Source organism: Candidatus Poriferisocius sp., assembly GCF_965204145.1.
In the GTDB taxonomy this organism is placed as follows: Bacteria; Actinomycetota; Acidimicrobiia; order Acidimicrobiales; family Bin134; genus Poriferisocius.
Map to the genome: position 1 here is coordinate 57,672 of NZ_OZ241977.1, position 230,686 is coordinate 288,357.

Sequence of the window (230,686 nt, forward strand, 5' to 3'; positions counted from 1 at the left end):
TCGCCCACGAAGGTCACCGCGGCGTTGTTCACCAGGGCGTCGATGCGGCCGAAGTGGCTCACCACGGTTTCCACCATGGCCTCGATCTGGTCGGGGCGGGACAGGTCGCAGGGCACGGCCAAGCCGTCGCCGCCAGCCTCGTCAACTGCTGCTGCGGTTTCGTCCACCGTGCCGGGCAGCTTGAATCGGGCCGAGTCGGTAGCTCGGGCCACACAGGCCACCCCCGCGCCCAACTCGCCGAGGCGGATGGCCAGGCCTGCGCCTACGCCTCGGCTGGCTCCGGTGACGATCACCACCTGGTCGGCAAAAGACTGCTCTTGACTCACCATGGCCTCACATCATCGTTCAAGCCCAAGAAGGGCACTCGCCCCGAGCAGATCACGATCTGGTGGCCGGCCAGCGGCTGGCCGTTCACCGTGCCCACCGCTGGCGCCTCGCGGTGGCCGGGGACGCGGACCTCGCCGGAGGGGAGCACCACGTTTTCGGGGTGGGACAGGTCGTAGGTGTCGGTCTCGGAGTAGTACTGCCCCCGGTAGACCCCGAGGCCGCCGCCGTCCTCCCAGCCCCAGTCGTAGCCGGTGCCGATCATGGCCCAGTCGCGGTGGATCTGGTTGGTCTCGATCTCGTAAACCTCTCCGGCCGAGTCGGTGAACTGCGACCGAACCTGGCGCCAGCGGCGGGTGTCGTCCCAGAAGTCAACCTCGAACTCGGCGGCCACCACCTCGGTCTCGGAGCCGTCAGACTGTCCGATTACCCCGTCCAAATAGTGCTGGCGGCCGTCACCGGTGCTGTGGACCTGCACGTGGCCGCCGAAGTCGGGGCACGAGAACGGCAGCCAGTAAAACACCGAGCCGTGCTGGGCCCGCACGTCGATGCCGTCCTCGCCGGTGACCGGTTCGGGCCCAGCGGTTTGGGGTCGCACTCCCCAGGAGTGATCCCGGCCGCCCCACCAGTTCTCCACGGAGTAGTCGGTGCCATCGAGGGTAACGGTCCCGTCCATTCGGCCCACCTGGGTATAGCGCCGGTAGTCCTGGGTGACCCGGCCTCGAACCCGGCTGAAGTGGTGGTCTTCCTCTTTGGGGGGCAGGAAGCCAGTCCACGTCAGGTCCATCTCGATGGGGTGATCGCTGCCCGAGGCGGTTAGGCGAACTTTTTTGAACGGTTCGATGATCTCGATGTCGAGCGGTCCCACCCCCACCCGGTCGATGTCGGGGCGCAACGCCCGGCTGAAGCGGAAGTTCCGCTGATTGCTGCCCCCGTCGTCGCGGGGCACCTGGCAGGCCACGAAGCCGTCGAACACGTTCATGTTCATGTAGAGACCCACCCCGATGATCATGGTCAGCGACCCGGCCGGGTCGTAGCACGAGAACCAGTACCGGTCGAAGAACCGGGGGTCGCTGGTCCCCACGTGATCGAAAGTGGTGGGTATCTGATGGCGCAGCGTCTCGTCGAGTCTGGTCAAAGGCACGGCGACATCCTATGGCTGGGAGTTCGGGAAGGCTCAGGCCACGGTGCCGCTGGAGCGCAACTCCGCTATCTGATCGGGAGTGCGGCCCATTTCAGCCAGGACCTCGTCGGTGTGCTCCCCCAACTCAGGAGCTAGGGCACGGGGTGCCCACGGCGTGCCGTGGAAGTCGACCGGGGTGGCCAGCATGGTGGTACCGGTGGCCCCGTCGGGCACCTCCACCAGCGCGCCCGACGGGCCGGTCTGGGGATCGGCCAGCAAGTCGTCGAGGGTGTTCACCGGGGCCCAGAACATGTCGGGCTCGGTGGCGAAGATCTCGGCCCACTCATCCAAGGGTCGAGCGGCGAAGGCCTCGTCGAGGGCGGCGATCAGCTCCACGGCGTTGACGGCCCGGTCGCGGGGGGTGGCGAACCGCTCGTCGTCGATCCACTCGGGATGGCCCACGGCTCGGGCCAGCGGGGGCCAGTGGCGGTCGCCCTCCAGGCCCACTACCCAGAACCGTCTCCCGTCGCCCGCGGTGTAGTTGTTTATGGCCGGGTTGCCCATGGCCTCCCGGGTGCCCACTGCCATGTTGAGGCCCCACATCAACAGCACGTTGATGTCGAAACCGATGGTGTACATGCCCTCGCGGAACAGCGACGACGACACCATCTGGCCCTCGCCGGTGCGCTCCCGGTGGTACAGGGCCGCGCTGATGGCCGCCGCTCCGGCTAGGCCCACGTTGTGGTCGCCCATCCCGCCCCGCTGGAAGGGGAGCGCGCCGCCGGGCGGGGTGAGTTGGGCGGCGATGCCTGAACGGGCCCAGAAGGCGGCGATGTCGTAGGCGGGGCGGTCGGCGTCGGGACCTTCGAGCCCGTAGCCGGTGATGGCGCAGTAGATCAGTCCCGGGTTGCGGGCAGCCAGCGACTGGTAGTCCAGCCCCAGCCGGTCGAGGGCGCTCAGCCGCAGGTTGGTGAGGAACACGTCGGACTCATCGATGATCTCCGCCGCGATGGCCTGACCTTCAGGATGGGCCAGATCAACCACCACCGATCGCTTGGAGCGGTTGTCCAGTTCGAACACGGGATTGGTGGGCATGTCTCCGCCCAGCATCTGCTGGAAGGTCCTCGCTGGGTCGCCGGCGGGGGGCTCGATCTTCACCACGTCGGCCCCCCAATCGCTCAAAATGCCACCCGCCGCGGGGCCGGCCACCCACACCCCGAGCTCGACCACCTTCACTCCATCCATCGGACCTGTCATGCGTTGAGCATAGAAAGGCTGACGGACGGCACTTACACTCCAACGCCATCAAGGTTCTGTTTGTCTGCACGGGGAACATCTGCCGCTCGCCGATGGCCGAGGTGCTGTTCGCCCATCTGGCCCCCGACGTGGAGGTGGGCTCGGCCGGGACCATGGACTGGAGTGGGCAGCCCGCCCACGAGTACGCCATAGCCGCCATGGCTGAGCGGGGGCTGGACTTGTCGGCCCACCGCAGCCGCCGCCTCTCGGAGTATCTGGTGGACGAATCCGATCTTATTGTGGCCATGACGAGAAACCACGGCTGGGCGGTGGCTGCTCGCAGCGAGGCCAAGGCGGCGGCCACCTTCCTGCCCGCCGAGCTCTCGCGGCTTGCCGCTGAGGCGGGCGACCGAAACGGGACCGACGCCGCCGAGTGGGTGGCCCGCTTGCATTCCCAGCGCGAAACCCGGGCCCAAACACAATTCATAGGCCGGGCTGTTGACGAGATTCCCGACCCCATCGGCGAGTCTTTGCCCTACTTTCGGGTTATTGCCGACCGTTTGGAACGGGAGCTTGCCCCCGCCGCCGCCCGATTGCAGTCATAGCAGCGGCGACGCTTTGCGCGAACTCCAAACAAATCCCTAAGGTCTGGCAACTTGCAGTCGGTTGAGGCCCGGCTGCCCATAGCCAAACCCGAGGGGGTCATGCTCATGAAATCGCGTTGGTTGAGGCTCTTTGCCGTCCTGTTGGCGCTCACCGTGTTTGCCGTGTCTTGCGGCAACGATGACGACGACGGTCCAGGGGTAACCGCAGGGACACCTGCACCCGCAGCCGAAGAAGAGCCTGAGGACGAGGCTCCCGCTGAGGAGGCTCCCGCTGAGGAGGCTCCCGCGGAGGAGGCTCCCGCGGAGGAGGCTCCCGCCGAGGAAGAGTCCGTCGATGACGTTCAGATCACCATTGAGGGGTCTGAAGAAGAAGTTGCTGAGGGCGAAGTGCCCACCGGCAACGTCGGCCATACCGATGGCACCATCCTCCTGACTGAGTGCAGCGACGGGCGGCCCACCGGTGGCACGCTGACCATGGGGATGTTCGGTGAGATCACCGGCTGGGATCCCACATTGATCCAAGGGGGTGCGTCGCTGGGCGGTACCCAGATGACGGCCATCTACGACGGGCTCTTCTATCTGGATCTCCCCACCCAGAAGATTCTTCCTGGCTTGGCTGAGAGCATCACCACCGATGACTTCCTGGTGTTCGTTCTGACGCTGCGCGAAGGCATCAATTTCACCGACGGCACATCCCTCAATGCCGATGCCTTCATTTGGAATATCGAGCACCATCAAAGAAAAGAGGTCGGTTCGCAGTCTGCGGCCCAGGCCAACCTCATTGCCTCGATGGACAAGATCAACGATCACACCATCGAGATCACTCTGACGGGTGTGAACGCAACCTTCCCGCAGGTGTTCACCAACCGCTTGGCGTGGATGATGTCGCCCACTGCCTATCAGGATGGCCAGGATGCAGAGACCGGCCTGAATACCGGCATCAATGTGAATCCGGTCGGCATCGGTGCCGGTCCGTTCATGTTCGAGTCTTGGACCCAGGACGACGAGGCGGTTCTCGTCCGCAACCCGGACTACTTCCGAGAGGGCTGCCCCTACCTGGACAAGGTGGTCTTCAAGCCCATCATTGAAGCCTCGGCGCGCTACAACGCCTTCAAGGCGGGTGATTTGGATATCGCCTTCGACCGCGAACCGACCAACGTCAATGACGCCAGGGACAGGGGTGTCAACACCACGACCCGGACTGACAACCACGGTGGTTACTGGATGCTCAACAACCAGAAGGTGCCGTTCAACGTCCGGGCTTGTCGTGTGGCAGTGGCCCACGCCATCGACTACGACACTGCAAACGAAATCGCTTGGAAAGGCCTCCGGTCCGTCCCCCGCCAGCTCATGCGGGAAGGATCAATCTGGCATGATCCTGACCCCGCGGCGGTCCTTCCGGGCTACGACCCGGATGCGGCGGCTGCGGCGCTCGAAGAATGCGAAGCCGAGCTAGGCGGCCCGCTGGAGTTCGAGACCTTCTGCACCACGGACCCGGTCAACCAGCTCCTCACCGAGACGTTGATTGCCATGTGGGCGGAATTGGGGATAAGCGTCACCGCCAACTGCACCGAGGTGGGCGAGATGGTGAGCGCGGTATTCTCCGGCGAGGCAGTAGCCAACCCGTGGGCTATCCCGGTCGCCGATCCCGACTACATGCACGACACGTACTACGGCGACTCCCCCGAAGACGGCGTATGCGGCGAAGGCCTGCCATTCCGCAACTGGGCCAGGGCGTGCTCTCCCGAGTTCGACGCTGCACTCGTCGCGGGCCGTCAAGGCCTTACCTACGAGGAGCGCTACGAGGCCTACAGCCGGTTCCAGCGAAAGTTCGCTGAGCAGGTGCCGGTCATCATCTTGGACAAGCCGGAAACTGGCTACTACTACACCGACGAGGTATCGGGCGTATTCCAGTCGGAGACCGGCCTCCTCCTCTTGGGCTTCGTCGCTAAGGGCTAGTCGACAACTTCTACAGAGATCCAGGGGGTGGGCACCATACGTGCCCACCCCCTGACCTGTGGGGCATCATGTACGGGGCCGAGCTGAGGCATCGGGGGAGGTGACGAACGTTGAAGACCATCGGGCGCAGCATCATCCGGTTGATCCCGGTGCTGCTCATCGTGAGCTTCTTCACCTCGTCGTATGTTGAGTTTCTCAGCGGTGATCCCACCGTTCGCCTGCTCGGTCAGGAACGGGCCCAAGAGCCAGGTGCCAGAGAATTCGTAAACCGAGAACTGCACCTCGATGACAACGTGGTGGTCCGCTACGGCAAGTGGCTGGGAGATGTGGTCACTGGAGACCTGGGGGAGTCGGTCAAGACCCCGGGCTTGACGGTGGTCTCGGAGTTGCGCAATCGGCTGCCGGTCACTTTGGAGATCGCCCTCGTGGCCCAGATCTTCGCCCTGCTGATTTCGATTCCCCTGGGGGTGTATGCCGCCTATCGGTCGGGAAGCAGGGCCGACCGAACTCTGAATTCAGCCTCGTTTGCTGCCATTTCGCTGCCCCAGTTCTTGGTGGGCATCTTGCTCGTGCTCATCCTGTTCAACCAGCTCGACCTGCTGCCGCCGCAAGGATGGACGCGGCTCACCGAGTGGGACTGGTGGGACCACATACAGCGATTGATCATGCCCGTCATTGCCCTGTCTCTCACCGAGATCGCGGTGTTCCAGCGGTTGTTGCGGGCGGACATGATGGCCACGCTCCAAAATGACTTTGTGCTCACCGCCAAGGCCAAGGGCATGTCTCCCACCCACATTCTCTTCCGCCATGCCCTGCGGCCGTCGTCGTTCTCGCTCATCACCCTGGCCGGAGTGAGCACGGGTCGCCTCATCGGTGGAACGGTCATCATCGAGGTGCTGTTCACCATCCCGGGCGTCGGAAGGAAGATGGTCGATTCAATCCTCGGCAACGACTTGGTCATGTTGCAGGGGATGGTGATCACGGTGGTGGTGGCCTACGTATTGCTCAACTTGCTGGTGGAGATCACCTACGCGTTGCTCGACCCAAGGATCAGACGTGGCTGATGTCTCAGTAGCGGCGAGCGATCCGGTGATGATCCACATCGCCGATCCCGAACGACGTCGTCGGACTCGCAACTTGTGGGAGGGGATTGCCCGCATCGTCGTGGGCGCACCCTTGCTGGTTGTACAGCTCAACGTGCTGTACGACAGCACTCCATGGTTGCAAGTGATCGTCACTCTGGCGGCCTTCTACGGCATCGTTACCGGTTTGGGGATGCTGATCAAGGCGGTTTTCGGCTCCCACGTCGATCCAGCCACTTGGCTTTCGGTGGTCTGGATCGCGGTGGTCCTGGTGTTCGTGTTCTTGCAGCTCGGTGGTCTGTTCGACGGGCTCACCGCCGACTTCGACAATCGACAGCAACCGCCGGAGTTCAGCACCCATGAGCCCTTGGGCACCGACCGAGTCGGAAAGAGCGTCATGAATCAGGCCATTCAAGGAGCCCGGGTGTCGCTGATCGTGGGCCTTGGCTCCGTGGGCATCGGGCTGGCGGTGGGAACGATCGTGGGCTTGGTTGCCGGCTTCTTCCGAGGTCCAACCGAGGGGGTATTCAACATCCTCACCGACTCGATCTTGGCTTTTCCTGCCCTGATTCTGCTGTTCACCATCGTGGCCATATTCGGCGGCAGCGTGCTGGTGGTCACCCTGGCGCTGTCCATGCTCAGCATTCCCACCATGGGCCGGCTGGCCCGGGCCAACACCCTCACGTTCGCCGCCCGGGAGTTCGTCACCGCAGCCAAGGCCATGGGGGCATCCAACAGCCGGATTTTGTTCCGGGAGATCATGCCCAACGTGGCGCTGCCCCTCGCTTCCTATGCGGTCATCATCGTGGCGGTGGTGATTGTGGCCGAAGCCTCGCTGAGCTTCCTTGGAGTGGGGATCGACCCGATCAGAACCCCCACTTGGGGCAACATGATCAGCGAGGGCCGCCAACACACGGTGTTGCAAGACGCCCCCCACATCGTGTTCGTGCCCGGTGTGTTGATGTTCCTCACCGTGCTGTCGCTGAACCGCATCGGCGAATCCCTCCGAGGCCTCTGGGACCCCCGCGAAGCCAAGCTCTAAAGCAGATCGATAATTCGCGTTAGCTTTTTCTGGTGCGGATCCACGCGGCTACCGGGACGCAGCGGCTGTGAGCGACGCCATTCGATACGAGGCGGACGAGCGCTGTCCGACCGGTGTTGCTGCCGTCGCGGGTCTGCAAGGCGTGGTGCTGGCACTGGCACCGATTGTGTCGATCGTGGTCGTTACCGCCCGAGCGGGGGGCCAAGACGCCGGATATTTCTCCTGGGCGCTGTTCGCGGCCATGATCATCGCCGGGGTGCTGACCGCGGTGCAGGCCAGTCGGTTCCGGCGGTTCGGCGCCGGCCACATCTTGATCATGGGCCCGACCCCGAACTTCGTGGCCATATCGGTGTTGGCGCTGGCCGAGGGCGGCCCGAAGTTGCTGGCCAGCCTCACGGTGGTGGCCTCACTGTTCTACCTCGTTCTGGCCTTTTGGCTGCCGTTCTTGCGCCGGGTCATCACACCGGTGGTCACCGGAACGGTCCTGATGCTGATCGCGGCCACTGTCTTGCCGGTGGTCCTCGACCGCCTCCAAGACGTCCCGGCTGACGCACCCGAGGCTGCGGGACCGACCATCGCCTTGGTCACGCTGTTGGCCTTCACCCTGCTGTTTTTGCGGGCGTCGGGAGCATGGCGATTGTGGTCGCCGCTCATTGGGATCGTCACCGGGAGCGTGGTGGCCGTGCTGTTCGGCGTCTATGAAGTCACCTCGGTGGGCGACGCGGCCTGGGTTGGTATTCCCGACTCGGGCGGGTTCCCCGGATTCGACCTCACCCCAGGGGCGAGCTTCTGGTCGCTTCTGCCCGCGTTCGTGGTGGTAACGCTGGCGGGCGGAGTCAAGAATGTCAGCGACAGCGTGGCCATCCAACAGTCCTCCTTGCGTCATCCTCAAGTTCCCGATTTTCGGCTGGTCCAGGGCTCGCTCAACACCAACGGACTGGGCATCTTGTCAGCGGGCATCTTCGGGATACCGCCTACTTCTGTGTACTCGGGGACCAGCGTGTCGCTCATCAGCTTCACCGGGGTGGCGGCTCGCCGCATCGGCTTTGTCATCGGCGGCACTCTGCTTGCACTGGCCTTCTTGCCCAAGCTGACCGCGTTCTTGCTCACCCTTCCGAGCCCAGTTGTGGCCGCCTACTTGCTGGTGACCATTGCGCTGCTCTTTGTGGGGGGCATCCGCACGGTTGTGCAGGACGGGCTCGACTCCCAAAAGGCCATGGTGGTGGGCGTGGCGTTCTCGCTGGGCGTGGGACTCGACAACCAGACCATCTTCACCGACCTGCTCGGCCACAAATGGGGTCTGCTGTTCGACAGCGGCATACTGATCGGGGCATTCGCCGCGGTGGCGTTGGTCGTGTTCTTGGACATGACCAGCCCGCAGCGGCGCAGCCGCCTGGAGGTCGAGCTCAGCGTCTCGTCGCTGCCCGAGATCGATCGCTTCCTTCAGGGCCTTGCTGCGGCGAACAGTTGGAACGAGGCCTCCGCCCAGCGGCTGCGCTCCGCCGGGGAGGAGGCCCTGCTGAGCCTGGTGCAGGCCGACGAGGCTGGCGAGGAGATGTTGGAGGAGTCCGACGAGTCCACCGATGCGGTAGCCCGATTGATCATCCAGGCCCGCCCCGAACCCGGCATGGTTGAGATGGAGTTTCTGGCGGTGTTCGACGAGGAGAATCTTGAGGATCGGTTGGCGTGTTTGAACGAAGAGTCTGAGGGAGCCCATGAGGGGGAGGTGTCGCTTCGCCTGCTTCGCCACTACGCATCGTCCGTCCACCATCAGAAATACCACGGTTTGGATATCGTTACGGTGCAGGTCAGAAGCTCTGGCTAGCCTCGAATTAGGGGGACACATGCACTCTCGAACAGGGGAATCAATCGCCGTTGTCGGGATGGCCTGCCGGTTTCCCGGTGCTAGCAACCTGTCGGAGTTCTGGCGCCTGCTGGAAGAGGGCAAGAACACAGTTACCGAGGGGGTTCCCGGTTCGGGAGAGGGGCGAATCGGAGAGATTTTCCCAGATGCCGTTGTCGACAACGATGCCCTTCGCTTCGGCGGATTGATGGACAACATCGACCAGTTCGACGCCCCGTTCTTCCGCATTTCGCCGATCGAGGCTCAGCTGCTCGATCCTCAGCAGCGGCTGATGCTGGAGACGAGTTGGCAGGCCCTGGAAGACGCGGGGATCGACCATGAGCGGCTCCGGGGCAGCCGCACCGGGGTGTATGCCGGGATCAGCAACAACGACTACCGCGCATTGATAAAAACAGACGCCTTCACGGCCGATGCCGCGCTCAGCCTGTACTCGGTGAGCGGTAGCTCATTCAACACCGCCATTGGGCGAGTTGCCTTCGCGCTGGGGCTGCAAGGTCCGGCGCTCGCGGTGGACACCGCCTGCTCATCATCGCTGGCCGCGGTCCATCAGGCTGTTTCCGGGCTTCAGAGGGGAGAAGCCGATCTCGCCCTCGCGGGCGGGGTACACGTCATACTGTGGGGCTACTTGTTCCAATTGCGGGGCAATGCCGGGATGCTGGCCCCCGATGGAAAGTGCAAGGCATTCGACGCCTCTGCCAATGGGTTTGTGCGAGGCGAAGGCTGCGGCATCCTCGTGCTCAAGAGGCTTAGCGAAGCGGAAGCCGACGGCGACCGGATTTGGGGCGTAATTCGGGGGTCTGCGCTGAACCAAGATGGCGCTTCCACAGGGCTGACCGTGCCCAACGGAGAGGCCCAAGAGCGGGTGATCGCCGAAGCGCTGGCCCGAGCCGGGATTGCGGCATCACAGGTGGACTACCTCGAGGCGCACGGGACTGGGACGCCGGTGGGCGATCCCATAGAGCTGGGGGCCATCGCTGCCGCCTACTGCGAAGATCGCGACCCCGATCAACCGCTGCTCGTGGGATCCGCGAAGACCAACCTCGGCCATCCGGAGACGGCTGCGGGAGCAGCTGGCTTGATAAAGACGATGCTGGCGATGAATCAGGGTGTGATTCCCAAGCACCTGCACTTTGAAAATCCGACCCCGGCCATCGACTGGGACCAGGTGCCGCTAAAGGTGACGTCAGAGCCCACACCATGGCCGCGCCACTCCGGCCGAACGCCCATCGCTGGGGTGAGCGCATTCGGCTGGTCGGGTACCAACGCCCACGTCATTCTGGAGGCCTATGAGCCTCTGGCAAGCGAACCTGCTCAGCTCGGCGAGGAGCGGTGGCCGAGAGGTGTTCCTCTGGCCATTGCCGTGGCATCGGCTGACGAAACGGCGGCAATGTTGGAGGTCGGGGCCACCACAACTCGTCCGGCGAGACTGCTGCCCCTGTCGGCGAAGTCGGACCAGGCCCTGAGAGATCTGGCCCGGGGTTATCTGACGTGGCTTGACGGCAGTCTTGGGCCCCCAGACGACGAACTGCTCGCCGACATGGCTTGGACCGCCGGGGTGGGTCGCAGCCATCACTCCCATCGGGCCGGGGTGGCGTTCAAAGACGCCGAGTCGTTGCGAGAGAAGCTCGATGCGCTGGTGGGTGCCGAAGACGAGGTACCGGGATCGCGTGCCGACTTGAAGGTGGCCTTTGCCTTCACCGGACTGGGCAGCCAGTGGGTTGGGATGGGGAAATCGCTCTACCAGAGCGAACCGGTGGTGCGAATGGTGCTGGATCGCTGCGAGGAGGTCTTCCGCGATGAGTGCGGGACCTCGCTCTTGGACGTGATGTTCGGCATGCCCGACGCCGATGGCGATCTGAATGATCCGACGTGGACGCAACCCGCCATCTACGCCATGGAGTGTGCGCTGACCGCATTGTGGACGAGATTGGGGGTGCGGCCCGACTTGGTGGTGGGGCACAGTCTGGGCGAGATCGCGGCGGCCCACACCGCGGGGGTGCTCAGCCTGGAGGATGGCCTTCGATTCGCTATTGGCCGAGGCAAGCTCACGGCTGAGTTGCCCGAGCCTGGTGCGATGGCCGCGGTGTTTACCGCCAAATCCGACGTGGCGGCCGCGGTGGAGGAGCAGTGCGCGGCGTCGGGCGACCCGCGGATGTCCATTGCCGCCGACAACGGGACTCATGTGATGGTGAGCGGACCGGTCGACGACGTCGAGGCGGTGCTGCGGCGCTTCGAGGCCGATGAGGTCAGGGTTCGGCGATTGGAGAAGAGCGCCGGGTATCACAGCGCCATGGTGGAGCCCATTTTGGACGGTGTGGAGGCGCTGGTCTCCGGTTCCTCGGTGTCCCCGCCGTCGATCACGCTGATAAGCAGCATGACCGGCCAAGTGCTGGATCCCGACCAAGCGATGGACGGGACGTATTGGCGTCGGCTGGCCCGCCAACCGGTGGAGTATCGCAAGTGTGTTGAGACCTTGGCCGATATGGGAGTGGACGTGGTGCTCGAAGTCGGTCCGGGGGCGGTACTCGGCCCCATGACGGTTCTTTCCTGGCCGGACCAGGCTGGCGGCATCGAACCGGTGGTGGTGTCGAGCATGAAGCGGCCCTCGTCTCGAACGCCCGACCCCGTGGACGGCTGCGGGTTCCTCGACGCGGTGGCGGGGTTGTACCAGGCCGGAGTCGACATCTCCTTCGAGGGCCAATTCGAAGGGGAGACCCGACGCCGCATCTCGATTCCGAGCTACCCGTTCCAGCGTCAGCGCCACTGGGTCGAGACGCCCAAGCAGCGTCGATCCAGCGCGGGGCACCCGCTGCTCGGCGTTTGCCACGAATCCCCCCGAGGCGAGCTTCAATTTGAGACGGAAATGGATTCTTCCGATCCGCAATGGCTGAATGAACACCGGGTTTACGGTCAGGTGGTCACGCCGGGTGCGCTGTACGGAACGATGGCGGTTTCCGCGCTGGTGGCCAATGGGAATGGCCGGCCATCCTCATCGAGGGGCCGCAGCTTCGTGATCGATGATCTCCAACTGCTCAGCCCGATGGTCTTTTCCGGGTCGGACTCAGATGACGGGGCGGTGTCCGAAGGCCGCCAAGTGCAGTTTGTGCTGGACGAGGCCGAACCCAAGGTGCCCACTCGATTCGAGATCTACAGCCGGGGTCCCGGTGAAGACGGGTGGACGCTGCACGCCGAGGGGTTGGCCCATTCGGAAGCCGGGCGGCCTGAGACGGCCGATAGCGTCGACTTGGAAGGCCTGAAGGCCGGATTGGAGCCTAAGAACGTCTCGGAGTTCTACCGCTCCCGGCTGAGCACAGGGGTAGAGCTCGGCACTCCGTTCCGCACCCTTCGGGCGCTTTGGTCCTCGGAAGGCGAAGCGCTAGGCGAATTGTCACTGCCTGAGTCCATTGATGCAGGCGGCATCGAAGCACATCCGCTGCTTCTAGACGGTTGCTTCCAGGTCATGGCTGAGGCCCGCAGTGGGGCTGGCGTAGAAGACGGCGTGGCCTATATGCCCTTCGCATTGGAGCGGCTGTGGTTGAGCGGTCCTCTGCCCGACCAATTCGTTTGTCATGCTCGTTTGAGGGAAGCCGCAGAGCCGGCAGCAGGGACCCCAGAAGTTTTGACTGGAGATCTGGTGTTCTACGACCAACGCGGCACTGTGCTTGGCGGGCTGGACGGCTACACGGTGAAGCGGGCCACCCGGGCCGCGCTGTTATCGGCGGCCGGGAGCTTGGACGATCTTCTCTATGAGGTTGTCTGGCGAGATCGCCCCCTCGCCTCCGGGATTCTGCCGGCGGATTTCCTGCCTGCTCCCAGCACCATTGCCGCGGGCTCAGAGTCGTTCTCCCAGTATCTGGCGGCAGAAGGGGTTGAGGCCGAAAGCCGGGTCGGATTGCTGTCCGACCTCGAACTGCTGGCGTGGTCTTTCGCCCGTCTGGCCCTGGACCGGCTGGGGTGGGTACGCACCGCAGGTGAAACGGTGGTGCCCGATGACCTGAGGGAGCAGTTGGGGGTTGCCCCGGAGCACGGGCGTTTGTTCCGCCGGATGCTCGAGATGATGGCCAAAGCCGGCGTGCTGGAGGAGGCCGGGGATGAGTTCACCGTGTTGGTTGCCTCCGATGACCCCCTGCCCGAACTGGTGGACAGTGATCCGGTGGCGCGGGCCGATTGGATGGAGGGCCAATACCCCCACGGAGCCGTGGAGATCGGCCTGTTCCGGCGAACTGGCGGGGCCCTGGCCGATGTGTTGGTTGGCGATGCCGATCCGCTGACGCTGCTATTCGGCAGCGGCGAGCCGAGCGCCGCCGACATGTACATCAAGGCACCGATGGCTTTGGCTTCAAACAGAATGCTCGGCGACGCGGTGGCGGCGCTGCTGGCCGAATTGCCGGAGGGCCGGAGACTGCGGGTGCTGGAGGTAGGAGCAGGCACCGGGTCGGCAACTGCGTCGGTGCTGCCCGAGCTCCCCGCCGAGCGCTTCGACTACACCTACACCGATATTTCGGCTGGTTTCTTCGCCGAGGCTGAGAGACGCTTCGGCGGAGCAGAGGCGTCGATCGACTACCGGGTGCTGGACATCGAAATCGACCCCGTGGAGCAGGGCTTCGACCCCCACGGCTACGACCTGGTGATCGCGGCCAACGTGCTGCACGCCACCCAGTTCCTGGATGAGACGCTGGGCAATTGCCAGCGGCTGCTGGCACCGTCGGGCTATCTGGTGGCATTGGAGGTCCTCCGCGGCCTGGGCTGGCTAGACCTCTCTTTCGGAACGCTGGACGGCTGGTGGCGGTTTGCCGACCACTATCGCTCCCATCACGCCCTGACCAGCCCCGACGTGTGGCTCCGGGCGCTGGAAGACTCGGGCTTCCCGGCGGCAGAAGTCTTAGGCGTAGACCCGCCTGACACCGGGCGACAGGCCGATCGCGGGGTGATCGTGGCCCAGGGACCGGCAGAGGTGAGCGAGCAGCCCGGCGTATGGATTCTGGCATCGGATTCTGGTGGTTCAGCCGAGACCCTGGCGCAGGAGTTGGAGTCCCGGAATCAGACGGTGGTGATGGTTGGCAATGGCACCTCCAGCGGTGACCAGCCCGTGCTGGATGAGCCCGGAATCAACCGGGTTTCCCTGGCTATGAGCCAACGGGAGTCGTGGCGGTCGATCTTCGAAGGTCTTTCCCCGGATACCGCACTCCGTGGCGTTGTCCACATGGTTTCGCTGGACAGCCGGGGGTCGCAGGTGGCCATCGAGCAGCTCGCCGAGGACGCAGCTCAGGCTGGCAAGAGCGCGTTGGCCCTGTTGCAGGGTATGGGTGATGCCGACGCCGCCCCGACAGACGGGGTTTGGCTGGTGACCCAGGGGGCCCAAGTGCTGGAGCACGAGCAGGCCGAGGGCATCGCGGGGTCCATCCTTTGGGGACTCGGGAAAGTGGTGGCCCGCGAAGCGCCTCACTTCAACCCGAAGATGATCGATTTGGATCCCGACCGTCCGATGCCGCTGTCGGACTTGGCTAATGAGCTGCTCTATCCCGACGCGGAGACCCAGATCGCCTACCGCATGGGACTGCGCCAGACGGCTCGGCTGGCCCGGGCCGGGGTTGCGTCGGGTCGCCCGAATCTGCCCGATCCCGCGGGAGAAGTGAGCTGGTTGCTGGCGGCTGACGCTAGCGGCGACCTGGAAGGGGTCAGGCCAGAGCCTCACCCGCCGGTGGAGTTGGGAGAGCGGGAAGTACGAGTAGCGGTGGAAGCCGCCGGGCTCAACTTCTTGGACATGTTCCGCTCTCTGGGCGTCATCGGCGAGGGCTCGCTGGGCGAGGAGTTCTGCGGCCGGGTGGTCGAGTTAGGCGCCGAGGTGTCCACCGTTTCGGTGGGCGACCGAGTGGTGGGACTGGGGTTCGGCACGCTGGGCTCCGAAGCGGTCACCACTGAGGAGTTGGTGGTGCCGGCCCCCTCGGGTGTTGCGCCCGCGGCGCTGGCCACGTTGCCCACCGTTTTTGCATCGGCCTTGCTCTCATTCGATCTGGCCGGGCTGAAAGCGGGCGAGCGGGTTCTGATCCACGCCGGGACAGGGGGCGTGGGGTTGGCCGCGGTTCAGTTGGCCCAGGCCACAGGGGCTGAGGTTTTCGCCACCACCAGTGCTCCGAAGCAGGCGTTTCTGCGGTCGCTGGGCGTGAAGCACGTGTTCGACAGCCGCCAGACCAAGTTCGGCGAGGAGATTCTAGAAGCCACCAGGGGCGAGGGAGTCCACGTGGTGCTCAACAGCCTCACCGGCCCGGGCTTCATCGACGCCAGCCTGTCCTGCTTGGCCCGAGACGGCCGTTTTGTGGAGCTCGCCCGGGTGGACATTCTCAGCGAAGAGGAGATGGCCGCGGCCCGGCCCGACGTGGGCTACTGGATCTTGGAGCTGGACACTCTCAAACAAGAGACCCCGGCGGTGCCCGGAGACGCCCTCCGGCGGGTGGTGGACCAGGTGGCGGCGGGCGAACTGGCGCCCTTGGTACACACCCGTTGGTCGCTGGCCGAAGCGGGCACAGCGATGAAGTACATGCAGGCGGCTCGCCACATCGGCAAGCTCGTCCTCGCCGGTTCCCCCATTGAAACCGGGCAGTTGAGAGACGACCGGACCTACCTGGTGACCGGGGGCATGGGGGGCATCGGATGTGCGGTGGCCGGCTGGCTGGCCGAGCGAGGCGCAGGAGCCATCGTATTGAACGGGCGACGGCCCCCTGATCCCGAAGCAGAGGAGACAATCAACGGTCTCCGTCAGCAGGGAGTGACGGTGGAGGTCGAGCTGGCTGATGTGACCGACCCGTCGGCCATCGACCAGATGCTGGCCCGGATCGACGCCAACCTGCCGCCGCTGGGAGGCGTGATCCACAGCGTGGGCGTGCTGTCCGACGGGGTGCTCGCCAACCAGACTTGGGAGAAATTCGAAGAGGTGCTGGGGCCGAAGATGCTGGGCGCCTGGCATCTCCATCGGGCCACCGAAGACCGCGACCTGGACATGTTCGTCTTGTTCTCCAGTGTCGCCGGTGTCTTGGGCAATTCGGGGCAGTCGAACCACTCCGCGGCCAATGCGTTCTTGGACCAGCTTGCCGCCCATCGCCGTTCGCTGGGTCTGCCCGGCCAGTCGATCGCCTGGGGGGCGTGGTCGGGATTGGGCGAGGCCGAGGAGCAACGGGAGCGGATCGCCGGGCAACTCGAAGCTGCGGGCACAGTGTGGATGACCCCTGAACAGGGGTTGAGGGCGTTCGACCATCTGGTGCGCCAGGACATGACCATGGCCATGGCGGCGGCGGTCGACTGGCAAGCGATTTCCGAAGGCCCCGAGGCCCGGTCGCTCTTCTTGGAAGAACTGCTGTCGGCGGACGCCTCTGGCGATACTCAGGAATCGTCGGTCGATCTGCTGGACGCCCTCAGGAATGCCGCTGCCGCGGAGCGCGACCAGATGCTGATCGCACACCTGCAACGAGAGCTGCAAGCCGTGATGCGGTTGCCCGACCTGCCGGACGATTCGGCCGTGTTCGCCGACCTGGGGATGGACTCGCTGATGGTGGTGGAGCTGCGGAACCGGCTGAACCGGGCATTCGCCGGCGAGTACACCGTGTCCAACACGGCAATATTCGACTATCCGAACATCACGGGACTGGCCCAGCACCTGTCCCAGGAGTTCGGACAGGCCGGCGAAGCCGTCGAATCCCGAGAAGCCGTGCAACCAGCTCTGCCCCGGCCTGTCCGCCTGGAGGAAGAGGGGGTCGCCATTGTCGGTATGGCTTGTCGGCTTCCCGGTGCTGAGGATCTATCGGCCTATTGGCGCCTTCTGGAGGCCGGCGAGAACACGGTGACCGACGGGCGCCAGGACGGTGGTCCGTGGGAGGGAGTCCTCGGAGATCCAGCGGCCACCGATGCCATCTACCGAAAGGGTTCGTACATCGAGGGCCTCGACCGCTTTGATCCCCTGTTCTTCCGGATTTCGCCGAAGGAGGCATGGTCGATCGACCCGCTCCAGAGGATGTTGCTGGAGACCAGCTGGCAGGCGGTTGAGGATGCGGCCATCGATCCCGACCGCCTGAAGGCAAGCCGCGGCGGTCTGTATGTCGGGATCGGTGTCAGCGAATACCGGAGTGTCATCGAGAAACGAGGCCGAACCGGAGGACACCTCAACACCGCGGGAAGCTTGACTGTCGGGCGAGTGGCATTCTCGCTGGGCCTGGAAGGACCGGCGGTGCCGTTTGACTTGGCCTGCACATCGTCGCTGGTTGCCGTGCATCAAGCGGTAGAGGCCCTTCGGCGAGGGGAGATAGACGTCGCCTTGGCCGGGGGCGCAAATGTGGTCTTGTCGACTGCGGTCACCAACGCCCTGGTTGAGGCGGACATCTTGTCATTGCAAGGGCAGTGCAAGTCGTTCGACGCGTCGGCCGACGGCTATGTGCGGGGCGAGGGGTGCGGCGTTTTGGTGCTGAAGCGGCTCAGCGATGCCGAGGCAGACGGAGACCGAATTTGGGGTGTCGTCCGGGGGTCGGCAGTGAATCAGACCGGGGCCGGTCTGGCCGTCACCGTTCCCAGTGGGCGGGCCCAGGAGCGGGTCATGGTCGAAGCACTGGCCCGGGCTGGCGTCGCCCCTGATGAGGTTGACTATGTCGAGGCCCACGGCGTGGGCACGGAAGTAGGCGATTCAGTGGAGGCGAGCGCGATCGCCTCTGTCTACGGCCCAGGGCGCGAGAAAGACCGCCCGGTATGGATCGGTTCGGTGAAAACCAACATCGGGCACCTTGAAGGCGCCGCAGGCATGGCCGGCCTGATCAAGGTTGTGCTGGGGATGAGGCATGGGATGGTTCCGAGGCACCTGAACTTCAGCGAACCGAGTCCCGAGATCGCATGGGAGAGGATGCCGCTGAGGGTTGCCACCGATGCGATTGAATGGCCCGGAGACCCAAGTCGCCAGGCTTTGGCCGCGGTGAACTCATTCGGTATCTCCGGGGCCAACTCCCACGTGGTGGTGGAGGGGTACGAAACCACTGCTGACGATCCCGATGGAGTCAGCCCGCCGTGGCAGCCGATGGGGTCACCGCAAGCCGTGGCCGCCGAGGAATCGCCGTTCGGTGAGGGAGCAGAGCCGCCCGAAAGACGGCTGTTGCCGTTGTCGGCCAAGACTCCGGAGGCGTTGAGAGAGCTTGCCCAGCGGTATCTTTCCTGGCTCGACGAGCACGCTGAGGAGCTTTCGGCCGCCGGCGCCGCAACCGATCCGCTGCTCTCCGACATGGCATGGACGGCCAGCATCGGGCGAAGCCACTTCTCACACCGGGCTGGATTGGTGTTCAGCGATGCGGAGTCGCTCCGCCAGCAACTCAGCGCGCTCCTTGAGATCGACGATCTACAAGCTCAGAGCGGTGCGTCGGTGCCAGTGAACGGCGATGATCCGCTTGCGGTCGTTGCGGCGGAGTATGCCGATGGACAGGCGATTCGATTTGAAAGCCTGTTCCAAGGCGAGGCGCGTCGCCGGATCTCGCTGCCCGACTACCCGTTCCAGCGGCGGCGCTTTTGGGTAGAAGCGCCGCGACAGTCCGAGGGTTCCGAGGACGATTGACAAAGACCTGCCCCTTGCTACACTTTTCCCGCTTTCAATTTGTCGCAAAGGAGCAGGTCAATGTCTTCGACTGAAGAGCGGATCAGGGCCATCGTCGACCAGACGCTGGAAATTGATGGGCGAGAAGCAGGTCAGCCTCTGGACCTGTCTCGCAACGTTGCCGATGCAGGTGTCGCTTCTTCCGACATCGTGGCGTTTTGGCAAATGGTCAACCAGGAGTTCGGCACCGACATCTCCGCTGAGGAGTTCGCCGAGCTCTTGACGCCTCAAGATCTCATCAACCATCTCGAATCCTCTGGTTGATCACCGACGCAGATAGCTGGTGGCACCGGTTCAAGAGCATCGGTGCTATTGCCGTTTTCCACGTCGACCTGATCCCCGATCAGGGGCGCGAAGCCGAGGCTTTTGAGTGGCTTGACGAGGAAGAGCGCTCGCGCTGGGAGCGCTTTCAATCCCCAACCGCTCAACGGCGGTATGTGCTGTGCCGCGCCGCGCTCCGTGCCATTCTTTGCCGCCAAATCGGTTGTCCCAACGAGTCGTTGGCGTTTGAAGCCGCCAAGCACGGTAAGCCTTTTGCCCTGGTCAACGGCCTGCCCGCCTCCGTCAGCTTCAATGTGAGCCACAGCGGCAGCCACGGGCTGATTGCTGTGGCGCCCAGGGGTCGCCTAGGGGTGGATGTTGAGGAGCGGGAGCCTCGCCGAAATCTTGAGAACCTCATCGAAGGCGTGTTCAGCCCCCGAGAAAAGGCTGAGTTGGAATCGCTTGACGGGTTCCAGCAGCTTCATGCGTTCTTTCGCTTCTGGACGATCAAAGAGGCGCTCGTGAAAGCCCACGGCAAGGGCCTTTCCATGAAGGTCGCAGAATTGGAGATCCCCGATGACATGCGCCAGGGGACGGCCAAGAGCGTTGGCCAGTTTGCTCAAATCCCTGGGACGTCCTGGTGCCTGGAAGACATCGGAACACAGGAATTCGCCGCCGCCGTCGCCTATGAAGTAAGCCCGTCATTGTGACGGAGCAAGAATCGGCTTGGAGAGTTCCCGAGCCGCGGTCTGTACACGAAGTGAAGGTGAGCGGCGAGTCGTCGATACTGCTTCGCCGCCATGGCAACCCCGATGGAACTCGGCTGATTCTCAGCCATGGCAACGGCCTGGCCATCGACTTGTACTATCCGTTTTGGTCGCTCCTGACCCAAGACTTCGATCTCATCGTCTACGACATGAGAAACCATGGGTGGAACGCGGTGGGCGACTTGGAAAATCACAGCGTTCCGACTCTCGTCGGCGACCACGACCGCATCCTCGAGGAGATCGACCAGCAATTCGGCCAGAAACCACAGGTTGGCGTATTCCACTCCGTATCATGCCTCACGCCCCTCATTTCTGAATCCAAGGGCAGCGAGTACTCGGCGCTCGTCTTGTTCGACCCGCCCCTGTGCAAGCCGGGCAGGAACTTTCGGGACTTCGAAGAAGCCGCGATCCGCATGGCGAAGTCGGCCCGGCGCCGCACCCATCAGTTCAAGACCAAGGGCGCGTTCACCGAGTTGTTCGAGATATTCCCCACCTACAAGGCGGCGGTGCCCGGGACGGTTGACCTGCTGGCCGACACCATCCTGCGGGAATCCCCCGGTGGGGAGGGTTTCGAGCTGCGATGCCCGCGGGAGTACGAAGCGCAGATCATCGACTACGCCAGCGTCTTCGGCGCGTTCATCGACTTCTCCAAGATCCGCTGTCCCGTCAAGGTGCTCGGAGCCGATCCGACGCTGCCCTATTCGTACTTACCGTCGCTGAACCTCAGCGACATCTCCAGCGTCGACTACGACTTCCTGCCCGACGCAACCCACATGCTCCAGTTAGAGCAGCCCGAAGAATGCGCCGCCGTCATGCGGGAGTTCATCGACTCCGCCCTTCCCTAAAGCCGCGATCCGCCCTGCTTGGGCTATCCCGACGCGAGGTCGGGCGTCTCTGTTGCCCCGGTAGCCCAGGTTTCCTAGAGTGTCGGGACCAAGTTCCACGAGGGGGAAATGCACATGCGTTCATCGCTATTGAAGCTGTTGGCGTTGTTGATGGTCTTCGGCCTAGTGGCCGCGGCCTGCGGCAACGATGACGATGACGGAGTCCAAACTGCTCCAGATGAGCCGGCGCCCGCCGAGCCTGCCGACGACGGCGGCGACGAGCCCGCGCCCGAGCCGGCCGATGACGGCGGCGACGAGCCCGCGCCCGAGCCGGCCGATGACGGCGACGACGACGGCGGCGACATTTCTGCTCCTGTGGAGGAAGACGAAGATGTCGCGCCCGCCGTTCCCGCCGAGGAAGAGCTGGCCGGCGGCTGCGAGGCCACGGTGCCGGGCACCAAGATCAACTACGCGGTGTTCTCGCCCAACTCCAACATGGATCCCACAGCCAGCAGCGGCTCGCTGGTGGGTGGCACCCAGTTGGTGAACGTGTGGGACATCATGATGACCTTCGATCCCGATGCTGGTGTTTACAACCCCCATGTGGCGGAGTCGCTCACTCCCAATGACGACTTCACCGAGTGGACGCTGGTGATCCCCTCGGGCATCACCTACGGCAATGGCGACGAGATGATCGCCCAAGACGTGGTCGACTCCATGCAGCGATTCCTGGAAGGTCGGGGCAACGGTGTCACCAACACGATCGAGGGCTCACTGAGGGTCATCGACTTCGAAACCACCGAAGTGGTGGACGACAACACCATCGTCTTCCACCTCATCCAGCCGTGGACCACTTTCCCACTGGTGCTGGGCGACGAGGCCGGCATGATCGTGAACCCGCGGGTCATTGCCCAGCTTCTGGAGGAAGAGGCGGACAACGCCAGCGAGGAAGCCAGCGCTGAGAGGCTGGTCCGCAACCGGATGGCAGTGTCTCCCGACCTGATCAACGCGGCCAGCTTCGGCCCCTACGAGGTGGTCGAGGTGGAGCCCAGCGTGCGGACCCTGCTTCGGGCCCGGGACGACTACTGGGGTGGCCCGGTGTGCATCGAGGAGATCGAGTTCACCTTCCCAGGCAGCTCCAGGGCCAACTGGGAGGCCTTCCAGGCCGGCGATTTCAACGCTGCCTTCCTGCGCGACCCGACAGTGTTTGCCGATGCCCGCGAGGCTGGCGCCGCGCTGAATACCGAGCTCCAGAACGTGGGCGGACTGTTCCTTCTCAACAACGGTGTGCGGGGTGCCGAGAGGATCGCCCAGGACTTCCGGATTCGACAGGCCGTTCACCACGCCATCGACCGCCAGATCATCAACGACCGGGCCTTTGAGGGCAACGGCATCGTGACCAATGCGTTGGCCCACGAGGGCACGCTGCTCTGGTCTCCAGCAGTGCAGGAGTGCGCTGACAGAGAACCGGCCTACGATCCCGATGCCGCCGCCGCGCTGGTGCAGGAAGTCAAGGATGAGACCGGCTGGGACGGCTCGCTGTTCTTCGTCTATACCGATCAGGATCCTGCTCCGGCCATCGGCCAAGCGGTCGAAGGCTTGCTGGAGCGGGTCGGCTTCGACGTGACCGCTGAGTATGGCGGCATCACCACTGTCCTCATTCCCCGAGTGATCATCCAGGCCGACTACGAGATGGCTGGTTGGGGCAGCAACCAGGATGGGGCCACCTGGATCTCATCGCTGAACCAGAACTTCCACTCGGAGAGCAGGTCCAACCGGATCGGCTTCGGCCACCCGGACATGGATGCCGCGTTGGAGAACCTGTACCGGGCCGCCACTCTGGAAGATCAGCAGGCGGCACTCGCAGATGTGCAGTGCGTGTGGGCTGAGCACCTGCCCAGCGTCATCTGGTCGGTGAACGAAGAGGGCTTGGCGCTCGCTGACAACATCAAGGGCGTGCAGCGCACCATGGCCACCCTCTTCCTGTTCGCCAACGCCTACATGGAGAACTAAGTCAATCTGTTCAAACTGAGTTCTTAGAGCTCTAGGAGAGGAAGAGCACCGTGCTGCGAGTGGTCGGCTTGAAGCTGATCCGGCTCGTGCCGGTGCTCTTCCTCGTTTCTTTGGCCACGTTCTTTCTGATCGACCTCATTCCCGGCGATCCCGCCGCGGCCGCCTTGGGAACAGACGCCACCATCGAGGACTTGGAGGCAGTCCGCAAGTCGCTCGGCTTGGACAAGCCCATTACCGAGCGCTACGGAGACTGGCTGGGCGGTGCGTTGACCGGTGATTTGGGCCAATCGCTGCGCCCACCAAATGAGCCGGTCTCCGACTTGCTCCAGCGCAGCGCCGGACCCACGCTGCGCCTGTCGGCCATGGCGCTGGGCATGTCGTTCACCATCTCCATCTTCTTGGGGGTGTGGTCGGCCCACGCGGCAGGGAACCGGGCCGACCGGCTGGTGAGCGGCACCATGTTCACCTTCATCTCGGTCCCGACGTTTTTGGCCGGTTTGCTGTTCATCTTCTTCTTCGTGTTCCGGCAGTCCGTTCCCCGCTATCTGTGGCTGATCATCGTTGGCTTGGTCGTGTTGCGGTTGGCCTATCTGGCTCTCAGCCGGCTTTGGGAGGATCGTTCCGATTTCTCCGGATGGGCTGGATATATGGTGACCGCACTGGTGGTTGCCGGGCTCTTGCTTTGGGTGTTCTTCCAGTGGCCCGACTTCCCCCGCACGGCATCTCACCGTTACGACGACAATTGGCGGGAGCAGCTTCGCTCGTTGTTCTTGCCTGCACTGGCCCTGGCCCTGAGCGAGATCGCGGTGTTCACCCGCCTGCTTCGAGCCGACATGCTGTCGACCCTCCAGGAGCAGTTTGTGCTGTCATCGCGGGCCAAGGGCATGCCCACATGGCGGATCTTGTTCCGCGACGCGCTGCGACCGTCCTCGTTCTCCCTCATCACCATTGCCGGAATCACCCTCGGTCGGCTCATCGGCGGCACGGTGATCATTGAGAGCATCTTCGGGCTGGAGGGACTGGGAAAGCTGATCGTCGCTTTCGGGGTGCTTCCCAAGAACTACACCGTGGTCCAAGGAGGGGTGCTGGTGCTGGCAGTGGGCTATGTGCTGCTGAACGCCATCATCGACATCTCCTATCAGTACCTCGACCCCAGAATCAGGCGGGGCCGTGTCTGACGCGGCGTTTGGCACTATCGCCCAAGGCGAGCCGGAGATTCGGGGTCGGATCTCGGAACCTCGGCCAATCTGGCAGGCACCGCTGCTGCCCATCGGCATTGCGGCGATACTCGTCGGCACCATGGTGCTCAACGATGTGACTGCCGAAATCAGGGTTCTTTTGGTGCTGCTCGGCATTGCTGGCGGCTACTTGGGCATGGATGCGATCTGCCAGAGGCGCTGGGGTGCGGGGTTCGACACCTCTGCCTGGCTCTCCGGAGTCTGGTTGGTCATGATCGGGCTCTCGGCGATCTTGGTGCAGTGGCTTCCCTTGCCCGAGTCCAAGTTGGTGAAGAACTCTTTCGGCGAGGGTCTGCGCCTTCGACCCGATCTGTTCTCCCGACATCCCCTGGGCACCAACACGCAGGAACTCGATCTGTTGGGCGGCGTTATGTGGGGTGCCCGCACCTCGCTCATCATCAGCCTGGGAGCGGTGGCCATCGGCCTGCTGATCGGCGGGATTATCGGGATCGCCGCCGGCTACTTCCGGGGGACGTTGGACAGCGGCGTGGGTATTTTGGCCGATTCTCTGCTGGCCTTCCCCCCGCTGATCTTGCTGGTGGCCATGGCCACGGTGTTCGAGCAGAACCAGTGGACCATGGCGTTAGAACTCTCCATGCTGGGAATTCCAACCTACATACGGTTGGCCCGGGCCAACACGCTGACTTTTGCCCAGCGAGAATTCGTCTTGGCGGCCAAGGCCATGGGCTCAGGGGATCGGCGCGTCATCTTCCGGGAACTCTTGCCCAACGTGGCTCTGCCAATGGTTTCGTATGCCTTCTTGGTGACTGCGGTGCTGATCGTGGCCGAGGCCTCGCTCAGCTTCCTGGGGGTGGGAATCCAGCCCCCTGAGCCCACATGGGGCAACATGATCGAAGCGGGCCAGGAGAACTACCAGAATCATCCCCATCTGGTGTTTGTGCCCGGCATCGTGATGTTCATGACCGTGTTCGCCCTCAATCGGGTGGGCGACAAGGCCCGCGAGCGCTGGGACCCCCGCGAAGCCCAGATCTGAGTTGGTCTAGCGGCTGATCGCCGTCCGGAAGCGCTCGATGTTGGCGAGCTTGATGTCTTCGTAGCCGCGGACCAAGTCGGCGGCCTCGGCGATGGCTTGGGCGGTTTGGAGGTCTTCGGGGGCGGCGGTGCCTTCGATTGCCTGGCGCAACGCCACGAGGTACTCAGCGGGCAGGCGGCGCTCCTCGCGGCGGACTTTGGCCCGGCCGAAGGGATCGAATGGGGTTCCCCGCAGGTGCTTGCCCTTGGCCAATAGCCGGATCAGCGGCCGCCAGCGGTTCACTGAAAGGGCGATCTTCTTCTTGCGGCCCAGGGTCCGCAGGGTTGGGGGGTGCAGTTTCCAGGCCAGGCGGTCACCGGGCTGGGCAACCGCGGCGGCGGGATAGTGGCCGTTGGGGTCGAGCAGCAGGCGGGCCACCTCGTACTCGTCCTTGTAGGCGGTGAGCTTGTACAGCCCAGCAGCCACTGCCGCGGTCAGCGCCGCAGAGCCGGGATTCACACGACGCTCCACGGCCGCGAATTCGGCCACCTCGTCCAGATAGCGGTGGGCCAAGGCCCGGTTTTGGAATCGCACCAACTCGAAGGCGAACAACTCCAGGGCGGCGGCCAGTACGGTGTCGCTGTCGGCTAGCACCGCAATGCGGTCGCTCAGCTTTTGCCCCAACACCGCGCTGTTGTCGTCATCTGCCATCCAATCGGCCGAGTGGGTATCCGGCGCCGGGGCAAGTGCTATGGCCTCCTCAACCCGTTCGGGGTCGGCCACCCACCAGCGGCCCCAGCGGAACGCGGCGGTGTTCAGCTCTACGGCCACTCCGTTGAGCTCGATGGCGGTTTCCAGCGCCTCGGGCGTCACCGGCAGCAGCCCGGTCTGCACGGCCATGCCCACCACGAACACGTTGGCGCCCACCGCATCGCCCACCAGCACTTGGGCCAAGTCGGATGCGCTGGCCCAGAACTGGGCGTCTGATCGGGTATCGGCCCGCACCCGCTCCAACAGCTCATCGGCGGTGGGCATGTCGATCTCGGGGTGGGCGGTCTTGGCGCCGGGGGGCACCACGTCGAGCGAGCCCACTACCGCGGTGCGGGCAGAGTCGGACGCGTCCAGCCCGGTGGCCGACGCCGCCACCAAGAGGTCGAAGGCCAGCAGCAGGTCGGCCTGGCGGTCGCCCAACCGGTTGCTGCCCGAGCGGCCATGGCGGGTGATGCGCAGATCGCTGACTACCGGGCCGGCCTTCTGCGACAGGCCGATCTGGTCGAGCCCCTGCACGTTGGACCCGTCCAGCATGGCCGCGGTGCCGATGAGTTGGCCGGTGGTCACCACCCCGGTCCCGCCGATGCCGGTGATGTGGATGTTCACGTCGGCGCCGGCTGACTCCGGCGGGGCAGGGATAGGTGTGGCGGGTACCGGCAGATCGGCCGGTGCGGAGGCCTGTTTTCTGCGAGCGCGCTTGGGCCGGGTGATGGTGACAAACGCCGGGCAATCGCCTTCCAAGCACGAGAGGTCGATGTTGCAGCTGTCCTGGTCGATGGTGGTTTTGCGGCCGAACGGCGTGTCGAAGGGCTGCACCGACAGGCAGTTGGAGACCTCGGCGCAGTGGCCGCACCCCTCGCACACCCGGTGGTTGATGGCCACCCGAGTGCGAGGCGGGCTGATCTTGCCCCGCTTGCGGTCTCGGCGCAGTTCAGCCGCGCACCGCTGATCGTGGATGAGCACGGTCACCCCGGCCACCGCGGCCAGATCCTCTTGTACTTCGGCCAGCTCGGTGCGGTCTCTCACGGCTACTTCGGAGGGAATCCCCAGGCGGCGGGTGCGGGCTGGATCGTCGGAGGTGATGATGATGCGGGCCACGCCGTGGGCCAGCAGCGACCGGCACACCCGGTCGAGGGGGATGCCGCCGGTGGGGTTCTGCCCTCCGGTCATGGCCACCGCGCCGTTCCACAACAGCTTGTAGGTGATGTTGACTCCTGCGGCGATGGCCGCGGTCATGGCCAGTTGCCCAGAGTGGAAGAACGTGCCGTCGCCCATGTTCTGGATCAGATGGGGGGTGTCCACGAATGGGGCCATGCCAATCCACTGGGTGCCCTCGCTGCCCATGCAGGTGAGCCCGGCGATGTCGCCGTAGCGCGGCTCGCCCCCCAGCAGGATCATGGTGTGGCAGCCGATGCCGGCCCCCACTGCGGTGTCGGGGTCGGTCACCGTGCTGCGGTTGTGGGGGCACCCCGAGCAGAAGTACGGGGTGCGGTTCACCGCCAGGGGGATGCGCTCCCGGCGAGGGGCCTCGGGAGTGAGGCGGTGGCTGATGCGGTCCAGACGATGGCGCAGCGGTCTGATGAGATCGTCGGCGTGGAGGGCGCCGTGGCTCTTGATGAGCTGGTGGTCGTGCTCGTCGAACTCTCCGACCACCAGCGGGCGGTGGGCTTCGTTGTACAGCGCGTCTTTGACCCGAGACTCCACGTTGGGGGTCTTCTCCTCGATGACGAAGATCTCCTCCAAGCCCGTGGCGAACGAGCGGATGGTGGAGGCGTTGAACGGTATCGGCATGCCCATGCGGAGCATTCGGACGCCGGCTTCGGCGATCTCGGCATCGCTGCTCAGGCCGATCACCGCCAGCGCCTCCCGCACCTCCCAGTAGGTGATGCCCGAGGCGATGATCCCGATCCACGCATCCGGGGAGTCGACCACCACCCGGTTGAGGTGGTTCAACTCGGCGTATTGAAGGGCCAGATTGGTGCGGACCTCCACGATCTCGCGCTCAAAGTCCAGCGTGTAGGGGGTGAGCAGGCGGGTGTCAGGGCGGTGCTGGTAGGGCTTGCCCTCGTGCAGGGGTATGACCGGATTGACCCGGTTGGTGCCGAGGCTCACGTTGGCGGAGCCGTCGGCCACATTGGCCACGATCTTCATTCCCACCCACAGGCCGGTGGCCCGGCTCATGGCGATGGCGTGGTGGCCCAGTTCCAGCACATCGGCAGGGTCGCCGGGGTAGAGGACCGGGATGTGCAGGTCGGCCAGCACCCCGGCTGAGGTGGACGGCAGGGTGGAGGACTTGGCATTGGGGTCGTCGCCGGCCAGGAGCACCACGCCGCCTTTGGGGTCGGCCCCGGCGAACATCGCATGGCGGATGGCGTCGGAGGCCCGGTCGACACCGGGGGCTTTGCCATACCAAATGCCGATGACCCCGTCGTAGCGGGCATCGGGCCTCGACCCGGCGAGTTGGCTGCCCATCACCGCGGTGGCCGCATACTCCTCGTTGACCGACGGCCGCAGCACCATGTGGCTTTCCCCCGATTCCCGGACCGCCCGCTCCAATGCGGAGTCCAGCCCGCCGAGGGGTGAACCGGGGTAGCCGGCGGCGAACGCCGCGGTGTTGAGCCCCGCAGCCCGGTCGGCTCGCAGTTGCTCCAGTGGGAGCCGAGCCATGGCCTGAATTCCGGTGAGGAAGACGGTTCCGGAATCGTTGGTGAAGCGATCGGAGAGCCGGTAGCTGCGGTTCGACTCGGTGGCCGTCATGTGGAGGTCAGTCTAGGGGCAAGTTTTCGCTATGGGGTTGCGCAAATTGTCCATCTGGGACAGGGCGGTGGGCGCTCTCGGCACTAGACAGATGAACTGGGAGGGGCGAAGGCGGGGCGGGTGCCGATGACCTGGGCGGCCTCGAGGCGGGCCAGCTCGTCGTCATCCAGTCCCAGCAGGCCGCCCAGCACTTCGGCGTTGTGCTCGCCGAGGGTGGGGGCGGGGCGGGCGAACCAGCGGTCGGGCTGGCGGCCGAAGCGCACCGGCATGGCGGGGAAGCGATGGGTGCCGGCCAGGGGGTGCTCGACCGGCTCGTAGAAGCCGCGGGCGTTCACCTGGGGGTTGCGGTCGCCCCCTCGGCTCATCTCCACCTCCGCGGCAGGCACGCCGGACGAGATGAGCCGCACGACGACGTCGACCGCCTGCTGGTCGGCACACCATCGGCTGAGCCGCTCGTCGAAGGTGTGGCGGACGGCAAACCGGTCGGCCAGAGCCGCCGAGGTCGGTACCCGGTCCAGCTCCAGTTCGGGCACGGCTTCCAGCAGCCCCTCCCAGTGCTGGTTTGTCTCCACCGACAAGGCGATGTGCTGGCCGTCGGCGCACGGGTACACCCCTTGAGGGCAGGCGTAGGGGTGGTGGTTGGCTTCTCGCTGCATCAGATGTCCGGTGGCCGAGTACTCCACCACCTGCTCGGCCGCGGCGTTAAGCGCCGTTTCCACCATGGTGGCCTCCACGAAGCTGCCGAGGCCGGTTCGCTCTCGGGCGTGCAGGCCGCAGATCACCGCGTAAGCGGCGTGCAACCCGGCCAGCGGGTCGGACGGTCCTCGGGCCAGTTGCGGCGCGGTTTCGGTGTAGCCGCTCAACCAGCACATACCGCTGACCTGCTCCATGGTCTGGGCGAAGCCCACCCGGTCTCGCCACGGCCCGTCGAGTCCGAAGGCCGGCATTCGCACCATCACCATCCGGGGGTTCAAGGCGCTGACCGTGTCCCAGTCGAGCCCGAACTGGTCGATGACCCGGGGCGAGAAGTTCTCCACCAAGGCGTCGGAGACGCCGATGAGCCGATGCAGCAGCTCCATTCCCTCGGGACGGGTCAGGTCCAAGGTCACGGAGCGCTTGCCCACGTTGGCATGGTGAAAGGTGGGTCCGAATTCCCACCATTGGTCATCGGCCGGGGTGCGGGCCGAGCCGAACCTCATCCCGTCGGGCCGCTGCACCGATTCGATGTGGATGACGTCGGCCCCCAGGGTGGCCAGCACCAGTGTTCCGTAGGGGCCGGCCCAAAAGGCGGTCATGTCCACCACCCGCACGCCGTCGAGGGGCAGGGCATCGGGCGACGCGGTCGGGTCGGTGCCCTCCCGTCGGGCAGAGGCACTCGAGTCTGAGCCAGCCGCCAGCCGGCCCAGCACCTCGTCAGTGTGTTGGCCCAGGCGAGGGGCGGGCCGAAAGGCGACCGACGGATGGGCGCTGTTGCGGTAGGGAACACGGGGTTGGATGAATTCTCCGCCTGGGTTGGGGACGTACACCCCCCGCTGGGCGAACTGGTCGAACTCGGGCAAGTTGGCGCCGTTGCCGATGGGGGCGACGGGGATGCGCAGCAGGATGGCATCGCGAACCACCTCCTCGGTTGTACGGGCCGAGGTCCACTCCCGGATGGCACCGGCGATGGAGTCCCCGGCGAGGATGCGTCCGCCCATGGTGCCCAGCTCGGGGTCGTCGGCCCACTCCGGGTGGCCGACCAGCACGGTGAAGTCCTGCCACTGCTGGCCGGTGAACACGCAGAACCCCACGTAGCCGTCCCGGGTGGGTTCTACCGACGGCACCTCTAGCAAAGCGCGAGTGTCGTAGTCCCCGGTGAACGAGCCCCAAAGGGTCTGCACGTTGGTGCAGGTGGGGGTGATGGTCTCCAGCAGCGAGAGGTCTACGTGGTCGCCTATTCCGGTGCGTCGGGCCCGGCGCAACGCGGCGGCGGCCGCCACCGCCGCGGTCACTCCGCCCATCCATTCGCCGATGCGTCCCCCGGCGTTGAACGGGGTGCGCCCCGGCTGGCCCCGAGTGGCGGTCGATCCGGCGATGGCCATGAGGGTGAACTCGTTGGCCGGGCGCTGGCTCCACGGACCTCCCCGGCCGAAATTGGACACCGACACCATGGTGGCGTCGGGTCGCCGGTTGGCCAGCGCCTCCCAGCCCACCCCCAGCGCCTCGAGCTGGCCGGGCTCGGACCGCTCGATCACCAGCTCGGCCGCGCCGTAGAGCTCAAGCAGCTGATCGCGGCCCTCTGCCGACCGGTAGTCCAGCACCACGCCCTGTTTGGTGGTGTTCAAGAACCCGAACAGCGGGCCGTGATCGCCAACGGGGGCAAAGGAGGCCGAATATCCCCGCAGCGGATCACCCTCGGGCAGCTCCACCTTGACCACCTCGGCGCCCGCATCGGCCAGCAGCTTGGTGGCATAGCCGCCGGCGATGCCGTAACCCAGATCGACTATTCGAACCCCGTCCAGCGCAGGCCGCCCAACCATGAGTTTTTGACACTACCCGACTACCGTCGTGGCCGATGGGCGACAAGGAAACGGCCACGGTAGACCAACCTCGGATCGAGGCCGCGGTGCGGGAGATCTTGGCCGCTATCGGCGAGGACCCGAACCGAGACGGCTTGCTGGACACACCGGGACGAGTGGCCCGCATGTACGCCGAGATCTGCGGGGGTCTGCACGAAGACCCCGCATCCCACCTGACCCGCCAGTTCGAAGCCGACCACGACGAGATGATTCTGGTGCGCGACATCCCGCTGTACTCGCTGTGCGAGCACCACCTGATCCCGTTTTTGGGCAAGGCCCATGTGGGCTACATCCCCAACGAAGATGGGTGCATCACCGGGCTGTCGAAGCTGGCCCGGGTGGTGGATGGGTATGCCCGGATGCCCCAGGTGCAGGAGCGGCTCACCACTCAGATTGCCGATGCCATAGAAGGCGCCCTCAATCCGCGGGGCGTGCTGGTGGTGGTGGAGGCCGAGCACCTCTGCATGTCGATGCGGGGCATCCGCAAACCGGGGGCCAACACGGTCACCTCGGCGGTGAGAGGCCTGTTCCGCACCGACATCGCCACCCGGGCCGAGGCAATGCGATTCATCGACCGCTGAGAAACGATCTGAGGCACCGGAGAAGGCTATTCGCATAGGGCCGCCCCCAGACACAGGGGTACTCTGAAACGGTGGAGTCACAGAAAGCGGGTCCAATGGTCATGGGCGTCGTCAACGTGACTCCCGACTCGTTTTCCGATGGTGCCCGGTTCTCGACGCCCGAAGCGGCGGTGGCCCGAGGCCGCCAGCTTTTCGACGAGGGCGCCGCTGTGGTGGACGTGGGCGGTGAGTCCACCCGTCCGGGAGCTGAACCGGTGCCGGTGGCCGAAGAGCTGGCTCGGGTGGTGGACGTGGTGGCTGGCTTGGTCCCCCATGGACGGGTCTCCATCGACACCACCAAGCCCGAAGTGGCCCGGGCCGCAGTGGCTGCGGGCGCCGATATCCTCAACGACGTCTCAGCGTCGATGCACGAGGTGGCCGCGGAGTTGGAAGTGACCTGGATCGCCGTCCACCGCCAGGGCACTCCCGGCACCATGCAGGTCGCCCCCCGTTATGAAGACGTGGTTGCCGAGGTGGGCGGCTACCTCGCTCAGGCTGCCGAGCGGGGAATGGCCGCCGGAGTACCGGAGGTGTGGATCGATCCGGGAATCGGCTTCGGGAAGACCACCGACCACAACCTGGAGCTGCTGGCCAACTTGCGGCACCTCACCGCGGGAGGAGCACCGGTGGTGGTGGGGGTCAGCCGCAAGCGCTTCATAGGGGAGCTTCATTCCCGAAGTGACGGTGGCGCCCACCAAGAGGTCCCGACCGATGACCGGCTTGAGGGGTCGCTGGCCGCGGCGGCCTGGGCGTACGCCCAGGGAGCAGCGGTTGTCCGAGCCCACGATGTGGCGGCCACTGTGGGGGCTATGAAAGTGGTGGCGGCATGAAGGGCAAGTGGGGGCCATGAGGGCGGTCGCAACATGAAGGGCAAGTGGGCGGCGGGCATCTGCCCGCGCAACTTCTACTGGATCATGAAGGATCGACTGGCGATCTGCGAGCGCCCGGGAGGGCGAGGGGAGAGCCACCGTCGGGTTCGGCGCACCGAGGAGATCAACTGGATTCGCCAGCAGGGATTTACCCGGGTCGTGTCATTGATCCCGTCCACCCACAACCTCCACAACTACAGCGAGCAGAACATCGCCTGGAGTCACTGGCCAATCGCCGACAACGAGGATTACACCACCCGACTCGGCCCGCTGTTCACGGAGTTGCAGCTGCTGTTGGCCAAGGGGGAGAAGCTGCTGGTCCACCGCCGGGGTCTGGGCGACGAGGTGTGCGGGTTCATGGCCGGTTATCTGGTGTGGACGGGGATGGTTCCCAGCGAGTCGCAGGCGGTAGTGGTAGTGGAGAAGATGACCGAGCGCCCTATCGGCTCGGTGGGGCGTCGCATCGTGAACGCGGCCGCGGCGCTCCCCGAGCCAGAAGTGCAGCTCTCCCTGGTCGAAGAGCTCGATGAGCACGGGGAACAGTCAGAGGAGACTCCCGCAGATGACTGAGGACCGCGTACTGCTTCGGGGCCTTCGGGTCATGGCCCTGTGCGGGGCGCTTCCCGAGGAAAGGGACCGGGCGCAGCCGTTCGAGCTGGATGTGGACATCGGAACGGATCTGGAGCCGTCGGGGCATTCCGACGACTTGGGCGACACCGTCGACTACGGAAGGGTGTGCGCCGACGTTGCTGCGGCAGCCGAGGGCGAGCAGTTCACTCTGATGGAGACCATGGCCCAGCGGGTGGCTGAGACGTGCTTGCTCGCAGATCAACGGGTGGAGTGGGTAACCGTGGAGGTTCGCAAGCTCCGCCCACCGGTGCCCCAGCAGCTTTCGACCAGCGGCGTTCGCATCACTCGCCACCGGCAATGACCAGGGCTTTTCTTGGCTTGGGGTCCAACTTGGGCGACCGCATGGGTTACCTCAAAGACGCAGTGGCCGCCATGGACGACTGCGTCGCGGTTTCTGGGATATACGAAACCGACCCGGTGGGAGGTCCCGATCAGGGCCGATACCTGAACGTGGTCGCCGAACTGGACACCAGTCGGTCGGCCCGCGACCTATTGGAGCTTTGCCAGATGCTGGAGGCGGCCGCCGAGCGGGTGCGAGACGTCCGCTGGGGCCCCCGTACGCTGGATGTCGATGTGCTGTGGGTGGACGGAGAAACGGTGGACGAGCCCGATTTGGTGGTGCCCCATCCCCGTATGTTCGAACGGGCATTTGTGATGGTGCCGCTAGGCGAGTTGGCTCCCGACCTGGCCGAGGGGTGGTCCGATCCCGCGAATGGCGATTGCCGCAGGCTGGGCGACTGGGATGAGCTTGTCCCTCCAGCGAGCGAGGGCATTTCGTGAGTGCCGTCACCGGTATTCCCATGGTCGAACAGGTGTCTGAGCTGCGGGCCGCGCTGGATGCTGCCCGTCGCGACGGCGGCTCAGTCGGCTTGGTGCCCACCATGGGCTATCTCCACGAAGGCCACCAATCGCTGGTGACCCGCTCGGCGAGCGAGAACGACCTGACCGTGGTGAGCATCTTCGTCAACCCCCTTCAATTCGCTGAGGGAGAGGACTACGGGACCTACCCCCGGGATCTGGATCGGGATCGGGAGATGTGCACGGCCGCGGGGGCTGGGCTGATCTTTGCTCCACCCACCGAGGAGATGTATCCGCAGACTCCGGTCACCGCCGTGACGGTCAAGGGGCTCAACGCCGTGCTCGAGGGCCGGTTCCGACCCACCCACTTCGATGGCGTCACCACCGTGGTGGCCAAGCTGTTCGCGTTGCTGGGGCCGGGTCGGGCCTATTTTGGGGAGAAGGACTACCAGCAGCTGGCGATTATCCGTCGAATGACCGCCGATTTGTCTTTGCCGGTGGAGGTGGTGGGCTGTCCTACTTTTCGGGAGCCCGACGGCCTGGCCATGTCCAGTCGCAACGTCTATTTGTCGCCCGATGAGAGGCCGGCAGCCACCGTGCTGTGGCGGTCGCTCCAAGCCGGGCGGGAGGCGGTGGTGCAGGGCAGCCGCGACCCCGACGAGGTGGAGGCGGTGATGGCCGCGGTGCTGGCCGCTGAGCCCAAGGCGTCCCCCGACTATGCCGCGGTAGTCGACGCAATCACGCTGGATCGACCCGATGTGCTGGATGGCGAGCTGCGTCTGTTGGTGGCCGCCCAGGTGGGCCGAGCCCGCCTCATCGATAACGTCGGAGTTGACTGTGACCGGCTTTGACCCTCCAATGCAGGAGGTGCAGGCCGCGGTCGAGCTGGCCTTGGCCGAAGATGTGGGGCCACTGGGCGATCTCACGTCGTCTCTTGTCCCCCCTGGAGACATCACCGCGGAGATCACCGCTCGAGACTCTGGTCGTTTGGCGGGGCGGGCCTGTGCCACCGAGGTGTTCCGGCAGGTGGATCCCTCGGTGACGGTGGAGTGGCATGCCGCCGATGGCGACCCGGTGGCCCCTGGTCAGCGGTTGGCCGTGGTTGCCGGGCCCCGGGCCTCGGTGCTGACCGCGGAGCGCACCGCATTGAACTTCTTGAGCCACCTGTCGGGTATCGCCACCGAGGTATCCCGGTACGTTGCGGCCGCGGCGTCGGCCGGTGTGGGCCGCGCCCGCATCCGGGACACCCGCAAGACGACGCCCGGTCTGCGGGTGTTGGAGAAGGCCGCGGTTCGGGCCGGCGGGGGCGACAACCACCGGATGGGGCTGTCGGAATGGGTCATGTTCAAGGACAACCACTTGGCGGGGATGTCCATCGCCGACGGGGTGACGGCCGCTCGCAGAAGCTGGCCGGATCGCATCGTCTATGTGGAGTGCGACCGCATCGAGCAGGTCGAAGAGGCATTGGCTGCGGGGGCAGATGCCCTGCTGCTGGACAATATGACTCCCGATGGGGTGCAGGCCTGCGTGGCCCGGGCCGCAGGACATGACTGCCTCCTGGAGGTGAGCGGCGGTATCACACTGGAGACGGTGGCCGAGTACGCAGCCACCGGCGTGGACTTCATCTCGGTGGGCCGCATCACCAACTCGGCTCCGGTGCTTGACATCGGGCTCGACTTTGGCAATGTTCCGGTCAACGCAGAAGAGGAGTAAACAAGGGTTCCTATGCTGTTAGCCCTCGACATCGGCAACACCCAGACCGTGGTCGGTCTCTATGAAGCCGAGCGTGCTGAGGATTGCCGGGCCGAAGACGGCCTGATCGAGCACTGGCGGCTGTCTACCGTGCACGAGCGCACCCCCGACGAGGTCGCGGTGCTGCTGCGCAGCCTCTTGGACAGCGTGGACGTGGCCATGGAGGACGAATTGACCGGGGTGGCGGTGTGCTCCGGGGTGCCCCAGATCCGGGAGAGCGTGCGGATGATGGTGCAGCGCTACCTCGACTTCGACCCGGTGGTAATCGAGCCCGGCACCCGCAGCGGTATTCCCATCCTGTATGACAACCCCCGCGAGGTGGGTGCCGACCGAATCGCCAATGCGGTGGCCGCCCATCACCTCTACGGCGGTCCCGCGGTGATTGTCGATTTCGGAACCACCAACAACTTCGACGTGGTCTCCGAGGCCGGCGAGTTCTTGGGCGGGGCCATCGCGCCGGGCATCGAGGTCAGCCTGGAAGCCATGGTGGGCCGAGCGGCCGCCTTGGGCCCGGTGGCGCTCACCGAGCCCCGCAGTGTGATCGGCAAGACCACGATGGAGTCGATTCAATCGGGGGTCATCTACGGGTTCGTCGCCCAGATCGACGGCATGGTGACCCGATTCGCCAAGGATCTGGCTGGCGAGGCGGTCGTGATCGCCACCGGCGGGCTGGCCCACCTCATTGCCCCGCTGTCGGACACCATCCAGTACGTCGAGCCCTACCTGACCCTCCACGGCCTGTGGCTGGTCCACGGCCGCAACCAGTAGGCCGACCAGTGAGCACGCCCTATCGGTTCGAGGCCACTGCCTCCGCCGCCGACTGCCACCAGCGCCACGGCGACATTGAGGCCGGCACCGAGACCGGCCAGACGGTGTCGGTGGCGGGGCGGATCATGCTGCGCCGAGTGCAGGGCAAACTGGCGTTCGCCACCCTCCAAGACGCCACCGGGCGCATCCAGCTTTTTGCCCCCGCCAAGGTCACACCCGACTACGACGGGTTCTGCGCTTTGTCTCTGGGGGATTGGGTCGGCGTGAGCGGCGAGGTGATGAAGACCCGCAAAGGGGAGCTGTCGGTGAAGGTGGAGGAGTGGGATCTGCTGGCCGAGGCCCGGCGGAGCTTTCCCGACAAGTGGCACGGGCTGTCGGACCCCGACATCCGGTTCCGCCAGCGCTATGTGGACCTGTGGGTGACCGAGGAGGCCCGCCAGACCTTCCGACTGCGCTCGGAGATGATGTCGCTCACCCGCCGCTGGCTGGAGGATCGGGATTTCGTCGAGGTGGAGACGCCGGTGTTCCACCCGGTGCCCGGCGGCGCGCTGGCCCGGCCGTTCAGCACCCACCACAACGCGCTGGATATGGAGCTGTTCTTGCGGATCGCCCCCGAGCTGTACCTGAAGCGGCTGGTGGTGGGCGGTTTGGAGCGGGTGTATGAGATTGCCCGAGTGTTCCGCAACGAGGGGATCTCCACCCGCCACAATCCCGAGTTCACCATGCTGGAGCTGTACTGGGCCTACGCCGACTACGGCGACATCATGGAGCTGGTCGAACAGCTGGTGGCCCACCTGGCTCAGGAGCTGAAGGGCACCACCAAGATCAGCTACGGCGGCCGGGAATTGGACCTGACCCCGCCGTGGCCCCGCTCCCGGTTCGTCGACCTGCTGGCCGCCCACAGCGGCTTGGACGTGGACCTCGACACCCCTCTGGCCGAGCTGCGGTCGCACTGCGCCGACCGGGAGATCCCGGTGGAGGATCGCTGGGGGCCGGGGAAGCTGCTGTTGGAGCTGTACGAGAAGACCACCGAGGCCGAGTTGTGGGGCCCGGTGTTCGTGTGCGACTACCCCAAGGAGGTGTCCCCGCTGGCCCGGGAGCACCGCGACCACCCCGGCTGGGTGGAGCGCTTCGAGGCCATCGTGGCCGGCCGGGAGCTGGCCAACGCCTTCAGCGAGCTGACCGACCCCGAAGAGCAGCGGGCCCGCTTCGAAGACCAGGCGGCTGATCGGGATGCGGGCGACGCCGAGGCCATGGCGGTGGACTGGGACTACCTGCGGGCCCTGGAGTTCGGCCTGCCCCCCACCGGCGGTCTCGGGGTGGGCATGGACCGCCTGGCCATGCTGCTGGCCGACGTCCCCAGCATCCGCGACGTGATCCTGTTCCCCACCCTCCGCCCCGAACCCCCGGAGCGCCCCGCGCCTCCAGAGAGTTAAACAGCTCCTGCGGCTGCCCGCGGCCTAGCGGTCGCCAAGGGGGATGCGGGCTCGGTCGATGAGGTGGTCGGTGGCCACCTGCAAGGCGGCGGTCGCAGTGGTGGGAGGCAGCGACTCCAGGCTGGCTGAGGCTTGGTTGACGTAGTCATTGGCCACGTCTAGAGCCTCTTCCACGCCGCCGCTGGTCCGCACCAGTTGCAGGGCCGAGCGGACGGTGGAATCTGACACCGTGGCACCCAGCAGCTCGAGAAGCTGCGGGCCGCAGTCGCTCTTCAGCGCTCGGATCACCGGCAGGGTGTAGATGCCCTCGTGCAGGTCGTTGCCCGACGGCTTCCCTAGGTGCTCGTCGGTGGCCACGATGTCCAAAATGTCGTCCACCACCTGGAAGGCCAGGCCGTAGAACCGGCCGAACTCGGTGAGGGTGTCGATCGTCGGGCGGTCCAATCCGGCCACCAGGCCACCGATGCGGCACGAGGTGGCCAGCAATGAGGCGGTCTTGCCCTCGATGGAGTCGGTGTAGGAGGTTTCGGTGCGGTCGGGGTTGCCGGTGTCTTGCAACTCCCGAACTTGGCCCTCACACAGCCGCCCGATGGTGGCGGCCAGCAGCCCGGCCACCTCGGTACCCAGCGATGCCGCAAGTTCCGATGCCCGGGCCAGCAAGAAATCCCCGGCCAGAATGGCCCGCAGGTTGCCCCACTTGGCGTTCACGCTGGCCACGTTGCGCCGCACCTGGGCCTCGTCCATCACGTCGTCGTGGTACAGCGACCCCAGATGAACCAGCTCCACCGCCACGCCGCCGGTGATCACGTCTTCTTCGGCCGGCGCCGGATCAGCCTGGGAGATGGCCGCCGATGCGATCACGAATCCCGGCCGCACCCGCTTGCCCCCGGCCTGGATCAAGTGACCGGCCACCTCGGTGAGGAAGGGGTCCTGGGTTTTCACCGAGTCCTCCAGCCGCAACTCCAGCCGGTCGAGGTCGCGCGCCATGGAGGGAATCAGATCGAGGGGGCTGCGAGCCACGCCCGTCAGCGTAGTGGCACCATCCCCAAATTCCCCCACCCAACGCCGGTTGAGGCCTTATCGGCAGCCCCGATCCCAGGTTCGGTTGGGGCTACGGGAACGAAATGGGGGGGTGGGGTGGTTACACTCAGAGTTGAACCCCTATCGGGAGATTGCCGTGTTCGAGAGATTCACAGATCGTGCTCGCCGTGTCGTTGTGCTGGCCCAGGAAGAGGCGCGCCTGCTCCACCACAACTACATCGGCACCGAGCACATCCTGCTGGGCCTCATCCATGAGGGCGAAGGAGTGGCGGCCAAGTCGCTGGAGTCGCTGGGCATTTCCCTGGAAGCGGTGCGCAACCAGGTGGAGGAGATCATCGGCCAGGGCGGGTCGTCCCCGTCAGGCCACATCCCGTTCACCCCCCGGGCCAAGAAAGTGCTGGAGTTGTCGCTGCGGGAGGCGTTGCAGCTCGGCCACAACTACATCGGCACCGAGCACATTCTGTTGGGCCTGATCCGAGAGGGCGAGGGCGTGGCCGCCCAGGTGCTGGTCAAGCTGGGGGCCGACCTGTCCCGGGTCCGCCAGCAGGTGATCCAGCTCTTGTCGGGTTATGGCGGCCCCCAGGGCTCGGGATCGCCGGATAAGGCCACCACTTCTCCCGGCGACCGCGGCGAGACGGGATCAGGTTCGCTGGTGCTCGACCAGTTCGGCCGCAACCTCACCAAGCTGGCCAAAGACAGCGGGCTCGACCCGGTGATCGGCCGGCAGCGGGAGACCGAGCGGGTCATGCAGGTGCTGTCGCGGCGCACCAAGAACAACCCGGTGCTGGTGGGCGAGCCCGGTGTGGGCAAGACCGCCATTGTGGAGGGCCTGGCCCAGAAGATCGCGGCCGACGACGTGCCCGAGACCATCCGCAACAAGCAGCTCTACACCCTCGACTTGGGCGCGCTGGTGGCCGGATCGCGCTACCGGGGCGATTTCGAGGAGCGCCTCAAGAAGGTGCTCAAGGAGATCAAGACCCGGGGCGACATCATCTTGTTCATCGACGAGCTGCACACCCTGGTGGGTGCGGGCGCGGCCGAGGGCGCCATCGACGCTGCGTCGATCCTCAAGCCCATGCTGGCCCGGGGCGAGCTTCAGACCATCGGGGCCACCACCCTCGACGAGTACCGCAAGCACTTGGAGAAGGACTCTGCGCTCGAGCGCCGATTCCAGCCCGTGAAGGTGGAAGAGCCCACCATCGCCCACACCATCGAGATTCTCAAGGGCCTGAGAGACCGCTACGAGGCCCACCACCGGGTCACCATCACCGACCAGGCGCTGGTGGCGTCGGCCAACCTGGCCGACCGCTACATCTCCGACCGCCATCTGCCCGACAAGGCCATCGACCTCATCGACGAGGCTGGGTCCCGCCTGCGCATCAAGCGGATGGACACTCCGACCGACTACAAGGACTTCGAGACGCAGCTCTCCCAGGTCATGGCCCAGAAGAAGAGCGCGGTGGAGCAGCAGGACTTCGAAGAGGCCGGACGGCTGCGGGACCAGGAAAAGGAGCTGCTGGCCGGCAAAGAGCAGATGGAGGAGGAGATCCGGGCCAAAGGCGTGGACCTGTTCGACGAGGTGGACGAGGAGGCGGTGGCCGAGGTGCTGTCCATCTGGACCGGCATCCCCGTCTACAAGCTCACCGAGGAGGAGACGGCCAAGCTCCTGCGCATGGAAGACGAGCTGCACAAGCGGGTTGTCGGCCAGGAGGACTCCATCAAGGCGGTGTCGCAGGCCATCCGCCGCACCCGGGCCGGGCTCAAAGACCCCAAGCGGCCCAGCGGGTCGTTCATCTTCCTGGGCCCGTCGGGAGTGGGCAAGACCGAGCTGGCCAAGACGCTGGCCGAGTTCCTGTTCGGCGACGAGCAGGCCCTCATCGCCCTGGACATGTCCGAGTACATGGAGAAGCACACCGTCAGCCGCCTAGTGGGCTCGCCGCCGGGCTACGTCGGCTACGAGGAGGGCGGGCAGCTCACCGAGGCGGTGCGCCGCAAGCCGTTCTCGGTCGTCCTGTTTGACGAGATCGAAAAAGCCCATCCCGACGTGTTCAACACCCTCCTGCAAATTTTGGAGGAGGGTCGCCTGACCGACAGCCAGGGCCGGTCGGTGGACTTCCGCAACACCGTTTTGATCATGACCTCCAACCTGGGCACCCAGAACCTGCGCAAGGCCAACCTGGGGTTCACCAAGGCTGACGAGGCCATCACCTACGAGCGCATGAAGGAGAAGGTCACCGACGCCCTCAAGGACCACTTCCGCCCCGAGTTCTTGAATCGCATCGACGAGGTCATCGTGTTCCACGAGCTGACCCGCGAAGAGGTGACCCGGATCGTGGATTTGATGATCAAGCGGTTGCAAGACCAGCTTGAGGCTCAGGGCATCGGGCTGGAGCTCACCGAATCCGCCAAGGTGTTGCTGGCCCTGCGGGGCTACGACCCCACGTTGGGGGCTCGCCCGCTGCGCCGGGCCCTTCAGCGGCTGGTGGAGGATCCGCTGTCGGAGCGGCTTCTGTGGAAGGAGTTCCGAGCCGGCGAGACGATTCTGGTGGACGCAGAGGACGACCCCGACGAACCCGGCTCCGAGCGGATCTGCTTCCGAGCGATCGAGGGTTTCGAACCGCCCCCGGTGGAAGAACTGGCCGGCGCATAATCGACATGCCCGTGTGGGTTCGAAGGGGGGCCGCGAGGCAACGGGCTGGCGTGTCTGCAATGGCCAAGAGGGGGGCGCTCCTTCTTGTGCTGCTTCTGGGGCTGACCGCCTGTCAGATCGACATCGAGGTGGGCATCGGCTTCAACGAGGACGGCTCCGGGGTGGTCACGGTTGACGTGGCGCTGGACGAGCAGGCCATGGCGCTGAACCCCGACATCACCTCGCTGCTGTTGACCGACGACATCGAGAATCCGGCATCGGGGTGGTCGTACAACGAGCCCCGAATCGACGAGCAGGGCCGCACCAGCTTCTCCGCATCCAAGCCCTTCGGCTCTCCCGAGCAGCTCGAGTTGGTGCTGGCCGAGATCTTCATCTCTGACGACGTGTTCCGGGACTTCACCTTTGAGCGCGACACCTCATTCGCCAAGATCGACTATCGCGTGACCGGGGTGGTCGATCTGTCGGACGGCATGGACCTGTTCACCGACCCCGAGCTCACTGATCGCCTGGGCGGCGAACCCTTCGGCGAGCCGACCCCCGACTTGGAGAGCGCCTTGGAAGGGGTCACCATGCGGGTGGTGCTGGACTTGCCGGTGGGTCCCGAGCGGGAGGAAATCCTGGAGTTCGGGGGAGACCGGGCGACGCGCCTTGAGATGACCGCCCAAGATGAGAGCGGAACGGCGGTGGTCCTCCGATGGGTGGCCTGGCTGGCATTCGCTCTGGTGGGCCTCTCGGTGCTGATCGCCGTGGCCGGCTACCTGTTGGAGCGCCGGGCCCGCGACCGCAGCATCGACCCGACGGTGACTCAGGAGACCCTGGCCCGGACCACCGGTTCCGCTCCGGCGCAGCCCCCGCCCAAACGGTTGCGGATGGTGGTGTTGAACCCGCTCGGTGTGCTGTTCGAGCCGGCCGACGAGCCGGCCAAGCTGCTGGCTTCTTTTGCGGCCGAGCGCGGCATTGAAAGGGACGACGAGGAAGTGGAGCAGCTCCACCACCAGGCGGTATTGGGCCGGATCACCCCGGGAGAGCTCTGGTCTGGGCTTGGTTTGGACGACGATCCCGCCGAGCTCACCGAGCAGTTCTTGGACCAGTACACGGTGCGCTCTGGCGCCCGGGACTTTGTGACCGAGATGACCCGCCGCGATCTGCCGGTGGCCTGTCTCACCAACGACATCTCCCCGTGGTCGTCGGCTCTGCGGGATCGGCTCGGTATGGAGGGCGTGGACACCTGGATCGTGAGCAGCGATGTGGGGGTGTGCATGCCCGGGCCCGGTATCTACGAGGCATTGCGCCGCACCACGTCGGTGCCCTACGAGAACTCGCTGCTAGTGGATGTGGTGGCCGAGCATCTCGACGCCGCCCAGGCGCTGGGCATGTCTACTGCGCTGTTGGCTGATGCCCGTCCCAAAGCAGGCGAGGCACCCGGCCACGCCGTAGTGACCAGCTTCTCCGACTTCTTCCGCCGCCGACCGCGTTCTTAGCCCAGTAGCTGGGCTGTCTGGACGGCGAAGTACGTCAGCTCAGCAGTTCGGCAGCCTGCGTCGCAAAGTAGGTGAGGATGACGTCGGCGCCGGCGCGGCGGATCCCGGTGAGGGTCTCGGTGATGATGGCCTGTTCGTCTAGCCAACCCGATGCCGCAGCCGCCTTGACCATGAGGTACTCGCCGCTCACCTGGTAGGCGGCCACCGGCACCACCGAGACCTCGGCGAAGCGCCTCACCACGTCGAGGTAGGGCCCGGCCGGCTTGACCATGACCATGTCGGCGCCCTCGGCGATGTCCAGCTCCATCTCCCGCAGAGCCTCCCGGCTGTTGCCCGGGTCCATCTGGTAGGTCTTCTTGTCGCCGGAGCGGGGAGCCGAGTCGAGCGCGCCCCGGAACGGCCCGAAGAACGCCGAGGCGTACTTGGCGGTGTAGGCGCAGATGCCCACCTCGGTGTGGCCGTGGTGGTCGAGCGTCTCCCGTATGGCTCCCACTCGGCCGTCCATCATGTCACTGGGGGCCACGATGTCGGCCCCGGCGTCGGCGTGGGTCAGGGACTGGCGGCACAGCACGTCCACGGTCTCGTCGTTCACGATGGTGCCGTCGGGGGCCACGATGCCGTCATGGCCATCGCTGTTGTAAGGGTCGAGGGCCACGTCGGTCATCACTACCGTGTCGGGGTGGGCGGACTTGATGGCCCCGATGGTCTGGGGGATCAGCCCGTCGGGGTTCCAGGCCTCGTCGCCGGTGGGGGTCTTCAGATCATCGGGAGCGGCCTCGAACAGCACCACGGCCTGGACCCCCAGGTCGGCGGCCCGCCCCACCTCGCCCACCAGCCCCTCGACGCTCCAGCGGTTCACACCGGGCATCGAGTCGATTGCCTCGTCGGGGCCCCGGTGTACGAACAGAGGCAGCACAAAGTGGGCCGGGCTGAGCTCGGTCTCGCGCACCATGTCCCGAATGGCCGGGGTGCGACGGTTGCGCCGGGGCCGGGCGGTGAGCTCCAAATGCGGGTGGGCCATGCCCCCAATGCTCCCATCTCTGCTCCTGTCGCGCACTGCCGGTGGGCTAAACAAGGGCCATGCGCATCGAGTTGTCGACGGGAACGGCGGCTGAGCTGGTACGGGTGGAGGGGGCTGAGCGAGGACTGGTGCTGATCCCCGACCTAATGGGGCTGCGGCCCCTGTTCGACGACCACGTGGCCCGCTTGGCCGCTGAGCAGGGATGGACGGTATGCGCTCCCCAGGTATTCGCCGGCCGAGAACACCTGGTGGCCGAGGAGCGGATGGCCGCAGTTCGCGAGCTGGTGGACGACGAGGTGCTGGCCGACGTGCTGGCTGCGGCCGACGCCACCGAGTGCGAAACGGTGGTGCTCACCGGGTTCTGCATGGGCGGCATGTACACCATCAAGGCCGCAGCCACCGGGCGGTTCCACCGGTCGGCCGCCTTCTACGGGATGATCCGAATACCCGACGACTGGAAGGGCCCTGGCCAGGGGGAGCCGCTCGAGCACCTGGCCGCAGGAGAGCCGTGCCCGCTCTTAGCGATCATCGGCACCGAAGATCCGTTCACGCCGCCCGACGACGTGGCCGCCCTAGAGGCGGCCGGTGCGGTGGTCGTGTCCTATGAGGGGGCCGATCACGGTTTTGTCCACGATCCGGTCCGCCCCGCCCACCGGCCCGATGATGCGGCCGACGCCTGGGCTCGGGTCATCGAGTTCCTGAGCGAGTAGAGGCCCGGCGATGACGGACCGGCTCTCGGTTTGGACGGTCATTGTGGCCGCGGGCTCGGGCACCCGCTTCGGAGGCGCCAAGCAGTACCTGGAACTGGCTGGCGCCCGAGTGGTGGACCGCAGCGTGGCTGTGGCCGCCAAGGTGAGCGACGGGGTGGTCGTGGTGGTTCCCGCCGATGACGTAAGCGCCGAATCAGCCCGTTTGACCGCCACCACGGTGGTGGCCGGAGGGCCGAGCCGGGCCGCCTCGGTCCGCAACGGGTTGGCCGCGGTGCCCCACGACGCGGCCATTGTCTGCGTCCACGACGCGGCCCGCCCGCTAGCTGGCGCCGATGTGTACCAAAGAGTCATCGACGAGGTGCGATCAGGTGCGGCTGGGGCGGTACCGGTGGTGCCGGTAACCGATACCATCCGCAGCGTGGATGGGGGAGCGGTGGACCGCAGCACGCTGCAAGCGGTACAGACCCCGCAGGCCTTTCAGGCCGAACTGCTGCGGATGGCCCATGCCGACGCCGCCGAGGCCACCGACGATGCCAGCTTGGTGGAGGCAGCCGGCCATGCCGTAGTTGCAGTGGAGGGCCATCCCCGCAATATCAAGATCACCCATCCCGACGATTTGGCCGCCGCCGAGGCATGGTTGGCGACATGAGCGGGGAGATGCGAGTCGGCCACGGGTTCGATACCCACCGGTTCAGCGACGACCCCGACCGGCCCTTGATCCTGGGCGGGGTGCGGTTCGAGGGCGTACCGGGCTTGGTGGGCCACAGCGACGGTGACGCCGTGGCCCATGCGGTGACGGACGCCCTGTTGAGTGCGGCCGGGCTCGGCGATATCGGTGTGCTGTTCCCCGACACTGACGACAAGTGGGCCGGTGCCGACAGCCTTGGATTGCTGGCCGATGCCGTGGCCCGGCTGGGCGACGCCGGCTGGCGGGTGGTGAACGCCGACTGCACGGTGGTGGCCGAGGCCCCCCGCATCGCCCCCCGGCGGGATGAGATGCAAGCCCGACTCAGCGAGGTGATCGGGGCCCCGGTCATGGTGAAGGGCAAGCGGGCCGAGGCAATGGGAGCGCTGGGGCGGGGCGAGGGCCTGGCCTGCTGGGCGGTGGCCCTCATCGAGCGCCAGTGAGCGCGCAAGGACCGAGGGGCGGCAACCGGCGAGGTCGGGGCGGCGGCCCCAACAGGGGCGCCAACCGGAGCCAGGGTAAGGGCCGACCCCCAGGCGACCATCAGCGCAGCCGCCGCCAACAGGCCGGCTTGGGCGGCGACCGGGTGGAGGGCCGCCAAGCGGTGCGAGAGCTGCTCCTGGCGGGCACCCGCCCGGTGCGCGAGGTTGTGGTGGCCGCGGGGCAGAACCCCACCGGGGCGTTGGCCCAAGTGATGGAGTTGGCCGCCGAGCTGCGGGTGCCCGTCAAAGAGGTGGCCCGCTCCAAGTTCGAGTCGATGGCCAACACCGAGGCCCCTCAGGGCGTAATCGCCCGGGCCGCCCCCCTAGCCGAGCACGATCTGGAGGAGTTGGCCCGTCCCCCCGATGGCCGCCCCCCGTTCTTGCTGGTGATCGACGGTGTCACCGATCCGGGCAACGTGGGGGCCGCCCTGCGCACCGCCGAGTGCGCCGGGGTCACCGGGGCGGTGCTGGGACGCCACCGCTCGGCCCACATCACCCCCGCCGCCGCCAAAGCGGCCGCGGGGGCCATCGAGCACGTACCGATGGCGGTGGTGCCCGGCATCCCCAACGCGCTGGCCCGCCTGTCTGAGCTAGGGGTTTGGACGGTGGGCCTAGACGTGGCCGCGCCCACCTCGGTATACGAGATAAGCGTGGCTGCCGAGTCAGTGGCCCTAGTAGTGGGCAGCGAAGGCCGAGGCCTGTCCCGCCTAGCCCGCCAACGCTGCGACGTAGTAGCCGCCATCCCCCTGAAAGGACACCTAGCCTCCCTAAACGCCGCCGCCGCCGTAGCCATAGGCACCTTCGAAGTAGCCCGCCACCGCCAGGCTGACCGCTAGGGCTGGGGTGGGGCGAGGGTGTCGGTGATTAGGGTTTGGGCTACGGCGTTGAGGGCTTCGGCTTCGGTGGCGCCTTCGGTGAGAGCCTCGTTGTATACGGCTAGTTGGCGGTCGGCTGAGGTGCCGCGTTGGCAGATGGTGCGGGCGTGCTCCACCTCTTTCACGCAGTCGAGGGCTTCGGCGTCGGGGCGGACCAGTTCGATCATCTCCTCCACCAGGTCGGGCATCGGCACCATTTCGCCCTTGCCGAAGTCGATGAGGCGGTCGCTGATTCCGTAGCGCTCGGCCCGCCACAGGTTCTCCGACACGAGGAAGTTGGCGTAGCTGCGCCACCGGCGGTTCTCCACTTTGAGCCTCCACAGCATCCGCAGCAAACAGACGTACATGGCGGCCACGGCCACCGTGTCCTCCATCCTCGTGGGCAGGTCGGTAACTCGCATCTCCAGGGTGGGGTAGCGCTCCGACGGGCGGATGTCCCACCACACCTTGGTGGAGTCCTCGATGACCCCGGCCTTCACCAGCACGTCCACGTGGCGCCGGTACTCGGCCCACGAGTCGAATTTCTCCGGCAGCCCAGTGCGGGGCAGCGACCGGAACACCGCCATGCGGTAGCTCTTGAGGCCGGTGTTTCGGCCCTCCCAGAACGGCGACGAGGTGGAAAGGGCCAGCAGGTGGGGCAGGAAGTAGGTGACCTGGTTCATCAAGTCCACCCGCAGGTCGGGGTCTTCGATGCCGACGTGGACGTGCAGGCCGGAGATGACCAGCCCCCGGGACACGCCTTGGAGATCGTCAGCCAGGGCCTGGTAGCGCTCTCCCTCGGTCACCTTCTGCTGGTGTGGGCTGGCGAACGGGTGGGATGACGCCGCGATAGGGGCTAGCCCGTAGTCGGCGGCGGCCTCGGTGACGGCAAGGCGCAGAAGCCCGATGTCGGCCCGCAGGTGCTTGAAGTCGGTGCAGATGCCGGTGCCGATCTCAAGCTGCGAGCTGAACAGCTCCCGAGCGACGAGACCATGGTGCAGGTCGGCCACCTTCTCCAGGATCCCGGGCGGCTGCTCGGTGATCAGGGCGCCGCTCTCCCGCTCCACAAGGAGGTACTCCTCCTCGATCCCGATCGACCAGGCCGGTTCCTCTGCCACTGGAACTCCTCTCCAACAACTACTGCGAGGCTATGTGGCTTTGACGTGTCGAGGCAGCTTCACACCGGCAGGCATTCAATTTGAGCCCGAGACAGGAATCGAACCTGCGACCTGCTGTTTACAAGACAGCTGCTCTGCCGACTGAGCTACTCGGGCGCTGGGCTTTGTTGGCGGGAGGCTGCTCGAGCCGCCCGATTAAGAGCATAAGGGCTGCCGTTTGGGGAGGGTGCTTGAATAGCGCCTAGTGGTGGGTAACGCTTGTGGAATGGCTCTCACGAGAAGAGATCGGGCGATCTTGGATTTTGAGCGCACCTGGTGGCAGGAGACCGGGTCGAAGGAGGCTGCGATTCGCGAGCGTTTCGAGCTTTCCACTACCCGTTACTACCAGCTGCTGAACGAACTATTGGAAGAGGCGGATGCAATGGAGTACGACCCGATGGTCGTACGGCGTCTGCGGCGCTTACGCGATCGCCGCAGACGGTCGAAGTTCGGCCAGACCTCGGTCGGCCGACAGCCGTCGCGGTAACAGTCCGGAGCCAGAGGCAATATGGAGTCGAACCGAGTTCCCAACAACCAGATGGCGCTCAAAGGAGTGGTGCTGGTTCTTGCCCTGATCGCCGCGGGCGCATTCGTCCTAGCCCGCGGCCTTGATGACGACGACGACGATTCCTCACCCGTTGCCACTCAGCCAGCGCCCGAGGCGACCATGGAGGCCGAGGAGATCCCAGACCCGGTGGAGACACCGGCAGATAGCAGCGACGCCCCCGCGGCCCCTGCCCCTGAGCCCGAGGTGACCCAGGCCCCCGCCACCGCCACCGAGACCGAGCCCGTTCCTGAAGTGACCCAGCTGCCCGCCGTTTCTCCAGATGAAGAGCTGGAGTGCCGCGATCCGTCCACCATCGGCGTGATGGTGGCCAATGGCACCGATGTGACCGGAGCAGCTGGTCGGCTCTCGGGCGAGTTGAACGCGGCCAACTACGTGACGCTGCCCCCGCACAATGCCAGTCCCCAGACGGGCTCGGCCTTCTACTACCGGGCCGGCTACGAAGTCGACGCCCAGTGCATCGCCAGGCTCTTGGGCGAAAGCGAAAAGCCGTTGTGGCTGATGCCCGATCCTCCTCCCGGAGGCCTCACCCTCGAAACGCTGGGCAACGCATTCGTCCTTATCCTGATCGGACCCGACAGCCTGGCCCAGCGCCCTGGCTGACCGTCGGACAGCCTGAAGGCTGCGACTGCATGCATATCGTTGCCGCCCCCGACAAGTTCCGGGGAACGGCCACGGCTGCCCAAGTCGCCGATGCCGTAGCTTTGGCCGCCGAGCGGGCGGGGGCGACCGCCGATACCGCTCCCATGGCCGACGGGGGCGAGGGCACGCTCGAGGTGGTGGGCGGTGCCAACCGGACAACGACGGTGACCGGGCCCCTGGGCGACCCGGTGGAGGCGCCGTGGCGTCTTCACCGTCACACTGCGGTGATCGAGATGGCCCGGGCCTCGGGCCTGGCCCTGGTAGGAGGGGCCGAAGCCAACGATCCCTTGGGAGCCACCACCTACGGGACCGGGGAGCTGATCGACGCCGCGGTTGAGCGAGGAGCCCGGCGGGTGTTGGTGGGGGTGGGGGGCTCGGCCACCACCGACGGCGGCCTGGGAGCATTGCGAGCGCTGTACCCCACGCAACGGCTCAGGGGGGTGGAGCTGGCAGTGGCTTGCGACGTGAGGACCCGATTCACTGACGCCGCCGAGGTGTTCGGGCCTCAGAAAGGAGCCAGCCCATCGCAGGTGGAGCTGCTGCGCCGGCGTTTGGAGCGGCTCAGCCAGGTCTATGCCGAGACGTACGGGGTGGAGGTGGGCGATCTGGAGGGCTCGGGGGCCGCGGGCGGTCTGGCTGGCGGTCTGGCGTGTGTCGGCGCCGAACTCTGCAACGGCTTCGAGTTGTTGGCTGAGGAGGTCGATCTGTACGGCCGAATCGAGCGGGCCGATCTGGTGGTGACCGGAGAGGGCGCTTTGGACGCCACATCGGTCCAGGGGAAGGTGGTGGGCGGGGTGTTGGACATGGCGGTTGCCGCCGGGGTGCCAGTGCTGACCGTGGTGGGAAAAGTGGACGACCCTGCCCCGGCGGTGTGCGGGGAGCTGGTCAGTCTCAGCGATCGGTATGGCACCGATGCGGCGATGGCCGACACCGTCCGATTGGTCAGCGAGACGGTCTACGACTTTCTGGCCTCGTAGCCGCGCCGCACGCTCAGTGGGCTTGGCGGAAGTAGCCGGTGACTTCGATCAGGGGCGGGCGCTCTTGCATGGTGATCTCGGTGTCGCCCAAGCCGGGACGCCGCAGCGTGATGGCCGTGTTCACCAGGGTGCGGTCGGCCCGATGCAGGGCCACCTGCATGACCTCGGTGGCCTGGGACGACAGCTCGTGCAGCGGGCGATTGCGGTGAAGGCGGGTGCCCAGGTCCACCTGGGCGATGGCGTCGTAGCCCGCCAGCCGCCACACGTCGATGAGCAGCCCCATCTCCACGCCATACCCCTGGACGAACGGCACCCGCTCCAGCAGGTCCCGCCTCCCGGCGTACTCCCCGGCGAGCGGTTGGACGATGTCGTCCAACTCGGGGAACAGAAGGGCGATGAGCGGCCGGGCCACCAGCTCGGTGGTCCGGCCACCGCCTCGCTGGTCGGCGCCCACTGGGCGGTGGTAGAAGCCCTTGCAGTAGCCGATGGAGTTGTCGAGCAGCAATGGCCCCAGCAAGCCGGAGATGAAGTGGGGGCCGAAGTTGGCCACATCGCTGTCGCACCACACCACGATGTCGCCAGTGGACGCGAAGAGTGATTTCCACAGGGTCTCGCCCTTGCCGGGCTGGTTGCCGAGGTGGGTGAGCACGTCGGAGCACGCCACGACCGTCGCCCCGGCATCCTTGGCCACCGCCGCGGTGCGATCAGTGGAGTGGTCGTCCATCACGATCAGCTCGTCTACCAGGCCCAGCTTGTCCATGAGCTCGGCGCGCACCACCTCCACGATGGCTCCCACAGTTTCCTCCTCGTTGCGAGCGGGCAAGCAGACCGACACCGTGGTCGAGCCCTTGTGCTCGGCAAGGTCGGGGGCCGAGAACTCTGCGGCGGCGAATCTCCGCCGCCCGGTCACACTGACCTCCGGTATACGAGTCGTTTCCAGAGCTTCATCCGAATAGCATCATGGCCTATGAGCGTGACCGTGCGGATACCGACCACCCTGCGTCCCCTGGCGGGAGGGGCGAGCGAGGTCACTGTCGAGGGCGGGACAGTCCGCGACGTGATCGCATCGCTGGATGCCACCCACCCCGGATTCATGGATCGCCTGATCGACGAGTCGGGCGGCTTGCACCGGTACGTCAACCTGTTTGTGGACGACGACGACGTGCGGTTCGCCGATGGTCTGGCAACGTCGGTTCCCGACGGCCAGACGGTGGCCATCGTTCCCGCGGTGGCTGGCGGCTGATTTCTCACTACTCAGAGTTTGGCGTTTCGCGCCCCCCTCGGTAACCTTTAGCAGTCTCATACTGAGAGTGCTAAAGGTCGGCAGCAAGAGTCGGCAGAGCGCCGAAAGTACAAAAGGGAGTGTTCGAGGATGCCCAAGATCATCTCATTCGATGAGCAGGCCCGGCGCGCGCTGGAGTCGGGAATGAACCAGCTGGCCGACGCCGTGCGGGTCACGCTCGGCCCCAAGGGCCGCAACGTCGTTCTGGAGAAGAAGTGGGGCGCCCCCACGATCACCAACGACGGCGTGTCCATCGCCAAGGAGATCGAGCTGGAGGACCCCTACGAGAAGATCGGCGCTGAACTGGTCAAAGAGGTGGCCAAGAAGACCGATGATGTGGCCGGCGACGGCACAACGACCGCCACCGTGCTGGCCTGGTCGATGGTGCGCGAGGGGCTGCGGAACGTGGCTGCCGGGGCCAACCCCATGTCCATCAAAAAGGGCATCGAGTCTGGGGTTGACGCTGCGGTGGGGGCAATCCACTCCCAGTCGGTGGATGTGTCCTCTGACAAGGCCCAGATCGCCAACGTGGCCGCCATCTCGGCCGCTGACGCCGAGATCGGCGAGCTGATCTCCGAGGCCATCGACAAGGTGGGCAAGGACGGCGTGGTCACCGTGGAGGAGTCGCAGACCTTCGGCTTGGAGTTGGACTTCACCGAGGGCATGCGCTTCGACAAGGGCTACATCTCCCCCTACTTCGTGACCGACGCCGAGCGGATGGAGGCCGTGTTGGACGAGCCCTACATCCTGTTCGTGGGGTCGAAGATCACCGCGGTGCGCGACATCGTCCCGGTGCTGGAGAAGGTGATGCAGGCGGGCAAGCCGCTGCTGATCATCTCCGAGGATGTGGAGGGTGAGGCTCTGGCCACGTTGGTGGTGAACAAGATCCGGGGCACCTTCAACTCCACCGCAGTGAAGGCACCGGGCTTCGGCGACCGCCGCAAGGCAATGCTCCAGGACATGGCCATCTTGACCGCTGGCCAGGTCATCAGCGAAGAGGTGGGCCTCAAGCTGGAGAACACCACACTCGACCTGCTGGGCCGGGCCCGCAAGGTGGTCATCACCAAAGACGAGACCACGATCGTGGAGGGCGCGGGCGACCGCAGCGACGTGGAGGGCCGCATCTCCCAGATCAAGGGCGAGATCGACAACACCGACTCCGACTACGACCGGGAGAAGCTGCAAGAGCGCCTGGCCAAGCTCTCGGGCGGTGTGGCCGTGCTCAAGGTGGGCGCTGCCACCGAGGTGGAGCTCAAAGAGAAGAAGCACCGCATCGAGGACGCGGTCAGCACCACCAAAGCGGCCATCGAAGAGGGAGTGGTCGCGGGCGGGGGCGTGACCCTGCTGCGGGCCCAGGAGGCAGTGAACAACGCGGCAGAGAGCCTGTCGTCCGACGATGAGGCCACCGGTGCTCGCATCGTGGCCAAGGCATTGGAAGGGCCGCTGGCCCAGATCGCCGTCAACGCCGGCCTCGAGGGCGGCGTGGTCGTTGAGCGGGTCCGCAACCTGGAGGGCAACTCCGGGCTGAACGCGGCCACCGGCGACTATGAGGACCTGCTGACTGCGGGGATCATCGATGCGGCCAAGGTCACCCGCTCGGCACTCCAGAACGCCGGCTCCATCGCCGGGCTGTTCTTGACCACCGAGGCGGTCGTGGCCGACAAGCCCGAGGAGAACGGCGGCATGCCCGGCGGCATGCCCGACATGGACTTCTAGCCCAGAAACACGGGCAACGGCGGTAACGTCGTTGTATGGCCGAGCTTCATCCGGCATGCGCACCGCTCGCGTTCCTTCTCGGCACGTGGCAGGGCACCGGCACCGGGGTGTATCCCACCATTGAGGATTTCTCCTATGCCGAGGAGGTTTCCTTTGCCCATGTGGGAAAGCCGTTCGTGGCCTACGCGCAGAAGACCAAGGACTCCGGCACCGGCCTGCCCCTCCACGCCGAAGCCGGATACCTGCGTCCCCAAGGCGACGGGCGAATCGAGCTGGTGCTGGTGCAACCGTCGGGGATCGCCGAGGTACTGGAAGGCACGGTGGAGGACTGCGACATCCGACTGGCGTCGACCGCGGTTCTGGGCACCCCCTCGGCAAAGCCGGTGACCGCCACCGAGCGGCGTTTCTGGGTGGATGGCGAGGTGCTGCGCTCCTCGGTGGCCATGGCGGCGATGGGACTGGAGCTCCAGCACCACGTGGTCTCCGAGATGTATCGGCTGTCATGACCCGAGGCCGGTCCCAGCGAGTGTTGGTTCGTCATTGGGACGGGAGCAAAGAGCATCGGCGTCCTGACGACCTCGTGGTGGAGGAGCCTCTCACCATTGAGCTCGACGATGTGACCGTCACCACCACCATGCGCACGCCGGGACACGACTTCGAGCTGGCCGCCGGCTTCTGCTTCACCGAGGGCCTCTTGGGCGACGCCTCGGTGACGTCGATTCGGTACTGCGCCACCGAGCCGGCAGCCGACACCGAGTTCAACCTGGTGACAGTGGAAACCGACGGCGCCCCGCCAGCCACCCCCCGCCTGGGCTTGACCACCTCGGCGTGCGGACTGTGCGGGGCCGAGAGCATCGAGGCGCTGCGGGAGCGGCTCAGTCCCCTGCCCGCGAGCGGGCCGCCCATGTCGGCCGACGTGCTGTCTGGGGTGCCCGAGCGGGTGCGGGCCTTCCAAGATCTGTTCGGCACCACCGGGGGAGTGCACGCCGCGGCTTCCTTCGGGGCCGACGGCCAGCCCACCCTGGTGCGAGAGGACATCGGCCGCCATAACGCGGTGGACAAGGTGGTGGGCCGGATGCTGTTGGACGGCAACCTGCCCGCCAGCGGGCTGGGGCTGTTTGTGAGCGGCCGGGCGTCGTTCGAGATGGTGCAGAAGGCGTGGGCGGCGGGATTCGGGGTGCTGGTGGCGGTGAGCGCCCCCTCGGCGCTGGCCGTGGAGACGGCTGCGGCGGCCGGCTTGCGTCTGGCCGGGTTCGTGCGCGACGGCCAACTCAACTTCTACTCCCCGTCTGCATAAGAATCCTGGGCATGCGCCCCCTGCCCAAACTCACACCCGAAAATGAGTTCTTCTGGACCGCCGGGGCCGACGGCGTGCTGCGCTTTCAGTACTGCGAGTCCAGCGGCCGCTACCTCCATCCCCCCGGGGCGGTGTGCCCGGGTTGCGGGGAGCCGCCCGAGATCAGGGAAGTGTCGGGGCGGGCCACGGTGGTCGGGGTCACGGTCAACTACCAGCCGTGGCTGCCCGACATGGAGGTTCCCTATGTGATCGGGCTGGTGGCCATCGAGGAGGACCCCCTGGTGCGCCTCACCACCCTCATCGTGGATGCCGAGCCCGACGACGTGGTGATCGGCCTGCCGGTGTCAGTGCGCTTCGAGCAGCACAAGGACGTGTGGCTGCCGGTATTCGCCCCCACGGGCGAGCCGGCGGTTGCGGCGGACGAGTACCCGGAGCCCGCTCCGGCGCCGGTGCGGGCCATGCCGGTTTCCGACAAGTTCGAGTCGAAGGTGGCCATCACCGGGATCGGGCTGTCGGAGGTGGGGCGACGGTTGGGCCGCGATCCCATGGGTCTGGCCGTAGAGGCATGCCAAGCGGCGGTGGCCGATGCCGGTCTCACCATGGACGACATCGACGGCCTGTCCACCTATCCGGGCGGCGGCGCCAAGGACGGCGGCCACTCCGAAGGCGGCATCTACCCGGTGGCCGACGCCTTAGGCATCGCTCCCACCTGGTTCTGCGGCACCATGGAGACCCCCGGCCAGAGCGGCGCGGTGGTCAACGCCATGCTGGCGGTGGCCGCCGGCCTGTGCCGCCACGTGCTGTGCTTCCGCACCGTGTGGGAGACCACATCGATCGCCTGGGGGAATCGCCAGAACACCGGCGTGGGCGGGGGAGCGCGCATCTCAGGGGAGATGGAGTGGCGGCTGCCCTATGGCGCCATGTCGGCGGGCAACTGGATCGCGCTCATGGCCAGCCACTACTTCCACCGCTACGGCGCCACCCGGGAGCAGCTGGGGTGGATCCCGGTGACCGAGCGGGCCGGGGCGGCCCACAACCCGGTGGCCATCTACCAAGAGCCCATGACCATCGACGACTACCTGGACGCCCGCATGATCACCACCCCGTTCGGCCTGTTCGACTGCGACGTGCCCTGCGACGGCTCCACCGCCCTGGTGGTGTCGGCAGTGGACGCCGCGGCCGACGGCCCCCACCGGCCGGTGCTGGTGGAGGCGGTGGGCACCCAGATGCGCGAGCGGATGTCGTGGGACCAGGGGACGCTGCTGCACGAGCCCATGGTGAACGGTCCCTCGGCCCACCTGTGGAGCCGCACCGATTTGAAGCCCGCTGATGTGGATGTGGCCCTGCTGTACGACGGATTCAGCTTCAACGCCCTGTCGTGGCTGGAGGGCCTGGGCTTTTGCGGCAAAGGCGAGGGGGCCGCGTTCGTGGAGGGCGGCACCCGCATCGCCCGCGACGGGGAGATCCCCCTCAATCCCCATGGAGGCCAGCTCTCGGCCGGGCGGCTCCACGGCTACGGGTTCCTGCACGAGGCGGTGACCCAGCTCCGGGGCCACGGGGGCGGACGACAGGTGGACGACGCCGAGGTAGCGGTGGTCAGCACCGGCGGCGGCCATCCGGGAGGCGCGTTTATTTTTGTGCGGGGATGAACTGGCCTCTTCGTCCGGAGCTGATCCGGTCTGCTAAAAGTGGGCCATGGCTGCATACATCATCGTCAATTATCAGGTCGACAACCCCGAGCTGTACGGGGAGTACATGCAGGGCGCGGCGGGCGCTCTGGGCATCGGCGACGGCGCCGAACTGGTTGCCTTCGACACCGAGTCGGAGGTGGTCGAGGGCGACACCGCTGGCCACCAGACAGTGGTGATCAAGTTCGACTCCAAAGAGAAGGCCCGCGAGGTGTGGGAGTCCGACGCCTACACCGCGGTGGTCGGCAAGCGCCACGACGCCACCAGCCGTCACTTCGCTGTGCTGGTGAACGGCTTCGGCGACTGATCGGATGGTCGGGATTCGGCGGGGAATCGCGGTCTCGGTCGCGGCCGTCGCCTTGATTGCTGCCGCCTGCGGGGGCGGTGACGACGGTCAGGACGGGGTAACGGCAATCCCCTCGGCTCCGGCGACCGAGCCGACCGCTGCACCGGTGGCTCTGCCATCGGACGTTGCCCCAGAGCTGGTGATCGGGCGAGTGCTGCCCGAGACCGGCTCGCTGGCCGCTTCGCTCGGCGGCGCGCTGATTGCCGGCGTCGAGTTGGCGGTGGACGACATCAATGCCCAGGGGGGCAATGTCAAGCTGATTGCCGGCGACTCGGGCACCGACCGGCACGTGGCCCCTGAGACGGTGAACCGCCTGTTGGGCGAGGGGGCCCATGTGATAATCGGGGCCGGCGCATCGGGGGTGTCGCAGTCGATTATCCAAACGCTGTACGACACGCAGATCCCCCAGTGCGCCGCGTCCAACACGTCGCCGTCGTTCAGCACCCAGGCCAACGCCGAGTTCTACTTCCGCACGGTCACCGTCGCAGTGGGCGAGTCGCAGGTAATGGCCAACAGCATGGCCTCCCAGGGCGCTACCAAAGTGGCCATCGCCAACCGGGCCGACGACTACGGCACCTCGCTGGCCCGGCTGCTGGCCGACGACCTTGCCGAGTTGGGGGTGGCCTCCCAGACCGTGACCTTCGATCACGATGCTCCCAGCTTCGACGCCACCGTGGCCGAGATTGTGGAAATGGGGGTGGACGCTGTGGCCCTCATCGCCTTTGAGGAGGGCATCACCATCACCCGCCGGCTTATCGAGATGGGTGTGCCTGGCTGGGCCATCCATCTCACGGCCGGGCAGTTCGACTTCGGTATGCCCGAGCGGGTGAACCCCACCGACCCGACGGTCGTCGACGGGCTGCGGGTGCAGAGCCCGTCTGGTAGTGAGGAATTCAACCAGCGGGTGTTCGAGAAGACCGGGGGCAACGCCATCTACGGGGGACAGGCCTACGACTGCGCGGTGATCCTGGCACTGGCCGCGCTCGCCGCTGGCGGAGTAGACGGCCCAGGGATCATCGCAGCAGTGCCCGAGATCACCCGCAACGGCCAGAAGTGCCGCTCATATGGAGAGTGCGCCGAACTGGTGGTTCAGGGAGTCGACATAGACTACGACGGCGTGTCCGGGCCATTGGAGATGGACGATGTCGGCGACACCACAGTAGGCCGCTACTTGCTCGCCGAGGTCCGCGACGGCGAGTTGGAAGTGATCGAGACTGTAGATGTCACCATTGATCAATGAGCGGGTTTTCGGCCCATGAGTGAGCACCCGGCACCAGTTGAGCCGTCCATAGGGATCGGGGTCGTCCATCTGTTCGGCAAGCTCGGCCCGACAGGTGACCACTCCCGGCAGAAGCGGGACATCAAACGGGCCGTCGAGAACGCCGAGTTCATGGGGGTCCAAGTGGTGACGGTGGCCGTGCTCGGCCACAAGGCCGATATCGGGTTTATGGCCTTGCATGCTGATCTCTGGGAACTGCGGGACTTCCAGACAGCTCTAAGCAAGGCTGGACTCGACATCGTGGACTCCTACGTGTCGCTCACCGAGCTGTCGGAGTACGCCGCCGGACTGCCGGAGGAGACCAAGCAGGCTCGGCTGTATCCCCAGCTCCCCCCTGAGGGGAAGCCGGCGTGGTGCTTCTACCCCATGTCGAAGCGGCGCAACCCTGAGCAGAACTGGTACGAGCTGCCGTTCGAACGCCGCCGGGAGCTCATGTACGAGCACGGGGCCACCGGCCGCACCTTTGCCGGGCGGGTGCTGCAGCTCATCACCGGCTCCACCGGCATCGACGACTATGAGTGGGGTGTGACCCTGTTCTGCACCCACCCCGACGACCTCAAAGAGGTGGTGTACACCATGCGCTACGACGTGGCGTCGGCCCGCTACGCCGAGTTCGGCCCCTTCTACACCGGCATGGTGGCCCCGATCGACGAGGTGCTCAACCAACTCCTGTAGTTATCGGTGGCTAGTCCTTTCTCGTGAGACAGCGGCTGCTGTAGCCTGAAGGGTCGAAACTGCTACTCATCTGATTGCAGGAGGGGAAAATGGCGGAGAAGTTCTGGACTCGGTTGATTGCTTTTCTGGCAATAGTTGCGCTGGTGGCAACTGCCTGTGGCAACGATGACAGTGACGATGAGGCGCCAGGGGCCGAGCCCGCCGAGACTTCCGAAGCAACCCCCGCCCCTGACCCAGGAGAAGGCGGCGATGAGGAGCTTGTCATCGGGTCGATGATGCCGGAAACCGGCGCGCTGGCCTTCTTGTCACCGCCGATGATCCGCAGCATCGCCCTGGCGGTGGAGGACATCCAGGCGGCCGGCGGAAACGTCCGGCTGCTAACCGGCGACACCGGCACCGATCCCGATGTGGCCCCTGAGGCGGTGAACCGGCTGCTGGGCGAGGGTGCCCACGTGATTGTGGGGGCGGCCTCCTCGGGCATCTCGCAGTCGTTCATCCAGACGCTGTACGACGCCCAGATTCCTCAGTGCTCGCCGTCGAACACATCGCCGTCGTTCAGCACTCAGGCCAACGCGGCGTTCTACTTCCGTACCGCGCCGCCCGATCAGGCCGCCGCGCCGGTGCTGGCCAATCTGATTGCGGCCGATGGGGCCACCAACGTGGCCATCGTGGCCCGCGCCGACGACTGGGGCATTGCCCTGTCTGCCCTGCTGGCGAACAGCCTGGCCGAACTGGGAGTGGCTTCCGAGATCATCTCCTATGACGAGGAGGCTTCGGCCTTCGATGCCACCGTCGACCAGGCCACTGGCATGGGGGCCGACGCGGTGGCGCTGGTCTCCTTCGCCGAGGGCGCACAGATCATGCGGGACCTCTTGGAGGCCGGTGTGCCGCCCAGCGCCATGTACGGACCCGACGGCATGTACGACCCGGGGTTGCCCGATCTGGTTGATCCGTCCAATCCGAATGTGGTCGACGGATTCACCGCCATCACTGTGGGCAACACTGCGGGCCAGGCTGGCGATGACTTCGAGGCCCGTTTGGTGGCGTTGATCGGGGATGAGGAGGGTGTGGCCTTTGCCGGCAACTCCTACGACTGTGTGATCGTGATGGCCCTCGCGTCGCTGGCGGCCGGCTCCACCCGGGGCCCCGACATCATCGCCCAGGTTTCCGCGGTCACCTCCGGTGGCGAAAAGTGCTTCTCCTACCGCGAGTGCGCTGGTCTTTTGTCCGATGGCGCCGACATCGACTACGACGGTGTGTCCGGGCCGCTGGAGCTCGACGAGGTGGGCGATCCGAGCTTTGCCCGCTACCAAATCGGCCAGTTCCAAGACGGCGAGCTGGCCGAGATCGGCACCCAGGACGTGAATCTGGATGATCCCTCCGGCGCCGCGCCGGACGCCCCGAGCGCGGCGGGCCAGCCTGAGTTGGTGATTGGGCGGGTTATGCCAGAAACCGGCGCGCTGGCCTTTTTGTCTCCGCCGATGGTGGAGGCGGCCCGGCTAGCCGTCGAGGATGTCCAGGCCGCGGGGGGCAACGTCCGGATGCTGACCGGTGATACCGGCACCGATCCCGATGTGGCCTCCGAGGCGGTGAACCGGCTGTTGGGCGAGGGTGCCGATGTGATCGTGGGAGCGGCCGCGTCGGGCATCTCCCAGTCGTTCATCCAGACGCTGTACGACGCCCAGATTCCGCAGTGCTCGCCATCGAACACGTCTCCGTCGTTCTCTACCCAGGACAACGCCACCTTCTACTTCCGAACCGTGCCGCCCGATCAGGCGGTGTCGCCGATCATCGCCAACGTGGTGGCCGCCGATGGGGCCACCAACGTGGCCATCGTGGCTCGGGCCGACGACTACGGCAACGCGCTGGCTGACCTGGTCAAAGCCGGTTTGGAAGATCTGGGGGTGTCCTCCGAGGTGGTCTCCTACTCCCCGGACGCGCCCAGCTTCGACGACACGGTGACCGAGGTGCAGAGCATCGGGGCCGACGCAGTGGTGCTGATTGCCTTCGGTGAGGGCGCGGGGATCATCCGTGGCTTGCTGGAGGCCGGGGTGCCGGCCCGGGCCATGTATGGATCCGATGGGCTGTTCGACCCGGGCCTGCCCGGCCAGGTCGACCCGTCGGATGCCGGGGTCATCAACGGCATGCAGGTGATCGCCGCCGCGGGCGGGACCGACTTCAGCGCACGGCTCAGCGAGTACACCGGGGCCAACCTGAGCTATGGCGGCCAGTCTTACGACTGCGTGATCGTGATGGCGCTGGCTGCGCTGGCCGCCGGCTCCACCGCCGGCCCGGACATTATCGCCCAGGTGCAGAACGTCACCGGCGGAGGGACCAAGTGCTACGACTACGGCGAGTGCGCTGGCCTGTTGGCCGAGGGCACCGACATCGACTACGAAGGCGTGTCCGGCCCGCTTGATCTCGACGATGTGGGCGACCCCACCTGGGGCCGCTACATCATCGCCCAGTACCAGGGCGGCGACCTCGTCCCCATCGACAGCCAAGATGTGGACGTAACCACCCTGGGCTGACGGAGCATCGGACCGGGGGTCGCGCGGACCGGCCTCAGGCCCGGGCCATTGTGCCCAGATAGAGGCTGACCACTTTGGGGTCTTCCAGGAGTTGCTGGCCGGTGCCGGTGTAGGCGTTGGTGCCCTGGTCGAGCACGTAGCCCCGGTCGCATATCTGGAGGCAGCGGCGGGCGTTCTGCTCCACCATGATGATCGACACCCCGTGATCGGTTATGGAGGTGATCCGCTCGAACACCTCGTCTTGGTAGCCGGGGGAGAGGCCGGCTGAGGGCTCGTCCAAGAGCAACACTCTGGGATCCATCATCAGCGCCCGGCCGATGGCCACCATCTGGCGCTCTCCGCCCGACAAGCCGTCGGCCCGCTGGCCGCTGCGCTCGGCTAGCAGCGGGAACAGCTCGGCCACCACCTCAAAGCGGGCGGCGAACTGCTTGGGGTCTTGGAACACCCCCATCTCCAGGTTCTCCCGGATCGACAGCCGGGGGAACACATTGTCGGTCTGGGGGACGAAGCCGATGCCTCGGGCCACCAGCTCGTGGGGACTCAGCCCGGTGATTTCCTCGGTGCCCAGGCGGATGGCCCCGCCTCGTACGTCCACGGTGCCGAAGATGGCCTTCAACAAGGTGGACTTGCCGGCGCCGTTGGGTCCGATGACCCCGACGATCTCGCCCGGGTGCAGATCCAGCGAGCACCCGGTGAGAATGTCGATGCCCGGCAAGTATCCGGCTACCACATCATCCGCGGTCAAAAGCGGCGGGGAAGCGGTCATGATGCGGTTCCTGCCCGTCGACGGCCCAGATACGCGTCGATGACCACCTCGTCGTGAATGACCTTCCAGGGGCCTCCCTCAGCAATGACCTGACCCTGGGCCAGAACCACCACCCAGTCGCTGATCCCCGATACCACGTCCATGTCGTGCTCGATGTACACCACGGTCACTCCGCTGAGAGCCAGCTCGGTGATGTGGCCCAGCAGAGACTGGGCCAACGCGGGGTTCACCCCGGCCATGGGCTCGTCCAGCATCACCAGCACCGGGTCGGACATCAGCGCCCGGGCCATCTCCAGCAGCTTGCGCTGGCCCCCCGACAGGGTGCCGGCCAGCTCGTCGCGCATGTGGGCCAGATTGAACTGCTCCAACAGCTCGTCGGCCCGCTCGGTGTTGGCCCGCTCCTGGTTGCGCCACAAGTGCCGGAAGGGGGCGGCCCAAAGTCGCTCGCCTATTTGGTGGGGAGCGCCCAGCAGCATGTTCTGGAGCACCGAGAGCTTGGCCAGCGATTTGGTGAGCTGGAAAGTGCGGACCATCCCCCGTCGGGCCAGACGGTCGGGCGACGGCGAAGTCACCATTTGGCCGTTGAACTCCCAGCGACCGCGGTCGGCCCGGTCGAAGCCGGTGATCAGGTTGAACAGCGTTGTCTTGCCCGCTCCGTTGGGGCCGATCAAAGCGGTGACGATCCCCCGTTCGATCTCCAGGTGGTCGACATCCACCGCGGTGAGCCCGCCGAAGCTCCTCTGTAGTCCGTCCATTGTCAAGATGGGGTTGGGCTTGGCCACACCGGGCTCGGGGTGAACGGTGAGGATGGGCTCAACCTCGGTTGTGCGGCGAGCGGAATCAACCAGCACCGAGCGCTCTTCGGGCGCGGACGGACCTTCGGGTGGTGGGCGGTCAGCGGGCATCGAGTTGCATCTCCGTGCGATTGCCGGTGATCCCCTGAGGCCGGAACAGCATGAGCAGCACGAGGGCCAGGCCTACCATCGCCACGCTGATGATGCCCTCGGAGCCCTCCAGGAAGTCGGCGACCGCGTCGGGTAGCCAGGCCTCAGCGGAAAGCTGCCGCAGGAATGACTCGATCCATTCTCGCAGGAACCAGAACAGTATCGCTCCCAGTACCGGCCCCAGATAGGTAGCCGCCCCTCCCAGCAGCAGCGCAGTATAGGTGTAGAAGGTCACTTGCGGACGGAAGCCATTGGGATCGGCCCCCGATGTCTTGATGGCGTCGATCACCCCGGCCATCCCGCCGATGACCCCGCCGATCATCAGCGCCTGCATCTTGTACCAGAACACATTCTTGCCCAGGCTGCGAGCGGCGTCCTCGTCCTCCCGGATGGACTTGAGTACCCGGCCCCACGGGCTGCGGACAATCAGGAACACGATCAAACTGACCAGCGCCACCAGCACCCAGCCCACGGTGATGACCCACATCTGCTGGCCGGTGAACGCGAATGTGCCCACCCCATAGCGGTCTTGAGGCCCGTCGGCGTAGGGGTTGAGGTCGAAGAACGCCCCGGCGTCGAAACTCACGCTCAGCGGCCCGCCGGTGAGCCCGATGGCATCGGTGGAGCCGATGAGGATGCGGATGATCTCCGCCGCGGCGATGGTGGCGATGGCGAACATCACTGCGTGGAGCCGCAGGGTGGGGATGCCCAGCGTCACCGCCAACACCAGGGCCAAGAACAGGCCGATGGGGATGCCGGCCCACAGCGACCACCCGAAAGTGGCCACTGTCACGCTGGTGCCATAGGCCCCCAGCATGATGAATCCCACCTGGCCGAAGTTCAATAGCCCGGTGTAGCCGAAGTGGATGTTCAGCCCAATGGCGGCCAAGGCCAAGATGATGGCCTCAGGGCCAAAGGCGGCTCGGGCCGCGTTGCCGAAGATGATGTCGAAGTCCACCTATCCCACCCGCGCTCTGATTCCGAACAGGCCTTGCGGACGGAGCAACAGCACCAGAATGAGGGCCGCAAGCGGCACCACGAACTTCAGCTCCGGGGAGATCCACAGCGTGCTCACCTCGGTGGACATGCCGATGATGAGCGAACCAGCCAGGGCGCCGTAGGCCGTGCCCATCCCGCCCAGCTCCACCCCGGCGAATATCAGCAGCAGGAGCTGGAAGCCCAGAAACGGGTCGATGTCGGCATCCAGACCCTGGAACACTCCCCCTAGGCCGGCCAGCGCCGCCCCCATCACCCACACAATGAGCACCACCCGGTTCACGTTGATGCCCGAAACCGCGGCCAGATCGGCGTTGTCGGCCACCGCCCGAGTGGCTTTGCCGAACCGGGTCTTCTGGAGCATCAGCCCCACTGCCACTAGGGCGACAAGGATGACCGCAATGGTGGTCACCTCCCGAGGGGTGACGGCCCATGGGCCGAATTCCCAGCGCTTCTGCACTTGGAAGTCGCGGTAAGGGAGGGGTTCGGCCCCGAAGAAGAGCTGGATCAACTGCCGTCCCAGCAGCGACAGGCCGATGGTGATCACCACGAGTTGGAAGATGCCCAGCCGCCGGGCCCGCAGTGGGCGGAACAAGCCCGATTCCAAACCGGCCCCCAGCATTCCGCAAACGATCACGGTGAGCACGGCGGCCGCTATCAGATTCAAATCACCCCAGGAGCTGTTGAAGTACCAGGCGATTACCGCGCCGAACGTGACCAGCTCGCCGTGGGCGAAGTTGACCAGACCGGTGGTTCCGTAGATGAGCGACAACCCAATGGCGCTCATGGCGATTATGAGGCCGAACTTGAAGCCGTTGAATACCGTCTGAGCCGCCCGCTCGCCGAACGGCGTCCCCTTAGGCGCTTCTCCCACGGCAAACACCACCGCCCGGGACTGGCCCGCGTCCACCACGGCATCCACTACGGCTTCTTGGCCTTCCCGCAGCCTGATGCCCTCGGGAAGGGTGCTGGTGTCGATGCTCACCCGATAAGCGCCAGGGCCCGGCACTTGCACGCTCCACCGGCCGTCGGCATCGGTGACTGCCTGACCGACCTCTCCGCCCGCCGAGTCGGCCACCGTGATTGCCACGCCCTCGAAGAACTGGTTGAAGCCGAACCGGATGGTCCCGTTCAGCTCGGTTTGGCCGGTGTCGGCACCGTCTTGGGCCAGCGCGGGCACCGCCAGCGCCATCAACAGGCCCAACGTCAGGCCCAGGAGAATCATCCCCCTCCGCACTCCTGTTGAGCGTAGTGCTCCATTTGTCGGCGTTGGGGATGTAGCGGTGCAAGGGCCACAATAGGGAGGTGGGTGATATGGAGCGGCTGCGATACGACCTGGCCGAGCTGGGCAGGGTGGTGGTGGCCTTCAGCGGCGGCGCCGATTCATCGCTTCTCGCCTGGGTGGCCCACGATGTGCTGGGCGACCAGGCCCACGCTGTGACCGCGGTGTCACCATCGCTGGCCAACGCCGAACGGGATGATTGCGCGGCGCTGGCCGCCGAGTGGGGGCTGCGGTGGAGCGAAGTGCAAACTGCCGAGATGGAGCAGGCTGCCTATGTGGCCAACGCCGGCGACCGCTGCTACTGGTGCAAGGACGCGTTGATGGAGGCGGTGGCGCCATTGGCCGAAACCACTTCGGCGACGGTGGCCCTCGGGGTGAATACCGATGATCTGAGCGACCACCGCCCCGGCCAGCAGGCCGCCGAGGAGCGGGGCGCGGTGTTCCCCTTCGTGGATGCCGGTTTCTCGAAGGCCGATGTGCGGGAGTGGTCGAAGCGGCTGGGGCTGCGGACTTGGGACAAGCCGGCCGCCCCCTGCCTGGCCTCTCGGATCCCCTACGGCACACCGGTGACGCTCGGGGCGCTGGCCTCGGTGGGGGACGCCGAGGCCGCCCTGCGCCGCTTGGGTTTCGCCGAGCTGCGGGTGCGCCACTACGGGGACGTGGCCCGCATCGAGGTGCCCGATGAGCGCTTGGCCGACGTGGTGGCCCAGCGGGCCGCGGTCGTCGAGGCGGTGCGCCAGGCCGGCTACCGGTACGCCACGCTGGATTTGGAGGGCCTCCGCTCCGGCAATCTGAACGCCGTCCTGGGCCTCGACCGGTCGGTATCGGGCCCATCGGCCCCGCGCCCTTGACCGACGCCGAGCTGCGGGCCGCCGAACAGCAGCTTGGCGAGTGCGCTCAGGAGTTGGCAGAGGGAATCAGGCAAGCTCTGCCCCAATGGGTGGTGTCGGCGGTGGAAGCCCGTCTGCCGGAGGTCGACCCTGAAACCCGCAAAGCGGCCGAGGCGGCCGGATCGGCCGCGGCGGCTGAGATCGGAGGCGAGGTGGCCCGGTTGCTGGCCGCCGACATCGACCACCAGCGGGAGAATCCCCTCTCCGTGTTGCGCCGGGCAGTTCGCTACCCCACCGAGGTGCTGAGCGCCGCCGGCGCAATCCCGGTGGAGCGGGACGACTTCGCCATCGACCGCTTCCCCGACGACGCCTACGACCTGACTCCGGCATCATTCGGCGACATCCATCCCGATCTGCGAGAACCCGGTCTGAACTGGGGAGCAGCCAAAGCATTCGTACACCGCCGCCGTCATATATAGCGGGATGAAGACGGTTCGGAGCCGGAGCGGCTCAACCTGGCATACTGGCGGTGCCGCAGGGCGAACGTGAAGATTTCGACAACTTTCGGAGGGTGTGATGGACCTCGCTATCGGTGACGCGGGCAGTAATGCATGGGTACTTGTATCCGCTGCTCTGGTGATGTTCATGGTGCCGGGCCTGGCTCTGTTCTACGGGGGCATGGTCGGCACCAAGAACGTGCTCAACATGATGAACATGAACCTCTATTGCCTGGGCATTGTCCCGCTGTTGTGGGCGGTGGCCGGTTTTGGGTTTGCCTCCGGCGACTGGAGCTTCCCCCTGTTCGGGGACTTCGATGCCGCGTGGCTCAACGGGATTGACGACATGGAGAGCAAACGGACATTCGTGTTCGGCATGACCTTTGCCGCCATCACCCCCGCGCTCATTTCCGGCGCGGTGGCTGGACGGATGAAGTTCTCCGCTTGGGCCATCTTCGTGCCCCTGTGGTCGTTCATTGTTTATTCCCCGGTGGTCTATTGGATCTACGGCGAGGAAGGCTGGATTTTCCAGCTGCCGGCCCACGACTTCGCCGGCGGTACCGCCATCCACATCAACGCCGGTGCGGCAGCCCTGGCCTTGGTTCTTGTCCTCGGTCCCCGCAAGGGCTGGCCCCGCGATGTGGACTTCCCCCACAATCTGCCTTTGGTGCTGCTGGGCGCCGGCATCCTGTGGTTCGGCTGGTTCGGGTTCAACGCCGGCTCGGCCTTGGCCTCAGACGGCAGAGCATCCCACGCCTTCTTGACCACCTTCCTAGCGGCAGCCGCCGGGCTGTGCTCATGGATGCTCGCTGAGACCATCAAGGACGGCAAGCCCACCGCGCTGGGCATGGCCTCGGGCATCGTGGCCGCGCTGGTGGCCATCACCCCCGCAGCCGGCTTCGTAGGGGCCATGTCCTCCATCGTGATCGGAGCCGCGGCCGGGGTGCTGTGCTTCCTCGCTATCGGGCTTAAGCTGCGCTACAAGTACGACGACAGCCTCGACGTGGTGGGCATCCATATGTTCGGCGGGATCATCGGTGGCGTGCTGATCGGGTTCTTCGCCGATTCCGGTGCCATCGAGGGCCAAGACTTCATCAACGGCGTGTTCTTCGGCGGCGGCGAACTGCTGGGCAACCAGATCATCTCCATCCTGGCCGTCATGGCCTACAGCTTCGTGGCCACCTACATCATCGCCTTGGTGCTCCACCGCACCATGGGGATCCGGGCCTCAGCCGAGGACGAGAGCGTCGGCCTCGACCAGTCGCACCACGCTGAAACGGCATACAACAACTAGTCCCGGCCTCACAGAAATGGGGCCAGGCCGCTAGCCTCGACGGGTAGTGGCAATTGGCGAGGCCAGCGCGAGCGCATTGCGCCGGGATGAGCTACTGGCCGACCGCGCCATGGTGGGAACCGTGCTGTGCCGGGCGCTGGCCCGGCGGACCGACGAGTGGCTCCACCACATCTTCTCCACCGAGGTGGCCGACCCCGAGGGCATCGCGATGGTGGCGGTGGGCGGATACGGCCGGGCCGAACTGTGCCCCTACAGCGACATCGACCTGCTGCTGTTGCACCGCGACCACCCCGACATCGGCGACATCGCCCCCCGGCTGTGGTACCCCATCTGGGACGAGGGGCTGAAGCTCGGCCATTCGGTGCGCACCCCCCGGGAGACCCGGGACTTGGCCAAGACCGACCTGGACACGGCCACATCCCTGTTGGACGCCCGCCACATCGCTGGCGACGCCGAGCTGACCGCCGACTTGACCGCCGACAACGACAACCAGTGGCGTCGCAGCGCCCGCCGGTGGCTTCCCCTGCTGGCCCAGCGGGTGGCCGAGCGCCATCGGCGCTGCGGCGAGGTGGCGTTCAAGCTGGAGCCCGACCTCAAGCAGGGCCGAGGGGGCTTGCGGGACCTCCATGCGCTGCGGTGGGTGGAGGCCGCCGTGTTCGAGATGGACGACGCCGACAGCCGCAGGCTGTGGTCCGACTACGAGGTGATCCTGGCCGCCCGGGTCGAGCTGCACCGCACCACCGACCGCCCCGGCGACCAGCTCCTGCTCCAAGAACAGGACGGCGTGGCCGCCGCCCTGGACTATGGCGACGCCGATGAGCTGATGGGCGCCATCGCCAGCTCGGCTCGATCCATCGCCTGGCGCAGCGACGAGATCTGGGCCTGGCTGCGCGACTCCGAGATGCCCCCCGAATGGCGCCGCCGCCTGCGCCGCCGCCACAGCCGCAACAACGCCGAGCTGGACGTTGGCGTGGTGGTCCAAGAGGGCCGTGCGGTGCTGGCCACCGACGCCGACACTGCCGATCCCTGCGCCGCGCTGCGCCTGGCCCGGGCCGCCGCCTCCCACGAGCTGCGCATGGACCGCACCAGCCTGGGGCGGCTGAACAAGCACATGGCCCCCATGCCCGAACGGTGGCCCGACGAGGCCCGCAAGCTGTTCGTAGACCTGTTGATGACCGGCACCGAGGCGCCTCCGGTGATCGAGGCGTTGGACCAGATGGACCTGTTCGTGCGCATCCTGCCCGAGTGGGCGCCCAACCGCAGCCGCCCCCAGCGCAACGCCTATCACCAGTTCACCGTGGACCGGCACCTGTGCGAGGCCGCCGCTTTGGCCGCCGACCTGGTCGACCGGGTGGACCGCCCCGACCTGCTGGTGCTGGGGGCCCTGCTCCATGACATCGGCAAGGGCTACCCCGGCGACCACACCGAGGTGGGCATGGAGCTGGTGGCCGACATCGCCCACCGGATGGGCTATCCCCCCACCGACGTGGACGTGCTGGTGGCCATGGTTGAGCACCACCTGCTGCTGCCCGATGTGGCCACCCGGCGCGACCTGGAAGACCCCGACACCATCGCTGAGGTGGCTCGGCAGGCAGGCACGGTTGAAACTCTCCGCTTGCTGGGCGCGCTGACCGAGGCCGACTCGGTGGCCACCGGACCCTCGGCGTGGAGCAAGTGGAAGGCCAGCCTGGTGCGCGAGCTGGTGGCCCGATGCGCCCACGTGATGGAGGGCGGCGACATCGACGAGATCACCTCCCGTTTCCCCACTCCCGAGCAGCGGGGGATGATGGAGGCCGGCGAGCGCCTGGTGCTGGGCGAGGGCGACACCTTGTTGGTGATCGCCCCCGATCAGCACGGCATGTTCTCGCGGGTGGCCGGAGCCCTGGCGTTAAGCGGCCTCCGGGTGCTTCTGGCTGCGGCCCACTCTGAGTATGGGATGGCGCTGGAGCGGTTCCAGGTGGAGAGCACTCTGGGCCTGGAGATCGACTGGCCCCAGGTCACCACCTATGTGGAACAGGCCCTGGCCGGCCGCCTGGCCATCGAGGCCCGCCTGGCCGAGCGAATCAGCACCTATGAGGTTGAGCCCGACTTCACCCCCCGGCCGGTTATCGCTCCCAAGGTGAGCGTGGACAACGAATCCTCCTCCACCGCCACCATCATCGAGCTGGCCGCCCAAGCCCGCATCGGCCTGCTGAGCCGGGTTACCAGCGCCCTGTCGCAGCTCGGGCTGGACATCCTCAGCGCCAAAGTGCAAGACCTCGGTGGGGATGTGGTCCACGCCTATTACGTGCGCGACGGCGAGGGCAACAAGGTGACCGATCAAGACCACATCAGCGAGATCAATCTGGCCCTTCAGCACGCCATCGATACCTGCTCAACTCGGGTATGAGAGCGGCTGGGACCACCTAGCAGCTATGACTGACGAAGGCCGGGCCGTAGTAGGGGAAGGCGACCTGAGGCGGTGGTCGGAGGCCCTGGCCGGGATCGCCCGCACCGGGCTGGCCTTCACCGACAACAAGTACGAGCAGGAGCGGTTCGAGGAGGTGCTGCATGTGGCTGCCGACATGGCCGCCACACTGAGCACGGGGTGGACGCCCGACAACTTCGTGGCCGAGTGGATGAAGTCGGTGGGCGACGGGGTGCCCGGCTACGTCACCCCCAAGGTGGCCGTGGGCGCCGTGGTGGGCAACGACGACGGCGAGATCCTGCTGGTGCAGCGGGCCGACTCCGGGGTGTGGCTGTATCCCACCGGATGGGCCGATGTGGGCTACTCCCCCTCAGAGGTGGTGGTGAAAGAGGTGCTGGAGGAGACCGGCATCGTGTGCGAGGTGGAGCGGCCCATTGCCATCCACGACGGCCTGCGGCGGGGGTTCACCACCGTGCCGATGTACTCAATGGTGTTCCTGTGCCGAGCCATCGGCGGCCAACTCGATCCCCACCCCCTGGAGTGCAGCGACGTCGGATTCTTCGGCCCCGACAACCTCCCCGACGGCGTCCACCGCAGCGACTGGTGGCTGTCCCACTCCTTCGCCGCCATCCGCGGCGAACCCATAGAGTTCCTCTTCGACCGCCCCCGCACCCCACCCTGGCGCGGCAACCACGAAGGCTGAGCTCCCCGGCCGTTTCCTAACTTGGCCGCGACCGTCAGCTGCGCTGGTCGCGAAAACGACTCAACTCTCGATTTCAGCATTTGCATAGGAGTCCTTCGCTCGAGATACATCCCAAACCTGTACAACAGTCAATGCCGCGGCAAGCATTGAGATAAGGGCAGACACGGAAAACCACAATCCGAGAGCAGCATGGACGCTGTCTTCGGATATCTCGTACAGCATCAGAAAGGTCACCCCTCCTACAAGGCTTGCCCCGAAGGAGGGAAACACAAACGAGACGAGTGACACTTTTCTCGAAGACACTTTGACTCTTGATTGTGCCCAAACGTACGTGCCCATGAGAGCGACAAATGGTGTGACTAAGATGCCAATTGTCCACCTGCCAGCCCGCGACCAATCCTCGGCCTCAGACGCATTTGGAGGATCTGTGGAAATCACTATGGTGAAGAAGGTAGCCAGAATTGCCAGGTACATGATGACCAAGATGACCCTGAAGCAACCTGGAAAGGCTTTCTTGTATTCCATCTTGTTTCTCCTTTAGCCAGTTGTTCTGGCAACTCGTTGACCTAGTCCCATGTGCAAGAGCATGTGGTTCCTTGACTCAATTTGTGTGGTCCAGCCATGAGTGCAGTTTCTGCACTCGGTTGTCGAGCCAGCGAAGCAGGCGGATGGGCACTTCTACCGACTTGGCCTTTTGGCGTTGCTGCTCGGCCCTTAGGTGGCGGCCGGTGAGATCAAGTCGCAGGTCGCCTACAGCTTCTTGGGGCTCGACAGGACAATAGGTGCCGATCTTGTCTTGTAGGTGGTCGAGAGTATGCGTACTAAGGCAGTACTGGAGTGGGCCAGGGTCTCCGAACCCCGCCGGTGCGACGCTGAAGCTGACGTATTGGGTTAACAGGCCGGCTAGGACGTTGACGGAGAGCGTCGCAACGTTTTGGGTAGATGGAAGGGCTGAGGCTTCAGCATTCGCGATGTAGGAGGGGTCATCCAAGAGCCCCTTCATGTCAGGGATTACTTTGGCGAGGTCCAACTGGCGATTGCATCTCATGCATGGCCGACCGGGCCTAATGACATGGGACCGCCAGGTGGCGTTGCGCATTCCGCCGCTCTCAAGAGGGTCAATTGCAATGCCGCCGTCGATGACGGGTATTAGGTCGGTGTACGCCAAGGAGTTGAGTACAGAACGGGGCCAGGGTCGATCGACGCAAGAGAAGATCAGATCATGATCTAGCGCTAGTTGTAAGCCCTCGGGCTCACAGATCGAGAGGGCAGAGACTTCGATGTTGGGGTTGTCAGCGGTAGCCGCGGTTGTGGCCTGGCGAAGAGCGACATGGATTTTTGGGCGGATCAAACGAGCATCACGCGGTGTGGCTCCGATGAGGCGATCAAGATTGTGGATTTCGACAATGTCGAAGTCCATGACGGTGATCCGGCATAGTCCTGACGCGGCTAGTCGAACTGCGAGGTCTAGTCCAACGCTTCCCGCTCCCACTACGAGGACTCTGCGTCGAGCTAGGTCGGCCTGGCAGCGCTCTCCCCATGCGCTGATCGTACGTAGTTGACTGTGGGTTGTCTGGGGCGGAGGGATGAGTGCGTTATTCCAAGAGACAGCAAGGCGATCTCCGATCACCCTGACATTGTCAGCATGTGTGCAATCAATCTCTCTTCCGGTTCCCGTGTCCCAGTGTCGTGCAGACCAAGTGGTGTCTTCTGTCGCTAGAGTCATCCCGACCAGTGGTAGGCCGGTTATTTCTCGTACAAGATTGGCGTAGCTCGCCTCGGCCTCCTGGTCTAGTGCACTCATTGGTTGCCACTGAGAGCCGCCAGGGTGGCTATGAAGCAGGACAAGGCCGCAGTTCTTCTTGCGAGCGATTTCGGCACCGCGTGAGACGTAACGACCCATCACGGTTGCATTGCCATGGACGCGGCGATCATCGGATGTCGGAGGTATGACCGAGCTGATTAGTGCGGTCATTCTGGTCGATCCAGTGGAGGGCCGGTATGTGGCAAGGCACAGATCCTCTTGGCCATCTGGTCGAATAAGCAGGTCTAGGAGTTCCTGCTCGACCTTGATGGTCATCGCAACCGAGACGTGCCGAGTCATTGGGTCACCTCGCTCAGCACGGTTTGCAGATGTGCCATCCAACATCTTGCTGGCGGCGCGTCCCCCCATCCTGGACAGTCACGGCTGTGCTGTAACCAGCCTGATTTCGATGAGGCATTGCTGTTTGTATTGGCGAATTCGACGTCGGCTGGCAGGTGGATCCAGTGAGGTGGCACCTGGGGCCACCCAACTAGCTCATCCGTAGCTACTCCTACTGCCAAGGTGCAGTTCGCTCGGGCTCCTGCGGCAGGGCGAAAGTGGCAGATGACGAGTTCGGCCTCCACTTCAGGGCAGAGGCCGAACTCGTTCATCGCTTCGACGAAGGCCTGAACCTGCGCCTGCATCAGGCGACCGGTGCACTATGACGCCTCGACACGAAACGCGCATTCTTATGGACTGACACAGTTTCGTCTTCCTTGTACCATGTCGTCTTCAGGTGCTCCTTGCCCTCGACTTCTCCGAGGTCGAACCCAGCAGGGTCCAGACCAGCCAGCTTCAGCAGCTGGGAAGCCCGCTGGCTGAGGTCGTCGGTCTCGTAGGGAACACCGTCGATGGTGAATGGGATCAGGCCCCTTCCCTTGTTGTCGGAATGGGTGCTCATTGGCACTCCTTTCTATTTTGTCGAAATACCTCGACCATCGAGGTACACCCATAGTATAGCTCGTCTGAGAAGAATTTTGTGGCACCATTATGCTGCTAAGATAAATTGATGGCAGAAGATGCGACAGCGGACATCAAGAGCTTGGGGGCAAGGCTTAGGGCACGGCGGATGGCCTTAGGGCTGACCCTTGCACAGGTTGCAGAGGATTCCGGTCTCTCACTCCCGTATGTATCGAACCTTGAGCGAGGACATGGCAATCCAACCCTCGATGCTTTGCGGGCCATCTCTGGGGCGCTTCAGCAATCTCTATCAGACATTCTGGGTGATGAGATTCCAGAGGGCAGCTTCGACCCCGCTGAGCTTGTCTTGGCCGATGCGCCGTCGTCGCTTCAAGCGTTCACACGCACTGACCGCTTTCTGGAAGTCGTAGACCGTCTAGCAGAGTCACAAGGTGTCTCAGCTGACGAAATGAGGACGCGCTTGATGGTCGGAATGGCTTCTGCGCCGAGGAGAAGTACAGGCGATCCAGCGGAGGAAGATTGGCGGCGTCTTCTTGACGCGTATTCCCTGATCCTTGGAGACGGGTAGCTCTGACCTATGTCGTTTGGGAAGGACGTTCGTGCGGTCGTGGCCAGGATGGTTGAGCTTGTGCCCACAGACGCCCTTGACGACTTGAGGAACGAGGACCCGGCATTGGCGGTCGAGGCCCATTTCGAACCGATCAATGTCCACCAACTGCCGTTCGAAAGAATCGATGGTGAGAGATGCTCGGTCGATGGGTACTACGAGCCATTTGTCGACCCAAGCAGGCAGCACATCTTCTATTCGGAATCCGGAAATCCTGCTCATGACAGGTTTACGATTCTTCATGAGCTCGGACATCACATCGTCAACACAGTCGACTACGGGTTGCTGGATGACCTAGATCAGATTACGGGAGCCAGAGGAGATCCGGTCCTCGCAGAAGAAGCAGCTTGCCACCGATTCGCTGGTGAGCTCTTGGTTCCCACCCAGCTTCTGGACGACGTGGTTGGCGGAGATCAAGTGACCCCCAGGCATGTTCTGAGGCTTCATGAATTGTCCTCTGCCAGTTGGGCAGCACTTGCTGTTCGGGTTGCCGATTACTCCAACATCAAAACGGCAGTCGTATTGATCAGGTGCCGGGGGGAAGTGTGGTTTGTGGCTGCCAACTGGCTGACCTCTTGGCCTCGTGGCAGCACCGTCAAGCCAGGTGGTGCCTTAGATCGGGCGTTGCAGAATGCCGTCACTGCACGGAGCGATGTGTTTCGGTTTGGCTTGGGTGGTCAAGACTCGATGTTCTGCGACACAGCCATCGTTGACGAGGGTCTCGCCGTGGCGGTCATGTCGTCTCGGCGGAGCACCCTTGGACTCTCGATTCTTGAAGAAATAGAACCCACTTGGAAAACCCGGGAGGAGTTCTGCCAATGGTGCGGCGACGAGCGAGACGTTGGCTGGTGCGACCTCTGTTCGGGTCGGAAATGTCGATCCTGCGACAGATGCGGCTGCCAAACCCACGTCAGCAACGATGTTTGTCCTGCGTGCCACAGAAGCAATCCATTCAATCCAGGAGCACAAGTCTGTCGAGATTGCGAAGCCGACGGGCTGACCTGAACACGGCCCTCGGCTGTTCGACATCGACTGTTTGGATCAACATTCCGTTAAGGCAGTCCCAAGATCGCGGGTGCCTACTGATTCCCATCGGCGACGGAACTGTCATTGAGTCTGAGTAGTGTGCCGCTTCTCGTCGGCGCGTGGAGGCGGCCTGCAAATACCCAAGGAGGCGTAACACAGGTGTTACGGTTGGATTCGGATGGAGTCGAAGGTGTTGTTGAAGGAGCTGGATGAGGCTCGTCGGAGGGCGGGGTTGTCCAAGACGGAGTTGGCTCGGTTGGCTGGAACGCAGCCGGCGGCTGTACGGCGGTTGTTCTCGGGCAACGGCCACAATCCTCAGATGTCTACTGTGGCGGCCCTGGCTGAGGTGCTTGGGCACGAGATTCGTGTCATGCCAAAGTCGAGGGAGGAACTGGCGGCAGCTGCCGAGCGGGCGACGGGGACTGTGTCGGCCGCGGAGGAGCTTCGCCGCGTGGAGGGGGGGCCGTTTTCGACGATCCTGGCTGATCCGCCGTGGCGGTTTATGAATCGCACGGGGAAGGTGGCGCCCGAGCATCGCCGTCTATCCCGATACGACACGATGACAACGGCGGAGATTCGGGCGTTACCGATCTCAGAGGTCGTGACTGAGAATGCCCACCTCTACCTGTGGGTGCCCAATGCGCTTATCTCTGACGGCCTCCAGGTCTTGGAGTCGTGGGGCTTCACCTACAAGTCGAATATCGTGTGGGCCAAGCGGCGCAAGGACGGTGGGCCAGACGGTCGAGGTGTGGGCTTTTACTTCCGCAACGTGACCGAGCTGATTCTGTTCGGGGTGCGAGGCAGCATGAGGACCTTGCCGCCTGGCCGACGCCAAGTGAACATGATCGAGACCCGGAAGCGGGAGCATTCCCGCAAACCGGACGAGCAGTACGACATCATCGAAGACTGCTCTCCAGGGCCGTATCTGGAGTTATTTGCCCGCTACTCCAGGCCAAGCTGGGTGTCTTGGGGACTTGAGTCCGATGAAGAGGTAGTCCCGCGAGGCAAGCTCTACCCCGCCTATAGCTGACTCATGAGTGACCTTTCGACTGTCTTCGAGGGATCGGGGGAAGTAATGCAAGTGCCTCTCGTCGTAGCTTGTCTCTGAAAGGTCTGGCCTCATCCCTTGAGGAGTAGTTGTTTCGCCAGTTGTCCACAACAGCTTCAGCCTCCTCAAGCTTGCCCTTGACCTCGTAGGCAAGCTCAATACCCTTAATTCTCTCAGGCCTGATCCCAATCAGCAGCAGTGGACATTCTCCTCCACCGCCCAAATTTATTCTTGGTATCAATTTTCCCCAATGGGTTGTTGTGGCACCATACTTGGATTCATTGTTGCTATTGATGATCACCTTGGAAATTAGATCTTGCAAATCTGCACTTCTTGTAACAATGGCTCCTACAGCAATAACGCCTTCATGATGTAGCGCCTGGAAATTGATTAAATCCCTGTCAAAGAATGGATTCTTGTTGTTCCATTCCATTTCAACAGCTATTCCGGGTAATGGATTCTTTAAGGAACCGACTCCAAACATATCGATCTCATGACCTCTGACCTTGGAAACGGGTGTCAAGTTTCCGTCGAATTCAATACCCTTCTCGATAGTGATGTTCTGTTTTCCCCAGACGGGATTTCCTTCTTCAAGTCGCTCGGCTAAAGACTTATCGAACCGCTGGACAAAATGGGTCTTCCCTCCGCCTCCTGACTGAAGCTCTTGAAGGGTGGGTTCGAACTCGTCAAGAGCCCCCGCCAAATCCCGAAAACGATTGGGGAATATTTCCTTTAGGATAACGTCGGCGTACCGGGTTGCTTTGTAGTCGTACCCTTCAGGAAGACCGCTGACCGTGATGTCTCGGACTTGACCTGCGAGATCTACGACATCGTCTACCTCGGGAACAGCCTCATCGTCTTGTTCCACAGCAGCGATGGTAGTCAGCTGGGTTGGTCGCGGAGGAACTGCTCTATTTGGTCGACGAATTCGCCGGGGTCGGTGGAGCGCATCTCCTCTATCTCGCCGTTCTCTTCGGCTTCCCGGTCGTAGGCGCTCTCCAGTTCGGCGATGTAGTCGGAGGTCTCGTCGGCCTGGTCGGCCAGCTCTGACACGTGGCGTTCGTAGCTTTCGGCCATCTCCTCGAGCTCAGAGGTGTCGGGGGAGAGGTCCAGCAGTGTTCCCAGCCTCCGCACCAGGGCCAGGGAGGCTTTGGGGGAGGGGATCTCCGAGGCGTAGCCCGGCACTGCGGCCCACAACGAGGCGGTTTGCAGCCCGGCGGTGGCGCAGGCGTTGTGGAGCACCCCCACGATGCCGGTGGGGCCCTCGTAGCTGGAGGGGGTGAGCCCGAGCTGGCCAGCCATCTTGGGATCGTCGCTGCTGCCGTAAATCGGTGTGGGCCGGGTGTGCGGAACGTCGGCGAGCAGCGCCCCCAGGGTGACGACCAGCGGGCTGTCGAGCTGTTTGGCCATGTCCACGATCTGCTGGGCGAAGGTCCGCCATTTGAGTTGCGGCTCGGTACCCACCAGCAGGGCCAACTCGGTCTCGGCGCCGTCTGGTGTCTCGGTGCCGTTGACGGTGGCGGCCAGCAGGTCGTTGCTGGGCCAGATCAGCGAGCGGGAGCCGTCGTCCTCCAGGCGAAGCCGGGGGCGGGTGTCGGCGAAGTCGTAGAACGGCTCGGGGTCCAGCGTGGCCACCTCGGTGGTGTCCCAGCGGCTGGCCAACCAGGCCAGCGCGCCGGATGCGGCATCTCCGGCGTCGTTCCAACCGGTGAAGGCAGCCACTAGGGCCGGCCGGTTGCGGGGGGAATCGTCCACCCAGGTGATCAGCGTCACCCGCCCAACCTATCGCCCCGCTCGGGGGAACCTCATCTCGCGCCGGTAGTCTCGCCTCATGGCGGTTGAGATCACCGAGGCCACCGAGGCTACCGCAGAGTTGGTGGAGGCGTTCGAGCGCCTTACTCCCCAACTCTCGTCGTCAAATCCGCCTCCTTCGGCTGATGCGCTGGAAGCCGTGGCCACCGCGGAAGCCACCCGACTGCTGGTTGCCAGATCCGACGGCGCCATTGTCGGCAGCCTCACCCTGGTGCTGGTGCGAATCCCCACCGGGCTGCGGGCCATCATCGAGGATGTGGTGGTAGATGAGCGGTCGCGAGGCCAGGGCGTGGGCCGGGTGCTCAACGAACATGCTCTCGATGTAGCCCGTGCCGCCGGCGCGGTGACCGTGGACCTCACCTCCCGTCCATCGAGAGAGGCGGCCAACCGCCTTTACTTGAGCCTCGGTTTCGAGGTCCGCGACACCAATGTGTATCGCTACAAGCTCTGAGGAATCGCCGTCGGGTTAGCTGCCGTTGCCGTTGCCGTTGCCGTTGACGTGGACGGGTACTTCGTTGGGGAAGTGGCAGGCCACGTAGTGGTCGGGGGCGATCTCCTTCAGCACGGGCTCTTCTGTCGAGCACAGATCCTGCACCTTCTCGCAGCGGGTGCGGAATCGGCATCCTGACGGGGGGTTGATGGGCGAGGGCAGCTCCCCGGTGATCTGGCGGTCGGACACCGGGTGGTCGGGATCGGGCTCGGGGATGGAGGCCAGCAGCACGTCGGTGTAGGGGTGGGCGGGATGGGCGTAGAGGGTGTCGGGTCCGGCGACCTCGCACACCTTGCCCAGATACATGACCACCACCCGGTCGGAGACGTTCTTCACCACGGCGAGGTCGTGGGCGATGAACACCAGAGTCAGCCCGTAGCGCTCCTTCATCTCCTCCAGCAGATTCAGGATCTGGGCCTGTACCGACACGTCCAGCGCCGACACCGGCTCGTCGCAGATGATCACCTTGGGATCGAGCACCAGGGCTCGAGCGATGCAGATGCGCTGGCACTGGCCCCCGGAGAACTGATGGGGGCGTCGGTCGGAGACAACCTCGGGGTCGAGTCCCACCGCGTCGAGCACTTCGTTCACCTTCTGGACGGCAACGTCTCCGGCGTCGTTGTGCCAGATGGACAGGCCCTCGGCCACGATGTCCTTGACCTTGCGCCGGGGGTTCAGCGACGAAATCGGGTCTTGGAAGATCATCTGCATCCGGGTGCGGGTGCGGCGCAGATCCTCCTTGGACAGTTCCGTCATCTCCACGCCGTCGAAGCGCACCGATCCCGAGGTGGGGGAGGGCAGCTGCATCATGGCCCGACCGGTGGTGGACTTGCCGCAGCCCGACTCGCCCACCAGGCCCAGGGTTTCTCCTTCGAGGATGTCAAAGCTGATGCCCGAGACGGCGTGCACCACGGCCCGACGTCCGGCGGGGAACTCCATCACCAAATCCTCGACGGAAAGCAAGGCCTCTTCGGCCCTCAAGTGGACTTTGCCTGTTCCAGCCATTCGTGAGTCCTCCTCGGCTTTGAGTTCGTCGACCTATGAGACCGCGGCGGCGGTCAGGTCGAGACCGGCGGCGGTGATCCCGGTCTCCTGGTTGGCGGCCAGGGCTTCTGCGTTCTCCGGCGATCCCACCGGGTAGAAGCAGGCCTGCCTGTGTCCGAGCTGGCCGGTGTCGAACAGCTCCGGCTCTTCGGTGATGCACTGCTCTTGGGCGTAGCGGCACCGGGGGGCGAACCGGCACCCCACCAGATCGAGGACCATGTCGGGCGGGCGGCCGCTGATGGCGTCCAGCCGGGTGTGGCTCTGGTGCTCCACCCGGGGGATCGACTTGAACAGCGCTTCGGTGTAGGGGTGGTTCATGTGGTGGAACAGCGTGGTGGTGTCGGCGGTCTCCACCATCTTCCCGGCGTACATCACGCCGATGCGCCGGGCCCGGCCGGCCACCACGCCCAAGTCGTGGGTGATGAGGATCATGGCCATGCCCAGTTCCTCTTGCAGCGATGCCAACAGGTCGAGGATCTGCTTCTGCACGGTCACGTCCAGCGCGGTGGTGGGCTCGTCCGCGATCAGCAGCTTGGGGTTGCAGGCCAAGGCGATGGCGATGGTGACCCGCTGGCGCATCCCGCCGGACAGCTGATGGGGGTATTCCTTGAGCCGCTTGCGGGGCTCGGGTATGCCCACCTGCACCATGAGCTCGAGGGCCCGGTCCATGGCCTCCTGCTTGGATGCTCCGAGGTGATAGCGGATGGACTCGGTGATTTGGACGCCCACCTTCTTGACGGGGTTCAGCGAGGTCATCGGGTCTTGGAAGATCATCGCCATCTGGGTGCCCCAGAAGTGCTTGGCCTCGCTCCGGCTCAGGTTGCGGGTGTCCTTGCCGTCGAAGAACACGTCGGAGCCATCGGGCACGATGGCGTTGCTGGTCAGGATGTTCATGATCGAGCGCACCAGCACCGACTTGCCCGAACCCGACTCGCCCACGATGCCGATGGTCTCGCCCTTGTCCAACGTGAAGCTCACGCCGTCGACCGCCTTCAGGATCCCCCTGGGCGTGTCGAAATACGTGCGAAGATTCTCTACTTCCAGCAGTGGACGCTCAGCTGCCACGTCGCTCCCCCCGTCGTCTATGGGCTGACCCTGATGTGGCCGACATGGTACGCGAATCACGGTCCGACTGGGAATCCGGCAGTGGCCTGCGGTCATCCCGGCGTCGGTCTCCGAGCGGTCGGCCTATGCCAGTGATTCCGCCGAAGAGCCCGTATTTTCTCCGAATCTGTTCTCGGACCGACATCGGCTGGCCGAACTCGTCCAACACTTCTTCGGGTGCGCCGTCGGGATCTTCCTTGTCGCGGTCATACGCGATGACGGTGGTCCCGGCCACCCAGTCCGACACTGTGCGCCGTCGGCGGTCGAAGGGGACCGTCAGGTAGGTGGCCGCGTTGACGATGATCCCACCGAGCACCACGGGGGGCACGATCCACGACACCCCGCCCACCAGCCAGCGGGCGCCGCACCGACCCAAGCCGAGGTGGCTGCCGTCTTTGGTGCGCACGGCCCGCAGTTTCATCAGGTCCATGGCCGGGGTCTGGCCCTCGTTCCAGCGCAGGAACACCATCGTGTAAACGAAGTGGAAGAAGATGTAGCCCAGGATGGCTGCGGTGGCCCTGCCCCAGGGTTCGGGCTGCCACCGGTTGGACACGTCGTCCATGAACCACAGCAGCTGGATCACGGTGAGCATCCACTGGATGAAGAACACGGTGACCGCATCGATGAGCCGGGCCAGCGCCCGCCGCCACACCGCGGCCACCGGATACGGCTTTTCGTCGGGGCCAGCCACGATTGTCGCGCCCTCGGGGAATTCGTCGGTGCGCTCGGGGTCTGTCATCACCCTCACAGCAGCTCTTCAACCACCTCGGAGGGGCGGGCGATCACGGCTCGGTCGCCCCGCACCACCACCGGACGCTGCATCAGCTTGGGATGCTCCAACAGCAGATCGACCACCGCGTCGGCGCTCTGGTAGTCGCCGATGTTCAGCCCGAGATCCTTGAAGTGGTTGTCCTCCCGCACCAGATCAGCGGGCTCGTTGGGCAGCAGCTCCAAGAAGCGCTCCAAGTCGTCCCGCCCCAGCGGGTTCTTGAGGTATTGGACGACGTCGAACTCGACGCCCCGCGACTCGAGAATCTCGAGCGCGCCCCGGGAACTGCCTCAACCAGGGTTGTGATACACAACAATCTCGGCCATCCCCCGACGTTACCCCAGGACCGCGATTTGTTCCCTATAAGCCGCATTGCTGTCTGGGCGGATCGGCGGTGCAGTGTGGGGGTCACTACCATGGCGGTATGCACGACCTGGTGATCAAGGGCGGTTTGATTGTGGACGGCACGGGTGGTGAGCCGTTCACGGGGGATGTGGCTATCGACGGGGACCGGATCGCCGGGGTGTACCCCGGCGGCAACGCCGACCTGGAGGGTGAAGAGGTCATCGACGCTGCCGGGCTGGTGGTGACCCCCGGATTTGTGGACTGCCACACCCACTACGACGGCCAGGTGACCTGGGATCCGATCCTGGAGCCGTCGGCTCACCATGGGGTGACCACGGTGATGATGGGCAACTGCGGGGTCGGGTTCGCCCCGGTTCGGCCCGGCACAGAGGAGTGGCTCATCCAGCTCATGGAGGGGGTGGAGGACATCCCCGGTGCCGCGCTGTCGGAGGGCATCACCTGGGAATGGGAGACCTTCCCCGAATACCTTGACGCCCTGGAACGCAAGCCCCTGTCACTTGACATCGGCTGCCAGGTGCCCCACGGCGCGGTGCGGGCCTACGTGATGGGCGAGCGAGGGGCCAAAAACGAGCCGGCCACCCCCGCCGACATCGCCCAGATGCGCGACATCGTGGCCGAGGCGCTGCGAGCCGGGGCCTTCGGCTTCTCCACCTCCCGCACCATCGCCCACATGGCCATCGACGGCGAGCCGGTGCCGGGCACCTACGCCGCGGAGGACGAGCTGTTCGGCATCGGCGAGGCGCTGGTCGACGTGGGCCACGGCCTGTACGAGCTGGCGCCCGCCGGCGTGATCGGCGAAGACCTCGCCGCTCCCCACAAGGAGGTCGACTGGATGCGCCGCCTGTCGGCCGCCACCGGCCGCCCGGTCACCTTTGCCCTGGTGCAGGTGGACGCCGCCCCCGAATTGTGGCGGGAGATCATGGACCTGTCGGCCGACGCCGTGGCCGAGGGCGCCCAGCTCCACCCCCAGGTCGCTCCCCGGTGCAACGGAATCCTGATCGGCCTCCAGACCAACCACGCCTTCAGCAGCCGCCCCAGCTTCGCTGAGATCGCCGAACTGCCCCTGGATGAGCTGGTGGCCGAGCTGCGCCGGCCCGAGCGCAAGGCGGCCATCTTGTCGGAGGAGAGCTCGTTCACCAACCAGTTCGCCGAGTACATGGGCACCCAGCTTCACCGGATCTACGTGCTGGGCGACCCCCCCGACTACGAGCCCGGCCCCGAGCGGTCGGTGGCCGCCATCGCCGAGGCCCAGGGCCGAGAGACCCAGGATCTGCTCTACGACCTGTTGCTGGAGGACGACGGCCGGGCGCTGCTGCTGTTCCCCTTCCTCAACTACAGCTATGGCAACGCCGACGCGGTGCGGGAGATGTTCATGCACCCGTCGGGGGTGTCGGGGCTGTCGGACGGCGGGGCCCACTGCGGGGCCATCTGCGACGCCTCCATGCCCACCTGGCTGCTCACCTTCTGGGCCCGCGACCGCCAGCGGGGCGAGAAGCTCCCTCTGGAGTTCGTGGTGCAAAAGCAGTCGCGCGACACCGCTCGGCTGTTCGGCCTCACCGATCGGGGCACGCTGGAGCCGGGCATGAAAGCCGACGTCAACATCATCGACCATGAGCGCCTCACGCTGCACCCGCCGAAGCTGGTCACCGACCTGCCGGCCGGGGGCCGCCGCTTCGACCAGAGGGCCACCGGCTATGTGGCCACGCTGGTCAGCGGGGTGGTGACCCGCCGCAACGGCGAGGACACCGGGGCCCGCCCCGGCAAGCTGCTCCGAGCCGGAGCGGCCAGCTAGCGGCCCGCTCGAGAGGCAACGCTGAGAAACAGAGCCCAACAACACTGAGAAACAACACTGGGGAGGACGAGCAGTGCTTGATCTGGTAATCGCCAACGGCACCGTGGTGGACGGGACCGGCACCGACCGGTTTGTCGGCCACATCGGGGTCAAAGACGGCAAGGTGGCGGTGGTGGACCGCAGCGGCGGTCCCGCTCCCGAAGCGGCCGAGACCATCGACGCCACCGGGCTGCTGGTGACCCCCGGCTTCGTGGACTGCCACACCCACTACGACGGGCAGGTCACCTGGGACGACATGCTCCAGCCGTCGTCCAACCACGGCGTGACCACCGTGGTGATGGGCAACTGCGGCGTGGGCTTCGCTCCGGTGGAGCCTGGCAAAGAGGACTGGCTCATCCAGCTCATGGAGGGCGTGGAGGACATCCCCGGAGCGGCCCTGTCTGAGGGCATCTCCTGGGGTTGGGAGACCTTCCCCGAGTACCTCGATGTTGTGCAACAGCGCGAGCTGGCCATCGACGTGGCCGCCCAGGTGGCCCACGGTGCAGTGCGGGGCTACGTGATGGGGGAGCGGGGCGCCAAGAACGAGCCGGCCACCCCCGACGACATCGAGGCCATGTACGCCATCGTGCGCGAGGCCATCGAGGCCGGCGCGCTGGGGGTGTCCACCTCCCGCACGCTGGGCCACCGGGCCATCGACGGCGAGCCGGTGCCGGGCACCTTCGCGGCCGAGGACGAGCTGTTCGGGCTGGGCCGGGCGCTGGCCGATGCCGGTTCGGGAGTGTTCGAACTGGCGCCCGCCGGGGCTGCCGGGCTGGATCTGGTGGCCCCGCCCAAGGAGATGGACTGGATGCGGCGGCTGTCGGCCCACTTCGACGTGCCGGTGTCGTTCGCCCTCTTGCAGGTGGAGGCCGCCCCCGACCTGTGGCGGGTGATGATGGACGAGTCGCTGCGGGCAGTGGACGAAGGCGCCCGGGTGTACCCCCAGATCGCCGGGCGCCCGTTCGGGATGCTCATCGGCTTGCAGACCAACCACGCCTTCGCCAAGCGGCCCACGTTCGCGTCGCTGGCCCATCTGCCTTTCGACGAGCTGGTGGCTGAGCTCCGCAAGCCGTCGGTCCGGGCCGCCATCTTGGGCGAGGACGACCTGCCCCCCGACCCGTCCTTGCTGTTCGATCAGATGCCCAGCATGGTGGCGTCGATGATCCACAAGCTGTACGTGATCGGCGACCCGCCCGACTACGAGCCCACCCACGACCGCACCGTCACGGCCATGGCCGAGGCCCGCGGGGTGGATCCGCTGGAGATGCTGTACGACCTCAGCCTTACCGACGATGGCCGTGCTCTGATGATGCTTCCCATTTTCAACTACCACGAGGAGAATCACGACGTCATCCGGGAGCAGCTGCTGCATCCGGCCGGCGTGTCGGGGCTTTCCGACGGCGGGGCCCACTGTGGCATGATCTGCGACGCCTCAATCCCCACCTTCATGCTCACCCACTGGACCAGGGACCGCACCCGGGGCGAGCAGCTCCCCTTGGAGTGGGTGGTGAAGAAGCAGACCCACGACACCGCTGCCCTCTACGGGCTGGGCGACCGGGGAACCCTCGAGGTGGGCAAGCGGGCCGACGCCAACGTGATCGACCACCGGGCGCTGACCCTGCGCTCTCCCCGGGTGGTGTACGACCTTCCCGCCGGGGGCCGCCGCCTGGACCAGCAGGCGGACGGCTACGTGGCCACCGTGGTGGCCGGCGAGGTGACCCGCAAGCACGGGGCCGACACCGGGGCCCGGCCCGGCCGGCTGGTGCGCGGCACCCGATAGGCGCCGACCCGCCATGGGCATCGACCTGGACCGCTATCGGCTCCGCTCCGGCAACGGCGACGGCACCCCGGCCCGATTGCCCAAGGGCCGCTACCTGGAGGAGGAATACGCCGAGCTGGAGCGCCAGCGGCTGTGGCCGTCCACCTGGCAGCTTGCCTGCTTGACCAGCGATGTGGCCGAGCCCGGCGACTGGTTCGAGTACCGCATCGGCGATCAGAGCTACCTGGTGGTGCGAGGCCACGACGGCGAGCTGCGGGCGTTTTACAACGCCTGCCGCCACCGGGGATTCCAGCTGTGCGAGGGCAAGGGCAACGCCGAGGAGCTGCGCTGCGGGTTCCACGACTGGTGCTACGGCCTGGACGGCTCGCTGAAGGAGATCGTGTACCGCAAGCACTTCGGGGTGGTGGCCAACGAGAACCTGTCTTTGGCTCCGGTGCGGCTGGGCACCTGGCATCAGATGGTGTTCATCAACCCATCGCCCGACGGCCCCGGTCTCGACGAGTTTCTCGACCCGGTGCCCGACACGCTGGCCTCATTCAACCTGGGGGAGCGGAGCCTGACGGCCTGCTGGACCATCCCGCTGGGGGGCAACTGGAAGACCACGGTTGACGCCTTCAACGAGGCCTATCACCTGGAGGGGCTGCATCCCGGCCTGCGGGGCTTCATGGACGCGCTCAACACCACCTACGAGCTGTGGGACCGGGGCCACTCCATGATGAAGATCCCCCTGGGGATCGGCTCGCCCCGATTCCCCGATGCCGACCAGGACGAGGTGGCCCGAGCCTTCGTGGACAACTACAGCACCATGCTGGGGCTCCAGCCCGGCGACGAAGTGGACCTGGCTGGCCAGAGCGCCCGGGACTGGGCGGTGGGTCTGGTTCGGGACCGAGCGGCTGACGAGGGCGTGGACTTCAGCCACTACACCGACGAGCAGATCCTTGACGACTACCACTATCTGGTGTTCCCCAACGTGGTGTTGAACGTACACAGCGACATGTACACCATCTTCCGGGCTCGCCCTGGCGACCACGCCGGGCATTCGCACTTCGACTTCTGGCTGTTCCACCGGCTGGGAGACCGAGCAAATTCTGGCTCACCCCCCGAGATGATCCACTTCCCCGAGGGGACGGTCATCGCCGAGGTGGTGAACCAAGACCTCGACGGCATCGGCCGGGTGCAGGCCGGGATGGCCTCCGACGGCATCGAAGAGCTGGTACTGGGCGACTTCGACTGCCGCCTTGTGAACATGCACGCCGAGCTCGACCGGGTTCTGGCCCTGGCCGAGTAGGGTTCTCTTCGAATATCTGCAAAATCCCGAACTTGGGAGGCGCCCCATGTCTGATGTCGTCAGGGCCGCAATCGTGCAAGCTGCGTGGACTGGTGACCAGGAGTCCATGATTGAGCAGCACGAGAAATACGTGGCCGAGGCCGCGGCGGCGGGAACCCGGGTGATGTGCTTCCAGGAGCTCTTCAACGGGCCCTATTTCTGCCAGGTGCAGGAGGCTGACTACTACAGCTACGCCGAAGCCATTCCCGACGGTCCCACCACCAAGCGGTTCCAGGAGATCGCCGCCAAGCACGGCATGGTGTTGGTGCTGCCGATGTACGAGGAGGAGCAGCCGGGATTCCTCTACAACACCGCCGCGGTCATCGACGCCGACGGCTCCTACTTGGGCAAGTACCGCAAGACCCACATTCCCCAGGTGAAGGGCTTCTGGGAGAAGTTCTACTTCCGCCCCGGCAACCTCGGCTATCCGGTGTTCGACACCGCGGTGGGAAGAGTCGGGGTGTACATCTGCTACGACCGCCACTTCCCCGAGGGTTGGCGCGCCCTGGGCCTCAACGGCGCCCAGGTGGTGTTCAACCCCTCGGCCACCAGCCGGGGCCTGTCGGCCTATCTGTGGAAGCTCGAGCAGACGGCGTCGGCCGCGGCCAACATGTATTTCGTTGGGGCGATCAATCGGGTGGGCGTCGAGCCGCTCGGCGACAACGACTTCTACGGCACGTCGTATTTCGCCAACCCGCGGGGCCAATTCGTCGAGGATCCGGCATCTGACCAGGAAGAAGAGCTGGTGATCCGCGATCTGGACTTCGCCATGATCGACGAGACCCGCGCCCTGTGGGCCTTCTACCGCGATCGCCGCCCCGACATGTACGGGCCGCTCACCGAGGCCTAGGTCAGCCACCGTGACCACCAACGCCGAGCTCCACCTGCGCTACCAGGCGATTCTCCCCTCCTACGTCAAGCCGCTCTACGCCGAGCCCATCAGCATCGAGCGCGGCCAGGGAAGCTATGTGTGGGACGTGGAGGGAAACCGGTACCTCGACTTCTTCGGCGGCGTGCTCACCACGATGGTGGGGCACAACAACCCCGCGGTCACCGCGGCCATCCAGGAGCAGGCGGCCAAGGTGCTGCACACCTCCACGCTCTACCTCTCCGAGCCGATGATCGAGCTGGCCGAGGAGATCGCGGCCATCAGCGGCATCCCCGACGCCCGGGTGTTCTTCACCACCTCGGGGAGCGAGGCCAACGACACCGCCATCCTGCTGGCCACCAGCTACCGAAAGTCCAACGAGGTGCTGGCCATGCGCAACAGCTACCACGGACGCTCGTTCACCGCGCAGGCCATAACCTCGCATTCTTCCTGGTCGTCGACCGCGCTGTCGGGCCTGTCGGTGCACTTCGTCCACGGGGCGTATCAGCTGCGCAGCCCCTTCCGGCATCTGGATGACGACGAGTTCACCGAGGCCTGCACCGACGACCTCACCCAGGTCCTCGACATGATGACCACCGGGTCGGCGGCCTGCCTCATTGCCGAGCCCATCCAGGGCGTCGGCGGGTTCGCCACCCCGCCGGACGGCTTTTTCGGGTCGATGCACAAGGTGCTGGCCAACCGGGGAATCCTGTTCGTGACCGACGAGGTGCAAACCGGCTGGGGGCGCACCGGCGAGCACTTCTGGGGATACCAGGCCCACGACATCGTTCCCGACATGCTCACCTTCGCCAAGGGCGTGGGCAACGGAATCACGCTGGCCGGCATCGTGGCCCGAGCCGAGATCATGGACACGATCAAGGCCCTGAGCTTCTCCACGTTCGGCGGAAATCCGCTGTCGACGGCGGCGGGGCTGGCCACCTTGAACTACGTGCGGGAAAACGACCTCCAGGGCAACGCCCTGCGCATGGGCAAGCGGTTGGCCGATGCGCTTCGGCCAGTGGCCGAGCAGACGCCGTGGATCGTCGAGCTGCGGGGCAAGGGGCTTATGCAGGCCATAGAGATCGTGGAGCCGGGCTCGATTCAGCCCGACGCCGGCCGGGCCGGTGAACTGCTCGAAGGGTGTAAGCGGCGGGGGCTTCTGGTGGGCAAGGGGGGGCTGTACGGAAACGCCCTTCGGATCACCCCGATGCTTGATGTGACCGAGGAGGAGATCGACGAGGGCGTGACCGCCATTCTCGAGACCATTGAGGAAATCGACAAGCAGGTTTGAGGCATGACCACTCTCATCGAGGACGAATAGGGGCAGAAACCATGACCATTTTGATCAAGAACGGCACGGTGGTGAGCTCGACCGGGGCTGATCCGGCCGAAGTCCTGATCGACGGCGAGGTCATCGTCGCCGTGCTGCAACCGGGATCCGAACTAGCCCTGTCAGCCGAGAACGGGGCCGATCGGGTGATCGACGCCACCGGCAAGCTGGTCGTTCCCGGCGGGGTGGACGTACACACCCACATGGAGCTGCCCTTCGGCGGCACCATCGCGTCCGACGACTTCGAGACCGGCACCCGGGCCGCGGCCTGGGGCGGCACCACCACCATCGTGGACTTCGCCACCCAGAGCTACGGGCTCGACGTGCGCGAGTGCTTCGACGCCCGCATGGAGCAGGCCGAGGGCCGCTGCGCCATCGACTACGGCTTCCACATGATCATCGGCGACGTCACCGACGCCGCCCTCAAAGAGATGGACCTGCTGGTGAACGAGGGAGTCACCAGCTTCAAGCTCTTCATGGCCTATCCCGGCGTGTTCTACAGCGACGACGGCCAGATCCTGCGGGCCATGCAGCAGTGCGCCGGCAACGGCGGGCTCATGATGATGCACGCCGAGAACGGGATCGCCATCGACGTGCTGGCCGAGCAGGCCTACGAGCGGGGCGAGACCGACCCGGTGACCCACGGGTACGTGCGGCGGGCCGAGTTCGAGTCGGAGGCCACCCACCGGGCCATCCAACTGGCCAAGGTGGGCGCCGCCCCCCTCTACATCGTGCACCTGTCGGCCAAGCAGGCGCTGGAGCAGGTGGCCATCGCCCGCAACAACGGCGCCAACGTGTTCGCCGAGACCTGCCCCCAATATCTCTACTTCAGCCTCGAAGAGCACCTTGACCAGGGCTGGGACGGCGCGGCCTACGTGTGCTCGACCCCGATCCGGTCGCACCACGACCACCACCAGGACGAGCTGTGGAAGGGGCTGCGCACCAACGACTTGGCCGTGGTCGCCACCGACCACTGCCCGTTCTGCATGAAGGAGCAGAAGGAGCTGGGCGTCGGCGACTTCCGGGCCATACCCAACGGCATAGGCGGCGTCGAGCACCGGATGGACTTGATCTTCCAGGGGGTGGTCACCGGGGAGATTTCCCTGCCCCGCTGGGTGGAGCTGTGCTCTACCACCCCGTCTCGCATGATGGGCCTCTACCCCCGCAAAGGAATCATCCAGCCCGGATCCGATGCCGACGTGGTGATCTACGACCCCCAGGCAACCTGGACCATCAGCGTGGAGAACCACCACATGAACATCGACCACTCGGCCTATGAGGGGATCGAGGTCAACGGCCACGTCGACACCGTGTTGTCGAGGGGCCGGGTCATCGTCGACAACAACCAGTACCTGGGCTCCATGGGCGACGGGCAATACCTGCGCCGCGGTCTCAGCTCTTATCTGATCTGAGGCTCGGACCACGCGGGAGAGGGGGAGAAATGCGTGAGATCCATCATTTGATCGACGGCCAATCCGTGGCCGGCACCTCGGGGCGGACCTCCCCGGTCTTCAACCCGGCCAGCGGGCAACAGACGGGCGTGCTGTCGCTGGCGTCGGCCGACGAGGTCGATGCCGCGGTGGCTTCGTCACAGGCCGCCTTCGAGGAATGGTCGAACGTGTCGATTGCCCGGCGGACCACCCTGATGTTCGCCTTCCGGAACTTGGTGGTGGACAACGCCGAGGAGGTCGCCAGGCGTCTCACGGCCGAGCACGGCAAGGTGCATAGCGATGCCATGGGCGAGGTGGCTCGGGCCATCGACAACATCGAATACGCCTGCGGTTTGGCCGAGCACCTCAAGGGAAGCCACAACGAGGCGGCGTCCACCGGCATCGACGTCTACACCGTGCGCCGCCCTCTCGGGGTGGTAGCCGGGATAACGCCGTTCAACTTCCCGGCCATGGTTCCCATGTGGATGGCGCCCAACGCCATCGCCTGCGGAAACACATTCGTGCTCAAGCCCTCGGAGCGCGACCCATCGGCCCCGATGTTCATCGCCGAGCTGTTCCAAGAAGCGGGCTTCCCGCCTGGCGTGCTCAATCTGGTGAACGGCGACAAGGTGGCGGTCGACCGGCTGTTGGAGCACCCCGACGTGAAGGCGGCCAGCTTTGTGGGGTCCACGCCGATTGCCCGCTACGTGTACGCCACCGGCACTTCGCACGGCAAGCGGGTACAGGCACTGGGCGGGGCCAAGAACCACATGGTGGTTCTGCCCGATGCCGACATCGAACTGGCCGCCGACTCGGCGGTGTCGGCGGCCTACGGTTCCGCCGGGGAGCGCTGCATGGCCATCTCGGTGGTGGCCGCGGTGGGCGAGGTGGCCGATCCCTTGGTAGAGGCCATCAAGCTCCGCATGGAGAAGCTGGTGATCGGCGATGGCACCGATTCGGCATCGGATATGGGGCCGCTGATCACCCGTGAGCACCGCGACCGGGTGGCCGGCTACATCGGTTCCGCCGCCGAGCAGGGGGCAACCGTGGTGGTGGACGGCCGCGATACCCGGTTCGACAACGACGGCTTCTTTCTCGGGGTGTCGCTGCTGGACAACGTCACCGCTGAGATGGACGCCTACCGCGACGAGATCTTCGGCCCGGTGCTCAGCGTCGTGCGGTGCGACACCTACGCCGAGGCCGTCCAGCTCATTGCCGACAACCCGTGGGGCAACGGGGCGGCCATATTCACCCGGGACGGCGGGGCGGCCCGCCAGTTCCAAGAGGACGCCGATGCGGGCATGGTGGGCATCAACGTCCCCATTCCCGTGCCGGTGGGCTACCACTCCTTCGGCGGCTGGAAGGACTCGCTCTTCGGCGACACCACCATGTACGGCCCCGAGGGAATCCGCTTCTACACCAGGCCCAAGGTCATGACCGCCCGATGGCCCGATCCCTCCACCAGCACAGTCGACCTGGGCTTTCCGACCAATGAGTGAGGTTGGGCGGCGATCACAGCCGCTCACTCGGATGAGGGAGTAGCCATGGATTTCGGCGTCGTCCTGCAAACTGATCCTCCGGCCTGGCGGGTGGTGGAGCTGGCCAAGCGGGCCGAGACGCTCGGCTTCAACTACGGCTGGACCTTTGACAGCCACGTTTTGTGGCAAGAGCCCTATGTGATCTACAGCCAGATGCTCTCGGCCACCAACCGCATGATCGTCGGGCCCATGGTCACCAACCCCGGCACCAGGGACTGGACGGTCACCGCGTCGCTCTTCGCCACGCTGAACGACATGTTCGGCAACCGCACCGTGTGCGGCATCGGCCGGGGCGACTCCGCCATGCGGGTGATCGGCCACAAACCCCGCAGCCTGGCCACGTTGAGCGAGTCGATGCGGGTGATCAAAGACCTGGCCGAAGGCCGCAAGACCGAGTACAACCACACCCAGCAGCACTTCCCGTGGGCCGGGGAGTCGGAGCTCAAGGTGCTGATGGCGGCTTATGGTCCCAAGGCGCTGCACCTGTGCGGCAGCGAGTCGGATGGGTTTATCCTCCAGTTGGCCGATCCGGCGATCGCCGAGTGGACCATCTCCGCTGTCCGCCAGGCTGCCGAGGAGGCGGGCCGCGATCCCGACAGCCTGTACATCTGCGTGGCCGCACCCGCGTATGTGGGCGACAACATCGAGCACCAGCGAGAGCAGTGCCGATGGTTCGGCGGCATGGTGGGCAACCACGTGGCCGATCTGGTAGCCCGCTACGGCGACCAGGGGGTGGGCGTGCCCCAGGCGCTCACCGACTACATCGCCGGGCGGGAGGGCTACGACTACAGCGGGCACGGCAAAGCGGGCCACGAACACACCGACTTCGTTCCCGACGAGATCATCGACCGCTTCTGCCTCCTCGGAGACGAGGACGCCCACCTGGCCCGGCTGCGCGAGCTGGAGGCGCTGGGCGTGGACCAGTTCGCCATCTACCTCATGCACGACCAAAAGGACGAGACCCTCAACGCATACGGCCAGCGAATCATCCCGGCGATGGGCGGCTAAGGGCGACAGAGCATGTCCAAGGCGAGGGGGGCCGCAGTTGACCAATCGACTGGGCCATCGAGAAGACTGGGGGAATGAAGTTCAGCTTCGGCTTTCCGCTGATGGCCCATCCGCAGAACCCCGAATTCCTGACCGCCGAGGCCGTTTCCGAGTTCGCTCGGGCGGCCGAGGCGGCGGGGTTCGACTCCTGCTCGCTCACTGAGCACCCCCTGCCCAACGACCGGTGGCTGGCCAGCGGGGGCCACGACGCCCTCGACCCATTTGTGGCGCTAGGGGTGGTGGCCGGGGCTACTACCCGGCTGCGGCTTCTCACCAACCTGACCCCGGTGCCCTATCGAAATCCGGCCATCTTGGCCAAAACGGTGGCCACCCTCGACCGGCTCAGCGACGGTCGGGTCATTCTTGGCGCGGGGGTGGGCTATCTGCTCTCCGAGTTTGAAGCGGTGGGAGTGGACTTCGACCAGCGCAATGCCCTTTTCGACGAAAGCCTGGAGGTGATGCGGCTGATCTGGTCGGGCGAAACGGTGAACCACCAGGGCCTCAACTTCACCATTGCCGACAGCACCGGGCTTCCCACCCCGGTGCAGTCGCCGGTGCCGGTGTGGATCGGGGGCAACTCCAAGCTCTCCCGCCGCCGGGTGGCAGAGAAGGCCCAGGGGTGGATGCCCATGCCCAATCCGGCGGCACTGGCCTCCCGCCGCCGCTCGGCCCACTTAGAGACCCTGGATGAGCTGGCCGAGATGATTGCCTATCTCCATGACCACGCCGCGTCGGTGGGCCGCACCGAGCCCATCGACATCAAGTACATGGATCTTGAAGTCGGGCCGGTGGGCACGCCGGGCTGGAACGCCGACCAGCACTTGGAGAACATTGCCGCCCAAGCCGCCATCGGCGTGACCGCGATGGCCGCCCTCATCGCCGGCGATACACGCTCACAAATTGTTGAGGCCCTGCATCAATACGGCGAGGAAATCATCGCCTATCGTTAGGCCTATGTTGAGATTTGTCGAGGGCACTTCCAGCGGTTGTGGTGCGGAGCTTGAGAGGAGCTTCCTATGTTGAGATTTGTTGAAGAGATCCTTCTCCTGTTGTTGCGAGACGACGACGGGAAGTTCATCAACGTGCCCCAGTCGTCCATGGACCGGGCCGTCGGCGGGGCGGTGCTGATGGAGCTGGCCATGGAGAACCGGATAGACACCGACTTGGAGCACCTGATCCTGGTGGACGACACCCCGCTAGGCGACGATCTGCTGGATCCGACGCTGGCCATGATCGCCGAAGGGCAGGGCGTCGAGGGCCAGGAGAAAGACGCCCGGCACTGGGTGGAGCAGATCTCCCAAAAGGCACCGGAGATCCGGGAGGCGACGCTGGACCGGTTGGTGGAGCGGGGCATCCTGGAGCGTGAGGACGACCGCTTCCTGTGGGTGTTCCGGTCGCGCCGGTACCCGATGATCGACGGTGAGGCCGAGCGGGAGGTCAAGCTGCGGATCATGGGCGTGCTGTTCAGCGATGAGATCCCCAGCCCTCGCGACGTGGTGATCATCTGCCTGGCCCACGCTTGCGGGATCTTCAGCGAGCTGCTCTCCAAGCGGGAGCTGGAGCAGGCCAGTGCCCGCATCGAGCAGGTGCGCAAGCTCGACCTCATCGGCCAGGCCATGTCCCAGTCGATCCAAGACTTCGAGATTTGGCTGGCCAACGCCGCCGTCCAAGGACGCGGCTTCTTCTAAGGCGCCGAGCATGGCCGATTGGACCGTAGAACCGTTCGGGGGAGTGCTCGGGGCCCGGGTGACTGGCATCGACCTGCGGGAATCGCTGGCCGACGGTGAGCGCGATGAGCTCTACAAGCACCTGCTGGAGCATCTGGTGCTGGTGTTCCCCGGTCAATTCATTGACGACTCCCACCAGATGGAGTTGCTGGCCCCGTGGGGTCGGCCCTACATCCATCCCATCGGCCGGGTGGCAGGGGCGGTGGAGGCCAAGGTGGAGCGCATCGTGGACGACGAGGAGCGTCCGCCCTACCAGGACAAGTGGCACACCGATGTGACCTGGGATCCCGACCCGCCCATCCTGGGCACGCTGCGGGCCATCGAGATGCCGGCCCGGGGCGGCGACACCATTTTTGCCAGCATGTACGCCGCCTACGACGGCTTGTCGGAGACATTGCGGGATCGGCTGGAGGGAATCAGCGCCTGGCATCACATGGGGCCGGGCCAGTCGTTCAAGTCCAAGGCCGGGGTGGAGCTGTATGACCGCACGAAGGAGCAGTTCCCGGGCACCGAGCGTCCGGTGATTGCCGTCCACCCCGATACCGGCCGCCGCTATCTCAACGTGAACAAGAACTTCACCAGCCATCTGGTGGGCTTCGACCGGGCCGAAAGCGACGCGGTGCTCGACTGCCTCTATGAGCACGCCACTCAGCCCAACTACACCATCCGCTACGAGTGGACCGAGGGCGACGTGATCTTGTGGGACGAGCGCTGCACCCAGCATTTCGCGGTGGCCGACCACTATCCCCAGCGCCGGGAGATGGCCCGCCTCACCGTCTCCGCTCCTGCCTGACCACCCCTTCTTTGCTTCTGAGCAAACTTGATGATGGTGGCTAGGCTGCGCCAGTGATGTTCGACGATCAGAAATTCGACGTAGAGGCGGCCGCCGCCGGGGCGTGGGCTCCCAGCCGGTATGGGTCCGACGACATGCTGGGCACCTACAACGAGGTCACCGAGCAGAAGCGGGCCGACGCCTTGGGGATGCTGGATCTGACCAAGCCGATTCGCACCTATTCGATGGGAGACGGCATTTGGCCCGGCTATCCCGCCTACAGCACCCGGGAGTTCGCACAGAAGCTGGTTATCGCCGGTTACGACCCCGGCGAGGGCTTTGAGGGCGAGATCGTGAGCGGCACCCAAGGGCTGGGACCGTCGAAATTGGGGTATTCCGAGGAGCGGGTGTCGTACACCTTCAACATGAGCACCAAGATCAACGGCTTCACCCACGCGGCGGTGGACGGCACCTTCTACAACGGCCACCAGGGCACAGATCTGGCCCGCACCGATGGGGTGACCGCCATGGACGTTCCCTCATGGGGGGCTCCGCTGCTCACTCGGGGACTGATGATCGATGTGGCCGCCCAGGTGGCGGCCACCACCGGCGATGTGGAGACGAACCAGGCCGGGCTGCCTCGGCTCACCGACCAACACCGCATCACTGTGGAGCAGATCGAGGGGGCTTGGGAGCGCCAAGGCCTGCCTGATCCCGAGCCGGGCGACGCTCTGTGTCTGCGCACCGGGTGGATCAGCCTTTCTCGGGAGGACCCCGAGCGGTTCCTAGCTGGATCGCCGGGGCCGTGGATTGCCGAGAACAAGTGGCTGGCCTCTCACCGTCCGGCGCTGGTGTCCACCGACAGCTGGATGTGGGGCTTCTACGACTTCGAGGCCACCGAGGGGTGGATGTCGGTGGGCCACCAGCTCATGCTGGTGAAAGAGGGCATCCGCCTGGGGGAGTCGCTGAGCTGCGAAGAGGTCGCCGCGGCTGGGGTGGACCGGTTCGTGTTCTGCCACTCCCCGTTCCGGGCCAAGGGGTCCACCTCGTGCTCGTCGCCCCCCATGGCTATTGCCAACCCACCAGGTGCCAACCCACCGGAGGAATCATCATGAGCATCTTGGACGGATCACCCCTGGCCGGGAAGGTGGCTTTGGTCACCGGGGCCAGCCGGGGCATCGGCAAAGGCTGTGCCTTGGAGCTGGCTGCCGCCGGGGCTGCGGTGTACATCACGGGACGTACAACAGGTGCTGGCCAGCATCCGCTGCCTGGCACAGTGGGAGGCACCGCGGAGGAGATCACCGCAGCGGGGGGTACCGCTACCGCGGTGGCCTGCGACCACCGCGACGACGATGCGGTGCGGACGGTGTTCGACCAGATCGCTGAAGAGCAGGGCCGCTTGGACGTGCTGGTGAACAATGCCTTTGCCATTCCCGACGAGCTGACTGCCATGCTGCCCTTCTGGGAGGTGCCCATCTCCAACTGGGACGACATGATGGATGTGGGCACCCGCTCGGCTTACGTGGCCTCGGTGCTGGCCGCCCCGGGGATGATCGACCAAGGCGACGGCCTGATCGCCAACATCAGCTCGTCGGGGGCCACAGAGTACGCCTGGCACGTGGCCTACGGGGTGGGCAAGTGCGCCCTCGACCGCATGACCGCCGACTGCGCCCGCGAGCTCGGGGACACCGGGGTGTCGATGGTGTCGGTGTGGCCCGGGTTCGTGCGCACCGAGCGCATCGATGTGGCCGTTGACTCCGGGGTGGAGCTGCCGCCGAGCTTGGACCTGTCGGCCGCGGAGTCGCCTCGGTTCACTGGCCGGGCGGTGACCGCCTTGGCCATCGACGCCGACCGATCCCGCTATTCCGGTCAGGCAGTCTCGGCCCGAGACATGGCCGATGCCTACGGCTTCACCGACATCGACGGCCGCCTCCCCGCCGGCCCCCTCCACGACCGCACCGGTTAGCCGCTGTTATGACCGCTGTGGAGCCGTTCGCCATTGAGGTGCCCGACGAGGTGCTCGATGACCTCCACCGTCGTCTGGACGCCACCCGGTGGTTCGACCCGCTGCCCGGTGCCGGATGGAACGAGGGGACCGATCTGGATTACCTCAAAGAGCTGTGCCGCTACTGGCGCCATGAGTACGACTGGCGAACGGTGGAAGCCGAACTAAACCGGTTTCCCCAGTACACCACCGTTATCGACAACCAGAACTTGCACTTCATCCACGCCCGCAGCCGCAACCCGGACGCCATGGCCCTGGTCATCCACCACGGTTGGCCCGGCTCCATCACCGAGTTCGCCAAGGTGATTGAGCCGCTGCGGGAGCACTTCCACGTGGTATGCCCGTCTCTGCCCGGATACGGCTTCTCCGGACCTACCGCTGAGCCGGGCTGGACGCCCCGGCGGATGGCTACGGCCTCGCTGGAGCTGATGAGCCGTCTGGGCTACGAGCGGTTCGGCGCCCAGGGTGGGGACTGGGGGGCGATGGTCACCTCTCAGATGGCACTCCAGGCCCCGGAACGACTCACAGGCATACATCTGAACCTGATAATCGCCCCTGAGCCTCCGCCCGGAGCAGTGCGCGACCTGACTGATGAGGAGAGGGCAGCCCGGTCAGAAGGCCGGACTCGCAACCTGGTGGAGCGGGGCTACCGGGAGCAGCAGGCCACCCGCCCACAGACCTTGTCGGTTGGCTTGAACGACTCCCCGGCCGGACTGGCTGCCTGGATCGTCGAGAAGTTCCTGGTGTGGAGCGACATCGGCCCCGAGAACGACATCGAAGCCAGCTTCAGCAAAGACGAGCTGCTTACCAACGTGATGGTTTATTGGGTGACTGGCACCATCGCCTCGGCCAACCGGCTCTACTACGAGACCCGAATCGGGGGCCGAGGATCCTCAGCCCCCGACCGCCGGGTGGAAGTGCCCACCGCCTACGCCCGTTTTCCCGGCGATGGTATTTTCCCGGCTCGTCCATGGGTGGAGTACTGGTACAACATCGTCCGCTGGACAGAGATGCCCCGCGGCGGCCACTTCGCCTCCCTCGAAGCCCCCGATCTGTACATCGACGACGTCACTGCCTACTTCGGCACCTTGAGCTGACCCCGTTTGCTTTGGGGGAGGCTCTAGGCGTGTGGTGAACTTGCCGCCGTGCCCCAGTTGCATGATGTTGATTACACCCTTGAGTACCCCTACACCCGCACCACCGGGCCGGTCATCGGTCCGTTTCTGACCGGGTTGCGCGACGGCCGCATCCTCGGCCAGCGGTGCGGTGAACGGGTGCTGTGCCCGCCCATGGAGTTCGATCCGGACACCTTCGCCACCCTGGAGCCCGACTTGGTTGAGGTGGGCCCTGGCGGGGAGGTGGTGAACTGGACCTGGGTGGCCGAGCCCTCGGCCAAGCACCCCTTCGACCGGCCGTTCGGCTTCGCCTTCATCAAGCTGGACGGGGCCGACACCTCCCTGGTGCACGCAGTGGACACCGGGGGCGACCCCGAGGCCATCAGCACCGGCATGAGGGTGCGGGCCCAGTACCGGGACGAGCGCCACGGCTCTGTCGCCGATGTGTACTTCGTGCCCGAGGCCGACGCCGCCGATCAGGTGATCGAGCCGGGTGAGGAGCCGGTGACCATCACCGAGCACCTCATCGGCCTGCGCATCAACGAGCCGCTGTACCCCCACCGGGCCCGGTTCGCCCAGGGGCTGTTGGACGGCAAGATCATCGGCCAGCGCAGCCCGGTCACCGGCAAGGTGTATGTGCCGGGTCGGGGCTACGACAACATGTCTCGGGTGCTGATGAGCGAATCCGACGAGGTGGAAGTGTCCGACGTGGGCACCGTGGTGGCGTTCACCGAGCTGAACCCGGTGCAGTACTACGGCCAGACCGAGACCGAGCCCTACGTGCGGTGCTCGATCCTGTTCGACGGGACCGACCAGCCGGTGATCGGCATCGACATCCGCGACATGACGGTGGACGAGATGCGGGTGGGGATGCGGATGCGCTGCATCTGGCGCGATCCCGAGGAACGGTCGGTGGAGGACATCGACAACCGCTACGGCAACATTCCCGAGACGGTGTACGCCCGGTTCGAGCCCACCGGCGAGCCCGACATTCCCGCCGATGAGTTGAAGGAGCACTCATGGTAAGCCTGGCTGAAGACGTGGCCATTGTCGCGTTCGAGCAAACCTCTTCTCACGCCCACTTCAACGACAGCGAGCCGGCCATGATCATGCCGTGCGTGAACTCGGTGATCGAGCAGGTGGGCATGGACCGCCACGACATCGACTTCACCATCGCGGGGAGCTGCGACTACCTGTCGGGGATGCCGTTCGCCTTCGTCATGAACATTGACGCGGTGGGGGCGTGGCCCCCCGTTTATGAGAGCCATGTGGAGATGGACGGCGCCTGGGCCCTGTTCGAGGGATTCGTGCGGCTTCAGTCGGGCGACATCGACACGGTGCTGGTGTCGGGCTCGGGCAAGTGCTCGCCGGGTAGCTACCGGGAGGGGTTCTCACTCCAGACCGACCCCTACGTCCATGCCCCCATCGGCCTCGACCCTCGCACGCAGGCGGGTTTCCAAGCCCAGGCGCTCATCGCCGCGGGCAAGGCCACCGAGAGGGACTTCGCCGAGGTGGTAGCCCGCAGCCATGCCAACGCCAAGGACAACCCCTATGCCCAGCTCAGCGGAGACCTGTCGGTGGACGAGCTGCTGGCCGAGCCCTACGTGCAGCAGCCGCTGCGCCGCCTCGACTGCCCGCCCACCAGCGACGGTGCCGCGGCCATGATCATCGCCCGGGCCGACAAGGCCCGGGAGCTGTGCGACAACCCGGTGTGGATCCGGGCCATCGACCACCGCATCGATTCGCACCACCCCACGCTGCGGGACCTGACCGACTCCCCGTCGGTGCGCATCGCGGCCGATCGGGTGGGCCTGCACGACGGCCCGGTGGACATCGCCGAGCTGACCGTGACCTACAGCCCCGAGGAGATCATCCTGCGCGACGCCCTCGGCTTGAACGGTGAGACCTCCGTGAACCCGTCGGGCGGGCCGCTTACCGGCAGCCCGTTCATGGCTGTGGGCCTCACTCGGGTGATCGAGTTGGCCCGGGGCATCCGCAACGGCGATGGCGGCCGGGGCGTGGCCCACGCCTCTAGCGGCCCGGCCCTGCAACAGAACCTGCTCTGCGTCTTGGAAGGAGACGGATAATGGCTCCACGACCTTGCGCTGTCATCGGTGTCGGCCAGACCAAGTACAAGCGCCGGCGCGACGATGTGACCTTGGACGGCCTGGTGCGGGAGGCCGCCCTCCGGGCCTTGGAAGACGCTGGCGCCACCTTCGACGACATCGACGCCATTGTGATCGGCAAGGCCCCCGACGCCCTCGAAGGCGTGATGATGCCGCTGCTGAGCCTGTGCGACGCACTGGGGGCAATCGGCAAGCCCATCCACCGGGTCCACACCGCGGGGTCGGTGGGGGCGTCCACCGCCATCTCCGCAGTGAACCTGGTGGAATCGGGGATGTACGACACCGTGCTGACCATCGCCTATGAGAAGCAGTCGGAAGGCAACGCCACTTGGGCGCTGTCGGGCGGCAAGAGCGGCGGCCAGGGCGCGGGCGGCACGTTCGCCCCATGGATCCGCAACTACATCGCCCGCTCCCAGGCCCCCGAGCACATCGGGTGGATGGTGGCGGTGAAGGATCGGCTCAACGCCCTCAAAAACCCCTACGCCCACCTGCATCTGCCCGACATCTCCATTGAGAAGGTGCGGGAGTCGCCCATGCTGTGGGACCCGCTGCACTTCTTGGAGTCGTGCCCCTCCTCGGACGGGGCCGCGGCCGTGGTGCTGGGCAACGACGACATCGCCAAGAAGTCGGGCCGCCCGCCGGCGTGGGTCATCTCCCACGCCAAGCGCACCGAGTTCGGCCAGTTCCCCGGGCGCGACACGGTGCGGCCCCAAGCCGGGGTGGAGTGCTCGGAGGCCCTGTACCGCAAGGCGGGCATCACCAACCCCCGGGAGCAGATCGACTGCGCCGAGCTGTACGTGCCGTTCTCGTGGTACGAGCCCATGTGGTTGGAAGGGCACCTCATCGCTGAGGAAGGCGAGGGGTGGAAGATGACCGACGCCGGCGACACCGAGCTGGGCGGGTCGTTCCCGGTGAACATGTCGGGCGGCGTTTTGTCGTCCAATCCCATCGGAGCATCGGGCATGATCCGCTGCCTGGAGGCGGCCAACCAGGTGCGGGGCACCGCGGGTGAATACCAGGTGCCGGGGGCCAAGATCTCCATCGGCCACGCCTACGGTGGCGCCGCCCAGTACTACGCCATGTGGATGGTGTCGTCCGAGCTGAATCCGGTCTTCTGACGATGGCCGGCATAGCCGACGGCCGAGTGGTGGTGATCACCGGGGCGGCGCGGGGACTGGGCCGGGCCCACGCCCTGGAGTTCGCCGCCGAGGGGGCCAGGGTGCTGGTCAACGACCTGGGGGTGGAGCGCGACGGCTCGGGTGGCGCATCCGAACCGGCCCAGGAGGTGGTGGCCGAGATCCGGGCCATGGGAGGCGAGGCCGAGGCCAACGCTGCCGATGTGGCCGACTGGGACCAGGCCGAAGCCATGATCGCCCAGGCCATCGACACGTGGGGTCGCCTCGACACGCTGGTGTGCAACGCAGGATTTTTGCGCGACCGGATGCTGGCCAACATGAGTGAGCCGGAGTGGGACGCCATCATGCGGGTCCACCTCAAGGGGCATTTCGCCCCGGCCCGCCATGCGGTGGCCCACTGGCGGGATCGGTCCAAGGCCGGCGAGGACGTGCGAGGGCGGCTCATCAACACCAGTTCCGGGGCCGGGCTCTTGGGTTCGATCGGCCAGGGAAACTACGCCGCGGCCAAGGCCGGGGTGGCGGCGCTGACCATCCAGCAGGCCGCGGAGTGGGGCCGCTACGGGGTGGCGGTGAACGCCATCGCCCCCGACGCCCGCACCAGAATGACTGCCGGGATCATGTACACCGAGGAGGCTCCCGAGGGTTGGGACGAGAAAGACCCGGCCAACGCGTCGCCGCTGGTGGTGTGGCTGGGGTCGGATGCGTGCGACGTAACCGGCCGAGTGTTCGAGATCGCCGGCGGAGCGCTCAACGTGTGCGACGGCTGGCAGCACGGCCATGTGGTGGACGTGGGCCGCAAGTTCGCGGCTGCTGAAGTCGGTGACGCGGTGCGGGCTTCTATTGCCGCTTCGCCTGATCCGGCGCCGGTCTACGGAGCGAGCTAGCTGGGTATATCCCGGAAGGGGACGCCTTTGTCTACTCGGATGTCGGGAGGGAGGCCCAGCACCTTCTCGCCGATGGTGTTGCGCTGGATGTTGTCGGTGCCGCCGCCGATGCGCGACGCCCACTGACCCAGGAACTCGTATTGCCAGCGCCCCTCGTCTCGGGCGTTGTCGCCGTGGAGCATCCCAGCTGCGCCGCTCATGGCCATCACCAAGTCGCCCATCTCCCCGAAGTGCAGCGATATGGCCAGCTTCATGGTGGAGCTTTCAGGGCCGGGGAGCTCTCCTCGGCTGGTCGCGGTGCGAACCCGGTACCCCTGATACTTCAGGATCTCCATGCGGGTGTAGGTCTTGGCCAGCTCCTGGCGGATGACCGGATCCTGGTCGGTGCCGGTCTGCTGGGCCAGCTTCACCAGCTCGTTGAACCGGGTCCGTGCGTTGGACCCGCCGATCAGGGCCCGCTCGTTGGACAGGGTGGTCATGATCGGACCCCAGCCGGTGTTGACCCCGCCGAGGATGTTCTCGTGGGGGATCCGCACATCCGACAAGAACACCTCGTTGAAGTGGGCCGCGCCGGTGATCTGCACCAGCGGGCGCACCTCGATGCCGGGGGTGTTCATGTCCACCAGGAAATATGTGATGCCCCGGTGCTTGGGCTGGTCGGGATCGGTGCGGGTCAACAGGATGCCCCAGTCGCTGTACTGGGCGCCCGAGGTCCACACCTTCTGGCCGTTCACCACCCACTCGTCGCCGTCGCGCACCGCGGTGGTCCGCAACCCGCCCAGATCTGATCCGGCCACCGGCTCGGAGAACAGCTGGCACCACACCTCCTCGCCCTTGAGCATGGCGGGCAGGAACCGCTCCTTTTGGGCATCGGTGCCGTGGCCGATGATGGTGGGGCCGGCCATGCCGATGCCCACTGCGAACACCCCTGTGGCCGCCACCCGCTTGGCCTCCTCCTCTTTGAAGATGCCTTCGTGGATGCCGCTCAGCCCCTTGCCGCCGTATTCAGTGGGCCAGGTGATGGAGCCCCAGCTGCCGTCGTACTTGGTGCGCTGCCACGCCTTGCACCGGGCCACGTAGGCGTTCTCGACGTCCGGATCGGAGATGGTAATGGCCGTCTGGTCACGGGCGCCGCCGCCGTCGGCCGGGACGTTGGCGTCGAGCCACTCAATGCACTCGGCTCGAAAGGCGGCTTCTTGGGGGGTCTCGTCGAAATCCATGCCGTGATGATGGTAGCCAGAGGGTTCTGGGCAGACCCCACCGGACAGCGGGGCAAACGGCAGTGATTGCCAGCATTCGGGCTCGACAGGCCAGGAGTGGTTCAATGGCGACGTGAAATTCTCCATGATCTTCGAAGCCCAGATGGCCGATCCATCCCGCGAGGTCGAGCAGCAGGTCATCCGAGACTGCGTGGATCAGGCGGTGTTGGCCGAGGAGGTGGGTTTCGACCGAGTGTGGGCGGTGGAGCACCACTGCTTGAAGTGGTATGCCCACATGAGCGCCCCGGAGATCTTCTTGACCTGGGTGGCAGCTCGCACGTCTCGCATCCGCATCGGCCACGGGGTGGTGTGCATGCCGTTCGGCTACAACCACCCGCTGCGGGCCGCGGAGCGCATCGCCATGCTGGACGTGCTGTCGGGCGGGCGGCTCGACGTGGGCGCCGGTCGGGGGGCCACCCTCCAGGAGATGTCGGCATTCGGGGTGAAGCCCGAGGACACCTACGCCCAGGTGGAAGAGTCGCTGCGGATCATCTCCAACTGCTGGCGCGACGACGAGTTCGAGTGGGACGGCCTGCTCGACATCTCACCCCACCCGATTCTGCCCCGGCCGGTGCAAGACCCCCATCCGCCGCTGTACCTGGCCTGCACCAAGGTGGACACCGTGAAGCTGGCCGCCGAGTTGGGCATCGGGGCGCTGGTGCTGGGCTTCGCCGGTGCCGACGAGATCCGGTTGATGAAGGAGACCTACGACGAGGCCATAGCCACCCGCACCGGCGAGCGGTTCGTGAGCGACCACCCCAACGACTGGTTCTCGGCGCTGTGCCCCACCACGATCCTCGACGACCGGGACGAGGCCTTCCGCATTGGAGCCCGGGGCCAGCGGTTCTTCGCCGAGGCCATCATGCACTGGAACCTGGGCACGCCCCCGCCGAGGGCCGGATCAGCCGACGAGGACACCGCCGCGGCCATCGACGAGGCGGTGGGCAACGTTCACGCCAAGATCAGCGAGATGAACATCCCGCTAAGCCCCAACGCCACCAGCACCTTCAACATCGAGCACGCCTACGGCAACTACGAAGACGCCATCCGCTACGTGAGCGAGCTCGAGGCCGTCGGCTGCGACGAGATCATGTGCATGATCCAAATGGGCACCATCCCCCAAGAGGTCATGCTAGAAACCATCCGCCAATTCGGCCACCACGTCATCCCCCACTTCCGCGCCAAGCAAGAAGCCGCCGTCCCGGCCTGACCAGTTTTCGAGCCCGCCCCGGTAACATCGGGCGATGGCGACCCTCGTTGTCGGCAAGGCACCGACGCTTGATGATGCCGCCCAGGCTGCGGAGGCCATGGCCGCGGCCGACCCGCACATTGTCCGTGTCATCGTCTTCGGGTCGGTGGCCAAGCAGACCCAGAAGGCTGACTCCGACATCGACCTCATCGCTATCACCGCGGTACCACGGGCGGTCAGCATCGACCACGGCGCCGCGCAGTACGCCCTGCGCCAGGCGGCTGAGGCCGCACGCGGGATCAAATGCGAGGTCATCCTCACAACTATCGGCGAATGGGAGTGGAGCTTGGAGCATGCCCGCTCCTCCGTTTTCGGAGAAGCGCACGCTCACGGCATCACCCTCATGCAGCGCCCCTGCCCACCTCCGGCCCCATGGGCCGAGGAGACCGCCGTGCTGCAAGACGACTGGGGCCTCGCCCTCAAAGACCTGGATGAGGCCCACCGCAAGAACCTGGAAGTGGTCCGAATACTCGAGTCCATCCCCGGCGAGATAGCCACGGGGGAGTGGTCTCCTGCCGACCGCAACTACGCCTATGAGTCTGCGCTGGAATCCGCCCACATGAGCATCGAGAAGAGCCTGACCGCGCTGGGCCGGCTTCATCTCCGCCGGTATCTCGACAACACCCACAACATCGACGTCATGGCCGGCAAGCTCCGGCCCACCCCCTCAGGCTCGTTTGTCGATGCCGTCCTCGACACGCTCGACACCGCCGAGCGCGACGGCGCCCACACCAACTGGAGGCTCGCCCCCTACCTGGGCCAGTCGGACTCATTCCAGCAGATGATCACCCCCGAGAACACCGCCCACCACATACGCGCCGCCGCCGACCTCCTAGAACACGCGCTAGCCGCCATCGCCAGCTCTCCCCTGCGCCCCAACCCCATCCCCACCCACGAAGCCGCCACCCTCAACCGCTGCGCCCAACTCATCGACCACCTCCGCCACCACGCCAACCCTGAGTACCTACGAACGGGAACCGGGAGCCTCGATCTGTCGAAAGCAGAAAATACTGAAATTTAGTGAAAGCATCTAATATCAGTTGCCAGCAGCGCCTCGAACATGTATCGTGGTCCCGTGGCTACATCGGCAATTGCGAGCGTGATCGGGGTTTTTGGTGCCCTACTGGTGGCCGTGCTCGCCATGATGTGGCGGTCGATTGCTGACCTCGGACGGGAAATGCGTCAGTTCGGGAAACGGCTGGTCCGGCTCGAGGTCGAGGTGCGGCACCTGACCTCCCACCTCCCACCCCCAAACCCTCCGTCGCCCGCTGGCTGAGGGGGCCACCATTGCCCTCGAATCGAAACCGCCCCGTACTCTCTCCCAGAGTGTTATCTGCCGAGTGCGATGGGGGAGCGAGCGATGCCACCCCCTCTGTGCCAGCAGAGGAACCAAATGACGCCATCACCCTGTGAGCACTGCCGACTCCGAGCACATTGAGGGTCAGGGTTGCCTCGACGAGTCCTCTCAAGCAGCACCCGACTCAACTCTTGAAGAAGTCATCGAGCGTATTGAAGGAAGGGATCTAGGCCAGTTGACCAGTGAAGATGCTGTAGCCGCCCTTGAAGCCGAACGTGCCCGTCGTATGGTGCCGGCTGAGTCGCCCGGGTCAAAACGCTCAACTGCCCCATCCTGACCGGCGTTGTCCGTCTTGCCTTTGCCTCCGGTCTGACCGACTTTCGATCGTCCGATGTGCCGAACGGTTCGATTCCAGAATCTTCTTGGGTATCCTGACGGACCGATCCGATGTCCCGTACCCACTCGCCCGCTGCAAGCCCTGCACGGACCCCGGCCCGCTTGCCCACGCCTATAGCCTCGACCTCGTACAAGTCGAGGCCGCTATCCGGTTCGAGCAGAGGCTCGCCAACCGCAAGATCATCGCCTACCAAGCCGCTTGACCGCTCCGGCTAGCCCCTGTCGTCCTGCCGCTTCCAGTCGTTGATTGTCGCCAAGCGGTTACCCAGCCATCCACAGAGCTTGAAGAGCCTCACCTTCACCAAGGTGCGCTTCCGCAGCTTTGCGAGCCGCAGCGCGGCACCAGGCCGGGCAGCGACCTGCTCATGTAGCTGCTGGTAACTCTTGGTTGAGGGCATATTGTCATCACCTCTTGATAACTTCGCCGACACTATCTGCCAATAGATGAAGAGGAGAGGGCTTTATGACCCCACAAGCACAGGGAGATGGGAACGTCTCTCAACTGACTTACGAGAAACTGCGGGGTGCGGTTGCCGGAGGAGCTGTCGCGCTGCGGTCGCTGACCGAGTTGCAGCCTGTGGATGGGCCTGGTGGGAAGGTGTTCCCGCCGACTTATGCCGTCAACGCGGGGCACAAGTACGCCGTCGAGACCCGTCAAGTGGGTGATCGTGAGGTGCAGACGGTGCTTCTGGACTCGGTGGCTTCACAGGCGAATCGGGCAGAGTTAGCTCTGTTGGAGGGCTGGGACGCTGGTGAGTTGAGGTTCCCAGTCCCCTACGTCGACTTCACGACGGAGAACGGTGAGTTCGACGACGTCGACCGGTTGACAGTGTTGGAGGTTCCTCACCGGCTTGCCGATGCGATCTTCCGCGACAGCCTTCTTGATGGCACGCTGTTTCGGCTATCTGAGGTAGGTCGAGCGATTACCGATGCGCAGCCTCGCAACGCCACTGCTCTATTTCGGTATGCCCCTACTGCGCTGCTGTTCGGCCAGTGGGACTCCACTGGGCCCAAAGGTGGTCTGGGGTCCAAGTTCCAGAGGGCATACGTGTCTGAGATCGTCGGGCACGACGTGCAGATCGGACGCAAGGTCGGCAGTCGGCTGGATCCGCTTCAGATAGAGAAGCTGGATTCAGAGAAGCGCGTCTATCAGCATCGCAATCCTGAAGAGGTGTGGACCGTAGAGGAGAGCGAGGCAGAGTTAGACAGCAAAGGCAAGCCCATCTATGCCAAGCGGAAAAGTGGTGAGGGCGAGGACGGACAGCCGTCCAAAATCAACCATGGCAATATTCCCCCTGACATTGATTCAGCGTCTGGTGGCGTAACCATTTCGACCGCGATGCAGACCACCGTGATCTCACTGGCCGCTCTTCGCCGTCTGCGGTTTGCCGGCCACAGCCGAGAGGCGCAAGTCGCAGCACGGACTGCGGTCGCCGCTCTTGGTGTTGCCGCACTCGTCTTGCAGCACGAAATGGATCACGACCTGCGCTCTCGCTGCCTTCTGATCCCACAGCATGCGCCGCGAATTGAACTCGTTGGTCGAGATGGTGCAGCACCAGAGAGTGTCGAAGTCGACCGCGATGCCGCAGCTCAGATTCTGACCCAATCAGCACAGGCATCGGCTGATCTGGATTTGGGGTGGGAAACCGCCGAGATCAAGCTCCAGCCAGCCCCCAAGCTGCTTGAGCTACTCCGACGCAGTCGTGAGGTTTCCGCACGCGAGACTCCAGGGGAGTGATACGTGCTCGCTATTGAGGTCAACTTCCTCACCGGCCGGTTCGTGGCCACCGCGCACAACGACCGTGAAGCTAGCGAGTGGCCACCGCACCCGGCCAGATTGTTCTCAGCCCTCGTGGCTGGCTGGGCCGAAGCCGGTGAAGATGATGCCGAGCGGGAGGTTCTGGAGTGGCTGGAAGCTCAGCCAGCCCCATCTCTTGCGGCTTCTGAGGCCGATCCCCGCAGAGTCGTGAGCTATTTCGTGCCGGTAAACGACACCAGGATCATCAGCGGAGCCTGGTACGAGCGTCGCAGCCAGAATCTCGACAAGCTGGAAGATCAATTCGAATCTGAGATCGAGCGATCAGATGGTGAACTGACCAAGAAGGCCGAGAGGACCCGCGACAAGATTCAGAAAGAGCTAGATGTTGATAGCCAAGTGTCCAATGCAGGGACGACGTCGGTTAAGTCGGCTCTGGAGTTGCTGCCTGACGGCAGGATCAAGCAAGAACGGCACTTTCCATCGGTCACTCCAGTCGAGCCACGGGTGACTTTTGTTTGGCCGGATGCCGAACTCCCGGAAGCAGTGAGGAATTCGCTGGATGACTTGCTCAACAGGGTCACCCGCCTTGGGCACTCATCATCACTGGTGTCTTGTCGCCTAGTCGACGATCCCTCAGCACCCAATTGGAGCCCAGGTGCTGGAACTCATGTCCTTCGCTGCACAGGCACTGGGCAGCTTGCCGCGTTGAGGGAGAGATTTGAGCAGCACCAGGCCATCAAGCCGAGATCGCTTCCGTTCTCAGCAGTCCGCTATAGCGAGGCAGCGAGCGAGTCTGGATCGCCGCCGCCCCTGCGTTCGGACACGGCTGGGAATTGGATCGTCTTCGAGTTTCTTGCGAAATCACGGCGGTTTCCAGCTTCGCGGACGGTTGAGGTTGCCTCCGCCATGCGGGCGGCAATCATGTCCTATGCTGAGGATCCGATCCCTGAAGGTCTGAGCGGCCATCAATCCTCTGGCACCCCGACATTGGATCCGCACGTGGCATTCTTGCCACTGCCCTATGTCGGATTCGAACACGCTGACGGCAGGATTATGGGCTTGGCAATGTCTCTGCCCGAATCTTTGGACCATGAATCCCGGCAGGCAACCTTGCGGGCCATCGGCCATTGGGAGCAAGAGACTGACTATCTGACCCTCACATTCGGCAATAGCGGGATACTTCAACTCCAGAGGCGAACTGGCCCGATTGACCTCGTCTCGATCAGGCCAGAGCTATGGCAAAGGTCCTCGCTGCAATGGGTATCGGCCACCCCGGTTGCCCTGCCAACCCATCCGGGGCCGTTGAGCAAGGGAAGTGCGGCGGCCCGTTCCAAAGCCTGGGATCGAGCCGAGCAGGCCGTTGTTGCTTCCTGCCGCCATGTCGGTTTGCCAGAGCCAGCTGAGGTAGAGCTGTCGCTCGATCCCTTCATTCGAGGCGCTAGGCCCGCGGCTGATTTTCCACCGTTCCATCAGCGGGGTCGCGATGGCAAGCCGGTGGCTCGTCGGCTCGTCCATGTCGCTTTGTCGTTTGGGCAGCATGTCCAGGGTCCGCTGATGCTCGGGGCTGGCCGTTTCCTGGGTCTCGGTCTCATGAGGCCTACTGGAGATTCAGGGTCGACGGTGAGTGGCGGGGGCACCAATGACTGAGCTTCAAGCTTGCGACTTCCCCTCCTATTTCCATGAGGTACACGGCCACGACCCATTTCCCTGGCAGCATCGCCTTACTACTCAGGTGCTCGAAGAGGGCCATTGGCCTGAAGTTATTGACCTGCCCACCGGAACCGGTAAGACCGCTGTTCTGGATACGGCAGTGTTCGCTCTTGCAGCCCAGCCGGAATTGTTCCCTCGCCGAGTGGTGTTTGTCATTGATCGCCGGATCGTGGTGGATCAGGTGATCGAACGAGCCCAGCTCATACAGAAGAAGATCCAAGAAGGTCCAGCTTCAGTTTTGCGGCTCATGAAGGAACGCTTGAGAGAGGTCGGCGGGGAATCACTGCTTAGGGTGGTGGCACTGCGGGGGGGTATCCCAATCGACGGAGAATGGGCCCGTCGGCCCGACGAGCCCTGGGTGATGGTGTCCACAGTGGACCAATTCGGATCTCGGCTTCTGTTCCGCGGCTATGGAATCACCCCGAAGATGCGCCCCGTTCATGCCGGCTTGGCTGGCAACGACTGCCTGGTCATTCTCGACGAAGTCCATCTCAGCCGAGCCTTCGCTCAGGCATTGCAAGAAGTGAGTGCTTTGAGCAGCAACGGGCGTCTCCCCAGGAGGTTTCAAGTAGTCGAGATGTCGGCCACCACAACGAACTCCGGCGGGCATCAGGAGCCCTTCCGGTTGACTGAGGAAGACCTGGCCGGTTCCGATGAGCTCCGCCGTCGCGCTAAGGCTTCAAAGTCAGCAAAGCTGCGGGATGCCGGAACGAAGCAGCCGCATATCTCCATCCCATCTGATGTGAAGAAGATCCTGAAGTCAGAGCTGGGTGAGTCGGTTAGAAGCGTAGGAGTGATCGTCAATCGAGTTCGTACTGCCCGAGAGACCCATCGGGCGCTCTTGGAGGCAGGCTACTCAGCGCACCTGATCACCGGTCGTATGCGCCCCCTTGACAAAGCAAGGTCATTGGAAGCGATATCAGCATTGGTCGATCCCGACAAGCAGCTAGATGGTGAGGGTCTGACTGTCGTTGTCGCTACTCAAGCCATCGAGGTCGGTGCCGACTTCAGTTTCGAAGCGTTGATTACCGAAGCCGCTCCCATCGACAGTCTGCGGCAGCGGTTTGGTCGACTCGACCGGAGGGGCACCCTTGCCGAGCAGACTGGCGAGCCAGCTAGAGCCTGGATTGTGGGGGCCAAGTCTGCCCTCAACCCCAAGCGGCCTGATCCTGTATACGGTCACTCGGCTCGAGCTACCTGGGAGGAGTTGCAAAGGCTAGAGGGCTTCGAGGCCATTGACTTCAGCCCATGCTCTGAGACCCCTCATCAGTTCCCCGACGAGTGCTTTGCCCCCGCGGCCCCAGCGCCTCTCCTTCTTTCCACCTACATGGATGCCTGGGTACAGACCAATCCCGAGCCAGTGGTGCAACCGGCGGTGGACTGGTTCCTGCACGGCATCGAGCAAGAGCCGCAGGTCGCGGATGTGTCCATCGCCTGGCGCCATGACCGATCTCTTCGGGCGCTGAGAGAGGTTCCGCTTCGCCCGGCTGAATATCTCCAAGTTCCCATCAATGCGGTCAAGGCCTGGCTTGGTGGGGCAGAAGAGGAAGTGCCCGTGGCTGATGTCAACGGTAGCTCTTACGAAGAAACCAAGTACTTGGACGGTGCGGCGAGTTCGGAATGGTGCCGATGGCAAGGACACGAAGAGGGTCCTGTGCCGATTTCTGTGACCGCCATCCGACCCGGAGACATCCTTGTTGTGGATCCACTCCGAGGCGGCCTGTCTGGCGGCACCTGGGATCCGAATTCAACCGATCCTGTAGACGACCTCGGAGACGAGGCGCAGCACGCGTACGGACAGCGTTTCACGCTTCGGCTCGACCAGCGACTGTTGCCTGAGTCTGATGGATGGTCGACTCCGCCAAAACCAGATGACGAAGACACTGCCCTGCGGCCACTTTCAGATCGGGTCGATGACTGGCTGACCGAGGCCGAGTCCCTGGCTGGCCTCAGTAGATGGCAACGGGAAGCAATCGGAAAATTGAGGACCGGTAGTGAGGTCAGGAATCTGGACGATGGCTACTACGTGCTCGTCTCCGGCAAGATCGATCCTTCAACCTTGGATGGGTCAGACCAGTCGTCATCATTTACTGGTTCTGGGGTTACTTTGCGTAAGCACCTGAGCGGCGTAGGGGAGCGGGCAGCCGACTACGCCCGCCGGCTTGGCCTGAGCGACGAGATCCAGGCCGACCTCAAGCTCGCTGCCCAACTACATGATCTCGGCAAGGTAGATCCTCGGTTTCAAGAGCAGATGGTCGGAAATGACGAAGTACGGCAAGCCATGCTGGATGAGCCCTTAGCTAAATCACTTCCTGACGCGCGACCCTCTCCTCACAAGCGGCCACCTGTCAGGCACGAGATCATGAGTGTCGCCATGGTCCAGTCCAATCTCGATGTCTTGGCTGGTGCCCACGACCCTGATCTGGTCTTGCACCTGGTGGGGACCCATCATGGGCAGGCGAGGCCCCTGCCGCCCATCCCGGCGGATGACTGTCCTGAAACGCTCAAGTTTGATCACGAAGGCATCCCAATGGAGGCGAGCACCGCCTTGTTAGACGGTCCTCTAGCACTTGAGATGGCCGACCGCTTCTGGCGCCTGGTCGAACGCTACGGGTATCACGGTTTGGCATGGTTGGAGGCCATCCTCCGACTAGCCGACCACCAGCAGAGCGCAGAGGAGGCCAGGCAGTGACTGGCACCCACCTCACTGGTCTTGAAGGCACGAATCCTCTTGGTTTCTTCGCCGCGCTAGGTGTTCAAGTTGCGTTCGATGGTGCCACGGACGTCCCCAGACTTTGGTGGAGTGATGATGTAGTGCCTCACGCAGTGGTTGACGATTCGTTCTCTGTAGAGGAAATCGCTGACCGGGCGATGGAGGTGTTTCCAGCGTGGTTGGAGAGTCCTGCCATCAGCACTGGTCTCGAGCCGTCTGGCGATGTGAAGTTCAAGGAGTCGGACATCGCTACCTATCTCGCCGGATCGCGACATAGCGGACCAGGGGCTGATCTTGCAGCTTGCCTGGTAGCTCAGGGCAGCCTCGACAACAGCGGGGTAGCGAAACCAACTGACCTCTATTTCACAGCGGGTCAGCAGAAGTTCTTGAAAATGGTGAGAGAAGTCCTCAGCGGGGTAACGGCTGAAGATCTCAAGATCGGGCTGACCGGGCCTTGGCCTTACCAGAGCGAGTTAAGTTCATTGATGTGGGATGTCGCAGACGACAGCAACTACGCCCTGTCTGCCGGCGACCCATCGAAAGGTAAGAAGCTGACCAACCCAGGTCCAGAGGCCCTCGCCATTTTGGGCATCAGCAGATTTCCGGTGTTCGGCAGTTCGGGTCGGACACTGACCCAAGGAGCATCTGGTGGCTGGAAGCGCGGATCGTTCACATGGCCCATATGGACCAAACCTGCATCACATCGGGTTGTCGCCTCACTGCTGGCTCATGCTGCCAGTGCTCAAGAAGACCTATTGCCAGCCTGGGGCGTCAGTCGAGTGATGCAGTCTGCGATTCGACGCAGCAGCCAGGGGGGATATGGGACCTTCGGCCCTCCAGAGGTGATCTGGTCTCGTGAGTGACGTGCCTGACCTCGTTCCGGCCAGAATGGTCAACGAGTTCGAGTACTGTCCGCGGCTGTTCTACTTGGAGTGGGTCCAGTCTCGCTTCGAAGACAACCCCTACACCGTCGAAGGCCGCTATGTCCATCGAAACGTGGATGCTGGTGGGGGGCGCATTGACGACCCCGATGAAGACAGCCCCGTGCGCAAGGCGAAGTCAGTCACCATCAGTTCTGAAGACCTGGGGATAATCGCCAAAGCGGACATCATCGAGGGCAAGGGGAACAAGGTCACCCCGGTTGAGGTGAAGCGCGGACGGCCGCCAAAGCATGGCCCGGCGTGGTCTCCTGAGCTTGTGCAAATCTGCGCCATCGGCCTCATACTTCAGGACAACGGGTATGACTGCTCAGAGGGGCAGATCTTCTTTGCCGAGCCTCGTGAGCGCGTCAAGGTGCCCTTCGACGAGAAGCTGGTGCGGCAGACCCTGAACGTGCTGAGAGACTTGAAGGAGGTTGCTGGCTCTCCTGATCCGCCGCCTCCACTCGTTGACAGCCCCAAATGCCCTCGATGCTCTCTCGTGGGTATCTGCTTGCCTGACGAAACGAACCTCCTGGCTGACCGGTCGGATGTTCCGCCCCGGCGCTTGACACCCAGGGATTCCGCGGCCCGGCCCCTCTATGTGACAGAACAGGGAACCAGGATTGGAGTCAGGAAGGGGAGGGTCACGGTTTCTCAGCAGAAGGAGGTTCTCCAAGAGGTCAGGCTGATTGATGTCTCCCAAGTTTCCATTTACGGAAATGTGCAGATCAGCTCCCAGGCGATGCGAGCGATGTTCGACCAGCAGGTTCCAGTCTGCTGGTTTTCCTACGGCGGGTGGTTCCAGGGCATCGCCCATGGGCTGCCGTCCAAGCACGTTGACCTTCGGAGGCGTCAAGTTGCCATTGCGGCGCAGGCGGGATTGCCGATAGCCCAAAAGATGATCGAAGGGAAGATCCGCAACTCAAGGACACTGCTGCGACGGAACTCTCGAAGTGAAGTCAAGCCAATCTTGGAGCAGTTGAAGGCGACTGCCGACCAGACTGCTGAGGTAGACACCGTTGAATCGCTGCTAGGTGTGGAAGGTGTCGCAGCCCGGCTCTATTTCTCACAGTTTTCGGCGATGTTGAAAGACGACACGTTGGGCATCTTTGACTTCCAAGGACGAAATAGAAGACCTCCTAGAGATCCCATCAATTGCCTGCTCTCCTATGGGTACTCTTTGCTGACAAAAGATCTGACTGCCGTCGCGCTGGCTGTAGGGTTTGATCCCTACTTGGGTGTCTTCCACAAGCCGAGATTTGGACGCCCAGCGCTGGCTCTTGACCTCGCTGAGGAGTTCCGCCCCCTCATTGCCGACTCAGTTGTGATCAACGTAATCAACAATGGCGAGATCCAGGAGAACGGATTCATAGTAAGAGCTCAAGGTGTTGCATTGACTCAGCAAGGCCGCCGGTCATTCATTGCGGCTTATGAACGCCGTCTTGATCAAGAAGTGACCCATCCAGTTTATGGCTACAAGATCACCTACCGGCGCGTCCTGGAAGTCCAAGCGCGAATGCTGGGCGCGTATCTGCTTGGCGAGATTCCCGAGTACGTGCCGTTCATGACGAGGTAGCCCATGGCACAAGGACGCAAGAGATTCTTGGTGGCGTATGACATCCGCGATCCCAAGCGCCTTCGGAAAGTTCACAAGACGATGGTGGGCTACGGCTGGTCGATGCAGTACAGCGTGTTCATCTGCGACCTTGATGCCATGGAGCTGATCGCCATGAAGACCGAACTAGGAGAGATCATCCATCATGCTGAAGACTCCATTGCTATGATCGACATCGGTGATCCGAGCCAGAGGGGTAGAGACTGCTTCCAGTTCATGGGAGTATCCATCCCTCTGCCGACCAGCGGCCCCGTCATTCTGTGATGCGAGCGCTGAGGTGGGCTGTGAAATACCCGGCAGCGCTCGAAACCGCATGAATCCAAGGATTATGGCGTTCTTTGACAACTGAATATGACCCAGAAAATGCTTCCTAACCATAACCGCTCGCAATCGTCCGCATACCAGCAGGTCACTGCAGACGTTTAGAGCGAGCGGTTCGGGGGGTTATAGAACCCCCCCTTCATTGAAGCGTGAATAAAAACTTCGAAGTCGTCATCATCCATGAGGTTCGGGGGGTTATAGAACCCCCCCTTCATTGAAGCGTTGTAATTCGCTCCCCGGTATTGCTTTAGCACGCTAGTTCGGGGGGTTATAGAACCCCCCCTTCATTGAAGCAAGTCCCACAGCACGCCATACGAACCGGGCTGATGGGTTCGGGGGGTTATAGAACCCCCCCTTCATTGAAGCGAGTTTGGTGTTGAGGCTGACGTTGGCACCAACGTCGTTCGGGGGGTTATAGAACCCCCCCTTCATTGAAGCGGCAATGGCCCACTTCATCAAGGTCGCCTAGTCGCTTGTTCGGGGGGTTATAGAACCCCCCCTTCATTGAAGCAAACACGCGCCGGGATTGGTCGATCTGATGCGCTCAGTTCGGGGGGTTATAGAACCCCCCCTTCATTGAAGCCCCAGGAACGAGGCCGCCCGGCCGAAGTAGTTGGGCGTTCGGGGGGTTATAGAACCCCCCCTTCATTGAAGCGGGCAAACTTGGGGATTCTTCGAGCATCAATTAGGGCGTTCGGGGGGTTATAGAACCCCCCCTTCATTGAAGCAAGATGGCGTTGAGCGCTACCCGCCGGAACACTTCGGGTTCGGGGGGTTATAGAACCCCCCCTTCATTGAAGCGCCGCGGAGGTGATCGGCGAGCCGATGCGCCGTCCGGTTCGGGGGGTTATAGAACCCCCCCTTCATTGAAGCCCGGGTTCCGCCGGGGAGTCTACCGGACCGGAGGGGTTCGGGGGGTTATAGAACCCCCCCTTCATTGAAGCCGGAGGTCATGTCAGGTGGTCCATTCGCCGGTGCTGATGGTTCGGGGGGTTATAGAACCCCCCCTTCATTGAAGCGTCGCCGGTGAGCATGGCCCCGATGGTCGGGTCGAACGGGTTCGGGGGGTTATAGAACCCCCCCTTCATTGAAGCCCCGACGACGCCGGAGCGGTCAACAAAAGGTGCGGCGTTCGGGGGGTTATAGAACCCCCCCTTCATTGAAGCTGGGCCAGCCACATTGGATGGCGCTTCGGCAGTTTCGTTCGGGGGGTTATAGAACCCCCCCTTCATTGAAGCTGAGAGCCAGTTCATGAACTCACCGAGGACTTCCCCGTTCGGGGGGTTATAGAACCCCCCCTTCATTGAAGCCTGTCAGCCACTTGTGCCGCCTTCTGGGCGGACTTGGTTCGGGGGGTTATAGAACCCCCCCTTCATTGAAGCGCGCTGCTGCTGGCGCTGGAGGGTGTCGCTGAGCGCGTTCGGGGGGTTATAGAACCCCCCCTTCATTGAAGCGGCGCAACCCACATAAGCACCGCCACAGCGTCGCGGGTTCGGGGGGTTATAGAACCCCCCCTTCATTGAAGCTCCTCCGACGCCAGCGGGCTGGCCTTGGAGAACTTCGTTCGGGGGGTTATAGAACCCCCCCTTCATTGAAGCACGGCTTCGTCTGCGCCGAGATGGGATGGCGGGGCGACGTTCGGGGGGTTATAGAACCCCCCCTTCATTGAAGCGCCACCGCGTGCGCCCGCAGCGCCGTCACTATGGCCGGTTCGGGGGGTTATAGAACCCCCCCTTCATTGAAGCTGGTGCTTCGCCGGGCCGACGCCGCCTTCGCGTATGGTTCGGGGGGTTATAGAACCCCCCCTTCATTGAAGCCACAAGAAGGGCGCGATGTACATGCCGTGCGAGTCGGTTCGGGGGGTTATAGAACCCCCCCTTCATTGAAGCTCGCAGATGAGGGTTGGTGGTGGTTTACGTTGGGCATGTTCGGGGGGTTATAGAACCCCCCCTTCATTGAAGTGACATTCGGCGGCGTGCGATGGCCGAGAAGCTGACGAGTTCGGGGGGCCAATGAGCCCCCCTTCATTGAAGCGAGAAGCAGCTCGGCGTGGTACTCGATCAGCGGTTCTAGCGCCTCTGGCGTTGCTGCCACCCACGGCTCGATGATGGACAGCCCGAATTCCGGTGGCTTGCAACCGATTGGCGCCTATGCTGGGGGCATAACCCCCTGATCGCTTCGTCGTTCAGGATTCGAGGCCCCTCCATGGAGGGGCCTCTGTTATTTCTATGCTGCTGGTCTGCTCATAACGCGGCCGTATCCAGAGAGTCTCGCAACCTCTCTTCGGGAGGTCTTGGGCGGAGTCGATCGCCGCAATTTCTAGAAAGCAGAACTGCCCTCCACCGATGTGGAGGGCAGTTCTCGTTCTTAGCGGTCACCCGCTAAGACAGCTCTAGATGTCATCATACGGCGAGGTTGTGCTGGTTTGCTAGCAATATTCCATTTGGTACTTCTGAGGGGTTGACGAGCGTGGGTGTACGAACAGCGGCCTTCGTCGATGGCTTGAACCTATATCACGGTCTTCGAGACGAGGGGTTCCTGAAGTTTCGCTGGCTCGATATCGAGGGCATGGTCGACTCGTTAGCCGCTGACGCTGGTGGATCGCTTGGCAAGTCCCTGGATGTCACTCGAGTCGTCTACTGCACGAGCCTGGTCGCTAACAAGCAGGCAGCTCGACGACAAGACATCTATCTCCAGGCATTGGAGCAGCACTGCGCACGTCTCGAGATCCGGCGGGGATCGTACGAGGAGAAGGTGCGTGAGTGCACAGGCTGCGGAGCAGATGTCGGATTTCAAACAGAGAAGCAGACCGACGTGAATCTCGCCGTCGAAATGGTGATGGAAGCTGCAAAGCCGGAAGACCAGAGGGCCGACGTCCAGCTTCTCGTGACCGGCGACACCGATCTGCTCCCAGCAGTTGGTGCCGTGCGATCCTACGGGGTCCAGGTAGTGGTAGTCGCACCTCCGGCCCGCGGCCTTACCCGAGAGGCTTTCACGACCGTAGCGTCAAGATATCTTCGCGTGCGCCGCCGTCATCTACGGGATCATCCTCTTCCAGATGTCGTGCTGCGCCCAACGAGTGGCGGTGGTGAGTACCCATTACGGCCACCAAATGGCTGGATCTCCCCGGGCGATTGGTAGGTGGGCTCGTATCTGGGTTGCTACCCGGAGCGGTCGGGGCCGGCGCTTTGGATGTGGAACTTCACTAGGCAGCGCTGGTCGGTGATCATGGCTTGGCGGTATTCGTCCCAGTCGGGGTGCTCGCCTCGCAGGGTTCGGTAGTAGTCGACGAGCGGTTCCAACGCGTCCGGGCCGGAGATGATCTCGGCCTGGCACTCGATCTGCACCCAGTCGCCGAAGAAGTTGCGGGGGAACACGCACAGCCAGCCTCGGGGGTCGCGCCGCAGGTTCTTGGTCTTGTAGGCCGTTTCCCGTGTGCTCATCACCACCGTGTCGTCCACCACTGCCAGGGTGACGGGCGACATCTGGGGGGTGCCATCCGCCCTTGCGGTGGCCAAAACCGCGTTGGTGTTTTCTCGGACGTAGTCCAAGGCCTTTGCCGTGTCCATGATGGGATCCTAGGAGGCTGATGAATCCGCTCTACCAGCGGTTCCAGCGGGTGACGAGCTCGAGGGGCTCGCGGCGGGCGGGGCGGAAGTCGGTGCCGATGGTGTGGGCGAAGGGGATGAGGGCCAGCTGCATCACCTCGTCGTAGGGGATGCCCAGAAGATCGGCCGCCTCTTGCTCGTAGCAGAGGTGGATGGTGGTCCACACTGTGCCGATTCCCCGCTCCCGGGCGGCCAGCATGAACGACCACGCCGCTTGGATGACCGAGCCCACATGGGAGGCAACCGTTACCGGCGGATGGTCCCAAACCCGTCCCACCAGACACGGGATCAGCATGCCCGGCACCTCGTGAAGATGGGCGGACAAGTGGCCGGCCGAGGCGTACATCTTCTCGTTGGTGGCCTCTAGCTGGGTGGGTTCGGAGGGCTCGAGGCGGGGGAGCACCCCCAGGTAATCGCCGGCCACCTCGCTGGCTCGGCGGTACAGGTCGGCGAGGGCGGCGATGAGGTCGGGCTCGGTCACCACCATGAACCGCCAGTTCTGTCGGTTCGACCCGGTGGGGGCCTGCACCGCGATCTCCAGGCACTCGTTGATCAGTTCCGGTGCCACCGGTCGGGAGGTGTCCAGCCGCCGGCGCACCGCTCGGGTGGTGGTGAGCACCTCATCGGCACTCAAGTTCAGTTGGGCCATGCCACAGTTCTAGTCAGTCCAAGGGGTATTCATCTGCTCATTCCGCCAGTATCATCTGGCCATGGCACTGGCGCTGGACCGGTATCCGGACGTCACCTATGACGCCGCCCCTCCTGTGGTCACCGATCTTGAGGAGCTGCGCCTTTTGCGCAAGTGGGAGGCGGCTATCGGCTATCGCATTTTTGCCGCCATGCGCTGGGGGCAGACCGGCGACGGCCACATCACCGCCCGCGACCCGATCCTCACCGACCACTTCTGGGTGCTGGGCTACGGGATCCGCTTTGGTGATGCCACCATCGACAACCTCACCCTGGTGGGCCCCGACGGGCAGGGCGTGGCCGGACCTCTGGATCAAGGGGTGAACTTCGCGGCCTACTACATCCATTGGCCGATTCTGAATGCCCGCCCCGATCTGGCGTCGGCAGCCCACACCCACACTCCCTACGGCACCCCATGGTCGGCCAACGTCGAGCCGTTTCGGCCCATCAGCCAGGAGTCGTGTGCCTTCGTGTTCGACCAATCGCTCTACGACGGGGACAATCTCGAGGTGAACGATGTCGATGGCGGCGAGGCCATCGCCCAGGCCATGGGTTCCAGCCGGGTATGCATTCTCCGCAACCACGGGCTGCTCACCGGAGGGCGGTCACCGGGCGAGGCGGTGGGGTGGTTCGTGGCGGCCGAGCGGGTGGCCGAGGTGCACGTGAAGGCCCCTGACGCCAAGGCCATCAGCGAGGAGGCGGCCAAAGAAGTCGAGGCCTCGCTGTTCTCGGAGGACAACGGCTGGCGGATGTTCCAGTGGCTGGCCCGCGACCTGGTGCCCGACCCCTCGGTGGTGCTGGGCTGAGCCAACCCTGATCGAGGGGGCGTTAGCCGGAATCCAGATCGGGGTCGGAACGGGAGGCAAAGGTGGTCTCCAAGGCTGACAAGGCCGCTTGTTGGCCCACACCCAGACGATCGGCTTCGGCGGCAAAGGCTTCGGCGGCGTCGGCCAGTTGTCGTTCCACCACCGAGAACGCCACCGGGGGCTCGTCGACCACGAATGTGCCTGCCCGGCCTCGGCCCTCCATGATTCCCTCCCATTCCAGTTCTCGATAGGCCCGAGCCACCGTTCCCGGGGCCAAGCCCAGTTCTGTGGCCAGCGACCGGATGGGCGGCAGCCGCTCACGGGGCTTGAGCCGCCCCGACGACACCATCAACCGGAGCTGGGCCCGAAGCTGCTCATAGGGCGGGATTCGCGAGCTCTCGTCTATCCAGATCCGCACGCCGACATTGTACTAATGTACTGACTCATAAAGCACAATATCTAGAAAATTTTCGGGTTTTTCCCAGTTGTTGCCTAGTTTGTATTGACCTGATAGCGTCCTCATCGGCGACCAGAAAGGACGGCATCAATGAAGCTCATCACCGCGGTGGTTAAGCCGCATCAGGTCGAAGACATCAAGGAGGCGCTGGCCGAGGTCGGTGTCCAGGGCATGACGGTGAGTGAAGCTCAGGGCTTTGGTCGCCAGGGCGGTCACACCGAGACCTACCGGGGCACCGAGTACAAGGTGTCGTTCACTCCGAAGTCGCGTATCGAGGTGGTGGTAGATGATTCCTCGCTGGCCGCGGCCACCGAGGCCATTGCCGGCGCGGCCCGCACCGGCAAGATCGGCGACGGCAAAATCTGGACTTCCTCGGTGGAGGGCCTGACCCGCATCCGCACCGGGGAGCAGGGCGCCGACGCTCTCTGATTCGCTGCGTCTAACCCCTTCCAAAACGGTACGGCACCGCCGACGTTGCTAGCGTCGCGGCTCGGTGCATCTCGACTACACAGACGACCAGCGCGCCCTCAGCTCTGAGCTGGGAGCGTACTTCGCAGACCTGATGACCGATGAGGTCCGCGAGGCGCTCATGGGGGCCCACGAGACCAGCCCGGTCCGGCTGGAGATCTTCCGCCAACTGGGGCGGGACGGCATGCTGGGCATCGGCTGGCCCAAGGCCTATGGCGGCCAGGGGCGGTCGGTCATCGACCAGTTCATCTTCTTCGACGAGGCCCAGCGGTCGGGCTGCCCGATGCCGTTCGTCACCCTCAACACTGTGGGGCCCACACTGATGGCCCACGGCTCCGAAGAGCATAAGGCGGCCTATCTGCCGGGCATTTTGGCCGGCGAGATCCAGTTCGCCATCGGCTACAGCGAGCCGGGGGCGGGCACCGACTTGGCGTCGCTTACCACTCGGGCGGTGCGAGACGGCGATGAATGGGTGATCAGCGGCCAGAAGATATTCACCTCGGGGGCCAACGAAGCCGATTACATTTGGCTGGCCTGCCGGACCAACCCCGATGCCCCCAACCACAAGGGCATCTCCATCATCATCGTGCCCACCGACAGCCCCGGTTTTTCCCATACCCCGATCGTCACCGTGGGCAACGCCACCACCACGGCCACCTACTACGACGAAGTGCGGGTGCCGGTTGCCAACCTGGTGGGAGCCGAGAACGAGGGGTGGAAGCTCATCACCAGCCAGCTCAACCACGAGCGGGTGGGGCTGGCTGCGGTGGGGGCGTTGTCGTTCCAGCTTTACGACGAAGTGGTGGATTGGGCAGCCGCCACGCCGACTGCCGAAGGGGCCGGGACCACGGTGCTGGACCAGGGGTGGGTGCAGATGGACCTGGCCCGGTGCCACGCCAAGTTGGAGGCCATGAAGCTGCTCAACTGGCAGATGGCCGCCGCGGTGGCCGCCGATTCGTTGACCCCGGCGTCGGCGTCGGCGGTGAAGGTGTATGGCACCGAGGCGGTGAGCGACATCTATCACTTGCTATTGGGAGTACTGGGAGCGGGTGCCCATCTCCGAGAGGGAAGCCCAGGTGCATTGCTGGCTGGCCGGGTGGAGGCTGCGGCTCGCACCGCCCAAATCAACACCTTCGGCGGCGGGGTAAACGAAGTCCAGCGGGAGATCGTGGCCTGGACCGGGCTGAAAATGACTCGGGGCGGTCGGCGGTGAACTCGTTGCTAGGAGATTCGCAGGGGAGTGGTTCCCCGTGAACTTTGATTTCAACGAGTCGCAGGAGGCGGTGGCCGCGCTGGCCGAGCAGGTGTTCTCCGGTTCGGCAGGAGCCGACCGGGTGACCGAGGTGGAACGCACCTCTGATCGATTCGATAGGGAGCTCTGGGCTGCATTGGCCGCCTCCGATCTTCTGGGGGTGGCCATTGGCGAGGAACACGGCGGGCTGGGTCTCGGCATGATCGAGACCGCGTTGGTGCTCAGAGAGCAAGGCCGCCGAGTGGCGCCGGTGCCGCTGTGGCCCACGCTGGTACTGGGGGCCATGCCGATTTCCGAGTTCGGTACCCCTGCGCTGCGGGACCGCTGGCTGAGGGCGGTGGCTTCTGGAGAGGCGGTCCTCACTGGGGCGTTTTCCGAGTGGGGAGCTGACGATGCGCTTTCCCCGTCGGTGACCGCAGCCCGCCGCGACGATGGGAGCTGGGAGCTGACCGGGTCTAAGCCGGCAGTTCCCGCCGCTGGCGTGGCCGACGCCGTGGTATTGCCCGCTCGAGTAATCGGTGGCGGCGAGGGCGGAGATCTGGCGGTTTTCGTGGTGGGCCTCGACGCCGCGGGCGTGGAAGTAGAGCTGAGCGAGACCACCAACCGAGAGTTTCACGGCGAGCTGACGATGCGATCGGTGGTCGTCGGAGATGATGCAAGGCTGGAGGGTGCCGACGGTCGTTCGATTGCGGAGTGGACCCTGGTACGGGCCCAGGTGGCGGTGGCCGCGGTGGTGCTGGGCTGCTGCGAGGAGGCCACGGCAATGGCTGCGGCCTACACGTCTGAGCGCGAGCAGTTCGGACGCCCCCTGTCCACCAACCAGGGAGTGGCCATGAGGGCGGCAGACTGCTACATCGACAACGACTGCATGCGGGTCACTCTGCTCCAGGCTGCGTGGCTCATCGACGAGAGTCGCTCAGCGGCCGAGATCGCCGATGCCGCTGCGGTGGCCAAATGGTGGTCGGCCGACGCGGGCCAGCGGGTGGTGCACGCCACCCAGCACCTGCACGGGGGCATGGGTGCCGACATCGACTATCCCGTCCACCGCTACTTCCTATGGGTCAAGCAGCTGGAGAACACCTTAGGCGGCGGCAGTCGCCAACTGGCTGCTATCGGGCGCGGTTTGGCCGGAGCGGGGTAGCTACCAGCCCTTCCAGTTCGGGTCCCGCCGCTCCTTGAAGGCGTTGACCCCCTCGTCGGCGTCCTCGCCGGCCATGAGCACCTCTTGGGCCCAAGACTCCATCTCGAACATGGTCTGGCGGCTGGTCTCGAAGCTGCGGTTCACCAGCAGCTTGCTCATGGTCAGGCTCTTGGTTGGCTGGGCGGCCAGCCGCTCGGCCCAGGCCTGGGCGGTGGACATCAGCTCGTCGGGAGGCACCACCCGGTTGATCAGGCCCATGGCCGCCGCATCGGCTGCGCTCACGTCGTCGCCGAAGAACATCAGCTCCTTGGCCTTCTGGGGGCCGATCAGGCGAGGCAGCAAGTACACGCCACCGGCATCGGGCACCAGGCCCCGGCGCACGAACACCTCGATGAATCGCACCCCCTCGGCGGCGATCACCAGATCGCAGGCCACCGCCATGTGTACCCCCATGCCAGCGGCGGTGCCGTTGACCGCGGCGATCACCGGCTTCTCACAGTCCAAGATGGCCGATATCAGCTTCTGGGCCCCGACCTTGATGCCCCGAGCCACCTCCATGATGGCCCGGTCGGGAGCGCCCGGAGGCTGCACTCGTTCAGGCCGGGCCACCCGCAGGTCGGCTCCGGTGCAGAACCCCTTGCCGTTGGCGGTGAAGACCACCGCCCGAACCGACAGGTCTTCGCTGATGCGGGCAAACTCGTCGGCCAAAAAGTTCCGCTGGTCGGGAGTGATGGCGTTGTGGGCGTCGGGCCGGTTCAACGTGAGGGTGCGCACGCCACCGTCTTGGGCCACCAGGATGTCGCCGCCGAGGACCTCGGTGACCGTGCCGCCTTCTTCGTTGCTGCTCATCTCGTCGGCTCCTCGTCTAGCGTGGCCGTTCGTGCCCAGGAAATCATCGCCGAACTTCCTGAACGCAAACGCTAGGTGACCGCAGCGGCGGTGCCCCAACCGGTCACCGGGCATCCGGCGATCGGCCTGACCACGCTGGTGATCGCGGCCTCCCTCACCGGCATCGGCCTGTCGATCATGACGGTGGGCTACCCGGCCCTCGGCGAGGCGTTTCCCGGCACCTCCGACCCCACACTGTCGTGGGTGACCAACATCTTCACCATCGTGGGGGCGGCCACCCTGGTGCCCGCCGGCGTGCTGGCCGACCGGCTGGGCCGCCGGCGGATGCTGCTGGTTGGGACGCTTCTGTTCTTGGCCGGATCGGTGCTGGGCGGGCTGGCCCCCTCAGTGGCGGTGCTGATCGGGGCTCGGGCGGTGCTGGCGGTGGCCTCCTCGATCATCAACACGGCCGCGGTGGCGCTGCTGTTGGCCACGATCCCCGCCAACCGGCTGCCGTTGGCCGTTGGCATCTGGGCGGTGGCGGGCGGCACATCTTCGGCTGTCGGCCCTCCGGTGGGGGGCTTGGCCATTGAGTGGTTTGGGTGGGAGTGGATGTTCTGGCTGAACCTTCCGTTCTGCCTCGTTGTTCTGATAGTGGTGCCGCTGGTGTACCGGGAGTCCCGCAGCGGCGAGACCAAGGCCTTGCCCGATCCCCTCGGAGGAGTGATGGTGGCCGGGGCCACCGCCCTGGTCACCCTGGGCATTGTGCAAAGCGATCCGTGGGGGTGGCTGGACTGGAAGGTGGTGGGCAGCATCGTCGCCGGCCTGGTGGTGTTCGGGCTGTTCGTGCTGCGGACGTGGCACCATGCCAACCCGCTGGTGGAGCTGCGGCTGTTCCGCTTCCCCAATGTCCGCCGGAGCAACCTGGCCATGCTGGTCTTCGCGTCGTCGTGGTTCGGCATGTTCTTCGGCTTCACCGTGATCGTCATTCGATCCTGGGGGTGGACCCCCATTGAGGGCGGCTTCGCGGTGGCGCCGCTGGCATTGTTCGCCGGGGTGGTCGGCGTTCTCATCGGGCGGGTGGCGCACCGCACCGGCCATCGCATGTTCATCCTTCCCGGCACGGCGATCTATGTGGGCGGCACCATCATGCTGTGGGTGTTGTTGGGCGATGAGCCCAACGCGGCGGTGTTCGTGGCGGGCATGACCGTGATCGGGGTGGCCACCGGCATGGTGTTCCCCTCTTTGATGGCTGCCGCAGTGGTGGACGTGCCTCCCGACCAGCACTCCTTGGCCTCGGGAATCAACTTCACTTCCCAGCGGGTGGCCACCACCATCGGCGTGGCCCTCGGGCTCACCTTCGCCACCACCGCGGCCTCCGCATCGGAGGCCATCGACCTGCTCATGGGCATGGTGATAATCACCGCGCTGGTGTCGCTCCCCTTCAGCGCCCGGATCGACACCCGCCCCCACCAAGCGCAAAGCTGAGCCCATGTTCATCGCCATCGCCGACACCATCACCCTCGAGGATCCGGGCAACTTCCGTGAGTTCCATGTGGCAATGGACGGCGATGTGACCGCCGCAGTGACCGCTTTCGATGGCCGGGCCGCCGCCTCAGAGCGGGACAACCACCTGTGGATCGACATCGCCTTCGTGCGGGAGTTGGCCGGCGACGCCGCCGACGCCGAGTGGGAGGCCCAGTTCGACGGCATGCTGGCCTACGCCAACTCCAAAGGCTGGATCGACGAGCCCGCCAACCGAGTAGAGGCCCACATCCAGCCGCCGGGCTGATCGCCACTGCACGCGCTGGCGAGAGAGCTGGCCGCTGACCCTCAGCCCTTGAGGGCGGCGCTGAGAGCTTGGGCAGCGGTTGGAGTTCGCTGTTTTAGGCGGTCTAGGAACTCTTGAACGCTGATCGGGGGGTTGCGCAGTTCAGATAGCAGGCGACTGATGATGGCTGGCATTCGCTCGGAGAAGTCCTGGACGAGCATCGCAATTGCTGAATCGGCATTGAGTGCTGATAGCCCGAATGGAGCAACTGCTCCGTCAGGGAAATCGCGAAGGTTGTTGGTAACGAGTAGGTCGCAGTCGGCATTGACTGCGGCGTAGAGGACATGAAGGTCGTCCGCGTCAGGGAGAGCGACAGGTAGAAGGGTGATCTTGGCGGCAGCCACGTTCGATTTGGGGAATGCCGCGTTGATCGTGGAGATGAGGTAGTCGACTCGGGAGGGCTCGATTCCCCTTTGGTTGGTGAGCACGTTGCGAGTCTCGTTCAGAACTTCGTCGCTCCAGCGAAGGTCGATGAGCCTGGCTTCGGCGATAGTGAAGAAGATGTCTCGGATTTGAGCGTCTACGAGGATGTTGGCGTCGAGGAAGATGCGGGGGCGTCTCAACGGCGCTCAGTCATAGAGGCCAAGTTCTTGCGATGTACGGATGATCTCGCTGATTTGTTCTGAGCGCTGGTGCCGACAGCTTTCGCGGTAGGCGAGCAGATCTGGAGTTGAGATGCGTCGGTGAGTTCCGACTCGGGTGGCGGGCAGCTTCCCCTCGTCTACGAGTTTGACCACTGTGGGCCGGGTGACATCGAGGAGGTCGGCGGCTTGACCAGTGGTCAACACGGGAGGGAGGGCCTGAAGCTCTATAGCGTGAGCGCCTGGACCCATCCTGAGAAGGTCCACGATGGCTAGCGCGATCTCTCCGGCCACCTCGCACTCTGAGTCTTTGACGCCGAGTCGCAGCGAGGCCCCCGCGAGCAGCTTCTTGGAGACGGCCTCAGCAAAGTCTGAATACGCCGTTGCGTCTGATGCGCCGTCGGGTCTTGAAGTGGTCGCGATGGCCATGAAACCAGTCTAGCCACAAACGCAAGAAACGAAAACGAAATTGACCCTCAGCCCTTGAGGGCGGCGAAGAGTTCGGCGACTAGGGGTTGGGGGGCGCCGTGGAGGGAGAGGTGGATGCGGTCGGCTAGGCCGCCGAAGCGGGACTTGATCTCCTTGGCGGCTTCGGTGGGGGTGCCTTGGACGCTGAGGGTGTGGACCATTTCGTCGTCCCACACGTCGCCGATGTCGCCCCAGCGGCCCTGTTTGGTGAGGCGGTTCAGCTCGTCTTGGAGCTCGCCCCAGCCGTGGGCCTCGAGCACTACCCGGTAAGCGGGGGTGGAGCCGTAGAACCCCAGGTTGGAGCGGCAGAGCTGTTCTACCCGCCAAGCCTCCGACTCATCGGCGTCATCTCCATACAACCCGACGATTACCCCCACGCCGAAGGTGAACTCGTCCCGGCTGCGTCCGGCGGCGGCCAGGCCCGCCGTCACCGCGGGAAGCGTCTTAGAGCGCAGGAAGAGCTCGGAGCAGAACGGGTGGATCAAGATGCCGTCGGCGGTCTCGGCCACCATCTTGGTCATCTTCGGGCCCAGCGCCCCAGCCCAAATGGGGGGCGTCCCCCACTCCAGCGGCTCGGGCTCGAATATCGGGGTGGAGAGCGTGAAGGTGTAGTAGTCGCCCTTGAAGTCGAGGGGATCGCCATCCTGCCACCGGGCGAAAATGGCCTTGGTGGCTGCCATCAGCTCTCGCATCTGAGCCACCGGCCGGTCCCACACCGCGCTGTAGCGCTTGGTGATGTGGGGCTTGATCTGCGATCCCAGGCCCAAGGCGAACTTCCCGTCCGACAACCGGTGCAGGTCGAACGACTGGTAGGCCAGGTGCATCGGGCTGCGGGGCAGGGCGATGGCCACGTTGGTGTAGAGGTCGAGGCCGGTGTGCTCGGCCGCGGCCAGCAGCGGGAAGAACACGTCGCGCTGGCCCTCGAACGTGAACACCCCGTCGACTCCCATGGCCTGGTAGGCCTCGGCCTGATCCCGGACCCCCGCCAGATCAGCAGAGAGCGGCATGTCGATCTTCACTATCAGGAGCCTTTCAAGCGGGGGAACATCGGGAACGGCACTTCCTCGGCGTCCTCCTGTTCGGGCAGGCCGCCGGCGAAGATGGGCCACACCGTCTCGGCGGTGTGGGGGTGGGGGAGGGACCAATCGAACTCGTGGTCGATGCCCAGCATGTTGGTGAACGGCCACATCAGACCCCGGAAGTAGACATGGGTGCCGTTGCGGACCTTTTCCTCGAACGTCCACGTGTTCATCAGCCGGTAGGCATCGGCCTGCGCTTTCTTGACCGTGGCCAGGATCTCGGGCATTTCCTCCCGGTCCACCGGCGCCAGCTCCCCTCCGGGGCGGGGCTCGAACACCGACATGGCCTCCAGCCAGGCCAGGTTGTCGGCCGGAACCGAGAACGTGGTGGACAGATCGTTCACCCGGTTGTGGATGCCGGGTCGGAACACCAGGCCCACCACCAGGTTCTGATAGGGCACGTCGGCGGCCACGTGGCTCCAGGGGATCCAGCTCTGGGCCAGCGAGGAGAATTCCCGCACGATCATGTGGCGGCCGTTGGGCAGCGGGTACGGGCCGGTGTCGCCGGTGCCCAGCCGAGTGTCCAAGTACAGCAGGAACAGGTACTGCTGGAGTCCGGCCACAAACCGTCGCGCCGTGCGGTTGCCGCCGTCACCGTCTACCGGCCAGGCGGCCTCATAGAGGGTGCTTATGATCTCGGGGTCGCAAGTCCGCAGCGTGTCGGCCGCATCCCAGCACGAGCGGAAGCCGTCGCCCCGCCACGGCTCCACCCAGCGGATCCAGTAGTCCATGAGGAAGCGCACCCTGTCCTCCACGTCGTCCACCTGGGTGGTGAGCCCCATGGCCGACAGCTCCTCAAGGGCCCGCCAGCCGCCGAATGGGATGCACACGAGGGCGAAGGGGTGGGCGTTGGTGGTCTGGGTTCCCGGCCCCCGCATCTTGGCCCCGAGCTCGGAGGCATCGAGCACCTCATCGCACCGGGCCAAAATGTCGGGCCAGCGAAGCCAGGCCTCCATGCCCGAATAGCCGGTGTACTCCCGCACCGGGATCAGTCCCGACGTCAGGCCGGTGCGCTTCTTGGAGTTCTCCGAGACCAGGATGTCCCAGAACTCCACTTGCCGGTTCAGCTCCTCAAGATCCAGCGGAATGGTTTGGGGCATGGCTGATGACACTAGCCATCGGTTTGGCAGCAAGGTGTGTCGTGGAAGCCAGGCTCGGCCTACGATCCTTCAATGCTTGCGGCGATTATGCGAGAAGTGGGCGAGGTCAATCTCGACGTATGCGACGACGTCGAGATGCTGGATCTGGGCCCCGATGATGTAGCCATCAAGATCACTCACACCGGCGTATGCCACTCCGATGTGTCGGCCATGAACGGGACCATTCCCCAAGCTGCCCCGGCGGTGCTCGGCCACGAGGGCGCGGGGATCATCGAGGAGGTGGGTTCCAATGTGGACGACCTCGCCCCTGGCGACCACGTGATCGTGATGTGGTCGCCGCCCTGCGGGGAGTGCCTCTATTGCACGGGTCGCCACCAGCCCAACCTGTGCGTCAACATCACATTCGGCGAGATGGCCCGGATGAAGTTCACCCAGGGCGGCCAGGAGATCGGCGGCATGGCCGGAGCGGGCACGTTCGCCGAGAAGATGCTCATGCCCCGCCAAGGAGTGGTGAAGATCGATGACGACATCCCCTTGGACGTGGCCTCACTCATCGGCTGCGGGGTGATGACCGGGGCCGGGGCCGCCTTGAACACGGCCAAGATCAGCCCGGGCTCCTCCGCGCTGGTGATCGGCGCCGGAGGGGTCGGCGTGGCCGCCATTCAGGGCGCCAGGATCGCCGGGGCGGCCGAGATCGTGGCGGTGGACAAGAACCCGGCCAAGCTTGACGAGGCCATCTCCTTCGGGGCCACCCACGCGGTGCTGCCCGAAGACCTGGAGGGGGCCAAAAACGAGATCACTGGCGGCGACGGATTCGACTACGCCCTGGAGTGCGTCGGCGTGCCCGCCCTCATGCGCACCGCTTACGACATGACCCGTCGAGGCGGCACCTGCTGCATCGTGGGCGTGGGCCGCATGGAGGAGATGGTCTCCTTCAGCGCCTTCGAGCTCTTCTACAACGAGAAGACCCTGGTGGGTTCCTACTACGGCGGCACCGATGCGCGCAGCGACTTCCACCGACTGCTGCGGCTGTGGAAGACCGGCAAGCTCGACTTGGAGCGCATGATTACCCGGCGCATCACCATTGACGAGATCAATCCGGCCCTCGAGGCAGTGCGCAACGGCGAGGTTGTGCGCCAGGTCATCGAGTTTTGATGGGCGAAATTGTGGGCCGGGGCAGCCCGGTTTTCTCGGGCATCTCCGGCCAGGGCCGGCTGATGCGATTCGACACGCCGGACGACGTGATCGCGGTGCTCGACGCCGGTGATGATGTCGCCTCTGAGACGGTGGCGCTGGTGAAAGACGCGGGGGCCACGTTTTTGGCTCCCATTGAGGCCGATCTAGCCGGAATCCTGTGCCGGTCGGGCGACATCGAGAGCCACTTAGCCATCATCAGCAGGGACTTCCAGATCCCTTGCCTTATGGGCGTGGAGTTCGACGGCGACGAGCCGGCTGATGGGACCACAGTGATCATCGACACCGACGCGGGCACCATCTCGGTGGACGGGGAGGGCTAAATCGATGGCGGAGCGGCTTCGGGCTGATTTGGTGCTGGAGTACCCCTTCACCCGGACCACCGGCCCGGTGATCGGCGCGTTCCTCACTGGTCTGCGAGAGGGGATCATCCTGGGCATTCGCCGTCCCGACGGAACGGTGCTGTGCCCGCCCACCGAGTACGACCCGGAGAGCTCTGAGCCATTGACCGATCTGGTGGAAGTGGGCCCGGGCGGGGAGCTGATGAGTTGGACCTGGGTGGACCCGCCCCGGTCCCAGTCCCCATGGGATCAGCCCCACGGATTGGGATTGATCCGCCTCGACGGGGCCGACACCCCAATGGTCCACGGACTGCTGGTGGATGGTTCCGACCAGTTGTCGGTGGGGATGCGGGTGACGGCCCGATGGCGGCCGGAGCGAGAAGGCCACATCGCCGATCTTGAGGGCTTTGTGCCCGAGGGGGCCGACCAATGAGTGCCGATCCGAGTGTTCCCCCCGCCGCGCTGTCGGGCGAGGTGAGCCTGCCCGAGCAGCTGGCCGATGTGGAGCAGGTTCGGTCGGTGCGAACCCCCATCCGCCTGGAGTACGACTTCATCCCCGGCGCGGCTTCTTCGGGGTATCTGAATGCCTTCGCCGACCGCAAGATCCTCGGCCAGCGGTCCCCGGTGGACGGGGCGGTGTTCGTGCCCCCTCGGGGGGTTGATCCCCGCCACGGTGCGGCCACCCCCGACTACGTGGAGTTGCCCGACACCGGCCATGTGGGGGGCTTCTGCGTTACCCGCCTGCCCATTCCGGGCCGGGACGATCTGGAGATCCCCTATGTGAGCGCCTGGATCCACCTCGACGGCGCCGACATCGGCTTTCTGGGCTTGGTGGCCGGGATCGACACCTCTGAGGTGCGCATGGGAATGCGGGTGCGGGCGGTGTGGAAGCCTGACGACGAGCTGGGCCGCACGGCCGAGAACATCTTGTACTGGGCGCCCACCGGCGAGCCCGATATCCCGGTGACCGCCGCCGGCACCAACGCCTGGCACGCCAAGCAGGCCGCCGCCGGAGAGCAAGGCTAATGCGCGACATCGCCGTGGTCTCGGTAGCCCAGCACCAGGAGAAGGCCCTCACCCACACCACCGAGGTGGAGCTGATGGTGCCGATCATCAACGAGGCCCGGGGCGCGGTGGGCCTCACCCAGGACGACATCGGCTTCACCTGCTCGGGAAGCAGCGATTTCCTGGCCGGTCAGGCGTTCTCATTTGTCCACACCCTGGACGCGGTGGGCGCGGTCCCGCCCATCAGCGAGAGCCACGTGGAAATGGACGGGGCCTGGGCCCTGTACGAAGCGTGGGTGAAGCTCCAGATCGGCGGGGTGGACACCGCGCTGGTGTACAGCTACGGCAAGTCGTCGCCCGGATCGCTGCGCGATGTGCTTTCCACCCAGCTAGACCCCTACTACTTGGGGCCGCTGTGGCCCGACGCCTTCTCTATGGCCGCGCTTCAGGCCCGCATCATGCTGGAGTCCGGGGCGGTCAGCGAGCAGCGCCTGGCCGAGATTGCGGTTCGCAGCCTCAACGGCGCGGCCGACAACCCGCTGGCGGTGCGGAGTTCAGCCGAGGCCACCGCCGAGAGCGTGCTGGCTGAGGCCCCCATCGCCGATCCGCTGCGGCCTAGCGACTGTGCGGCTTCCGCCGACGGAGGCGTGGCCGTGGTGCTGGCCGCTGGCGACCGGGCCCGAGAGCTGTGCGAGCGGCCCGCGTGGATCAAAGGGATTGACCACCGCATCGACCCCCACCAGCCAGGGGTGCGCGATCTGACTCGAGCCCCGAGCGCCCAGTTGGCCGCGGCTCATGCCGGAGTGAGCGCCGACCGATTGGATGCCGCCGAGGTGGCCGCCCCGTTCACCACCCAAGAGCACATCTTGGAGCTTGAGCTAGGATTGGGCAACGGCACCGCCGTCAACGCCAGCGGCGGGGCGTTGGCCGGCCACACCATGATGGCCGCCGGCCTTATGCGCATCGCCGAGGCGGCGGCCCAGATCCACGACGAGCGGGCCGACCGGGTGCTGGGCCACGCTGCGTCGGGTCTCTACCTCCAGCAGAACCTGGTGTGTGTGATGGAGGGGGAGTGATGGCCGAGCGCACCGCAGTACTGGGGGTTGGACAGACCAAGTACCAGACCACCCGAGGCGACGTGTCTCTGCCCGGCCTGGTGCGGGAGGCCGCTTATCGGGCGCTCGAAGACGCCGAACTGGATTGGAACGACATCGACGCCGTGGTGGTGGGCAAAGCCCCCGACTTTTTCGAAGGGGTCATGCAGCCCGAGCTGTACTTGGCCGAGGCGCTCGGGGCGGTGGGCAAGCCGCTGCTGCGAGTCCACACCGCGGGTTCGGTGGGCGGGTCTACCGCAGTGGTGGCCGCCTCGCTAGTGCAAGCCGGCATCCATCGCCGTGTGCTCACCCTGGGATTTGAGAAGCAGTCGGAGTCCAACGCCACCTGGGCGCTGTCTTTGCCCCAGCCATTCTCGGTATCGATCAACGCCGGGGCCGGCGGCTACTTCTCGCCCATCATCCGCCAGTACATGGCCCGCACCAACGCCCCCGAGCTGATCGGCTGCATGGTGGCGTTCAAAGACCGCCAGCACGCCTTGCGCAATCCGTATGCCCACCTCCAGCAGAAAGATCTGACCTTCGACCAAGTGGTGGAGTCGCCCATGTTGTGGGAGCCGATCCGGTTCTCTGAGACCTGTCCGTCGTCCGACGGTGCCTGCGCGCTGGTGCTGGGCGACGAGGCCGCCGGGGACGCCTCCACCAAGCCGGTGGCCTGGATCCACGGCGCGGCCCTGCGCAGCGAGGCCAACAACTTCCCCGGGCGAGACGAGGTGAACCCCCAGGCCAGCCGGGACTGCGCCGACGATGTGTTCGCCCAGGCGGGCATCACCGACCGGCGGGCTGAGATCGACGAGGTGGAGATCTACGTGCCGTTCTCGTGGTATGAGCCCATGTGGTTGGAGAGCCTGGGGTTCTGCGAGATCGGCGACGGCTGGAAGCTGGTGGAGGAGGGCGCCACCCATCTCGACGGCGGGGACCTTCCGGTGAACTGCTCTGGCGGCGTGCTGTCGTCCAACCCCATCGGGGCCTCCGGCATGATCCGCTTCGCCGAAGCCGCCCTCCAAGTGCGGGGCATGGCCGGCGACCACCAGGTGGACAGCGCCCGCAAAGCCTTCGGCCACGCCTACGGCGGCGGTGCCCAGTACTACGCCATGTGGATCGTAGGTTCCGACAAGCCCACCTCCTGAACAGGCAAGCTAGTGAGGTGAAGCGCTTCGCCTGGCTGCTGGTGTGCCTGTCGCTCTTGATCTTGTTGGGGGCGTGCGGCGGTGAGGGCAAGGGCGACATTGTGGCGTTTTGCGAGCTGGCCGAAGACGGGGTGGGGATGCGTCCGGCAGAAGGCGAGCAGGAATTAGCCCAGTTGGATGCCCTAGAGGACGCCGCGCCACCCGACATCCGCGAGGCGGTCACCACCGTGGCCAACGCCTCCCGAGAGATCGACGAGATCGAAGACCTCCAAGAACTGTTCAGCAAAGCCTTCGCCCTAGAAGAGGCAGTAGCCACCGCCCGCCAACAAATCCGCACCTACACCCAACACCACTGCTTCTAACTGACAAGAGGCTCGATGGTGACTAAGTGGGGGTTGGTTGGGTAGGGTCGGGGTGTCTTTTTGGGAGATGGGAGGAACCGATGGGATACCGGGTGGTTGTGGACTACGACCTGTGCGAGAGCAACGCCATTTGCATGCAGGTCGCTCCTGACATTTTTGAGGTGCGCGATGACGACTTTTTGTACCTGCTGAACGAGACCCCGGGGGATGAGGCCCGCGAGCGGGTGAACGAATCGGTCCAACGCTGCCCCAAGCAGGCCATCTCCGTGGCCGAGGAGTAGGCGCCCGCTGCGCTCAATAGTGATTGTCGGAGCGTCGCTGGCCGGAACCCGGGCGGCGGAGGCGCTCCGGCGAGACGGATTTGACGGGGCCATCACCATCATCGGCGATGAGTCCCACCAGCCCTACGACCGGCCTCCCCTGTCCAAGCAGCTCCTCGCCGGGGAATGGGAGCAAGACCGCATCGCGCTTTCCGACGATGACTCGCTCCAAGAACTAAACGCCGACTGGCGGCTGGGCCGCCGGGCCGCCGGGCTTGACGTTGCCAGCCGCACCGTCACCCTCGACGACGGCTCAACGGTTGCCGCCGACGGCATCCTTATCGCCACCGGGGCCCGGTGTCGCGAGCTGCCCACCAACGGCCTCGACGGCATCTACACCCTGAGGGGCCTCGACGACTGCCTGGCCATCCGAGCAGAGCTGGAGGCCTCCCCGCAGCGGGTGGCGGTGGTGGGGGCCGGATTCATCGGCGCCGAGGTGGCGGCCACCGCCCGGGAGCGGGGCCTGGAGGTCACCGTGATCGAGGCCCTGCCGGTGCCGCTGGGGCGCGTATTGGGCACCGAGATCGGCACCGTGTGCGCCGATGTGCACCGAGACCACGGGGTGGACCTGCGGCTCGGCGTGGGTGTCGACGGCTTCGACGGCCATGGCCGGGTGGAGCGGGTGAACCTGAGCGACGGCACATCGGTGGACGCCGATGTGGTGGTGGTGGGCATCGGGGTGATCCCCAACACCGAGTGGCTGGAGGAATCGGGGCTGGAGTTGGACAACGGGGTGGTGTGCGACGAGACATGCCTGGCCGCCCCGGGCATCGCCGCGGCCGGAGACGTGGCCCGCTGGCCCAACCCCCTGTTCGGCGAGATCATGCGGGTGGAGCACTGGGACAACGCCATTGCCCAGGGCCAGCATGCCGCGCTTCGCCTGCTGGCTTCCGACGACGAGGCCCAGCCCTACTCCCCGGTGCCCTGGTTCTGGAGCGACCAGTACGACCGCAAGATCCAGCTGGCCGGGAGGGCCCGACCCGACGACGAGGTGCGCATCATCACCGGATCGACCGAAGAGCGGCGCTTCGCTGCCCTCTACGGCCGAGCAGGCCGACTGGTCGGCGTGCTCGGCTTCAACCGCCCCCGCCATGTGATGAAGTACCGCAACCTCATCGAACAAGGCACCAGCTTCGAAGACGCCGTTGAAATCGCCGAACAGGAATAGCCACTCGCAGCCACGAGTTTCCGGTACGCGCTGGCGGTAGCAAGGGAATCCGAATAAGAGTGGAGGCATGGGTCCTCCCGGCGAGTTCCCCATCAGCGAGCTGGTAGCTCGCACCGGAGTGCCGGCTGCCTCCATCCACCACTATCGGCGGCTGGGTCTTTTGCCCGCGCCCCGCCGAGCTGCGGCCAACCGCTTCCTCTACAGCCAGCGCCACGCCGAGGCGGTGGAGCAGATCAGGGAGCTGCGAGAGCGGCACCGCCTGCCCCTGCGCCACATCGCCCAGATCATGAACGCGGAGAGCCTTGATCACGAAGAAGTGGCCCACTTGGCCGACAGCGGCGAGCAGTTGCAGGACGTGGCCATTCAAGAGTTCGCCTTGAGGGGCTACACCGAGGTGAGCGTGGCCGACATCTGCACCCAGGCCGGGGTGGCCAAGGGGACGTTCTACCGCCACTACCGCTCGAAACAGGACCTGTTCTTCCGAGCGGTGGAAGCGGTGGTGGACAACACCGCCGAAGATTTCGCCGCCTCCGTCGCCGGCCAGGTGGGGCTGAGCCGCCAAGAGCTCACCCGCCGCTTGGCCGAGGCGCTGCTGCCCGGCCTTCCCATCATGCTGGAGGTGGCCAAGCGCTCGGTGCAGGGCCAGGTGGAGCACGCCGCCGCCGCCCAGCGGGTTTTCTGGCGACTGGCCGAGCGACTGGGAGAGGCCCTGTCTGATGATCCCCGGGGGCACCGGCTCGCCGGAACCCTCATCATGGACGCCATCGCCCACATTTTCGCCGAGAGCCTCATGGGTCGTTTCGCCGATCGCCCCAACTTCGAGGACTCCGGTGCCGCCAATGCCTTGACAGCCCCTGATTGAGCGCGTACAAAAAGGTGACCTGATGGTCACTCTTTTGTTTGCAATTGGGTAACGATTGTCAGAACATTGTCATGGATGGCCGGTTAGCCCGTTGACCAGCGGATTAGCCAGGAAAGCAGCGGGGGTGTTGTGCAGGCTGATGTCGGGTTCGACTTGAACTCGATCATGGCGCAGAAGGGAAGCGAGAACTTCCCAGTTGTGCTGAAGGCAGTCCCCGCGCGCCCCCGCGCCCACCTGCTGGCTGTCTACGGATTCGCCCGACTCGTGGACGACATCGGCGACGAGTACGACGGCGACCGTTTGGCCGCGTTGGACTGGATCGAGGCAGAGCTCGCTCGGGCCCGCACCGGCGATGCCACCCACCCGGTGATGGCCCAGCTCACTCCTCTTCTCGACGACCTGGATGTCGACGACGAGCCGTTCTTGGCGCTCATCGAGGCCAACCGGCTCGATCAGCGCAAGCACCGCTATCAGACCCAGGCCGAGTTGGCCGAGTACTGCGCGCTGTCGGCCAACCCCGTCGGTCGGCTGGTGCTCGCGGTATTCGGCGCGGCCACCCCCGAGCGCATTGTCCTCAGCGATGCGGCGTGCACTGGTTTGCAACTGGTGGAGCACCTACAAGACATCGGCGAGGACTACACCGAGAAAGGCCGCATCTATTTTCCGGCTGACGAGCTGGCCCGCTTCGGCGTGGACGAGGGTGACCTGGGGGCAGCCCGGGCATCGGACTCGCTGCGCCGACTGGTGGCCCACCAGTGCGACAGCGCCCGCGGGCTGCTGAACCGGGGAGAGCCGCTGGTGGCCTCCCTCAGCGGTTGGGCCAAAGCAACGGTCGCCGGCTATGCCGCCGGTGGTTTGGCCGCGTTGGATGCCATCGCCGGGGCCGACTACGACGTGCTGAGGAAGCTGCGGACCCCATCCAAGTCCCGCACTGCGTTCCATATGGTTCGCCTCGTTACCCCCCGCCAGGTCACCGACGCCAATGCGGTTCGCGTGGTGAGAGACGCCGCGGCGCGCTGGAGGCAAAGGTGAGGACCGCCGACGCCTACCAGCGGTGTGAGGAGATCACCCGGATCGAGGCTCGCAACTTCTCCTACGGAATTCGGCTGTTGCCCAAATCGAAACGCCAAGCCATGTCTGCTCTGTACGCCATGGCCCGGCGAATCGACGACGTGGGCGATGGCCCGCTGCCCCGGGATGACAAGCTTGCCGGGCTGGCCGAGTTGCGGGCCGACATCGACACCTTGGCCGACGGCGGGCTTCGCGACCCCGACGACCCGGTGTTGGTGGGCCTGCACCACGCCATCGGTCGCTTTCCCATCCCGACCGCCGCGCTGAACGAGATCGTCGCCGGGTGCGAGCAGGACGCCGTGGGGAAGGAATACGCCACCATCACCGAAACCGAGGAATATTGCCGGCTGGTGGCTGGATCGGTGGGCCGTCTGTCGCTGGGGGTGTTCGGCACGAGGGGCGATCCCGAAGTGGCCTCCGAGCTGGCCGATGTGTTGGGCGTGGCGCTTCAGCTCACCAACATTCTGCGCGACATCGTGGAGGACCGGGGCATGGGCCGGGTCTATTTGCCCACTGCCGACATCGAGCGATTCGGCTGCGCCCCCGACCTGACCGGCCCGCGCGACGCAGTGGGCAAGCTGGTGGCATTCGAGGCAGAGCGAGCCGAACGACATTTCGCGGAGGGCCTGAAGCTGCTCGACATGCTGGACTACCGCAGTCGGGCCTGCACCGGGGCGATGGCCGGGATCTACCACCGGCTGCTCGCCCGCATCTCAGAGGCGCCCGCCGCCGTGCTAGATGGCCGTCTGTCGCTGCCCACCAAGGAGAAGGCCTGGGTGGCCGCCCGGAGCCTGGCCGGAGTGACCACATGAGACTGGCCGGTTCTCACCCGCAGGGCGATCCCAAGACCGCGCCGCGAGTTGCGGTGGTTGGAGGCGGATTGGCGGGTCTCGCGGCGGCCGTGGCCACCGTCGACGGCGGGGCGCAGGTGACGCTGTATGAGCGGGGTCCCCGGTTGGGCGGGGCCACCTGGTCGTTCCAGCGCAACGGGCGCTGGTTCGACAACGGCCAGCACGTGTTCATGCGGTGCTGCACCGAGTATCGGGCCTTCCTGGATCGCCTGGATGTGGCCGATCAGGTGACCGAGCAATCCCGGATGTCGGTTGCCGTCATGCGCCCAGGCCGCCGTCCGGCGCGCATCTTCCGCACCGGCGCTCCAGTCCCCCTGCACTTGGCCCGGTCGCTGCTGGGCTACAACCCGCTGTCCGTCGCCGATCGGCTGCGGGCTATTCGAACCGCTCTGGCCCTGCGCCGCCTCGACCCCGACGACCCCGCGACCGATGAGGTGAGCTTCGGGGAGTGGCTTCGAGCTCGGGGGGAGTCAGATCGGGCCATCGCCGGGATGTGGGACTTGATCTGCCTGCCCACCGTGAACCTCCGCGCCAACGACGCCTCGCTGAGCCTGGCGGTCAAGGTGTTCCGCACCGGGCTACTCGATAAAGCAGACGCCGGCGATCTGGGCTGGACCCGGGTGCCGTTGGGTGTGCTGCATGGCGATGCCGCGGCCCGAGTGATCACCGCCCAAGGCGGGGACGTCCAGATGCAAGCCCATGTGGAAGCCGTGGGTGACGGCCCATCGCTCATGGTCGACGGAAAGCGGGTGGAGACCGATGCGGTGATAGTGGCTGTGCCTCACGATGCCGTGGACGGCCTGCTGCCCCCCGGGACCGTGCCCGGGCAATCCGAGCTGGCCGACCTGGGCATTTCGCCCATAGTCAACGTTCATTTTGTGTTCGATCATCCGATCATGGGCGTGCCTTTTACCGCGGCCCTGGACTCCCCGGTGCAATTCGTGTTCGACCGCACCGATGCCGCCAACTGGACCGAAGCAGGGTCGGCGGAGAGCGACCGGGGCGAGCAGGTCGTGGCCGTTTCACAGTCGGCGGCCTTCGATGAGATCGGCAGCCGGCCGGCTGAGTTGATCGAGCGCTACCGGTCGGCTCTTGAGGATCTCTTCCCGCTCGCGGCTGGGGCCAACGTGATTGATGCCGTGGTGACCCGCGAGCACCGCGCCACCTTCGCCGGCCGTCCCGGCACCCAGCGGCTTCGCCCTGGTCCGGCCACCGCCGTCGACGGACTGTTCTTGGCCGGGGCGTGGACCGATACCGGCTGGCCGGCCACTATGGAAGGCGCGATCCGCTCCGGCAACCTTGCGGCCAGACTCGCACTGAACCACTGCCGCGACATGGCTGTGTCGGTGCCCGATCCATCATCCGACGGCTTCCCAAAGCCGCGTGTCCGTTCAGAGCCGTCAACGACCGAGCAGGAAAGGATGAGCGCGTGAGCGGGGGGCCGCAGGTTCTGGTGCGGGCCCGGGAACTGGTTGATCCGGCTATCGCCGCCGCTCTCGGTGGGCTGTGCGAAGAGCTGAGGGTGCCCGCCGAATACCACTTCGAGGGCCGGGGAAAGGGCACCCGCCCCGCGCTGGCTCTCTTGTCGGCCGAGGCCGTCGGCGCGCCGTCGGAGACCGGAGTACCCGGTGCAGTGGCCATCGAGCTGATCCACGACTTCTCGCTCATCCACGACGACATCATCGACAACGATGCCGAGCGTCGGCACCGGACCACGGTCTGGGCCAAATTCGGCACCGGTGTCGGCGTCGTGGTGGGAGACGCCCTCCACGCCCTGGCCTTCGAGGTCTTGCTGTCCGACCCTAGCCCGCCCCGGGTCAGAGCAGCCAAGAACCTGGCCGAAGCGGTTACCGCCATGATCGCCGGCCAAAGCATGGACATGGCCTTTGAGGAGAGATCCTCTATCACCTTGGAGGAGTGCCTGGCCATGGAGCAGGGCAAGACCGGGGCGCTGTTGTCCTATGCCTCTTCGGTGGGGGCGATTCTGGCCGGGGCCGACGGCGCGGTCGTCGATGGGCTCGCCGAATACGGCGCCCACTTGGGTGTGGCATTCCAGGCGGTTGACGATCTGCTGGGCATCTGGGGCGACCCCGAGCGCACCGGGAAGCCCGCGGGAGCCGACCTGCGGGAGCGCAAGAAATCGGTGCCCGTGGTGATCGCCCTCAACAGCGGCACGCCAGCCGCCGAAGAGCTTGCCGAGCTCTATGCCCGCCCCGTATTGGATGCCGGGGACATCAATGCGGCCCAGGCGCTGGTGGAGGCGGGGGGCGGCCGAGATGAGACCCGGGCGCTGGCCCGGACTCACTACGACCGAGCCGTGTCAGTCCTTGATTCTTTGGCAAAGCGCGAGGAGGTCGTCGTCGAGGTGGTAGAGGAAATGCGCTCTTTAGCCGAGTTCATCGTAGGGAGGGACTTCTGATGGGTGTGGAGCAATGCCTGGCCCGAGCCCGAGATCGGCTCCTGAGCCTCCAAGACATCGAGGGGTGGTGGAAGGACGAACTCGAGACCAATGTGTCCATCGAGGCCGAAGACCTGTTCCTCCGGGAGTTCTTGGGCATCGCCGATCCGGAGATCACCCGCCAGACTGCCAACTGGATCCGCCACAGCCAGCGGGCCGACGGCACGTGGGCCACCTTCTACCAAGGTCCCGCTGATTTGTCGGTCACCGTGGAGGCGTACTGGGCGCTGCGCTATGCCGGCGATCCCATCGATGCCGACCACATGACCAAGGCGGCCGACTACATCCGCCGCGAAGGGGGACTGGAGCGCAGCCGGGTGTTCACCCGCATATGGATGGCGCTGTTCGGCCTCTGGCGCTGGGAGGACCTGCCGGCGCTGCCGCCAGAGGTGATTCTTCTGCCCAAGCAGGTGCCCCTGAACATCTATGACTTCGCCTGCTGGGCTCGCCAGACCGTGGTCTCGTTGACCGTGGTGGGAGCTCACCGACCGGTGCGCTCCATGGGAATCAACCTGGACGAGATCCGCACCGGGGCCACCCCGCCCGAGAGAGAGCTCGCCCCGCCCGGCACGGTGGCCCGGCGGTTCCAGCGCATCGACCGGGCCTTGCATCGCTATGAGAATCGTCCCCACCGGCGGCTGCGGGAATGGTCGCTGCGGCGGGCCGAGCAGTGGATAATCGCCCGCCAAGAAGCCGACGGCTGCTGGGGGGGCATCCAGCCCCCCTGGGTCTACTCGCTGTTGGCCCTCTACGTTCGGGGCTATTCCCTCCACCATCCGATCCTGGCCCAGGGGCTGGCCGGGTTCGACGCCTGGACCATCGTCGAAGACGACATGCGCCGATTGGAGTGCTGTCAATCGCCGGTGTGGGATACGTGCCTGGCCCTCAACGCGCTGGCCGACGCCGGGGTGGACCCAGACGACCCCCAGATGGAAGCCGGAGCTCGCTGGCTGCTGGATCAAGAGGTCCAGATCGTGGGCGACTGGGCCGAGCAGCGCCCCCATCTGGCCCCCGGAGGGTGGGCGTTCGAGTTCGAGAACAACTTCTACCCCGATCTGGATGACACCGCCGAGGTGGCCCTGGCCCTGCGCCGCATCCACCACGCCGATGCCAAGCAGGCGAACAAGGCGCTGGGGCGGGCGGTGGAGTGGGTCCAGGGGATGCAGTGCGCCGATGGCGGCTGGGCGGCATTCGACGCCGACAACTGCTCGCCGCTGGTGGCCGAGCTGCCGTTCTGCGATTTCGGAGAGGTCATCGATCCGCCGTCAGCCGACGTGACCGCCCACGTCGTGGAGATGCTGTGCGAGCTGGACGCCGATGAGCAGGGTATGAAGGTGGACCGGGAGGCAGTGGCCCGCGGGGTTCAGTGGCTGAGCGACGAACAAGAAGACGACGGATCCTGGTACGGGAGATGGGGCGCCAACTACATCTACGGCACCGGCGCGGTGATTCCGGCGCTGATCAGCGCCGGAGTGGCGACCGACGACCCCCGAGTGGTGCGGGCCTGTCAGTGGTTGGAATCGGTGCAGAACAACGACGGCGGCTGGGGCGAGGACATGCGGTCGTACACCGACCAGGAGTGGCGGGGCCGAGGGGAGTCCACCCCGTCGCAGACCGCGTGGGCGCTGCTGGCGTTGGTCGCCGCGGGCCGAGCCAGCGGGGAGGCGGCCCGGCAAGGGGTGGCGTGGCTGGTGGAGAACCAGCGCCGAGACGGCGACTGGAGCGAACCCTGGTACACCGGAACCGGCTTCTCCGGCGACTTCTACATCCGCTACCACCTGTATCGCCTGGTCTTCCCGGTAATGGCCCTGGGCCGATGGGTGCGGGCCATGGAGGACGAGGCATGAGCCTGACCGTGTGGTGCCCGCTGGCCATGGAGGCCCGAGCCGCCCGGCGGGGGAGTCGGGGAGAGGCGAAGGTGGTGTGTACCGGCATGGGACCGGACCGCAGCCGCCGGGTCGAACCGCAAAGCGGGCCAGTGGCAGTGGTGGGCATGGGCGGAGCGGTGGTCGACGGCATCGAGCCGGGCGACGTGGTGGTGGCCACCGAGGTATCGGCCGCCGATGTCACGTCGATCGGGCTGCCCCAGGCCGAGGCGGTGGCCAGGGGTCTGTCAGATGCCGGGTTCACCGTGCACACCGGTCCGGTGGCTAGTGTGTCGAAGCTGGCCGTCGGCTCCCGCAGACAAGAACTGGCCGACCGGGGCGCGGTGGCGGTCGATATGGAGTCGGCCTGGCTCTTGGAGCGTCATCGGGGCCCGGCCGCGGTAGTGCGGGTGGTGACCGACACCCCCGCCCACGAGCTGCGGTCGGCCACCGCCCCGGCAAGGATCTATCGAGCGCTGCGCACCATTCGGAGGTTGACGCCAGTGCTGACAAGGGAGGTTGGCTGACATGCCTATTCCGCTGAGGCAAGCGGCAAAAGTGGGCACCTACGTGTTCAAGAACAAGCTGCGCCGCCGCGACAAGTTCCCGCTCATCGTGGAGCTGGAGCCGCTGTTCGCCTGCAATCTGGAGTGTCCGGGCTGCGGCAAGATCCAGTACCCCACCGAGGTGCTGCGCAAGCGGGTCAGCGTGGACGAGGCGGTGGCGGCCATGGAGGAGTGCGGTGCCCCGATGGTGTCCATTGCCGGCGGCGAGCCGCTGCTGCACCCCCAGATCGACGAGATGGTTGACGAGCTCATCAAGCGCAAGAAGTTCGTGTACCTATGCACCAACGCGGTGCTGCTCCGGCGCAAGATCGACAAGTTCACGCCGTCGCCCTACTTCTCGTTCGTGGTCCACGTGGACGGGCTCCAGGAGCGCCACGACCTGGCCGTGGCCCGCGAGGGTGTGTTCGACGAGGTGGTGGAGGCCGTCAACGAGGCCAAGGAAAAGGGTTTCCGGGTCACCACCAACAGCACGTTCTTCAGCACCGACAGCCCCGACGACGTGCGCAGCGTGCTCGACTTCTTGAACGACGACCTGGAAGTCGACTCCATGATGATCTCGCCGGGGTATGCCTACGAGAAGGCCCCCGACCAGGAGCACTTCCTGCCGGTGGAGCAGACCAAGAACCTCTTCCGGGACGCCTTCTCAGAGGGCAAGCGCAAGAAGTGGCGGCTCAACCACACCCCCTTGTTCTTGGACTTCCTCGAGGGCAAGGTGGAGTACGAGTGCACCGCCTGGGGCATCCCCAGCTACTCGGTGTTCGGCTGGCAGCGGCCCTGCTACCTGATGGCCGACGGCTACACCGAGACCTATCAGGAGCTGATCGACACCACCGACTGGGACAGCTACGGCCGGGGGAGAGACCCCCGCTGCGAGAACTGCATGGCCCACTGCGGCTACGAGCCCACCGCCGTGTTCGCCACAATGAAGTCGCTGCGCGAGTCCATTCGGGCTGCGGTAGGAACCAACTAGCCCAACGCTTCCTGGACTCGTCTTCGCAGGTCGACGTTGATCTGTTGGCGTTCTAGGTGTTGGGCGAGGATCAGCTTGCCTTGGGGGACGGGGTGGGCTTCTAGGAACTCCTCGACTTCGGCGGCTAGCTCGGGGGTGGAGAGGGCGCTGATTCCGCCGAGCATTCGGGGGACGATGGCGGAGGGGAGGCGTTGGTTGATGTCGTCCCAGTGGTCGGTGATGAACGCCCAGGCTTGAGGGCCGAGGTCGCGGTTCTCCAGACAGCCCCGCAGCACGAAGCCGGCGTCTTGGCTGCGCACGGTGCCGTCGAGGGTGGCAGCCAGGGTGCGGTCCATGAGCTGAGAATCGTCGAAGGTGGTGAGGGCCATCAGATAGCGCAGTTCGAGTTGGGGGGTAGGGGCGTTTTGGTAGCGGTGGTGGATCTCCTGGTAGTCCGCGTCATCACCAGTGGCGGCCACCACGGCAATGGCGGCCGCGGCCACTGCGGGGTCGACGCCTTCGGAAGCCATCAGTTCTCGACACCGGGCGATGGCCTCGGCATCGTTGCCGCCCACTGCCAGGGTGCGGGCCAGCACGCCTCGTAGCTCGCCGGTCCGGTCGTCCTCGCCGGGGGCGGTATTCCAGCCCACCCGGTCCCAGGCCGGGCCGACCATGTCTCGGACTCGGACTTGCAGGCTGGCTCGCCCATTATCGGAAACCATGTGGTCGAGGGTGCCCAGTGTGCCGGCTAGGCGGCGCCACACGGCCAGGTCGTCCTCGGCGGTGGCTATGCGTTCGGCGAACGCCACGTAATCGGCCACGCTCAGCCGGTCGGCCACCGTCAGGGCCCACTGGTCGTCCACCAGCACATAGCGCTGGAGTGGGTCGAGATCGGGACCGCCGTCGAGTAGTCGATTCAGCAGTCCGCCCTCGTAGGCCACTCGGTAGAAGCCGTCGGCGGTCGGATTGATCATGACCCAGGCGGGGTCGTTGGCGCCTAGGGCCACCGGGTCATTCAGCACCATCCGCTCGGTTTGCTCTGCGGCGTCGGTGCCCACTGCGGCCACTACCGGCACTTGCCAGCGGGCGTCGTCGGGCTGGCCGTCGTAGCGGAACCTGCTTTGGCTGAGCGTGACCGTGCCGTCCTCATCGGCGGTGGCGGACACCACCGGGTGGCCGCCTTGGAAGATCCATGAGTCCATCACGTCGCGGGCAGGCTCGCCGGTGGACTCGGCCAGCGCATCCCAAATGTCGTGGGTCTCGGTGTTGGCGTAGGAGTGGCGCCGGAGATAGTGGCGGACTCCGTCGCGGAACTCGTCTGCGCCCAGATACTGCTCCAGCATCCGCACCGCGGCCGCGCCCTTTTCGTAGGTGAGCAGGTCGTACATTCCCTCGGCGTCGGCGGGGGAGACCACTGGGTACTCGATGGCCCGGGTGGCGGCCAGGGCGTCCACGTCGAAAGCCGCGGCTCGTGACAATCCGAAGGCCAGCCACCGCTTCCAATCGGGGCGGTAGGCGTCTACTGCCAGCATCTCGCAGAACGTGGCGAAGGCCTCCTTGAGCCAGATGCCGTTCCACCACTTCATGGTCACCAGGTTCCCGAACCACATGTGGGCCAGCTCGTGGGCGATCACGTCCACCGCGGTCTGGCGCTCCTGCTGGGTTGAGGAGTCGGGGTCCAACAGCAACAGGATCTCCCGGAAGGTGACGCACCCCATGTTCTCCATGGCCCCGAAGGCGAAGTCGGGAATGGCCACCAAGTCGAGCTTGTCGCCGGGGTAGTCGATGGCGAAGTAATCCTCGAAGAAGCCGAGGCAGAACGCCCCGGCGTCCAAGGCGAACTCGGTGAGGTGCCCCTTGCCGACGGGATGCACGATCCGCAGCGGCGTCCCGTTCACATCCACCGGGTCGGTGGCCTCCAGCGGACCCACGACAAAGGCCAGCAGATAGGTGGACATCTCCATGGTGGGAGCGAAGGAAACCTCCCGGTGCCCATCACCAGCGGGCTGGGAATCCACCTCCGCCCCCGAAGACACCGCCATCAGCCCGTCGGGCACCACCAAAGTCACCTCGAACACCGCCTTGAAGTCGGGCTCGTCCCAGCACGGAAACGCCCGCCGGGCATTGGTCGACTCGAACTGCGTGGTAGCGATCACCCGCTCTTCGCCGTCGTCATCGGTGAACGTCGACCGGTAAAACCCCCGAAGCTGGTCGTTGAGCGTGCCCGTAAACGCCAGGCTCAGTCGGGCCGCCCCAGGCGAGACAGGCTCGCCCAGCCGCAGCACCGCCCGCTCATGCTCAGCGTCATAGTCGATCCCCGCCAACGCCACCCCGTCGAGGTCGCCGCCACTGATCTCCAACTCGGCCGCATTGAGCACGATCTCGCCCACCGGCTCGACCACGTCGATGTCCACCCTCACGGTCCCCGCAAACGTAAACGCCTCCAGATCAGGCTCCAGCCGCAATTCATACCGCCGCGGCACCACAACCCGCGGCAGCCGATACGGGTTCACGGAGGGTTCCGATGGCTCAGCACTTGGCATGGCTTCTTCTCCGGCAGAGATCAAGACTCGAAGTCGCTGTCATTGAACTTCAAGGTGGCCGCGTTTTCGGTGATGGTGCGTCGGACGTCGTCGTCGAAGCCGTCGTCGGCGGTGGCCTCTACTTCGATGGTGACGGAGACCTTGGCGTCTTCGGCTTGGGCGAGTTGGTTGACGATGGCCTCGGCGATGTCGGCTGCTGTTCTTGTCCAACGGTCGGCCTTGACGGTGACCCGGCCGTAGTAGCGGGTGGGCATTGTTGGCCCAGCGGGGTCCGTCGGCTCTGGATCGACGTTCCCTTCGGTTTCGGGTCCGACCGGAGCGGTTACGCCACCGCCTGCATCGCCTTCCATTGCCCTCGCTCGTGCGGCCTGCTCTGCCTCGATTTGAGAGTTGGCGGCATCGGGGTGGACCAATAAGCCGCTGGGGGCGATGGCAGCCAGCATTTCACCCGCCCGCAGTCCGACGTAGCGCTCCCCATCGTGGCCTTCGGCGTAGGCGATCCCGTCGGTGGCCCAAACGGTGGACTGCACCCCGTCGCGGATGGCGTCTTCCAGCACTGAGCGGCGCACAAGCCGGGGCAGGTAGAGGTACTGGGTGATGTCGCTCCAGAGTTGGTTGACCGATATGGCCACCTTCTCGTCGCCGGCCTGCCCCGGGTTGTCTCGCCAGAGGGGGACGCGGTCCAGCTCCCACCGCAGCCGTGTGCCGCCATACACCGGGATGAGCGACTCATCGTGAACCAGCTTGTGGGCCACTCGCTCAGCCAACGGCCCCGAGGCGGTCACCCGAGCCTTCTCCCATTGGATTTCTCCTCTCGGATTGTCGGGGGGTAGCGATGGATTCAGCACCCAGATGTAGGTCTCGGGTATCCGAGAAGCCACCGTCTCGTCGGCATCGGCCGCTTTCGACTCGGCCTGGCGGGCATTAGGCGGATCGAGGTTCAGCGACTCCGAATCGTCTCGAATCGACTGCCAGGCCAAGTGGTTGCGAACCGCTTGGCGCAACTCCCCCAAGCGGGTGACGTCGGCGGCCAGAAACACCAGCATGTTGCGGTGCTGTCTTGCCCCTCCCGCACGCTCCAGCAAGGTTTGCTGGGCCATCTTGAGGGCTTCGCTCTGCTCCGTCTTGCTGTCGTGGGGCGAGGTCGGATCCAAGACAACGAGGCGGGCTTCGTCGGTGTCGGGCACATCGGCGGGTGAGCGGGGGCAGGGATGGACGCCGGCGAACTGGCCTCGGCCGGCTTTGAGGGCTTCGTCGAGCCGGCGGCGGATCTCGTCGTCCACATCGGCGTCGTTGAAGTGGCCCTCGGCCCGGTCTCGGGCGATGCGGTTGACGTTGGCCTGGAGCGCATACCAGTAGCGGGCGCCGTCTCGATAGAGATAGGAGGCCTGGTCGGACAGCTTGCGGAGGGCGTCGCCGAAGATGGCGGGCCTCTCCTCGCCGGGTTGGATGCAGCCGAGCTTGATCGACCGGTCGTCGAGTCCTTTGTTTGCGGCCTGCTGAGACGGGGCCGACCCGAAGTACACCGTGCGGGCCACCTTGCGGGCGGCCAGGAAGCGGCCCAGGTTGGGGTTGTCCGCGCCGGGGTCGTCGGCCAGCAAGAATCTGAGCGGGCGGCGGGGGAGCATTTCTGTGTAGACCGCCTCGATCTGATGGGGGAGCGGGTCGACGTCGCTGGTGTAGGTGGCCAGATAGGGGTCGAACAGATGGGCCAAGCTGATCCGCTTGGCTTCGGCCACCAGGGTGAACAGCTCAGGATCGGCGTCGAACGACCAAGGTCGTCCGTCGCCTTCGAGGGAAAGTTCCTGTTCCTTCGCTCGGTAGATAATCTCTCGCCGGACGTTGCCGCTGTTGTCCTCGTAGGTGAGATTCACTGCGTCCGAGCCGACCCATTCGGCGTCGATCACCGTGACCACCCCAATTGGGGCAACGCCTGCGAGTCGTGCGCCTTTGGTGAGATCTTCCAACCGGCCCATCGACTGGCGAGCGTAGCCCTACGTCTCTTTTAGGGGCTAGGAGATGCCGAACCAACGACGGCATCGGGAACCGGCGTAGAGCTAGGCGTCGCTGCGGTGGATGGCTCGGGTTTCTAGGCCTAGGTAGCTGGTGATGACGGCGGGGTTGGTTCGGACTTCTTCGGGAGATCCCTGGGCGATGATCGAGCCGGCTTCTAGGCAATAGACGCGGTCGCTGATCGACATGATGAGGGGCATGTCGTGCTCGACGATGAGCATGGCGGCGTTGAGGTAGCGGCGGATTTCGACGATGAGCGGCCCGAAGGCCTCGGCCTCTCGCTGGGCCACTCCGGCGGTGGGTTCATCGAGGCACAGCATCTGGGCGTTAAGGGCCAGCAGCCCGGCGAGTTCGACGATTCGCCGGGTGCCTGTGGAGAGGTCGGCGATTTGGCGGTCGGCGTAGCGTCCCAGCCCCAGAAAGTCGATCAGATCGCCCACATGGGCCTGAGCAGAGCGCTGGCCCCGTCTCGTCCGGCTCGCGGCCATGAGTCCCCCGGAACCCTGCGATGGAGCCGACGAGGCCGCCACCATAACGGTTTCACGCACGGTGAGTTCGGGGAACAGAGTTGCGGCCTGAAATGTGCGGCCCAGTCCTTGCCGAGACCTCTCGGCTGGCTTGAGGCGGTGGATCGGCCGGCCGTAGAGCTCGACGCGTCCCTTGGACGGAACGAAGCCGCCGATGGCGTTCATCAGGGTCGACTTGCCGGCGCCATTGGTGCCGATGAGCCCCACTATCTCACCGGGAGCCACCTCGATGTTGGCGTTGTCCACCGCCAGCCGGCCGCCGAATCGCACGGAAATCTCGGCTGCTTGCAGCGCCGGCCCGGCGGTGTCGGGCACCAACGCCGGAGCGGGGAGGGCGGCGGGCACAGAATGGGTCTGCTTGGCCGGCGGGGGCGGTCGGCGAGTCTCCAGCCAGGCCACGATCCGGTCGCGGGCGGAATAGGCGATCTGAGCGAGGCCGCTGGGAAAGTACAGAAGGAGAATCAGCAGTCCGACGCCCGAGGTGAACAGGGGGATCAGGCGGTTGGTGGGGGCGAAGGCGGGGAGTCCGATCACCCATAGGGCGCCCAGCACCGGCCCGATGACGGCGCCGATGCCCCCGATGATGGCCATGGAGACAAGCCGCAGCGACTCCCCGGCGCCGTAGAAGCGCCCCGTCAGGGGGACCTCCTGAATCACTCCGGCCAAGAGGCCGCCGCCCAGCCCGGCAACGGCCCCGGCCAGAACGAAAGCGCCCAGCTTGGTGCGGGCCGGGCGGACGCCGTAGGCCGCGGCGGCGTCGGCATTGTCCCGCAGCGCCCGAATGGCCCGGCCAAAGCTGCTGCGATGGATAGCGGCAATCGCCACCAGCACTGCACACAGAACCCCGAGCAGCAGCCAGTAGTAGGAGCGCTGGCTGTCGAGGTCGAGCCCGAAGACTTGGCCCCGGCGCAAGGGGGCTGAGTTGGAGCTTCCACCGCTGAAGATGGGGCGACGGAACAAATACTCCTCAGTGGCCAGCCCGAGAACAAACGTGGCCGCGGCGAGCAGCAGGCCCCGCACTCGCAGCGCCCCCACCCCCACCAGCCCGGCGAACGCGGCGGCAATCACTGCCCCCACAAGAACCGCGGCGGCAAACGGGATGCCGCCGGCCTCGAAGTCGATCAGCCGGTTGTCGCCCCAGCCGATGTCCATTTGGATGCCTCGTTGGAAGGAGGCCGCGGCCACGGCGCCGATTCCGGCAAAGGCCATCTGGCCCAGCGACAGCTGTCCCGCCCATCCGGTGATGATGGCCACCGAAACCGCGCAGATCCCGAAGGCCAAGATGGTGGCGTAGGTGATCTGTCGTGACGGGGTGGAAACGATTATGGGCAACAGGACCGCGGCCAACCCCGCCAAACCCAGGGTGATCTTGCCCAGGTGCCGGACCCACCATATGGACATGAGGTGCTGGGGAATGGGGCGGATCCTGGGGGCAAACGAGTACCGGCCGGGGGGATCGTCGTCGCGGCGTCGTTGGAATGCCACCGCTACGAGCACGCCAATCAGCAAGACGAACTCAAACAGGCCGCCCTCAACCGGATAATTGAACTTGACCAGCGAGAACGTAACGCCCACCACCACCCCTCCGGCCAGGGCGAGCGGGAACGACCGCATCCGGGCGATGACCGCAGCGGCCAGGGAGTTGGCCATGGTGGTAAGACCCACGGTCTCCAGCCCGTTCACGCTGCGGTCGGCGGAAAGCAGGATCACCGCGATGGTGGACACCACCCCGGCGATCACCCAGATGGTGAGCGAGACCCGCTTGGGCTTGATGCCCGAGACCCGCGATAGGTCGGGGTTGGCCGCGGTGGCCTGCACCGTTCGGCCGTAGGGGGTGCGGTCGAGCAGCAAGCCGAGTCCGATCGCCACCAGGGGGGCGACGATCAGCGTGCTGAGCTGCGGGCCGGTCACAAAGAGCCCGGCCACGTCGGTCAAGGTTGTGTCGACGATGACGGGATAGCGGGTGCCGATGCCGCCGCCGACGTCGGGGTAGGCCAGCAAGATGCCCTGAGCGAGCTGGGCCATCCCGATGGTGGCCACCAGCAGAATCACCCGTGGCGCGGTGAACAGCCGGCGCACCACCCCCACCTCCATCACCGCGGCGAACAGGACGCCCACCGCGATGGCGGCGAGCACCGCAATCCAGAAGGGCACGTTCCAGCGCAGGGCCAACAAGGCCAGCAGACCAGCACCGGGAAGGCCCAGGTTCCCGGCCGCGAAATTGATGACCCGGGAGGAGCGGAACACCAAAACGATGCCCATGGCCAGGATCCCGTACACCAGCCCGTTCACCGCTCCGTCGAAGATGAGCTGCCGGTTGGCTTCGAGGAAGCCGAGTGCCATCAGCCCCCCTCGTCGCCCAAAAAGACCGCTCTGACCAGGTCGTCGCGCTCCGCCAGTTCAGACGCCGGCCCTTCAAACCGCACGTGGCCCTTCTCTATGAACACGGCCCGGTCGGCCAATTCCAGCGCGATGTTGAGCGACTGCTCGACGATGACGATGGTCTGTCCGGTGGATTGGAGGCGCTCGATGTGGCCCATGAGCTCGCCAACTGCAGCCGGGGCCAGGCCCAGCGACAGCTCGTCTATGAGGAGGACCTCGGTTTGGCACAACAGCGTTCGGGCCAGGGCGAGCATCTGCTGTTGGCCGCCCGACAAGGCGTTGGCTCGGTCGTCGAGGCGGGAGCGCAGTTCGGGGAACAGCTCAAGGGCGTGGTCGATTCGGCGTTGTCGCTCGGCCTTGTCGTCTCGCAGCTGATAGGCCCCCATCTCCAGGTTGTGGCGCACGCTGAGCGGTGCCCACACGCCGCTGCCCCCCAGCAGGGTCTGGATTCCCATCTCAGTTCGCTGCTCGGGGGTGGAGAAGGTGATGGTGCGGCCACCCAGGCGCACCACTCCCCGCTCCGGGGTCCCCAGGCCGGCGATGACTCGCAGGATGGTCGACTTTCCGGCCCCGTTGGTGCCCAGCAGGGCCAGGGTCTCCCCCTTGCGGACTTCAAAACCGACGTCGAAGAGAACCTGGACGTTGCCATAGCTGAAGTCGACGTCGGCCAGTTGCAGGGCGGGGATGTGCTCGGGGTCTTCTCGCTGGCGGTCGTGCTCGGCCTTTTCTTCGAGTATCTCCGCCACGTTGTGAGACAGGTCGCGCCGAATGTGGCGGGCGCCGTTCAACATGAAGGCCCCGCCGATGATGGTGGAGGGCAGGCCGAGCACCAGGATCGTGGTCTTCGGGCCGCTGGCATCTACCACCATGGCCGACAGCAGGCCACCGCCGGCCGCGCCGATGAAGAAGATGTACAGGGTGGACAGCGCCGAGCCGATGCCCCGAAGCCGGTAGGGGACCACCGCCTGCATGAGGGGCCCGACCATGGCGAACGCGGCGAACATCATCAGCGAGCCGGGAACGTCCAGCACGGCGAAGAGCCACGGGTTGGGCATGTTGAACTGGATGGGCAGCAACAGCGCGGAGGGCAGGATTAGCGCGCCGATCAGCGCCATCGCCCGGGTGGGGCTCTGGCGGTAGAGGCGATCGAACCGCCGCCCGATGAACGGCATGATGGCGATGACCCCTATCCCGGACGCGGTGGTGAGGGTGCCGCGGCCTAGCGGGCCCAGTCCGTACTCGTCTTCTAGGAACAATGAGGTGAGCACTGGTCGGCTGAAGAGTCCGAAGCCCAGCGCGGCGAAACCGAGGAGCACGGTGCGCAGGGTGGCGACCTTGTTGAGCCGGGCGAACGCGGCTTCGAGCGAGATAGGGGCGGAATCGCCGTCGTCGCCCGATTGGCCCAACACATCGGTCTTCTCCCACTGGCCCCGCACTGGCTCAGGGAGCCGGAACGCCAGAACGGCCACGATTGCCACCGGGATCCACAGGGTGTAATAGGTCCAGCGCCAGCTGACCAGGGCGGCGATGCCGCCGACCAGCACCGGGCTGATGATTCCCACTGCCCTTCCCGACATGATGGTGGTCGACGCGATGCGGCCACGGACGCCGATCGGGTACTGGTCGGCGATCAGGGAGCTGTGGACGGGGAGGGTGTTGGACTTGGAGATTCCGGTTCCGAGCCGAGCGAAGAAGAACACCACCACATGGCGGGCCAGCCCGGACAGCAGCGAGAAGAAGCCGAACGCGAGGCTGGCCGCCCCGATGACCGGCCCCCGGCGAAATCGATCGGCGAGCCAGCCCATGGGCAGGGCGCCCAAGAACACGAACGACACCGAGGCCGCCCCCAGAAAGACGATGACCCCGTCGCCCACGCCGAAGCTGTCGCGGATTTCGGGGGCGAGAACCGACAGAGCGGCTGATTCGAGCTCGTCGAGGCTGTTGAGGATCAACAACACAAGGAAGGTCGCTATTCCGCCCTTGGCCAGCCCCTCTCGCAGCGATATCTCGTCGCCGCCGACACCGGGCAGAACGTCATCGGGAAACAGCACCTCTTCGTCGGTGTCGGTTTGGTCTGTCTGGCTGTCGAGCACCCGGCGGGACAGGGCACCGGCGTCGCCGGCGGCGTCGGTCATCTACCCCCCTTTCCGGTGGTCTGCTTATCGGTGCTGGAAGAGATCCAGGGACTCTTGTCGGTGCATGAAGCGAGGGTCGGACAGCGCCGCGCCATAGCGTTCGGCCAAGCCATCCCAAGAGCCGATTCTGGTGTCCCCGTAGAACGGGAACATGCCGTCCCGCCAGTCGGTGGCGATCACCGTCAGGGCCTTGATCTCGGGCCGGCGCCGGACCAGTTCGAACATGGCCTCATACCAGGCCCATTGGTCGTCGATGTCGCCGATCTCGAGCAGCCCGTCGCTAAACGACTCGGGCCGGTTGGGATCGACCAGATTCCAATCGAAGAAGAAGGGGCATGATTCGGGGATCATCACCGGCTTTTCCTCCTGCCGGCACCGGTCGAGATAGGCGGTGGTCTCGGGGCGCTCGAAACCGATGGGGGCGAACACGTCCATGGCTGCCCAGTCGACGTACTCGTTGCCGGGCCACCAGTCGAACGGGTCTCGGAACTGGAACGAGCCCGCTGCCGAGCACCAGGTGGGGGCCACGTTGTGAGCCTCCTCTTTGCGGAAGAGTTCGACGATGTGGGGAAAGAGGTCCTTGTAGGCCCCGGTGTCGTGGGGGTCGAAGCTCAGGTTGAACTCATAGCCGATCCGCAGCCACACCGGTACCTCCAGTTCCCGCAGGCATCGAGCCATGCGGCGCAGCGACTCATCGCACGCGCCGCTGGCCACCACCTTCTCAACCGGGCGAACGTGAAGTCCGACGATCAGCGGGGTCTGGGGACGCTTGGCCAACAGGTTTCCGGCACCTTGGCAGAAGGCGTCGAGGATTCCATCGCTGGTGTCGTGGACGTGGGCATAGGTGCTCACCACGCCCGGCTGGGGTTCGATGGTGGCCTCGTATTCCGAGAGCTCGCCGTCTTCCACGAGGTGGGGCCGGTCCTCAACTCCGAGCTGGCCCCAGCAGTGCAGCACCCGACCGGCGGGAGGCTCGAAAGGAGCGCCGAAGTCAACTGGTTCGAGGGAACGGTCAGGGGGCTGGACAGTGATCTGCAATCTGTCGGAGTCCCGTCGCATGGCCCCAACCTAATGTGAAAACGTAAGGGGTCAGATCTCTACGGGGAGACGGAACCATGCGCCTACGAATCATTGGAGTACTCGCTGTCCTGTTGCTCTTGGCATCGGCGTGCGGTGGTGGGGATTCTGAATCTGCACCCGACAGCGGCACCCAGGAGCCGGAGACGCAGCCGGTAGACGCCGCTCCCGAGTCCACTCCGGGGGCTACAGAGGCCCCTGAGCCCGCAGCCGAACCAGAAGAGGCTGCACCTGAGGCCACGGAGCCGGAGACTCCTGAACCCGCAGAAGAACCTACCGAGGCGCCGGAGCCTGCAGCCGAGCCCGAAGAGCCGGAGCCGATTCTGCTCACCAACTCATTCCGGGGCGTCACCTCCGAAGCGATCAAGATCGGGGTTGTCATCATCGATGTCTCCATCTTCGGGCGGGACAACGGCGACGTGGAGGCGAAGTGGCAGGCCGTTATCGACGAGGTCAATGCCAACGGCGGAATCCTCGGCCGTCAGCTTGAGCCGGTTTACGTTTTCTATTCGCCGCTGGGCGATGTGGAGACCGAAGCCGCCTGCGTGCAACTGACCCAAGACGAGCAGGTGTTTGCCGCCATGGGACCGCTCTTGACCAACCTGACCTGCTTCACCGATGTGAATGAGACGATCTTCATCAACACCTTCGGGGTTAGCCAAGAGGAGTTCGATCGGTCGAAGGCTGTCGCTATCGGCCCGGGGGCGCTACCCGCCCGAAGCGCGGCGATAGGAGTCGAAGCACTGATTGGGGCGGGGGCCTTCGACGGCCCCGTCGGCGTGCATGCCGCCGCCGACACCGGGTCTGAGCGCGATCACTACGTCGACGCACTTGCAGCCGCCGGAATTGAAATTGTGTCCGAGACTGCCTCAACCGTCGGCTCCGACGACATCGCAGCCTCTGAAGCCGAGATGCAGGCATTTGCCCAACGGTGGCAGGCCGACGGTGCCGAGATCATCTTGGCGGTGGGCATCGGGTCGGGCATCAATGTGATTTCCGGCTTGGACCGGAGCCCCTTCCGGCCCGCAGTCGTCATCACAAATTCAAGCGACCTCGATCCTCAGCTCTATCGCGATCTCGGTTACACCACTGATGCCCTCGAGGGGGCAATCGCACTCGGATCGCTGGGATTCGAGGACCTTGCCCTGGCCGGTGAGCCAAGCGTGGCCGCTTGCATCGAGCGTTTCGAGGCAGCATCGGGCGAAATTGTCAACATCAGCCCCGAGGGAGGCGAAGCAGTCAACCTCAATACCACCATCTGGGCGTGCCAAGCAGTGGAGATCTTCGCCCAGGTCGCCACAGCCGCCGGAGCCGACCTCACCAACGCTTCGTTCCGGACCGCCGCCGAGGCAGGTCTCAGCCTCGAGGTCACCGCGAATTCATCGGCGTCGATCGCAGCTGGCAAGTTCGACATCAGCGATGGGGCTCCGATTCTCCTTGCCTTCGACGCTGCTGCCGACGACTTCGTCCCCATGAACTGATCGATGTCCGAATCGTCCATCGCTGAGCGGGTGGCTGAACTGCTGTCGCGCATGACGCTGGAGGAAAAGGCGGCTCAGGTGGTGGGCGTCTTCCCCGCAGCGTTCATGGGGCCAACCGGGCCCGATCCCGACAGGATGAGCCAGATGATTCCCCACGGTGTGGGCCATCTCTGCATGGGTGGGGGTCTGGCCCGCAGGCCCCGGGACTTGGCCTTGATTCTCAACACCATCCAGGAGTGGATAAGGGACAACACCCGGCTCGGAGTTCCCGCCATGGTCCACAACGAGTCGCTGTGCGGCTTGGCCCAAGAGTCGGCCACTGCTTTTCCCACCGCCATCGGCTTGGCGGCCACCTTCCAGCCGCGGCTCATCGAGCAGATGGCCGCGGTGGCCAGCCGCGAGGCTCGAGCCGTCGGCATCAATCACGTGCTCTCTCCCGTGCTGGACGTGAACCGGGACGCCCGATGGGGCCGAGTCCACGAGACCTACGGCGAGGACCCCTTTCTGTGTACCGCGATGGGCATCGCCTTCATACGCGGCATGCAGACCGATGATCTCAGCACCGGCACGGTGGCTACCGGCAAGCACTTCCTGGGCTACTCCTACACCGAGGGCGCCCTCAACCAGACGGCCAGCCCCATGGGGCCGCGTGCCGTTCACGAGGTTTACGCCCTGCCCTTTGAGGGCGCCATCCGCGACGCCGGGCTGGCGTCGGTGATGAACTCGTATTCCGAGATCGACGGAGTGCCGGTGGCCGCATCTTCAGAGATCCTCACCGACCTGCTTCGCGGCCAACTCGGGTTCGGGGGCTGCGTGGTGGCCGACTACTCGGCGGTGACCCGGCTCCGCAAGCCCCACGCGGTGGCCGCCACCGATGCCGAGGCGGGGATATTGGCCCTGTCAGCCGGACTCGACATCGAGCTGCCCTCGGGAATCGGCTATCCCTCGCTGCCCGATGCGGTCCGCAACGGAGACCTCGACGAATCGGTGCTTGACCTGGCCGTGGAGCGGGCACTCACCCAGCGCTTCCAGGTCGGCCTCATGGACTCGCCCACCGTGGATCCCGACCGGGCGGCGGAGGCGTTCAACCAGCCCGAGGCGCTGGAGTTGGCCCGAACCATCACCGATGCGTCGCTGGTCCTGCTGGAGAATGACGGCATCCTTCCCCTCCGCCGCGATGTCGGAACGGTGGCGGTGATCGGGCCGATGGCCGACACTCTGCGGGGCTTGTTCGCGGCGTACACCCCGGCCGCGGCCGTTGAGCTCGGTATGGCGATGTCCCGCGGCCTAGAGGGGTCTATGGCTGGTGTCTTCGGGGCCTCTGAAGATGGCGACGACTCGAGCTCTCCCGATCCAACCCTCGACGCGGTCACCAAGGTCTTCCACAGCACCGGGGCCATCATCGACCCGGTCGAGCTCGACCAGGCGGTCGGGGACATCTACCCCAACATGGGCACCATTGCCGATGCCATCGCCCAACACACCCCTGTAACGAGCACGAGGGGCTGTGACTGGACCCGACCCGACGAAGATGGCATCGACGAGGCGGTGGCCGCGGCCCGAGCCGCCGACGTGGTGGTTCTGGCTGTAGGCGAGAAGACCGGCTGGGTTGGCGATGCCACCGGGGGAGAGGGGCGAGATCGGAAGACGCTGGAGCTTCCCGGTGCCCAGCCCGAGTTGGTCCGTCGAGTGATCGCGGCCGGTGTGCCCACGGTTGCGGTGGTGGTAAGCGGTCGTCCGCTTGACATCGCCGAAGACCTGGCCGGTGCCAAGGCCATCCTCCAGGTTTGGCATCCCGGCCCTGAGGGCCCGAAGGCGATCGCCTCGGCCCTGTTCGGCGAGGTGAACCCCGGGGGCAAGCTTCCCGTTTCGTTCCCGGCTGGTGTGGGGGCATCCCCCACGTATCACGGCCACAAACACGGCAGCGGATTCTCATCCGACCGGGCCTACGTGGACGGCTCAAGTGAGCCGATCTGGGCTTTCGGCCACGGTCGCTCCTACACCACATTCGATATCAGCGATCTCACCCTGTCGGACACCAGCGCCCCCGCGGGCGATGTGGTGGTTATCGGCTGTGGGGTGAAGAACACCGGCGATCGCGCCGGCGACGAGGTGGTGCAGCTCTATGTGCGTGACTTGGTGGGCTCGGTTACCCGGCCCGTCCGCCAACTGGCCGGATTCCATCGGGTGCCGCTTGATCCCGGCGAGAGCTGCCGTGTCGAGTTTGAATTCGACACCAGCCAGCTCGCCCTTCTGAACCGCGACTTCGAATTGGTGGTGGAGGAGGGCGACATCGAGGTGATGGTGGGGCAGTCGTCGACGGATCTCCCTCTCAGGGCCAATCTCGGGCTAACCAACAGTCTCAAGCTCGACCACCGCACCTCGTTTACCACCCCATCGCGGGTGGTATGAGTGGGGGGATATGGACTTTCGTTTCGGGATGGTCGGCCACGGCCACATCACCGGGCAGTTTCTGGGGGCGATGGAGGTTGTGGAGGGGGCCCACGTGGCTGCGGTGGCGGGGAGGGACGCGGGCCGGGCCGGCGCGTTTGCCCAGCAGAACGGTATTGCGGCGAGCTACGGATCGGTAGGAGAGATGCTCCAGGGCGAGGACCTCGACGCGGTGTACATCTGCACCCCCCACCCTTCCCATGCCGAGGCGGCCGTCGCCTGCATTGATGCCGGGGTGGCGGTGCTGGTGGAGAAGCCCATCGCCCCCAATCTGGAGGGAGTGACCCGGATTGTGGAGGCCTCCCAGGCCGCAGGGGTATTTGCCATGGAGGCGATGTGGACCCGATTCTTACCCATCTATGAGGTGGTGCGCCGCTGGGTCGACGACGGGCGCATTGGCGACATCCGCCAGGTGACGGCCTCGTTCGGCTTTGCCGCCCCGGTAATGCCCGAGCACCGGCTGTTCAATCCCGACCTCGCCGGGGGGAGCCTGCTCGACGTGGGGGTCTACCCGCTCCACTTGGCCCGGTGGCTGTACGGAGCGCCGCCGGTGGACTACGGGGTGGTGGCCCGTGTCGGCGAGACCAATGTGGATGAGATCGTCTCCATTTCGGCGTCGTATCCGGGGAGCGGGCTGGCCCAGCTCGGCTGTGCGGTGGTGGCCAACCTCGAATCCAGCGCAGTGATCGCCGGTACCGCAGGGTCGATTGAGATCCCCGTGTTCTGGGCGGCTGATCGGGCCATTCTGCGGTCCGGGGGCAATGAGGAAACCGAGGTCATGGCCCACCTAGCCAACGGGTTCGAATACGAGATCCAAGAAGTGGTCGACTGCGTTCGGGCCGGGCGCACCGAAAGCGAGCGAATGCCGCCGTCGCTGACTTTAGAGATGGCCGGTTTGTGCGATGAGATCCGAGATCGCATCGGGGTCGTGTATCCCTTTGAAACAGAAATGGGGAAGTAGTGGAGTACGTGGAGTTTCCTGGGGTGGCCACGCCGGTCAGCCGAGTGGTGCAAGGGGCCATCGGTCTGTTCGTCTTAGACGACCCAGCCAGGTTCGCCATGCTCGATGCCGCGGTCGATGCGGGGATCAATGCGTTCGACACCGCGGTCAACTACGCCTTCGGCGGTGATGGGGTGGACGCCATCCTCGGTCGCTGGGTCCGTCACCGGGGTGGCCGGGACGGCATCGTCTTCTTCGCCAAAGGGTGCCACCCCAAGCTTCCCCACTGGGACCGCCCCCGGGTGAACCCCGAAGCGATCGTCGAGGACATCGATTTGTCGCGTCGCCAGATCGGCATCGACCAGCTCGATCTGTGGATGTTCCACCGGGATGATCCCGCCATGGACATCAGCGTGCTGGTGGAAGCGGTCAATGTCGCCATCGACCGGAGCCACATCGGGGCTTGGGGCGTGTCGAATTGGACGACGGCCCGGGTCGAGGCGGCCGTGGAGTACGCCGATGCCCACGACCTGCGAGGACCGGTGGCCAACAGCGCCCACTGGAGCCTCGTCGACCAGCTCGACGAGCCGTGGGCCGACGTGGTCACGCTGACCGGCGCCCACCGGGCTGCCGATCGGGCCTGGCATCAAGAGCGGGGGATAAAGGTTGTCGCATGGTCGCCGCTGGCCGGGGGATTCCTGAGCGAGCGGATCGGCCGAAACGAGCTCGAGTCGGCAACCGAGGGCCATTTGGCCGACACCGCCCGGTGCTATCTCAACGACGAGAACTGGGCGCGGTGGGAGCGGGCCGCCGAGGTGGCCCGTTGGCACGGCTTGAGCCTCAGCCAAGTGGCGCTGGCCTGGGCGCTGCACGCCGACTTCCAACCGCTGGTGATCGTGGGCAACGCCTCGGTGGAGGAAGTGGAGCAGAGCACCGCCGCCGAGCGGGCCGAGCTGACTGCCGCCGAGGTTGAGTACATCTTCTCCGGCTAGACCTCAGCGGGTCTGACCCTCTACGCCGACTTGGTGGAGGACGTCACCGCTGTCGTTGTGGCTGTGGGTGAAGCCGAGCTGGCGCTCGATGGCCACCGTGTCCTCGGATCGATAGGCGATGACGTAGGCCCGGCGGAAACCGGCGGTGGAGTTGCCGCCCGAGCCGTGCATCACCCGCTCGTTGTGCACGGTCACGTCGCCCCGGGCGATGGGCACGGGAACCGGCTCGTCGCCCTCCAGCAATTCGGTGCCCAGAGCGTGGGACTCACCCCGGTCGCCGTACTGGGGGGTGTGGGGCCGCAGCGTCGGCTCCCGGTTGGTGGCCGGCACGAAGCGCATGCAGCCGTTCTCAATGGTGGAGTCGTCGATGGCCAGCCAGAACGTGGCCGTGCGGGTGTCGGGCGTATCGGGCCAGTAGGCCATGTCTTGGTGCCAGGCGAACACCGCATCGAGCTTGAAGGGCTGCTTGGCCAAGAGCTGGTCGTAGTCGATGGCCATCCCGTTGCCACATAGCTGGCGGGCGGCCGATGCTGTTCGGCGCTCGTAGATGTTGCCCTGCCACGCCGGGTAGTAGCGCCGGGGCAGCATCACGTTGATGATCGAGAAGTCCTCAGGGGTCCTGCCATAGTCGCCGGCCATGTCGCAGTAATCCTTGCCCGGCACCTCGATCTCCCGGCGCAGGAACCGGTCGTAGACAGCCTCGAGCTCGCCCACTTCGTCGTCGGTCAGCAGCCCGTGCAGATGCACGTAGCCGTGTTCCGCGAAGTACGCCTTCTCCTCATCGGACACCCGGTACTCGTCACCATCGATCCGGTCGCTCATGGGCCTCGCCTCACCGATTCCACCTTAGATTCACGGGTAGAGCTCATGGCGAGACGGGTTGAATTGCCCGTCTTGGTTCAGTTGCCAGAGTGCTCGGTAGCCTCGGTTCGCTATGAGTGAGGCGTTGGACGTGGTGGGGATCGGCAACGCCATTGTCGATGTGATCAGCACTGAGGACCACGAGTTCATCGAGGCCCACGGCCTGGTGAAGGGGGCGATGACGCTGATCGACGCCGAGCGGACCGAGGAGCTGTACGGCGCCATGGCACCGGCCATCGAGACGTCGGGGGGATCGGCGGCCAACACGGTGGCCGGGGTGGCCTCGTTCGGCGGACGGGTGGGGTACATCGGCAAGGTGCGCGACGACCAGCTCGGCGAGGTGTTCGCCCACGACATCGGGGCGCTGGGGGTGCGCTTCGAGGTGCCTCCGGCCGCTGACGGGCCGCCCACCGCCCGTTGCCTCATCATCGTGACCCCCGACGCGGCCCGCACCATGAACACCTATCTGGGGGCCAGCACCGAGCTCCACCCCGACGACATCGATCCCGGCCTGGTGGGTGCGGCCCAGGTGCTGTACTGCGAGGGCTACATCTGGGACGTGGACATCACCAAGGAGGCCATCCGCAAGGCCATCTCCATCTGCTCGGCTGCCGGGGGGACCATCTCTTTCACGCTGTCGGACAGCTTCTGCGTAGAGCGCCACCACCAGGAATGGCTCGACCTGGTGGACGGTCCCATCGACCTGCTGTTCGGCAACGAGCACGAGATCTGCACGCTGTACGAGACCGGCGACGACTTCGATGCCGCGGTGGCCGCGGTGCAGGGGAGGTGCGCCGTGGCCGCGCTGACCCGGAGCGAGCGGGGATCGGTGCTGGTCACTCCCACCGAGATCATCGAAGTTCCCGCCGCGCCCACGGCTGAAGTAGTGGACACCACCGGAGCCGGCGACCTGTACGCCTCCGGGTTCCTCTACGGCTGGACCCGCGGAATGGACTTGGCTCAGTGCGGAAGGCTGGGCTCTTTGGCCGCCACCGAGACCATCAGCCAGTTCGGCGCCCGCCCCTCCGGTTCGCTGGCCCATCTGGCCGAGTAGCCGGTGCGGGAAGTGTCACCGGCACCTCCTACCATCGAGGTATGAACCCATTCGAGCGCGCTGAGCAGGCTGGCACGGAGCTGATTGGGCGGCTGGGAGGTAGCTTCGACGCCGCGGTGGTGCTGGGCTCGGGCTGGGCCGAGGTCGCCGAGAGGCTAGGGGCCGTCGATGCCGCAGTTGCGGCGGAGACCATCACCGGGTTCCATTCCCCATCGGTGCCCGGCCATGGGGGCACGCTCAGCGCCGTGAGCATGGGCGAGCAACGTGTGCTGGTGATGGCCGGGCGGGTCCATCTCTACGAGGGCCACCCTCCGTCCGACGTTGTCCACGGTGTGCGGGCCGCGGTGGCTGCGGGATGTTCCACGGTGGTGCTGACCAACGCAGCCGGTTGCATGAACCCCGCCTTCGGAGTGGGCCAGCCGGTACTGATCAGCGACCACATCAACCTCACCGGGCAATCCCCGCTGTTCGGCCCGGCCCCGCCCGAGGGATATGCCATTCGGTTCACCGACCTGACCGATCTGTACTCGTCCCGTATTCGCGAGGCCGTGCGCCGCATCGACCCCACGGTGGGCGAGGGGGTGTACGCCGGGCTGGTGGGGCCGCACTTCGAGACCCCGGCGGAGATCACCATGCTGGCCCGCATGGGCGCCGACTTGGTGGGCATGTCCACCGTCTTGGAGGCCATCGCCGTCCGCCACCTCGGGGCTGAGGTGGCCGGGGTGTCGCTGGTCACCAACGCGGCCGCCGGCATGGGTGCGGCACTCGACCACCAAGAAGTGCTGGACGCTGGTCAGGCCGCCCAAGGCCGGGTCACCGAGGTGCTGAGCACCGTCATCAAAGTGCTGTGATACCCCAAGCTCCCACGCCCGAAGAGTGGCTGGCCGCCGACCCCGACCCGGTTACCCGAGCCGAGTTGCGGCAGCTGATCGACACGGGCGACCAAGCCGGGATCGACGACCGCTTCGGAGATCGCCTCCGTTTCGGCACTGCTGGCATCCGCGGCCCGATGGGCGCGGGCCCCAACCGCATAAACCGGGTGGTGGCGCGCCAGTTCGCCGCCGCGCTAGCCGAGTGGCTCGGCGGCAGTGGCGGGGTGGTGATAGCCCACGATGCCCGCCAAAACTCCGACATTTTCGCTGCCGACATCGCCGAGGTTTTGGCCGGGGCTGGGTGCTGGCCCGTGATGCTGCCCCCCAATTCGCCCACCCCCGTTTTGGCCTTTGCTGTCACCGAACTCACGGGCGCGGCGGGTGTCATGGTCACCGCCAGTCACAATCCCGTCGGCGACAACGGTTTCAAGCTGTACCTGGCTGACGGCGCCCAGGTCATCCCGCCCCACGATCAGGCCATCGAAGCGGCCATGGCAGCCCAGCCGCTGCCTCCCTGCGACCTTCCTGATCGAGGTTCCGATCCGGAGTGGCCGCAAAAGGTCTCAGTAGAAGTGGATTACATAGCGGCCATCTTGGCCAATGTTCCCCGTCTCTACTCGTTCCACCCGCTGGCGTACACCCCTCTGCAAGGGGTGGGGTTGCACTACGTGAATTTCGCGCTGACACAGTTGGACAATGGCGAACCTTTTGTTGTGGAAGACGAAGCCGAGCCCGACCCCCTATTCCGAAACGTTGTCTCGCCCAATCCCGAGGACCACGACACCCTGGCCAAGGTGATCAAGCGAGCCGAGCAGATCGACACCCCCCTGGCCATAGCCAACGACCCAGACGCCGACCGGATGGCGGCCGTGGTGTGGGCTTACCAGAACGAGTGGCGCGTATTGACCGGCGACGAGATCGGAGCGCTGCTTTGCGACTGGATTCTGGGATTGAGTGTCGAGTCGGGTGGCGATGAGCGTGTGGTGGCCTCCAGCATCGTCTCGGGCCGGCTGGTCGGTCGCATCGCCGAGGCCCGGGGCGCTACCCATGTGGAGACACTGACCGGCTTCAAATGGATCGCTCGGGCAGCCGACAATCTCAAGCCCCGGCCCGGTCACCTGCCCTGGAGGTTCGTGTTCGGCTACGAGGAGGCGTTGGGTTTCGCCTGTAACAACAGGGTGAGGGACAAAGATGGCATCAGCGCAGCGGTCCATTTCACGATGATGTGCAGGTGGCTGGCCTACGAGTTCGGACGCACTCCAATCGAGCGGCTTGCCGAGCTGATGGACGAGTTCGGCCTCCACCGCACCGATCAGGTGAGCGTAGAACTGGGCAGACGCCCCGGAGCAGAGATCATGGAAGCTGTTCGAGCCGACCTGCCTAGTCAATTCGGAGGCGTGGCGGTGACCGAGATCACCGACTTCAAAGACGGTGCCAGGGGCTTGTATCCCGCTGATGTGCTGCGGTTCGACTTGGCCGACGACAGCCGGGTGTCGCTGCGGCCCAGCGGCACCGAGCCCCAGATCAAGGGCTACATCGAAGTGGTCGGCGACATCCAAATCCCCGACCCGCTCTTCACGCTGAGCGAGGCAGTGCGAGAGCTGATTCTTGGGCTATGAGGCCAAGGCCGCGATCTCGGACCGCTGAGCAGGAGTCATGGCCCAGTCGGCTGCCGCCACGTTGGAGGCCACTTGGGAGGGCTTGGTGGCGCCGCAGATGACGGTGGCCACCGCCGGGTTGGACACCAGCCATCCGATGGCCAGCTCCAGAATGCTATGGCCCGAGCCGGCGGCATAGTCGGTGAGCCGGTCTACCGCGGCCAGGTTGCGTTCGCTGAGGAACATGTCCCGCATCTCGCCCTTCCAGAACGACAGCCGCGACCCCTCGGGAGGCGTCATCCCCGAGTATTTGCCAGTGAGCAGCCCGGACTCCAGGGGGAAATAGGGGACCACTGTCATTCCCGTGCGCTCGCAGGCATCTGCCACGCCCTCGTCCTCCACGCTGCGGGTAAGCACCGAGTAGTGATTCTGCACGCTGGCGTAGTTGCCCGCTTCGGCCTGCGCCGCGGCGCGAGCCGATTCGTCGATCTGCTCGGCGCTGAAGTTGGAACAGCCGATCTCCAAGACCTTGCCCTCGTCGACCAGTTCTTGAAGCGCCCCTAGCGTCTCGGCCTGAGGAGTGTCGGTGTCGGGCATGTGGAGCTGGTAGTGGTCGATGCGGTCGGTGTTCAGCCGGGTGAGGCTGGCCTCCACGGCTTGGCGGATCCAGGCCGGGTCGCCGCCCTTCTGCCCCTCGGGCAGCGCACCTGGGTGACCGAACTTGGTGGCCACAATCACCTGGTCGCGCCGGCTGCCCAACGCGGCGCCGAGGAACTCCTCGGACTTGCCCCGGCCGTACAGGTCGGCGGTGTCGAAGTAGTTGATCCCGGCGTCCATGGCGGCGTCCACCACCGTCTGGGTGGCATCGGCGTCGATGGTCATGCCGAAGTTGTTGCACCCCAGCCCGATAACCGAGGCCGACAAGCTTCCAATGCTGCGCATCTCCATGCGCTGGGACACTACAGCGGGAAGCGGTGGGCGGCCTGCTCGTAGACGTCGGGAGCGAGGTCTCCCTGGGGTTGTCCCGACCGCACGGCGGCCACCTCGTCGACGGCCACCGTGGCACTCCTCAAACAGCAGGCGATGCCCACGGTGGGGTAGTCGCCGGTAGCGATCACCACATGGCCGTACCGGTCGGCAACCCCGAATGATTCGGCGAATCCCGGCTCGAACAGGGCTGGTGGCCGCGGGCTGTCGATCCACAGCAGGCCGATCTCCACCGCATCGAGCCGGTAAGCCGAGGGAGAGCCGACCGATGCCAGATGGGCCCGGATGGCATCGGTCTCGCTCTGCGGCCCCTCGATGCGCACCATCCGTCCACCCTCAAAGGTCAAAGCCACCGAAGAACGGGCGTACCAGCCCATCGGCAGCCAGATGTCGCCGGGCGACATCACCACGGTTCCATTGGCGGTTCCCGCATCGGGGGACGACCCGATCATTCCCCGGGGCCACTCGGCGACCGTGCCGGGGACGGTGGCCAAACCGTCGTGCATCCACCGGCGGGCGCCTCTCAGACCGATCCGCAAGTTCGTGCCCTTGTCGTCGCCCACGTGCAGTTCCTGCCCGGCTTCCAGCAGGTCCAAGCCCCGCTTCACCCGGCGGCTCAATCCGACATGGGGCACGACTCCGTGCAGTTCGCCGGTGCTGTGGGCGACCACCGACAAAACCCGGGCGTTGGGAGAGACCAGGGTTTCAGCCGCATCCGAGTAGCCGTTGAGGAGGTCGACGACGATGTCGGGCATTGTCGGCTCAGCATTCCTGTGGTCAGCTGGCTGATCGTCGACAAACACCGGTTCGGCCCGAGCGCCGATTTGGTCGAGGGCATGGATGGCGGCGTCAACCAGAGCAGGGTCAGTGGCACCATCGGACAGCACAATTGCCGGGCGCCCGGGTGCGGCCCGGCACAGCTCCAACTGGCGGGCCAAGACATCAACTGCTCGGCGGTCGACTGAATTCAATCTCATCTCTTCACCTATCTACTGCCGACCAGCGAGGCGGTGCAACCGGGGTATCCGTTAATTCTTGTTTGGGCGGGAGTATTTTTTGAGTATGTCGGGGAAGTTCTGCGCGCGTGTGACATGCGGAGCACGTGCTTCGGCAGCTCTATTGATCAACGCCCGGGATCTGTCGGCGCAGTTGGTCGACATCCAAGACGATGACGGTGTCGCCGGTGTGCCGCTATGTCGTGCCCATGCCGACGGGGTTGTGGTGCCATTGGGCTGGACGCTGGCGGATTCGCGGACCCCATTCGAGGGGTCGGAGTTTGAGCCCGAGCTGGTGCTGGTCGACGACGCTGCTTCCGAATCTCCGGAGGCCTTCAGGCTTCCCGATATGGAGGAGGCGATAGTGGAGGACATGGAGGACGCCGCGGTGGGGGAGGTTCCACCGCTGCTCAGCCGGGCCTTCCGCGCTGCTGGCATCGATTGATCCGGCCCGCGCAGATTCGTCTGCACATCGCCAAAAGCACAGAAACCGGGCTTGAAGGGGCTGGCTTATAGCAACGGCCACCCTGAGCGTCGTAGGCTTCTGCCATGACCATCGTCGATATCCACGAGAAGCCCAGCGAGCTGCTGCTTCCCGATCCTGAGGCCCAGCGCATCCGCTACACGCTCATTTCGGTTGACGACCACCTCGTGGAGCCGCCCTGGCTGTTCGAGGGCCGGCTGCCTGCCCGGTTCGCCGATCGGGCGCCGAAGGTCGTCGAGAGCGGTGACGGGGGCCAGCACTGGGAATTCGACGGTGAGATCTACGCTCAGCTCGGCCTGAACGCCCTAGTGGGACGGGCCGACCGCAACGACTTCACCATGGAGCCCGCCCGCTTCTCCGATATGCGCCGGGGCTCCTGGGACATCAAGGCCCGCATCCACGACATGGACCTGGGCGGCATCTGGGCGTCGATCTGCTTCCCCAGCCAGATCACCGGATTCTGCGGCCGGGTCTACTCCGACTGCTCCGACCCCGAACTGGGCCTGGCGGTGACCCGGGCGTTCAACGACTGGGTGTACGAGGAGTGGTGGGGCTCGTACCCCGAGCGCATCATCCCCATGGGCATCACCTGGCTCAAGGATGCCGACCTGGCCGCCGCCGAGATCCGCCGCAACGCGGAGCGGGGTTTCGTGGCCGTCACGCTGCCGGAGATTCCCCACAACCTTGGCCTGCCGTCTATACACAGCGAATGGTGGGAGCCGGTGTGGCAGGCGTGCGAGGAGACCGACACCGTGATCTGCCTGCACGTGGCGTCGTCGGGCCACATCATGCCCACCGACCCCGGCGGCCCGCCCATAGGGGTGGGGGCCACCATGTTCCAGATGCACGCCTATGCGGCCGCGGCCGACTGGGTGTGGTCGGGCATCCCGGTGCGCTATCCCAACATCAAGATCGCCATGTCGGAGGGAGGCTGCGGCTGGGTGCCCATTATGTACGATCGGCTCAAGCACCAGATCGAGATCTCCGGTCACGGGCGGGGGGTATGGCCAGGCGGCACCGACATCGGCCCCCACGAGGTGCTGATGCGCAACTTCTACTACTGCACCATCAACGACCCGTCGTCCATCGACGCGGTGATTGCCCTCAACCTCGACCACACCATGGTGGAGACCGACTACCCCCACGCCGACTCCACATGGCCCGAGTGCCAAGACACCCTGGAGTCGAAGCTGGGCCACCTGAGCGACGACGTGATCCGCAAGCTCACCCATGAGAATGCGGCTCGCCTGTTCCGCCACCCGCTGCCCGACGCCTGCCTTCCGTAGCCCGGCTTTGGTTGCGGCTCACCGCCTGACGTGACGGGGAGACTGCGGTGAGCCGGTTCGGCCACCCGGTCATCGACGCCGATGGCCACGTGCTGGAGATCACCGCGGCCCAACAGCCCCACCTGGAGCGGGTGCTGGGTGCCGACCTGTATGGGCGGTACCTCTCTGAGGGCCTCCCCATGCGCAACGCGCAGATGGCCCGGAGCCTCGACGACCGCCGTCGGAACCGCTCTCCTCAAGGGGCGTGGTGGGGGACGCACACCGCCAACGTGCTGGACCGGGCCACCGCCATGCTGCCCGCCCTGCTCTATGAGCGCATGCCGGAGATCGGCATCGACTACTCGGTGCTGTACCCCACCAACACCCTCACAAGCTGTGCGGTGGATGACGCCGACTACCGCACCGGCCTATGCCGGGCCTTCAACGAGTTCTACGCCGATGTGTACAACCCTTACGGCGACCGCATGGCCATGGCTGGGATCATCCCCGCCCACACCCCCGATGAGGCCATCGCCGAGCTGGAGCACTGCGCTGCACTGGGTCTGAAGGTGGTGGTGTTCGCCGAGGGAGTGATGCGGCCCATCGACGAGCCCGACCAGCACACCCGGTCGGGATGGCTGTGGCCCGGCCAGCACCACTGGTTCGACTGCTATGGCCTGGACTCGGCCTATGACTACGACCCGGTGTGGCGGCGCTGCGCAGAGCTCGGCTTCGCCGCCACCTTCCACGGCGGCCTGGCCTTCCGCCCCGGCATCCACACCTTCGTGTCCAGCTACACCGCCAACCACATCGGCCAGTTCCAGGCCCTGATGTACGAGCTGTGCAAGACCTTGTTCTTGGGCGGGGTCACCCGCCGCATTCCCGAACTGCCGTTCGTGTTCCTGGAGTGCGGCGTGTCGTGGGCCACCCAGCTCTTGTGCGACATCATCGAGCACTGGGAGAAGCGAAGCTGGGAGGCCATCCAGCGCAACTTCGACCCCGCCCTGCTCGACCTTGACGAGCTGGGTCGGTACTTCGAGCGCTACGGCGGAGACTTCCGGGAGGTCCTCGGCGACGACCTGGCCTCGTATGCCCACGGAATGCCCATCCACGGGGGAACCCCCGAAGAGCCCGACGAGTGGACCCGCCTGGGGGTGAGCTCCGACGAGGAGATCGCCGAGTCGTTCGCGTCGTCGCTCTACTTCGGCTGCGAAGCCGACGACCGGGGCGTGCATGTGGCCTTCGGCCCGGCCAACCCCTGCGGCGTGAAGCTCAACGCGGTGTTCTCCTCCGACATCGGCCACTGGGACGTGACCGACATCGGCTCGATCATGGACGAGGCCCACGGCTTGGTGGAAGAGGGGCTGATCACCGACGCCGATTTCCGGGATTTCGTGTTCGACAACCCGTATCGGATGTATACGGCTATCAATCCCGAATTTTTTGCCGGTACCGTAATAGCCCGTTATGGCGTTTGAGCTTCCCCCCCTTCCGTACCCGCAGAGCGCGCTCGAACCGTATGTGAGCGCCGAGACGATGAGCTTCCACTACGAGCGGCACCACGCCGGTTATGTGGCCAATCTGAACCGCCTGACCAGCGGCACCCAGTGGGAGGGCGCCGAGCTCGAGAAGGTGGTCTTGGGCGCCGAGGGCGCGATCTTCAACAACGCAGCCCAGATTTGGAACCACACCTTCTACTGGCACTCGATGAGTCCCGACGGAGGCGGTGCCCCCTCGGGGCCCGTTCAGGCGGCCATTGAGGAGTCGTTCGGCTCCACCGACGAGTTCCGCCGCCAGTTCGCCGATGCGGCCGTGGGGTTGTTCGGCTCCGGCTGGACCTGGCTGGTAGCCGACAACGGCAGGCTCGACATCGTGCAGACCGCCAACGCCGATCTGCCCCTGCTGCACGATCGCCGGGCTCTGCTGGTGGTGGACGTGTGGGAGCACGCCTACTACCTCGACTACCAGAACGCCCGGGCCGCTTATGTGGAGGCGTTCTTGGACCACCTGATCAACTGGGAATTCGCCGCCGAGAACCTCGCTTCCGACTGACCGAAGCGCGCCCACTACCATCGCCGCTTATGGCGATTGCTGAGGTGACCCAGCCCGTTGATCTATTGGACGGGTACATGTACGCCCAAGACCCCTTCCCGGTGTATGCCTGGCTGCGGGAGAACGACCCGGTGTACTGGGACGAGAAGAACGAGATCTGGGGCGTGTCCCGCCACGCCGACCTGCTGGAAGTGGAGAAGAACACCGATCTGTACAGCTCGGCCACCGGCAGCCGTCCCAAGATCGAGATGTCGGACTCCATGATCAACATGGACGATCCCGACCACCAGCGCCAGCGAATGCTGGTGGCCCGGGAGTTCACCCCCCGGGCGGTGCGCAAGCAGGAGGACAAGATCCGGGCGGTGGTTACCGAGCTGATCGACCGGGTGGCACCCCGGGGATGGTGCGAAGTGGTGTACGACCTGGCCGCACCGCTGCCGGCCTACATGATCGGCGAGCGGCTGGGCTATCCCGCCGAGATGTGGCACCGGGTCATGCACTGGTCGGAGGCCACCATGCAGGGCGGCGGTGGCCCGGGTTACCACACCGTGCAGGGAGACCGGGCCATCGAGGAATGGGCCGGCACCACCTACGAGCTGGTGCAGAAGCGCAAGGCCGACCCCCAAGACGATCTCATCTCCATGTGGTGCCACAAGGAGCTCGACGGCCAGCCGCTGAGCGACGAAGACATAATGCACGAGGTGCTCTTGGTGCTGGACGGCGGGGCGGAGACCACCCGCACGGTGATCGGCACCACCTGCCTGGCCATGATGGAGAGCCCCGACCAGCGCCAGATCCTCATTGACGAGCCCGAGGTGATCGGCGAGACCGCGGTGGAGGAGTTCATCCGCTACGTGTCGCCCATCTTGAACATGCGCCGCACGGTGACGGCCACCCACGAGCTGCACGGCAAGACCCTCAAAGAAGGCGACCAAGTGCTGCTGATGTACGCCTCGGCCAACCGCGATCCCGAGGCGTTCGACGACCCCGAAGCACTGGACGTGCGCCGCGACGCCCGCAATCACCTCTCCTTCGGCTTCGGCACCCACTTCTGCTTGGGAGCGTCGTTGGCCCGGCTTCAGCTCAAGGTCATGTTCGAGGAGCTCACCCGGCGGCTGCCCGACATGAGGCTGGAGCCCTTCTATGCCCCCCATTACCGTCCCGGGGCGTTCACCCGGGGCCTAGAGGGGCTGAACGTGGAGTTCACCCAAAGCGAGCCCGAGGGCGACGGCGCGCTGGGCATGTTCCCCATCACGGTGCAGTAATGGCTGCGTCGACTGCCGGGCCGGGGATCGAGATTCCCCCCATCATCTCGGTGGACGACCACGTCATCGAGCCGCCCCATGTGTGGCAGTCGCGGCTGCCGTCCCGCTACGTGGACATCGGCCCCCGGGTGGTGACCGCCCCGTGCGAGATCTCCTATGTGGGGGGCGTGTTCTCGTGGACTGAGGGCACCGGCCGGCCCACCTCGTATTGGTACTACGAGGATCTCCACTATCCGATGGTCCGCACCCACTCGGCGGTGGCCTTTCCCCGCGATGAGCTCCAGATGGTGGGCATCACCTTCGAGGAGATGCAGCCCGGCGCCTGGCAGGTGGCGCCCCGGCTGGGCGACATGGACATCGGCCATGTGGATGCCTCGCTGTGCTTCCCGTCGTTTCCCCGATTCTGCGGCCAGGCCTTCGCCGAGGCCTCCGACATGGACCTGGCCCTTTTGTGCGTGCAGGCCTACAACGACTGGATGGTGGAGGAGTGGTGCGGTGAGAGCGGCGGGCGGCTGATTCCGCTGTGCCTCATCCCGCTGTGGGACGTGGAGCTGGCCGCAGCCGAAGTCCGGCGCAACGCCGAGCGGGGCGTGCGGGCGGTGTGCTTCTCGGAGATTCCGCCCAACTTGGGCCTGCCGTCGATCCACTCCGGCTACTGGGATCCGTTCTTCGCGGCCTGCGAGGAAACATCAACCGTGGTGTGCATGCACATCGGATCGTCCTCGAAGATGGTGTCCACGTCGGCCGACGCCCCCGGCGCGGTGGGCTCGGCGCTGGTCCACTCCAACGCCACCTACTCATTGGTGGACTTCCTGATGTCGGGTGTGTTCGTGCGCTTCCCGAGCCTCAAAGTGGCCTACTCGGAGGGGCAGATGGGCTGGCTGCCCTACATCTTGGACCGGGTAGACGTGGTGTGGAAGGAGAACGCCGCCTGGGGCGGGGTGGCCGACAAGGTGCCCGAGCCGCCGTCCACCTACTACCGCGACCACGTGTTCGTGTGCTTCTTCGACGACAAAGTGGGATTGGCCAACATCGACGCCATCGGCCTGGAGACCATCACTACCGAGACCGACTACCCCCACTCTGATTCCACATGGCCGCACTCCAAGGAGTTGTTGGCCTCGCAGATGGGGCACCTGACCCAGCCCGAGGTGGACGCCATCTGCCGGGACAATGCGATCCGGATGCTGGGCTTGGATATCCCAACCGCAGCCGAGCTGCGGGACCAAGCAGCGGTTTGACCCCCACGGCAGGCCCGGAGTTCGAAGCGCTGGCCGCCGATCTGGGGCGGCGCATCGTGGACGCCGGGTTGCGCGGCCTGGTGCTGCGGTTCGGCGACGAGACCCGGATCGTGGGGGTGGCCGACCGGATGCCGCCCGCGGCCACTCTCGAAGCTCCCTTAGATGAGCTCCACGCGGTGCTGGGTGGAGAGCGCGGCGCCGAAGAACTGCGGGCCCTGCGCTGGATCGGCAACCCGGAGCCTTACATCCCCCTGCTCAGCTCAGCCTGAACTCGACAGCTCTCCCAGCAGGGCTTCGGTGCGGGTTCGGGAGTGGTCGTCGGTGTCGTAGATGAAGGCCACCAAGTCGGTGACCCCGGCATCACGGATGCGTTCGAGTTGCGCGGTGACCGCGGCCTCGTTCCCGGTGATGGCCAGATCCTCCACACCGGGCTTGCCCTCCCGGTCGAGCATGCCGCGATAGGAGGGGATGTCCTTGTAGTGGGCGAAAGTCCGGGCCGCGGCCTCATAGCCGGCGCTGGCGTCGTCGACCACCGAGATGGGGAATCCGGCGGCCACCCTCGGCTGAGGACGCCCGGCTTCAGTGGCTGCGGCGCCGATGGTGGGCACCACGTAGTCGGCCAGCGTGCTGGGACCGGTGGCCCACACGAAAGTGCCGGTGGCCAGGCGCCCAGCGTGGCCCAGCATGATCGGCCCCATGGCCGCCACGATGATGTCGGTGGGAGGCGCATGCGACAGGCCTCGCCAGCGGGTGGTGTAGATCTCGCCCTCGTAGTTCATGCCCTCGCCTCGCAGCATGGGCCCGGCAATCTCTAGGTACTCCTTCATCTGGCGGGCCGGCCGGGCATAGGACAGGCCCATCAGGTTCTCCACCATCCCCTGGTGGCACAGCCCGATGCCGAGGGTGAAGCGACCGCCGCATGCGGCCTGGGCGGTAGCGGCCTGCTGGGCCAGGGCGAAGGGATGGCGCATGGGAGTGGGGGTGACCCCGGTGGCGATCTCGATGCGGCTGGTGGCGGTGCCCACCACCGCCGATGCGGTGACCGCGTCGATCTCGATGTTGGCGATCCACGCTGTGTCTAAGCCCAACGCCTCAAATCGCTGAACGTTCTCGGTGATCTCGTCCAACCCGGGCGGCCCGCTCATACCCGGCACTGGCGGATCGCCCGTACCCTCGGCCGCCATCGCCCCAATCCTCATGCCTCGCATTGTCTTGCTCCCGTCACTGCTGCCCGGTTGACTGAGGACTGTTTAGTGTTCTTTAGCTACTGGCGGAAAGCCGCGGTGCAAGCGGGCCAGGGCTGCCATCCCTGCATCCCATACAGGGCGTAAGCCATGCGGTGCTGGTCGGCGGGAGCGGCATCTCGAGGGTCTATCCCCACCAGTCGGGGGTAGTGGATACCGGCTACCCAATCCCAGGTGCTTTGGAGGAATTGAAAGGCGCCTAGATATGGCCCAACCGAGTTGATCTCTGTGTAGTCGCCTCGCGACTCGCAATGGATGAGATGGTCCCACTGCGCCTGGGTGGTGCCCTCCGGGATAGGCGGGGGTGTGGCCGGGTCCGGTGTAGGGGGGACTCCTGGCTCGGTCGCCGAAAATGGCGCACTGCAAACAGGCCAGGGTGCCCATCCCCGCTCTTCGTAGAGGGCATAGGCCATGCGGTCTTGGTCGGCGGGGGCGGCGTCGCGGGGGTTCACTCCCACCAGTCGGGGGTAGTGGCGGCGGGCGAGGGCATCCCAACTCGTTTGCCTGAACTGGTAGGCGCCGAAGTTGACGCCGTTGGGGTTAGAGAACCGGTAATCGCCGTTTGCATTGCACTGGCGGAGTTGCTCCCACTGCTCCTCGGTAGTGCCGGAGGGCAGTTCAGCGGCAGGGGCCGTCTCTTCGGCGGGCGGAGTCTGCGGTGGCTGGTCCGGATCGGGGCAGCCGTTGGGAACCAGCTGGGTGTCGATGTCGAACAGGCATCGGTAGTCGTTCAACAGCGACTCCTGGGCCGTGATCAGGGTCTGCTGTTCGGCAACGAGCGTTCGCAGGCTGGCAATCTGCGCATCCCGCTCGTCGGGGGCCTGCCCTCCGGCCGAGGAGCCGGCCATCCCAAAGACAAGCGCGATAGCCACGGCCAACGCCCCATAACGGAACCAGCCTCGACGTCCGGTCATGGTCCCTGTGCGGCTTGGCGGGGGTCGGTGTGGCCGAGGATGTTGACGTGGCGGAGCTCGCGGACTTGGTCGGGGGGGAAGGCCTCGCGCTGGTGCATGGTTTGGGTGTTGAGCCAGAAGACGGACTCGCCGACGCTCCAGTGGTGCTCGTAGATGTAGCGGTCTTGGGTGCAGTGGGCGAACAACTCGGCCAGCAGGGCTGCCCCCTCGTCGGGGCCGTGACCCTCCACGTCGGCGGCGAAGTCGGGGCCGGTATTGGGCCACACGCTGCGACGGCCACTGCGGGGGTTGGTCTGCACTAGGGAGATGCAGGTGCGGTCAGCCAGCAGCGACTCGCCGTCGGTGGCTTTGAAGTAGCCGCCGAAATCCAGGCCGTCGCGCAGCCGGTAGACCACGCCGATGTTGTCGATTCGGGCCTTGATGTCGTCGTCGAGGTCTTGGTAGGCGGCCACCAGGTTGAGCCACTTGGTGGCTCCACCCGATGAGGGCAGCGCCACCGCGTCCAGATACAGGAACTCGATGAGCGGCGGAGTGAAGCTGAGGTCGGAGTGGTAGGTCACCATGTCGGTGCCGCCGGTGCCGACCACGCCGTCGATGTCCACGTTGGACACCCGGTTGATGCCGGGAAAGCCGGGGAGCCGGGATTTGTCGGCCAGTGTGGGCCGCAGCGGGCCGAACGATTCGCAGAAGTCGGTCACTTGGGCGGGAGTAGGCGGCTCGGGATTGCGGAACAACAGGAGCAGGTGTTCGTCCACCGCGGCCAGCAGCTCAGTGGCGGTCTCCGAGTCCGGAGGGGCGGCGAAGTCGTAGCCGGATACTTCAGCGCCGAGGGGGGCGTCCAGGGGAGTGATCGTCAGGCTCATCGGGGGCTGTCCATCAGCTTGGCCCGCTCGACTTGGGGGTAACCGTCTACCCAGGTGGAGGGGTCGTCCCAGCGGCCCAGCGGGGGTGGGTGCTCATCGGGGTCGAGCTTGTCGTAGGGGCCGAGGCTGAAGAACAGGTACTCGCAGCCGTCGGGCCCCGACCGCTCCGGGCCGTAGGCGAACCCGCCCCGCACCCACCGCAGGTCGCCCTCCCGGTAGGGCTCCTCGCCCTCCACGATGAACTCTCCCTTGGTCACCAGATACACCGTGTCGGACAGGTGCCAGTGGGCCGCTGCGTTGCGACCTGCCCACGACTTCACGTGCATGACCCGGTTGCCCGATGCCGGGTCCACCAGCCAGCGCACGAACGGCCCCGGCGCCCGATCGGGCTCATCGGGATCGGCGTAGTCCTCCCATTCGATTTCGGCAATGCGGATCGGCCGCCGCTCGCCAATGGGGTTGTCCTTCACGGCTCCCACGCTAGTGGTCGCCTGCGGCAGGCTCAGAAGTGGGAGCGATCAGCTCGAGGATGCGGCTGGGTGGTAGGTGCTGCTCGGTGATTTCAACGTCCCAAGGGGCGAGGGCGTCTTCGATGGCGTTGCACACCGCTGCGGGGGAACCGATGGCTCCGCCCTCGCCGACGCCCCGCCAGGGGACGTCGCCCTGAGAGGGCCCCTCGAGGTGCTCGATGTCGATATGGGGGATTTCGGCAGCGGTGGGCAGGAGGTAGTCCATGAATGTGGACGTGGTGCACTGGCCGCTGTCGTCATAGACAATGCGCTCCAGCAGCACGCTGCCAATTCCCTGTGCCACCCCGCCCCGGATCTGGCCCTCCACCACTGCGGGGTTGATCATCTCCCCGCAGTCTTCCACCACCAGGTAACGGGGCACGGTCACCAGGCCGGTGCCGGGGTCGAGCTCCACCCAGCACACATGGGTCGACTGGGTCCAGCCGCCGGCCGGGGTCTCAAAGTCGAAGGATGCGTCGAACCCGTCGCCCAGTGCGTCGTCCAGGGTGAACGGGGCCATGTACGACAGCCGGGCCACCTCGGCCACCGTTTTGGACCGGTCGGGCGAGCCCCGCACGGCCACCATTCCGTCGACGATCTCCAGATCGTCGGGATTGGCCTCCAAAAGGGCAGCCACCACCGCCAGCAGCTTGTGGCGCACGATGCGGGCCGCGCCCTGGGCCGCTCCGGCGCCCAGCGTGGCCGCCCGGCTCCCGCCGGTACCCACCATGTTGAAGGGCACCTGGTCGGTATCGCCGCACACCACCCGCACGTTGTCGATGGGCACCCCCAGCTCGTCGGCCACCACCTGCGACAGGGTGGTCTCGTGGCTCTGGCCGTGGGGCTGCTGGCTGGTGAATGCGGTCACCGAGCCGTCGGGTTCTAGCTTCACCCGGGCCCGCTGCATCGATCGCTGCTCGTAGGTGAAGCCCAGCGCCTGGCCGTAGTTGGTGGGACCGGGACCGGGTTCCAAGTAGGTGCACAGGCCTATGCCCAGATACCGCCCCTCCGATCGGGCCTCAGCCTGGGCGGATCGAAAGCCGTGGTAGTCGGCCAGCTCAACCGCCCGATCCAGCGTCTGGTTGATGGTCATGAAATCCAGGGTGGGGCCGGTGAGCATGGTGCCGGGAAACTGGTCGTCGCCCATGTAGTTGCGACGGCGCACTTCCAGTGGATCGAGGCCGAGCTGGCGGGCGATGAGGTCCATGAGGCGCTCCCGCACCCAGCACTCGATCTCCCACGGCCCCCGATAGGCCACAAAGGAGGCCTTGTTGGTGGCCACCACCGAACCCCGGAACTGGTAGTGGCGCACCCGGAGGGTGCCGGGCAGCAGCACCTTGATGATGTTGGCGAACAGCGACAGCGGCAGGTTCAGAAACGGGTAGGCCCCGTGGTCCATCACCAGATCGGCTCGCAAGCCGATCACCACACCGTTCTCGTCGAGCGCGGCCTCCACGCTCACCTGCTCTTCACGGGCGTGACCGCCGGCCACCAGGTTCTCGGCCCGGTCCTCCATCCATCGCACCGGCTGGCCCAGCAGTCGGGCGGCAGCGCACACCACCACATCCTCCCGGGTGGGGTTGGACTTGAGGCCGAACGATCCGCCGATACTGTCGCAAATTATGCGAATCCGGGAGGCGGGCATCCCGAGGATCGCCGCCAAATGCACCCTAAGCGCATGGGGGTTCTGGTGGGAGACCTCGTAGCGCAGGCTGCCGGTGGACGGGTCGTATTCGGCCACTCCGCCCCGTGTCTCCAAGGGGACGCAGGTGTGGCGGTGCTGGGTGAGCGTCTCTGATATGACATGGGCCGCGGATGAGAATGCCTCGTCGGGATCGCCCCACACCTCCTCGCCAGACCACAGCACGTTGTCGGGGGCTTCATCCCACACAGCGGCGGCACCATCGCCAACCTCGGCGGCACTGGTCACCGGGGGAAGCGGCTCGATTTCCACCTCCACCGCATCGGCGCCATCCTCCGCTGCGGCCCGGCTGGTGGCAATTACCACCGCCACCGGGTCGCCGGCGAAGCGAACCTTGGTGTTGGCCAAAGGGAGATGGGCGGGCACGATCAGTGACCCGGTCATTCCCAATCCCATGGGGGAGCAGCACTCGGCAAGATCCTCGGCGGTCAAGACGGCCACCACGCCTTCGGTGTTCCTAGCGTGGTCGGCCTCGATCGCCATCAGCCGTCCGTGAGCCACCGGGCTGCGGACGAAAGCCGCCTCCAAGAGACCGGGCTGGTCGATGTCGTCCACAAATCGCCCTGCGCCGGCCAAGAGGCGCGGGTCTTCCCGACGGAGGACGCTGGCGCCGGTGAACCGCATGGCCGACGAGCGTACTTTTTCTCTGTCTGAATAAGGCAATGTTCACCTGACTGCCACTTAGGCGAAAGGTCGGGTAGCTCGTGCGTTTCACCAGGCCACCTAGCTTTTTGGTGGTGGTGAAAACCCCAACATCAAGACGCTGGTGCTAAATCCCTCCGGCACAGCGTCAAACTGAACCTTGGCGGGGTGCGTGTGAGACCCCTCCACATGCACTCTGCCGAGGTTCCCAGTTTCTCTATGCCAGTTCTGCCGACCATTCTGTTGTCATGAGGTACCAGGCGTGCTGACGCGAAAGCTGGTTGCCGAGGCCGTGGGCACAGCTCTGCTGCTGATCGGCGTGGTGGGGTCGGGCATCATGGCCGAGCGGCTGTCGCCCACCGATGTGGGGTTGCAGCTGTTCCAGAACGCGGCGGCCACCGCGGCGGTGCTGTTCGCCATCATCCTGATGTTCGGTCCAGTGTCGAGGGCCCACTTCAACCCTGCGGTAACGGTGGCCGACTGGGCGCTGGGTGACTTTCCCCGTCGCCACATTGCCCCCTACATCGCGGCCCAAGTGGCCGGTGCGGTGGTCGGGACGATGCTGGCCAACCTGATGTTCGACCTGAACGCAGTGGACTGGTCGACCAAGGACCGCTCGGCCGGCCACCTGTGGCTGGGCGAGGTGATCGCCACCGCCGGTCTGGTGGCTTTGATATTCGCTCTGGTGCGCACCGGAAGGGTCCGATATGTGGCCGGCGGGGTTGCGGCCTACATCGGCGGGGCCTACTACTTCACGTCGTCCACCAGCTTCGCCAACCCTGCGGTGACCGTCGGGCGCATGTTCTCTGACACCTTTGCGGGCATCGAGCCGTCATCGGCCCCCATGTTCATCGTGATGCAGATCGCCGGGCTGGTGGCGGCGGTGCTGCTGATTCGGTTTGTGTACCCACAGGACAAACCGACAGGGGATTCCGTCTCCTAACCTCAAGCCGTGGAGATAGTGCTTGACGGCCCGGTGCTAGCCGTGGACATCGGCGGCACCAAGGTGGCTGTCGGCGTGGTCGCCCCTGACGGGCAAGTGCTGTGCCAGCAACGGGGGCCATCCCAGGCTCCTGACGAGGAGGTTCTGTTCGCCCTGGTTGTGGAGTTGGCTCGGGCGGTGCTGGAGGAGCACGGCCAGCCGGTCTCGGTCTGCGGCGTGGGCAGCGGTGGACCGTCACGGGACAACCATCGGCTCCTGTCACCCCTCAACATCGCCGTGTGGCGGGATTTCCCGTTGCGAGAACGGCTGTCAGACGCGCTCCGCCTGCCGGTAGCGGTGGACAATGACGCCAAAGCCCTCGCTCTGGCTGAAGGCTGGGTAGGAGGAGCCGTAGGGGAGGACAACTACCTGGCCATGGTGGTGTCAACCGGGATCGGTGGCGGCATCGTGCTGAACGGCCGGCTGCTCGACGGGGCTGATGGCAACGCAGGCCATATCGGGCACATTTTTGTGGCCGAAGGCGGGCGAGCCGACGCTGCCGGAGCGGTGGGGCTGTTGGAGGGCCAGGCCTCGGGAACCGCCATAGCCGACCTGCTGGAGGGGATTGCCCCCGCCGACGCGCCGACAGAGATGCGGCGGCGGGTGGGGACGCTGGTAGGGCGGGGAGTCGGCTCGGTGGCCAACCTGCTGGATCTGCGCATAGCGGTGGTCGGTGGGTCAGTGGCGCTGGGCTATGGCGCCGACTTCTTCGACGCCGCTCAAGCCGAGATCGACCGGGTCTGCCGTCTGGTTCATTCCCAAGGCACCCGCATCATCCCCAGCCCCCTCGGCTCTGACGGCGGCCTCATCGGCGCCGCGGCGGTCGCTGCCCGAGCTTCAGCTGGGTAGACCTCAGTCGCTGAAGGTCTGAATACGGAGGTGGCGGGCCATGGCTGAGCCGGCCGGGCCGAGGAGCATCTGCGCCCGCAGATTGCGCTTGTGGAACAGTGTGACCAGAGCTTCGTCGTAGCGGTCGGTGTCGGCGTTGGCCAGCACGAACTGTTCGAGCTCGGCCTCGCCCGCCAACCATGACGCTGGACGATGGCCTAGTAGCTCGTGGAGGTCGTCCAAGTCGGCCTGCGAGACCGCGTCACCGATCTCGTCGATGCGGGATGCGTGGCGGGCCATTCGGAACATGGTGCGCAGCTTGTAGCGCAGGTGTTCGTCTTCTATCTGCACGGTGCGCAGGTTGCGCACCAGGTGGTTGAGCACCACCTCGGCCCGGGATTCCCGGGGATTGGGCATTTCCACGGTGGGCAACTCCACGTCGAGGATCTCGGCCAGGGCCTCGGTGGCGAACAGGTTGGTCTCGTAGCACCACTGGAGGTTGGTCATCAGGTCGGAGTCGGGCGCCGGCTCCCGCAGCGCCGCGCTGAACGGGAGCTGGTTGGAGAGGGTGAACATGAAGTGGTGGCGCTGGATGGCGTCCAAGTCCACTGGCTCGCCGGCCAGCTCTCCGTAACGGTCGTAGAGCTTGGCAAAGTTTCCGAACCCGAGCACCGTGTCGCGCTGGCGCCACGCGGCCAAGTCCATCATCGGGTCGCCGATGTGGCCGATTTCCACGTCCAACACGGCCAGCACTCGGCCGTCTTGATGGTGGAACTGCCCGGTATCCCACACGATGACCGACTCCCGGCCCCGGGAGAACGGGGGATTGCGGTGCAGCCAGCCCAAGGAGAACTCGAGAAACGGGTCGGGGAGCGTCTTCACGCTGCGGTACAACTGCTCGTAGCGCCGCAAACCCAGCAAGCCCGACTCCTCGGGTCGCTCTGCTCGCATGATGCCCCCCTCGACGAACGGCTGGATGTCGAGGGCGTGCATCCGGGCCAGGATGTGCAGGTAGTCGTCCACCACGGCGTCCCGCTCGGCATCGGTGCAGTTCTCAAAGTGGTTCTCGCCGGGAACCCGGTCCATGACGTAGGCCATCGGGTCGTCGATCCAGCCGTACACCTGGGCCACGGGGATTCCGTGGTCGCCGAGCAGGGATTGAAGCCGCATCTCGTGGTCGAGCGGGAAGACCAGGGGCATGTCGGTGCGGTCGCCCCGCACGCACAGTTCCAGCCGCTCGCCGTTGCGCTCCACATCGGCGAACCACACCGGCCGCCACCGGGCCTGACGCTCGATATAGGTGACCGTGCCCTCCAAGTTGTCCTCCAGCCAGGCCACCACCTTCGCGGAGGCAGCTTCAGTATCCATGGGGTCTTTGGTAACAGTCATTGCGGGCTATTCCTTGGCCAGTTTGAGCCGGTTGGAGATGTTGTTTCGCTGGATGGCAGAGGAGCCGCCGATGATGGGCATCACCAGCACGTCGCGAACGTAGCGCTCCATGTCGAAGTCCTCCACGTAGCCGTATGCGCCCATCACCTGCTGCATCGACAACACAATGTCTTTGGCGGTGTCGCACACGAACAGCTTGGCCATGGAGGTCTCCACCGACGCCGGCTTGTCCTCATCCAGCAGTCGGGTGGCGTGGTAGGTCATCAGGCGGGAGGCCAGTAGCCGGGTGCGACCCTCGGAAAGCATGTGGCGGATGGACTGGTGGCTGCTGATGGGCTTGCCGAACTGCACCCGCTCCTGGGCGTAGCCCCAGGCGTCCTCTACTGCTCCAGTGGCGATGCCCAGGGCCATGGCCGCCACCTCGATCTTCTCCACGTCCAGACCTGGACCGGCCAGCTTGGCCCACCCTTGGTTCCACCCCTCGTCGCCGCCCACGATGTTTTCAGCAGGCACCTCCACATCGGTGAAGGTGACGTCGGTGGTCATCGACCCCTTGAGGCCCATGGCGTGCTGGGGTTCGATGGTCACTCCCGGTGATGATGGCGGAATCAGCACGAACGACAGATTGTGGTAGCGCTCGCCGGAGGGATTGCTATTGACTAGGGCGTAGATGTAGTCGGTGTAGGTGGTGCCCGAGCAGAACCGCTTGGCCCCGTTGATTCGCACCACGTCGCCATCGCGCACCGCGGTGGTGGCAACGCTGGCCAGGTCGGAGCCCACGTCGGGCTCGGTCAGCCCGTAGGAGAACAGCATCTCCCCCCGGGCCACCTTGGGCAGCCACGCTCGGCGCTGGTCCCCGCTGGCCGTCTCCACCAGGTTCATGCCCGCGTAGCAGGCGCCGTAGATGTAGCCGCTGCCCAGGGCGGTGCTGCGGCGGCACAGTTCCTCAATCACGATCATGGTGGCGGTGATGTCCCGGCCCGACCCGCCGTAGTGCTCGGGGATGGTGATTCCGAACAGTCCCAAATCGGCCAGCTTGTAGAGCACACTTCGGTCGATCTCGTTGGTCCGGTCCCACTCCCGGGCCAACTCCCGGGGTACCTCCGCCTCGACGAAGCGACGGACGGTCTCCCTCAGCAGTCCGTGGTGCTCGGCTTCTTGGGGGTAGTCCACTAGAGCTCCCGAATTAGCGGCCGATGAACTTGGGGGGCTCTTTGGCCAGGAAGGCGTCGAGGGCGATCTTGAAATCCTCGGTCATCATGGTTATGCCCTCAGTGGACGCCGCCCGGTCCACCACTGCATTGGCCACTTGGCGCAGCCCGGCGTTGATGGACGCCTTGGTGTACTTGATGGCAATGCGGGCCCCGTCGCGCATCCGCTCGGCCATGGCCTGCACGGTGTCGTCGAGCTCTTCGCCCGGCACGCACTCGGTGATGAGGCCGATGTCGGCCGCCTCCGGGGCTTTGATGAAGTCGCCGGTCAGCAGGTAGCGCCGGGCCCGGGCGTAGCCAACAAGCTGGGGCCACAGCAGGGCGCCCCCATCGCCGGCCACCAGGCCCACCGACACGTGGGGGTCGCCGAACACCGACCGCTCCGAGGCATATACGAAATCGCAGTACAGGGCCAGCGAGCACCCCAGGCCCACCGCAGGGCCGTCCACCTTGGCCAAGATGGGCTTTTCCAGAGTGAGCGCCGACTCGGTGATGCGCCGGTCGGCCCGGATCACCCGTTCCACCTCAGAGACGTTTCCGGCCAGTTGGCGCAGCCAGGGAATATCGCCACCGGCGCAGAACGAACCGCCCGCTCCGGTGAGGATGGCCACGTCGGTGTCGGGGTCTTGGTCTAGATCAGTGAACACCCGGGTCAGGTCGTCGTGAAGAACCGGATTGATGGCATTGCGGGCCTCGGGCCGGTTGAGCACCACTGTGGTGATGCGGTCGACGGTGGACACTTCCAGGGCGCCATAGTCATCGGGATTCATTAGCTCCTCCTGTGGCTGTCAGGATGGGTTCTGGAATTTTGCGCTTCAAGGTGAATCTGCCTGGCAATAGTGCCAGACTTCGTTAGCAGCCAACGTTTTCAGGGAGGAGATGCGCAATGGCGACCTGCCAGCCGGCAATTTTCAACGAAATGGGCAAATACCAATGGTATGTCCACCTCAGTCGCGGTGACGGCGCCGATTTGGGGGCGATCAAGTCGGCTATTTCCGATTGCCGCAGCAACTGCGACGCCCAGGGAATCAATCTCGTCATCGGGCTCGGCCCCACCCTTTTGGCCGACCTGACCGACGACGTTCCCGGCGACTTCCAGCCGTACCACACGGTGGAGTCCATCGACGGCAGCGGCCGCGAGGCCAAGGGCACCCAAGAGGAGCTGTTGCTGTGGATGACCCACGACGAGAAGGACTTGGTGTGGAAGGCCCAGTGGGATGCCCGCACGGCCCTGATCGCCGGCGGGATGAGCGTGGCCCGGGAAACCCCCACCTTCATCTACGGTGAGAGCCTGGACATGACCGGTTTCATCGACGGCACCGGTAACCCCGAGGATGAGGATCAGCCAGCCGTGGCCATCATCCCCGACGGCGAGGCCGGTGCGGGCGGCAGCTTCATCATCGCCCAGCGCTGGGTCCACGACCTGGTGGCCTGGGAGAAGCTGGACGTGCCCACTCAGGAGGTGAACTTCGGTCGGACCAAGGCCGACTCCACCCGCCTGGACGAGCAGGCCCCGCATTCGCACCTCTCCCACGTGGAGCTGCGCGACGGCGAGACCGCCGATGACTCCAAGCCCAAGCGGGACGAGATCGCCCGCCGGTCCACGCCGTATGCCTTCCACGATGGCACTGTGGGGCTGTACTTCATGGCCTTCTGCAAGACCCAGGCCCCGTTCCGGGAGCGCATGGATGCGATGTACGGCCGCAACGGCCAGGTGCGCGACATGCTCACCGACTTCTCGAACCCGGCTTCGGGCAGCTACTACTTCGCTCCCTCCGTGGAGTGCCTCGACGCCAGCCTGGCGTAGAGGGGGTCAACCACAGTGATTGTGGTTGACGCCATGAACGTGATCGGGTGTCGTCCCGACGGCTGGTGGGCCGACCGGGACGGCGCGCTGATCCGCTTGGTCGAAGACATTGCCGATGCCGGCGTGCCGGCCCTGGTGGTGGTCGACGGCCGACCAGTGCCTAGCCTCCCCTCTGGGCATTACGGCCTTGTCGAGCTGGCCTACGCCTCCCGCCGCGGCCCCAACGCCGCCGACGACCGCATCGCCCAAGAAGTAGCCGCCATGGGTGATCCATCGGCGGCCACCGTCGTCACCTCCGACCGCGACCTCGCCCGTCGAGTCCGCCACCACGGCGCCGTAGTAGTAGGCGCCCGAGCCTTTCGGGATCGGTTGGACCGCCGGTTGGGGTGAACCGAATTGGAAGCTGCCCTAGCCCGACGGCTCAGTTCTGATCCCGGCTCTGCTCCAACCCGCGTGGGAGGCTTGCCGCTTCTGACCAGTGGTCAAAGCGTGCAGGCCCATTTCATGCAACCCGTAGTTCTTGGACGGCTCCGAGGGACTCGGGCCTCATGGAGTTGGCGTTGGATGGTCATTTGTCTAGTTCTCGGCTCATCCGGATTGCGTTGTAGATGTGCTCCCATCGCTCGCGTGATTGCGGGCGCACGCCGCGGAACTCAATGCCTGCGAGCATTCGCACGTCTTTTATGGGGAGTCCCTTTTCGTTGGCGAACTCGCGCAGGCTCTCCGGGATGTCGGTTGGCTGCTCTGTGAGTAGCCGTCGACCGAGCAAGGTGCTCATAGTGACGCCGAGTGCCTCGGCAATGGCGTAGAGGGTTTCAGCCGATGGTCGTTTGTCAGACTCGTTTTCAAGGCTCCAGAGATAGCCCTTGCTCACTTTGGCGGAGGTTGCGAGTTGGTTGAGGCTAAGGCCAGCTTCGTGTCGGTACCTGCAAATCCGGTCTCCGATGGATTCTTCGGTCTCGTTGGTCATGGGCCTTGGGGGCGGTGTTGTGTGGTCATGGGTCTCCTTTTGCTATGGGTTGCGGCGGTAGAGGGCAAGAACGCGCATGTGCCCGTTGTAGGGCACTACGCGGGCCGATACTTCGACATTCGGCACGTACTCCCTAGACAACTCGCCTAGGGTCGTTCGCTCATGAACGATTTCACCTTGCAGGGCGCGTTCAAGGGGTGAATCCACGCTGACCGACTTGTACTCGGGGATATACGGCCAGTCGGGGGTACCACGGGCGGTTCGGACGCGCAGTTTGGGTTCGGCGTGGAGGTTGTGGCGCTCAGATGGCTTTTTGCGGACTTCAAGGACGACGAACAGAGTCGGGTAGGGAGCCAGGTCGACGATGCGGTGTCCGCTTGCTTCGAGGCTCGCTTGGTAGGTCTCTGCAACGTCCTTCAGAGTCCCCATGCCAAAGTCGGCCTCAAGCAGGTCGGCTCGCAGGTACTTCTCGGGTAGCAGAAGAGAGCTGGCGCCCTGGTCGCACATGGCCTCAAGGTGATCGTCACGTCTGGGCATGACGGACGGGTTGCATCGGTATTGGGGTTGTTTCTCGAAGCCGCGAAAGAAAATGTGCGTGCACTCGTGAAAGATGGTGAACCGTTGCCGCGGCTCACCATCTGAGGCTCTAACGTGGATGCTGACGTCGCGGCCGTCACAGATGAGGCACCCCGCAGCTTCGAGTTCCATCTCTCTGATTCGCGACACATCAAGGTATGACGCCACCGTCTTGGTGTCGATCGGAGGCGTGAGCCCCAGCTCCGCGATGACGCCGTCCGCAGTGGCTGCAACGTCGGCGGGGCCGGGGTTGCGGAGACGCTGGAAGTCGAAGAGGGACAGCTGCTTCATGTTCCCTGTCAAGAATAGTTCGTTTTTTGTCGGGAACAGTGATAAGGTTCCCGATAAGGAACAGCTATGCCCTTACCCGGAACGGAGTTTCATACAGGAAAGGTAGGCACCAGATGGCATTGCATATAACGAACGCTGACCTCAAGGCGTTCGCCGAAAAGAGGATCAACCTCAAGATTGAGGAGGTCAGTGCCGGCAGAGACCGCGTGCGCTTCCTGCGAAAGCGACTGGAAGACCACATCGCCAACAACCCTGGGTTCTCGTTGGTGAGAATGCTCCATGCGGGCAGCGTGGCCAAGGGAACGGGTCTCTCCGGCCTCAACGACATGGACGTCGCGGTCTACGTCGAGGCCGACTCATTTGGCGACGAGAGCCTCGTCCTATGGATGACGGACCGCCTTCGCGAGGTCTACGGCGCCACCATTGCCAATGATGCCGTTCAGTCGGGCACCTACTGCCCGACGATCACCTTCGCGTCCGGGTTCAACGTCGATGTTGTCCCCGTCCTTGACGAAGGGGATGCCGACGGCAAGGGCTACCTCGTCGCCAAGGACACCGGCGAGCGGCTGCTGACCAGCATTCCGCTGCACCTGGAATTCATCCGAGCGCGTAAGAGCGAACACCCGGGCAATCTTGCTCAGGTCATCCGGTACTTGAAGTGGTGGATCCGCAACCAGAAGCGCGACGACGAGACTTTCAAGTTCAAGTCGTTCATGGCAGAACTGATCGTCGCTCATCTGTCCGACAGCGGGGTCTTCTTCAGCGACCACATCGATGCGCTGACAGCAGTGTTCGAGTACATCGTCGACAGCGGTCTCAATGATCGCATCGCGTTCGACGACTACTACACGGCCAGCGATCTCCCCGCTGGCTCGACTGCCGCAATTGAGATCTTCGATCCAGTCAACCCCAACAACAACGTCGCAGTCCACTACACCAACCAGGACCGCCAACGCATCGTGGCCCGAGCCGAAACGGCCCTCGATGCCCTCATCGAAGCGGGCTTCGCCACCACCAAAGCTCAGGCGATCGCTTGTTGGCAGATCGTTCTCGGCACGACTTTCAAGGGCTGATTCTCATGAGCATGACAACAACGCACACCAGCACCTTCACGATCGCGAACGCCCGATACGTGACATCCAAGATCAAGGCCGATCTCAAACTGCTGCAGAGAGCCTATGGCTTGCCGACGGATGCCGACATCGATGCCTACGGCGAAGAAGCCGCCCAGCTCCTCAAGGGTGGTTATCTGGGCACGGTGACCTACGGCTATCGCCGCAATGGGTCCTGGGTAGTGGCGCTGAGGTACACCGCACGGAACGATGGGACGCTAGCCGCCGATGACCGCGCGGGCGGGATCCCTCGCGGAGTAGATGTCGCTGGAGCACAGTTCTACTCCTACCTCACGCACAGTCCGAAGTGGAACTCTCTGACAGAGAGCGAGCGCAGCAGCATAGAGAACTCATTGCCCATATCGCGGACAGGAGCTCCTGAGCCCGGCACGAATGGTGGCTATTGGAGCTCAGACCGGCACTACTCATCAAACGGCACCGGTGTTGCACGAGGGGCGTTCAGACCGCTATGAACCAGGATCTCTTCGACGATGAACTTGAGCTGCCCGACCGTTCAGCCCAGCAACGGCTGGATCGTCTCGTCGGGCTCGACCCGATCAAGGCCGCGTTATTTGCCAACGCTACGGTGTTGCTTGATCCCAGCGCGTTGCGGACGTGGTCTTCCGCCGCCCACGGCTCGGTGCTGCCGATCGTCGAGACATTCGCCGAGCGAACACCCCTGTTCGTGCTTGCTGGCGATGTCGGCACTGGGAAGTCCACTCTGGCAGAGACTTTCGCCCAGCAAGTGGCGAAAGACCGCAAGATCAACGTCTCGGTGCTCCGTCTCAGCCTCCGCTCTCGAGGCGCGGGCGCGGTTGGCGAGATGACACGTCTTCTCGGGGAAGCCTTCGACGAGGTCATCAGGCGTAGTCGGAACCTGCGCAGCGGGGACGCGATCGTGCTGATCATCGATGAAGCCGATGCGATCGCCCAGTCCCGCGAATTCGGACAGATGCATCACGAAGACCGGGCCGGAGTGAATGCCCTCATCCGCGGGATCGACACCTTGGCGGCTGAGCGCCGTCCCGCCCTGGTAGTGATGTGCACCAACAGGCTGAGCGCCCTGGACCCGGCCGTTCGGCGTCGGGCCGCAGCTGCATTCGAGTTCACTCGACCTGACGATCCTCACCGCTTAGAGGTATTCAGTCAAGCACTAACTGGCTGCGGACTGAGCTCGACTGAAATCGAGAAGCTCGTCGATCTAACCGGAGACACCGGACGGGGATACGGCTACACCTACTCCGATCTTGTGCATCGCGTTCTCCCAGATGCTGTCTTGAAGGCGTTCCCAGATCGGCCGATCACGATCGACGTGGTCGCTGATGCGATCGCGGCCAACCCGCCGACGCCACCCTTTCAGTACGAATGACGGCCCTCAACGCGACATCGAAGCCAAGCAGCTCCGGAGCCCGGATCACCGGCGACGACCTGCAACACCTTGTGGTGTGGTACTGGTGCCTGCGTGCAATCGCCGACCCGGACGGCATTACATCGGTAGCCGTCGAGGCCGATGACGCCGGGAACGTCGACGACGTCGTAGTTCACTTCGCCGACGACAAATCCAAGTTCATTCAGGTCAAGGCAGCGGTCGCGAGCGCGTACTTGGCAAGCATTGATTGGCTAACGGATCGACCGAAGCGAACGGGAGCCGGTAAGCCGTCGCCTAGCTTGCTTCAAAAGCTGCACAAGTCTTGGGTCGACCTCGGCCGCCCAGCTACGGGCCTAGAGCTCATCACAGGAAGACCCCTAGACGGCAGCGACCGTGTGCTCGCGCTGATTGATCGTCACAATTCAATCGGCACAGGTCTGCGCCGTGCCAGTACTCAAGCGCTCGCGAAAGCGCGGGGAGAACTAGCCGGTCACCTCGAATGCACGGAGGAAGAGCTCTGTTCGCTTCTTGATGCTCTCGCTATCCGCGTCGGACAGACTGAGGCAGAATGGCTATCGCGTGTCGCTGATGTTGCAGCTAGCGCGGGCATTCGAGCCGACGAATCAGAAGTGGGCGTCGCACTTGCCTGGGTCCGAAACTGGGTAAAGGACACACGAGACCCGCGCACACCAGAACAGATCGCCACAGCAGCAGACTCCATGGGACTTCGGATTGAAAACCCTAGAACCGTCATCGTCATCCAAGGGCTGCGACGAGAGCCAGTTGACGATGCCAGCCATGTCTTGGATTGGGTCGAACGATTTAGGGGCGCGGAAGCATCAAACCGTCGTGGAATGATCAACCCGGCGGATTGGAACGGAGTCCTGTCGGATGATCTCGCTGCGCTGCGTGCGTCTCTCATTGAGCAGAACAACCAGCGCGTCCTAGTGCGGGGCGCGCTGCGTTTGCCGTGCTGGTTCGCGCTGGGTGCGGCACTCCGAGGCGTCGCAGGATTCCACCTCGCTGTGGAATACCGAGACGGGATCTGGGTCGCAAACCAGAACCGCATAACCGATCGCACCGTCAACATCCTCACTGACGAACTGCGAGGCAACGGCCCGACTCTCATTGTCTTGGCTATATCGACTGATCGTACCGATGACGTCCGGCATACGCTGCTGTCGTCAAGGCATGGCCGGCTCGTAACCCTGACGATTGAGGAGGGGCCGCATCAGTCGCTGCTTGCTGACGCCGATGATGCGCTGTCAGCGGCGGTAGCAATCCGAGACTGGATCCGAGCCAACATCGATAGCCGCGAGATCGACCTCGTTCTGATGGCGCCAGCACCATTCGCGGCATTCCTCGGCTGGTCATGGGATCGGATGCAAACGACGACGATTTACGAGGATCTATCGAACGAGGGATACGAGGCAGCATTCACTATTTCCAGCTAGATCAACCTGCGATGTATCGCTCTCTTAGGCTAATTGGAGCAAACTTCGTTGTTGATATGCGTGCGAAGTCAGACTGTGGAGAGGATCAAATTGAAGCAAGGAAGGGATGAGCCGGAGGCAGAGGATTTCCAGGACGGGGTTCGTCCTGCCAGGCGGATGATCATGGTCCCGGGATCCGGAATTGGCAAGGTTGCCAAAATGAGGCGACTGGCGATGGACGTCATGAAGCTTCTTGCTCTGCCAGTTCTGGCTCTCGTCACCAACTTCTTCTGGGGAACCATTGGATTTGGAGTTGAATCAGTCTTGACCCCGCTGAACCTGCGTCCGGGAGTTGTACTTTTCCTCTTGTCATTGCCGGTCCCAATAGTTCAAGTAGTTAAGGAAATAAAGAGAATTCGACGGCTAAGGTCGCTAACAGATGACGTCGAGCCGAGACTGACCCTAGGAGAACTGCGTAAGTTGAAGATGTGTCAGGGCTCTGGCAGTTCATCTCTCAAGGCGCGGCATTGGAAGGATGGTCGGTGCCAACACTGTTTTGCATCTCCCGACTTGGTTGGCAAACGTATTGGGGACCATCTCATTCCACAGGCATACATTGGTGTAATGCCGGTCGAGTGCGATCCTCGGCTGGTCGCGATCTGGAACCGATAGACCAGCGTTGTCTGGCGTTTTCTGAGGTTGCAAGCGCCGAGAGGGCACAGGAATTCGTAGGTCGCCCTACCGGCTGGCTGATCAAGAGGACCCAAGTCGTTGCTGAACCCTTCGTAAAGCGTAGCCGTGGCGACTTGCTGGCTGATCGGGAGTGACGCGGACCTAGCGATGCCTCGTTGAAATGGTTGGGGCGTGTATGCCTGGGCTATGGCTGTTGGTCTTGTCGTGTCGGATATGGATCGCGCTGCGCTAGGGCGTGTTGACAAACGCCGAAACGGCGCTGAATTGAACAATCACCTAGTCATTCACCTCCACCCATAAGTCTATTCGATTTTATGGATCGCCCCCGCCCCCTCCCAGTGACAGCTTTCACAGCGTTTCCCCTGGTCAAGAAATTGTCACTCTCCTCTGCAAAATGGGTTGTGCGAAGGCAAGCAACTCATATCAGACCGGCAGTGGGGCCTCATAGCGCCCCTGCTGCCCAAAGAGCGCGGTAGGCCGGGGAGGCCGTACTCGGCGGCCCACAGGGTCACCGTGGAGGCCATCATGTGGATCGCCAGGACCGGCGCTCCGTGGAGGGACCTCCCAGAGCGCTTCGGCAGGTGGAACACCGTCTACCGCCGGTTCCGCCGCTGGTCGCAGTCCGGGGTGTTCTCGCGGGTGCTCGCGGCACTGGACCACCAGCTCAACCTGGGCGCCGCCATGGTGGACGGCACGTTCGTCAAGGCCCACCAGCACGCGGCCGGTGCAATAAAATGGGCAGCCCGCCCGACGCCTCCTGAGACCTGCAAGCCATTGGGAGGAGCCGCGGCGGACTCACCACGAAGATCACCGTTCTCACCGACCTCCAGGGAAGGTTCGCCCGGTTCTCGCTGAGGCCGGGGCATGCCTACGAGGGCAGGGAGCTGATCCCCCTGCTCGAATGCGTGCCGACCCCAGATCGGCTGTTGGCCGACAAAGCATACGATAGCAGGAGGAACCGCGCCCACCTGGCAGGCGGCGGCACCGAGGCGGTCATCCCGCCCCAGCGCAACACCTGGGGCAAGTCGTCGGAGCCGGAGTGCGACATGAACGCCTACAAAGCGCGCCACCTCGTGAAGAACGCCTTTGCCGACCTCAAGCAGTTCCGCGGGATCGCCAACCGCTACTGCAAGCTGGCCGAGACGCTCTCGGAGCTGCTGTCGCTGGTGTTCTGGCACCTCAACACCAAGGAGGGCCGCAGGGGGGCGTCGCCGCACTCTCGCTAGGCGCTGCTGTGCTACTTTCTTCGGCGTCACCGAGAGCGCTATTTCCACGCGTCCATGTCTATGCGATGCGGAGTCGCCCAGCGCGGCTCCCTTCGGTGTGGACGTGTGTGCTCTCGGTGACACTTGGGCATCAACTCCGACCGAAGGGGGCCACCCGAATGGAACCGCGCCGCAAGATCACGCTCGGAGTACGGCTTGTCGCAGTCGCCCTCGTGGGACTCGTGGTCCTTTTGGCGGCTGCGGCGTCGTGTGGTGGCGACGAGTGGGAGTACACCCCTCCCCCCAGGACGGCCGAGAGCAGGCCGACCGCCCCCGCCACCCCGACTCCGACTTCGAGAGCGCATGCACCCACGCTCCATGGGGAGTGTCCTTACGAATATCAACGTAGTGGCAAGTCCTTCACGTTCAGCACCTTCATCCTCAGCTCCGACGAGTTCTACGGCACCAGCCCCGACAAGAGGCCGGAGGCGGCCCGGCAGAAGGCCGTCGAGCGGCACTGCGGGGACCTCGTGAGGCGCAGCGAGCCCGAGGAGGCGGTCATCGCGGGCCAGAGGGAGGCCGGTCTCCACTGCATGAGCGGCTGGGACGGCAACTACGACGCCCTGGAGGACCTGGTCCGCCCGCAGCTGTTCGACCCGGGGAGCATGGACACGGTGCTCACAGAGGTCGCCCCGGTCAACGAGGACGGCAAGCATCCGGTGACGATGGACTTCACGGCCACCGACGCCTACGGGAACACCGTCCGGATGACCGCCTTCGGCCTGGCCGACAACAAGACCTGCGGGGCCGAGCTGCTGTGGATCCAGTAGACGCTGACCCGTCCTAAGTGGGCCGAAGTGAGAAGCCCGTGCTACAAGAGCGCGGCTACAGAAAGGAAATGCCCATGACTGAGGACAGAAGCGCTCGTGCGAAGGTGCAGGGGTACAAGGAGGAACTGATCGCTGATTCAGAGAAAGAGCAGAAAGCCACCGACGCTCTGCTCGCCCTGATAGAGCAGGTGGAGATACTGACTGACATGGTAGAGCCCTATCGAGCCAACGACATTTGGCATTGGGCACAGGGAATTATCGAGCACGTCAAGGGCAGCCGCTGATCCTCTCTCCATCTTCTGTCAGCAGTGAGAGCTTTGACCCCTCAACCGCCTGGGCGGAAATTGCATCATCAACCTGCTCGGTGACGACCACCTCCGCCTCGGCCACTCTCCTTTGCAGATCTACCCAGCGGCGGACGATGTGGGGTGTTTGTGAGTACTCGGCTCCGTAGAAGTCGCTATCGGGGTCCGTGTTCACGTTCCCCCGTGTTTTCGCAGGAAGGGTCTCGCGAGGCATAGTTTGTAAACAGGCCCAAAAACTATGATTCAGGAAAGTTCTGTGTGATCCACGCCGCAGAGTCCGCGAGAATGTCGTGGCAACCGGGCTTCACGGCTGGCACCACCTGCCGATAGCTGCCGCGCCTCTCCGTGTAGTGCTCGAAGCACTCCCGCTGCACGTCCAATGGCTCGGTCGTGGGGGCATCAAGAGACAGAAGCCCCCTCTCGTCCAGACCGCCGCAGTCCTGTAGTTCTACTGCGGCCCACCCTGCATCTGAGACTTCAAGGAGCCTCTCCTCGGACGAGTTGCCGGTGAGATGGCTGTGCTCGAGCTCCCACTCGCGCATGGCTTCACGCCGATCCGGTCTATTCATGCGAAGGAACTTTCTCTGGTCCGCGACCTCTGCCGTCCAGTCGTTCACAGCTGGACAGGGCTCTCCGTCGTTGGACTTGCCTGCAATGTGCCAGAAAGTCGAGAACGCAACAAGACCTATGAGAATGGTCGCGATGTACTCGGGGTTGTGCTTCCACCACTTGATAAGCAGCGACATCCGGTCTCCTGGTCGGTCCAATCAGCTGCGTTGCGATTTGGCAGCTTCTTCATCTCTTCGCTGTCGTTCGGCTGCCGCAATCAAGAGCTGATGGGCCTCGTTTGGGCCTTGGTCAAAGAAGCCTTTGGGCCAGTCCAGCACCCCGCCAACTTCGTTAAGTTTGACATCTCGGAAGTTCGTGTCGCCTTGATCATCTCGCTCAGCAAACAGGATTGCGACTCGTTCTAGAAGTTCGTCTGAGTCGTCTTCGGCAATGCGCCGGCGCAACCGCAGGACCATGTACTCACTGTGGGTCTCGACGAGAATTCTCTGACCCCAGTTGGTGCAGGCGATTAGAAAATCGGCAAGGCGCTGCTGGGCAGCTGGATGAAGGTGCAGTTCAGGTTGTTCCAGAATGACCAAAGCACCGGGGCCAGCTACCAAGCATTGGACAATCACGGGGAGTAGTTGGCTAACTCCCACGCCAACCGCATTGAGGGGGACTGGTTCGTCGAGTCCAGGCGGCACGATCTCAATGTTGTAGACAAGCGGTGTTTTCTCATCGACAGCCAGGGAGTCAGCAAGCTCAAAGAAACGAAGCCACTGGTTTACGGCTTCTTCAAGAGTTACTTCGGTTTCATGGTCATCTGGAAGGGGGTACCGATTCTTCTCAGATAGTTTCGCTTGAAGAATTGCTGCTACATGCTCCCCAGAAACACCAACATGTCCCGAGTCAGGGTCTGATGCACTCCCAAAAGGTAGATGGGGCGCATGGCGTAGAGGCCCCACGTAGGAAACGCGACTTGCAAGGTATCTAGAGAAGGCACGTTGTGCACCAACCAGAGGTTGCATCATATCGTCGTCAAAGATGTCGCAGATCAATTGTAGCAACTCTGCGGTTCTGTCTTCTATCCACCCTTTGTCGGTGGAATCTAGATCCTTATACCAACGGACCAACTCTGGATACTTATCGGGTGGATCTCGCCTTACTATTCCCTCAATTGCCAACTGGACAAAGTGGTCATGGTCTTGAATATATTGGTGATCATCCTCAGCATCAGTGTGAGTGTCGTGAGCCTGTCTAGTGACTTCTTTAAACCACTTTTCGACTTGCTGGGATGGTTCAAAGAACGGGACAAATAGAGAGGAACACTGCCCGCTAGAGACCTTAGCTTGGTCTATCGGGATGGATAGGTCCAAGTGCTGATCTATATCAAGCTCTCCATGTCGATCTAATTCTATTGTCAATTGTCCACTAAAGTTGTCAAAGTCTCCGTCATATTCGAACCCACCAACACCTAATTCAGATGGATCATACCCCAGAGTATCTCGTTCAAGATCTAATTTGATTGTCCAGAAGGAGCCCTTTGCACAAGTTCGGATGGTGCCAATTTGTGCAGATCCGGATAGGTTTTCAAAGCGGCCGTCGAATCCTAGCGACCAATAGCCCGTTACTCTCTCGACTTCGGAGTTTTCTAGATCCTCACGCTTTTTTCGATTAGAGCGGAATCTCGGACCGGCATTCCTTAGGACATCTCCTCGATCTGTCTCGAACTGAAGAGCTATCGTCATGTATTGATACCGATCGAGCTTCTGACTTAACAAGGACCAAAATGTGCCAAGGCGGCCGTACTCACCGTTTAGGGGAAATCGCCTGCCATCGATTCTTTGCTTTGAGTTTTGTGCAAGTGCCAATACAGCTTGAAGCAGTGTGCTTTTGCCAGATGAATTCGAACCTGAAACGACTGTCAGAGGCTTAGTGTGAATTTGAGCAGACTTGATGGATTTGAAGTTTCGCAACTCTATACCAGTTAGACTTGTAGATCTTGGAGTTCTGAAATCGTAACGTGGCCTAGACATTATGCTGCCTCCTGTAAGGGAGTATCGATCATTGATTCGAAGTCAACAAGATCTTCTCTGGATCCAACTTCTGCGGATATTGTCGAAGAAATTACCTTATGAGTGTGTTCTCCGATCAATTGAGCAGCACGCTGTTGATCTGGCGAAAGCTGTGGATAGGAGTCCAAGAACCGATCACGAAATTCGGAGGTGGTTGATACCATTGCGATTCGTCGTTCCCATCCACGTTTAGGGAGCAAGTCCTTTAGAACCTCAATCTCTCCTATATTCGCATCCAGTGTCGGGAATTCTAGGTCGTGGTAGCGGCGGCGGTAGTGTTCTGTGAGGACGTCGAACTCCAGCGAAAGGGCTCGTCTAGCGGGATAGCTTGGGTCGATCCCTTCAGGTTGGAGCGGTTGACCTCGGAGAAGGGCTATATCGGCAGGTTCGTCGCTCCACGAGAGTTTCTCTAGCTCCTCTAGGATCGGGATTTCGATTGCACCGACACGCTGTCGAATTTGGACTGACCAGATGGGTCCGTGGAATCGGGTCAGGACGGCGACTTCATATCCTAGGCCGGTTGCCTTAGGAGTGAGGACGGCGTCTACCGAAGTAGCAAACTCAGTCTCTGTAATGGCCAACATGCCGTGGAAATGACCCTTGCCAACGTCGACAACTACCAAGAGGCGACCACTGGCGTTGGCATCGCCAAAGGGACCGACGACGACGATATCGCCAGGCATTAGGTCGGTGGGTTCCTGCTCACGGAACTCGTCGCACACCACCGTTGGGTTGCGAAGAGCACGTTGTAGCCAATCGGGTGCCTTCGCAATACCGCTCATTGGTCCACTGCCTGGCTGAGACGAAGATAGAGCACCTGCGCGATCTGAGGAGTCTGTGCGAATTCCATATCGCCTGCCTCAGATGCCAATAGCTCGCGCAGCCGGTCGAAAGCTTCAGACTTTCGCCTGGCGGTGGTAGGCCTGCTCATGCCTAGCTGGGAGGCCAAATCAGAGTCGGAGACGCCGGACAGCTTGGCGTACAGAATCTGTTGATCCTCTTCGGAGATCTCTCCCAAAAGGCTGTTCACAATGTCCTCCAACTCGAATTCCGCGCTGGCCTGCTCGGCAGGCCAGTTCTGTCCTTCATCTAATTCAAGGAATTCTGGAAGCCAAGATGTCAACGCCTCGCGAAGAATCTGGCCGAAATCGTCTATAGACAGGCTGGTGCCTGTAGCACGGAAGCAATGGGAGGCAACTTGAGCCAAGACCTCTGACCGGAACACAGGTGACGATCGTTCGCCAGTGGCTTGCGACGTGGGAAGAAGTCGAACAGCAGCGGCCGCTTGACGCAGGCTTTCGTCGCTAGGTGCTTCGATGCCGACATCTGACCCGACGGGTCGATATCTCGTCGGTACCGATCCGCGGACTGGTTCATAGGTATCTCCATCTAACAGGTCTGCTAGGCGGGCAAGAAGGCGATCCACCACCGTGCGCCGTCGGCGTCTAGCCAATTCCCGACGGACTCGGAACCGCAGCAGACGTCTCACGTCGTCGATGGATCGAGAGACATCCAGGATGTAGGCGAGCTGTCCTTGGTGAAGAAGTTGTTCGACGGTGACGTCTTGAACAAGCTCGTCTATCTCACCGTCGCTCCAGGCCCGCTCGGCAACGGCGTAGACCGCAGGATCGTAGCGACGAGTGACCTCGGTGCAGGCCGTTTGCACCTCACCCAGCCATCGCTGGCCGATTCTCTGGCTAGCAGCTTCGGCAAGGAGAAGGTCGAACTCCGGGCCGTTCATCGTCGCCCTCTCCGGCGTGTTTGACTGCTAGACGCATCTCTGCTCATTGCCCATTCCAAGACGTCTTTGTCTGGCTCCGTGCAGGAGTAATCGGTCAAGTGAGACCTATCCACATGAATGAGGTTTGTATTGATGTAGCCATCTTTGTTTATCCGGCAAGTTTCTGAACCGCAGTTGCCTTGGTGGGCAATGTGTTGGAGCCCTTCTGGGTGAGACGTTGATCGCGGAAGTACGGAAATACGCACGTCTAGAGTCGAAGTTACGAGGAATGGGTGGATTCCTTGTTGCCCCTCGGGTGCTCGGAAACCGCTCACCTCATTCGCGATAGTGAACCAGTCGCCGAGTCTTGGCTGGTGAGTTGTCATGTAGTCGGTTCCGCTCGGATGCGGGAGGGGGGAACGGGTGATGAGGATAGTCAGGGAAAGGGTGAATCTGTTAAACGAATTGTTGAGTGTGCCCGAGCCTTCCGCGATCGGTTGGATCGTCGGTTGGGGTGAACCTGAGATGAACACCTTCACTTCCTCAGCGGGGGGTTTGGACTGAGGGGTAGGGTGGCGGGCACAACTGAAGCCCAGGGGAGGAGGGCCTATGTTCCCGTCTCGGTTCGACCTTGTCGTGGCTCAGACCGTCGCGGAGGCGGTGGAGGCCAAGGTGGACGCGGGGGAGGGGGGTCGGTTCCTTGCCGGGGGCCAGAGTCTCATCCCCATGATGAAGATGCGGGTGGCGTTCCCCGAGACGCTCATCGACATCAATCGCATCGGCGGCTTGGATACCATCGAGCGGGCCAACGGCCACCTTCAGGTTGGAGCGTTAGTCCGCCATGCCGATGTGGTGGTATCGGATGCCACTTTTGGAGCCGTTGCCGCCGCTGCCCCGTGGGTGGCTGATCCGCTGGTGCGCAACCGGGGGACCATGTGCGGCTCGGTGGCCCACTGCGACCCGGAGGGCGACTGGAACTCGGTGCTGTTGGCTACCGGGGCCGATGTGATCGCCCAGGGGCCCAGCGGCGAGCGGTCGATCTCCATTGCCGACTTCGTGGATGGGGCGTTCACCTCCACGCTGGGCGAAGACGAGCTGGTGGTCGGGCTCCGCATCCCGGTTCCGTCGGGGCGCTCCGGTGGGTCCTACCTCAAGCTGGAGCGCAAGATCGGCGACTATGCCACCGTGGCGGTGGCCTCCCATCTGGAGCTGGACGACGCTGGGACCATCGCCGCGGCGGGGCTGGCCCTGACATCGGTCAACCCCATCAACACCAAGGTGGGCGATGCCGAGGCGCTGTTGGTGGGCCAGCAGCCCTCGGAGGAGCTGTTTGCTGAGGCCGCTGAGATGGCCGCGGCCGCTGCCGAGCCCCGCGACGACGTCCGGGGCACCGCCGCCTGGAAGCGCCAGGTGGTCCGCACCTACACCAAGCGGGGGCTGGCCGCCGCCGCCCAGCAGGCCGAAGGGAGCTGACATGGAAGTCAACATCACCATCAACGGTTCCGACCACGCCAGCGACGTGGAGCCCCGCACTCTGCTGGTGGACCACATCCGCCGCACGGTCGGGCTCACCGGCACCCACGTGGGCTGCGACACCACCAGTTGCGGGGCCTGCACCGTGCTGATGGACGGCAAGCCGGTCAAGGCCTGTACGGTGCTGGCCGCGCAGGCCGACGGGTCGGAGGTCACCACCGTGGAGGGCCTCAAGGGTGCCGACGGTCTGCACCCCATCCAGTCGGCATTCACCGACGACCACGGCCTCCAGTGCGGGTTCTGCACCCCAGGCATGATGCTGGTGGGCGCCTCGCTCATCGCCGAGAACCCCGACCCGTCTGACGACGACGTGCGCTGGGCCATCTCGGGGAACCTGTGCCGGTGTACCGGCTACATCAACATCGTCAAGGCCATCCAGACGGCAGCAGCCCGGGTGGCCGCTGCCAGCGAGTCCAACGGAAGCTGAGGAGCGATCATGGCTGCACCAACAACTCCCGCTGAGATCGGCGGCGTTGGCCACAGCGTCCAGCGCAAAGAGGACGCCCGGCTGATCGAGGGCCAAGGCAACTTCCTCGACGACATCGATCTGCCCAACACGCTGCATATGGCCATCCTGCGCTCACCGCTGGCCCACGCCCGCATCAACGGCATCGACTCCTCAGCAGCCACCGCCCTCGACGGCGTGGTGGCCGTGGTCACCGGCGATCTGATGGACCAGCACGGCCTGGCCTGGATGCCCACCCTGTCGGGCGACACCCAGGCGGTACTGGCCACCGACAAGGTGCGCTACCAGGGCCAGGAGGTGGCCGCGGTCATCGCCACCGATCCCTACATCGCCACCGACGCCCTCGAGCTCATCGAGGTGGACTACGAGGAACTGCCTCCCATCACCACACCCCAGCAGTCTCTGGAAGAGGGGGCGGCGCTGATTCGGGACGAGAAGGAGGGCCAGACCGACAATCTGGCCTACACCTGGGAGACCGGTGACCAGGGCGCTACCGAGGAAGCCTTCGCAAAGGCCGACCGGGTAGTCACCCTGGAGACCCACTATCCCCGCTCGCACCCTGCTCCGTTGGAGACGTGCGGCATCGTGGCCGACGTCAACTCGGTGACCGGCCAGGCCACCATCTACATGACCTCTCAGGCCCCCCACGCCCACCGGACGCTGTTCGCCATGGTGGCCGGGCTGCCTGAGCAGAACATCCGCATCGTCAGCCCCGACATCGGCGGCGGCTTCGGCAACAAGGTGCCCATCTACCCCGGCTACGTGGTGGCCACCGCGGCTTCGCTGCTTATCGGCCAGCCGGTGAAGTGGGTGGAGAGCCGCACCGAGAACCTCATCTCCACCGGCTTCGCCCGCGACTACTACATGAAGGGCGAGCTGGCCGTTACCGACGAGGGCCGCATCCTGGGCCTGCGGGTAAACATGCTGTCGGACCAGGGGGCGTTCTACTCCGATGCCCAGCCCACCCAGTTCCGGGCCGGGCTGTTCCACGTGGTCACCGGCAGCTACGACTTCCCCGCCGCCCATATCGACTGCAAAGGGGCGTTCACCAACAAGGCCCCCGGCGGGGTGGCTTACCGGTGCTCGTTCCGCATCACCGAGGCCTCCTATCTCATCGAGCGCCTTGTGCAGAACGCGGCCTATGAGGTGGGCATCGATCCCGCCGAGATGCGGCTGCGCAACTTCATCCAGCCCGAGCAGTTCCCCTACGAGACGGCCACCGGCTTCGTGTATGACTCCGGCGACTATCCCACCGCACTGCGCACCGCCATGGACGAGGTGGGCTACGAGGACCTGCGCCGGGAGCAGGCCGAAGCTCGGGCCGAGGGACGGCTCATGGGCATCGGAATCGCCCACTTCACCGAGGCGGTGGGGGCAGGGCCGTCGCGCACCTACGACATCGCGGGTTTGAAGATGATCGACTCCGCCGAGCTGCGGGTACACCCCACCGGCAAGGCCATCTTGAAGCTGGGGGTGAAGACCCAGGGCCAGGGCCACGAGACCACGTTCGCCCAGATCGTGGCTGAGGTGCTGGGAATACCGGCCAACGACATCAAGGTGGAGCACGGCGACACCGACCACACCCCCTACGGGCTGGGCACCTACGCGTCACGCTCCACGCCGGTGGGCGGGGCGGCCACCGCGGTGGTGGCCCGAAAGCTGGCCGACAAGTCCAAGAAGATTGCTGCCCACTTGCTAGAAGCAGCCGACGAGGACATCGAGCTGGCCTCGGGAGTGTTCTCGGTGGCCGGCAGCCCCGACCGGTCGGTCACCATCCAAGACGTGGCCCTGGCCGCCTACACCAATCTGCCCGAGGGCATGGAGTACGGACTGGAAGACGTCACTTACTACGACCCGCCCAACCTCACCTACCCCTACGGCAGCTACATCGTGGTGGTCGAGGTGGATCCCGACACCGGGGTGTGGCAGGTGCAGCGCATGGTGGCGCTGGATGACTGCGGGGTGCGGATCAACCCGATGATCGTGGAAGGCCAGATCTGCGGCGGGCTCACCGAGGGCTTCGCCATGTCGGCCATGCAGTGGATCACCTTCGACGACGACGGCAACTGCATCGGGGCCAACTTCATGGACTACCTGGTGCCCACCGCCTGGGAGACCCCCCGCTTCGAGCTGCTGGCCACCGAAGTGCCCTCGCCTCACCATCCCATCGGGGCCAAGGGCGTCGGCGAGTCGGCCACTGTGGGGTCGCCCGCCGCGTTCGTGAACGCGGTGATCGACGCGGTGGCCCATCTGGGCGTCCGCAACATCGACATGCCGGTACTGCCCGATCGGGTGTGGGCCGCCATCGACGAGGCCAGCTAGTCGAGTCGATGCCATGAATGTCGACGTCATGGCTCGGGCGGTGGAGTTGCGCCAGCAGCGCCAGCCGTTCGTGATGGCCTCGGTGATATGGCGGCGTGCGCCGTCATCGGGCCAGCAGGGGTCGCAAGCGGTGATTCTGCCCGACGGCTCAGTGCGGGGTTGGCTGGGCGGGGCGTGCGCTGAGCCCACCGTGATCGTGGAGGCGCTGGCCTGCTTGGACCATGGCGAACCCCGGCTGTTGTGTCTGGGTCCATCGGACGGTCGAAGCCGAAGCCGGAATACCGACACTGATTCGACCGACGAACACAGCGACGGGCTGCGCTCGATTGCCATGGCGTGTGATTCGGAGGGAGCGATGGAGATCTATCTGGAGCCGAGTCTGCCCGCCCCCCAAGTGGTGGTGATCGGGCGGTCACCGGCGGTGGACGCCATCGCCGCGGTGGCCACCGCCGTCGGCTGGGATGCGGTGATCGTCGACGACGGGGGCCAGCCCGACGACCATGAGCGCCCAGAGATCGTGCGCACCAGCCTGGATCTGAGCGGTCTGACCGTTGACCAGGCCACCGCAGTGGTGGTGGCCACCCAGGGGCACTATGACGATTTGGCGCTGGCTGCCGCTTTGGGCACCGATGCCGGCTACATCGGTCTGGTGGCATCGGCCAAGCGGGCCGAGGCCATGAACGACTACCTCAGCACCCAGGGGTTCGGTGAAGACGATCTGGCCCGGATCAGCTCTCCGGCCGGTTTGAACCTGGGCCGCGTTCCCAATCGGGAGATCGCGGCTGCCATCATGGCCGACCTGGTGGCCCGCCGGGCCGAGGGCCGCCTCGCAGCCGACACCGAGGCCGCGTCTCAAGACCGCCCGGTAGAGGCCGTCGACCCGGTGTGCGGCATGACCGTGCTGGTGGCCGACGCCCGCTACCGCTCCATCCACGGCGGCACCACCTACTACTTCTGCGCTCCCGGCTGCCAACAGCGCTTCGAGGCCCAGCCTGCCGAGTTTGTCTCCTAGACCGCCCCGGCTTGGGCTGGTTCAGGCGGCAGGGTGGAGAACTACGTCGAGGGTCTCGGGGGAGCGGAGCACGATGCCGGTGTCGGGGGGCACCTCGTCGGCGAACTCGAACCGGTCGAACCGTTCGATCAAGTACTCCAGGGTTCGCTCCATCTCCAGTTTGGCCAGCAGCGAGCCGGTGCAGGTGTGGGGGCCGGCCCCGAACGCCCGAACCGGGCCGATAGGGGTGTAGTTGGGGCGCTCGGCCCCCTCGAATCGGCCCACGTCGAACACATCGGGGTTGTCGAACCGGTCGGGGTCGTGGTTGGCGCTGGCGATGAAGCCCATGAGCTTGCTCTCCGCGGGGATCACCGTGCCGCTGACCTCCATGTCTTGTTTGGCCATGCGCACGATGGCCTGGACCGGGGGGCGGAAGCGGAGGATCTCGGTGGCCGCCGAGCTGGCCAGCGACGGATCGTCCTTCAGGCGCTGCCACTGCTCGGGCTGCAGGATGAGGTGCTTGACCAGGTTGGCCAGCGCCCGGTCGGTGGTCTCGATGCCGGCCGACAGCAAGAAGGCGGTGAAACTGCGGACCTCATCGTCGGACAGCCGCTCGCCCTCGTACTCCATGGAGCACAGGTCGGACAGCAGCTCGTCGCCGGGACAGCCGCGGCGCTCCTCGATGCTGGGGGTGACGAAGTCGTAGAGCTCGTCTCGGGCCACCTCGCCCCGGGAGTGGACCTCTGGGTCTTGGGCGAAGTTGGAGGTACCTGCCGCGACGATGTCGTTGTACCAGTTCCGGAAGTTGCTGGCCGCTCCCATGTCCATCAGCTCGGCGATGGCCCCCAGTGGCACCGGCTCGGTGAGGCCGGTGCGCAGATCGGCCACCTCGGGGGCCACCGGCAGCTCGTCGCCGTACTCGTGGACCAACCCGGACACGATCTCCTCGATGGTGGAGCCTAGATAGCGGGGGCCCCGCAAACGCTTGGCCAAGATGGCGTCTTTGCGGCGGTGCTCGTCGCCCGACATCTGCAAGATGGCCCGGCCGAAGATGCTGGACGTGCCCGGCCGGTTCATCAGCGCCCCGAAGTTCTCGGTGTCCTCCAGCATGGCGGTGATGTCGTCCCACCGGGTCAACACCCAGGCCTGGAGCGGTTCAGCCCACACCACCGGGGCCTCTTCGCGCATCCGGCGGAAGGCCGGATAGGGGTCGGCCCCCACGTTGTCGGTCAGATAGGCGTTGAAGTCTTCAGCGACCGATCTGGAATCCGGCAACGTGGGGGCCTTTCGATTAGACGATTCGGCTAGCCGATCTCGATGCCGTACTGGCCGTCGAAGCTGTCGGCGTAGAAGCTGAACGGATTGGCCGGCACCATGCCGCCGGAGGCGGGATCCAGAGAGAACGCCGCGCCGCACTGGCTGTGGTTGCTAGCGCTCCAGTCGATCGGGCAGGTGATGCCCATGGTGTCGAATGTGCCCTTCAAAGCCTCGGTCAGGCTCTCGCGGCTCAATTCGCCGGTTTCCGCAGCCCGCTCCACGGCCTGGTGGAACACGTAGCCGTTGAGGAAGCCGTGGGAGAAGTTCAGGTTCAGGTGCTCGCCGTCGTGGCCGGCCAGCGTTGCACACCGCTCCATGTCAGCCGAGGCTGCGATGTTGTTGTTGGCGGTCATGAAGGAGTGCATGCCGAAGGTCTGGTCGCTGACCGACTCCGGCCCCTCGGTCCAGATCGAGTTAGCGGCGATGCCGTGGATGCCGATGATGGGAATGTCGGTTATGCCCACGTCGGCCATGCCCTGCATGACCACCAGGCCCGCGCCCGGCGAGCCGTGGAGGGTCACGTAATTCACGCCCTGCTCGTCAATGCCGGCTTGCAGCTCCACCATTTGAGCGGTGACCTCGGTGGCACCCGGCGCCACGTACAAGGTGTTGACGTAGGTACCGCCACCCTTTTCGACCGACTGCTCCACGTAGGCGGCGAACTCGGTGCCGGAGGGCACCTCGAGGCTGATGCCCATGACCACGGCGTTCTCGATGCCGCCGACGGTGGCGGCAATGTGTCCGGCAGCCAGGTCGGCCTGGTCGCCGTAGTGGGCCAGATTGTTGAAGTACTGGTCACCCTCGAGCTGGATGTCGATGGTCTGAGGTGGGCCGATCACCGGCAGGTTCAGGGCCTCGACGTCGGGCTGGAGCTGGGTGCTGATGTGCGAGCCGCCCAAGCCGAGCAGGGCGATCACCTTGTCGTCCTCGGTGAGTTTGGTGAAGTTGATGGCCGCGGTCTCGGCGCTGAACTGGTCGTCCTCGGGCAGATAATCAATCATCCGTCCCAAGATGCCGCCACTCTCGTTGACGCACTCGAAGTAGGCCTCGATGCCGTGGCTGTTGAACGACTGCGACGAGGCGGTCGGCCCGGTCAGGTCTCCCATCCAGCCGACCTTGATCGAGTCGGAGGTAACCCCGTTGTCGGGATTGTCGGGCACGCCCATATCGGGAGCCTCTGTGGGAGCCGGTGCCGCGGTGGCAGCCTCCGTCGGGGCAGCAGTCGGTGCCGGAGCAGCCGGTGCATCATCGTCATCGTTGCCGCACGCCGCTGCGATAAGCGCGAACGCAAAGAGCACGACTGCCAGTTTGAGCCAGCGATTCAACATGTGGGGTCCCCCTCCATCATTTGCCGTTAACAGCCCACGCCCTGAGAGAGGCGCGAACCAGCCGCCACCCTAGCTACTGCGCCGCCGATACGTGCAACTCCGAATGTTGGGGGGTAGACAAAGGGTGCCCGAAGTCAAGGTACCGAAGAGCGGCTCACACCTCGACTTCAGTGCCGAGATAGGCGGCGATCACCCGCTCGTCCTGTTGCATTTCCGCGGGCGTTCCCTCGGCGATCTTCTGGCCGAAGTCCAGCACCATCACGTGGTCGGCGATCGACATCACCACGCTCATGTCGTGTTCGATGAGGAACACCGTCATATTGAGCTCATCTTGGGCGGCGTAGATGTAGCGGATCATGTCCTGCTTCTCGTCCACGCTCATGCCGGCCATAGGCTCATCGAGCATCAGCAACTCCGGCTCCATGGCCAGCACGCGTCCGAACTCGACCCTCTTCTGCACGCCGTAGGGCAGATCGCCCACCGGCTCTCGTTTGAACGCGCCCAAGTCCAGCAAATCCACCACTCGCTCAATGGCCTGGCGGGCGGCCAGTTCCCGCTTTACCGCTCGTCGGGTGAACAGGCCGCCCTCGATGAGCCGGGTGTGTTCGTGGATGTAGCGGCCGAGGAGCAGGTTGGTGAGCACGTTCTCGCCCATGAACAGACCCAGGTTCTGGAACGTCCGGGCCACCCCCAGCCGGGCGATCTGGAAGGGGCGGTAGGACAGCAGATCCTCGGTTGGCCTGCCCGCGGGATGGAATTGCACCTGGGCGCCGGGCAGCGGCTTGTAGACGCCGGAGATGGCGTTGACCAGGGTGGTCTTGCCCGCTCCGTTGGGCCCGATCAAGGCGAACAGGGAGCCTCGTTTGACGTGGCCGTCGATGGCGTCGCAGGCCCGCACGCCACCGAACTGCACGGTGAGGTTCTCGAAGCTCAGAACCTCGTCGCTCATGACTCGGACACCGGTGGTCGTCGGCCATGGGCCTCGGGTCTGCGACTGGGCCGCTCGATGGCGGCATAGGACGTGTGCGCCTCCCCGCCGCCGCCCAGATACAGCTCCTGCACCATGGGATTGCCCCGGAGCTCATCGGCGGTGCCCTCGATCAGCACCCTGCCCAGTTCGAGGACGTAGGCATCGGCGGCGTGCTGTAGTGCCAAGCTGGCGTTCTGCTCGATCACCAGAATGGACGTGCCCCGCCTCTCGTTGATCTCGGTGAGCAGTTCGAACAGGCGATGCACGATCTTGGGGGCCAGGCCCAGCGACAGCTCGTCGCAGATCAAGAGGGCTGGATCCGACATCAGTGCCCGTCCCACCGCCACCATCTGCTGCTCACCGCCCGACAGCAAACCCGCGGTCTGGTTCAACAGCGGCCGAAGCTGGGGGAACAGCTCCAGGTTCAGTTCCAGGGAATCGTCGATGGCGTCGACGTCGGAGCGACTGGCCGCCCCGCACAGCAGGTTCTCTTTCACGGAAAGGTTGGGGAACAGCTTGCGGCCTTCGGGTACTTGGGCCACGCCGGCTTTCACGATGTCGGGGCTCTTCTTGCCCAGGATCGACTCGCCCCCCAGCGTGATGCTCCCCCGGCGCACTCGGCCCTTATGGAGATAGAGCAGGCTGGTGATCGACCGGACCAAGGTGGTCTTGCCCGCGCCGTTGGCCCCCAAGACGGTGACGAACCCGCCGGGAGGCACGGTGATGTTCACGTTGTCCAGCGCAGTGACGCCCCCGTAGACCACCGTCAGGTCTTCGATTCGAAGGTCGAGTCTGTCAGACCTCATGGCCCGCGCCTCGCCAGCGACCGGCTAATCCAGCCCTTGACGTCCTTCCACAGCCCGGCCAGCCCATCGGGTTTGAACATCAAGATGATGACCACCAAGAACCCCTTGATGGCCAGATCAATCTCGCTGGGGTTGTCGCTGAGAAAGTCGATGTCTCTCACGAACCAGAGTTCCTCTCGGGCCCACTTGAACCACTCGGGCAGGAACCAGAAGAACGCCGAGCCGAAGATGGCCCCCTGGATGCTGGAGAAGCCTCCGACCACGATGATGATGGCGTAGTTCAACACCGTTTGAACGTTGAAGCTGTCTTCACCTCGGGCCCCAATGTAGAAGGAGGCCAGTGCCCCCGACATGGATACCACCGCGGACGACACCGCGAAGGCCATGAGCTTGGACCGGGCCACATTGATGCCTAGCAGCGACGCCGAGACGTCCCGGTCTCGAACCGCGGCGAAGGCTCGCCCTTCTCGAGTTCGAACCACGTTGACCATAAACAGGAGCGAGGCGACTGTGAGGGGCATGATTACCCAATACCAACGGAATTTGCTGTTTATAAGGAATTCGCCATTCGAGTCGGGATCAATGTTGGGCAGCCAATGCAGCCAGGAAGCGATGCCTGGTGCGTTTTCGCCCCCGAAACGGATGCCGACAAAGCCGAAGTACTCCTGGAGGTACTCCCGCCACACCAGCATCATCACGAAGTGGAAGCCGAAGGTGGCCAGCAACAGGTAGAGGTGCTTGAGCCGCAGGGCGGGCAATCCGGAGACCGCGCCCACAACCGCCCCAGCCACTGCCGCGGCCGGCAATGCGAGCCACATGTTTCCGCCGCTCCACTGCACTCCCACGATGGCCCCGACGATGGTGCCGAGGGCCAAGAACGCGACGTGGGCCAGGCTGATCTGGCCGGAATATCCCACCAGCAGGTTGAAGGCCGCCGCCCCCATGGCGAAGATGAGCACGGTGTTCGTTGTCTGGAACCAGGTCGCCCACGGGAAGTCCATCGGCGGGTTGAAGTCCGAGGCCAGTATGAATGGCAGGACAAGCAGCCCGAAGGTGGTTGCCACGGCCCATGACCGGTCACTGGGCGTGCGCCATAGTCGCATGTCTTCACGGTGGGTGAGCTCGCCCCGGGGGGTCCAGACCCAGGCCATTCGAGCGACCACTGCCAAAACAACCACCGTGATCACCGCCTTCCACCAGAAGTTCACATTCTCGGTGGTCGAACCCAGGATGAATGGGACCACCGCGGCGATTACGAACGGGAGGAACCGCTGGATCGCCGACGGGCGGTAAGTCTGGGACTCTTCTTGCTGGGGGGCGGGGTTCTCGACGGCCGTCATACCCGCTCCAGGTCCTTTCGGCCCCACAGACCGGTCGGGCGCACCAGCAGCACCACGAACATCACCGAGAAGGCCACCGGCTCACGCCACTTGGTTCCCAAATGCCCGCTGGCGAACTGCTCGATAACGCCCACCACCAGGCCGCCCACGATGGAGCCGCCCAGAGAGGTGAGCCCGCCCACCACCGCGGCGGGGAAGGCCCGCAGGCCGATGGCCTCGATACTGCGGTCGATGGCCCCGGTGACGTGGCCGAACAGCAGCCCTCCCAGCCCCGCCATGACCATGGCCGCCGCCCAGGTCATGGCGTACACCTTGTCGGGGTCGATGCCCATCGCCGCGGCGGCTTCGATGTCATCGGCTACTGCCCGCATGTGCAGGCCCAGGCGGGTGTACTTGAAAAAGAGGAAGAACAGCAGCACGCATGCTGCCACCACGACGAAGATGACGATGTCGACGTGCTTCACCGTGGCACCGCCGAACTTGTATTGGCCCTGGGGCAGCAGGTCGAGGCGGGCTCGCTCGGTGGGGCCGTAGAAGATCAGCAAGAGGGCACGGATGATGGTGGCGATGCCCAGCGTTATCAGCACGATGGCGAAGAAGCCCTGGCCTACCATTCGCCGCATGATCCCGTAGTGGACCAACAGGCCGAACACCAGCATCACTAGCAGCAGCACGAACACGCCCAAGAAGAAGTTGAGGTTTTCGGACACCAAAAACGTCAGCGCGAAATAGGCGCCGAGCATAACGAATTCCCCGTGGGCCAGGTTTAAGACGTCGGTGCTCTTGTAGACGAGCACGAAGCCAAGGGCCACCACGGCGTAGATAGCACCGAGAGCCAACCCGCCGGTCAAGAACTGAAGGTTGGCGCTCGGATCGGCTGTGAAGTTGCCAAAGGCTAGAAGCATGGCCCCCCTAGAAGTTGACCGGGCGTTGCCGGCCAACGGAGGGCGACGGTAGTTTTCGCTGGCTGGACTCGGCAAACCAGGCTGGGGCAGCAGAACTTCGCGAACGGAGAGGAAACGGCATGGCTGGCGCATCTGAGGGCTTGGCCGAGCGCATCGCTCAACTGGAGGCTCGGGAGGAAATCCGGGAGCTTGTGGCCCGCTACGGCATGGCGGTGGACGATCGGGATGTGAGTGAATTGGCCGACATGTTCACCTCTGACGCCAAGTTCGGATTGGCCGACGGCATGGTGGCCAATCAGGGGCGACAGGCGGTGATCGACTTCTACACCGAGCGCATGGCCGCGTTCGGACCCACCTACCACTACCCCCACAGCCACGTCATCGAGTTCGACCCCGACCGCCCCGGCTCTGCCACCGGCATGGTCAACGCCCACGCCGAGTTGGCCCTCGACGGGCGCACGCTGGTGACTGCGCTTCGGTACTTCGACGAGTACCGAGTGGAGGACGGCCGCTGGCGCTTCGTGGAGCGAAAAGTGGCCATGATCTACTACATGGACATGGCTGCGCTGGTGGACGGCGGCCTCTCGGATTCAGACCGCAAGCGCTACTTCGGCACGGTGGGACCGTCGGAGCTTCCCGAGAGCCTCAACACCTGGCAAGAGTTCTTTGCCGAAGTCGGCTGAGCTGCGAGCTTGATCAGGCCACCGACATGCCGCCGTCGATGACGATGGCGGTGCCGGTGGTCCACGACGACTCGTCGGAGGCCAGGTGCAGGGCGAGTTGGGCGATGTCGTCGGTGGTGCCGAGTCGGCCGATGGGGTGGCGAATAACGGCGGCTTCGATCATCTCATCGACGGTGGCGTCGGCCGACACGGCTGCGGTGGCCGAGAACCCGCCCCGCTTCTCGTAGGTGGCCCGCACCAGGGGGGTGGGCACCGTTCCCGGGCAGATGGCGTTGACCCGGATCTTGTCGGGGCCGTAGTCCACCGCCATCTGCCGGGCAAGACCGATCACCCCTGATTTGGCCGCGGCATAAGCGGCGATGCCCGGCACGCCAATCACGCCGCCGACGCTGGCCTGGAGCACTAGCGAGCCTCCGCCCGCCTCGATGAGGTGGGGAATGGCGTACTTGACCGACAGCCATTTCCCGGTGAGGTTCACCCCGATCACCCGGTTCCACTCCTCCAAGCTGAGGTCGCCAGCCCGCCCCGGCCCGTCAACCCCGGCATTGGAGTACACCGCGTCGAGGCCGCCGAAGGCGGCGACTGACTGTTCGGTCATGGCCTGGCAGTCGTCGGGCTGGGTCACGTCCACCCGCAGACTGATGGCCGCATCTCCGATGTCGGCCGCGGTGGCCGCCGCGGCGTCGCCGTTGATGTCGGCGCACATCACTCGAGCACCCTCAGCAGCGAAGAGTTGGGCTGCGGCCTTGCCGATGCCCGAGCCCGCCCCGGTCACGATGGTCCTCTTGCCTGTCAGTCTTCCGGTCACGGGCGGTGACCCTACTAGCGTCTCGGCATGGCTCAGGAGTTGGTGCTCGACGCGGGGGATGCCCAAGAGGAGTTCTTCGACCGGGGCTGGACCGATGGGCTTCCCGTGGTTCCGCCCACCCCCGAGCGTGTCCAGGCCATGCTCGACCATGCCGGGTTGGGCGCGAGCGACATCGTGGGGCGCGTGCCAGAGCGGTCCCGGGAGGTCACTGCGGAGAAGGCGGCGGTCAACGCGGTGATGGCCGGTTGCCGGCCCGAGTACTTCCCGGTGGTGCTGGCCGGGTTGTCGGCCATGTTCGATCCCCAATTCGGGTGCCACACCGTGGTGACCAGCACCGGCGGGGCTGCACTGTGCGCGGTGGTGAGCGGCCCGCTAGTGGCCGAACTGGGGTTCAACTCCTCTCGCAATGCCCTGGGGCCGGGTTACCGGGCCAACGCCACAGTGGGGCGGGCTCTGAGGCTGGTGGCCATGAACGTGCTAGGGGCACGATCTGACACCCTCGACGGGTCATCGCTAGGACACCCCGGCAAATTCACCATGCTGGTGGCCGAGGAGCCCCCGCCCGAAGGATGGCCGCCCCTGCGGGTGGAATTAGGCTACAGGGAAGCCGACACCACGGTGACGATGTTCCCCTCCGAGAGCCTCCATCAAGTGGCCAACCACCTCAACGGCGACCCCGAGGGGATCCTGTTGACCTTCGCCGCCGCCATGACCAACCCGGCCACCTACGCAGTGGCCAAGAAACATCAGGTATTGCTGGTGATCGGCCACGAGCACCGCCAGATTCTGGCCGAGGCCGGTTGGACCAAGCAGCAGGTGCGGGAGTTCTTGGCCGAGCACAGCCGGGTGACCCCCGAGTACTTGAACGCTGGCGGCGTCTTGCAGGAGTTCACCGCCCAGAACGACATGACCCCCGACGCCGACGGCAAGCTCAACACCGTGCGGGGGTCCGACGACATCTTCCTGGTCACCGCAGGCAGTCCCGGGGCCGGCTGGTCGGCCTACATCCCCAACTGGGCGCCGGTTGTGCACTCGGAGGCCGTCACCCGCAAGGTGGCCGCGCCCGGCGATGGACTACCCTTGGCGTGAAGGAGGTCGCATGTCGTCGGTAACCGTATTGTCGCCGGTCTATGAGGAGGCCCAGGTGGCCGAGGTGGCGATGGCCCCCCGCTTCACCCCCAGCGAGCCGGTGGTGATCGGGGTGATCGACAACGCCAAGAACAACGCCAAAGAGCTGCTCACCTACGTGGCCGAGGGCCTACGTGACCGCCTCCCGGTGGCCGACATCGTGGTCCACTCCAAGTCGGCCGCGGGCAAGCCCATCGACGCCGACGACGCCGAGATGCTGGCCGCCCGCTCCCACCTCATCATTTCCGGTTTGGGCGATTGAGGGGCCTGCACGGCGTGCAGTCTGCACGACGCCGTCCACATGGAATCCCGGGGCATCCCCTCAATGCTGCTGATCACCGAGCCATTTGAGCCGGTGGTTGAGTCCTTCGCCCCCACCGTGGGCATGGCCACCTACCCCGCGGTCACCGTCCCCCACCCCGTGTCCACCCTCGACGACGAATCCCTCCAAAAACTAGCCACCACCATCATCGACGAAGCCCTCACCCGCCTGACCGCGGCATAGCATCGCTCCGCTATAGTGGGCGGTGGAGCTGGGGGGACTCGAACCCCCAAGGAATCGACTTTGGAGGCCGTCCTTGCACCATGCCAGCCCCACCAAGGGAGATCCTATCGATCTCTTTGGAACAGCGTCGGATCACATGATTCGGCGCTGTTCTACTTGTAAAGCACTGAAATGTACTGAAAGCCGCTACTTCCAGGGGTCGCGCAGGAAAGCCTCGAATTGGGTGGCGAGGTCGTCGCCGGTGGGGAGGAGGTCGTCGGCCTCGTCGATCTGCCGTTCGAGTTGGGCGACGTAGTCCTTGAGGTCGTCGTCCCCCGCGACCGCAGAGTCGACTCGCTCTCGCCAGGCGGCTGCGGCCTCGTCGAGCTCGGCATGGTCGGTGATGATGCCGGTGATCAGCTCGAACCGTTTGAGCAATGACCGGGTGGCTTCGGGGTTGGGCGGTCCGGGCACGTAGTGGGGCACTGACACCCGCAGGGAGATGACCGGTATTTGAGCCCGGTCCAAGGCGTCGTGGAGTGCGCCCACCAGTCCGGTGGGGCCTTCATAGGTGGGGCGGCCCAAGCCGAACATGCGGGCCAGCTCGGCGTTGGTGGAGCTGCCCACCACCCCCAGCGGCCGGGTGTGGGGGGCCAGGCCGACCATGGCGCCGAGGGTGACCACCAGCCCGGCCCGGCACTCGGTGGCCACCTCCACCAGGTAGTCGGCGAAGGTCCGCCACCGCAGGTGGGGTTCCACCCCGTCCACTACCACCAGGGGGTGTTTGGCGCCGTAGCGCTCCACCGCATGCACCTCGGTGATCGGCCAGTCGATGACCCGTCGGCCGTTGTCGTCTAGCCGCACCTCGGGGCGGCGATCCTGAAAGTTGAAGAACTCTTCGGGGTCGATGCGGGCCAGCGGTTCGACGCCGTTGGCGCTCTCTTTCATCAGGCGCACTGCGGTGGTGGCCGCGTCGGCCGCGTCGAATAGGCCCTCTAAAGCCACCACCATTACCGGGTTGGATTGGGTGGGTTGGTCCACCAGCCATTCCAGCTCCACCGCCATGGCCCAAGACTCGCACCGGCGCGGCGGTGGGGCAAGCCGAATAGCGGTGAGCCAGACTGGACAAATGGACGGGCTCGGAGTCTTTGACTTGAGCGGGCGGGTGGCATGCGTCACCGGGGCGGCCAGCGGGATCGGCGAGGCTGCGGCAGAGACGCTGGCCGCAGCCGGGGCCGCGGTGGTGCTGGGCGACATCGACGGCGACGGGGCAGACCGCACCCGGGACAGCATCGTGCGAAATGGCGGTCGGGCGGTGGCCCTGGCCACTGACACCACCCAGTCCGAGCAGGTGAGCGCGTTGGTAGCCGCAGCAACAGACGAGTTCGGACGGCTGGACGTGATGGCCAATGTGGTCGGAGTGGGCAGCTACGGCGACGTGGTGGACGTGACCGAGGCGGAGCTCGACCGGGTGCTGGCTATCAACTTCAAAGGGGTGTTCTTCGGCTGTCAGGCGGCCATGCGGGTCATGGGCCCTCAAGGGTCGGGGTCGATCATCAATGTGTCGGCCACCGCCATCAACACCCCGGTGGGAGGCCTGTCGGTGTACGCGGCCACCAAGGCGGCGGTGGCCATGCTCACCCAGTCGCTGGCGGTGGAGGCCGGACCCAGCGGCGTGCGGGTCAACACCATCGCTCCCGGCTTCACGCTGACCAATTTTGTGGGCGGACATCTGCGGGACGCCGAGGGCCAGGTGGATCCCGCCGAGATGGACAGCTACCTCAAGCTGATGCGGGACCGCTCCCCGCTGGGCGAAGTGTGCGATGCCTCTGACCAGGCAAATCTCATCTGGTTCTTGGCCTCCGATGCCTCCCGCTATGTGACCGGCCAGATCCTGCGGGCCAACGCGGGCCAGAGCATCACTTGGTAGCTGATGGTGCCCCGGAATTCGGTCTGCCAGGCAAACGTCCTTCGGTTAGCACTTGGTAATTGGCGTCGATGAGCCCCACACGAACCGTTCAGCTCCAGGCCAACGGGGTGGAATACACCGCAGAAACAGAGACCCGCACCACTCTGGCCGACTTCGTGCGCCGCCAATGCGGGCTGACCGGCACCCACCTGGGGTGCGAGCACGGGGTGTGCGGCACCTGCACGGTGCTGGTGGACGGCGCTGCGGTGAGGTCGTGCCTGATGCTGGCAGTGCAGGCCGACGGATGCGAGGTGACCACCATCGAGGGGTTGGTGGATGCGTCCGATCCGGGCAACCCGGTGTTGGGGCCGGTCCAGCAGGCGTTCGCCGACGCCATGAGCTTCCAGTGCGGCTTCTGCACACCGGGCATCATCATGTCCACAGTGGCGTGGTTGGCCCAGCGCCCTGCCGATGCCGACGAGCCAAGCGATGCTGAGATCCGGGAGTTCCTGGCCGGCACCCTGTGCCGCTGCACCGGTTACACCAGCATCGTCGAGGGCGTACGCCTGGCCGCTCAGCGCTCTTCGGGCGGTCCGTAGCCGCCCCCGCCGGGGGTAGACACCTCAAAACGGTCGCCGGACTCCACCTCGGTGCGGAACACGCCCGGATGGGTCTCAACGGTGCCGTCAGCCCGCAGTATGCGGTTGATCCCGACGGCGCCGGGCAAACCGCCCTCGATGCCGTAGGGGGCGACTTCTCGCCGGCTCGACAGCACGTTGAGGCTCATGGGCTCTTCGAACCGAGTGCGGCGCACCACCCCGTCGCCGCCCCGGTGGCGGCCCGCGCCTCCGCTGCCTTGTCGGATGGAGAAGTCCTCCACCACTACGGGGTGGCGCTGCTCCAGCACCTCGGGGTCGGTAAGCCGGGCGTTGGTCATCCCGGTGTGTACTGCGTCGCAGCCGTCCCGCCGGACGGTGGCCCCCGCGCCGCCGCACACCGTCTCGTAGTACTGGTGTCGCTGGTTGCCCCACACCACGTTGTTCATCGTCCCCTGAGAGGCGGCCACCGTGCCCACTGCACCGAACAGGGTGTCCACGATGTGCTGAGAGGTCTCCACGTTCCCGGCGAACACTGCGGCGGGCTCAACGGGGCTGATCATGCTGGGTGACGGCATAATCAGCTCCACCGGCTCCAGACAGCCGCTGTTGAGCGGGATGTTGTCATCCACCAGGCAGCGCAACACGTACAGGACCGCGGCCCGACACACCGGCTGGGGGGCGTTGAAGTTCCCCGGGTGCTGGTCGCTGGTTCCGGTGAAATCGACGGTGAGCCTCCGTTGGCCGCGATTGATGCGAAACGTCACCGACACTCGGGAGCCGTCGTCGAACGCAACGGTAAACGAGGCGTCTTCTAGGCGATCGATCAGGCGACGGACCGAGTCAGCGGCGTTGGCCCTCACATGGTCCATGTACGCATGCACCGTCTCCAAGCTGTAGTAGTCGATCACCTCGCCCAGGGAGACCGCGCCCTTCTGACAGGCGGCCAACTGAGCTTTGATATCGGCGATGTTGACGTCGGGGTTGCGGGCTGGCCACTCCGCGCCGGTGAGCAAGTCCCTGATCCCCGCTTCCTGGAACCGCCCGCCTCGAGCCAGAACGTCGCCATCGAACAGCACGCCCTCCTCGGAGATGTGCGAGGCGTCGGCGGGGGCTGAGCCGGGGACTGTGCCGCCGATGTCGGCGTGGTGGCCGCGCGACGCGGTGAAGAACAAGATCTCATCGCCGTCGGCATCGAATACCGGCATGACCACGGTCACGTCGGGCAGGTGGGTACCGCCGTTGTAGGGGGCGTTGGTGATGAAGGCGTCGCCCGGCGCCATTTCGGGATGGCGGGCGATGATCGCCTTGACCGCCATGTCCATCGAGCCCAGGTGGACCGGCATGTGGGGGGCGTTGGCGATCAGCTCGCCGTCGGGGTCGAACACCGCACAAGAGAAGTCCAGTCGCTCTTTGATGTTCACCGAGGCGGCGGTGTTCTCCAGCGCCACCCCCATCTGCTCGGCCACGTTCATGAAGAGGTTGTTGAAGATCTCCAGCATCACCGGGTCGGCATGAGTGCCCACGGCTGCACCGGTGCGGGGGACCATGCGGCGCAAGACGAGTTCGCCGCTCGGGGCCACCGCCGCGGCCCAGCCCGGTTCAACCACCGTGGTGGAGTGGGGGTCGACGATGACCGCGGGGCCGTCTACGGCTGCCTCCGGGCCCAGGTCGGCCCGGTCGAAGAAGGAGATGCCTTGGGCCTGTCCCTCGAAGCTGGCCTCGTGGTGGGCCAGGGGGCTGGGTTCGGGCGATGAACCGTCGATGGGCTGTTCGGCCAGGGTCTCCGACAGGCTGCTGCGGCCGATGGCTTCCACTTGGATCGACTCCAAAACGATCGGCGTCTCTGGGGAGGCGAAACCGAAGCGGGTCTGGTGGAGGCTCTCGAAAGCTGCCACCACCGGCAGGTAGTCGTCGGCAGCCACCTCGAGTGCGGTGTCAGATCCCTCGTACCGCAAGAAATAGCTGGCCTCAATGTGAATGTGGGAGTGGGGCAGGTCGGCGGCCACCTCGGTGTAGGCCGCCGCGGCCAGCTCCCCGATGTCGGTAGCGATGGCGCCTAGCAGCTCCTCGGTGAGGGTTTGGCCCACCGCCCGCTCGGTTACCGAGCGCACGTCGGCCAGGCCGATGCCCAGCGCCGAGAGCACTCCGGCGTGGGGATGGATCAACACGGTGGACATGCCCAGTTCGTCGGCCACCCGACAGGCGTGCTGGCCCCCGGCGCCGCCGAAGCAGGCCAAGGTGTAGGCGCTCACGTCATGACCCTGCTGCACCGAGATGGTTTTGATGGCGTTGGCCATGTTCTGCACCGCCACATCCAAGAACCCCTCAGCAGCCCTCTCTGGGGTCCACGATTGTCCGGTGGCCTCGGTGATGGCCGCAGCCAATTCAACGAAGGCGGTCCGGGACGCGGCGGCATCGAGAGGCTGGTTGCCGCGAGGGCCAAACACTGCCGGAAAGTGGTCGGGGTGCAAGCGGCCGAGAACGACATTGGCGTCGGTCACGGTGAGCGGACCGCCGTTGCCGTAGCAGGCCGGGCCGGGTTCGGCACCCGCCGAGTCGGGACCCACCCGGAATCGGCTTCCGTCGAACGACAGGATCGAGCCACCCCCGGCGGCCACGGTGTGGATCAAGATCATCGGTGCTCGCACCCGGACTCCGGCGACCACCGCGTCGGTGGTGCGCTCGAAGCGGCCGTCGTAGTGGGACACGTCGGTGGATGTGCCGCCCATGTCGAACCCGATCAGGCGGTGGTGGCCGGCAGCCTCACCAGTGCGGGCCATGCCCACCACTCCGCCGGCCGGGCCGGACAGCAGCGCGTCCTTGCCCCGGAAGTGGTCGGGGTGGGCCAGCCCGCCGTTGGACTGCATGAAGAAGAGCGACGTGTCGATCTGGTCCTCCACCGTTTTGATGTGGCGGCGCAGAACCGGGGTGAGATAGGCGTCGGCCACGGTGGTGTCTCCTCGGGGCACCAGGCGAATGAGCGGGTTCACCTGGTGGCTGGCTGAGACATGCTCGAACCCCACCTGGGCGGCGATCTCGGCCAGGCGGGTTTCGTGATCGGGATAGCGATAGCCGTGTACCAGCACGATGGCCGCCGACCGCAATCCAGCTCGGTGGGCCGCGGCCAGCTGCTGTCGGGCGTCGTCCTCATCTAGTGATCGCTCGACGGTGCCGTCGGCCCGCACTCGTTCGTCCACCGTTATCACCTGGCTGTACAACATGTCGGGCAGCACGATGTCGAGGGCAAAGAGGTCGGGCCGAGTCTGGTAGCCGATGCGGAGGGCGTCGGCGAAGCCCCGGGTTGTGACCAGCACGGTGGGCTCGCCCTGGCGCTCGAGCAGGGCATTGGTGGCCACGGTGGTGCCCATCTTCACCTCGGCCACTTGGTCCGACGGGATCGGCTCGTCGGCGCTCAGCCCCAGCAGGGTCCGGATGGCTTCGATGGCGGCGTCGCGGTATCGGGGGCTCTCCGAAAGCAGCTTGACGGTGGTGACGTCGCCATCGGGTGTTCGGGCCACGACGTCGGTGAACGTGCCTCCCCGGTCGATCCAGAAACTCCAACCTTGAGACAGAGCGTCGGCCATGACCGGCTATTCGCCCAGTTCGGTGGCCACCCGGTCGGCCACTGCCATGGCGTCAGCGATGGCCTCGTCTTGGTTGATGTAGCGATAGGTGGCCAGTCGTCCAGCGAAGTACACCGGGATGTCGAAGTGGTCGGCGATCTTCTTGCCAAGCTCGGCGTTGCGGCGCTCGTTGGCGCCGTCGGCGGTCAGCACCGGGTAGTGGCGCCGGGGCGCCCCGGGCATCTCCTCGCTGACGACGGTGCCACCGATCTGCTGCCCGGTGGCGTGCTTGGTCTCCACCGTGCGGGTGTAGGGAACTCGGGTCGACGGGCGGTTGGTGACATAAGCGGGGGTATGCACGCCGCCGGGGTCGTCTGTCGGTTCAAAGCGCGAGCGCATCTCGATGCCCCGCCATTCCAGCTCGCCGGGGCAGCGGGCGAAGTCGTCCAGTGCGGCGGTGATGATCACCGCGTCGTAGTCCTGGCCGAGACGGTCGGCGTCGTCCACGGTGATCTCGCTGTCGAGCGTGACGGCCACGGTGGACAGCACCGACTCGATCACCTCGTTGATGCCGTTGGGCGGGAAGTACTGCCACCGGTCCCGAAACAGCCCCCGGTGGCCGTCGCGGCGTAGCTCCACCCGTTTGGGGGCGAATCGGGCCGATAGCTCGGTGGCCGGGCGGCCCCACTGCTTGGCGGTGTAGTCCCTGATGAACAGGTCGTACAGGGTGCGGCCCATCATCGACACCACAAAATCCTCGAAGTTGTCCCCAACGGGCTGGGCCGGAAGGGAGGCCAACTCCCGCTCCACCGTCGGCCACACCGGCAGTTTCTTGAGCTCCTCCACCTGGGGAGGCCAGGACAACAAGTGGCTGTCGTCATCGTCGGGCGACAGGAATACCTCGGTGAGCACCTTGTGGTCGTAGGGCCGAGTGAGCCCGTGGGAGTTCACAAACTCATTCACCGCCTCATTGTCGGTGTGGAAGATGTGGGCCCCGTTGGGCTCGTACACCACCCCGTTCATGGTCTCGGCCCGGGAGTGCCCGCCCACCACGCTGGTCTTTTCCAGAACCTCCACCGCAAAGCCCGCGTCGGTCAGCAGGCGACCGGCAACGGCTCCGGTCCACCCGGCCCCCACGACACCGATTCGCTGCCTCACAAGATGTCCCTCAAGGGGCGTGGCGACATCAGGAACTCCAGTCGGACGTCTCGGGTACGGTAGGGGGTTGAGCCCAAAGGGCCGGAAAATGACGATAGCGCAGGGGTATGACGATGTTGGACTGCTTGATTCGGGGCGGAATGGTGGTGGACGGCACCGGAGCGCCGGGTCGGGTAGCAGATGTCGGGGTGCGAGACGGGCGCATCGTGTCCATTGGCCGTTCGGACCAGTCCGCCAACCAGGAGATCGACGCCGACGGGTTGGCGGTGGCGCCGGGATTCATCGACGTGCATACCCACTACGACGCCCAGGTCCTTTGGGATCCCCACCTCACGCCGTCGTCGCTGCACGGAATCACCACCGCCATTGGGGGCAACTGCGGCTTCACCATCGCTCCGATGGTGTCCGACGAGGCCGACTACGTGATGCGGATGCTGGCCCGGGTGGAGGGCATGCCCACAGAGTCGCTGGAGGCCGGGCTGGACTTCGAGTGGTCGTCGTTCGGGTCGTGGCTGGATCGGCTGGAGGGCAATGGCCTGGGGATCAACGCCGGATTCCTGGTGGGCCACAGCACGATACGCCGCCTGGTTATGGGATCGGCCGCAGTGGGCGAGGAGGCCACCGAAGAGCAGCTCGAGGCCATGAAGTCGCTGCTGGCCCAGAGCCTGGCCGAAGGCGGGCTGGGGTTCTCCTCCACCAAGGCCACCGCGCACAACGACCATCACGGTGATCCGGTGCCGTCTCGGGCGGCCACCGATGCCGAGCTGGTGGCGCTGGCCGGAGTTTGCCGGGACTACCCCGGCACCACCCTGGAGATCATCCCCAGCATCGACCCCCTATGGGCACCGGAGGTGTACGAGCTGATGACCGCCATGGTGCTGGCCGCCGACCGGCCCCTGAACTGGAACCTGTTCAACGTCCGGCCGGGCGAGGACGCCTATCTGGAGAACCGCCTGGGCTCGGCTGACCACGCCAGACAGCGGGGTGCGACCGTGGTGGGGCTCATGCTGCCCGATGTGATGCGGATGCGGCTGAACTTCGCCACCGGGGTGCTGTTCGACACCCTCCCCGACTGGGCGGAGATCATGCATCTGGACGTAGCGGCAAAAGCCCAGGCCATGGCCCGCCCCGAAGTGCGCCAGCGACTAGTAGACGGGGCGGCCCAAGCCCCGCACCGCAGCTGGGGCTGGTGGGCCGACACCACGGTGGTGGACGTCTCCTCGCCGTCGCCCTCGTTACAGGCCCTGGTAGGACGCCGCATCGGCGATCTGGCTGAGGAGCGGGGCCAGGCCCCGTTCGACGTGATGTGCGACGTCGCCCTCGAAGACGACCTGCTCACCGGGTTCGGCCCACCGGTAGTTGGAGACGACGACGAGTCGTGGAAGAAGCGGGCTGAGCTGCTGTGCGATCCCCGGGTGCTGGCCGGCGGCTCCGATGCCGGGGCTCATCTGGACATGGTCATGACCTGGGGATGCACGTCCACGCTGGTGGGCGACGCGGTGCGCGACCGGGGACTGCTCAGCTTGGAGCAGGCGGTGAACCTGGTGACCGATCGCCCGGCCCGCCACTACGGGCTGCGGGGCCGAGGACGGCTGGCCGAGGGCTGGTGTGCCGACATCGTGGTATTCGACCCGTCCCGCCTCACCAAGGCCCCGGTGACCACCGCCTGGGACATGCCCGGTGGAGGGTGGCGGCTCACCGGCGGCGCCGAGGGAATCGAGCACGTCTTCGTCAACGGCGTGGAGACCCAGCGGGCCGGCGTCCTCACCGAAGCCCGCCCCGGCCGGGCGATCCGCTCCGGGCGCGACACCGACACCGTGACCGCGGCTGGCCCCTGATTGCCCTGAGACAGCCCGGATATCGGCCGGGCAAGGCAGCGGAGTAGAAAGAGCGGGTGATCGAGGGTCCTGACCGGCGCGTGCCGCGGTCGGTGGAGGCGCTGGGGTTTCACGACTACCGGCTGTATTGGACCACCAGCGTGGTGTCCAACATCGGGTCGATGATGTATCTGGCCGCCATCGGCTGGCTGGTGGAGGACATCACCGACGACCCCTGGAAGGTGACGGTGGCGGCCGCTGTCGGGCTGATCCCCTTGCTGCTCATGAGCCCGTTCGGGGGATCTTTGGCCGACCGCTACAGCCGTACCCGCCTGTTCTTGGCCACGGTGGTCGGCCAGATGGTGGTGGCCGTGGCTCTGGCTTGGGTGGTGCAGATCGACGCCGAGACTTTCTGGGTGCTGGTGGCCTTCTCTTTCGGCGGGGGTGCGACCGCCTCGGTGGGAGCGCCAGTGCAGCAGGCCATCGTGGTGGAGCTGGTGCCGAGTGGGGCCATGCGCAACGCCGTCTTCTTGAACTCCACCCAGTGGAACATCTCTCGGGCGGTGGGCCCCATGCTGGGCGGATGGCTCATCCAGTTCTGGGGGCCAGCCGCGGCATTTTGGTTCAACGCGGCCAGCTTTACGGTGCTTGTTATAGGGCTGAGCCTGTTGCCACCCCGACCCCCGCCAGGGGCATCGTCGAGCTACAGCTTTCTGGCCGATTTCCTGTCGGGATTCCGATACGCCAGAAGCGTCGAGGGTATCCGAGTGGTGATGCTGGCCAGCTTCATGCTGGCTGCCGCCATCTCCCCGACGCAATGGCTCGCCCCCGTGATTGCCGACGACGCCTTCGGCGTGGACGCCGCTGGCTTCGGCGTGCTGCTGGGTGCATTCGGTATTGGATCGCTCGTCGGCGCGGTGCTGCTGCTCCAGTTCGACCGAGGAACGCTCTACAGCCGTCTCACGACCATCGGCATCAGTGCGGTGGCGGTGTTCACCATGGTGTTGGCCGTGGTGCCCACCTTCGCGCTGGGCGTGTTGGCTATGGGCGGGGTGGGTCTGGCCTTCATGGTCACCATGCCCACCCTCACCAGCGCGCTCCAAAGCCTGTGCGACGACACCTATCGGGGCCGAGTGATGAGCCTGTGGATGATGCTGTTCGGCTTGGCCGCGCCACTCAGCATCCTGGTGCAAGGAGGGATAGCCAGCGTCATCGGCATTCGCTGGGTGCTGGCCATCACCGCCATCGCGGTGGCTGTCTACCTGGCCAGCCAGCTCACCCGCGGCCGCCTCCGGCACTTGGACACTGCGGGCTGAGCGAGAGCTACTGGAGGATGCCGTTGGGGCGGGGGACGCCTTGTTCTTCGCAGTAGCGGTAGTACATCTCCAGGTTGGACTGGGCGTTGGAGATGTACTCCACGCTGCCGTCGGGGTCGAGGTATTCCACGTCGCCGTAGATGGCTGACACCAGCTCGGTGGGCTCGGTGTTGTCCTCGGGCACGTACAGGGTGTGGATGGAGCCCGCCGGTTCGTAGAGGTAGCTGCGGCCCCGGTTCATGAAGTCGTTCTCCCGGTAGGCCCACGCCCCGCTCAGGGTAAAGGCCAGCACCGGCCCCTGGTGACGGTGGGTCTGCACCGTCATGCCCGCAGGCATGAAGCCGTGGAGCACATAGAGGCCGTCTTCGGCGTTGACCTGGAGCAGCCGCATCCGCGCCCCCAGCGCGGTGTTCTCCACGAACGGCACGTCGTTGATCCCCACGTGGCGGGCCGACGGGGCCACTTGGTCTAAGAGGCTCATAATCAGAGGCTAGCTGTCCACGCCATCGAGGATTCCGGCTAGCCAGGCGTCGGTTCGGTCGTTGGCGGCTTTGGTCAACTTGGTGGGGAACGCGGTGAATCCGTGGGGTGAGGCTGGGTAGATGGCCAGCTCGGCCGGATTGCCGGCGGCCCGCCATCGGGTGGCCATGAACAGGGAGTCGTCGTAGAGGTAGTCGAGGGTGCCCACGGTGAACAGTGCGGGACACAGGTGGTTGAGGTCGGCGTAGAGCGGGGAGATGTCGGGGTTCTTGCGCCCTTCGGTGTCGTGGTCGCCCACGTAGAGGTCCCGAAAGCCGGTGTTGCCCAGCTTGATCTGTGACGGGGTGCCGCTCAGGTCGTACACCCCGAACACCAGATTGGCCCCGATGAACTCCCCGGCGGCATCGTGGCGGTCGCGCAGCCGCACCAGCGCGGTGGCGGCCAGATTGGCTCCGGCCGAGCCCCCGCCGATGAGCAGCGGCACCGAGCCGAACTCGTCGCGGCCCGGCCCCAGCACCCAGAGCGCGGCGGCCTCGCAGTCGTTGGGGCTGGCGGGCCAGGGATGCTCAGGGGCCAGCCGGTATTGGGCGCTGACCACCGCGATCTGGTGGGTGTCGGCCATGTCCCGGTTTCGGCGGTCGCCCATTCTGGGGTGGCCCATGAAGAAGCCTCCGCCGTGGATGTCGAGGTACACCGCCCGGGCCGGGCCGTCGGGGGCGAAGATCCGCAACTCCAGTTCGTCGCCGGCTGCGGCGGCGTAGGTGCGGACGTCCACATCGTCGACGGCGGCGAAGGACACGAGGTCGCCGCCCAGCGACTCGAGATCTCGGGCTTTGGCCAAGCCCTCGGGAGTCGACAAGTCGTTGACCATCGAGTCGAACGAGAACTTTGACAAGAAGTCCAGGGCTTCGGGCGCGCACTCATCAAGAGCTGGGTCGTAAAGCTGGCTCAAATCCATAAGGTGGTTCTAACATCCTCCCGACTCCCGATTACAAAAAAGGGGAAAACCGTGTCGAGTTCTGGTTCGATTTTGGGGAATTCCGTCGTTCGCGTCGAGGATCCCGGGCTGTTGACCGGCGCAGAGCGCTATTACGACGACTTCACTCCCGAGGGCACCGCCTACGTCACGTTCGTTCGCTCGCCGATGGCCCACGCTTCCATCGAGTCGGTGGACACCAGCGAGGCCGAGGCCATGGACGGTGTGTTGGCGGTGTACACCGGTGAGAACATCGGCCTTCCGGCCACCGCCGGATTCCCGATGCTGCCGGTGTTCGAGCGCCCGCAGATCGCCGGGGAACGGGTTCTGTTCGTGGGCGACATCGTGGCCGCGGTTATCACCGAGACCCGCGAGCAGGGCATGGACGCCGCTGAGGCGGTGTTCGTGGACTACGACCCTCTGCCGGCCAACGCCAACCCCGAGAAGGCACTGGCTGAGGGCGCCGAGGTGCTCTGGCCCCAGAACGAGGGCGGCAATCTGGCCTTCCACACCGAACTGGGCGAAGACGACGGGCTGGCCGAGGCGGCCCACGTGGCCGAGGTGAAGATGGAGAGCCAGCGGCTGGCCGCGGTGCCCATGGAGCCCAACGGCATTTTGGTGGAACCCGGCACCCCCGATGGCGGCATGACCGTCACCTTTCCCAGCCAGGCACCGATCGGCCTCAAGGACGGATTCGCCGGCCTGTTCGGCCTCGATGGCGACAGTGTGCGGCTGATCGCCCCCGCGGTGGGCGGCGGCTTCGGGGCCAAGACCGGCCTTTATCCCGAGTACCTGGTGGCAGCCAAGGCCGCCTTGGAGCTGGGCCGACCGGTGAAGTGGACCGAGTCGCGCTCCGAAGACATGGTGTCGCTGGTGCAGGGCCGGGGTCACATCCTCACCGCCAAGATGGGGTTCGACGGCGATGGCCGCATCACCGGATTGAACCTGCACTGCTTGGCCGACTCCGGGGCCTATCCCGCCATCGGCAGCTTCTTGCCCATCCTCACCCAGACCATGGCCCAGGGCGTGTACCAGATCCCCAAGGTCAGGTTCGTGGGCGACGCGGTGGTCACCAACACCACCCAGATCGCGGCCTACCGGGGTGCCGGTCGTCCCGAGGCCACCCAGATTCTGGAGCGGGTGCTAGACGTGGGGGCTGACGAGCTGGGCATCGACCCCGCCGAGATCCGCCGGCGCAACTTCATCGGCGCCGACCAGTTCCCCTACGCCACCGTCACCGGCGCCAACTACGACTCCGGGGAGTACGAGAAGGCGCTGGACGCCGCGCTGGAAGCTTCCGGCTATGGCGATCTGCGAGCCGAGCAGGCCGCCCGGAGGGACTCCGGCGACTCCAAGCTGCTGGGCGTCGGCGTGTCGGCTTACGTAGAGATCACCGCTCCGCTGGGCCTGCACACCGAGTACGGCCGGGTGGACGTGCTGAGCGACGGCACCGCCGAGATCCGAGTGGGCACCAGTGCCCACGGCCAGGGCCACGAGACGGCATTCTCGATGATCGTCAGCGATCTGTTGGGCGTGCCCATGGAGAACATCAAGCTCATCCAGTCGGACACTGCCGAGATCCCAAGGGGCGCGGGCACCCTGGGCTCCCGCTCGCTTCAGACCGCGGGCAGCGCGGTGTTCAAGGCCAGCGAAGAGGTGCTGGCCCAGGCCAAGGAGCTGGCCGCCCAGCAACTGGAGGCCAGCGCGGATGACATCGTGGTGGGCGAAGGCGGCCTGCACGTGGCCGGTGTGCCCGCTCAGGCCGCGTCGTGGGCCGATCTGGCCTCGGCCGCCGACGGCGGGGTGATCACCCACGAACTCGACTTCGACCAGGGCGGGGCCACCTTCCCGTTCGGGGCCCACGTGGCCGTGGTGGAGGTGGACACCGAGACCGGCGGGGTGGAGCTCCTGCGCCACGTGGCGGTGGACGACTGCGGCACCATCATGAACCCGCTGCTGGTGGCCGGCCAGCAGCACGGCGGCGTGGCCCAGGGTGCGGCCCAGGCGCTGTTCGAGTGGGTGCAGTACGACGAGGACGCCAATCCCCGCACCGCCAATTTGGCCGACTACCTCATGCCCAGCGCGGCCGAGCTGCCCAGCTTCGAGGTGAGCAACACCGAGACGGCCAGCCCGATGAACCCGCTGGGAGCCAAGGGCATCGGCGAGTCGGGCACCATCGGCTCCACCCCGGCCATCCACAACGCGGTGATCGACGCCGTGTCGCACCTGGGCGTGGCCCACATCGACATGCCCACCACCCCCGAGCGCATCTGGCAGGCCCTGGCCGCCAGCTAGCCAGCCCCGGCCTTTGGCCGGGCTCAGTCGAAGTCCAGGCCCAGCAGCTTGATGGCGTTGCCGCGGGCGATCTTGTAGACCGCTTCGGGGTCGAGGTGGCCGAACAGGCGGGTGGCCACCTCTTGAGTGTTGGGCCAGGTGCCGTCGGCGTGGGGGTAGTCGGTCTCGAAGGTGATGTTGTCCACCCCCACCCGGTCGAGCAGGTCGATGCCCACGCTGTCTTTGAAGAAGCAGCCGTACACCTGGCGGTAGTAGTAGTACGACGGCGGCTCGGGGATGTTGCGCCGGGCCTGGCTCCACCCTTGGTGGGTCACCCACACGTCGTCGGCCCGCTCCAGGGCGTAGGGGATCCATCCGATCTGGGCCTCGGCGTACATCAGCTTGAGGTCGGGGTAGCGGTGCAGCACGCCGGAGAACAAGAAATCCACCATCGAGGCCGCGCTGTTGCAGAAGATCAGCGAGGCGGTCACCGCATCAGGGGCATCGTCCGCGGTGGACACCGTGCGGGTGCCCGACCCGATGTGCATGCACACCACGGTGCCGGTCTCCGCACAGGCCCCGAAGAACGGGTCCCAGTAGCCGGAGTGAATACTGGGCAGGCCCAGCCAGGTGGGCAGCTCGCTGAACGCCACCGCCCGCACGCCCCGCTCGGCGTTGCGGCGGATCTCGGCGGCGGCCAGCTCGGCATCCCACAACGGCACCAGGCACAACGGGATCAGCCGTCCCCCGGAGTCGCCACACCACTCCTCCACCATCCAGTCGTTGTAGGCCTGCACGCACAGAAGCGACAGATCCTTGTCTTGGCGCTCGTTGAAGAGCTGGCCGCAGAAGCGGGGGTAGTTGGGGAAGCACAGCGATGCGTCGGTGTGGTTCATCTCCATGTCGTCGATGCGGGCCTGGGGCTGCCAGCAGCCGGGGCGCATCTCGTCGTAGGTGATGCCGTCGGTGGACAGCTCGTCGTAGGCATAGCCGGCTGCCGCGATGAGCCGCTTCACCGAGTAGGTGTGGTCCTCGTACAGCCACCAGGCCACGTCGCGGCCCTCGGTGCCGGGGCGCTCCCTGTACGTGCCTCCGTCGAGAACCACCTCGCCCTGAGGCAGGTACTCGATCCGGGGGCCGACGTCTTGGTACTTGGCCGGCAGCCGGCTCGTCCACAGGTGCGGCGGCTCCACCACATGGTCGTCCACGCTGATGATGCGGGGCATCTCGGTTGTGGCCGGGGTCTCGGGGGCCATGGTCATGCTGGGGTCCACACCGGTGTCTCAGGCATCTTGGCGGCACTCAATGCGGCCAGCACTCGGTCGACGAACTCCGGGACCAGCACATCGAGGTGCGCATTGTTGAACGCCCGGCGGTGGATCACGTCGGCGCCCTTGAAGGCCAACAGGTCGGCGATCTGGTCGATGCAGTTGCCCGGATACCACTTGTAGGTGGCGAACGCGGCCACCGGCTTGTGGTGCAGCGATGGCAGGGTCATCAGCTTGGCCGTGCCGCCGGGGCGGTGCCCGAACAGCACCAGTCCGTCCACCCAGGTACCCACAGCCAGCAGGTCGGCTTCGGCGATCTCGGTGAGCTTCAGCCCGTGCACCGGACGCACTGCCACCTCGTAGCCGGCCCCCCGCAGCTCCCCGCCGATCATCTCCGCCGCCCGCTGGGTATTCCCCG

The 230,686-nt window shown here is 65.1% G+C and carries 204 protein-coding genes, 2 tRNA genes and 1 CRISPR repeat array (2 of these 207 only partly in view); of the genes, 136 read left to right on the plus strand and 70 right to left on the minus strand.

Translation table 11 applies throughout. From position 1 onward, the window contains the following. The 3 genes in view from ACOGI7_RS00235 to ACOGI7_RS00245 are tightly spaced (at most 33 nt apart) and all read right to left on the minus strand, a layout consistent with a single transcriptional unit that may run on beyond the window. Positions 1–329: the start of an SDR family NAD(P)-dependent oxidoreductase gene (locus tag ACOGI7_RS00235; RefSeq protein ID WP_419849922.1), read on the minus strand. 511 nt of this gene lie to the left of the window's left edge; 329 of the gene's 840 nt are visible here — the first part of the coding sequence; the start codon lies at positions 327–329; the stop codon falls past the left edge of the window. Continuing rightward, on the minus strand, positions 323–1,468 hold the full coding sequence (locus ACOGI7_RS00240; protein ID WP_419849923.1) for a hypothetical protein: 1,146 nt from the start codon (positions 1,466–1,468) through the stop codon (positions 323–325). Before ACOGI7_RS00240 ends, ACOGI7_RS00235 begins: the two co-directional genes overlap by 7 nt. A 33-nt stretch (positions 1,469–1,501) precedes the next feature. Then, the gene (locus ACOGI7_RS00245) at positions 1,502–2,704 is read right to left on the minus strand and encodes a CaiB/BaiF CoA transferase family protein (protein ID WP_419849924.1); all 1,203 of its coding nucleotides are present in this window, start codon (positions 2,702–2,704) and stop codon (positions 1,502–1,504) included. 56 nt (positions 2,705–2,760) lie between these two features. Here ACOGI7_RS00245 and ACOGI7_RS00250 point away from each other — a divergent pair, with 56 nt between their 5' ends. The 12 genes from ACOGI7_RS00250 (at position 2,761) to ACOGI7_RS00305 (ending at position 24,951) form a co-directional block, all read left to right on the plus strand. After that, on the plus strand, positions 2,761–3,288 hold the full coding sequence (locus ACOGI7_RS00250; RefSeq protein WP_419851535.1) for a hypothetical protein: 528 nt from the start codon (positions 2,761–2,763) through the stop codon (positions 3,286–3,288). A gap of 105 nt (positions 3,289–3,393) precedes the next feature. Next, positions 3,394–5,247: an ABC transporter substrate-binding protein gene (locus ACOGI7_RS00255; protein WP_419849925.1), complete on the plus strand. Its 1,854-nt coding sequence runs from the start codon at positions 3,394–3,396 to the stop codon at positions 5,245–5,247. 110 nt (positions 5,248–5,357) lie between these two features. After that, complete coding sequence (locus ACOGI7_RS00260; RefSeq protein ID WP_419849926.1) at positions 5,358–6,311, plus strand: ABC transporter permease; 954 nt, start codon at positions 5,358–5,360, stop codon at positions 6,309–6,311. Then, entirely contained in the window at positions 6,304–7,371 is a 1,068-nt protein-coding gene (locus ACOGI7_RS00265; RefSeq protein ID WP_419849927.1) for an ABC transporter permease, read from the plus strand. The genes ACOGI7_RS00260 and ACOGI7_RS00265 overlap by 8 nt, the downstream gene beginning before the upstream one ends. 67 nt (positions 7,372–7,438) lie before the next feature. Then, positions 7,439–9,196, plus strand: coding sequence for a uracil-xanthine permease family protein (locus ACOGI7_RS00270; RefSeq protein ID WP_419849928.1), 1,758 nt, complete (start codon positions 7,439–7,441; stop codon positions 9,194–9,196). Positions 9,197–9,215: 19 nt separating this feature from the next. Next, on the plus strand, positions 9,216–18,815 hold the full coding sequence (locus ACOGI7_RS00275; RefSeq protein ID WP_419849929.1) for an SDR family NAD(P)-dependent oxidoreductase: 9,600 nt from the start codon (positions 9,216–9,218) through the stop codon (positions 18,813–18,815). Between the two features lie 60 nt (positions 18,816–18,875). Further along, on the plus strand, positions 18,876–19,118 hold the full coding sequence (locus ACOGI7_RS00280; protein WP_419849930.1) for a phosphopantetheine-binding protein: 243 nt from the start codon (positions 18,876–18,878) through the stop codon (positions 19,116–19,118). Further along, entirely contained in the window at positions 19,115–19,825 is a 711-nt protein-coding gene (locus ACOGI7_RS00285; RefSeq protein ID WP_419849931.1) for a 4'-phosphopantetheinyl transferase family protein, read from the plus strand. The genes ACOGI7_RS00280 and ACOGI7_RS00285 overlap by 4 nt, the downstream gene beginning before the upstream one ends. 56 nt (positions 19,826–19,881) lie before the next feature. Then, positions 19,882–20,727: an alpha/beta fold hydrolase gene (locus tag ACOGI7_RS00290; RefSeq protein WP_419849932.1), complete on the plus strand. Its 846-nt coding sequence runs from the start codon at positions 19,882–19,884 to the stop codon at positions 20,725–20,727. 108 nt (positions 20,728–20,835) lie between these two features. Next, entirely contained in the window at positions 20,836–22,719 is a 1,884-nt protein-coding gene (locus ACOGI7_RS00295; protein WP_419849933.1) for an ABC transporter substrate-binding protein, read from the plus strand. Positions 22,720–22,769: 50 nt separating this feature from the next. Further along, positions 22,770–23,897, plus strand: coding sequence for an ABC transporter permease (locus tag ACOGI7_RS00300; RefSeq protein ID WP_419849934.1), 1,128 nt, complete (start codon positions 22,770–22,772; stop codon positions 23,895–23,897). Further along, complete coding sequence (locus ACOGI7_RS00305) at positions 23,890–24,951, plus strand: ABC transporter permease (RefSeq protein ID WP_419849935.1); 1,062 nt, start codon at positions 23,890–23,892, stop codon at positions 24,949–24,951. Before ACOGI7_RS00300 ends, ACOGI7_RS00305 begins: the two co-directional genes overlap by 8 nt. Positions 24,952–24,957: 6 nt before the next feature. On the opposite strand, the gene ACOGI7_RS00310 is transcribed toward ACOGI7_RS00305, so the two are convergent. Together ACOGI7_RS00310 and ACOGI7_RS00315 are read right to left on the minus strand one after the other, a co-directional pair. After that, on the minus strand, positions 24,958–28,458 hold the full coding sequence (locus ACOGI7_RS00310; RefSeq protein ID WP_419849936.1) for an indolepyruvate ferredoxin oxidoreductase family protein: 3,501 nt from the start codon (positions 28,456–28,458) through the stop codon (positions 24,958–24,960). Positions 28,459–28,541: 83 nt separating this feature from the next. Next, positions 28,542–30,977 carry a CaiB/BaiF CoA transferase family protein gene (locus tag ACOGI7_RS00315; RefSeq protein ID WP_419849937.1) on the minus strand — a complete coding sequence of 812 codons (2,436 nt, stop codon included), beginning with the start codon at positions 30,975–30,977 and terminating at the stop codon, positions 28,542–28,544. 35 nt (positions 30,978–31,012) lie between these two features. On the opposite strand from ACOGI7_RS00315, the gene folE reads away from it, so the two are divergent. The 9 genes from folE (at position 31,013) to lysS (ending at position 37,889) form a co-directional block, all read left to right on the plus strand. Then, a complete protein-coding gene (gene folE, locus ACOGI7_RS00320; RefSeq protein WP_419849938.1) occupies positions 31,013–31,597 on the plus strand; it encodes a GTP cyclohydrolase I FolE in 585 nt (194 codons plus the stop codon). Positions 31,598–31,668: 71 nt separating this feature from the next. Next, complete coding sequence (gene folP / locus ACOGI7_RS00325) at positions 31,669–32,466, plus strand: dihydropteroate synthase (RefSeq protein WP_419849939.1); 798 nt, start codon at positions 31,669–31,671, stop codon at positions 32,464–32,466. A 33-nt stretch (positions 32,467–32,499) separates the two neighbouring features. Continuing rightward, complete coding sequence (locus ACOGI7_RS00330) at positions 32,500–33,075, plus strand: hypothetical protein (protein ID WP_419849940.1); 576 nt, start codon at positions 32,500–32,502, stop codon at positions 33,073–33,075. Further along, complete coding sequence (folB, locus tag ACOGI7_RS00335) at positions 33,068–33,436, plus strand: dihydroneopterin aldolase (RefSeq protein WP_419849941.1); 369 nt, start codon at positions 33,068–33,070, stop codon at positions 33,434–33,436. Before ACOGI7_RS00330 ends, folB begins: the two co-directional genes overlap by 8 nt. Continuing rightward, positions 33,433–33,915, plus strand: coding sequence for a 2-amino-4-hydroxy-6-hydroxymethyldihydropteridine diphosphokinase (gene folK / locus ACOGI7_RS00340; RefSeq protein ID WP_419849942.1), 483 nt, complete (start codon positions 33,433–33,435; stop codon positions 33,913–33,915). The genes folB and folK overlap by 4 nt, the downstream gene beginning before the upstream one ends. Beyond that, positions 33,912–34,784 (plus strand): pantoate--beta-alanine ligase, encoded by an 873-nt coding sequence (panC, locus tag ACOGI7_RS00345; protein ID WP_419849943.1) that lies wholly within the window; start codon positions 33,912–33,914, stop codon positions 34,782–34,784. The genes folK and panC overlap by 4 nt, the downstream gene beginning before the upstream one ends. Beyond that, positions 34,771–35,646, plus strand: coding sequence for a carboxylating nicotinate-nucleotide diphosphorylase (nadC, locus tag ACOGI7_RS00350; RefSeq protein ID WP_419849944.1), 876 nt, complete (start codon positions 34,771–34,773; stop codon positions 35,644–35,646). The genes panC and nadC overlap by 14 nt, the downstream gene beginning before the upstream one ends. 12 nt (positions 35,647–35,658) lie before the next feature. Next, complete coding sequence (locus ACOGI7_RS00355; protein WP_419849945.1) at positions 35,659–36,453, plus strand: type III pantothenate kinase; 795 nt, start codon at positions 35,659–35,661, stop codon at positions 36,451–36,453. Between the two features lie 8 nt (positions 36,454–36,461). Continuing rightward, complete coding sequence (lysS, locus tag ACOGI7_RS00360; protein ID WP_419849946.1) at positions 36,462–37,889, plus strand: lysine--tRNA ligase; 1,428 nt, start codon at positions 36,462–36,464, stop codon at positions 37,887–37,889. A gap of 24 nt (positions 37,890–37,913) precedes the next feature. On the opposite strand, the gene ACOGI7_RS00365 is transcribed toward lysS, so the two are convergent. After that, complete coding sequence (locus ACOGI7_RS00365; protein ID WP_419849947.1) at positions 37,914–38,909, minus strand: polyprenyl synthetase family protein; 996 nt, start codon at positions 38,907–38,909, stop codon at positions 37,914–37,916. A gap of 157 nt (positions 38,910–39,066) precedes the next feature. On the opposite strand from ACOGI7_RS00365, the gene ACOGI7_RS00370 reads away from it, so the two are divergent. Together ACOGI7_RS00370 and ACOGI7_RS00375 are read left to right on the plus strand one after the other, a co-directional pair. Continuing rightward, complete coding sequence (locus ACOGI7_RS00370) at positions 39,067–41,580, plus strand: ATP-dependent Clp protease ATP-binding subunit (RefSeq protein WP_419849948.1); 2,514 nt, start codon at positions 39,067–39,069, stop codon at positions 41,578–41,580. A 59-nt stretch (positions 41,581–41,639) separates the two neighbouring features. Continuing rightward, entirely contained in the window at positions 41,640–43,061 is a 1,422-nt protein-coding gene (locus ACOGI7_RS00375; protein WP_419849949.1) for a hypothetical protein, read from the plus strand. 34 nt (positions 43,062–43,095) lie between these two features. Here ACOGI7_RS00375 and hemB read toward each other — a convergent pair whose 3' ends face one another. After that, positions 43,096–44,082: a porphobilinogen synthase gene (gene hemB / locus ACOGI7_RS00380; RefSeq protein ID WP_419849950.1), complete on the minus strand. Its 987-nt coding sequence runs from the start codon at positions 44,080–44,082 to the stop codon at positions 43,096–43,098. A gap of 59 nt (positions 44,083–44,141) precedes the next feature. On the opposite strand from hemB, the gene ACOGI7_RS00385 reads away from it, so the two are divergent. Genes ACOGI7_RS00385 through rlmB form a run of 4 tightly spaced genes read left to right on the plus strand, consistent with a single transcriptional unit; the run spans position 44,142 to position 46,795 of the window. Then, on the plus strand, positions 44,142–44,792 hold the full coding sequence (locus tag ACOGI7_RS00385) for a dienelactone hydrolase family protein (RefSeq protein WP_419849951.1): 651 nt from the start codon (positions 44,142–44,144) through the stop codon (positions 44,790–44,792). Positions 44,793–44,802: 10 nt separating this feature from the next. Continuing rightward, positions 44,803–45,441, plus strand: a complete 639-nt coding sequence (gene ispD, locus ACOGI7_RS00390; protein WP_419849952.1) for a 2-C-methyl-D-erythritol 4-phosphate cytidylyltransferase — start codon at positions 44,803–44,805, stop codon at positions 45,439–45,441. An 8-nt stretch (positions 45,442–45,449) separates the two neighbouring features. Continuing rightward, complete coding sequence (gene ispF, locus ACOGI7_RS00395; protein ID WP_419851536.1) at positions 45,450–45,920, plus strand: 2-C-methyl-D-erythritol 2,4-cyclodiphosphate synthase; 471 nt, start codon at positions 45,450–45,452, stop codon at positions 45,918–45,920. Then, complete coding sequence (rlmB, locus tag ACOGI7_RS00400; RefSeq protein ID WP_419849953.1) at positions 45,917–46,795, plus strand: 23S rRNA (guanosine(2251)-2'-O)-methyltransferase RlmB; 879 nt, start codon at positions 45,917–45,919, stop codon at positions 46,793–46,795. The genes ispF and rlmB overlap by 4 nt, the downstream gene beginning before the upstream one ends. Here rlmB and ACOGI7_RS00405 read toward each other — a convergent pair. Both ACOGI7_RS00405 and ACOGI7_RS00410 read right to left on the minus strand, forming a co-directional pair. Next, a complete protein-coding gene (locus tag ACOGI7_RS00405) occupies positions 46,792–47,931 on the minus strand; it encodes a carboxylate-amine ligase (RefSeq protein ID WP_419849954.1) in 1,140 nt (379 codons plus the stop codon). The genes rlmB and ACOGI7_RS00405 overlap by 4 nt on opposite strands. Before the next feature lie 83 nt (positions 47,932–48,014). Next, positions 48,015–48,087: transfer RNA gene (locus tag ACOGI7_RS00410), tRNA-Thr, on the minus strand. Positions 48,088–48,196: 109 nt separating this feature from the next. Here ACOGI7_RS00410 and ACOGI7_RS00415 point away from each other — a divergent pair. Genes ACOGI7_RS00415 through ACOGI7_RS00425 form a run of 3 tightly spaced genes read left to right on the plus strand, consistent with a single transcriptional unit; the run spans position 48,197 to position 50,154 of the window. Beyond that, positions 48,197–48,457: a DUF3263 domain-containing protein gene (locus ACOGI7_RS00415; RefSeq protein ID WP_419849955.1), complete on the plus strand. Its 261-nt coding sequence runs from the start codon at positions 48,197–48,199 to the stop codon at positions 48,455–48,457. A gap of 21 nt (positions 48,458–48,478) precedes the next feature. Further along, positions 48,479–49,138 carry a LytR C-terminal domain-containing protein gene (locus tag ACOGI7_RS00420; RefSeq protein WP_419849956.1) on the plus strand — a complete coding sequence of 220 codons (660 nt, stop codon included), beginning with the start codon at positions 48,479–48,481 and terminating at the stop codon, positions 49,136–49,138. Positions 49,139–49,167: 29 nt separating this feature from the next. Beyond that, the gene (locus tag ACOGI7_RS00425; RefSeq protein WP_419849957.1) at positions 49,168–50,154 is read left to right on the plus strand and encodes a glycerate kinase; all 987 of its coding nucleotides are present in this window, start codon (positions 49,168–49,170) and stop codon (positions 50,152–50,154) included. A gap of 13 nt (positions 50,155–50,167) precedes the next feature. Here the strand turns inward: ACOGI7_RS00425 and ACOGI7_RS00430 are convergent, their stop codons facing one another. After that, positions 50,168–51,064: a glucosyl-3-phosphoglycerate synthase gene (locus ACOGI7_RS00430; protein ID WP_419849958.1), complete on the minus strand. Its 897-nt coding sequence runs from the start codon at positions 51,062–51,064 to the stop codon at positions 50,168–50,170. A gap of 57 nt (positions 51,065–51,121) precedes the next feature. Between ACOGI7_RS00430 and ACOGI7_RS00435 the strand changes: the two genes are divergently transcribed. From ACOGI7_RS00435 to ACOGI7_RS00475, 9 genes are all read left to right on the plus strand, one after another. After that, entirely contained in the window at positions 51,122–51,397 is a 276-nt protein-coding gene (locus ACOGI7_RS00435; protein ID WP_419849959.1) for a ubiquitin-like small modifier protein 1, read from the plus strand. A gap of 129 nt (positions 51,398–51,526) precedes the next feature. Beyond that, positions 51,527–53,152, plus strand: coding sequence for a chaperonin GroEL (gene groL / locus ACOGI7_RS00440; protein ID WP_419849960.1), 1,626 nt, complete (start codon positions 51,527–51,529; stop codon positions 53,150–53,152). Between the two features lie 35 nt (positions 53,153–53,187). Continuing rightward, on the plus strand, positions 53,188–53,658 hold the full coding sequence (locus tag ACOGI7_RS00445) for an FABP family protein (RefSeq protein ID WP_419849961.1): 471 nt from the start codon (positions 53,188–53,190) through the stop codon (positions 53,656–53,658). 20 nt (positions 53,659–53,678) lie between these two features. After that, positions 53,679–54,449: a formate dehydrogenase accessory sulfurtransferase FdhD gene (locus tag ACOGI7_RS00450; RefSeq protein ID WP_419849962.1), complete on the plus strand. Its 771-nt coding sequence runs from the start codon at positions 53,679–53,681 to the stop codon at positions 54,447–54,449. 11 nt (positions 54,450–54,460) lie between these two features. After that, positions 54,461–56,098: a thiolase C-terminal domain-containing protein gene (locus ACOGI7_RS00455; protein ID WP_419849963.1), complete on the plus strand. Its 1,638-nt coding sequence runs from the start codon at positions 54,461–54,463 to the stop codon at positions 56,096–56,098. 46 nt (positions 56,099–56,144) lie between these two features. Next, entirely contained in the window at positions 56,145–56,444 is a 300-nt protein-coding gene (locus tag ACOGI7_RS00460; RefSeq protein WP_419849964.1) for a DUF1330 domain-containing protein, read from the plus strand. A 4-nt stretch (positions 56,445–56,448) separates the two neighbouring features. Further along, the gene (locus ACOGI7_RS00465) at positions 56,449–57,723 is read left to right on the plus strand and encodes an ABC transporter substrate-binding protein (protein WP_419849965.1); all 1,275 of its coding nucleotides are present in this window, start codon (positions 56,449–56,451) and stop codon (positions 57,721–57,723) included. Positions 57,724–57,738: 15 nt separating this feature from the next. Continuing rightward, positions 57,739–58,437, plus strand: a complete 699-nt coding sequence (locus ACOGI7_RS00470) for a chlorite dismutase family protein (protein ID WP_419849966.1) — start codon at positions 57,739–57,741, stop codon at positions 58,435–58,437. 143 nt (positions 58,438–58,580) lie between these two features. Next, the gene (locus tag ACOGI7_RS00475; RefSeq protein WP_419849967.1) at positions 58,581–60,968 is read left to right on the plus strand and encodes an ABC transporter substrate-binding protein; all 2,388 of its coding nucleotides are present in this window, start codon (positions 58,581–58,583) and stop codon (positions 60,966–60,968) included. A gap of 34 nt (positions 60,969–61,002) precedes the next feature. Here the strand turns inward: ACOGI7_RS00475 and ACOGI7_RS00480 are convergent, their stop codons facing one another. From ACOGI7_RS00480 to ACOGI7_RS00495, 4 genes are read right to left on the minus strand one after another with little or no spacing between them, the layout of a single operon-like run. Continuing rightward, the gene (locus ACOGI7_RS00480; RefSeq protein ID WP_419849968.1) at positions 61,003–61,734 is read right to left on the minus strand and encodes an ABC transporter ATP-binding protein; all 732 of its coding nucleotides are present in this window, start codon (positions 61,732–61,734) and stop codon (positions 61,003–61,005) included. Continuing rightward, positions 61,731–62,639 carry an ABC transporter ATP-binding protein gene (locus tag ACOGI7_RS00485; RefSeq protein ID WP_419849969.1) on the minus strand — a complete coding sequence of 303 codons (909 nt, stop codon included), beginning with the start codon at positions 62,637–62,639 and terminating at the stop codon, positions 61,731–61,733. The genes ACOGI7_RS00480 and ACOGI7_RS00485 overlap by 4 nt, the downstream gene beginning before the upstream one ends. Further along, a complete protein-coding gene (locus ACOGI7_RS00490) occupies positions 62,629–63,636 on the minus strand; it encodes a branched-chain amino acid ABC transporter permease (RefSeq protein WP_419849970.1) in 1,008 nt (335 codons plus the stop codon). Before ACOGI7_RS00490 ends, ACOGI7_RS00485 begins: the two co-directional genes overlap by 11 nt. Then, positions 63,637–64,911 carry a branched-chain amino acid ABC transporter permease gene (locus tag ACOGI7_RS00495; RefSeq protein WP_419849971.1) on the minus strand — a complete coding sequence of 425 codons (1,275 nt, stop codon included), beginning with the start codon at positions 64,909–64,911 and terminating at the stop codon, positions 63,637–63,639. Between the two features lie 77 nt (positions 64,912–64,988). On the opposite strand from ACOGI7_RS00495, the gene larE reads away from it, so the two are divergent. The 5 genes from larE (at position 64,989) to ACOGI7_RS00520 (ending at position 70,687) form a co-directional block, all read left to right on the plus strand. Continuing rightward, positions 64,989–65,807, plus strand: a complete 819-nt coding sequence (larE, locus tag ACOGI7_RS00500) for an ATP-dependent sacrificial sulfur transferase LarE (RefSeq protein ID WP_419849972.1) — start codon at positions 64,989–64,991, stop codon at positions 65,805–65,807. After that, entirely contained in the window at positions 65,804–66,265 is a 462-nt protein-coding gene (locus tag ACOGI7_RS00505; RefSeq protein ID WP_419849973.1) for a hypothetical protein, read from the plus strand. The genes larE and ACOGI7_RS00505 overlap by 4 nt, the downstream gene beginning before the upstream one ends. 97 nt (positions 66,266–66,362) lie before the next feature. Further along, positions 66,363–67,577, plus strand: a complete 1,215-nt coding sequence (locus tag ACOGI7_RS00510; protein WP_419849974.1) for an ammonium transporter — start codon at positions 66,363–66,365, stop codon at positions 67,575–67,577. A gap of 46 nt (positions 67,578–67,623) precedes the next feature. Then, positions 67,624–69,966, plus strand: coding sequence for a [protein-PII] uridylyltransferase (locus ACOGI7_RS00515; protein WP_419849975.1), 2,343 nt, complete (start codon positions 67,624–67,626; stop codon positions 69,964–69,966). Positions 69,967–69,991: 25 nt separating this feature from the next. Then, positions 69,992–70,687, plus strand: coding sequence for an NUDIX hydrolase N-terminal domain-containing protein (locus tag ACOGI7_RS00520; protein ID WP_419849976.1), 696 nt, complete (start codon positions 69,992–69,994; stop codon positions 70,685–70,687). A 60-nt stretch (positions 70,688–70,747) separates the two neighbouring features. On the opposite strand, the gene ACOGI7_RS00525 is transcribed toward ACOGI7_RS00520, so the two are convergent. The 3 genes from ACOGI7_RS00525 to ACOGI7_RS00535 all read right to left on the minus strand — a co-directional run bounded on the left by ACOGI7_RS00525 (position 70,748) and on the right by ACOGI7_RS00535 (position 73,392). Then, entirely contained in the window at positions 70,748–71,212 is a 465-nt protein-coding gene (locus ACOGI7_RS00525) for a hypothetical protein (protein ID WP_419849977.1), read from the minus strand. 76 nt (positions 71,213–71,288) lie between these two features. Further along, entirely contained in the window at positions 71,289–72,860 is a 1,572-nt protein-coding gene (locus ACOGI7_RS00530) for a ThiF family adenylyltransferase (RefSeq protein WP_419849978.1), read from the minus strand. Positions 72,861–73,134: 274 nt separating this feature from the next. Then, the gene (locus ACOGI7_RS00535; RefSeq protein WP_419849979.1) at positions 73,135–73,392 is read right to left on the minus strand and encodes a hypothetical protein; all 258 of its coding nucleotides are present in this window, start codon (positions 73,390–73,392) and stop codon (positions 73,135–73,137) included. Between the two features lie 108 nt (positions 73,393–73,500). On the opposite strand from ACOGI7_RS00535, the gene ACOGI7_RS00540 reads away from it, so the two are divergent. The 3 genes from ACOGI7_RS00540 (at position 73,501) to ACOGI7_RS00550 (ending at position 76,075) form a co-directional block, all read left to right on the plus strand. Then, complete coding sequence (locus ACOGI7_RS00540) at positions 73,501–73,980, plus strand: helix-turn-helix domain-containing protein (RefSeq protein WP_419849980.1); 480 nt, start codon at positions 73,501–73,503, stop codon at positions 73,978–73,980. A 9-nt stretch (positions 73,981–73,989) separates the two neighbouring features. After that, positions 73,990–75,024, plus strand: a complete 1,035-nt coding sequence (locus ACOGI7_RS00545) for an ImmA/IrrE family metallo-endopeptidase (protein ID WP_419849981.1) — start codon at positions 73,990–73,992, stop codon at positions 75,022–75,024. A gap of 199 nt (positions 75,025–75,223) precedes the next feature. After that, entirely contained in the window at positions 75,224–76,075 is an 852-nt protein-coding gene (locus tag ACOGI7_RS00550) for an MT-A70 family methyltransferase (RefSeq protein ID WP_419849982.1), read from the plus strand. 1 nt (position 76,076) lies between these two features. On the opposite strand, the gene ACOGI7_RS00555 is transcribed toward ACOGI7_RS00550, so the two are convergent. Beyond that, positions 76,077–76,961, minus strand: coding sequence for a BglII/BstYI family type II restriction endonuclease (locus tag ACOGI7_RS00555; RefSeq protein ID WP_419849983.1), 885 nt, complete (start codon positions 76,959–76,961; stop codon positions 76,077–76,079). 14 nt (positions 76,962–76,975) lie between these two features. Continuing rightward, the gene (locus ACOGI7_RS00560) at positions 76,976–77,866 is read right to left on the minus strand and encodes a PAC2 family protein (RefSeq protein ID WP_419849984.1); all 891 of its coding nucleotides are present in this window, start codon (positions 77,864–77,866) and stop codon (positions 76,976–76,978) included. 58 nt (positions 77,867–77,924) lie between these two features. On the opposite strand from ACOGI7_RS00560, the gene ACOGI7_RS00565 reads away from it, so the two are divergent. Next, complete coding sequence (locus tag ACOGI7_RS00565) at positions 77,925–78,356, plus strand: GNAT family N-acetyltransferase (protein ID WP_419849985.1); 432 nt, start codon at positions 77,925–77,927, stop codon at positions 78,354–78,356. Positions 78,357–78,371: 15 nt separating this feature from the next. Here ACOGI7_RS00565 and ACOGI7_RS00570 read toward each other — a convergent pair whose 3' ends face one another. From ACOGI7_RS00570 to ACOGI7_RS00585, 4 genes are read right to left on the minus strand one after another with little or no spacing between them, the layout of a single operon-like run. After that, positions 78,372–79,400, minus strand: coding sequence for an ABC transporter ATP-binding protein (locus tag ACOGI7_RS00570; RefSeq protein ID WP_419849986.1), 1,029 nt, complete (start codon positions 79,398–79,400; stop codon positions 78,372–78,374). A gap of 33 nt (positions 79,401–79,433) precedes the next feature. After that, positions 79,434–80,504, minus strand: a complete 1,071-nt coding sequence (locus ACOGI7_RS00575) for an ABC transporter ATP-binding protein (RefSeq protein WP_419849987.1) — start codon at positions 80,502–80,504, stop codon at positions 79,434–79,436. After that, entirely contained in the window at positions 80,494–81,282 is a 789-nt protein-coding gene (locus ACOGI7_RS00580) for an RDD family protein (protein ID WP_419851537.1), read from the minus strand. Before ACOGI7_RS00580 ends, ACOGI7_RS00575 begins: the two co-directional genes overlap by 11 nt. Before the next feature lie 5 nt (positions 81,283–81,287). Next, positions 81,288–81,509, minus strand: a complete 222-nt coding sequence (locus ACOGI7_RS00585) for an arsenate reductase family protein (RefSeq protein WP_419849988.1) — start codon at positions 81,507–81,509, stop codon at positions 81,288–81,290. A gap of 227 nt (positions 81,510–81,736) precedes the next feature. Here ACOGI7_RS00585 and ACOGI7_RS00590 point away from each other — a divergent pair, with 227 nt between their 5' ends. From ACOGI7_RS00590 to ACOGI7_RS00675, 18 genes are all read left to right on the plus strand, one after another. After that, a complete protein-coding gene (locus ACOGI7_RS00590) occupies positions 81,737–83,470 on the plus strand; it encodes an N-acyl-D-amino-acid deacylase family protein (protein ID WP_419849989.1) in 1,734 nt (577 codons plus the stop codon). Between the two features lie 73 nt (positions 83,471–83,543). Next, positions 83,544–85,289 carry an N-acyl-D-amino-acid deacylase family protein gene (locus ACOGI7_RS00595; protein ID WP_419849990.1) on the plus strand — a complete coding sequence of 582 codons (1,746 nt, stop codon included), beginning with the start codon at positions 83,544–83,546 and terminating at the stop codon, positions 85,287–85,289. 13 nt (positions 85,290–85,302) lie between these two features. Further along, positions 85,303–86,577: an aromatic ring-hydroxylating oxygenase subunit alpha gene (locus ACOGI7_RS00600; RefSeq protein ID WP_419849991.1), complete on the plus strand. Its 1,275-nt coding sequence runs from the start codon at positions 85,303–85,305 to the stop codon at positions 86,575–86,577. 46 nt (positions 86,578–86,623) lie between these two features. Continuing rightward, complete coding sequence (locus tag ACOGI7_RS00605; RefSeq protein ID WP_419849992.1) at positions 86,624–87,466, plus strand: nitrilase-related carbon-nitrogen hydrolase; 843 nt, start codon at positions 86,624–86,626, stop codon at positions 87,464–87,466. Between the two features lie 10 nt (positions 87,467–87,476). Beyond that, entirely contained in the window at positions 87,477–88,775 is a 1,299-nt protein-coding gene (locus ACOGI7_RS00610; protein ID WP_419849993.1) for an aspartate aminotransferase family protein, read from the plus strand. 41 nt (positions 88,776–88,816) lie between these two features. After that, complete coding sequence (gene hydA, locus ACOGI7_RS00615; RefSeq protein WP_419849994.1) at positions 88,817–90,226, plus strand: dihydropyrimidinase; 1,410 nt, start codon at positions 88,817–88,819, stop codon at positions 90,224–90,226. A 29-nt stretch (positions 90,227–90,255) separates the two neighbouring features. After that, positions 90,256–91,743 (plus strand): CoA-acylating methylmalonate-semialdehyde dehydrogenase, encoded by a 1,488-nt coding sequence (locus tag ACOGI7_RS00620; protein ID WP_419849995.1) that lies wholly within the window; start codon positions 90,256–90,258, stop codon positions 91,741–91,743. Positions 91,744–91,788: 45 nt separating this feature from the next. Next, complete coding sequence (locus ACOGI7_RS00625) at positions 91,789–92,790, plus strand: TIGR03842 family LLM class F420-dependent oxidoreductase (RefSeq protein WP_419849996.1); 1,002 nt, start codon at positions 91,789–91,791, stop codon at positions 92,788–92,790. A 74-nt stretch (positions 92,791–92,864) separates the two neighbouring features. Beyond that, the gene (locus tag ACOGI7_RS00630) at positions 92,865–93,779 is read left to right on the plus strand and encodes an LLM class F420-dependent oxidoreductase (protein ID WP_419849997.1); all 915 of its coding nucleotides are present in this window, start codon (positions 92,865–92,867) and stop codon (positions 93,777–93,779) included. 66 nt (positions 93,780–93,845) lie between these two features. Beyond that, the gene (locus ACOGI7_RS00635; RefSeq protein WP_419849998.1) at positions 93,846–94,517 is read left to right on the plus strand and encodes a GOLPH3/VPS74 family protein; all 672 of its coding nucleotides are present in this window, start codon (positions 93,846–93,848) and stop codon (positions 94,515–94,517) included. A gap of 10 nt (positions 94,518–94,527) precedes the next feature. Then, the gene (locus ACOGI7_RS00640) at positions 94,528–95,349 is read left to right on the plus strand and encodes a TauD/TfdA dioxygenase family protein (RefSeq protein WP_419849999.1); all 822 of its coding nucleotides are present in this window, start codon (positions 94,528–94,530) and stop codon (positions 95,347–95,349) included. Positions 95,350–95,405: 56 nt separating this feature from the next. Continuing rightward, a complete protein-coding gene (locus ACOGI7_RS00645; RefSeq protein ID WP_419850000.1) occupies positions 95,406–96,443 on the plus strand; it encodes a cyclase family protein in 1,038 nt (345 codons plus the stop codon). Continuing rightward, entirely contained in the window at positions 96,440–97,294 is an 855-nt protein-coding gene (locus ACOGI7_RS00650; protein ID WP_419850001.1) for an SDR family NAD(P)-dependent oxidoreductase, read from the plus strand. The genes ACOGI7_RS00645 and ACOGI7_RS00650 overlap by 4 nt, the downstream gene beginning before the upstream one ends. A gap of 8 nt (positions 97,295–97,302) precedes the next feature. After that, positions 97,303–98,430, plus strand: coding sequence for an epoxide hydrolase family protein (locus ACOGI7_RS00655; RefSeq protein ID WP_419850002.1), 1,128 nt, complete (start codon positions 97,303–97,305; stop codon positions 98,428–98,430). 48 nt (positions 98,431–98,478) lie between these two features. Further along, positions 98,479–99,474 carry a Zn-ribbon domain-containing OB-fold protein gene (locus ACOGI7_RS00660; protein WP_419850003.1) on the plus strand — a complete coding sequence of 332 codons (996 nt, stop codon included), beginning with the start codon at positions 98,479–98,481 and terminating at the stop codon, positions 99,472–99,474. Next, positions 99,468–100,535, plus strand: coding sequence for a lipid-transfer protein (locus ACOGI7_RS00665; protein WP_419850004.1), 1,068 nt, complete (start codon positions 99,468–99,470; stop codon positions 100,533–100,535). Before ACOGI7_RS00660 ends, ACOGI7_RS00665 begins: the two co-directional genes overlap by 7 nt. After that, complete coding sequence (locus tag ACOGI7_RS00670) at positions 100,535–101,692, plus strand: thiolase domain-containing protein (RefSeq protein WP_419850005.1); 1,158 nt, start codon at positions 100,535–100,537, stop codon at positions 101,690–101,692. The genes ACOGI7_RS00665 and ACOGI7_RS00670 overlap by 1 nt, the downstream gene beginning before the upstream one ends. A gap of 2 nt (positions 101,693–101,694) precedes the next feature. Beyond that, on the plus strand, positions 101,695–102,594 hold the full coding sequence (locus tag ACOGI7_RS00675) for an SDR family oxidoreductase (RefSeq protein WP_419850006.1): 900 nt from the start codon (positions 101,695–101,697) through the stop codon (positions 102,592–102,594). Here ACOGI7_RS00675 and ACOGI7_RS00680 read toward each other — a convergent pair. Continuing rightward, positions 102,591–103,814 carry an acyl-CoA dehydrogenase family protein gene (locus tag ACOGI7_RS00680; RefSeq protein WP_419850007.1) on the minus strand — a complete coding sequence of 408 codons (1,224 nt, stop codon included), beginning with the start codon at positions 103,812–103,814 and terminating at the stop codon, positions 102,591–102,593. The genes ACOGI7_RS00675 and ACOGI7_RS00680 overlap by 4 nt on opposite strands. Before the next feature lie 112 nt (positions 103,815–103,926). Between ACOGI7_RS00680 and ACOGI7_RS00685 the strand changes: the two genes are divergently transcribed. From ACOGI7_RS00685 to ACOGI7_RS00725, 9 genes are all read left to right on the plus strand, one after another. After that, complete coding sequence (locus ACOGI7_RS00685) at positions 103,927–105,063, plus strand: LLM class flavin-dependent oxidoreductase (RefSeq protein ID WP_419850008.1); 1,137 nt, start codon at positions 103,927–103,929, stop codon at positions 105,061–105,063. A gap of 34 nt (positions 105,064–105,097) precedes the next feature. Next, positions 105,098–106,123, plus strand: coding sequence for a nucleotidyltransferase domain-containing protein (locus ACOGI7_RS00690; RefSeq protein WP_419850009.1), 1,026 nt, complete (start codon positions 105,098–105,100; stop codon positions 106,121–106,123). Positions 106,124–107,258: 1,135 nt separating this feature from the next. Further along, a complete protein-coding gene (gene cas7u / locus ACOGI7_RS00695) occupies positions 107,259–108,533 on the plus strand; it encodes a type I-U CRISPR-associated RAMP protein Csb1/Cas7u (RefSeq protein WP_419850010.1) in 1,275 nt (424 codons plus the stop codon). Between the two features lie 3 nt (positions 108,534–108,536). Next, complete coding sequence (gene csb2 / locus ACOGI7_RS00700; RefSeq protein WP_419850011.1) at positions 108,537–110,201, plus strand: type I-U CRISPR-associated protein Csb2; 1,665 nt, start codon at positions 108,537–108,539, stop codon at positions 110,199–110,201. After that, complete coding sequence (gene cas3u, locus ACOGI7_RS00705) at positions 110,194–112,956, plus strand: type I-U CRISPR-associated helicase/endonuclease Cas3 (RefSeq protein WP_419850012.1); 2,763 nt, start codon at positions 110,194–110,196, stop codon at positions 112,954–112,956. The genes csb2 and cas3u overlap by 8 nt, the downstream gene beginning before the upstream one ends. Then, a complete protein-coding gene (locus ACOGI7_RS00710) occupies positions 112,953–113,840 on the plus strand; it encodes a hypothetical protein (RefSeq protein ID WP_419850013.1) in 888 nt (295 codons plus the stop codon). The genes cas3u and ACOGI7_RS00710 overlap by 4 nt, the downstream gene beginning before the upstream one ends. 1 nt (position 113,841) lies before the next feature. Next, positions 113,842–115,473 (plus strand): CRISPR-associated endonuclease Cas1, encoded by a 1,632-nt coding sequence (gene cas1, locus ACOGI7_RS00715; RefSeq protein ID WP_419850014.1) that lies wholly within the window; start codon positions 113,842–113,844, stop codon positions 115,471–115,473. Positions 115,474–115,476: 3 nt separating this feature from the next. Next, positions 115,477–115,776, plus strand: coding sequence for a CRISPR-associated endonuclease Cas2 (cas2, locus tag ACOGI7_RS00720; protein ID WP_419850015.1), 300 nt, complete (start codon positions 115,477–115,479; stop codon positions 115,774–115,776). A gap of 170 nt (positions 115,777–115,946) precedes the next feature. Beyond that, positions 115,947–117,795: a CRISPR direct-repeat array (repeat unit 36 nt; unit sequence GTTCGGGGGGTTATAGAACCCCCCCTTCATTGAAGC). 507 nt (positions 117,796–118,302) lie between these two features. Beyond that, positions 118,303–118,974: an NYN domain-containing protein gene (locus ACOGI7_RS00725; protein ID WP_419850016.1), complete on the plus strand. Its 672-nt coding sequence runs from the start codon at positions 118,303–118,305 to the stop codon at positions 118,972–118,974. 20 nt (positions 118,975–118,994) lie between these two features. On the opposite strand, the gene ACOGI7_RS00730 is transcribed toward ACOGI7_RS00725, so the two are convergent. Continuing rightward, the gene (locus ACOGI7_RS00730; RefSeq protein WP_419850017.1) at positions 118,995–119,402 is read right to left on the minus strand and encodes a PPOX class F420-dependent oxidoreductase; all 408 of its coding nucleotides are present in this window, start codon (positions 119,400–119,402) and stop codon (positions 118,995–118,997) included. A 31-nt stretch (positions 119,403–119,433) separates the two neighbouring features. Next, on the minus strand, positions 119,434–120,090 hold the full coding sequence (locus ACOGI7_RS00735) for a nitroreductase family protein (RefSeq protein WP_419850018.1): 657 nt from the start codon (positions 120,088–120,090) through the stop codon (positions 119,434–119,436). Between the two features lie 61 nt (positions 120,091–120,151). Here ACOGI7_RS00735 and ACOGI7_RS00740 point away from each other — a divergent pair, with 61 nt between their 5' ends. Further along, entirely contained in the window at positions 120,152–120,934 is a 783-nt protein-coding gene (locus tag ACOGI7_RS00740; RefSeq protein WP_419850019.1) for a class II aldolase/adducin family protein, read from the plus strand. Between the two features lie 22 nt (positions 120,935–120,956). On the opposite strand, the gene ACOGI7_RS00745 is transcribed toward ACOGI7_RS00740, so the two are convergent. Further along, positions 120,957–121,352 carry a GntR family transcriptional regulator gene (locus ACOGI7_RS00745; protein WP_419850020.1) on the minus strand — a complete coding sequence of 132 codons (396 nt, stop codon included), beginning with the start codon at positions 121,350–121,352 and terminating at the stop codon, positions 120,957–120,959. 129 nt (positions 121,353–121,481) lie between these two features. Here ACOGI7_RS00745 and ACOGI7_RS00750 point away from each other — a divergent pair, with 129 nt between their 5' ends. The 3 genes from ACOGI7_RS00750 (at position 121,482) to ACOGI7_RS00760 (ending at position 124,252) form a co-directional block, all read left to right on the plus strand. Continuing rightward, the gene (locus tag ACOGI7_RS00750) at positions 121,482–121,820 is read left to right on the plus strand and encodes a P-II family nitrogen regulator (RefSeq protein WP_419850021.1); all 339 of its coding nucleotides are present in this window, start codon (positions 121,482–121,484) and stop codon (positions 121,818–121,820) included. Positions 121,821–121,884: 64 nt separating this feature from the next. Beyond that, positions 121,885–123,072 (plus strand): acyl-CoA dehydrogenase family protein, encoded by a 1,188-nt coding sequence (locus ACOGI7_RS00755; protein ID WP_419850022.1) that lies wholly within the window; start codon positions 121,885–121,887, stop codon positions 123,070–123,072. 37 nt (positions 123,073–123,109) lie between these two features. Then, complete coding sequence (locus ACOGI7_RS00760) at positions 123,110–124,252, plus strand: acyl-CoA dehydrogenase family protein (protein ID WP_419850023.1); 1,143 nt, start codon at positions 123,110–123,112, stop codon at positions 124,250–124,252. Here the strand turns inward: ACOGI7_RS00760 and ACOGI7_RS00765 are convergent, their stop codons facing one another. Continuing rightward, a complete protein-coding gene (locus ACOGI7_RS00765; protein WP_419850024.1) occupies positions 124,253–125,101 on the minus strand; it encodes an enoyl-CoA hydratase/isomerase family protein in 849 nt (282 codons plus the stop codon). 75 nt (positions 125,102–125,176) lie between these two features. Between ACOGI7_RS00765 and ACOGI7_RS00770 the strand changes: the two genes are divergently transcribed. Together ACOGI7_RS00770 and ACOGI7_RS00775 are read left to right on the plus strand one after the other, a co-directional pair. Next, positions 125,177–126,568, plus strand: coding sequence for an MFS transporter (locus ACOGI7_RS00770; protein WP_419850025.1), 1,392 nt, complete (start codon positions 125,177–125,179; stop codon positions 126,566–126,568). A 4-nt stretch (positions 126,569–126,572) separates the two neighbouring features. Continuing rightward, the gene (locus ACOGI7_RS00775) at positions 126,573–126,872 is read left to right on the plus strand and encodes a hypothetical protein (protein WP_419850026.1); all 300 of its coding nucleotides are present in this window, start codon (positions 126,573–126,575) and stop codon (positions 126,870–126,872) included. Between the two features lie 41 nt (positions 126,873–126,913). Here the strand turns inward: ACOGI7_RS00775 and ACOGI7_RS00780 are convergent, their stop codons facing one another. Genes ACOGI7_RS00780 through ACOGI7_RS00795 form a run of 4 tightly spaced genes read right to left on the minus strand, consistent with a single transcriptional unit; the run spans position 126,914 to position 130,139 of the window. After that, entirely contained in the window at positions 126,914–127,474 is a 561-nt protein-coding gene (locus ACOGI7_RS00780) for a PIN domain-containing protein (RefSeq protein WP_419850027.1), read from the minus strand. 6 nt (positions 127,475–127,480) lie between these two features. Next, positions 127,481–127,921 carry a helix-turn-helix domain-containing protein gene (locus tag ACOGI7_RS00785; protein WP_419850028.1) on the minus strand — a complete coding sequence of 147 codons (441 nt, stop codon included), beginning with the start codon at positions 127,919–127,921 and terminating at the stop codon, positions 127,481–127,483. 47 nt (positions 127,922–127,968) lie between these two features. Beyond that, positions 127,969–128,979 (minus strand): TIGR03617 family F420-dependent LLM class oxidoreductase, encoded by a 1,011-nt coding sequence (locus ACOGI7_RS00790; RefSeq protein ID WP_419850029.1) that lies wholly within the window; start codon positions 128,977–128,979, stop codon positions 127,969–127,971. A 2-nt stretch (positions 128,980–128,981) separates the two neighbouring features. Then, positions 128,982–130,139 carry a hypothetical protein gene (locus ACOGI7_RS00795; protein WP_419850030.1) on the minus strand — a complete coding sequence of 386 codons (1,158 nt, stop codon included), beginning with the start codon at positions 130,137–130,139 and terminating at the stop codon, positions 128,982–128,984. Between the two features lie 72 nt (positions 130,140–130,211). Between ACOGI7_RS00795 and ACOGI7_RS00800 the strand changes: the two genes are divergently transcribed. The 17 genes from ACOGI7_RS00800 to hpnH all read left to right on the plus strand — a co-directional run bounded on the left by ACOGI7_RS00800 (position 130,212) and on the right by hpnH (position 145,414). Continuing rightward, the gene (locus tag ACOGI7_RS00800) at positions 130,212–131,294 is read left to right on the plus strand and encodes a Zn-dependent alcohol dehydrogenase (RefSeq protein WP_419850031.1); all 1,083 of its coding nucleotides are present in this window, start codon (positions 130,212–130,214) and stop codon (positions 131,292–131,294) included. Beyond that, positions 131,294–131,656 carry a PEP-utilizing enzyme gene (locus tag ACOGI7_RS00805; RefSeq protein ID WP_419850032.1) on the plus strand — a complete coding sequence of 121 codons (363 nt, stop codon included), beginning with the start codon at positions 131,294–131,296 and terminating at the stop codon, positions 131,654–131,656. The genes ACOGI7_RS00800 and ACOGI7_RS00805 overlap by 1 nt, the downstream gene beginning before the upstream one ends. A 4-nt stretch (positions 131,657–131,660) precedes the next feature. After that, positions 131,661–132,107 carry a Zn-ribbon domain-containing OB-fold protein gene (locus ACOGI7_RS00810; RefSeq protein ID WP_419850033.1) on the plus strand — a complete coding sequence of 149 codons (447 nt, stop codon included), beginning with the start codon at positions 131,661–131,663 and terminating at the stop codon, positions 132,105–132,107. Beyond that, complete coding sequence (locus ACOGI7_RS00815; protein WP_419850034.1) at positions 132,104–132,700, plus strand: Zn-ribbon domain-containing OB-fold protein; 597 nt, start codon at positions 132,104–132,106, stop codon at positions 132,698–132,700. The genes ACOGI7_RS00810 and ACOGI7_RS00815 overlap by 4 nt, the downstream gene beginning before the upstream one ends. Continuing rightward, on the plus strand, positions 132,700–133,755 hold the full coding sequence (locus tag ACOGI7_RS00820; protein WP_419850035.1) for a lipid-transfer protein: 1,056 nt from the start codon (positions 132,700–132,702) through the stop codon (positions 133,753–133,755). Before ACOGI7_RS00815 ends, ACOGI7_RS00820 begins: the two co-directional genes overlap by 1 nt. Beyond that, complete coding sequence (locus tag ACOGI7_RS00825; protein ID WP_419850036.1) at positions 133,755–134,921, plus strand: thiolase domain-containing protein; 1,167 nt, start codon at positions 133,755–133,757, stop codon at positions 134,919–134,921. The genes ACOGI7_RS00820 and ACOGI7_RS00825 overlap by 1 nt, the downstream gene beginning before the upstream one ends. A 17-nt stretch (positions 134,922–134,938) precedes the next feature. Next, on the plus strand, positions 134,939–135,283 hold the full coding sequence (locus tag ACOGI7_RS00830; protein ID WP_419850037.1) for a hypothetical protein: 345 nt from the start codon (positions 134,939–134,941) through the stop codon (positions 135,281–135,283). A gap of 80 nt (positions 135,284–135,363) precedes the next feature. Beyond that, positions 135,364–135,564 (plus strand): ferredoxin, encoded by a 201-nt coding sequence (locus ACOGI7_RS00835; RefSeq protein ID WP_419845449.1) that lies wholly within the window; start codon positions 135,364–135,366, stop codon positions 135,562–135,564. 19 nt (positions 135,565–135,583) lie between these two features. Further along, entirely contained in the window at positions 135,584–136,771 is a 1,188-nt protein-coding gene (locus tag ACOGI7_RS00840; RefSeq protein ID WP_419850038.1) for an NAD(P)/FAD-dependent oxidoreductase, read from the plus strand. A gap of 67 nt (positions 136,772–136,838) precedes the next feature. After that, the gene (locus ACOGI7_RS00845) at positions 136,839–137,633 is read left to right on the plus strand and encodes a TetR family transcriptional regulator (RefSeq protein ID WP_419850039.1); all 795 of its coding nucleotides are present in this window, start codon (positions 136,839–136,841) and stop codon (positions 137,631–137,633) included. 129 nt (positions 137,634–137,762) lie between these two features. Beyond that, positions 137,763–138,665, plus strand: a complete 903-nt coding sequence (hpnC, locus tag ACOGI7_RS00850) for a squalene synthase HpnC (protein ID WP_419850040.1) — start codon at positions 137,763–137,765, stop codon at positions 138,663–138,665. Further along, positions 138,662–139,516 (plus strand): phytoene/squalene synthase family protein, encoded by an 855-nt coding sequence (locus tag ACOGI7_RS00855; protein WP_419850041.1) that lies wholly within the window; start codon positions 138,662–138,664, stop codon positions 139,514–139,516. Before hpnC ends, ACOGI7_RS00855 begins: the two co-directional genes overlap by 4 nt. Then, positions 139,513–140,988 (plus strand): hydroxysqualene dehydroxylase HpnE, encoded by a 1,476-nt coding sequence (hpnE, locus tag ACOGI7_RS00860; RefSeq protein WP_419850042.1) that lies wholly within the window; start codon positions 139,513–139,515, stop codon positions 140,986–140,988. The genes ACOGI7_RS00855 and hpnE overlap by 4 nt, the downstream gene beginning before the upstream one ends. Further along, positions 140,985–141,974, plus strand: coding sequence for a polyprenyl synthetase family protein (locus tag ACOGI7_RS00865; RefSeq protein WP_419850043.1), 990 nt, complete (start codon positions 140,985–140,987; stop codon positions 141,972–141,974). Before hpnE ends, ACOGI7_RS00865 begins: the two co-directional genes overlap by 4 nt. Beyond that, positions 141,974–143,860: a squalene--hopene cyclase gene (gene shc, locus ACOGI7_RS00870; RefSeq protein WP_419850044.1), complete on the plus strand. Its 1,887-nt coding sequence runs from the start codon at positions 141,974–141,976 to the stop codon at positions 143,858–143,860. The genes ACOGI7_RS00865 and shc overlap by 1 nt, the downstream gene beginning before the upstream one ends. Then, positions 143,857–144,405 carry a hypothetical protein gene (locus ACOGI7_RS00875; RefSeq protein WP_419850045.1) on the plus strand — a complete coding sequence of 183 codons (549 nt, stop codon included), beginning with the start codon at positions 143,857–143,859 and terminating at the stop codon, positions 144,403–144,405. Before shc ends, ACOGI7_RS00875 begins: the two co-directional genes overlap by 4 nt. 1 nt (position 144,406) lies before the next feature. Further along, the gene (gene hpnH, locus ACOGI7_RS00880; RefSeq protein WP_419850046.1) at positions 144,407–145,414 is read left to right on the plus strand and encodes an adenosyl-hopene transferase HpnH; all 1,008 of its coding nucleotides are present in this window, start codon (positions 144,407–144,409) and stop codon (positions 145,412–145,414) included. Here the strand turns inward: hpnH and ACOGI7_RS00885 are convergent. The 5 genes from ACOGI7_RS00885 to ACOGI7_RS00905 form a co-directional block, all read right to left on the minus strand. Further along, a complete protein-coding gene (locus tag ACOGI7_RS00885) occupies positions 145,411–147,906 on the minus strand; it encodes a M1 family metallopeptidase (protein WP_419850047.1) in 2,496 nt (831 codons plus the stop codon). The genes hpnH and ACOGI7_RS00885 overlap by 4 nt on opposite strands. Before the next feature lie 50 nt (positions 147,907–147,956). Next, positions 147,957–149,912 carry a hypothetical protein gene (locus ACOGI7_RS00890; protein WP_419850048.1) on the minus strand — a complete coding sequence of 652 codons (1,956 nt, stop codon included), beginning with the start codon at positions 149,910–149,912 and terminating at the stop codon, positions 147,957–147,959. Positions 149,913–149,993: 81 nt separating this feature from the next. Continuing rightward, positions 149,994–152,819, minus strand: a complete 2,826-nt coding sequence (locus ACOGI7_RS00895) for an ABC transporter permease subunit (protein WP_419850049.1) — start codon at positions 152,817–152,819, stop codon at positions 149,994–149,996. Then, the gene (locus tag ACOGI7_RS00900) at positions 152,819–154,993 is read right to left on the minus strand and encodes an MFS transporter (RefSeq protein ID WP_419850050.1); all 2,175 of its coding nucleotides are present in this window, start codon (positions 154,991–154,993) and stop codon (positions 152,819–152,821) included. The genes ACOGI7_RS00895 and ACOGI7_RS00900 overlap by 1 nt, the downstream gene beginning before the upstream one ends. Before the next feature lie 24 nt (positions 154,994–155,017). Continuing rightward, the gene (locus ACOGI7_RS00905) at positions 155,018–156,052 is read right to left on the minus strand and encodes a hypothetical protein (protein WP_419850051.1); all 1,035 of its coding nucleotides are present in this window, start codon (positions 156,050–156,052) and stop codon (positions 155,018–155,020) included. A 56-nt stretch (positions 156,053–156,108) separates the two neighbouring features. On the opposite strand from ACOGI7_RS00905, the gene ACOGI7_RS00910 reads away from it, so the two are divergent. The 4 genes from ACOGI7_RS00910 to ACOGI7_RS00925 are packed head-to-tail and all read left to right on the plus strand — an operon-like array spanning position 156,109 to position 161,934. Next, positions 156,109–157,551: an ABC transporter substrate-binding protein gene (locus ACOGI7_RS00910; RefSeq protein WP_419850052.1), complete on the plus strand. Its 1,443-nt coding sequence runs from the start codon at positions 156,109–156,111 to the stop codon at positions 157,549–157,551. 3 nt (positions 157,552–157,554) lie between these two features. After that, complete coding sequence (locus ACOGI7_RS00915) at positions 157,555–159,963, plus strand: glycoside hydrolase family 3 N-terminal domain-containing protein (protein WP_419850053.1); 2,409 nt, start codon at positions 157,555–157,557, stop codon at positions 159,961–159,963. Positions 159,964–159,973: 10 nt separating this feature from the next. Beyond that, complete coding sequence (locus ACOGI7_RS00920; protein WP_419850054.1) at positions 159,974–160,963, plus strand: Gfo/Idh/MocA family protein; 990 nt, start codon at positions 159,974–159,976, stop codon at positions 160,961–160,963. A gap of 8 nt (positions 160,964–160,971) precedes the next feature. Further along, the gene (locus tag ACOGI7_RS00925) at positions 160,972–161,934 is read left to right on the plus strand and encodes an aldo/keto reductase (protein ID WP_419850055.1); all 963 of its coding nucleotides are present in this window, start codon (positions 160,972–160,974) and stop codon (positions 161,932–161,934) included. A gap of 3 nt (positions 161,935–161,937) precedes the next feature. Here ACOGI7_RS00925 and ACOGI7_RS00930 read toward each other — a convergent pair whose 3' ends face one another. After that, the gene (locus tag ACOGI7_RS00930) at positions 161,938–162,756 is read right to left on the minus strand and encodes a phytanoyl-CoA dioxygenase family protein (RefSeq protein ID WP_419850056.1); all 819 of its coding nucleotides are present in this window, start codon (positions 162,754–162,756) and stop codon (positions 161,938–161,940) included. 112 nt (positions 162,757–162,868) lie between these two features. Between ACOGI7_RS00930 and ACOGI7_RS00935 the strand changes: the two genes are divergently transcribed. Genes ACOGI7_RS00935 through ACOGI7_RS00945 form a run of 3 tightly spaced genes read left to right on the plus strand, consistent with a single transcriptional unit; the run spans position 162,869 to position 166,340 of the window. Continuing rightward, positions 162,869–163,849 carry an adenosine kinase gene (locus ACOGI7_RS00935; protein WP_419850057.1) on the plus strand — a complete coding sequence of 327 codons (981 nt, stop codon included), beginning with the start codon at positions 162,869–162,871 and terminating at the stop codon, positions 163,847–163,849. A 41-nt stretch (positions 163,850–163,890) separates the two neighbouring features. Further along, positions 163,891–164,700: a purine-nucleoside phosphorylase gene (locus ACOGI7_RS00940; protein WP_419850058.1), complete on the plus strand. Its 810-nt coding sequence runs from the start codon at positions 163,891–163,893 to the stop codon at positions 164,698–164,700. Beyond that, positions 164,697–166,340, plus strand: coding sequence for a phospho-sugar mutase (locus tag ACOGI7_RS00945; RefSeq protein ID WP_419850059.1), 1,644 nt, complete (start codon positions 164,697–164,699; stop codon positions 166,338–166,340). The genes ACOGI7_RS00940 and ACOGI7_RS00945 overlap by 4 nt, the downstream gene beginning before the upstream one ends. On the opposite strand, the gene ACOGI7_RS00950 is transcribed toward ACOGI7_RS00945, so the two are convergent. Next, on the minus strand, positions 166,335–167,267 hold the full coding sequence (locus ACOGI7_RS00950; RefSeq protein WP_419850060.1) for an aldo/keto reductase: 933 nt from the start codon (positions 167,265–167,267) through the stop codon (positions 166,335–166,337). The two genes, ACOGI7_RS00945 and ACOGI7_RS00950, sit on opposite strands and share 6 nt — an antisense overlap. Before the next feature lie 11 nt (positions 167,268–167,278). Further along, on the minus strand, positions 167,279–168,283 hold the full coding sequence (locus ACOGI7_RS00955) for a hypothetical protein (RefSeq protein WP_419850061.1): 1,005 nt from the start codon (positions 168,281–168,283) through the stop codon (positions 167,279–167,281). Between the two features lie 85 nt (positions 168,284–168,368). On the opposite strand from ACOGI7_RS00955, the gene ACOGI7_RS00960 reads away from it, so the two are divergent. The 7 genes from ACOGI7_RS00960 to ACOGI7_RS00990 all read left to right on the plus strand — a co-directional run bounded on the left by ACOGI7_RS00960 (position 168,369) and on the right by ACOGI7_RS00990 (position 174,877). Then, positions 168,369–168,746 carry a DUF3499 family protein gene (locus ACOGI7_RS00960; protein WP_419850062.1) on the plus strand — a complete coding sequence of 126 codons (378 nt, stop codon included), beginning with the start codon at positions 168,369–168,371 and terminating at the stop codon, positions 168,744–168,746. Positions 168,747–168,850: 104 nt separating this feature from the next. Beyond that, a complete protein-coding gene (locus ACOGI7_RS00965; RefSeq protein WP_419850063.1) occupies positions 168,851–170,071 on the plus strand; it encodes an amidohydrolase family protein in 1,221 nt (406 codons plus the stop codon). Between the two features lie 47 nt (positions 170,072–170,118). After that, entirely contained in the window at positions 170,119–171,528 is a 1,410-nt protein-coding gene (locus ACOGI7_RS00970) for an amidohydrolase family protein (RefSeq protein WP_419850064.1), read from the plus strand. Next, a complete protein-coding gene (locus ACOGI7_RS00975; RefSeq protein WP_419850065.1) occupies positions 171,518–172,102 on the plus strand; it encodes a superoxide dismutase in 585 nt (194 codons plus the stop codon). The genes ACOGI7_RS00970 and ACOGI7_RS00975 overlap by 11 nt, the downstream gene beginning before the upstream one ends. A gap of 29 nt (positions 172,103–172,131) precedes the next feature. Then, positions 172,132–173,367 (plus strand): cytochrome P450, encoded by a 1,236-nt coding sequence (locus ACOGI7_RS00980; protein WP_419850066.1) that lies wholly within the window; start codon positions 172,132–172,134, stop codon positions 173,365–173,367. Next, positions 173,367–174,608 (plus strand): amidohydrolase family protein, encoded by a 1,242-nt coding sequence (locus ACOGI7_RS00985; protein WP_419850067.1) that lies wholly within the window; start codon positions 173,367–173,369, stop codon positions 174,606–174,608. Before ACOGI7_RS00980 ends, ACOGI7_RS00985 begins: the two co-directional genes overlap by 1 nt. Next, entirely contained in the window at positions 174,605–174,877 is a 273-nt protein-coding gene (locus tag ACOGI7_RS00990; protein ID WP_419850068.1) for a hypothetical protein, read from the plus strand. The genes ACOGI7_RS00985 and ACOGI7_RS00990 overlap by 4 nt, the downstream gene beginning before the upstream one ends. Here the strand turns inward: ACOGI7_RS00990 and ACOGI7_RS00995 are convergent. From ACOGI7_RS00995 to ACOGI7_RS01015, 5 genes are all read right to left on the minus strand, one after another. Then, on the minus strand, positions 174,869–175,792 hold the full coding sequence (locus tag ACOGI7_RS00995; RefSeq protein ID WP_419850069.1) for a TIGR03564 family F420-dependent LLM class oxidoreductase: 924 nt from the start codon (positions 175,790–175,792) through the stop codon (positions 174,869–174,871). The genes ACOGI7_RS00990 and ACOGI7_RS00995 overlap by 9 nt on opposite strands. Positions 175,793–175,872: 80 nt before the next feature. Then, positions 175,873–176,766 carry a transglycosylase family protein gene (locus tag ACOGI7_RS01000; protein WP_419850070.1) on the minus strand — a complete coding sequence of 298 codons (894 nt, stop codon included), beginning with the start codon at positions 176,764–176,766 and terminating at the stop codon, positions 175,873–175,875. After that, on the minus strand, positions 176,763–177,629 hold the full coding sequence (locus tag ACOGI7_RS01005) for a TauD/TfdA dioxygenase family protein (RefSeq protein WP_419850071.1): 867 nt from the start codon (positions 177,627–177,629) through the stop codon (positions 176,763–176,765). The genes ACOGI7_RS01000 and ACOGI7_RS01005 overlap by 4 nt, the downstream gene beginning before the upstream one ends. Beyond that, positions 177,626–178,099 (minus strand): cupin domain-containing protein, encoded by a 474-nt coding sequence (locus tag ACOGI7_RS01010; protein WP_419850072.1) that lies wholly within the window; start codon positions 178,097–178,099, stop codon positions 177,626–177,628. The genes ACOGI7_RS01005 and ACOGI7_RS01010 overlap by 4 nt, the downstream gene beginning before the upstream one ends. Before the next feature lie 10 nt (positions 178,100–178,109). After that, a complete protein-coding gene (locus ACOGI7_RS01015) occupies positions 178,110–180,464 on the minus strand; it encodes a xanthine dehydrogenase family protein molybdopterin-binding subunit (protein ID WP_419850073.1) in 2,355 nt (784 codons plus the stop codon). A 280-nt stretch (positions 180,465–180,744) separates the two neighbouring features. On the opposite strand from ACOGI7_RS01015, the gene ACOGI7_RS01020 reads away from it, so the two are divergent. Both ACOGI7_RS01020 and ACOGI7_RS01025 read left to right on the plus strand, forming a co-directional pair. Then, a complete protein-coding gene (locus ACOGI7_RS01020) occupies positions 180,745–181,425 on the plus strand; it encodes an MIP/aquaporin family protein (RefSeq protein ID WP_419850074.1) in 681 nt (226 codons plus the stop codon). 9 nt (positions 181,426–181,434) lie between these two features. Further along, a complete protein-coding gene (locus ACOGI7_RS01025) occupies positions 181,435–182,313 on the plus strand; it encodes an ROK family protein (RefSeq protein WP_419850075.1) in 879 nt (292 codons plus the stop codon). 3 nt (positions 182,314–182,316) lie between these two features. Here the strand turns inward: ACOGI7_RS01025 and ACOGI7_RS01030 are convergent, their stop codons facing one another. From ACOGI7_RS01030 to ACOGI7_RS01040, 3 genes are read right to left on the minus strand one after another with little or no spacing between them, the layout of a single operon-like run. Continuing rightward, positions 182,317–183,660: a phosphotransferase family protein gene (locus ACOGI7_RS01030; protein ID WP_419850076.1), complete on the minus strand. Its 1,344-nt coding sequence runs from the start codon at positions 183,658–183,660 to the stop codon at positions 182,317–182,319. Positions 183,661–183,687: 27 nt separating this feature from the next. Then, positions 183,688–184,854, minus strand: a complete 1,167-nt coding sequence (locus tag ACOGI7_RS01035; RefSeq protein ID WP_419850077.1) for an acyl-CoA dehydrogenase family protein — start codon at positions 184,852–184,854, stop codon at positions 183,688–183,690. A 13-nt stretch (positions 184,855–184,867) separates the two neighbouring features. Then, a complete protein-coding gene (locus tag ACOGI7_RS01040; protein WP_419850078.1) occupies positions 184,868–185,662 on the minus strand; it encodes an enoyl-CoA hydratase/isomerase family protein in 795 nt (264 codons plus the stop codon). Positions 185,663–185,778: 116 nt separating this feature from the next. On the opposite strand from ACOGI7_RS01040, the gene ACOGI7_RS01045 reads away from it, so the two are divergent. Together ACOGI7_RS01045 and ACOGI7_RS01050 are read left to right on the plus strand one after the other, a co-directional pair. Next, positions 185,779–186,699: a Dyp-type peroxidase gene (locus ACOGI7_RS01045; RefSeq protein WP_419850079.1), complete on the plus strand. Its 921-nt coding sequence runs from the start codon at positions 185,779–185,781 to the stop codon at positions 186,697–186,699. 15 nt (positions 186,700–186,714) lie between these two features. Then, entirely contained in the window at positions 186,715–187,089 is a 375-nt protein-coding gene (locus ACOGI7_RS01050; RefSeq protein ID WP_419850080.1) for an NYN domain-containing protein, read from the plus strand. 178 nt (positions 187,090–187,267) lie between these two features. Here ACOGI7_RS01050 and ACOGI7_RS01055 read toward each other — a convergent pair whose 3' ends face one another. Together ACOGI7_RS01055 and ACOGI7_RS01060 are read right to left on the minus strand one after the other, a co-directional pair. Next, on the minus strand, positions 187,268–187,669 hold the full coding sequence (locus ACOGI7_RS01055; RefSeq protein ID WP_419850081.1) for a helix-turn-helix domain-containing protein: 402 nt from the start codon (positions 187,667–187,669) through the stop codon (positions 187,268–187,270). Positions 187,670–187,711: 42 nt separating this feature from the next. Beyond that, complete coding sequence (locus ACOGI7_RS01060) at positions 187,712–188,536, minus strand: ImmA/IrrE family metallo-endopeptidase (protein ID WP_419850082.1); 825 nt, start codon at positions 188,534–188,536, stop codon at positions 187,712–187,714. A 26-nt stretch (positions 188,537–188,562) separates the two neighbouring features. On the opposite strand from ACOGI7_RS01060, the gene ACOGI7_RS01065 reads away from it, so the two are divergent. The 8 genes from ACOGI7_RS01065 to ACOGI7_RS01100 all read left to right on the plus strand — a co-directional run bounded on the left by ACOGI7_RS01065 (position 188,563) and on the right by ACOGI7_RS01100 (position 195,462). Continuing rightward, on the plus strand, positions 188,563–189,609 hold the full coding sequence (locus ACOGI7_RS01065; RefSeq protein WP_419850083.1) for a CBASS oligonucleotide cyclase: 1,047 nt from the start codon (positions 188,563–188,565) through the stop codon (positions 189,607–189,609). Positions 189,610–189,614: 5 nt separating this feature from the next. Further along, entirely contained in the window at positions 189,615–190,121 is a 507-nt protein-coding gene (locus ACOGI7_RS01070) for a hypothetical protein (protein WP_419850084.1), read from the plus strand. After that, positions 190,118–191,017 (plus strand): AAA family ATPase, encoded by a 900-nt coding sequence (locus ACOGI7_RS01075; RefSeq protein ID WP_419850085.1) that lies wholly within the window; start codon positions 190,118–190,120, stop codon positions 191,015–191,017. Before ACOGI7_RS01070 ends, ACOGI7_RS01075 begins: the two co-directional genes overlap by 4 nt. Further along, positions 191,014–192,471: an SAVED domain-containing protein gene (locus ACOGI7_RS01080; protein WP_419850086.1), complete on the plus strand. Its 1,458-nt coding sequence runs from the start codon at positions 191,014–191,016 to the stop codon at positions 192,469–192,471. The genes ACOGI7_RS01075 and ACOGI7_RS01080 overlap by 4 nt, the downstream gene beginning before the upstream one ends. Before the next feature lie 1,071 nt (positions 192,472–193,542). Next, a complete protein-coding gene (locus ACOGI7_RS01085) occupies positions 193,543–193,998 on the plus strand; it encodes an IS5 family transposase (RefSeq protein ID WP_419850087.1) in 456 nt (151 codons plus the stop codon). After that, positions 193,950–194,369: a transposase gene (locus ACOGI7_RS01090; protein WP_419851437.1), complete on the plus strand. Its 420-nt coding sequence runs from the start codon at positions 193,950–193,952 to the stop codon at positions 194,367–194,369. Before ACOGI7_RS01085 ends, ACOGI7_RS01090 begins: the two co-directional genes overlap by 49 nt. A gap of 158 nt (positions 194,370–194,527) precedes the next feature. After that, on the plus strand, positions 194,528–195,178 hold the full coding sequence (locus ACOGI7_RS01095; protein WP_419850088.1) for a hypothetical protein: 651 nt from the start codon (positions 194,528–194,530) through the stop codon (positions 195,176–195,178). A 74-nt stretch (positions 195,179–195,252) separates the two neighbouring features. Next, the gene (locus tag ACOGI7_RS01100) at positions 195,253–195,462 is read left to right on the plus strand and encodes a hypothetical protein (RefSeq protein WP_419850089.1); all 210 of its coding nucleotides are present in this window, start codon (positions 195,253–195,255) and stop codon (positions 195,460–195,462) included. On the opposite strand, the gene ACOGI7_RS01105 is transcribed toward ACOGI7_RS01100, so the two are convergent. The 5 genes from ACOGI7_RS01105 to ACOGI7_RS01125 form a co-directional block, all read right to left on the minus strand. Then, the gene (locus tag ACOGI7_RS01105; protein ID WP_419850090.1) at positions 195,446–195,658 is read right to left on the minus strand and encodes a hypothetical protein; all 213 of its coding nucleotides are present in this window, start codon (positions 195,656–195,658) and stop codon (positions 195,446–195,448) included. The genes ACOGI7_RS01100 and ACOGI7_RS01105 overlap by 17 nt on opposite strands. A gap of 61 nt (positions 195,659–195,719) precedes the next feature. After that, positions 195,720–196,229: a hypothetical protein gene (locus ACOGI7_RS01110; protein WP_419850091.1), complete on the minus strand. Its 510-nt coding sequence runs from the start codon at positions 196,227–196,229 to the stop codon at positions 195,720–195,722. 21 nt (positions 196,230–196,250) lie between these two features. Then, positions 196,251–198,068 (minus strand): DUF3696 domain-containing protein, encoded by a 1,818-nt coding sequence (locus tag ACOGI7_RS01115; protein WP_419850092.1) that lies wholly within the window; start codon positions 198,066–198,068, stop codon positions 196,251–196,253. Beyond that, positions 198,068–198,889: a hypothetical protein gene (locus ACOGI7_RS01120; protein WP_419850093.1), complete on the minus strand. Its 822-nt coding sequence runs from the start codon at positions 198,887–198,889 to the stop codon at positions 198,068–198,070. Before ACOGI7_RS01120 ends, ACOGI7_RS01115 begins: the two co-directional genes overlap by 1 nt. Further along, positions 198,886–199,848, minus strand: a complete 963-nt coding sequence (locus tag ACOGI7_RS01125; protein WP_419850094.1) for a hypothetical protein — start codon at positions 199,846–199,848, stop codon at positions 198,886–198,888. The genes ACOGI7_RS01120 and ACOGI7_RS01125 overlap by 4 nt, the downstream gene beginning before the upstream one ends. 588 nt (positions 199,849–200,436) lie before the next feature. On the opposite strand from ACOGI7_RS01125, the gene ACOGI7_RS01130 reads away from it, so the two are divergent. Genes ACOGI7_RS01130 through ACOGI7_RS01145 form a run of 4 tightly spaced genes read left to right on the plus strand, consistent with a single transcriptional unit; the run spans position 200,437 to position 205,160 of the window. Next, positions 200,437–201,300 carry an FAD binding domain-containing protein gene (locus ACOGI7_RS01130; RefSeq protein WP_419850095.1) on the plus strand — a complete coding sequence of 288 codons (864 nt, stop codon included), beginning with the start codon at positions 200,437–200,439 and terminating at the stop codon, positions 201,298–201,300. Between the two features lies 1 nt (position 201,301). Then, entirely contained in the window at positions 201,302–201,787 is a 486-nt protein-coding gene (locus ACOGI7_RS01135; RefSeq protein WP_419850096.1) for a (2Fe-2S)-binding protein, read from the plus strand. 9 nt (positions 201,788–201,796) lie between these two features. Then, on the plus strand, positions 201,797–204,148 hold the full coding sequence (locus tag ACOGI7_RS01140; protein WP_419850097.1) for an aerobic carbon-monoxide dehydrogenase large subunit: 2,352 nt from the start codon (positions 201,797–201,799) through the stop codon (positions 204,146–204,148). A gap of 13 nt (positions 204,149–204,161) precedes the next feature. After that, positions 204,162–205,160 (plus strand): XdhC family protein, encoded by a 999-nt coding sequence (locus ACOGI7_RS01145; protein ID WP_419850098.1) that lies wholly within the window; start codon positions 204,162–204,164, stop codon positions 205,158–205,160. A 21-nt stretch (positions 205,161–205,181) separates the two neighbouring features. On the opposite strand, the gene ACOGI7_RS01150 is transcribed toward ACOGI7_RS01145, so the two are convergent. The 6 genes from ACOGI7_RS01150 to ACOGI7_RS01175 form a co-directional block, all read right to left on the minus strand. Then, complete coding sequence (locus tag ACOGI7_RS01150) at positions 205,182–206,414, minus strand: cytochrome P450 (RefSeq protein ID WP_419850099.1); 1,233 nt, start codon at positions 206,412–206,414, stop codon at positions 205,182–205,184. 29 nt (positions 206,415–206,443) lie between these two features. Further along, a complete protein-coding gene (locus tag ACOGI7_RS01155) occupies positions 206,444–207,754 on the minus strand; it encodes an ABC transporter substrate-binding protein (RefSeq protein ID WP_419850100.1) in 1,311 nt (436 codons plus the stop codon). Between the two features lie 184 nt (positions 207,755–207,938). Then, complete coding sequence (locus ACOGI7_RS01160; protein WP_419850101.1) at positions 207,939–208,733, minus strand: ABC transporter ATP-binding protein; 795 nt, start codon at positions 208,731–208,733, stop codon at positions 207,939–207,941. Continuing rightward, a complete protein-coding gene (locus tag ACOGI7_RS01165; protein WP_419850102.1) occupies positions 208,730–209,560 on the minus strand; it encodes an ABC transporter ATP-binding protein in 831 nt (276 codons plus the stop codon). Before ACOGI7_RS01165 ends, ACOGI7_RS01160 begins: the two co-directional genes overlap by 4 nt. Further along, positions 209,557–210,900 carry a branched-chain amino acid ABC transporter permease gene (locus tag ACOGI7_RS01170; protein WP_419850103.1) on the minus strand — a complete coding sequence of 448 codons (1,344 nt, stop codon included), beginning with the start codon at positions 210,898–210,900 and terminating at the stop codon, positions 209,557–209,559. Before ACOGI7_RS01170 ends, ACOGI7_RS01165 begins: the two co-directional genes overlap by 4 nt. Beyond that, positions 210,897–211,805 carry a branched-chain amino acid ABC transporter permease gene (locus tag ACOGI7_RS01175; protein WP_419850104.1) on the minus strand — a complete coding sequence of 303 codons (909 nt, stop codon included), beginning with the start codon at positions 211,803–211,805 and terminating at the stop codon, positions 210,897–210,899. Before ACOGI7_RS01175 ends, ACOGI7_RS01170 begins: the two co-directional genes overlap by 4 nt. A gap of 119 nt (positions 211,806–211,924) precedes the next feature. Between ACOGI7_RS01175 and ACOGI7_RS01180 the strand changes: the two genes are divergently transcribed. After that, positions 211,925–212,488, plus strand: a complete 564-nt coding sequence (locus tag ACOGI7_RS01180) for a nuclear transport factor 2 family protein (RefSeq protein WP_419850105.1) — start codon at positions 211,925–211,927, stop codon at positions 212,486–212,488. A 13-nt stretch (positions 212,489–212,501) separates the two neighbouring features. On the opposite strand, the gene ACOGI7_RS01185 is transcribed toward ACOGI7_RS01180, so the two are convergent. Beyond that, positions 212,502–213,296, minus strand: coding sequence for an SDR family NAD(P)-dependent oxidoreductase (locus ACOGI7_RS01185; protein ID WP_419850106.1), 795 nt, complete (start codon positions 213,294–213,296; stop codon positions 212,502–212,504). A gap of 27 nt (positions 213,297–213,323) precedes the next feature. On the opposite strand from ACOGI7_RS01185, the gene ACOGI7_RS01190 reads away from it, so the two are divergent. Both ACOGI7_RS01190 and ACOGI7_RS01195 read left to right on the plus strand, forming a co-directional pair. Next, positions 213,324–214,385, plus strand: coding sequence for a hypothetical protein (locus ACOGI7_RS01190; RefSeq protein ID WP_419850107.1), 1,062 nt, complete (start codon positions 213,324–213,326; stop codon positions 214,383–214,385). Positions 214,386–214,395: 10 nt separating this feature from the next. Continuing rightward, positions 214,396–214,929, plus strand: a complete 534-nt coding sequence (locus ACOGI7_RS01195; protein ID WP_419850108.1) for a UGSC family (seleno)protein — start codon at positions 214,396–214,398, stop codon at positions 214,927–214,929. A 23-nt stretch (positions 214,930–214,952) separates the two neighbouring features. Here the strand turns inward: ACOGI7_RS01195 and ACOGI7_RS01200 are convergent. Continuing rightward, positions 214,953–215,020 (minus strand) — tRNA-OTHER (locus ACOGI7_RS01200). Positions 215,021–215,115: 95 nt separating this feature from the next. Continuing rightward, positions 215,116–215,973, minus strand: coding sequence for a PAC2 family protein (locus tag ACOGI7_RS01205; protein ID WP_419850109.1), 858 nt, complete (start codon positions 215,971–215,973; stop codon positions 215,116–215,118). Positions 215,974–216,037: 64 nt separating this feature from the next. Between ACOGI7_RS01205 and ACOGI7_RS01210 the strand changes: the two genes are divergently transcribed. Together ACOGI7_RS01210 and ACOGI7_RS01215 are read left to right on the plus strand one after the other, a co-directional pair. Then, positions 216,038–216,838, plus strand: a complete 801-nt coding sequence (locus tag ACOGI7_RS01210) for an SDR family NAD(P)-dependent oxidoreductase (protein WP_419850110.1) — start codon at positions 216,038–216,040, stop codon at positions 216,836–216,838. Positions 216,839–216,906: 68 nt separating this feature from the next. Further along, entirely contained in the window at positions 216,907–217,416 is a 510-nt protein-coding gene (locus ACOGI7_RS01215; RefSeq protein WP_419850111.1) for a (2Fe-2S)-binding protein, read from the plus strand. On the opposite strand, the gene ACOGI7_RS01220 is transcribed toward ACOGI7_RS01215, so the two are convergent. Further along, a complete protein-coding gene (locus tag ACOGI7_RS01220) occupies positions 217,392–221,000 on the minus strand; it encodes a hydantoinase B/oxoprolinase family protein (RefSeq protein ID WP_419850112.1) in 3,609 nt (1,202 codons plus the stop codon). The genes ACOGI7_RS01215 and ACOGI7_RS01220 overlap by 25 nt on opposite strands. 6 nt (positions 221,001–221,006) lie before the next feature. Continuing rightward, positions 221,007–222,137: a UDP-galactopyranose mutase gene (locus ACOGI7_RS01225; protein ID WP_419850113.1), complete on the minus strand. Its 1,131-nt coding sequence runs from the start codon at positions 222,135–222,137 to the stop codon at positions 221,007–221,009. Positions 222,138–222,244: 107 nt separating this feature from the next. Here ACOGI7_RS01225 and ACOGI7_RS01230 point away from each other — a divergent pair, with 107 nt between their 5' ends. Both ACOGI7_RS01230 and ACOGI7_RS01235 read left to right on the plus strand, forming a co-directional pair. Further along, complete coding sequence (locus ACOGI7_RS01230; protein WP_419850114.1) at positions 222,245–223,975, plus strand: N-acyl-D-amino-acid deacylase family protein; 1,731 nt, start codon at positions 222,245–222,247, stop codon at positions 223,973–223,975. A gap of 56 nt (positions 223,976–224,031) precedes the next feature. Then, positions 224,032–225,270 carry an MFS transporter gene (locus ACOGI7_RS01235; protein WP_419850115.1) on the plus strand — a complete coding sequence of 413 codons (1,239 nt, stop codon included), beginning with the start codon at positions 224,032–224,034 and terminating at the stop codon, positions 225,268–225,270. A 7-nt stretch (positions 225,271–225,277) separates the two neighbouring features. Here the strand turns inward: ACOGI7_RS01235 and ACOGI7_RS01240 are convergent, their stop codons facing one another. Together ACOGI7_RS01240 and ACOGI7_RS01245 are read right to left on the minus strand one after the other, a co-directional pair. Next, on the minus strand, positions 225,278–225,751 hold the full coding sequence (locus ACOGI7_RS01240) for a 2,4'-dihydroxyacetophenone dioxygenase family protein (RefSeq protein ID WP_419850116.1): 474 nt from the start codon (positions 225,749–225,751) through the stop codon (positions 225,278–225,280). Positions 225,752–225,760: 9 nt separating this feature from the next. Beyond that, the gene (locus ACOGI7_RS01245; RefSeq protein ID WP_419850117.1) at positions 225,761–226,708 is read right to left on the minus strand and encodes an alpha/beta hydrolase; all 948 of its coding nucleotides are present in this window, start codon (positions 226,706–226,708) and stop codon (positions 225,761–225,763) included. A gap of 111 nt (positions 226,709–226,819) precedes the next feature. On the opposite strand from ACOGI7_RS01245, the gene ACOGI7_RS01250 reads away from it, so the two are divergent. Beyond that, the gene (locus tag ACOGI7_RS01250) at positions 226,820–229,021 is read left to right on the plus strand and encodes a xanthine dehydrogenase family protein molybdopterin-binding subunit (RefSeq protein WP_419850118.1); all 2,202 of its coding nucleotides are present in this window, start codon (positions 226,820–226,822) and stop codon (positions 229,019–229,021) included. A gap of 23 nt (positions 229,022–229,044) precedes the next feature. Here the strand turns inward: ACOGI7_RS01250 and ACOGI7_RS01255 are convergent, their stop codons facing one another. Further along, on the minus strand, positions 229,045–230,256 hold the full coding sequence (locus ACOGI7_RS01255) for an amidohydrolase family protein (RefSeq protein ID WP_419851438.1): 1,212 nt from the start codon (positions 230,254–230,256) through the stop codon (positions 229,045–229,047). A gap of 2 nt (positions 230,257–230,258) precedes the next feature. Beyond that, positions 230,259–230,686, minus strand: partial view of a flavodoxin family protein gene (locus tag ACOGI7_RS01260; RefSeq protein ID WP_419850119.1) — the 3' portion only. It continues 31 nt past the right edge of the window; only the last 428 of its 459 coding nucleotides appear in the window; its start codon lies beyond the right edge, outside the window — the gene reads right to left on this strand; its stop codon occupies positions 230,259–230,261.

Bases quoted from the DNA above. Each gene is read 5' to 3' on its own strand.
- ACOGI7_RS00245 (WP_419849924.1), bottom strand. From the start codon at position 2,704: ATGACAGGTCCGATGGATGGAGTGAAGGTGGTCGAGCTCGGGGTGTGG.
- ACOGI7_RS00255 (WP_419849925.1), top strand. From the start codon at position 3,394: ATGAAATCGCGTTGGTTGAGGCTCTTTGCCGTCCTGTTGGCGCTCACC.
- ACOGI7_RS00275 (WP_419849929.1), top strand. From the start codon at position 9,216: ATGCACTCTCGAACAGGGGAATCAATCGCCGTTGTCGGGATGGCCTGC.
- ACOGI7_RS00280 (WP_419849930.1), top strand. From the start codon at position 18,876: ATGTCTTCGACTGAAGAGCGGATCAGGGCCATCGTCGACCAGACGCTG.
- ACOGI7_RS00295 (WP_419849933.1), top strand. From the start codon at position 20,836: ATGCACATGCGTTCATCGCTATTGAAGCTGTTGGCGTTGTTGATGGTC.
- ACOGI7_RS00310 (WP_419849936.1), bottom strand. From the start codon at position 28,458: ATGACGGCCACCGAGTCGAACCGCAGCTACCGGCTCTCCGATCGCTTC.
- ACOGI7_RS00315 (WP_419849937.1), bottom strand. From the start codon at position 30,977: ATGGTTGGGCGGCCTGCGCTGGACGGGGTTCGAATAGTCGATCTGGGT.
- folE (WP_419849938.1), top strand. From the start codon at position 31,013: ATGGGCGACAAGGAAACGGCCACGGTAGACCAACCTCGGATCGAGGCC.
- ACOGI7_RS00330 (WP_419849940.1), top strand. From the start codon at position 32,500: ATGAAGGGCAAGTGGGCGGCGGGCATCTGCCCGCGCAACTTCTACTGG.
- folB (WP_419849941.1), top strand. From the start codon at position 33,068: ATGACTGAGGACCGCGTACTGCTTCGGGGCCTTCGGGTCATGGCCCTG.
- folK (WP_419849942.1), top strand. From the start codon at position 33,433: ATGACCAGGGCTTTTCTTGGCTTGGGGTCCAACTTGGGCGACCGCATG.
- ACOGI7_RS00355 (WP_419849945.1), top strand. From the start codon at position 35,659: ATGCTGTTAGCCCTCGACATCGGCAACACCCAGACCGTGGTCGGTCTC.
- ACOGI7_RS00375 (WP_419849949.1), top strand. From the start codon at position 41,640: ATGGCCAAGAGGGGGGCGCTCCTTCTTGTGCTGCTTCTGGGGCTGACC.
- hemB (WP_419849950.1), bottom strand. From the start codon at position 44,082: ATGGCCCACCCGCATTTGGAGCTCACCGCCCGGCCCCGGCGCAACCGT.
- ACOGI7_RS00385 (WP_419849951.1), top strand. From the start codon at position 44,142: ATGCGCATCGAGTTGTCGACGGGAACGGCGGCTGAGCTGGTACGGGTG.
- ispD (WP_419849952.1), top strand. From the start codon at position 44,803: ATGACGGACCGGCTCTCGGTTTGGACGGTCATTGTGGCCGCGGGCTCG.
- ispF (WP_419851536.1), top strand. From the start codon at position 45,450: ATGCGAGTCGGCCACGGGTTCGATACCCACCGGTTCAGCGACGACCCC.
- ACOGI7_RS00415 (WP_419849955.1), top strand. From the start codon at position 48,197: ATGGCTCTCACGAGAAGAGATCGGGCGATCTTGGATTTTGAGCGCACC.
- ACOGI7_RS00420 (WP_419849956.1), top strand. From the start codon at position 48,479: ATGGAGTCGAACCGAGTTCCCAACAACCAGATGGCGCTCAAAGGAGTG.
- ACOGI7_RS00425 (WP_419849957.1), top strand. From the start codon at position 49,168: ATGCATATCGTTGCCGCCCCCGACAAGTTCCGGGGAACGGCCACGGCT.
- ACOGI7_RS00435 (WP_419849959.1), top strand. From the start codon at position 51,122: ATGAGCGTGACCGTGCGGATACCGACCACCCTGCGTCCCCTGGCGGGA.
- groL (WP_419849960.1), top strand. From the start codon at position 51,527: ATGCCCAAGATCATCTCATTCGATGAGCAGGCCCGGCGCGCGCTGGAG.
- ACOGI7_RS00445 (WP_419849961.1), top strand. From the start codon at position 53,188: ATGGCCGAGCTTCATCCGGCATGCGCACCGCTCGCGTTCCTTCTCGGC.
- ACOGI7_RS00455 (WP_419849963.1), top strand. From the start codon at position 54,461: ATGCGCCCCCTGCCCAAACTCACACCCGAAAATGAGTTCTTCTGGACC.
- ACOGI7_RS00460 (WP_419849964.1), top strand. From the start codon at position 56,145: ATGGCTGCATACATCATCGTCAATTATCAGGTCGACAACCCCGAGCTG.
- ACOGI7_RS00465 (WP_419849965.1), top strand. From the start codon at position 56,449: ATGGTCGGGATTCGGCGGGGAATCGCGGTCTCGGTCGCGGCCGTCGCC.
- ACOGI7_RS00470 (WP_419849966.1), top strand. From the start codon at position 57,739: ATGAGTGAGCACCCGGCACCAGTTGAGCCGTCCATAGGGATCGGGGTC.
- ACOGI7_RS00480 (WP_419849968.1), bottom strand. From the start codon at position 61,734: ATGACCGCTTCCCCGCCGCTTTTGACCGCGGATGATGTGGTAGCCGGA.
- ACOGI7_RS00485 (WP_419849969.1), bottom strand. From the start codon at position 62,639: ATGCCCGCTGACCGCCCACCACCCGAAGGTCCGTCCGCGCCCGAAGAG.
- larE (WP_419849972.1), top strand. From the start codon at position 64,989: ATGGAGCGGCTGCGATACGACCTGGCCGAGCTGGGCAGGGTGGTGGTG.
- ACOGI7_RS00510 (WP_419849974.1), top strand. From the start codon at position 66,363: ATGGACCTCGCTATCGGTGACGCGGGCAGTAATGCATGGGTACTTGTA.
- ACOGI7_RS00520 (WP_419849976.1), top strand. From the start codon at position 69,992: ATGACTGACGAAGGCCGGGCCGTAGTAGGGGAAGGCGACCTGAGGCGG.
- ACOGI7_RS00525 (WP_419849977.1), bottom strand. From the start codon at position 71,212: ATGGAATACAAGAAAGCCTTTCCAGGTTGCTTCAGGGTCATCTTGGTC.
- ACOGI7_RS00530 (WP_419849978.1), bottom strand. From the start codon at position 72,860: ATGGGGGGACGCGCCGCCAGCAAGATGTTGGATGGCACATCTGCAAAC.
- ACOGI7_RS00535 (WP_419849979.1), bottom strand. From the start codon at position 73,392: ATGAGCACCCATTCCGACAACAAGGGAAGGGGCCTGATCCCATTCACC.
- ACOGI7_RS00540 (WP_419849980.1), top strand. From the start codon at position 73,501: ATGGCAGAAGATGCGACAGCGGACATCAAGAGCTTGGGGGCAAGGCTT.
- ACOGI7_RS00545 (WP_419849981.1), top strand. From the start codon at position 73,990: ATGTCGTTTGGGAAGGACGTTCGTGCGGTCGTGGCCAGGATGGTTGAG.
- ACOGI7_RS00550 (WP_419849982.1), top strand. From the start codon at position 75,224: ATGGAGTCGAAGGTGTTGTTGAAGGAGCTGGATGAGGCTCGTCGGAGG.
- ACOGI7_RS00565 (WP_419849985.1), top strand. From the start codon at position 77,925: ATGGCGGTTGAGATCACCGAGGCCACCGAGGCTACCGCAGAGTTGGTG.
- ACOGI7_RS00570 (WP_419849986.1), bottom strand. From the start codon at position 79,400: ATGGCTGGAACAGGCAAAGTCCACTTGAGGGCCGAAGAGGCCTTGCTT.
- ACOGI7_RS00580 (WP_419851537.1), bottom strand. From the start codon at position 81,282: ATGACAGACCCCGAGCGCACCGACGAATTCCCCGAGGGCGCGACAATC.
- ACOGI7_RS00590 (WP_419849989.1), top strand. From the start codon at position 81,737: ATGCACGACCTGGTGATCAAGGGCGGTTTGATTGTGGACGGCACGGGT.
- ACOGI7_RS00600 (WP_419849991.1), top strand. From the start codon at position 85,303: ATGGGCATCGACCTGGACCGCTATCGGCTCCGCTCCGGCAACGGCGAC.
- ACOGI7_RS00605 (WP_419849992.1), top strand. From the start codon at position 86,624: ATGTCTGATGTCGTCAGGGCCGCAATCGTGCAAGCTGCGTGGACTGGT.
- hydA (WP_419849994.1), top strand. From the start codon at position 88,817: ATGACCATTTTGATCAAGAACGGCACGGTGGTGAGCTCGACCGGGGCT.
- ACOGI7_RS00620 (WP_419849995.1), top strand. From the start codon at position 90,256: ATGCGTGAGATCCATCATTTGATCGACGGCCAATCCGTGGCCGGCACC.
- ACOGI7_RS00625 (WP_419849996.1), top strand. From the start codon at position 91,789: ATGGATTTCGGCGTCGTCCTGCAAACTGATCCTCCGGCCTGGCGGGTG.
- ACOGI7_RS00630 (WP_419849997.1), top strand. From the start codon at position 92,865: ATGAAGTTCAGCTTCGGCTTTCCGCTGATGGCCCATCCGCAGAACCCC.
- ACOGI7_RS00635 (WP_419849998.1), top strand. From the start codon at position 93,846: ATGTTGAGATTTGTTGAAGAGATCCTTCTCCTGTTGTTGCGAGACGAC.
- ACOGI7_RS00640 (WP_419849999.1), top strand. From the start codon at position 94,528: ATGGCCGATTGGACCGTAGAACCGTTCGGGGGAGTGCTCGGGGCCCGG.
- ACOGI7_RS00645 (WP_419850000.1), top strand. From the start codon at position 95,406: ATGTTCGACGATCAGAAATTCGACGTAGAGGCGGCCGCCGCCGGGGCG.
- ACOGI7_RS00650 (WP_419850001.1), top strand. From the start codon at position 96,440: ATGAGCATCTTGGACGGATCACCCCTGGCCGGGAAGGTGGCTTTGGTC.
- ACOGI7_RS00655 (WP_419850002.1), top strand. From the start codon at position 97,303: ATGACCGCTGTGGAGCCGTTCGCCATTGAGGTGCCCGACGAGGTGCTC.
- ACOGI7_RS00665 (WP_419850004.1), top strand. From the start codon at position 99,468: ATGGTAAGCCTGGCTGAAGACGTGGCCATTGTCGCGTTCGAGCAAACC.
- ACOGI7_RS00670 (WP_419850005.1), top strand. From the start codon at position 100,535: ATGGCTCCACGACCTTGCGCTGTCATCGGTGTCGGCCAGACCAAGTAC.
- ACOGI7_RS00675 (WP_419850006.1), top strand. From the start codon at position 101,695: ATGGCCGGCATAGCCGACGGCCGAGTGGTGGTGATCACCGGGGCGGCG.
- ACOGI7_RS00680 (WP_419850007.1), bottom strand. From the start codon at position 103,814: ATGGATTTCGACGAGACCCCCCAAGAAGCCGCCTTTCGAGCCGAGTGC.
- ACOGI7_RS00690 (WP_419850009.1), top strand. From the start codon at position 105,098: ATGGCGACCCTCGTTGTCGGCAAGGCACCGACGCTTGATGATGCCGCC.
- cas7u (WP_419850010.1), top strand. From the start codon at position 107,259: ATGACCCCACAAGCACAGGGAGATGGGAACGTCTCTCAACTGACTTAC.
- cas3u (WP_419850012.1), top strand. From the start codon at position 110,194: ATGACTGAGCTTCAAGCTTGCGACTTCCCCTCCTATTTCCATGAGGTA.
- cas2 (WP_419850015.1), top strand. From the start codon at position 115,477: ATGGCACAAGGACGCAAGAGATTCTTGGTGGCGTATGACATCCGCGAT.
- ACOGI7_RS00730 (WP_419850017.1), bottom strand. From the start codon at position 119,402: ATGGACACGGCAAAGGCCTTGGACTACGTCCGAGAAAACACCAACGCG.
- ACOGI7_RS00735 (WP_419850018.1), bottom strand. From the start codon at position 120,090: ATGGCCCAACTGAACTTGAGTGCCGATGAGGTGCTCACCACCACCCGA.
- ACOGI7_RS00740 (WP_419850019.1), top strand. From the start codon at position 120,152: ATGGCACTGGCGCTGGACCGGTATCCGGACGTCACCTATGACGCCGCC.
- ACOGI7_RS00750 (WP_419850021.1), top strand. From the start codon at position 121,482: ATGAAGCTCATCACCGCGGTGGTTAAGCCGCATCAGGTCGAAGACATC.
- ACOGI7_RS00765 (WP_419850024.1), bottom strand. From the start codon at position 125,101: ATGAGCAGCAACGAAGAAGGCGGCACGGTCACCGAGGTCCTCGGCGGC.
- ACOGI7_RS00775 (WP_419850026.1), top strand. From the start codon at position 126,573: ATGTTCATCGCCATCGCCGACACCATCACCCTCGAGGATCCGGGCAAC.
- ACOGI7_RS00785 (WP_419850028.1), bottom strand. From the start codon at position 127,921: ATGGCCATCGCGACCACTTCAAGACCCGACGGCGCATCAGACGCAACG.
- ACOGI7_RS00795 (WP_419850030.1), bottom strand. From the start codon at position 130,139: ATGCCCCAAACCATTCCGCTGGATCTTGAGGAGCTGAACCGGCAAGTG.
- ACOGI7_RS00800 (WP_419850031.1), top strand. From the start codon at position 130,212: ATGCTTGCGGCGATTATGCGAGAAGTGGGCGAGGTCAATCTCGACGTA.
- ACOGI7_RS00805 (WP_419850032.1), top strand. From the start codon at position 131,294: ATGGGCGAAATTGTGGGCCGGGGCAGCCCGGTTTTCTCGGGCATCTCC.
- ACOGI7_RS00810 (WP_419850033.1), top strand. From the start codon at position 131,661: ATGGCGGAGCGGCTTCGGGCTGATTTGGTGCTGGAGTACCCCTTCACC.
- ACOGI7_RS00815 (WP_419850034.1), top strand. From the start codon at position 132,104: ATGAGTGCCGATCCGAGTGTTCCCCCCGCCGCGCTGTCGGGCGAGGTG.
- ACOGI7_RS00820 (WP_419850035.1), top strand. From the start codon at position 132,700: ATGCGCGACATCGCCGTGGTCTCGGTAGCCCAGCACCAGGAGAAGGCC.
- ACOGI7_RS00825 (WP_419850036.1), top strand. From the start codon at position 133,755: ATGGCCGAGCGCACCGCAGTACTGGGGGTTGGACAGACCAAGTACCAG.
- ACOGI7_RS00835 (WP_419845449.1), top strand. From the start codon at position 135,364: ATGGGATACCGGGTGGTTGTGGACTACGACCTGTGCGAGAGCAACGCC.
- ACOGI7_RS00845 (WP_419850039.1), top strand. From the start codon at position 136,839: ATGGGTCCTCCCGGCGAGTTCCCCATCAGCGAGCTGGTAGCTCGCACC.
- hpnE (WP_419850042.1), top strand. From the start codon at position 139,513: ATGAGACTGGCCGGTTCTCACCCGCAGGGCGATCCCAAGACCGCGCCG.
- shc (WP_419850044.1), top strand. From the start codon at position 141,974: ATGGGTGTGGAGCAATGCCTGGCCCGAGCCCGAGATCGGCTCCTGAGC.
- ACOGI7_RS00875 (WP_419850045.1), top strand. From the start codon at position 143,857: ATGAGCCTGACCGTGTGGTGCCCGCTGGCCATGGAGGCCCGAGCCGCC.
- hpnH (WP_419850046.1), top strand. From the start codon at position 144,407: ATGCCTATTCCGCTGAGGCAAGCGGCAAAAGTGGGCACCTACGTGTTC.
- ACOGI7_RS00890 (WP_419850048.1), bottom strand. From the start codon at position 149,912: ATGGGCCGGTTGGAAGATCTCACCAAAGGCGCACGACTCGCAGGCGTT.
- ACOGI7_RS00895 (WP_419850049.1), bottom strand. From the start codon at position 152,819: ATGGCACTCGGCTTCCTCGAAGCCAACCGGCAGCTCATCTTCGACGGA.
- ACOGI7_RS00900 (WP_419850050.1), bottom strand. From the start codon at position 154,993: ATGACCGACGCCGCCGGCGACGCCGGTGCCCTGTCCCGCCGGGTGCTC.
- ACOGI7_RS00905 (WP_419850051.1), bottom strand. From the start codon at position 156,052: ATGCGACGGGACTCCGACAGATTGCAGATCACTGTCCAGCCCCCTGAC.
- ACOGI7_RS00910 (WP_419850052.1), top strand. From the start codon at position 156,109: ATGCGCCTACGAATCATTGGAGTACTCGCTGTCCTGTTGCTCTTGGCA.
- ACOGI7_RS00915 (WP_419850053.1), top strand. From the start codon at position 157,555: ATGTCCGAATCGTCCATCGCTGAGCGGGTGGCTGAACTGCTGTCGCGC.
- ACOGI7_RS00920 (WP_419850054.1), top strand. From the start codon at position 159,974: ATGGACTTTCGTTTCGGGATGGTCGGCCACGGCCACATCACCGGGCAG.
- ACOGI7_RS00930 (WP_419850056.1), bottom strand. From the start codon at position 162,756: ATGAGCGACCGGATCGATGGTGACGAGTACCGGGTGTCCGATGAGGAG.
- ACOGI7_RS00935 (WP_419850057.1), top strand. From the start codon at position 162,869: ATGAGTGAGGCGTTGGACGTGGTGGGGATCGGCAACGCCATTGTCGAT.
- ACOGI7_RS00940 (WP_419850058.1), top strand. From the start codon at position 163,891: ATGAACCCATTCGAGCGCGCTGAGCAGGCTGGCACGGAGCTGATTGGG.
- ACOGI7_RS00950 (WP_419850060.1), bottom strand. From the start codon at position 167,267: ATGGAGATGCGCAGCATTGGAAGCTTGTCGGCCTCGGTTATCGGGCTG.
- ACOGI7_RS00955 (WP_419850061.1), bottom strand. From the start codon at position 168,283: ATGAGATTGAATTCAGTCGACCGCCGAGCAGTTGATGTCTTGGCCCGC.
- ACOGI7_RS00960 (WP_419850062.1), top strand. From the start codon at position 168,369: ATGTCGGGGAAGTTCTGCGCGCGTGTGACATGCGGAGCACGTGCTTCG.
- ACOGI7_RS00965 (WP_419850063.1), top strand. From the start codon at position 168,851: ATGACCATCGTCGATATCCACGAGAAGCCCAGCGAGCTGCTGCTTCCC.
- ACOGI7_RS00975 (WP_419850065.1), top strand. From the start codon at position 171,518: ATGGCGTTTGAGCTTCCCCCCCTTCCGTACCCGCAGAGCGCGCTCGAA.
- ACOGI7_RS00980 (WP_419850066.1), top strand. From the start codon at position 172,132: ATGGCGATTGCTGAGGTGACCCAGCCCGTTGATCTATTGGACGGGTAC.
- ACOGI7_RS00985 (WP_419850067.1), top strand. From the start codon at position 173,367: ATGGCTGCGTCGACTGCCGGGCCGGGGATCGAGATTCCCCCCATCATC.
- ACOGI7_RS00995 (WP_419850069.1), bottom strand. From the start codon at position 175,792: ATGGCGGCCGAGGGTACGGGCGATCCGCCAGTGCCGGGTATGAGCGGG.
- ACOGI7_RS01000 (WP_419850070.1), bottom strand. From the start codon at position 176,766: ATGACCGGACGTCGAGGCTGGTTCCGTTATGGGGCGTTGGCCGTGGCT.
- ACOGI7_RS01005 (WP_419850071.1), bottom strand. From the start codon at position 177,629: ATGAGCCTGACGATCACTCCCCTGGACGCCCCCCTCGGCGCTGAAGTA.
- ACOGI7_RS01015 (WP_419850073.1), bottom strand. From the start codon at position 180,464: ATGCGGTTCACCGGCGCCAGCGTCCTCCGTCGGGAAGACCCGCGCCTC.
- ACOGI7_RS01030 (WP_419850076.1), bottom strand. From the start codon at position 183,660: ATGGATACTGAAGCTGCCTCCGCGAAGGTGGTGGCCTGGCTGGAGGAC.
- ACOGI7_RS01040 (WP_419850078.1), bottom strand. From the start codon at position 185,662: ATGAATCCCGATGACTATGGCGCCCTGGAAGTGTCCACCGTCGACCGC.
- ACOGI7_RS01045 (WP_419850079.1), top strand. From the start codon at position 185,779: ATGGCGACCTGCCAGCCGGCAATTTTCAACGAAATGGGCAAATACCAA.
- ACOGI7_RS01055 (WP_419850081.1), bottom strand. From the start codon at position 187,669: ATGACCAACGAGACCGAAGAATCCATCGGAGACCGGATTTGCAGGTAC.
- ACOGI7_RS01060 (WP_419850082.1), bottom strand. From the start codon at position 188,536: ATGAAGCAGCTGTCCCTCTTCGACTTCCAGCGTCTCCGCAACCCCGGC.
- ACOGI7_RS01070 (WP_419850084.1), top strand. From the start codon at position 189,615: ATGAGCATGACAACAACGCACACCAGCACCTTCACGATCGCGAACGCC.
- ACOGI7_RS01075 (WP_419850085.1), top strand. From the start codon at position 190,118: ATGAACCAGGATCTCTTCGACGATGAACTTGAGCTGCCCGACCGTTCA.
- ACOGI7_RS01080 (WP_419850086.1), top strand. From the start codon at position 191,014: ATGACGGCCCTCAACGCGACATCGAAGCCAAGCAGCTCCGGAGCCCGG.
- ACOGI7_RS01095 (WP_419850088.1), top strand. From the start codon at position 194,528: ATGGAACCGCGCCGCAAGATCACGCTCGGAGTACGGCTTGTCGCAGTC.
- ACOGI7_RS01100 (WP_419850089.1), top strand. From the start codon at position 195,253: ATGACTGAGGACAGAAGCGCTCGTGCGAAGGTGCAGGGGTACAAGGAG.
- ACOGI7_RS01110 (WP_419850091.1), bottom strand. From the start codon at position 196,229: ATGTCGCTGCTTATCAAGTGGTGGAAGCACAACCCCGAGTACATCGCG.
- ACOGI7_RS01115 (WP_419850092.1), bottom strand. From the start codon at position 198,068: ATGTCTAGGCCACGTTACGATTTCAGAACTCCAAGATCTACAAGTCTA.
- ACOGI7_RS01120 (WP_419850093.1), bottom strand. From the start codon at position 198,889: ATGAGCGGTATTGCGAAGGCACCCGATTGGCTACAACGTGCTCTTCGC.
- ACOGI7_RS01125 (WP_419850094.1), bottom strand. From the start codon at position 199,848: ATGAACGGCCCGGAGTTCGACCTTCTCCTTGCCGAAGCTGCTAGCCAG.
- ACOGI7_RS01130 (WP_419850095.1), top strand. From the start codon at position 200,437: ATGTTCCCGTCTCGGTTCGACCTTGTCGTGGCTCAGACCGTCGCGGAG.
- ACOGI7_RS01135 (WP_419850096.1), top strand. From the start codon at position 201,302: ATGGAAGTCAACATCACCATCAACGGTTCCGACCACGCCAGCGACGTG.
- ACOGI7_RS01140 (WP_419850097.1), top strand. From the start codon at position 201,797: ATGGCTGCACCAACAACTCCCGCTGAGATCGGCGGCGTTGGCCACAGC.
- ACOGI7_RS01145 (WP_419850098.1), top strand. From the start codon at position 204,162: ATGAATGTCGACGTCATGGCTCGGGCGGTGGAGTTGCGCCAGCAGCGC.
- ACOGI7_RS01160 (WP_419850101.1), bottom strand. From the start codon at position 208,733: ATGAGCGACGAGGTTCTGAGCTTCGAGAACCTCACCGTGCAGTTCGGT.
- ACOGI7_RS01165 (WP_419850102.1), bottom strand. From the start codon at position 209,560: ATGAGGTCTGACAGACTCGACCTTCGAATCGAAGACCTGACGGTGGTC.
- ACOGI7_RS01170 (WP_419850103.1), bottom strand. From the start codon at position 210,900: ATGACGGCCGTCGAGAACCCCGCCCCCCAGCAAGAAGAGTCCCAGACT.
- ACOGI7_RS01175 (WP_419850104.1), bottom strand. From the start codon at position 211,805: ATGCTTCTAGCCTTTGGCAACTTCACAGCCGATCCGAGCGCCAACCTT.
- ACOGI7_RS01180 (WP_419850105.1), top strand. From the start codon at position 211,925: ATGGCTGGCGCATCTGAGGGCTTGGCCGAGCGCATCGCTCAACTGGAG.
- ACOGI7_RS01190 (WP_419850107.1), top strand. From the start codon at position 213,324: ATGGCTCAGGAGTTGGTGCTCGACGCGGGGGATGCCCAAGAGGAGTTC.
- ACOGI7_RS01205 (WP_419850109.1), bottom strand. From the start codon at position 215,973: ATGGCGGTGGAGCTGGAATGGCTGGTGGACCAACCCACCCAATCCAAC.
- ACOGI7_RS01210 (WP_419850110.1), top strand. From the start codon at position 216,038: ATGGACGGGCTCGGAGTCTTTGACTTGAGCGGGCGGGTGGCATGCGTC.
- ACOGI7_RS01215 (WP_419850111.1), top strand. From the start codon at position 216,907: ATGAGCCCCACACGAACCGTTCAGCTCCAGGCCAACGGGGTGGAATAC.
- ACOGI7_RS01220 (WP_419850112.1), bottom strand. From the start codon at position 221,000: ATGGCCGACGCTCTGTCTCAAGGTTGGAGTTTCTGGATCGACCGGGGA.
- ACOGI7_RS01230 (WP_419850114.1), top strand. From the start codon at position 222,245: ATGACGATGTTGGACTGCTTGATTCGGGGCGGAATGGTGGTGGACGGC.
- ACOGI7_RS01240 (WP_419850116.1), bottom strand. From the start codon at position 225,751: ATGAGCCTCTTAGACCAAGTGGCCCCGTCGGCCCGCCACGTGGGGATC.
- ACOGI7_RS01245 (WP_419850117.1), bottom strand. From the start codon at position 226,708: ATGGATTTGAGCCAGCTTTACGACCCAGCTCTTGATGAGTGCGCGCCC.
- ACOGI7_RS01255 (WP_419851438.1), bottom strand. From the start codon at position 230,256: ATGGCCCCCGAGACCCCGGCCACAACCGAGATGCCCCGCATCATCAGC.